Raw genomic sequence first — 223,373 nt, forward strand, 5'->3', positions numbered from 1 at the left:
TGTGCGCCGAGATTCTGTTCGCCAGCGCCCGGGACCACACCATGCCGGAGTTCCTGCGCAAGGAAAACGCCAACCAGGTGCCGGTCAACGCCCTGTGGCTGTCCAACGGGCTGATCCAGCTGTTCCTGATCATCACGCTGTTCAACAGCTCCACCTACCTCAGCCTGCTGTACCTGGCGACCTCGATGATCCTGGTGCCGTACTTCTGGTCCGCCGCCTACGCCTTGCTGCTGGCCTGGCGTCACGAAACCTACGAGCAGGCACCCGGCGAGCGTGGCAAGGACCTGCTGATCGCGCTGATCGCCGTGCTCTACGCGGTCTGGCTGGTGTACGCGGCGGGGGTGCAGTACCTGTTGCTGTCGGCACTGCTCTACGCACCGGGGGCGATCCTGTTCGCCAAGGCCAAGCGCGAACTGGGGCAACTGGTGTTCACCTCTGTCGAGAAGCTGATCTTCGCTGCCGTAGTCATCGGCGCGCTGGTAGCGGCCTATGGCCTCTACGACGGCTTCCTGACCCTCTAACCCGTAAGGAGACCTGCCATGTCCAAAGTCAAACTCGGCGTTCATTCCGAAGCCGGAAAACTGCATAAGGTAATGGTCTGCTCGCCGGGGCTCGCCCACATGCGCCTGACCCCCAACAACTGCGACGAGCTGCTGTTCGATGACGTGATCTGGGTGAACCAGGCCAAGCGCGACCACTTCGATTTCGTCACCAAGATGCGTGAACGCGGCATCGATGTGCTGGAAATGCACAACCTGCTCACCGACATCGTGCAGAACAAGGAAGCCCTGAAGTGGATCCTCGATCGCAAGATCACCAATGACCAGGTCGGCGTTGGCCTGGTCAATGAAGTGCGCTCCTGGATCGAAGGCCTGGAGCCGCGCAAGATCGCCGAATTCCTCATCGGCGGCGTCGCCGGCTCCGACCTTCCGGAGAGTGAAGGCGCCAGCGCGATCAAGATGTACCGCGACTACCTGGGCCACTCCAGCTTCGTCCTGCCGCCGCTGCCCAACACCCAGTTCACCCGCGACACCACCTGCTGGATCTACGGCGGCGTGACCCTCAACCCGATGTACTGGCCGGCCCGTCGCCAGGAAACCCTGCTGACCACCGCCATCTACAAGTTCCACCCGATCTTCACCGGGGCTGAATTCGAAATCTGGTACGGCGACCCTGACAAGGACCACGGCATGTCCACCCTCGAAGGCGGCGACGTGATGCCCATCGGCAACGGCGTGGTGCTGATCGGCATGGGCGAGCGGACTTCCCGTCAGGCCATCGGCCAACTGGCCCAGGCGCTGTTCAGCAAGGGCGCGGCACAGAAAATCGTCGTCGCCGGCCTGCCCAAGTCCCGCGCGGCCATGCACCTGGACACTGTGTTCACCTTCTGCGACCGCGACCTGGTCACCGTCTTCCCGGAAGTGGTCAAGGAAATCGTGCCCTTCGTCCTGCGTCCCGATGAAAGCCGCCCCTACGGCATCGACATCCGTCGCGAAGAGAAGGACTTCATCTCGGTGGTCGCCGAATCCCTCAATCTCAAGCAACTGCGCGTGGTACAGACCGGCGGCGACAGCTTCGAAGCCGAACGCGAGCAGTGGGACGACGGCAACAACGTGGTCTGCCTGGAGCCCGGCGTGGTGGTCGGATACGACCGCAACACCTACACCAACACCCTGCTGCGCAAGGCCGGCGTCGAGGTGGTCACCATCAGCGCCAGCGAGCTGGGCCGCGGCCGTGGCGGCGGCCACTGCATGACCTGCCCGATCCTGCGCGACCCGATCGATTACTGAGTCGAGTTCCCGGGCGGCTCCCAAGCCGGCGCCGCCTGCCCCGCCAGCCAAAAGCTGTTCTGACGGAGCCTGGTTTCCAGTTACCCACAAGGAGAAAGAATCATGGCCTTCAACATGCACAACCGTAACCTGCTCAGCCTGATGCACCACAGCACCCGCGAGCTGCGTTACCTGCTGGACCTGTCTCGCGATCTCAAACGCGCCAAGTACACCGGTACCGAGCAACAGCACCTCAAGGGCAACAACATCGCACTGATCTTCGAGAAGACCTCCACTCGCACTCGCTGCGCCTTTGAAGTCGCCGCCTATGACCAGGGCGCCAACGTCACCTACATCGACCCGAACTCCTCGCAGATCGGCCACAAGGAGTCCATGAAGGACACCGCCCGCGTGCTCGGCCGCATGTACGACGCCATCGAGTACCGTGGCTTCAAGCAGGAAATCGTCGAAGAACTCGCCAAGTACGCCGGCGTGCCGGTGTTCAACGGCCTGACCGACGAATACCACCCGACCCAGATGCTCGCCGACGTGCTGACCATGCGTGAGCACAGCGACAAGCCGCTGCACGAGATCAGCTACGCCTACCTGGGCGACGCCCGCAACAACATGGGCAACTCCCTGCTGCTGATCGGCGCCAAGCTCGGCATGGATGTGCGCATCGCCGCGCCGAAGGCCCTGTGGCCAACCGATGAGCACGTCGCCGCCTGCCAGAAATTCGCCGAGGAAAGCGGTGCGCGCATCACCCTCACCGAAGACCCGAAAGAAGCGGTCAAGGGCGTGGACTTCATCCACACCGACGTCTGGGTCTCCATGGGCGAACCGGTGGAAGCCTGGGGCGAGCGCATCAAGGAACTGCTGCCCTACCAGGTCAACATGGACATGATGAAAGCGGCCGGCAACCCGCGCGTGAAGTTCATGCACTGCCTGCCGGCGTTCCACAACAGCGAAACCAAGGTCGGCAAGCAGATCGCCGAGCAGTACCCGAACCTGAAGAACGGCATCGAGGTGACCGAAGACGTCTTCGAGTCCCCGTACAACATCGCCTTCGAGCAGGCGGAAAACCGCATGCACACCATCAAGGCGATCCTCGTATCGACCCTCGCCGATATGTAAGTCCCGATACGCCCCGGACCGCGACGCGTTCGCCGGTCCGCGGCGCATTTTCATTTTCTGGAGGAAATCGATATGCGTATCGTCGTCGCCTTGGGTGGCAACGCCCTGCTGCGTCGTGGCGAGCCCATGACAGCCGACAACCAGCGCACCAACGTGAGGATCGCCGCCGAGCAGATCGCCAAGGTCGCGCCCGGCAACGAACTGGTGATCGCCCACGGCAACGGCCCGCAGGTCGGCCTGCTGGCCCTGCAGGGCGCGGCCTATGACAAGGTCACCCCCTACCCGCTGGACGTCCTCGGCGCCGAGACCGAAGGCATGATCGGCTACATGATCGAACAGGAAATGGGCAACTTGCTGCCGTTCGAAGTGCCGTTCGCCACCATCCTCACCCAGGTCGAGGTCGATGCGAAGGACCCGGCCTTCCAGAACCCGACCAAGCCCATCGGCCCGGTCTACTCCAGGGAAGAGGCCGAAGCCCTCGCCAAGGAGAAGGGCTGGAGCATCGCCCCCGACGGCGACAAGTTCCGCCGCGTAGTGGCCAGCCCCCGTCCGAAGCGCATCTTCGAGATCCGCCCGGTGAAGTGGCTGCTGGAGAAAGGCACCATCGTCATCTGCGCCGGCGGTGGCGGCATCCCGACCATGTACGACGAATCGGGCAAGAAGCTCTCCGGCGTCGAAGCGGTAATCGACAAGGACCTCTGCTCCGCGCTGCTGGCCCAGGAGCTTTCCGCCGACCTCCTGATCATCGCCACCGATGTGGACGCAGCCTACGTCGACTGGGGCAAACCGACCCAGAGGGCCATCGCCCAGGCCCACCCGGACGAACTGGAACAGCTGGGCTTCGCCGCCGGCTCCATGGGGCCGAAAGTCCAGGCCGCCATCGAGTTCGCCCGCAATACCGGCAAGGACGCGGTGATCGGTTCCCTGGAGAACATCGTCGCCATCACCGAAGGCAAGTCCGGCACCCGAGTCAGCACCCGCAAGGCCGGCATCGAGTACCGCTGATCGCAAGGCACCCTCCCCTGTGGGGGCGAATTCATTCGCAATGGGCAGCGCAGCTGCCCTCGAATATCCCGAAAAGCAGACCTGCGGTCTGCCCCGCGATTGAAATCGCCCCCACAAGGTTTCTCTCCCCCTCCGAAAAGCTCTCAATCTGCCGCCAAATGACCAAAGGAGTGACTTGATAGTCACACCCCGCGTCAGGTAGACATCCCGTTCATTCGAGCTGCCGCCTGGCTCATGCCACCTGGCCCGTTACGCTTGAGCCCGCAAATTGCCGCCCAGACGCGCGGCGCCCCGCGGCCAAGCCAGCCCGCCGGCATGAGACGGTCTTTTTGAGGAGTTTCCGAAAGATGTCCCGACTTCCAGTGATTGTGGGTTTTGGTGGCTATAACGCGGCCGGGCGAAGCTCGTTCCACCACGGTTTCCGCCGCATCGTGATCGAGACCCTGGACGCCCAGTCGCGCCAGGAAACCCTGGCCGGCCTCGCCGTGATGATGAAGCTGGTATCGGTGATCGACGGCCAGTACGTCGATGCCGACGGCAAGGTCATGACCCTGGCCGAGATCGAAACCCGTTACGCCGCCGAAATCCTCGATGCCACCCTGGTACGCCGCATCGGCAAGCAGCATCTGGATGTGGACGCGGCCCACTGGCAGAAGAACCTCACCATCTCCGCCGCAGACAGCCAACCCATCAGCTTCATCACCTCGCGTAAGCAACTCCCCGAGCCGCTGCCGGCCAACTGGGACGTGGAAGTCCTGGATAACGGTGAAGTGCGCGTGACCCTGAAAGGCACCTGCGACTTCAAGGTGGACAGCTACCGCGAGCTGCCGGTGAAGTCCGCCGGCCAGCTGCCCACCGGCTTCGAGCCGGGCGAGCTGTACAACTCCCGCTTCCACCCGCGCGGCCTGCAGCTGTCGGTGGTCGCCGCCACCGATGCCATCCGCTCCATCGGTCTGCCGTGGAAGGACATCGTCGACCGCGTGCAGCCCGACGAGATCGCGGTGTTCTCCGGCAGCATCATGAGCCAGCTGGACGAGTACGGCTTCGGCGGCATGATGCAATCGCGCCTGAAAGGCGGCCGCGTCACCGCCAAGCAATGCCCGCTGGGCCTGAACACCATGCCCGCCGACTTCATCAACGCCTACGTGCTGGGCAGCGTCGGCACCACCGGCAGCGTCACCGGCGCCTGTGCCACCTTCCTCTACAACCTGCAGAAAGGCATCGAGCTCATCACCTCCGGCCGCGCCCGCGTGGCCCTGATCGGCAACGCCGAAGCGCCGATCACCCAGGAGTGCATCGACGGCTACGGTGCGATGGGCGCCCTGGCCACCGAGGAAGGCCTGCGCCAGATCGGCGGTCGCGAAGAGGTCGACTTCCACCGTGCCAGCCGCCCCTTCGGCGAGAACTGCGGCTTCACCCTGGCCGAATCCAGCCAGTACGTGGTGCTGATGGACGACGCACTGGCCCTGGAGCTGGGCGCCGATATCCACGGCGCGGTGACCGACGTGTTCATCAACGCCGACGGCTTCAAGAAATCCATCTCCGCCCCCGGCCCGGGTAACTACCTGACCCTGGCCAAGGCCGTGGCCGCCGCCACCCAGCTGATCGGCGCGGACGGCGTGCGCGAGCGCAGCTTCGTCCACGCCCACGGCTCCAGCACCCCGGCCAACCGCGTCACCGAGTCCGAGTTGCTGGACCGCGTTGCCGGTGCGTTCGGCATCGAGCACTGGCCCATTGCAGCGGTCAAGGCCTACGTCGGCCACTCCCTGGCGACCGCCAGCGGCGACCAGGTGATCGCCGCCCTGGGTACTTTCAAATACGGCATCCTGCCGGGTATCAAGACCATCGACCGGGTGGCCGACGACGTCCACCGCCAGCACCTGTCCATCGAGATTCGCGACCGGGTCCTGGGCGACCAGCAGATGGATGTCTGCTTCATCAACTCCAAGGGCTTCGGCGGCAACAACGCCACAGGCGTGCTCATCTCCCCGCGCCTGGCCGAGAAGATGCTGAAGAAGCGCTATGGCGAGGCCGCTTTCGCCGCCTACTGCGCCAAGCGTGAAAAGACCCGCGCCAACGCCGAGGAATACGATCGTCGTGCCCGCCAGGGCGAGCTGGACATCATCTACAACTTCGGCAACGACCTGATCGACGAGCAGCAGATCGAACTGAGCCCCGAAGGCATCCAGGTGCCGGGCTTCACCCAGACGCTGCGCTACAAGAAGGACGAGCGCTTCGCCGACATGCTGGATTGAGGCGATTTCCGGGGACAGTTGTAGGATGGGTAGAGCCTGCGAAACCCATCGATCGTGGTGATGGATTTCGCTTCGCTCTACACCATCCTACGAATGTTGCGTGAAGCGACAACCATGAAAAAGGGCCCCTTGGGGCCCTTTGTCGTTTCCGCCGTTCTCAATCCAGCGCGCGCGCCAGCAGGATCAGCTCCGCGCGCCATTCGGCGGCGACCGGCAGCGCGAGGAAGGAGGGATTGAGGAAATCCTCGCGCGCCTCATAGGCCAACGGCTTGCCGGCGAGATCGAGGACTTCGCCGCCAGCGCCTTCAAGCACGCCCTGGGCAGCCGCCGTGTCCCACTGGGAGGTCGGCGCCAGGCGCGGGTAGCAATCGGCGGAGCCCTCGGCCAGCAGGCAGAACTTCAGCGAGCTGCCGATGCTGGCCAGCTGCAGATCGCCGAAACGCTCGGCCAGCCAGGCCAGCAGACGCTCCTGGGCCGGACTCGAATGGCGCTTGCTGGCGACCACGGTGAACGCCTCGTCCGGCGCGATACGCACACTGACTTCAAAGGGTTCCTCGTCGTCATCCTGGCACCAGGCCCCGATACCGGCGCCACCGTAGTAGCAACGCCCGGACACCGGCATGCCGACCACGCCGAACACCACCCGGCCGCCTTCCACCAGCGCCACGTTGACCGTGAATTCGTCGCTGCCGGAGATGAACTCCTTGGTGCCATCCAGCGGGTCCACCAGCCACCAGCGCTGCCAGGCGGCGCGTTCGGCCAGGGGAATGTTCGCCGCCTCTTCGGAGAGCACCGGAATGCCACCGTCCAGCGCGGCCAGGCCAGTGGCCAGCACCTTGTGGGCGGCCAGGTCGGCGGCGGTGACTGGAGAGGCATCGGCCTTCTCGGTCACGGTCAGTTCGCCCCCCCAGAACGGCAGGATGGCATCGCCGGCCTGGCGCACCAGGTCGATGACAGCGGGAAGCAAGGGATGGGTCACGATTGGTACTCCCCACGCTGGGTCAGCAGGTCTCGGGTCAGATAGAGCGCAGCCAGGGCGCGCCCTTCGCTGAATTGCGGGTGCTGGGCGAGGCTGGACAGCTCGCGCAGGTTGATGCGGTCGACCCGCAGCGGTTCCGGCTCATCGCCGGGAAGGCTTTCTTCATAGAGGTCGCGGGCCAGGACCACCTGGATCTTCTGGCTCATGTACCCCGGCGACAGGGACAGCTCGGTGAGGTGCTCCAGCTGGCGCGCACCGAACCCGGCTTCTTCCTTGAGCTCGCGGTTGGCGGCGGCGAGTACGTCTTCGCCCGGTTCGATCAGGCCCTTGGGCAGGGACAGCTGGTAGTCGTCGGTACCGGCGCAGTACTCCTCCACCAGCAGCACATGTTCGGTATCGGCCATGGCCACCACCATCACGGCGCCGTAGCCGGTGCCCTTGCCCACCAGGCGTTCGTAGGTGCGTTCGACGCCATTGGCAAAGCGCAACTGCAGCTCTTCGACACGGAACAGACGGCTGCTGGCGACGATTTCGCGAGCGAGCACCGTGGGCTTCTGACGCATAACGGACTCCTTGGCATGACCGGCGGGTTATCATACCCCGCCTTTGCGCTTTGTCCGCGCTGGAGATTGCACGCCAGCGACGACCAGCGACGCAATGACGACAGCCCACCGCCACCACCGATGCCGACCATGCAGCCACTGCCCTGGAACGAGATCGACACCGTCCTGCTCGACATGGACGGCACCCTGCTCGACCTGCACTTCGACAACCACTTCTGGCTGGAGTACCTGCCGCAGCGCTACGCCGAGCACCACGGCATCAGCCGCGAACTGGCCGATGCCGAACTGCTGCCGCTGTTCCGCGACCAGGCCGGCCAGCTGAACTGGTACTGCACGGATTTCTGGAGCCGCGAACTGCGCCTGCCGATCCGCGAGCTCAAGCGCGAGGTGGCGCACCTGATCGACCTGCGCCCGGATGCCGACCTGTTCCTCGCCGCCCTGCGCCGCGCCGGCAAGCGCGTGGCACTGATCACCAACGCCCACCGCGACTCGCTGTCACTGAAGATGGAGCGGGTGCACCTGGCGCCCTGGTTCGACCGCCTGATCAGCTCCCACGACTACGGCTATCCCAAGGAAGACCAGCAGTTCTGGGAAGCCCTGCAGCAGGACTTCGGCTTCGACGCGGCGCGCAGCCTGTTCATCGATGACAGCCTGCCGATCCTGCGCAGCGCACGGCGCTATGGCATTGCACAACTGCTGGCCGTGCGCGAGCCGGATAGCCGCAAGGGCCCGAAGGACACCGAGGAATTCGCCGCGGTGGAGAGCTACCGGGCCCTCGTGGAAGGTCTCTGACCAGCGTCTATCCACGATCTAGCGAGCTAGAGAAGAACAACGCGGGAATGGCTGAGGGAGCGGAGTTTACAAGTTGTAAATGAGCAGCCCGAAGCCATTCTCAACGCAGTTATTCCGACGCGCAGCAGATCGTTATTCAGGAATGCGCAGCACCTGCCCGGGATAAATCTTGTCCGGATGCGAGAGCATCGGCTTGTTGGCTTCGAATATCTTCATGTAGGCATTGGCGTTGCCGTATTCGGCCTTGGCGATGGCGCTCAGGGTGTCGCCCTTTTTCACCGTGACGAAACGGGCCGGCGCCACGGCGGGCGCGCTGACGCTGATCTGATCCTCGACCTGGGACACACCCTCGACATTGCCCAGCGCCAGGAGGATCTTTTCCTTCTCTTCCTGTGTCGCCACTTCGCCTCGGGCAATCACCTTGTCGCCTTCCACCGTCAGTGCGATGGCGGGGTTGCCCAACCCCACCTTCGCCACATGTTCCTTCAGCGTTTCGGCGGCCTGGGCTTCCTGGCCCACCAGGGTTTCCCACAGTTTCACACCCGCTTCTTTGACAAAGTCGAAGATGCCCATGACAGATCCTCTCGTTCCATTGGGACGGCGCACAGCGCCAGGGAAGTGCAAGTCTAGACACTTACCAACTGGACCGCCCGCAGACGACGACAGGCTAGAATCCCGAAGCACAGACAGGAGCCGGCATGGACATCAAGCAACTCAAGTTCCTCATCGCCCTGGAGGAAACCCGCCACTTCGGACAGGCTGCCGCACGCTGCCATGTCACCCAGCCGACGCTTTCCATGCGCCTGCGCAGCCTGGAAGAGGAGCTGGGCCTGGAACTGGTGGTCCGCGGCCAGCGCTTCGAGGGCTTCACCGACGCCGGCCTGCGCGTGCTGGCCTGGGCCCACAGCCTGCTGGCGGCCCACGACGGCCTCTATGCCGAAGCGGCGGCCTGTCGCGGTCAACTGGTCGGCACCCTGCGTCTGGGCGTGGTGCCCCTCGCCGGCTTCGATCCCATGCGCCTGGTGGCGGCCTTTTCCGGCCCGCACCCGAGCCTGCGCTTCCAGTTGTTCTCGATGAGTTCCGAACAGGTCCTCGAAAGCCTGGCGCGCAACCAGCTGGACCTGGGCCTGTCCTATCTCGACCGCCTGGATCGCGAGCATTTCGAAAGCCTGGAACTGGCGCAGACGCAAATGGGCCTGCTGCACGACCGCCGCCATTTCAGCTTCGATGTGCCGGCCCTGCCCTGGGAACACCTGGTGGACCTGCCCCTGGGGCTGCTCTCCGGCGGCATGCACTTCCGCCAGTCCATCGACCACGGCTTCCGCAGCCGCGGCCTGTCGCCCCAGCCCCGGCTGGAAACCGATGCCGTGCACCAGCTGCTGCAGGCCGTCAGTGCCGGTCTGTGCTGCGCCATCATGCCGCTGGACAGCGGCCTCGACGATTTCACCGAACACCTGGCACTGACCCCCATAGAGGACGCCCGCACCCTGGCGCCGCTGGGCCTGATCCTGCGCCGTGGCGCGCCCCGCTCGGCGCTCGCCGATGCCTGCTTCTCCGAAGCCCGGGCCTTGCTGGAGCCTGGTCGCAACTCTTGATAGACACGCTCGATCAATGAATCGGGAATAGCGATTAGACGCCCGTGCCAGACGGGCCTAGGATGGCTGAGTCAAACCGTCGCAGGGGCAGAACCATGCCGGGCCCAGACGCCAAGCGCCATCTCACTGCTGTGGATAACCCGACCGAAGCGGCCGGCTATCGGTACACCGAGCTGGACGACGAAGCACGCGTGGAAGATGCCGCTCTGGCTGAAGAGTGCGCCCTGGCGATTTCCTACAACGGCATCAGCTATGCCGTCATGATGGTTTCCCCCAGCGCCCTGGAAGACTTCGTTGCCGGCTTCAGCCTGAGCAGCGCCGCGGTGCAGTCCATCGACGATATCTATGACATCCGCATCGAAGGTGAAGGTATCGCCCTGCACGCCGAAGTGGATATCGGCAATCGCGCCTTCTGGTCGCTCAAGCAGCAGCGCCGCAACCTGGCCGGCACCACCGGCTGCGGCCTCTGCGGCGTGGAAGCGCTGGAGCAGGCGCTGCCCGAACTGCGCTCCCTGGCCCCTGCGCCCCTGCCGCCGGCCGGGCACTTCGTCGACCTGCGCCAGCGCATCAACGAAGCCCAGGAGCTGGCCCGGCGCAGCGGCGCCCTGCACGCCGCGCTGTTCGTCGATGCCGATGGCGAACTGCGCCTGTGCCGCGAAGACATCGGCCGTCACAACGCCCTGGACAAACTGATCGGCGCCCTGCTGCGACAAGGCCTTGACCCACGCGCGGGTTTCGCCGTGGTCACCAGCCGCTGCAGCCTGGAACTCATCCACAAGGCGGTGCGCGCGGGCCTGTCCACCCTGGTCAGCCTGTCCGCGCCTACCACCCTGACCGTGGAATGGGCACGCCGGCATCACCTCAACCTCATCCATTTGCCCCATCACAGTGCCCCCCGGGTCTACAGCCCGGCGCCGCAACCGAAAGCCGACATCGAATGAGCCTGCAACCCGTAAACCCCCGCTACAAGCCCTACAGAGGCGCGGCGGCCGGTTGGGGCGCGCTGAAAAGCGTCACCCGCTTCTGGCTGGACAGCAAACAGCCGTTCAAGAACCTCCGCGCCCTGCTCAAGACCAACCAGAATGGCGGCTTCGACTGCCCCGGATGCGCCTGGGGCGATTCCCCCGAGGACGGCCGCGTCAAGTTCTGCGAGAACGGCGCCAAGGCGGTCAACTGGGAAGCCACCAAACGCCGGGTGGACGCCGCCTTCTTCGCCCGCTACAGCGTCAGCCAGCTGCGCGAGCAGAGCGACTACTGGCTCGAATACCAGGGCCGCCTGACCCATCCCATGCGCTACGACCGCCAGACCGACCACTACGTGCCGGTCAGCTGGGAGCACGCCTTCGCCCTGGTGGCCCGCCACCTGCGCAACCTGGAAAGCCCGCACCAGGCCGAGTTCTACACCTCCGGCCGCGCCAGCAACGAGGCGGCGTACCTGTACCAGCTGTTCGTCCGCGCCTTCGGCACCAACAATTTCCCCGACTGCTCGAACATGTGCCACGAAGCCAGCGGCGTCGCCCTCAGCCAGAGCGTCGGCGTGGGCAAGGGCAGCGTGACCTTCCACGATTTCGAGCATGCCGACGCCATCTTCGTCTTCGGCCAGAACCCCGGCACCAATCACCCGCGCATGCTCGAACCGCTGCGCGAAGCAGTGAAACGCGGTGCCCAGGTGGTCTGCTACAACCCGCTCAAGGAGCGTGGCCTGGAGCGCTTCCAGCACCCTCAACATGCCCTGGAAATGCTCAGCAATGGCTCACGGCCGCTGAACACCGCCTTCTTCCGCCCGGCCCTGGGTGGCGACATGGCCGCCATCCGCGGCATCGCCAAGTTCCTACTGCAATGGGAACGCGAGGCCCAGGCGAACGGCGAGGCGCCGGTGTTCGACCACGCGTTCATCGCCGAGCATACCGAGGGCGTCGACGCCTACCTCGCCGCAGTGGACGCCACGCCCTGGGCGCAGATCGAGCAGCAGTCGGGCCTGACCCTGGAGGAAATCGAGACCTCCGCGCGCATCTACCGCAACGCCGGGAAGGTGATCATCTGCTGGGCCATGGGCATCACCCAGCACCGCCATTCGGTGCCGACCATCCAGGAAATCGTCAACCTGCAACTGTTGCGCGGCAACGTCGGCCGCCCCGGCGCCGGTCTCTGTCCGGTGCGCGGTCACAGCAACGTGCAGGGCGACCGCACCATGGGCATCAACGACCGGCCGCCAGCGGCGCTGCTGGATGCGCTGGAAAGGCGCTTCGGCTTCAAGGTGCCGCGGGAGAACGGTCACAACACCGTGGAAGCCATCAATGCGATGCTCCAGGGTCAGGCCAAGGTCTTCATCGGCCTTGGCGGCAACTTCGCCCAGGCCACGCCGGACAGCCATCGCACCCACGCCGCGTTGCGCAATTGCGAACTGACGGTGCAGATCAGCACCAAGCTCAACCGCAGCCACCTCATGGTCGGCCGGGACGCGCTGATCCTGCCGTGCCTGGGGCGTACCGATATCGACCGCCAGCTCGAAGGACCTCAGGCGGTGACGGTGGAAGACTCCTTCAGCATGATCCACGCCTCCCGTGGCCAGCTTGAGCCCTCTTCCGCCGAGATGCGTTCGGAGCCGGCGATCATCGCCGGAATCGCCAAGGCCACCCTGGGCAACCGCCCGGTGGACTGGGACGCGCTGATCGCCAACTACGACCGTATCCGCGATCTGATTGCCGAGACCATTCCCGGCTTCCAGGACTTCAACCGTCGCCTGCAGCATCCGGGGGGGTTTTACCTCGGCAACACCGCCAATGCCCGGCAATGGAGCACTGCGAGCGGGCGCGCCAACTTCGCGGCCCATCCGCTGCCGGCGGACCTGCTCCACGAGAAGGTTCGCAGCGCCGGCAAGGCGCCGCACCTGATCCTCCAGACGCTGCGCTCCCACGACCAGTACAACACCACCATCTACGGCCTGGACGACCGCTATCGCGGCGTACGCGGCCAGCGCGAGGTGGTTTTCGCCAATGAGGCCGACATCCGCCGCCTGGGCTTCGAACCGGGGCAGAAGGTGGACATGGTGACGCTCTGGGACGATGGCGTGGAGCGGCGTGTCTCCGGCTTCAGCCTGCTGGCGTTCGACATCCCCGCCGGCCAGGCCGCCGCCTACTACCCGGAAACCAACCCGCTGGTGCCACTGGAGAGCTACGGCGACGGCAGCTACACCCCCACCTCCAAGTTCGTGGCCATCCGCCTCGAAGCCCCCCGCGACAACGGCCGCATTCTCTGAGCCAGCCCCCGGGCTGGCGCTGGCCAGCCCGAAGCACGACAAGGCCGGCCCACAACATGCACGGCTGAAATCATTCTTTAATTGAACTAAGGGAAGTTTGTTTCTCGAACTCTTATTCGCGAGAAACAATTTGAAATACGGATTCGATGCCTATATAAAGTTGCAACGGAACTTTATGGTTTTTTGGCAATTTGCCAGCATAGAAAGAGGCTGAAAGCCAGCAAACAAGCGGGTGGGAATGAGTCTCTGACAGCCCTGAAAAGAAAAAGTTCTGCCGAAAATCCAGACAATTAAAAAAACACGAAAAGTTGCTACTTTTCGTCGCCAGATACTTGCTTAAGAAATTTCCTACAGTAAATATCGCCTCACCAAAACCACTGAGGCGATCCTCACCATGAAGTACACCTCGATCCTTCTTCTGTCTCTTGGCCTGGCCAGCGGCAGCGTCTTTGCAGGCGGCAATACCGATGCCGGTATTGGCGGCGCGCTGGGCGGGGTCCTGGGGTCCGTTGTCGGCAACGCAGTCGGCGGCAGCACCGGTGCAGCCATTGGCGCAGGTGTGGGTGGTGCAGCAGGCGGCGCGGTAGCAGCCCCTAAACGCAACCGTACTGAAGCTGCCATCGGCGGTGGCCTGGGCGCAGCTGGCGGCCAGGTCGTCGGCCGGCAAATGGGCGGCACCACCGGCGGCCTGATCGGTGCAGCTCTCGGCGGCGGCGCCGGCGGCGCCCTCGGCAACGAGTTCGGTGACCGTAACCGCTACGACGACGACTACGATGATGACCATCGCCACTATCGTCACGCCCACCGCGGTCACCCCGGCCGTGGACACGCCTGGGGGCACCGCAAGCACAAGCACCGTCATTGGGACGATTGATCAACGCACCCACGAAAGAGCCCGCTTCAAGCGGGCTTTTTCCGGATCTGAGGCCTGGGCGAGCGACAGCCCGTCGCCCCCGCCCCCATAATCCGACCCGTGTCATGGGGCCCCCTTGGCCAAGCCGAGGAACCATGGACATCCCCTTCGAAATGGAGAGACAGCAAGATGCGTAAAGCAGTAACCGCCCTCGCCCTCAGCCTGCTGGCCACTCAGGCCGTAGTGGCCGGCGAAACCACCAACAATGCCATCGGTGGCGGCCTCGGCGGCGCCCTGGGCAACGTCGTCGGCAATGCCGTCGGCGGCAGCACCGGCGCTGCCATTGGCGCCGGCCTGGGTGGTGCAGCGGGTAGCGCCATGACCGCCAAGAGCGGCAAGAAGACCGAAGCCGCCATCGGCGGCGGCCTGGGTGCCGCCGGCGGTTCGGTGGCCGGTCGCGCCCTGGGCGGCTCCACCGGCTCGGTCATCGGCGCGGGCCTGGGCGGCGCGGCGGGTGGCGCCATCGCCACCGAGCTGAGCAAGGACGATCACGACGGGCATGGGAAGCACCACAAACACCGCAAGCATCGCCACTGATCGCCGCCCATGAAAAAGCCCGGAATTCCGGGCTTTTTTCGTTGCGCGGGAATCAGCCGATCTGCTGCTCGGTGCGCGCCTCGTCCACATCGCCGCTGGCCATGCAGGCGGCTGCGGTGAAGAGCACGTCGGTGGACGAGTTGAGCGCGGTTTCGGCGGCGTCCTGCAGGATACCGATGATGAAGCCGACGGCAACCACCTGCATCGCCACTTCGCTGGGGATGCCGAACAGGCTGCAGGCCAGCGGGATCAGCAGCAGCGAACCGCCCGCCACGCCGGAAGCGCCACAGGCACAGATTGACGCCACCATGCTGAGCAGGATGGCGGTGGGAATGTCCACGGCGATGCCCAGGGTTTTCACCGCCGCCAGGGTCAGCACGGTGATGGTGATGGCCGCGCCGGCCATGTTGATGGTGGCGCCCAGCGGGATGGAGATCGAGTAGGTGTCTTCGTGCAGGCCGAGCTTTTCCGACAGCTGCAGGTTCACCGGGATGTTGGCGGCAGAGCTGCGGGTGAAGAAGGCGGTGATGCCGCTTTCGCGCAGGCAGGTCAGCACCAGCGGATAGGGGTTGCGGCGAATCTTCCAGAACACGATCAGCGGGTTCACCACGAAGGCCACGAAGAGCATGCAGCCCAGCAGCACCGCCAGCAGGTGGGCATAGTCGGCCAGCACGCCGAGGCCGTTCTCCGCGAGGGTCGAGGCCACCAGGCCGAAGATGCCCAGCGGGGCGAAGCTGATCACCACACGGACGATCAGCGACACGCCGTGGGACAGGTCGCTGAACACGTTGCGGGTGGTGTCGCTGCCCTGGCGGATGGCGATGCCCAGACCGACCGCCCAAACCAGGATGCCGATGAAGTTGGCTTCCATCAGCGCGGTCACCGGGTTGGCCACGGCACTGCCCAGCAGGCCCAGCAGGACCTCGGCGATGTTGCCGGGCGGCGCGAGGTCATTGGCGCCGGTAGTCAGGGCGATGGTCGAGGGGAAGACGCTGGAAGCCAGCACCGCCACCACCGCTGCGGAGAAGGTGCCGATCAGGTAGAGGAAGAGGATCGGGCGGATGTGGGTGCGCTCGCCCGGCTTGTGGTTGGCGATGGCAGCGATCACCAGGACGAACACCAGCACCGGCGCCACGGCCTTCAGGGCCATGACGAAAAGCTTGCCGAGCAGGCCGACGGCGCTGGCGTACGAGGGGGCGATCAGGGCGAGGGCGATGCCGGCGATCAGGCCGATGATGATCCGGGTCACCAGGCTGGTGCGTTTCAAGCGTTGCAGGATGGAGCCGTTTGCATGGGTCATGGCAGGTACCGCTGAACGTCGGGCCGCACGACGGGCCGGCCCGGGGTGGACATTGAGCCCCGATGACGCCCCGCCCTGGCTGCTCCAGATCAAGCGGTAAAGCAAAAGCCAGGCTACGCGGTCCAGTACCTCGCCGCCGGGTGGGTCATTCGGGTTTGGCGCGCATTGTGCGGACTCACGCCGGCAATGAATAGAGCGGACGGACGGTCGGGGCTCTGGATGTCGCTATTTCAGCCGTTTCGGGTCCAATGGATGAAAGTTGCCTGTAGAAGGGGGCGAATTCATTCGCCATGCGGACCGCAGGTCTGCCCCTGAAGCAATCGAAGGGACAGCTACGCTGTCCTTGGCGAATGAATTCGCCCCTACACCACCAGCTCCACCAGCGCCGCGCGCAGGCTTTGCGGAATCGGCACAGGCCGGTTGCTGTCGCGGTCGACGAAAACGTGGACGAAGCGCCCGGCGGCACAGGCTTCATCCTCGCCCTGCTTGAAGATCGCCAGTTCGTACTGCACCGAGCTGCTGCCCAGCTTGCCGACGCGCAGGCCGACCTCGATGCGGTCGGGGAAGGCGATGGAGGCGAAGTAGTCGCAGGAGGAACTGACCACGAAGCCCACCACGCCGCCTTCGTGGATATCCAGCCCGCCCTGTTCGATCAGGTAGGTGTTCACCGCGCTGTCGAAGTAGCCGTAATAGACCACGTTGTTCACATGGCCGTAGATGTCGTTGTCGTGCCAGCGGGTGGTGATGGGCTGAAAGTGGCGGTAATCGCCGCGCAGGTGCTGGGGTTGGCTCATGGGGGTTCCCTGGGTTCGGTTGGATCGGTCAGAAGGCCGCCTGGTAGATGGCCAGGGCCTGCGCCTCGCTGACCTCGCGCGGATTATTCACCAGCAGCCGCTGTTGCAACATGGCATCGCTGGCCAGGCGCGGCAGCATGGCTTCGGGCACACCGGCGTCGCGCAGGCGGGTAGGCAACCCACTGCGTTCGCTGAAGGCGGCAAGTTCGCGGATCAACTGCTCGGCAAGCTCCGCCGCGTTGCCCGGCTGGAGCTTGTCGCCGAGCACCAGCCGCGCCAGCTCGGCGTAGAGCGGCGCGGCCACATCGGCGTTGAAACGGAGCACGTGGGGCAGCATCAGGGCGTTGGCCAGGCCATGGGGAATATGGAAGTGCCCGCCCAGCGGATAGGCCAGCGCATGCACCGCCGCTACCGGTGCATTGGCGAAGGCCTGGCCGGCGAGGCAGGCGCCCAGCAGCATGGCCTGGCGCGCCTCGCGGTTGCGCCCGGATGCGACTACCGCGTCGAGGTTGCCGGCCAGCAGGCGCAAGGCTTCACGGGCGAGCAGGTCGGACAGCGGATTCTTCTTCAGGCGGCTGGTGTAGGCCTCGATGGCATGGACCATCGCGTCGATCCCGGTGGCCGCGGTGACCGCCGCCGGCAGGCCGAGGGTCAGGTCGGCGTCGAGCAGCGCCAGGTCCGGCAGCAGCACTGGTGAAACCACGCCCGTCTTGGTGGTCTCGCCGGTGGTGACGATGGCAATCGGCGTCACCTCGGAGCCGGTACCGGCAGTGGTCGGCACCTGCAGCAGCGGCAGGCGGCGACCGCGTACATTGCCCACGCCGTAGAGGTCCACCAGCCCCTGCCGGCAGTCCGGGTGCGCCAGCAGCGCCGCCAGCTTGGCCACGTCCATCGAGCTGCCGCCGCCAAAACCCACCACCAGCTCGGCACCCAGGACCTTCCCCAGCTCCACGGCCTCCAGCACCACCGCCTCGGGCGGATCGGCCTGCACCTGGTCGTAGACCGCAACACTGATGCCCTCGAGGGCGAACCCGAGCAGGACCTCATCCAGCAGACCCAGCCGGTTGATGCCCGGATCGGTGACCAGCAGCACGCGGCGCGCGCCGCGGTCACGGCAGAGTTCGGCCAGGCGCACGGCCGAGCCGGATTCACAGAGAATCTGTGCGGTAGTGGCGAAGCTGAAGGGCTGCATCGTGGCGTCCTCCATTGTTGTCGTGGGGGGCTTCGCGATGGCTGCCGGCACCGGGCAGCACGCGACGCAGGTAGAAGCCCGCCAATAGGACATAGGCCGAGTCGTGCAGGAAGTCCACCGACGCGCCACCGATTCCTCGGGGTTCTCCCGGCAACGGTCCAGCAGGATTGCGGCCAGGGCAGGCCTTCAGCCTGCTTGGCGAATGAATTCGCCCTTCTACAGGCCCGGCTGTTGGCTCACCCATTCACGCACCTCGGCGTAGGGATAGGCCTCCAGTGCGGCGAAGCCCGGCAGGCTGCGCGCCTTGAGCCGGGTGAAGAGCGGCGCGCTGATGCCGCAGAGCAGGCGGGTCAGGCAGTCGGCGCTTGGCGGCTCGCCGCGCAATTCCTGGTAGCGCTGGCTGAAGCCGCCACACAGGGCGCTGAAGTTCCGCTCCGCCAGGGGTGCCAGGGCCGGCGGTTCCGGCAGGTGCGCCACGCGGCCCCGGCACACCGAGCAATGGCCGCAACGCTCGGGGACCTCGTGGTCGCCGAAATAGCGGGCGAGGCGCGCGCTCAGGCAGCTGTCGCTGGAAAACAGCTGCAGCATCGCCTGGATGCGGGCGATTTCGCTGTCTTCCTGCTGGCGGAAGTAACGATGCAGTTCAATAGCCAGGGCGTCCGGCTCGAAGTTCGGTTGCTGCAGGGCATAGACCTCGGTCATCTGCTTGCTTTCCAGCTCGATCCAGCCGCGCTCCTGGAAGTAATCCAGGGCCTTCACCACGCGGCTGCGTTCGGCGCCGTACTCACGGTACAGGCGGTCGAAATCCACGGTGCACCAGGTGCGGGCGCGGGTGGAGGTGCGCAGCAGCGCCCCGACGAACTGGCGGCGCTCGCCTTCGAAGCGTTCCACCAGGGCTTCAGGCGCCAGCAGATGCTTGAAGCGGTACTCGGCGAAATAGGCATAAAGCGGCGCGATGATGCCGCGCAACTCCAGTTGCACCAGCAAGGTCTTGAGGGGCAGCTGGCGAATGTTGCTCTGGTCGGAGAGCGCACCGAGCATCAGCTCCCAGCGGTCACCGCCCTGCCCGGCCGCCTTCAGCTCCGCCAGCACCTGGCGGATGCCGGACAGTTCCGGCGTATCGCCGTAGACGAAGTTTTCCAGCACGTTGAGGCTGTCGCGATTGGCCAGCACCAGGCAGTCCGAAGGCTGGCCGTCGCGCCCGGCGCGGCCGATTTCCTGACTGTAGTTCTCCACCGACTTGGGCAGGTCGTAGTGCACCACCTGGCGGATGTCGCGCTTGTCGATGCCCATGCCGAAGGCGATGGTCGCGACCATCACTGTCACCTCGCCCGCCATGAAGCGCCGCTGCAGCGTCTCACGCGCTTCATGGGCCATGCCGGCGTGATAGGCACTGGCGGCGACGCCACGCTCGGTCAGCCAACCGGCCACGTCTTCGGCGGTCTTCTGCAAGGTGACGTAGACGATGGCCGGCTGCCCGGCGCGATCGCCCAGCCAGCTCGCCAGCCGCTCCAGCTTGCGCGCACCAGCCACCGGCTCCACCAGCAGGTTGAGGTTGGGGCGGTAGAAGCCGGTGGTGATGACGTCGGCATCGGCGATGGCGAACTTGCGCTGCATGTCGGAGATCACGGTCGGCGTCGCCGTGGCGGTCAGCAACAGCACCTGAGGAATGCCGAACTGGCGCTGGTACTCGGGCAACTTGAGGTAGTCGGGGCGGAAGTTGTGGCCCCACTCGGAAATGCAGTGGGCCTCATCCACCACCAGCAGCGAGATCGGCACCTGCTGGATGAACCCACGGAAGCGCTCGTTCTTCAGGCGCTCGACGGAGATCATCAGGATTTTCAGCTCACCGGCGCGCGCCCGCGCCATGACCTCGGCGGCCTCTTCGCGACTCTGCGCCGAGTCGATGCTGGCGGCGGCGATGCCGTGACGCTGCAGGAACGCCAACTGGTCCTGCATCAGCGCCAGCAGCGGCGACACCACCAGGGTCAGGTGTGGCAGGTGCAGGGCCGGCAGCTGGTAGCACAACGACTTGCCGGAACCGGTGGGAAAGATGGCGGCGGCTGAACGGCCGGCCAGCACGGCAGAGATGGCGGCTTCCTGGCCAGGACGGAAATGGTCGTAACCGAAGACCCTGGCGAGGCGGGTTGCGGGCATGGGGATCACTCCTTTGATGGGGTATTGGTCATGGACCGCGATAGACCTGACAGGGTCCGGAATCCGGGTACGACATTTCGCCTTTGAATCCCATCGATCCGCTTTGATGGGTTTCGCTCCGCTCTACCCATCCTACGAGAGGGAACGGAGTCCGCCGGGAATGAAAAAGCCGCCCGGAGGCGGCTTCTTCGCAAGGACGCGGTGCGGCTTAGAGCTGCGGGCCGGCGTTCCTGATCGCGTCGGAGACGTCGAACTTCTTGAAGTTCTCGATGAACTGCGCGGCCAGGGCCTTGGCAGCTTCGTCGTAGGCAGCCTTGTCAGCCCAGGTGTTGCGCGGGTTGAGCAGGTTGGTGTCGACGCCCGGAACGGCCTTCGGCACGTCCAGGTTGATGATGTCCAGGTGCTCGGTCTCGGCGCCGATCAGGGCACCGCTCTGGATGGCAGCGATCACGCCACGGGTGGTCGGGATGTTGAAGCGCTTGCCAACACCATAGCCACCGCCGGTCCAGCCGGTGTTGACCAGGTACACCTTGGAGCCGAAGCCCTGGATGCGCTTGATCAGCAGTTCGGCGTACTCACCGGCCGGACGCGGGAAGAACGGCGCGCCGAAGCAGGTGGAGAAGGTGGACTTGATGCCGCCGCCGGAACCCATTTCGGTGGAGCCGACCAGCGCGGTGTAGCCGGACAGGAAGTGGTAGGCAGCCTGCTCGTTGTTCAGGATGGAAACGGGCGGCAGCACGCCGGTCAGGTCGCAGGTGAGGAAGATCACCGCGTTCGGCTCGCCGGCACGGTTGGCCTCGACGCGCTTCTCCACCAGGTGCAGCGGGTAGGCGGCACGGGTGTTCTGGGTCAGGCTGTCATCGCTGTAGTCGGGCAGGCGGGTTTCCGGGTTCAGCACGACGTTTTCCAGCACGGCGCCGAACTGGATGGCTTTCCAGATCACCGGCTCGTTCTTCTCGGACAGGTCGATGCACTTGGCGTAGCAGCCGCCTTCGATGTTGAACACGGTACCCACGCCCCAGCCGTGCTCGTCGTCACCGATCAGATAACGGCTCGGGTCAGCGGACAGGGTGGTCTTGCCGGTGCCGGACAGACCGAAGAACAGGGTGGTGTCGCCTTCTTCGCCGACGTTGGCGGCGCAGTGCATCGGCAGCACGTCCTTTTCCGGCAGCAGGAAGTTCTGCACGGAGAACATGGCCTTCTTCATTTCACCGGCGTAGCGCATGCCGGCGATCAGCACCTTCCTGGCGGCGAAGTTGAGGATCACGCAGCCATCGGAGTTGGTGCCGTCACGCTCCGGCTCGCAGACGAAGTCCGGGGCATTGAGGATCTGCCACTCCTGGCGGGACTGCGGGTTGTACTGTTCCGGATTGATGAACAGGCAACGGCCGAACAGGTTGTGCCAGGCAGTCTCGGTGGTCATCTTGACGGCCAGGTAGTGCTCGGGGTCGGCGCCGACGTGCACGTGGGAGACGAAACGCTCGCGTTCGGTCAGATAAGCTTCAACGCGAGCCCACAGCGCATCGAATTTGTCCGCCGGGAAGGGACGGTTGATGTTGCCCCAGGCGATCTTGGCGTCGGTGCTCGGCTCTTGAACGATGAAACGATCCGCCGGAGAACGACCGGTGCGGTGGCCGGTCTGAACGACCAACGAACCGTTGGCGGCCAGTTCACCCTCACCACGGCGGATGGCCTCTTCGACCAGTTGCGCGGCGCTGATATCGGTGTACACGGCGTTATTGGCTTGCGTCATGTGGTTCCCCGTCGGCGAAAAGCCGAGTCCTCCAAACGATTTGTAGTGGGTACTGCGACCCCCTACAGCGAAAAAAGTGCGCGCGATTATGCCAGAAAAGCCCGCTTTGGGTATAAACCTCCTGTCAGCCGGGCATATTCCTGACCGATAATCGCACCCCGGTCACGCAGCGACCCGATGGGCACACTACATATTCAGTGGCGCGTCTCCGACGGCGCGGCGCTGCCGCCACCGGCGAACAACTGGGCGATGTCCGCCGCGTCGAAGGTGTAGCGCTGATTGCAGAACTGGCAATCGATCACTACGGAGCCGCCGTTTTCCTGCAGCAGGGCTTCGGCATCTTCCTGGCCCAGGCTGAACAGCGCGTTGGCCGAACGCTGGCGCGAGCAGCTGCAGCGGAACTGGATGGCCTGCGGATCGAACAAGCGCACTACTTCTTCATGATAGAGGCGGTGCAGCACCGTTTCGTTGTCCAGGCCGAGCAATTCCTCGGCGGTCAGGGTGTCGGCCAGGGTGGTCAGGTGCTGCCAGTTGGCCTCGCGGGCCTCGGGGTCCTTCAGGCGGTCCGCCGGCAGGGCCTGGAGCAGCATGCCACGGGCATTGCGGCCATCGGCGTTGAGCCAGAAGCGGGTAGGTAGCTGCTGGGAATTGTCGAAGTAGCCGGACAGGCATTCGGCCAGAGTCGCGCCTTCGAGGGCGACGATGCCCTGGTAGCGCTGGCCCTGCTTCGGGTCCACGGTCAGGGTCAGTGAACCTTCGGGCATCAGTTCGCGCAGGCCGGCCGCGGGCGTGACCTGGCTGGCGTGGTAACGGGCGATGCCACGCACTTCGCGGTCGCTGGAGCATTCCACCATCAGCAGTGGAACCGCACCGGAGGAGCGCGCCTGCAATACCAGCAGGCCGTCGAACTTCAGGGTGCCGACCAGCAGGGAAGCGGCGGCGAGCATTTCACCGAGCAGCTGGGCAACCGGCTCCGGGTAGGGATGCTTGGCCAGGACGTGGGCGTAGCTCTCGCCGAGGGAGACCAGTTCGCCGCGCACATCGGTGTGGTCGAACAGAAAACGTTGGGTGAAATCGGACATGCCGGACTCGCTGCATTTGGGCCAGTTTGGCCGAAAGGCTGGCGATTTTATGCGCAAATCCGCCGGCTGACCAAGGGCCGGCTGTCTATCGCCGGCGCGGGCGTTTTCTATCGATCGGAACCCGGCGGCGGCAGCTGGTCTTCGCCGTGACCCTATTCGTGACCGCCGCGCAGGAAATGAATCTGCCGGCGCTGTTTCTTCGTCGGCCGCCCATCGGTCTGGATGCCCAGGGCGCCGGCCTTGCGCATGGCGGCGGCCTCTTCGCGCCTGGCCAGGCTCTCGGCGGTTTCCTCGTACAGCGCCTGTGCCTCGGGGGCGCCGCGACGCACCGCCGACAGCGCGCGGACGATCACGGTGCGCTCGTCGAAGCCGGCGCGGATGACGTATTCGTCGCCCACCTTCGGTTCCTTCGACGGCTTGCAGCGCTCGCCGTGATGGTGGACCTTGCCGCCCTCGATGGCTTCCTTGGCCAGGGCGCGGGTCTTGTAGAAGCGCGCGGCCCACAACCACTTGTCAAGGCGAACCTTGTCGTCGTCTTTATCGTCTTTGTCTTTGCCGCGCATGACTCGTTTCCATCCCCCACGGGCAGCCCCATTCGTCAGCCCGGTCTAAGCTCAGCCAGGGCCAGATGCAGTTGTCATTCCGGCCCACTAGAATGCGCCAATTTTACCGGAAAGCCTGTATTGAAGACTTTCGACCATCTCTCCGTGATCGGACTCCGCGAGTGGATCGCCCTGCCGGAACTCGGCATGGTCGGCCTGCGCGCGAAGATCGATACCGGCGCCAGCACCTCCACCCTGCACGCCAGCGACATCGTCCCCTTCGAAAAGAATGGCGAGCAGTGGGTCCGGTTCACCGCGCACCTCGGCACCCTGGTGCAGCGGCGACATCGATGCGAAGCGCAGGTGGTGACGGTGAAGACCATAAAAAGCTCCAACGGCCAGGCGCAGACCCGTTATGTCATTCGCACGCTGCTCGCGCTGGGTGACCGGGTCTGGCCCATCGAGTTCACCCTGGCCTGCCGCAAGACCATGCGCTACCGCGTGCTGCTGGGCTCCAAGGCCCTGGTACAGGCCCAGTTGGTGGTCAATCCGGCCCTCACCTACGTACAGGAAAAACCGACTCTTTCCCTCCCCGGTGCCCAATGAAAATCGCCGTGTTATCGCGCAATCCGCGCCTGTATTCGACTCGCCGCCTCGTCGAGGCCGGCCATCAGCGCGGCCATGAGATGGTGGTCATCGATACCCTGCGCGCCTATATGAACATCGCCAGCCACAAGCCGCAGATCCACTACCGCGGGCGGCCGCTGGAAGGCTTCGACGCGGTGATCCCGAGGATCGGCGCCTCGGTCACCTTCTATGGCTGCGCCGTGCTGCGCCAGTTCGAAATGATGGGGGTGTTCCCGCTCAATGAATCGGTGGCCATCACCCGCTCGCGGGACAAGTTGCGTTCGCTGCAGCTGCTCGCGCGCAAGGGCATCGGCCTGCCGGTGACCGGCTTTGCCCACTCCCCCGACGACATCCCCGACCTGATCCGCATGGTCAACGGCGCCCCACTGGTGATCAAGGTGCTGGAAGGCACCCAGGGCATAGGCGTGGTGTTGTGCGAGACGGAGAAGGCGGCCGAATCGGTGATCGAGGCCTTCATGGGCCTGAAGCAGAACATCATGGTGCAGGAATACATCCGCGAAGCCGGCGGCGCCGATATCCGCTGCTTCGTGGTGGGCGACAAGGTGATCGCAGCGATGAAGCGCCAGGCCAAGCCGGGTGAATTCCGCTCCAACCTGCATCGCGGCGGCCACGCCAGCCTGATCAAGATCACCCCGGAAGAGCGCTCCACCGCCATCCGCGCCGCCAAGGTCATGGGCCTCTCGGTGGCGGGCGTGGATATCCTGCGCTCCAATCACGGCCCGCTGGTGATGGAGGTGAACTCCTCACCCGGCCTGGAGGGCATCGAGACCACCACCGGGCACGATGTGGCCGGCATCATCATCCAGTACCTGGAAAAGAACGCCTGCCCCAATTCGACGAGAACCAAAGGAAAGGGGTGAGCCTGGGGGCACGGGCTTGAAGGTCTGCACGGACAGCCCCCTCTCACGCTTGCGGGAGAGGGTTGGGGAGAGGGAAGAGTCAGGCGGACATGGAGACCTGAAAACCCCTGGCCAGAGCGTTCCCTTCAATACCGCAACAGCTTTTGCAGACATAGCCAATGAATTCGCCTCTACAAGGTGCCTACAGGCTCCGCACCACCGGCCGCCCTTCCCGCTCGCGAATCCACCTGCGGAAGTTTTCCTCATTCAGCGGCCGGCTGAAGAAATAGCCCTGGCCCAGCTCGCAGCCGCGCTGGCGCAACATGGATAGCTGCTCCTCGCTCTCGATGCCTTCGGCAATGCACTCCAGGCCGAGGTTGCGGCCGATGGCCAGGATGGTTTCAACCAGGGCCAGGTCGTTCGCGTCAACGGCCAGGCCATCGACGAAGCTGCGGTCGATCTTCAGCCGGTCCAGCGGCAGGCGCTTGAGGTAGGCCAGGGATGAATAGCCGGTGCCGAAGTCGTCTATGGCGAATCGCACGCCCAACGACTTGAGCGCCTGCATGGCGCAAATGCACTGTTCCACCTCTTCCAGCAGGCTGCCTTCGGTGATTTCCAGTTCCAGCCGGCCGGGCGGGACGCCATGGCGCTTGAGCGCGCTTTCGATGCGCTCGACGAAGCCGGTTTTACGCAGCTCGCGCGGGCTGACATTGATGGCCAGCACCAGCCACGGCAGGTCGGCCTGCCAGGCGGCGAGGCAGGTGCAGGCGCGTTCGAGCATCCAGTCCGACAGTTCGAGGATCAGGCCGGTTTCTTCCGCCAGCGGAATGAACTGCGCCGGCGGCACATCGCCGCGCGTGGGGTGATGCCAACGCATCAGCGCCTCGGCGCCCAGCACGCGGCCATCGACCAGGGCCAGTTGCGGCTGGAACTCCAGGCTGAGCTGGCCGCGGTCAATGGCCTGGCGCAGCTCGCTCTGCAGTTGCAGGCGCTGGTCGATGGCCGCCTGCATTTCCGGGGCGAAGAAATGCAGGGCGTTGCGCCCGGACTGCTTGGCCCGGTACATGGCGGTGTCGGCCTGCTTGAGGACGTCGGCGGCGACCTGTTCGATGAAGGGGTGCAGGGCGATGCCGATGCTGGCGCTGACCACCAGTTCGTGCTCGCCGATGATGTAACTCCCGTGCAGGCCTTGCAGCAGCTTGTCGCCCACTTCGGCGGCCAGCTTGCCGGCCTGTTCCGGGCTGTCGGCCAGGGCTTCCAGCAGCACCACGAACTCGTCGCCGCCAAGGCGCGCCAGGGTGTCTTCATTGCGCAGGCAGCCGGCCAGGCGCGCGGTGACTTCCCGCAGCAGGGCATCGCCCACCGGGTGGCCGAGACTGTCGTTGACCGTCTTGAAGTGGTCCAGGTCGATGAATAGCAGCGCGCCGTAGCGACCTTCACGCTGCTCGCGAGCCATCGCGTGTTGCAGGCGATCGAGCAGCAGGCGGCGATTGGGCAGGCCGGTGAGTTCGTCGCTGTAGGCCAGGCGCTCGATCTCGCGCTGGTAGCGCTGGCGCTCGGAAATATCGGTGATGCTCAGGCGGATCAGCGGCCGGCCTTCGCCGGGCAGGCGCACCAGACGCACCTCGCAGGGACGCACGCGACCGTTCACATCGCGCATCAGCCAGTCGAAGGTGGGGGTTTCGCCCTTGAGCGCGGCGCGGGTATAGGCACTGGCCAGCTCCCGCGACGAGCGGCCGTCGGCCTGCAGCGGCGGGCTGAAACTGGTGGGCATGTGGCCTTTCAGCAGCTCGCGGGATATGCCGAACAGGCGCGCGGCGTTCTCGTTGGCTTCGACGATGCCGTGCTGCGGATCGAACACCAGGATGGCTTCCGGCGCATGCTCCACCAGGGTCCGGTAACGCGCCTCGGCCTCGTGCCGGGCGCTGATGTCTTCCACCAGCGCCAGCAAGGCGTAGAGCTGGCCGTCCAGGTCACGCACGCCGCGCACGTTGACCCGCGCGTGCACGGTACCGCCGGAGCCTTTCATGAAGCGCTTGTCCAGTTCGTAGCCATCACGTTCGCCCTTGCGCACCTCCTCCAGCAGGGCCTCTTCGGCGGCGCGGTCCTCGGCCACCGTCATGCTCATCCAGTCGACGCCGCGCAGTTGCTCGCGGGAGCGGCCGAGGATGCTGCAGAGCTTGTAGTTGACCTCTTCCCAGCGCTGGTCCGGGGTGCACAGGGCCATGCCGATCAATGGCGCCTCGAAGAACAGGTGCAGGTGCTTGTCGCGCTCGTGCTGCAGGCGCTCGGCGCGCTTCTGGCTGGTCAGGTCGAGCATCGCGCCGTAGATGCGGATCACCTGGTCGCCATCGTGCTCGGCCAGGCCCTTGATCCGCAGCCAGCGGGGCGTGCCGCGGGCGGCCTGGATGCGCAGCTCCACGTCGAACGGCTCGGCGCTGCGCAGGCACTGCTCCAGGGTGTCCTCCAGCAGGGAGCGGCTGGCCGGGTCGAAGTAGCTGAGCATCTGCCCGAGGCTGGGGGCGCCGGCGCCCGGATCCAGTTCATAGATGCGGAAGCTGCCCTCGCTCCAGGCCATCTTCAGGGTGGCGATCTCCAGCACCCAGCTGCCGATGTCGGCGATGGCTTCGGTCTGGTTCAGCAGGTGCGTCTGGCGCAGCAACTCGTCGCGGCGGGTATCCAGTTCTTCGAACAGCATCTCGCGGCCGCTGACATCGTGCTGCAGGGCGACGAAATGGCTGATGCCCTCGGCGTCACGCATGGGCGCCACGGTGATCTCGTTCCAGAACAGGCTGCCGTCCTTGCGGTAGTTGCGCAACACCAGCTGGCACTGCTCGCCACGCTGCAGCGCATCCTGCAGGCGCGGCAGCTCGGACTGATTGCGGTCGTGATGGAGCAGGAAGCGCCAGTGATTGCCCAGGACCTCGTCCCGCGAATAGCCGCTCATCCGCTCGAAGGCCGGGTTGCAGTAGATCAGCGGCTGGTCGGCCTGGCGCGCGTCGATGATGGTCACCCCAAGAGGGCTGGCCTGCAGCGCCAGGTTGCTCAGGGCCAGTTCCTTCTGCATCTCGTCGCGGCGGGCCAGCGCCAGGCGCAGGTCACTCAGGCTGCGCCCGACCAGCAGCGCGGACATCGTCAGCAGCAACACGCTGAAATAGAGCTCGACGCCCAACAGCGGTTCGGCCAGGAGCGCGTCACCTTCGAATTGGCGCAGGACCGGCAGGGCGAGCAGCGTCAGGGCGGTAAGGGCGGCGCCGCAGAGGGCCCCAGGAAAGCCCCAGACCAGCCCCAGGCCGAGCATCATCAGGCCGATGGGCGGCAGGGTTAGGATCAACGGCACCACGCTCAGCAGCCCGGGGATGAGCAGCGCCAGCACCAGCAGCAACGGCCAGGGCGGCAGGCGGTGCAGGGTATCGGGCAACGCTTCCACCGGCTCCGGCACCCAGCCCCGGCGGCCGAACAGCGGCGTAAGGTAGGTCAGCAGCGGCAGACTGACGGCCAGCGTGGTCAGGCATGCCACGGGCCAGACCAGCAGTGCGGCGTTGCCCCAGCTCTCGCGCGGCGTGCTGTCGCTCAGCATCAACGCCGCCTGCTCGCCGTAGACCAGCAGGCTTACCGGCAGCAGCACGCCATAGAGCATGAAGCGCAAGAGTTCGGAGAAGTCGCGCAGGTCGGCATGGCAGCCGGCGCGCTTGAGCGCCCACCAGCCCACGGCGACGCTGAGTGTTTCCGGCACGGCGTAGAGCGGCGCCCAGTACCAGCTGAGGTCCCACAGGGGCACGCTGAGCAGCGCGTTGAAATAGATGGCGGGCAATACCCGCGCGCCCCACCACAGGCAGAACACCAGGCCGAGGGCGAAGGGCAGGTACCAGACCGCCAATCCGCTGGAAGCCTGGGTACCAAGGGAAACCCAAGTGGCCAGATGCAGCAGCGGCAGAGGCAACCACCAGGTCCATTGGGGTAGTCGGAAAGAAGCAGCTGGCATACTGACCTCATGTCGGTGCGCAAGCTGAGGATAGCCCAGCGCCGCGCTAGCGTACGCCGAACCACTGGCATCGTGGCAGCACTGCCGATGGCGGGACCGAAGGGCTTCAGTCAGAAAGCGTCTAGATCGCTACGATGTACCGTTCCGCTCGAAAAGGAGCCGAGCGATGGCCAGGCTAGGCGGAAATCGGCGAGGCCGCGGAGTTGACGACTGTCAATGAGCAGGCCGAGCCGATTTCTGACAACGCATGGCCGAAGCGCAGACCCTTTTCGCAGGAACCTACACCGCGTCGCGGGGGAGCATCAGGCCCAACGGCAGGCAGACCCGCGCTTCCAGGCCGCCGCCGGAGCGGTTGCGCAACTCGACGCTGCCGCCGTGCTGCGCGGCGATGCGCTTGACGATGGCCAGCCCCAGGCCGGTGCCCTTGCCGCCGCGGGCGCGGTCGCCACGGATGAAGGGGTTGAAGATGTCCTGCAGCTCCGACGGGTCGATGCCCTGGCCCCGGTCCAGCACGCTCAGCACCACGTAGGGCGCTGCGTTGTCGCCGGCGAGGAAGGCTGCAACCTCGACACCGTTGCCGCCATATCGCAGCGCGTTCTCGATCAGGTTCGTCAGCAGGCGCTTGATCGACACACGCCGCAACGGAAACGGCGGCAGCGGTTCCAGGCACAGGCGTACCTGTTCGCCCTGCTGGTTGTAGGGCGCGACCACTTCGCGGACCAGTTCGCCCAGGTCCAACTCTTCCACCCGCTCGTCGCGGCCATCACGGATGAAGGCGAGGAACTGGTCGAGGATGGCGTCCATATCCTCGATGTCGCGGACCATGTCTTCGGTCAGCTCGGAGTCGTTGCTCATCAATTCCAGGGACAGGCGCAGGCGCGTCAGCGGCGTGCGCAGGTCATGGGAAACGCCGGCCAGCATCAGCTCGCGCTCGCGGGCTCCGCGTTCGACGTCCTCGGCCATCTGGTTGAAGGCGCGGTACACCTCGGCCATCTCGCTCGGCGTGTCGCTCACCGGCAGGCGCACGCTGCGGCCCTGGCCGACCTGGCGGGCGGCGAAGACCAGACGCTTGAGCGGGGCGTTGAGCTGGCGCACGAAAATCCAGGCAGCGGCAGTGGAGAGCAGGCCGATGCCGAGGAACCAGCCGAGCACGCTCCAGATGCGCTGACCGCGCAGGGGGTGTGGATAAAGCGGGATGCGCACCCAGTCCGGCCCCAGTTCCGGGGCGTGGACCCAGAGCGCCGGCGGGCTCTGGGCCCGCAGGCGCACTTCGGTGCCCGGGCCGAGTTCGGCCTGCATCTGGCGCTGGAAGATTTCGCTGTAGGGCCAGTGCTGTTCACTGGCGGGCACGGCATCACGGGGGACCCGCTTGAGCCCGGCGGCCTTGGCCAGGTCGTGACGCTCTTCTTCGCTCGCCGCCCAGTAGGCGCGCAGGGTCAGCGCGGCGCCGTGGCTGTACTGGCGATCCACCAGTACGTCCTCGTTCATCATCAGGTAGACCAGGGTCAGCGCCTTGGAAAACAGCACGACGATGAGCACCAGCCAGAGGGTGCGGGAGAAGAAGCTCTGCGGGAACCAGTAGGGGGTGCGCATCACCACCCTGGGTTGCCCGGCGGCGGGAACCCCCGTCGCACGTTCACTTGTTGCCATCGGGTACGAACACGTAGCCCACGCCCCAGACGGTCTGGATATAGCGCGGCTTGGAAGGGTCCGGTTCGATCAGCCGGCGCAGACGGGAAATCTGCACGTCGATGGAGCGCTCCAGGGCGTCCCACTCGCGGCCACGGGCCAGGTTCATCAGTTTGTCGCGGGTCAGCGGCTCGCGGGCATGCTGGACCAGCGCCTTGAGCACGGCGAACTCACCGGTGGTGAGCATCTGTACGTCGTTGCCTTTCTTCAGTTCGCGGGTGGCGAGCGACAGCTCGTACTCACCGAAGCTGACGCTTTCGTCCTCGCTGGCCGGGGCGCCCGGTACCTGCGGCGCCTGGCGGCGCAGCACGGCCTTGATCCGCGCCAGCAGCTCGCGGGGGTTGAACGGCTTGGCCAGGTAATCGTCGGCGCCCAGTTCCAGTCCCTGGATGCGGCTGGTCTCGTCGCCCTTGGCGGTGAGCATGATGATCGGCACCTGGTTGTTGGACGCGCGCAGGCGGCGGCAGGCCGACAGGCCGTCCTCGCCGGGAAGCATCAGGTCCAGCACCACCAGGTTGAAGAGTTCGCGAGCCAGCAGGCGATCCATCTGCTCGACGTTCTCCACGGCGCGCACGCGAAAGCCCTGCTCGTCGAGGAAGCGCTCGAGTAAGCGTCGCAGGCGGGCATCGTCATCGACTATGAGGATCTTTTCGCCTTCAGCGGTCGGGTTGCTGCTCATGTTTTCTCCTGTGTGCAAGCCGCGCATTATCGCCTGCCGCCAGCGCGCGGCGGCTTGCCCATTGTTAGCAGATTTTTCCCCGAACGGTTCCCTACCCTTCGAAACTCGGTGTTTATAATGCGGCGCCTTTCATTACCGGCGAGCCCTGGCTCGCCGGTCTGTTTTTCCGCGGTAGCCGCCGTGCCCTGACCCGGGCTGCCGCCCATGCAGGTGTTTTCAATGGATATCAACAACCGCATTGCTGAAGAACTGGGCGTGCGCCCGCAACAGGTCGCCGCCGCCGTGGAACTGCTGGACGAGGGTTCCACCGTCCCCTTCATCGCCCGTTACCGGAAGGAAGTCACCGGCAGCCTCGACGATACCCAGCTGCGTACCCTGGAAGAACGCCTGCGCTATCTGCGCGAAATGGAAGACCGCCGCACCGCGATCCTCGCCAGCATCACCGAACAGGGCAAACTGACCCCGGAACTGGAACGCGAGATCCGCCTCGCCGACACCAAGACCCGCCTCGAAGACCTCTACCTGCCCTATAAGCAGAAGCGCCGCACCAAGGGCCAGATCGCCCTGGAAGCCGGCCTCGGCGAACTGGCCGACGCGCTGTTCAACGACCCGACTCTGGCCCCGGAAGCCGAAGCCGCTCGCTTCATCGACGCGGAAAAGGGCTTCGCCGACATCAAGGCCGTGCTCGAAGGCGCCAAGTACATCCTCATGGAGCGCTTCGCCGAAGACGCCACCCTGCTCGCCAGCCTGCGCGGCTTCCTCAAGGACAACGCCACCCTCAGTGCCCGCCTGGTGGCCGGCAAGGAGCAGGAAGGCGCCAAATTCAGCGACTACTTCGAGCATGACGAAAACCTCAAGGGCGTGCCCTCGCACCGGGCCCTGGCGATCTTCCGCGGCCGCAACGAAGGCGTGCTGAGCATCGCCCTGAAGGTCGGCGAGGAGCTGCCGGGCACCCTGCACCCGTGCGAAGTGATGATCGGCGAGCGCTTCGACATCCAGAATCAGGGCCGCGCCGCCGACAAGTGGCTGTCCGAAGTGGTGCGCTGGACCTGGAAAGTCAAGCTCTATACCCACCTGGAAACCGACCTGCTGGGCGAGCTGCGCGAAGCCGCCGAAAGCGAGGCGATCAACGTCTTCGCCCGCAACCTGCACGACCTGCTGCTGGCCGCGCCGGCCGGCCCGCGCGCCACCCTGGGTCTGGACCCGGGCCTGCGCACCGGCTGCAAGGTGGCCGTGGTCGATGCCACCGGCAAGCTGCTGGAAACCGCCACCGTCTACCCCCATGTGCCGCACAACAAGTGGGACGAGACCCTGGCCATCCTCGGCAAGCTCTGCGCCAAGCACAGCGTCGACCTGATCGCTATCGGCAACGGCACCGCCAGCCGCGAGACCGACAAGCTGGCCATCGAACTGATCCGGAAATACCCCGCGCTGAAGATGACCAAGATCATGGTCAGCGAGGCCGGCGCGTCGGTGTATTCCGCTTCCGAGCTGGCGGCGAAGGAATTCCCGGACCTGGACGTGTCCCTGCGTGGCGCAGTAAGCATCGCCCGCCGCCTGCAGGACCCGCTGGCCGAGCTGGTGAAGATCGACCCGAAATCCATCGGCGTCGGCCAGTACCAGCACGACGTGTCCCAGGTGCAGCTGGCGCGCAGCCTGGATGCCGTGGTGGAAGACTGCGTGAACGCCGTGGGCGTGGACGTGAACACCGCCTCGGCCGCCCTGCTGGCGCGCATCTCCGGCCTCAACGCCACCCTGGCGCAGAACATCGTCAACTACCGTGACGCCAACGGCGCCTTCAAGACCCGCGACGAGCTGAAAAAGGTCAGCCGCCTGGGCGAGAAGACCTTCGAGCAGGCCGCCGGCTTCCTCCGCGTGATGAACGGCGACAACCCGCTGGACGCCTCCGCGGTGCACCCGGAAACCTATCCGCTGGTGCAGCGCATCGCCGCCGATACCGGCCGTGACATCCGCTCGCTGATCGGCGATTCCGCCTTCCTCAAGCGTCTGGACCCGGCCAGGTTCACCGATGACACCTTCGGTCTGCCCACTGTCACCGACATCCTCAAGGAACTGGACAAGCCCGGCCGCGACCCGCGTCCCGAGTTCAAGACCGCCGAGTTCCAGGAAGGCGTCGAGAGCCTGAAGGACCTCAAGCCCGGCATGGTGCTCGAAGGCGTGGTGACCAACGTCACCAACTTCGGCGCCTTCGTCGACATCGGCGTCCACCAGGACGGTCTGGTGCACATCTCCGCGCTGTCGGAAAAGTTCGTCAAGGACCCGTACGAAGTGGTCAAGGCCGGTGACATCGTCCGCGTGAAGGTCATGGAAGTGGACATCCCGCGTAACCGCGTCGGCCTGTCCATGCGCATGGGCGACACCCCCGGCGAGAAGGTCGACGGCCCGCGCGGCGGTGCCCGCCAGGGCGGCCAGTCCCGTCAGCAGCAGAGCGCCCCGCGCCATGGCGCAGCGCCTGCCACCGGCGGCATGGCGTCGCTGTTCGCCAACGCCAAGCAGCTCAAGAAGAAGTGACCATGGACCTGAGCAACCTGCGGACCGGCAGCAATTACACCCAGCACCTGGGCATCGAGGCGGTGAGCCTGGGCGACGGCGTCGCCGAGGCACGCCTGCCCATGGCCGAACACCTGCGTAACCGTGGCCAGGTGATGCACGGCGGGGCGATCTTCTCCCTGCTGGACGTCACCATGGGGCTGGCCTGTTCCAGCAGCCACGGCTTCGACCGGCGCAGCGCCACCCTGGAATGCAAGATCAACTACATCCGCCCGGTGGCAGGCGGCGAGGTGATCTGCAAGGCGCGGGTGCTGCATGCCGGCAAGCGCACGCTGGTGGTGGAGGCCGACGTGCTGCAGGGCGACAAGCTGGTCGCCAGGGGACAAGGCACCTTCGCTCAGCTGTAATAGCGAGGTGGTGGCGAGGCTCTATTCTGGACGAAGCGACAACGCGAACCGCCGGCAGGACAAGTATTTCCGCCGGCGGCCAAGTCCGCCTCTTGTAGACAGTTAGGTCCACCCCCATATTGGGGCGACCGACGCGTGAAGGATTCCAAATTGAGCGATCTTCTTTCCCGCCGCCTGGCCCTGCTCGGCGAGCGCGCCAACCTGCCCCTGCTCACTCGCTGCCTGCACGGCATCGAGCGTGAATGCCTGCGGGTCGACGGCAATGGCCAACTGGCGCTGACGCCACACTCCCCCGCCCTGGGCTCGGCGCTGACCCATGCGCAGATCACCACGGACTATTCCGAATCGCTGCTGGAGTTCATCACGCCGGCCGAGGTCGATCCGGCGAAGACCCTGGCGGACCTGGAGAAGATCCACCGCTTCACCCTGGACAAGCTCGGCGACGAACTGCTCTGGAGCCCTTCCATGCCCTGCCGCCTGCCGGCGGAGGAAGACATCCCCATCGCGCACTACGGCACCTCGCCCATCGGCCGCCTGAAGTACATCTACCGCAAGGGCTTGGCCGTGCGTTACGGCAAGACCATGCAGTGCATTGCCGGCATCCACTACAACTTTTCCCTGCCCGAGGCGCTCTGGCCGCTGCTCAAGCAGGCCGAAGGCGATCCGCAGAGCGACCGCGAGTACCAGTCGGCGCGCTACATCGCGATGATCCGCAACTTCCGCCGCTATAGCTGGCTGCTGATGTACCTGTTCGGTGCTGCCCCGGCGCTGGACAAGAGCTTCCTGCGCGGCCGTCCGCACGACCTCGACAACCTCGACGCCGACACCCTGTTCCTGCCCTGGGCCACCAGCCTGCGGATGAGCGACCTGGGCTACCAGAACAACGCACAGGCCGGCCTCACCCCTTGCTACAACAGCCTCGACAGTTACCTGGCGAGCCTTCGCCAGGCAGTGTCCACCCCCTACCCGCCCTATGCCGAGATCGGCACCAAGCAGAACGGCGAATGGGTGCAGCTGAACACCAACGTCATCCAGATCGAGAACGAGTACTACTCGTCGATCCGCCCCAAGCGCGTCACCTACACCGGCGAGCGCCCGATCCAGGCACTGATGGCCCGTGGCGTGCAGTACGTGGAAGTGCGCTGCCTCGACATCAACCCCTTCCTGCCGCTGGGCATCGACCTGACCGAAGCGCGCTTCCTCGATGCCTTCCTGCTGTTCTGCGCCCTGCAGGACAGCCCGCCGATGGCCGGCGAGGAATGCCGCAGCGCCACCGACAACTTCCAGCGGGTGGTCAAGGAAGGCCGCCGTCCCGGCCTGCAACTGCAGCGCCACGGCCATACCACCAGCCTGACCGAATGGGCCGATGAACTGCTCGACCGCATCGCCCGCACCGCCGAACTGCTGGACGCCGCCCAAGGTGACCGGGCACACGCCGAGGCCCTGGCCGCCCAGCGTGCCAAGGTCGCCAACCCGGAGCTGACCCCATCGGCACAGGTCCTGGCGGAAATGCGCGAGCGTGGCGAAAGCTTCAGCCAGTTCGCCCTGCGCCAGAGCCGCCAGCATGCCGACTACTTCCGCAGCCAGCCGCTCAGCGCCGAGGACCAGGACCGCTTCGAGACCATGGCCCGCCAGTCCCTGGACGAACAGGCACGCCTGGAAGCCGAGCCGGAAGTGGATTTCGACACCTTCGTCGCCGCCTATCAGGCGAGCATCCTGGGCCTGATCAGCAACTGATCGCGCCAGGGAAACCTTGTGGGGGCGAATTCATTCGCTAAGGGCAGCTCCGCTGCCCCCCTGCAAGCGCGAAGGGCAGGCCTTCGGCCTGCTTTGCGATTGAAATCGCCCCCACAGAAAGGAATGGGGTTCAGAGGGCCTTTTCGAACACCTTCGAATTGCGTTGGAAGTTGTACAGCGAGGCCCGCGCGGCCGGCAGCCGCTCGACGCCGCTGGGCTGGAAGCCGCGCTCGCGGAACCAGTGGGCGGTGCGGGTGGTGAGGACGTAGAGGGTCTTCAGGCCCAGGGCGCGGGCGCGCTCCTCGATGCGTTCGAGCAACTCATCGCCCCGGCCGCCGTGACGGTATTCCGGATTCACCGCCAGGCAGGCCAGCTCGCCGGCATCGGAGTCGGCGATGGGATAGAGCGCCGCGCAAGCGATGATCAGGCCATCGCGCTCGACGATGGTGAACTGCTCGATCTCCCGTTCCAGCACTTCCCGTGAACGGCGCACCAGGATGCCCTGGTCCTCCAGCGGGGTGATCAGGTCGATCAGGCCGCCGACGTCCTCGATGGTGGCTTCGCGCAGGGATTCGAACTGTTCCTGGTCCACCAGGGTGCCGCCGCCATCGCGGGTGAACAGCTCGGTAAGCAGCGAACCGTTCTCGGCAAAGCTGACCATGTGGCTGCGCTTGACCCCGGCGCGGCAGGCCTGGGCGGCAGCGTCGAGCAGCTCGGCCTGGTAGTTGCTGCCCAGGCGCGCCAGGTGTGGAGGCACCTGCTGTGGACGCAGCTCGCGCACCAGCTTGCCGGATTCGTCGAGCAGGCCGCGCTCGGCGCCGAACAGGATCAGCTTGTCCGCCCCCAGGTCGATGGCGACGCGGGTGGCAACGTCCTCGCAGGCAAGGTTGAAGATTTCCCCGGTGGGCGAGTAGCCGAGCGGCGACAGCAGCACGATGGTGCGCTCGTCCAGCAGGCGGCCGATGCCCTTGCGGTCCACCCGGCGCACTTCGCCGGTGTGGTGGTAATCGATGCCGTCAACGACGCCGATCGGGCGCGCGGTGACGAAGTTGCCGGTGCTCACCCGCAGCCGCGAGCCCTGCATCGGCGAGGCAGCGATATCCATGGACAGGCGTGCCTCGATGGCGATGCGCAACTGGCCCACGGCTTCGATCACGCATTCCAGCGTAGGGCCGTCGGTGATCCGCAGGTCGCGGTGGAAGTGCGGGGTGAGGCCGCGCGCGGCCAGGCGCGCCTCGATCTGCGGGCGCGAGCCGTGCACCAGCACCAGGCGCACGCCCATGCTGTGCAGCAGCACCAGGTCGTGGACGATATTGCCGAAGTTCGGGTGAGCGACCCCCTCGCCGGGCAGCATCACCACGAAGGTGCAGTCCCGGTGGGCGTTGATGTAAGGAGTAGCGTGGCGCAGCCAGTTGACGTAGTCGGGCATGGTTCCGTGAGCCTGTCATAGAGCGAATTGACGAGTGCGATCCCCGGCTTGCCGGGAATGAAGGTGAGGCGGCGCGTTATCGTCGTCGCAGGAGCATCAACGGAAACCCTCCGGGGTCAGGACTTGGTGGCCGATTGCAGGCAGTAATGCTGGATGAGCTGGCGCAATAGCGCAACGGTAGGCTCGATCCGTGACAGTTCGAGATGCTCGTCCGGCTGGTGGGCGCAGGCGATGTCGCCGGGGCCGAGCACCAGGGTCTCGCAACCGAGCTGCTGAAGATACGGTGCTTCGGTGGCAAAGGCCACCGATTGCGCGGTATGGCCGGTAAGACTTTCGGCTAGGCGCACCAGATCACTTTCCGGCGACTGCTCGAACGGCGGCGCTTCCGGGAACAGCGGCTTGAAGTCGATCTTCACCTGATAGTGCTCGGCCACCGGGCGCAGGCGCTGGCGGATCACCGCCCGCAGGGTTTCCGGATTCATGCCCGGCAACGGGCGCAGGTCGAACTCCAGGCTGCACTGGCCGCAGATTCGGTTGGGGTTGTCGCCACCGTGGATGCAGCCAAGGTTCAGCGTGGGCTGCGGCACGCTGAATTGCGGATTGCGGAACTCCTGCTGCCACTGGCCACGCAGCTCGATGAGGTCGCTCATCACCGCGTGCATGGCCTCCAGGGCGCTGTGGCCCAGGCTGGGGTCGGAGGAGTGGCCGCTCTGCCCGAGGATGTCGATGCGCTCCATCATCACCCCCTTGTGCAGGCGGATGGGCTTGAGCCCCGTCGGCTCGCCGATCACTGCCGCACGGCACAGGGGCCTGCCGGCCTCCACCAGGGCGCGAGCGCCGGCCATGGAGCTTTCCTCGTCACAGGTGGCGAGGATGATCAGCGGCTGCTGGAAGCGCTGGTCCAGCAGGCCGCGCACCGCCTCGATAGCCAGGGGGAAGAAGCCCTTCATGTCGCAGCTGCCCAGGCCGTACCAGCGATTGCCGGCTTCGCTGAGTTTCAGCGGGTCGGTTTTCCACAGGGCGGCGTCGAAGGGCACGGTGTCGCTATGGCCGGCCAGCACCAGGCCTCCGGGGCCCGTGCCGTAGGTCGCCAGCAGGTTGGACTTGCCCGGCGCGACCTGCTGGACCTCGCAGCGGAAACCGAGGTCGCCGAGCCAGGCAGCCAGCAATTCGATCACCGCCTGGTTCGACTGGTCCCAACGGGGCTGGGTGCAGCTCACCGAAGGAGTAGCGATCAGCGCAGCGAACTGGGATTTCAGGTCTGGAACGGACATCGAGAGGCCTCCACGGACGAACGATCATCATAGGCCCAAGGCTGCGCGCGGCGAAACCGCTGCGGCACGGGAGCGGCCCGTCCTGTAAACTTCACCGCCTTGGCAGCCACCCCCTGGCTGCGTCCGAAGACCCCGGCGATGAACAAAGAGACCGAAATCAAGCTTCGCGCCAGCCGCGAGACCCTGGCTGCCCTGCGCGACCACCCGCTGCTGAAGAAGCGCAACAAGTCCGGCTGGGAACGCCGCGAACTCTTCAACCAGTACTTCGACACGCCCGACCGCGACCTGGCCCGGGCCCGCGTGGCCCTGCGCCTGCGCCGCGACGGCGAACAGTTCATCCAGACCCTCAAGACCCGCGGCCAGAGCGTGGCAGGGCTGTCCGAGCGCAATGAGTGGGACTGGTACCTGGACAAGGCCAGGCTGGACCCGAAGAAACTCACCGACGACTGCTGGCCCGCCAGCCTCGCCGAGCTGGACAAGAAACAGCTCAAGCCCATCTTCACCACCGATTTCCACCGTGAACGTGCCGAGATCGCCTGGGGCCGCGGCAAGGCCAAGGTGGTGATCGAGGCCGCCCTGGACCAGGGCAAGGTGATCGCCGGCAAGCAGGAAGAAGACATCTGCGAGCTGGAACTGGAACTGCGCCAGGGCGAACCCGAAGCCCTGCTGGAGCTGGCCGCCGAGCTCGCCGCCGATCTGCCGCTGATGCCCTGCGACATCAGCAAGGCCGAACGCGGCTATCGCCTCTATGACGCCAACAGCTACCACCTCAGCCTGCCGGCGCCGGCCCTGTCGGCCGAACTGCCGCTGGACGACGCCTTCGCGGCGCTCGCCTGGCACCTGCTGGGCAGCAGCCAGCGCCTGGCCGAGCAATACCGCTTCAACAGCCACTGGAAACTGCTGGCGGACTGGCTGCAGCAACTCATCGACCTGCGCGCCCTGATCGGCAGCCTCGGCCAGGCCGCCCCGCGCGCCAGCAGCCACGACCTGCGCGAAGCCCTGGACGCCCTTCTGGGCGACTGGCGTCCGCGCGTGCGCGCCGGTGAGCAGGATGAAGCCGTGCGCCACGCCGCGCCGCAGCAGTTTGCCGAAGAACTCGCCGGCACCCGCTGGGGCCTGTTCTCCCTCAACACATCCCGCTGGCTGCTGACCCGCGCCTGGACCGTCGAGCGCAACGAGCGCGGCAACCGCCAGGGCAAGGCAGTGCTGGGCAACTGGCTGCCACGTCTCCTGGCCGAAGAAGGCGAAGCCCTCAAGCTGGATCGCTACAAGCGCCAGCCCGAGGACCTGTCCGAGCAGCTTCCGCGCATCGAGCGCCTGCTGGTCTGGCTGCGCCTGGCGCGCCAGGTGCTGGAGGTGCCGGAAGTCGACCGTGCCTACGGTGAACTGGCCAAGCTCGCCGAACTGGCCGCCCAGCCGCTGGACGCGGAAGTGCTGGCCGCGCGCAGCGAGCAGGCGCAGGCCCTGATCAGCCTGCGCAGCTGGAAGGCGCTGACCCGCTGAGGCCCTGGCGCCGAGGAACCCCACCATGTTCAGGCAAAGCTTCCGCTCCGTGATCACCACCTGGCTCACCGGCCTGCTGGCCCTGTTGCCACTGGTGCTGACCCTGGCCCTGCTGGCCTGGCTGGTAAGCCTGCTGAACCGGCTGGTGGGGCCCTCCACGGTGATCGGCCAGCTCCTCGGCGCCCTCGGCCAGCCCTTTGCGAGCAACCCGGCGCTGGCCTATCTGGTCGGCACCCTGGTGCTGCTGGGCAGCCTGTATCCCCTGGGCCTGGCCGTGCAGCTCGGCCTGCGCCGGCCGCTGGCCTGGCTGCTGGACATGACCCTGCGCCGTGCGCCGCTGATCGGCAGCCTGTACAGCCTGGCGGACCGCTTCGTCGCCCTGCTGGACCGCAGCCAGAACGCCGACATCGCTGCCATGAGCCCGGTCTGGTGCCTGTTCGGTGGCGACGGCGCCGCCGTGCTGGCCCTGCGCCCGAATCCGGAAACCTTCGAACTGGACGGCCGTCCCTACTGCGCCATTCTCGTCCCCACCGCCCCGATTCCGGTGGGCGGCGGGCTGATCTACGTGCCGGTGGAGTGGGTCCGCCCAGCGGAGATGGGCGTGGAAGGGCTGACCGGCATCTACCTGTCCATGGGCCTTACGCCGCCGCACCAGGCCGGGAAGCTGGCGAAGGAGCCAAAGCCTCCTGAAGCTCTCGTGTAGGGGCGAATTTGCAGGTGACTGCATTGCCCGTAGGAGCTGGCTTGCCAGCGAATGGCTCCTTTTCGCTAGCAAGCTAGCTCCTACAAGTTCGGCGATTGAAATCGCCCCTGCACCCTATTCGATATGCAAGCACGTGGTGGACTTGATCTCCGACAGCGCGACGATGGAGTTCACTTCCTGGATGCCAGGCACCAGCGACAGCTTCTCGAAGAAGAAGCGCTCGTAGGCTTCGATGTCCCTGGTAACGATGCGCAACATGAAATCCACCGCCCCCATCAGCACGTGGCACTCCAGCACCTCGGGGAAGCGGCGCATGGCCTCGGCGAATTCGGTGAGGTTGGAGCGGCCGTGGGCGTTGAGTTTCACCTGGGCGAAGATCTGCGCATTCAGGCCGACCTTGCGCCGGTCCAGCAGGGTCACCTGGCGGCGGATCACCCCTTCCTCCTTCAGACGCTGGATACGCCGCCAGCAGGGCGACTGGGACAGCCCCACCCGTTCGGCGATTTCGGCGGTGGAAAGGCTCGCGTCCTCCTGTAGCAGGTCGAGGATGCGCTTGTCGTAGCTATCCAGGGTGATGGGCATAAAAATTCCTGGTTCATATAAATTCCAGGAAAGTTTATCCAAAGGACCTGCGCATCAGCGTTATTCAGGCAGAAAAATCCGCCAAAAGGCTGGAAAACTATCGGCATCCCTACCGAGGAATCCGCCATGCTCAGCCTGCAGACCGCCACCGCCCCCCGCGAAGACCACTGGCACCCGCGCACCACCCAGCTCCAGGCCTGCGAGATGCAGTTTGCGATCATCGCCGAGGCGGAAGCGGACATCCTCGGTCGCCTGTTGGGCTTCTTCGCCCAGCTGCAACTAGTGCCGCACTGGCTGGAAGTGAACCGCCTCGGCGACAACCTGCTGGTGCAACTGCGCCAGCCGGGGCTGACGCCGCACCGGGCGGAAGTCATCGCGCAGAAGATGCGCTCGCTGGTCAGCGTGTTCTCGGTGGAGCTGGAGCACGCCGCCGTTCCTTGATCCAGGACTTAGTTGAAAGCCTGCGAATCGGGCATGCTTGCCGTCCCGCGAGAAGAGCGATTGACTACTCTTCCAGACTGAGCAGCGTGACCGAGGAGCATGCATGTCCGCCTTTGCCTCACCCGCCCAGGATCGTTGGCTGGACCTCAACGACCTGATGCGCGAACTGGTGGCCCAGGGCCGCCTGAGCCAGGACCAGGCCGAACATTGCCTGGCCATTCGCCGTAGCGCGGTGAACAACCAGCAGCATCCCCTGGAGTTTCTTGCCAGCCAGCAGGTGGACGACCTCAAGCGTCCCGGCAAGAAGCTGGACCTGGAAACCCTCAGCCGCTGGCTGGCCGAATTCGCCGGCCAGCCCTACCTGCGCATCGATCCGCTGAAGATCGACGTCGCCGCCATCACCCCGTTGATGTCCTTCGCCTTCGCCCAGCGCCACAAGATCCTCGCCGTGGCGGTCGACAGCGAATCGGTGACCATCGCCAGCGCCCAGCCCTTCGTGCAGAGCTGGGAGGGCAACCTCACCCATGTGCTCAAGCGCCCGATCAAGCGCGTGGTCGCCAACCCGGTCGACATCCAGAAGTTCACCCTCGAGTTCTACCGCCTGGCCAAGTCGGTCAGCGGCGCCAGCGCGGTGGACCAGAAGATCAGCGGCGTCGGCAACTTCGAGCAGCTGCTCAAGCTCGGCTCCAGCGAGCAGGAGCCGGACGCCAACGACGCGCACATCGTCAACATCGTCGACTGGCTGTTCCAGTACGCCTACCAGCAGCGCGCCAGCGACATCCACATCGAGCCGCGCCGCGAGCAGGGCACCGTGCGTTTCCGCATCGACGGCGTGCTGCACACCGTCTACCAGTTCCCGCCGCAGGTCACCATGGCAGTGGTCAGCCGCCTGAAGAGCCTCGGGCGGATGAACGTGGCGGAGAAGCGCAAGCCCCAGGATGGCCGGGTCAAGACCAAGACCCCGGACGGCGGTGAAGTGGAGCTGCGCCTGTCGACCCTGCCCACCGCCTTCGGCGAGAAGATGGTGATGCGGATCTTCGACCCCGAAGTACTGCTGAAGAGCTTCGACCAGCTCGGCTTCTCCCAGGACGACCTGCGCCGCTGGCTGAGCATGACCAACCAGCCCAACGGCATCATCCTGGTCACCGGCCCCACCGGCTCGGGCAAGACCACCACGCTCTACACCACGCTCAAGCAGCTGGCCACCAGCGAGGTGAACGTCTGCACCATCGAAGACCCCATCGAGATGATCGAAGGCGCCTTCAACCAGATGCAGGTGCAGCACAACATCGACCTGACCTTCGCCAGCGGCGTGCGCGCGCTGATGCGCCAGGACCCGGACATCATCATGGTCGGCGAGATCCGCGACCTGGAGACCGCCGAGATGGCGATCCAGGCCGCACTGACCGGCCACCTGGTGCTCTCCACCCTGCACACCAACGACGCCCCCAGCGCCATCACCCGCCTGCTGGAACTGGGCGTGCCCTACTACCTGCTGCGCGCCACCCTGCTCGGGGTCATGGCCCAGCGCCTGGTGCGCACCCTGTGCCCGCACTGCAAGGCGCCGATGGAGCTGCGCGAGGACGACTGGGCCAGCCTGACCAAGCCCTGGAGCGCGCCGCTGCCCACCGGCGCCCACCGCGCCGTCGGCTGCCTGGAATGCCGCGACACCGGCTACCGGGGCCGCGCCGGGGTGTACGAGATCATGCTGCTGTCCGACGGCATCAAGCCACTGATCACCGCCGATACCGACCTCCTCGCCCTGCGCCGCGCGGCCTTCAAGGAAGGCATGCGCAGCCTGCGCCTGTCCGGCGCGCAAAAGGTCGCCGCCGGTCTGACAACCATCGAAGAAGTGCTGCGGGTCACGCCACAAAGCGAGCAGAAATGAAATGCTTGGCGGCTGGAGCGGAGGGGCTCCAGTCACCGAGATACAGCCAGCAGAAGGAGCAGATCCCATGGAAATCGGCAGTGTCGTCATTCTCTTCGTCGCCCTGGCAATCGCCATCGTCTTCATGGGCTTCAAGGTCGTGCCGCAAGGCTTCGAGTGGACGGTGGAGCGCTTCGGCCGCTACACCAACACCCTCAAGCCGGGCCTGAACATCATTGTGCCGGTGATGGACCGCATCGGCCGCAAGCTCAGCGTGATGGAAAGCGTGCTGGACATCCCGCCGCAGGAAGCCATCAGCGCCGACAACGCCATCGTCACCATCGACGCCGTGTGCTTCTTCCAGGTGATCAACACCGCCCAGGCGGCCTACGAGGTCAACGACCTGGAGCACGCCATCCGCAACCTGGTGATGACCAACATCCGCACCGTGCTCGGTTCCATGGAACTGGACGCCATGCTCAGCCAGCGCGACGCGATCAACGAGCGCCTGCTGCGCACCGTGGACGAAGCCACTGCGCCCTGGGGCATCAAGGTCACCCGCATCGAGATCAAGGACATCACCCCGCCGGCCGACCTGGTGGAAGCCATGGCCAGCCAGATGAAGGCCGAGCGCCTCAAGCGCGCGCAGATCCTCGAAGCCGAAGGCCGCCGCCAGGCGGAAATCCTCACCGCCGAAGGCGAGAAACAAGCGCAGATCCTCAAGGCCGAAGGCCAGCGTCAGGCCGCCTTCCTCGAAGCCGAGGCCCGCGAACGTGGCGCCCAGGCCGAAGCCGAGGCGACCCGCATGGTGTCCGAGGCCATCGCCCAGGGCAACGTGCAGGCGGTGAACTACTTCGTCGCGCAGAAATACGTCGAGGCACTGGGCAGCCTGGCCAGCGCCAACAACAGCAAGGTGGTGCTGATGCCGCTGGAAGCCAGCCAGATCATCGGCGCCGTGGGCGGCATTGGCGAGATCGTCCGCGCCACCTTCGACGACAAGAAGGGCTGAAACGATGTGGAACTACCTCCAGCACCTGACTTACTGGGACTGGCTGGCCCTCGGCACCCTGCTGCTGATCCTCGAAGTCTTCGGCGCTGGCGGCTACCTGCTGTGGATAGGCGTGGCCGCCGCCTGCGTCGGGGTGCTCACCTTCGTCGTCCCGGAACTGCACTGGGCCATCCAGTTCCTGCTCTTCGGCGTGCTGTCGATCCTCACCGCCGTCTACTGGTGGCGCCGTCAGCGCAGCGCCGCGAAGGCCTCCGAGCAGCCTGGTCTGAACCAGCGCGGCCAGGAGTTCATCGGCCGCCAGTTCGCCCTGCATGAAGCCATCCGCGACGGCCGCGGCAAGATCCGCGCCGGCGATTCCCTCTGGCTGGTGTCCGGCCCGGACCTGCCTGCCGGCAGCCAGGTCCGGGTGATCGGCCAGGACGGCGTGCTGCTCCGGGTGGAGCCCGTCTGATCCCCGCCTGGCTCGCCATCGCCAGCTAGGCTTGCATAGCCGATCCTGGCGATTGCAAAGGGAGCATCGAAATGTCAGTCACCCAGCACCTGCGTCCGCTGCTCGTGGCGGGCGTCCTGCTGTTGCTTGCCGCCTGCGCGAACATGGACGCGCAGACCACCGAATACGTCGGCGTACCCCACGCGGCGCCCACCGATCCTGCCAGCGTCGAAGTGCTGCGCCGGGAGCCCCTGCGCCCCCACGACCGCCTCGGCGAAGTGGTGGTGGACGCCAGCACCGAGCCGCCACCGCCGGTCACCGACATCGAACAGAAGCTCCGCGAGGAAGCGGCGAAGATCGGCGGCAATGCCGTGGTGGTGGTCTACGACCGTATCCAGCCGGTGTCCGCCTACGTTAGCGGGCCGCTCTGGGCGCGGGACGTGGAAACCATCGAGGGTCGCAAACTCAAGGGCATCATCATCCGCTATCGCTGAGCGGGATCGACATGCAGCCTTGACGGCCTCCGGGGCATTCATCGAACCTGCACGCCCGTGAAGCACGCTTGCCTGTACAGCGGATGTCTGCATGTCGAAGCACCACAAGAATGCCCCGCCCAAGCCTGTCCGGCACCCGGTCTACCCGGTCCTGGCGGCTCTGCTGCTGTTGCTCGGACTGGGCGCCTGGCTGTACCTCAAGGGCGGCGGCAGTGCCCTGCCGGGCAAGGTTCCGCCCCAGGCCGGCAGCCAGATCGCGAGCATGGTGGACGAAGGCCAGTGCGCCGGCTGCCACGCCCGGCAGGCCGATGACTGGCGGGGCAGCCACCACCAGCTGGCGATGCAGGAAGCCACCGACGCCAGCGTGCTGGGCGACTTCAATGACGTCAGCTTCCAGGGCGAAGGCGAAACCACCCGCTTCTTCCGCAAGGACGGCGGCTTCTGGGTCAACACCCCCGGCGCCGACGGCAAGCCGGCCGACTTCCGTGTGGCCTACGCCTTCGGCGTCGCGCCGCTGCAGCAGTACCTGATCGAGGTCGGCGGCGGCCGCCTGCAGGCCCTGGGCGTGGCCTGGGATGTGGACAAGCGCACCTGGTTCCACCTCTACCCCGGACAGGGCGTGGACTTCCGCAATCCCCTGCACTGGAGCCGCCCGCAGCAGAACGCCAACTTCATGTGCGTGGAATGCCACAGCACCGGCTTCAGGCGTAACTACAATCCCGTCGCCGATCGCTTCTCCAGCCGCTGGCACAGCCTCGGCGTCGGCTGCCAGGCCTGCCACGGCCCGGCTTCCCGCCATCTCGACTGGGCCGCGAAGAAGCTCGACGCGAAGAACGCCGGCTTCGCCATCGACCTCAGCGGCACCAGCAGGATCCGGGCCGTGGAAACCTGTGCCCGCTGCCATTCCCGTCGCGCGCCGCTGGACGATGGTTACCACCAGGAAAACCGCCTGATGGACGACTACCTGCCCAGCGCGCTGACCCGTGAACTCTACGAGCTGGACGGCAAGATCAAGGAGGAGGTGTTCGAGTACGCATCCTTCGCCCAGAGCCGGATGTTCGCCAAGGGCCTGCGTTGCAGCACCTGCCACAATCCCCACAGCACGGCGCTCAAGGTGCCAGGCAACGGCCTCTGCCTGCAATGCCACAACCCGTCGGGCAAGACTGGCATCGCCGGGATCGACGGCCAGGGGCTGCAGGCGAAGGACTACGACAGCCCCGAGCATCACCATCACGCCCAGGGGCAAGCCGGCTCGCAATGCGTGGATTGCCACATGCCGGGCAAGTTCTTCATGGTCAACGACTATCGCCATGACCACGATTTCACCCTGCCCAACCCGGCCCGTGCCCTGCGCCTGGGCACCCCGGATGCCTGCCTCGGCTGCCACCGCGACCAGCCGGGGGACAGGGTCGCCGAACAGTTCCGCCTCTGGTACGGCGAAGACCAGTCCGGCACACCCCGCTACGACGAAAGCCTGTGGCTGATTCGCAATGGCCGTCCGGGCGCCTCGCGGGCGCTCTACCAGCAACTGGAAATCCGCGAGCTGCCGGCCATTCGCCGCGCCACCCTGCTGGCGGAGCTGCCGGCCTATCCCAGCGAACGGGCGCTCAAGGCCGCCGCACGGGACCTGACGCACCCCGCACCGCAAGTGCGCCTGGCGGCGATCCGGGCGGTCGCGGCCCTGGTGCCGCCGGAGCAGCGCCGCAACCTGCTGGCGCCGCTGCTCACCGACCCGGTGCGTGGCGTGCGCATCACCGCCGCCCATGAGCTGCTGGGCCTGCGCGCCACCGGGCTGGGCAATTACGAGAGCGCCTGGAACAAGGCCATCGCCGAATACGAAGCAGTGCAACTCGACCTGCAGGAGCGCGCCGAGGCCAACTTCAACCTGGCGCTGCTCTATCAGGCCAACGGGCGCGGCAACGCCGTGGAGTCGCGCCTGCGCACGGCGCTGCAACGGGACCCGGAATTCCTCCCGGCCCTGGTCGCCCTGGTGCAATGGCTGGACGGCAACTTCCGCTGGGAGGAAGGCCGCGCCCTGCTCGAGCGAGGCCTCAGGGAGCATCCGCAGTCCGCCCTGCTGCAGCACGCCAATGGCCTGATGCTGGTGCGCAAGGGCGATCTGCCGGCAGCACTCGCGGCCTTTGCCGAAGCCGTCCGCCTGGAGCCGCAGAACAGCCAGTACGACTACGCCTACGCCGTGGCCCTGCACGACAGCGGCCAACTGGAGATGGCCTGCCATCGCCTGGAAGAGTTGCTGGAACGCGACCCCGCCAACCGCGAAGCGCGCCTGGCGCTGATCAACTACTGGCGCGAGGCCGGGCAGATCCAGAAGGTCCAGGCGTTGCTGGCGGAACTGGAGCAGCAGAACCCGGACGACCCGGCGCTGAGACGGGAGTAGGCCGGACCGGCGCGATGACCGGTGGGCAGCGCGGTTGAACTACGGCGCGGGCGGCTGAATCTGATGTTTCAGGCCCACCCGAGAACGGAGTAACAGCCGATGCGTACCCGCCTCTATGCAGCCACCCTGGCCCTGATCGCCGTACCCTTCGGTTCGGCCATGGCAGACAGCGATTTCTGGCGCGACGTCATTTCCTCCGGCGCCACCACCGCTTCCACCTACCTCACCTTCAAGGACGACAAGCTGATAGTCGCGGCCCGCGACGATGCCAGCAGCTTCGTCGCCAGCGACGGGGAAATCCGCGGGCCTTACCTGGAAGCCGCACTGCAGCGCATTCGCAGCGAACACCCCGACCTCAAGGCCAGCGACGCCGAACTGGCCGGTGCCATCCTGGCAAGCGAAGAGTGAAATTTCGCGAATGAATTCGCGCCCACAGGACTGAACCTTGTGGGAGCGAACTCATTCGCGAGCAGAGCTCGCTCCTACGGATCTACTCCCGATAATCCTCCACCGGCACACAGGCGCAGAACAGGTTGCGGTCGCCGTAGACGTTGTCCACCCGGTTCACCGTCGGCCAGTACTTGTGCGCTCGGGTGTGCCCGCTCGGGGTGACGGCTTCCTCGATGCTGTAGGGGCGCTCCCAGTGGCCGATGACATCGGCCAGCGTGTGGGGCGCGCGCTTGAGCGGGTTGTCTTCGGCCGGCCAGTCCCCCGCCTGCACCTTGGCGATCTCCGCACGAATGCTCAGCATCGCCTCGATGAAGCGATCCAGCTCGTGTTTGTTTTCGCTTTCCGTGGGCTCGACCATCAGCGTGCCCGGCACCGGGAAGCTCATGGTCGGCGCATGGAAGCCATAGTCCATCAGGCGCTTGGCCACATCCTCCTCGGTGATCCCGGTTTCCGCCTTGAGCGGCCGCAGGTCGAGGATGCACTCATGGGCCACCCGACCGTTGCGCCCGCTGTAGAGCACCGGGTAGGCATCGCCGAGCTTCCGGGCCAGGTAGTTCGCGTTGAGGATCGCCACTTCGGTGGCATCGGCCAGCTCCGGCCCCATCATGGCGATGTACATCCAGCTGATCGGCAGGATGCTCGCGCTGCCCCAGGGCGCCGCGCTGACCGCGCCGTTCTCCGGATTCGGTCCCTTCAGCTCGATCACCGGGTGGTTGGCGACGAAGGGCGCCAGGTGCGCGCGCACGCCGATCGGCCCCATGCCCGGCCCGCCGCCGCCGTGGGGAATGCAGAAGGTCTTGTGCAGGTTCATGTGCGAGACGTCGGCGCCGATATCCGCCGGGCGCGCCAGGCCCACCTGGGCGTTGAGGTTGGCGCCATCCATGTACACCTGCCCGCCGTGGCTGTGGATAACCTCGCAGATCTCGCGGATGCCCTCTTCGTACACACCGTGGGTCGAGGGATAGGTGGCCATCAGGCAGGAGAGCTGGCTGCCGGCCTCCTCGGCCTTGCGCTTGAGGTCTTCGAGATCGACGTTGCCGGCCTGGTCGCAGTCGACGATCACCACCCGCATGCTCGCCATCTGCGCCGAGGCCGGGTTGGTGCCGTGGGCCGAGGCGGGAATCAGGCAGATGTTGCGATGCCCCTCGCCGCGGCTCTCGTGGTAGCGGCGGATGGCGAGCAGCCCGGTGTACTCGCCCTGGGCGCCGGAGTTGGGCTGCATGCAGATGGCGTCGAATCCGGTGATGGCGCATAGCCAGGATTCCAGCTCGTCGATCATCAGCCGGTAGCCGAGGGCCTGCGAACGGGGCGCGAAGGGATGCAGGCTGGCGAACTCCGGCCAGGTGATGGGGATCATCTCGCTGGTGGCGTTGAGCTTCATGGTGCAGGAGCCCAGCGGGATCATCGCCTGGTTCAGCGCCAGGTCCTTGTTCTCCAGCTGCTTGAGGTAACGCAGCATCTCGGTCTCGCTGTGGTGGCTATTGAACACCGGATGCTCGAGATAACCGCTGCTGCGCGCGAGCTCCGCGGGTATCCCCGGAACCAGTAGCGCCTGGTCCAGCTCCTCGACGGACAGGCCATGGTCGGCGCCGAGGAAGATGCTGAACAGCTGATTCACGGTTTCCGCCGTGCAGGTTTCGTCGAGGCTGACCCCCAGCTTGCCGCGGCCGAGGATGCGCAGGTTGACGCGCGCGGCCTTGGCCGACTCGATGATCGCCGTCTGACTGCCGCCGACATCCAGGGTCAGGGTATCGAAGTAGTACTGGTTGTCGCGCTGGACACCCCGGCGCGCCAGGCCTTCGGCGAGGATCGCGGTAAGCCGGTGGACCCGCTGGGCGATGCGTTTCAGCCCCTCGGGGCCGTGGTAGACGGCGTAGAAGCTGGCGATATTGGCCAGCAGCACCTGGGCCGTGCAGATGTTGGAGTTGGCCTTCTCGCGGCGGATGTGCTGCTCGCGGGTCTGCAGGGCCATGCGCAGGGCGACGTTGCCGCGGGCGTCCTTGGAGACGCCGATGATCCGCCCGGGCATGGCGCGCTTGAACTCGTCACGGGTGGCGAAGAACGCGGCGTGGGGGCCGCCGTAGCCCATGGGCACGCCGAAGCGCTGGGCCGAACCGAACACCACGTCCGCCCCCAGTTCGCCGGGCGGCGTGAGCAGCAGCAGGCTGAGCAGGTCGGCGCCGACGCAGGCGATCGCCTGCTGCCCATGCAGGTGCCCGATCAGCGGGCGCAGGTCGCGGATCTCGCCGTGGGTATCCGGGTACTGCAGCAGCGCGCCGAATACCTGGTGCTGCGCCAGGTTATCCACATGGTCCACCACCAGGTCGAATCCGAAGGCCTCGGCCCGGGTCTGCACCACGGAGATGGTCTGCGGGTGGCAGTCCTCGTCGACGAAGAACAGGTTGCTCTTCGACTTCGCCACGCGCTTGGCCAGCGCCATGGCTTCGGCGGCGGCGGTGGCTTCATCCAGCAGGGACGCGCTGGCGAGATCGAGGCCGGTGAGGTCGATGGTCAGTTGCTGGAAGTTCAGCAGCGCCTCCAGACGGCCCTGGGCGATCTCCGGCTGGTAGGGGGTGTAGGCGGTGTACCAGCCGGGGTTTTCCAGCACGTTGCGCAGGATCACCGTGGGGGTGATGGTGCCGTAGTAGCCCATGCCGATCAGGCTGGTCCACAGCTGGTTCTGCTCGGCGTAGCCGCGCAACCTGGCCAGGGCCTGCTGCTCGTCCAGCGCCGGCGGCAGATCGAGGGGCCGATTAAGAAGGATTGCCGGCGGTACAGTCTGCACGATCAGCTCATCGAGGCTGTCGAGGCCCATGGCCTCGAGCATGGCCCGCTGCTCTGTCTCGTCCGGTCCCAGGTGGCGGCGGAGGAAGGCATCGGGCTGTTGGAGCTGGGACAGCGAGGGCATCTGGGACATGGGCAGAACCTCGTTTGGCCTCTTCAAAAAGCAAAAAGCCTCGACTAGCGAGGCTTTTTGAAGGATAGCGGGAGAATCAGCTATCGGCGTCGGCGGCTGCCTTGTAGGCGGCGGCATCGAGCAGTTTGTCCAGATCAGCGGCATCGTTCGGCTTGAGCTTGAAGAACCAGGAGCCGTACGGATCGCTGTTGACGCTCTCGGGGGCGTCGCTGAGGCCTTCGTTCACGGCGATCACTTCACCACCGATCGGCGCGTAGATGTCGGAAGCGGCCTTCACCGATTCCACCACGCCGGCTTCCTGACCGGCAGCCAGGGCCTTGCCGACTTCCGGCAGCTCGACGAAGACCACATCGCCCAGGGCTTCCTGGGCATGGTCGGTGATGCCCACGGTAACGGTGCCATCGGCTTCCAGACGGGCCCACTCGTGGCTGGGGGCGTAACGCAGTTCAGCGGGGATGTTGCTCATGTCGAATTCCTCAGAGACTGTGGCGGATGGCCCGCCTGCAAATTTAGATCAAGGCCTTGCCATTGCGCACGAAGTTCGGCCGGACAATGCGCACCGGGAACCACTTGCCGCGGATTTCCACTTCGGCGCGCTCGCCGGCGGCCATCGGCAGTCGCGCCATGGCGATGGATTTGTTCAGGGTCGGGGAGAAGCTGCCACTGGTGATCTCGCCCTCGCCCACGCCTTCCACCCGTACCACCTGGTGGGCGCGCAGCACGCCGCGCTCTTCCAGCACCAGGCCGACCAGCTTGCTGGCCACGCCAGCGGCGCGTTCTGCTTCGAGGGCCTGACGGCCGATGAAGTCACGGGTTTCGGGTTCCCAGGCAACGGTCCAGGCCATGTTCGACACCAGCGGAGAGACTTCTTCGCTCATGTCCTGGCCGTAGAGGTTCATGCCGGCTTCCAGGCGCAGGGTGTCGCGGGCGCCGAGGCCGATGGGGGCGATGCCGGCGCCCACCAGTTCGTTGAAGAAGCCGGCGGCCTGATCGGCGGGGAGCATGATTTCCAGGCCGTCTTCGCCGGTGTAACCGGTACGGGCGACGAACCAGTCGCCTTCGGGCAGGCCCTGGAAGGGCTTCAGTTCGTGGATCAGCGCCGCGCGCTCGGTGCTCACCAGCTCGGCCACCTTGGTACGGGCGCTGGGGCCCTGGATGGCCAGCACGGCCAGGTCGGCGCGTTCGTCGATCCGCACGTCGAAGCCCTGGCTGCTGGCCTGCATCCAGGCCAGGTCCTTGTCGCGGGTGGCGGCATTGACCACCAGGCGATAGCCGCAGCCGGTGAGGTAGACGATCAGGTCGTCGATCACCCCGCCCCGCTCATTGAGCATGGCGCTGTAGAGCGCCTTGCCGGGGGTTTGCAGACGCTCGACGTCGTTGGCCAGCAGGTACTGGAGCCAGGTCTTGGCCTGGGCACCGGAAACGTCCACCACGGTCATGTGGGAGACGTCGAAGACGCCGCAATCGCGACGCACCTGGTGGTGCTCCTCCACCTGGGAACCGTAGTGCAGCGGCATGTCCCAGCCGCCGAAATCGACCATCTTGGCTCCCAGAGCCAGGTGCTGGTCATGCAATGGAGTGCGCTGTCCCATGGGTTTCTCCTTCCGGGCTTGGCGAGGATGCGACGGGCCTTGGGCGCGGAATCATCCGCTGCCACAGCAGGGGGGGGCCGCAACGAATGGCGCGCATTGTAGCGGCAAGGCCGGGTACTGGACACTCCTGCTTGCGGGCGGCAAGAAGTGTGGTCGCGTATTGGCAAACTGCCATCCCGCCCTCACGGCTCCGGCCTCGCCGCCCCTTATCCCGCCACGTTCAGTGGCCGATTCGTCGTGCCGAACGGCGGATCAGGCCGACCACCGGCAACAAGCCGACCAGCACCAGGGTCAGGGCGGGCAATGAGGCGCGGGCCCATTCCCCTTCGCTGGTCATCTCGAAGATGCGCACGGCCAGGGTGTCCCAGCCGAAGGGACGCATCAGCAGGGTGGCGGGCATCTCTTTCAGGACATCGACGAACACCAGCAACGCGGCACTCAGGGTGCCCGGCAGGAGCAGCGGCAGGTAGACGCGGAAGAACAGCTCAGGGCCGCCGACGCCAAGGCTGCGGGAAGCCTCGGGCAGCGACGGGCGGATGCGTGCCAGGCCGTTCTCCAGCGGGCCATAGGCCACCGCCATGAAGCGCACCAGGTAGGCCAGCAGCAGCGCACCGAGGCTGCCCAGCAGCAGCGGCTTGCCGGCACCGCCGAGCCAGCCGGACAGCGGGATCACCAGGTGTTTATCGAGGTAGCTGAAGGCGAGCATGAGGGATACCGCCAGCACCGAGCCCGGCAGCGCGTAGCCGAGGTTGGCCAGGCCGACTGCGGCGCGCACCGGCCGGGCCGGCGCCAGACGGTGGGCGAAGGCCAGCAGCAGCGCGACACAGACGGTGAGCAACGCAGCCATGCCGCCGAGGTAGAGGGTGTGCAGGATCAACCCGGCATAACGCTCGTCGAGGTCGAAACGGCCGCGCTGCCAGAACCACACCAGCAACTGCAGCATGGGAATGACGAAAGCGCAGGCGAACACCAGGGAGCACCAGGCGGTCGCCGCCAGGGCCTTGAATCCGTGCAGGTGGTAGAGCGCCTTGCCCCGTGGCCGCTCGCTGGCCGGGCGGCTGGCGCCACGGGCACGGCGCTCGCCATAGAGCACCAGGCACACGCCGAGCAGCAGCAGGCTGGCCAGCTGGGCGGCGCTGGAGAGGCTGAAGAAGCCGTACCAGGTCTTGTAGATGGCGGTGGTGAAGGTGTCGAAGTTGAACACCGCCACGGCGCCGAAGTCCGCCAGGGTTTCCATGACGGCCAGGGCGAGGCCGGCGCCGATGGCCGGTCGCGCCATGGGCAGGGCGACCCGCCAGAATGCCTGCCAGGGCGATTGCCCAAGCACCCGGGCAGCTTCCATCAACCCCTTGCCCTGGGCAAGGAAGGCCGCACGGGCCAGCAGGTAGACGTACGGATAGAAAACCAGCACCAGCACCGTGATCACCCCGCCCGTCGAGCGCACCCGTGGCAGCCGCAGGCCGCTGCCGAACCACTCGCGGAGCAGGGTCTGCACCGGACCGGAGAAGTCGAACAGGCCGATGAAGACGAAGGCCAGGACATAGGCCGGAACGGCGAAGGGCAGCATCAGGGCCCAGTCCAGCCAGCGCCGGCCGGGAAATTCGCAGAGGCTGATGAGCCAGGCCAGGCTGACGCCGATCACCGTCACGCCCACTGACACACCGATGACCAGCACCAGGGTATTGCCCAGCAGGCGCGGCATCTGCGTATCCCAGAGGTGGGACCAGATTTCCCCATCCACTTCGCCCCAGGACAGCAGCAGGACGCTCAGGGGCAGCAGAACCAGGAAGGCGACGGCAAAGCTGATGGGGTACCAGCGGCGCTGGGCGGGATGGGCCACGCAAACCTCTCGGGGATGGAAACAGGACGCCCCGGGCTGGCCGGGGCGTCGAGTATAGCGGCAGAGCGGCGGATCAGTTCCAGCCGACGCGGTCCATCATCTTGATGGCCTCGGCCTGGCGCTCGCCAGCCACTTCCACCGGGATGGTGTCGGCCTTGAAACTGCCCCAGGCGGCGACTTCATCCGACGGCTTGACCTTCGGATTGGCCGGGAACTCCTGGTTGATGTCAGCGAACAGGCTCTGTGCCTCATCGGTGGTCATCCACTCCACCAAGGCCTTGGCGGCCTCGGGGTGCGGCGCGTACTTGGTCAGGCCGATGCCCGACAGGTTGACGTGCACACCGCGGTCGGCCTGGTTCGGCCAGAAGATCTTCACCCGCAGATCCGGGTTTTCCTTGTGCAGGCGGCCGTAGTAGTAGGTGTTGACGATACCCACGTCGCACTGGCCGGCATCCACCGCCTGGATCACGGCGTTGTCGTCGGCGAACACGTCGGTGGCCAGGTTGTTCACCCAGCCCTTGAGGATTTCCTCGGTCTTGGCCGCACCATGGGTTTCGATCAGGGTGGCGGTCAGTGACTGGTTGTAGACCTTCTTCGCCGTGCGCAGGCAGAGGCGACCTTCCCAGTTCTTGTCGGCCAGCGCCTCGTAGGTGGACAGCTCTTGCGGCTTCACCCGCTCGGTGGAATAGACGATGGTCCGCGCGCGCAGCGACAGGCCGGTCCAGGCGTGGGTGCTGGAGCGGTACTGGGGCGGGATGTTGCCGTCGATCACCGGCGAGGTGAAGGGCTGCAGGATGCCCATCTGCTCGGCCTGCCAGAGGTTGCCGGCGTCGACGGTAAGCAGCAGGTCGGCTACGCCGTTCTCCCCTTCGGCCTTGATCCGCTGCATCAGCGGCGCTTCCTTGTCGGTGATGAACTTGATCTGCACACCGGTCTTGGCGGTGTAGGCATCGAATACCGGCTTGATCAGTTCGTCGATCCGCGAGGAGTAGACCACCACTTCATCGGCCGCCTGGGCCGAAACAGCGGCGGCGGACAGCGCCAGGAGCGCGAAAAGGGACTTGCGTACTCGCATTGCAGGAGCCTCATGTGATGACCACAAATCCTGAATGATAGTCAGCCTCAGTTGTAAACAGGAAGTCTTTTTGATGTCTTCTTGTTTCCCAACCCGCCCACCAGTTTCCGCCAACAGGCTTGACAACCAGGGCAATGTCACTGGTTGGGCCCGGTGCATTGCCAAGCCGCGAAAATACAGGTCGCGCACCCTGCTGAGAGTTGAGAAGGGACGACGTTGGAGGCGCGGAAAAACCATCACCCGCGCCATGTCGGTCAGGCTTTTGCCAGATCCGGCAGATCCCCGGACAGCCCCAGCGCCTGGCGCACGAACAGCGCCTTGGCCTCGGGCAGGCCGTCGACCCATTTGAGGCCGCTGTTGCGCAGCCAGCGAAGGGGCATCGGATCGGCCTGGAACAGCCGTTCGAAGCCTTCCATCGCCGCCATCATCGCCAGGTTGTGGGGCATGCGCCGGCGCTCGAAGCGGCCAAGCACGCGCTCGTCGGCCAGGCGCTCGCCACGGGTATTGGCATGCAGGAGGACTTCGGCCAGCACCGCCGCATCAAGGAAGCCGAGGTTGACCCCCTGCCCGGCCAGCGGATGGATGGTGTGGGCGGCATCGCCGATCAGCGCCAGGCCTTCTTCCACATAGCGTTTGGCGTGGCGCTGGCGCAGCGGGATGCACAGGCGCGGATCGGCGCCAAGCACCTCGCCCAGGCGCCATTCGAACGCCCTGCCGAGTTCCTTGCAGAAAGCGGCATCGTCCAGGGCCATCAGGCGCTCGGCCTCGGTCGGGGTCGCCGACCAGACGATGGAGCACCAGTGCTCGCCCTCCCGCTCCAGGGGCAGGAAGGCCAGCGGGCCATCGTCGGTGAAACGCTGCCAGGCGGTGCGCTGGTGCGGTTCTGCACAACGCACGCTGGTGACGATGGCGTGGTGCAGGTAATCCCACTCGCGAGTGGCGCAACCGGCCAGGCGGCGCACTGCGGAGTTGGCGCCGTCGGCGGCGATCACCAGGGGCGCACGCAGTTCACGGCCATCCACCAGGGTCAGCAGCCAGTCGTCGCCGGAGCGGCGCAGGCGTTCCAGGCGCGCGCCGGGCATCAGGCCGATGCCGCTGTCGTGCAGGGGCTCCATCAGCGCGTCCTGGACCACGCGGTTCTCGACGATGTGGCCCAGCACCTCGGCATGCACGCTGGAGGCGGAGAAGTGGATCTGTCCGGTACCGGAGCCGTCCCAGACACGCATTTCGGAATAGGGGCTGCTGCGCCGCGCGAGCACGCCCGGCCAGGCACCCAGGCGCAGGAGGATGCGCTGGCTGGCGGCGGACAGGGCGCTGACCCGGGGCTCGAAAGGCGCGGCCGGGTCGAATGGTTTGACGCTGAGCGGGCTGCCGTCGATCAGCAGGATCTCCAGGCCGCTGTCTTTCAGCGCCAGGGCCAGGGCACTGCCCACCATGCCGGCGCCAACGATGATCAGATCCGCGCGCAATTCCATATCAGGCCTTGAGGCTCCCTGTGTGTCCGTTCGAGGCACGCCCGGTCAGTCCGGGCGAGTGCCCAGGCCCATGGCCTGGCGGGCGAACCAGCGTTTGGCCGGCGGCAGCAAGTCAAGGCCGAGCAGGCCCAGGTTGCGTCCGGCGGCCAGCAGCGGCTCGGCGTTGGAGAAGAGGCGGGTCACCTGGTCGGAGAAGCCCACCGTGAGGTTCTGGTCCAGGCGCTGGCGCCGCAGGTAGCCCTGCAGGGTGGCGAAGTCGCCCGGCAGCCGGTCGCTGCCCAGAAGCGCCTCGGCCAGGGCCTGGGCGTCGCGCAGCGACAGGTTGTAGCCCTGGCCGGCGATGGGGTGCAGGCTGTGGGCGGCGTTGCCCAGTATCACCAGGTTGGAACGCACCTGCTCTTCGGCTTCCACCAGCTCCAGCGGATAGAGGTGGCGCGCACCGACCTGCTGGAACGCCCCCAGGCGGTAGCCGAAGGTTTCCTGCAGTTCGTCGAGGAAGTGCCGCTCGTCCAGCCGCGCCAGACGCTCGGCTTCGCCCCCCGGGCGGCTCCAGATCAGCGCACAGCGGTTCTCCGGCAGCGGCAGCAAGGCCATCGGGCCGTCATCGGTGAAGCGTTCGAAGGCCTGGCCACGGTGGGCTTCCAGCGGGCTGACGTTGGCGATCAGCGCAGTCTGCTGGTAGGGGGTGCGGCGCACGCCGATGCCCAGTTGCTCGCGCAGGTTGGAGCGGCCGCCGTCGGCCAGCACGGCGAGGTCGCAGTCGAGCTGGGTCTCGTCATTCAGGGTCAGGCGGTAGCCGCCTTCCAGGGCCTGCATGCCGACCACTTCGGCCGGGCAGTGCCAGGTCACCACGTCCTCGTCCAGGGCCTGCCAGAGGCACTGGCCGAGCCAGGCGTTCTCCACCACGTAGCCCAATGCCGGCACCCCTTCTTCCAGGGCCGCGAGGCGGGCGGCGCCGAAGCGTCCGCGATCGGAGACGTGGATCTGCAGGATGGGCTCGGCGCGCCGCGCGATGGTCTGCCAGAGGCCGTGGCGCTCGTAGATCTGCCGGCTGCCGAAGGACAGCGCGGAGGAACGGGCATCGTAGCTGGGCTGGAAGCTGTTGCCGGGGGCGAAGGGCTCGATTAGGACGATCTTCCAGCCCCGCGCCCGGGCGCCTTCCTGCAGCGCCAGGGCAAGGCTGGCACCGACCAGTCCGCCGCCGATGATCGCGACTTGGCTGTGGTGCATGTCAGGCGGCCTGGCTGCGCGCAGCGGCCATCAGCGCCTCGATTTCATCTACGGTCTTGGGCACGCCACCGGTGAGGATTTCGCAGCCGGTCCTGGTCACCACCACATCGTCCTCGATGCGCACGCCGATGCCGCGCCACTTCTTCGCCACGTCCTGGTTGTCGGCGCCGATGTAGATGCCAGGCTCGACGGTCATTGCCATGCCGGGCTCCAGCACGCGCCACTCGCCGCCGACCTTGTATTCACCGACATCGTGCACGTCCATGCCCAACCAGTGGCCGGCACGGTGCATATAGAAGGACTTGTAGGCTTCGCTGGCGATCAGCTCGTCGACGTCGCCCTTGAGCAGGCCAAGCTCCACCAGCCCGGCGGTGATGACCCGCACGGTGGCCTCATGGGCTTCGTTCCAGTGCTTGCCGGGGGCGATTTCGCGGAAGGCGGCTTCCTGGGATTTCAGCACCAGCTCGTAGATGGCCTTCTGCTCGGGGCTGAAGCGGCCGCTGACCGGGAAGGTACGGGTGATGTCGCTGGCATAGCAGTCGAGCTCGCAGGCGGCGTCGATCAGCACCAGGTCGCCGTCCTTCAGGGGCGCGTCGTTCTCACGGTAATGCAGGATGCAGGCGTTCTTGCCGGCGGCGACGATGGAGCCGTAGGCCGGCATCTTCGCGCCGCCCTTGCGGAATTCATATTCCAGCTCGGCTTCCAGGTGGTATTCGTAGAGGCCGGCGCGAGCGGCCTGCATGGCGCGCACATGGGCCCGGGCGGACACCTCGGCGGCCTCGCGCATGACCTTCACTTCCGCCGCCGACTTGTACAGGCGCATGTCGTGCAGCAGATGGTCGAGCGCGACGAATTCCTTCGGCGGCTGGGCGCCCTGGCGGGCCTTGGAGCGGATGGTGTTGACCCACTCCATCAGGTGCTGGTCGAACTCGGTGTTGGTGCCGATGGAGTAATAGACGCGGCTGCGCCCTTCGATCAGGCCGGGCAGGATGTCGTCGATGTCCCCGATGGGGAATGCGTCGTCGGCGCCGAAGTCGCGAATGGCGCCTTCCTGGCCGGCGCGCAGGCCGTCCCAGAGCTCACGCTCCGGATCGCGCTCGCGGCAGAACAGCACGTACTCGCCATGCTCGCGGCCAGGAATCAGCACCAGCACCGCTTCCGGCTCGGGGAAGCCGCTGAGGTACTGGAAGTCGCTGTCCTGGCGATAGACGTGCTCGACGTCGCGATTGCGGATATGCACGGGCGCGGCGGGCAGGATGGCAATGCTGTTGGCTTCCATCTGCGCCATCAGCGCCTTGCGGCGACGGGCGTATTCGGCCTTGGGGATACGGGTCATGCGCGCTCCTTCAGGGCGGGCAGGTGCCCGCCACAAGGGTCAATGCAACGAGGGTTTGGCCGCTGGCGCGGCGGGCTTGGCGCACTCGGCGAAGAGCAGCAGGGGCGCGACGCGCAGGTACTCCATCACTTCCATATAGTCGCTCTCGCCATCATCGGAGTCTTCCAGGGCGCTCTGCACCTGGGCGATCGAGGCGAGGTCCTGGAGCACTTCCACGGCCTCGCCGGACAGCGCGCCCTCGCGGGCGGTCAGGCCGAATCCGCCGAGGAAGCCCTGGCACCACTGGCCGAGGGCGGCGGCGCGTTCGGCCAGCGGCGCGTCATCGCTGGGCAGCAGCAGGACCACGGCCATCTCGGTGCCGGTGAGTTCGCTCTTGACCATTTCCTGCAGGCCGATCAGGGCCTGGCGCAGGTTGTCCTGGGGGGCGCTGCCGAGCAGTTCCTCGGCGTCGGCCAGCCAGGGCTCGGGCTCGAAACCGGCACCGGCGCAGCTGCGGCCGAGCAGCATGCCATGCAGTTCGGCGGGAGAAACCGGCTGGCCGGAGGTGGCCAGAAGCGCGGCGAAAGCGTTGTAGGGAGAATTCGAACTGGACATAAGGATGGCTAGGCGCCAGAAGGCGCAATCACTAGAATGACGGCCTCGTATCCTAGCAGCCTGGCGCCCTGAAGGCAGCACTGGCCGCCCGGCCGCGACGCCCTATCGGCGTACCTGCGACAATTCGCGCCGGCCGTTATGGGTTTGACCCGTCCCCGCGTCGATCCTATATAGTCCCGGTCACTCCCCACCAAGTAGACAGCCCATGGAAGACGCCGAACTGCATGCACTGACAGCCAAGCTGGAACTGCTGATCCAGCGTGTCGAGCAGCTCAAGGCCCAGAACCGGCTCCTGCTTGCCGGCGAGAAGGCCTGGCGTGAAGAACGCGCTCATCTGATCGAAAAGAACGAAATGGCCCGGCTCAAGGTCGAAGCGATGATTTCGCGCCTGAAAGCCCTGGAGCAGGATTCATGACCCAGTCCAACACCGTCACCGTCCAAATCCTCGATAAGGAATATTGCATCGCCTGTCCCGCGGACGAGCGCGCCAACCTGGAAAGCGCCGCCCGTTATCTGGACGGGAAGATGCGCGAGATTCGTTCCAGCGGGAAAGTCATCGGCGCCGACCGCATCGCCGTGATGGCTGCGCTGAACATCACCCACGACCTGTTGCACAAGCAGCAGCGCCTGGACGAGGAAGCCACCTCCACCCGCGAGCGGGTGCGCGACCTGCTGGAGCGTGTCGACCACGCCCTGGCCGCAGACCCGGACGCACAGCAGGCCTGAGCACCGTCCGGCGCGGCTGCGTGACGCTCATTGACGTTTTTTGACGCGGCCGGACCGACACACAGCAGTTTCCTGAATGGTTCTTGGGGTATACTCGCCGCCAGCTCCCTGGTGTGTTGGCCAGTCGGTGATGTCCCTGAGCCGATAAATGCAACCACGGGGGTTGCAAGTTGAGGCCGGTGTGCATGTCCGCCTGACGGAAAGCCTTAACGCCTCCTGCAGCCTCCACCTTGAACTTTCGGGTTCAAGGGCTAACCCGACAGCGGCACGACCGGGGAGTCTAATTTCTTCATGATCTGCGCCGGATCCCACTCCCGCCAGAGCCTGCGCCGCCTGCTCCGCCAGGCCCGTCGCGCACTCACTCCCCTCCAGCAAAAACAGGCCGCCAAGGCCCTGTACCGCCAGCTCGCGCAGGATCCGCTGTTCCGCCGCGCGCGGCATGTCGCCCTCTACCTGCCCACCAACGGCGAGATCGACCCGCGCCCGCTGCTGCGCGAAGCCCAGCGCCGGGGCAAACGCGTCTACCTGCCGGTGCTCAACGCCTGGCCACAGGAAAAGATGGTGTTCCAGCGCCTGCTGCCGGAGGAACGGCTGCAGAAGAACCGCTTCCGTATCCTCGAGCCGCGCGCCAACCGGGCGCAGCAGCGCAAGGTCTGGGCACTGGACCTGGTCATGATGCCCCTGGTGGGCTTCGATGAATTTGGTGGACGACTGGGAATGGGCGGCGGCTTCTACGACCGCAGCCTGGCCTACCTGGCGCGGCGGCGGCAATGGCGCAAACCGACCCTGCTGGGCCTGGCGCATGAATGCCAGAAAGTGGACAGGCTGGAACTGGCCAGCTGGGACGTGGCCCTGCAGGCGACTGTAACGGACAAAGGCTGGTACTGAGCGGGCTGACGGCGGCACCGCGATCCTTGCGGTGCCGGTCGGGTCTGGATCAGGGCTGTTGGGTCAGATTGGCGGGCGCGCTGCTCTGGCGTTCCCACAGACTCTGCGTGTAACCGGTGGTAACCACACCCAGGCCGAAAATGATGACCAATACCCAGAGGATGTCTGGCTTGCGTTTCATCGATTGCCTCCCCCTTGCAGGCAAACTTTGCGCGATGACCGGTGGCGGATTGTTGTTCTGGTTTGACCGTACGGCGGCAGCAGCTTAAAGCGCGGCATTTTCCGGCAACGTGAGCGAACACGCAATTTATGACGCCAACCGGCCGTCGGCCCGACTCCAAGTCTGGAGCCCCGATAAGAGACGAACGTACAGGAGCAAAGTTCATGCCTTTCTGGCTGATGAAATCCGAACCCGATGAACTTTCCATCCACGACCTCAAGCGTCTGGGCAAGGCGCGCTGGGACGGCGTGCGCAACTACCAGGCGCGCAACTTCATGCGCGCCATGCGCCCGGGCGAACTGTTCTTCTTCTATCACTCGAGCTGCCCGGAACCGGGCATCGCCGGCATCGCGCGCATCGCCAGCGAGGTCTATCCGGACCCCACCGCGCTGGATCCGCAGAGCCACTACCACGACCCCAAGGCCAGCCCGGAGAAGAACCCCTGGAGTGCCCTGGACGTGGAGTTCGTCGAGGCGTTTGCGCAGGTCATCCCCCTTGGCGAGCTTCGCCAGCAGACGGTGTTGTCCGGCATGCCGCTGGTGCAGAAAGGCAGCCGCCTGTCGGTCATGCCGGTAACCGAAGAAGAATGGGGCGGGGTGCTCGCCCTGCGTTGAGTAAGGCATGGCCTTGTGCTATGACGGAGAGGAATCCCCCGGGGCGCCCCCATGTCGCATGCTCATCCCGCCTGGCTGGTCCGAACGACACTCGTGCTGCTCTTCCTGGCGCTGTGCGGCACCAGCCTGCTGCTCTGGAAACAGATGGAAAATGCCCAACAGGAGCGCATTCGCGACCGCGTCGGCTACCAGGCCCGCGCACTAGCTGCCGAACTGAAAAACAACCTGGTGGACGAAGTCGAGGGCCTGCGCCGCATGGCCCTGCTGTGGAACCATCGGGACCGGACTCCCCATGACGAATGGACCCTGGAAGCCAACTTCGCCCTGGAACACTTCCCCGGCTACCAGTCCATCCAGTGGATGGGCGCCGACCTGCGCATGCGCTGGGTGCTGCCGGAGAAGGGCAACGAGGCGGCGATCGGCTTCCGCCTGACCCGCAACCATCCCAACTTCAACCTCGCCATGCAGGCCAAGGCCAGTGGCGAGGCACAACTGTCCAACAGTTTCCTCCTGGTCCAGGGCGGTCGCGGTTTCGTGCTCTACACCCCGCTCTACATCAAGGATGAACATAGCGACCACAGCTTCGACGGTTTCCTCCAGGGCGTTTTCCGCGTCGAATCACTGATGGACGCGCTGCTGGCCAGCCTCGACAACCGCGACTTCAGCGTGCAGCTGCTGGAATCCGGCCAATCCATCTACCAGCAGGAACAACCGGAAAGCCTGACATCGCTCAGCCAGCGCGTACCGCTGCACCTGCTCAACAACAGCAACTTCGCCCTGCAGCTCTCCCCCACCCGCAAACTGGTGGAGCAGCTCAGCTCGCCCCTGCCCCAGGTGGTGCTCGGCGCCGGCCTGCTCACCAGCCTGCTGCTGGTCGCCGCCTTCGCCCTGGCGCTGGAGAACGCTCACCGCGCCAGCGCCCTGCAGGAGGGTTACCGGCGCCTGAATGATGAGATCAGGCAGCGCGAGCATGCCGAGCGGGACCTGAACGAAAGCCGCGAGCGCCTGCAACTGGTCCTCGACCTGACCGACTTCAGCCAGGATGGACTGTTCATCTTCGACCTCGCCAACCGCGAGATCCTGCACATGAACCGGGCCACCCACGCCAGCCTCGGCTACAGCGCCGAAGCCTTCCGCCGCCTGCTCAAGGAGGACCCGGAGCAACTGCTGCCCGGCTTCCACACCTGGCTGGAACTGGTGCACCAGGCCCGTCGGAACGGCAACTCGGGCATTTTCCAGCGCGAAATGCGCCGCGCCGACGACAGCCTCCAGGCAGCGGAGATCAGCGCCCAGCTGGTGCGCCTGAACGGCCGCGACTACCTGATCGGTGTCTCCCGCGACAATCGCGAACGCCTGGAACTGGAAGCGCGCCTGCAGCGGCTGTCGCAACAGGATGGCCTGACCGGCCTGTACAACCGCCGCTACTTCGACCGCCAGCTGAACGGCGAATGGCGCCGCCTGCGCCGCCTCGGCGCGCCGCTGGCACTGCTGATGCTGGATGTGGATCACTTCAAGGCATTCAACGACCGGTTCGGCCACCAGGCCGGTGACGATGCCCTGAGACGGGTCGCCCAGGCCCTGCAGCAAAGCCTGCAACGCGAAGGCGACGTGGCTTGCCGCTACGGCGGCGAGGAGTTCGCCGTCATCCTCGCCAACACCACCGAAGACGGCGCGCGGCATGTGGCGGACAGGGTGATGGCGCAGGTGGCGGAGCTGAACATCGAGCATCCGGCCAGCCCGGAGGGGCGGCTGACCCTGAGCATCGGCATCGCCATCTCCGACCCGGCCCGCGAGGACCAGCCCGACAGCCTGGTATCACGCAGCGACGCCGCGCTCTACCGGGCCAAACGCGAAGGGCGCAATCGCACCTGCCTGTGGGAGAAGGCTCAGGGCTGAATGATCAGGTTGTTGAACAGCAGGTCGTCCACCAGGGGAGCGTCTTCCTCGCTGTGCAGAACCTGCTGCACCTGCTTGAGCGCTTCCTGGCGCAGTTTCTCCTTGGACTCTGACGAGTTCAGGGTCTCGTCGCTCTGCTGGGAAAACAGCATCACCAGCTGATTGCGGATCAGCGGCTCGTGGCGCGTGACCTTTTCCTTCGCCTCGGGGCCGGTGACCCGCAGCGAAATATCGGCCTTGTAGTACTTCAGGCGCGGGCCCGGCCCGTAGTTGCCCACCAGGGACGGCACCAGGTCGATGTAGGCGACCTTGGGCGCCTCGCCTTCCCTGGCCGCCTCCTCGGCCAGCGCCAGCAAGGGGAAGGTCAGGGCCAGCAGCATTGCAGTCAGTCTTTTCACCGGGATCATCCTCAGCACGAATGGCGCCTAGCATAGCCACAGGCGCAGCCGCCCCCAAGACCTCCGTTTATGCAGCCCCATCAGGAGCAGCCATGCTGATTGACCCCCGGAACGCCCCACCTACACTGCAAGGCCACATGCCCGGGGCCAGCGCCCCAAGCCAAGGAACTCCGCGATGAAAGCCATCCTGTGCAAAGCCTTCGGTCCCGCCGACACCCTGGTGCTGGAGGAAATCGCCAGCCCTGAACCCAAGAAGAATGAAATCCTGATCGATGTGCACGCCGCCGCGGTCAACTTTCCCGACACCCTGATCATCGAAGGCAAGTACCAGTTCAAGCCGCCCTTCCCCTTCTCCCCGGGCGGCGAGGCGGCGGGCGTCGTGGCCGCCGTGGGTGAGAAGGTCAGCCACCTCAAGCCCGGCGACCGGGTGATGGCGCTGACCGGCTGGGGCAGCTTCGCCGAACAGGTGGCGGCGCCGTCGTGCAACGTGATGCCGATTCCCAAGGGCATCGACTTCATCTCCGCCGCCGCTTTCGGCATGACCTACGGCACTTCGATGCACGCCCTCAAGCAGCGCGCCAAGCTGCAGCCCGGTGAAACCCTGCTGGTACTCGGCGCATCCGGTGGCGTCGGCCTGGCGGCAGTGGAAATCGGCAAGGCCATGGGCGCCCGGGTGATCGCCGCCGCCAGCAGCGCGGAGAAGCTGGAAGTGGCCAGGGCTGCTGGTGCCGATGCGCTGATCAACTACAGCGAGGAAAGCCTCAAGGATCGCGTCAAGGAACTCACCGGCGGCCAAGGCGCCGACGTGATCTACGACCCGGTGGGCGGCGATCTGTTCGATGCTGCCGTGCGCTCGATCAACTGGAATGGCCGCCTGCTGGTGGTGGGCTTCGCCAGCGGCCGCATCCCCGAGCTACCGGCGAACCTCGCGCTGCTCAAGGGAGCTTCGGTGGTCGGCGTATTCTGGGGCTCCTTCGCCCAGCGCCAGCCCCAGGACAACCTGGCCAACTTCCAGCAACTGTTCGCCTGGTACGCCGAAGGCAAGCTCAAGCCTCTGGTGTCCCAGACCTTCCCGCTGGAACGCGCCGCCGACGCCATCAACGCCCTGGCCACGCGCCAGTCGGTGGGCAAGGTGGTGGTGGAGGTTCGCTGATTACCGGCGCGCAGGAGGGGCTTCGCTCCGCTCTACCCATCCTGCGCGCATTGTTCACATGAAGCCTGTGATCAGGAATACAGCGCCTTGAACTGCTCCCGCAGCACGTTCTTCTGCACCTTGCCCATCACATTGCGTGGCAGCGCATCGACCACCAGCACGCGCTTGGGCTGCTTGAATCGCGCCAGCTTGCCGTCCAGCGCGGCGAGCACCTGCGCCTCGCTCGGCGCCTGGCCCTTGCTGGCCACCAGCACGGCGGTCACGCCTTCGCCGAAGTCCGGGTGAGGCACGCCGATCACCGCCGATTCGACCACGCCCGGCAGGGTGTCGAGGATTTCCTCAAGTTCCTTGGGATACACGTTAAAGCCGCCGCTGATGATCATGTCCTTGTTGCGACCGACGATCTGCACGTAGCCACGGTCGTCGACGAATCCGATGTCGCCAGTCATGAAGTAGCCGTCCGCGCGCAGTTCCTCGGCGGTCTTCTCCGGCATCCGCCAGTAGCCCTGGAACACGTTCGGCCCGCGCACTTCGATCATCCCCGGCTCGCCCTGGGGCAGCAGCGTCGGTTCCGCCTTGCCCGGATCGGTGATGCGCAGCTCGACGCCCGGCAGCGGGAAGCCCACGGTGCCGGCGATACGCTCGCCGTCCAGCGGGTTGGAGGTGTTCATGCCGGTCTCGGTCATCCCGTAGCGTTCCAGGATCGCCATGCCGGTGCGCTCGAAGAACGCCTTGTGGGTCTCGGCGGTGAGCGGCGCGGAACCGGAGATGAACAGGCGCATGTGCGCCACCGCTTCGCGGGTCAGGCCGGGTTGGTCGAGCAGGCGGGTGTAAAAGGTCGGCACGCCCATCAGCAGGTTCACCCGGGGCAGCAGGCGGAGAATATCGACGGCGTCGAACTTGGCGAGGAAAAGCATCGATCCGCCAGCCATCAGCAGGCTGTTGATAGCCACGAACAGGCCATGGATGTGGAAGATCGGCAGCGCGTGCAGCAGCCAGTCCGCGCTGGTGATCTGCCAGGCATCCACCAGCGCACGGGCGTTGGAGACCAGGTTGCCATGGCTGATCATCGCGCCCTTGGAACGCCCCGTGGTGCCGGAGGTGTAGAGGATCGCAGCGAGGTCGCTGGAGGTGCGCGGCACGTCGACGAAGCGCCCCGGCTTGCCCTGCACCCGCTCCATCAGCGAGCCGTCGCCGGCGTTGCCCAGGGTCTCCACATGGGCCACGCCGCTGACTTTCGCCAGCTCGCGGGCCTGGGCCTCGAAGGCCGGAGCACAGACGAGCAACGAGGGCTCGGCGTCGTCGAGGAAGTAGCGCAGCTCGTCGCCGGTGTAGCCGCTGTTGAGCGGCAGGTAGACCGCGCCAACGCGCAGCACGGCGAGGTAGAGCATCACCGTCTCGGGGCTCTTGTCGACCTGCACGGCGACGCGGTCGCCCGGCTGCACGCCGAGTTCCACCAGCGCGTGGGCGAACTGCGAGGTACTGCGCAGCATGTCGGCGTAGCTGTAGCCGCCGCCCTCGGGCGTGCGGATGAAGGGTTTGGACAGGTCGCTGGGCAGGTGCTTGCCGACTTCGGCGAAAAGGCTCTGGTTCATGGTGAGGTCCTAGCGTTTTGTTTTCGCCGACAGGGTGGCCAGCTTGCGCACCTCGGGTGAGGCCGCGACCGCGCCCTGGTTGGCGTAGGCTTCGTGATTCTTTTCGATCTGGCGCAGTTCGTAGCGGTAATTGACCATCAGCCCGGCGGCCTGGCGCAGACCGCTGGCGGAGAGGTCGCCGCACCAGTTCAGGCGTTCCAGGCGGGCGCCGTTACCCAGGTGGAAGCGCGCCACCGGGTCCAGCGGCAGTCCGGCGCCATTCTTGGCGTGGAGGAAGTATTCGGCGGCCAGCGCCAGCATCGGTTGCTCGGTGCGCGGCGGCGGCGGTGCATCGGGCTTGAGCGCCTTGAGCAGGGCGGCGGCGGCCGCGCCCAGTTGCGGATTGTCAACCAGGCTGTCGAGCCAGCGGCGGAAGCCAGGCACCGGCGACAGGGTGACGAACTGGCGCAGGCCGGGAATCTCACGCGCCAACTCCTCCACCACCTGCTTGATCAAGAAGTTGCCGAAGGAGATGCCGCGCAGGCCGTCCTGGCAGTTGCTGATGGAATAGAACACCGCGGTATCCGGCTCCTCCGTTGGCGGCAGCGCCGGTCTGGTTTCCAGAATCTGAGCAATGGCGCCCGGCATGACACGGGTCAGCGCCACCTCGACGAAGATCAGCGGCTCGTCCGCCAGGGCCGGGTGGAAGAAGGCGAAGCAGCGGCGGTCGGCCGGCTGCAGGCGGTTACGCAAGTCGTCCCAGTCCTTGATGGCGTGGACGGCCTCGTACTTGATGATCTTTTCCAGGATCGACGCAGGCGTCGACCAGTCGATCCGCCGCAGCACCAGGAAGCCGCGATTGAACCAGGAGGCCAGCAGGTGCTGCAGGTCGTGGTCCACCGCCGCCAGCTCGGGCCGCCCCTTGAGCTCCTGCAGCAACAGGCGGCGCATGGCGATCAGTTCGGCGGTGCCGCCGGGCGCCTGGTTGAGGCGGCGGAACAGCTCCTGGCGCGGCGGCTCGCTGGCCTGGAACAGCACCATGGAATTGGCCGACGACGGGTCGTCGAGGTAACGCTGGCAGGCGTCGACCAGCGCATCGTGAGGCGGCGCGAAGTCCTTCAGCAGGATGTCGAAGAAGGCCTTCTGCTGCGCCTCCGGACAGTCGCGGTAGGCGCACAGCACCTGCCGCGCCAGCGCTACGCCAGACGCCTCGCCGTGGCTGGAGATCAGCTTGTGGCAAGACTGCGCCAACGCCTGCGCATTGCCCGGCGGCGGCTCGCGCGACTCCAGCAGTTGCCGGCCACGCTCGGTGATGCTCTGCAGCAGATCCTGGAAGAAGCTGGCGTTCATGCGTCCCCCTTTCCGGCGGTGGTTCAGTCGCGCGCGAGCAGCGGCGGCGGGCAACGCTGGTACCAGCGCGAAGCCTGTTCATAGGCATGCGCCAATTGCAGCACGGCGAGGTCGGCCTGGTGCCGGCCGATGATCTGCAGGCCCATGGGCAGCCCTTGTTCATTGAAGCCGACCGGCACGTTGGCCGCCGGGCAACCGGACAAGGTGGCCGGGATCACCACCTCCATCCAGCGATGGTAGGTGTCCATGGATTTTCCGGCGATTTCCCTCGGCCAGTCCCAGGTCTTGTCGAACGGGAACAGCTGCGCACTGGGCAGCAGCAGGTAATCGTAGCGCTCGAACAGTTTGCTGATGGCGCGATACCAGTCGCTGCGCGCGGCGGAGGCGCGGAACACATCCAGCGCAGAGAGCTTCAGGCCGTTTTCCACTTCCCAGATGGCCTCGGGCTTGAGCAGCTCGCGTTTGGCCGGATCGGCGTAGGCCGCGCCCAGGGAACCGGCGACCATCCAGTGACGCAGAGTGCGCCAGGCATCCCACAAGCGCTCGGCGGAATAACCCAGGGCGGTGTCCTCGACCTGGCAGCCGATGGCTTCGAAGTCGACGAAGGATTTACGGCACAGCTCCAGCACGCCCTTTTCCATAGGCAGGTAGCCGTCCAGGTCGCCCAGCCAGCCCAGACGTGCGCCCTTGAAGTCACGCTCCAGCGAGCCTGAGAACTGCTCGCCACTCTCGGCGATGGACAACGGCGCGCGCGCATCGCCACCGGCCTGTACCGACAACAGCAGCGCCACGTCGCGCACGCTGCGCCCCATGGGGCCTTCGTAGCCGAGCTGATCGATGAACAGGTCGGCGCTGTCGTCGAAGGGCACGCGTCCCTGGGACGGACGGAAACCGATGATGTTGTTGAAGGCCGCCGGGTTGCGCAGCGAGCCCATCATGTCGCTGCCGTCGGCCACCGGCACCATCTGCAGCGCCAGGGCCGCCGCCGCACCGCCGCTGCTGCCGCCGGCTGAGCGCTCCGGCGCGTAGGCGCAGCCGGTGACGCCGAAGATCGGGTTGTAGCTGTGGGAACCGAGGCCGAACTCCGGGGTATTGGTCTTGCCGATGATGATCGCGCCGGCTGCCTTGATGCGCTCGACCATGATGCCGTCGCGCTCGGGCACATAGTCGCGGTACAGCGGCGAGCCGAGGGTGGTGCGGATGCCGCGGGTCAGCGACAGGTCCTTCACCGCATGGGGCAGGCCGTGCATCCAGCCCCGGTACTCGCCACGGGCCAGTTCGGCGTCGCGCAGGTCCGCTTCGGCCAGCAGGACTTCCGCAGGCTGCAGGCTGACGATGGCGTTGACCACCGGGTTGTACCTTTCGATCTGCGCAAGATGGGCTTGCATGACTTCGCGGCAGGAAACCTGTCGCAGGCGGATGCGCTCGGCCAGTTCATGGGCCTGGAGCTGGACGAGTTCGCTGTTGTGCTTGTACTGGCTCATGGAGCGCGACCTTCTTTCATCGGAAGCTTCCGGCAGGTTGGAAGCGTATGTCGGGTTCAGCACCCGCCCCCGCAGGCGGGGCTTGTTGCGTTCTTCAGGCCGAGCGATGCCGCTGCGCCGAGACGGCGCAGGCACGCATCGTTTGCCGTGGTTGGTCCCGTGAGGGAATCAGCGCATCAGATTGGTCCAGATCCGGTCGGCCAGGCGGATCGCGCCTTCGCCGCAGGTCTTGCTGAACACCACCTTGGTACCCTCGGGGATGTGCAGCTCGGGCGCTTCCTTGAGGCTGGCGTCGAGGAAGGGCTCCACGCCCTTGATCGGGCTCTGGTGCTTGAGGAAGTTCTGGGTCATCGCCGCGTTTTCCGGCCGGCTGAGGAAGGCGATGAAGGTCTTCGCGTTCTCCGGGTTCTTCGCTCCGGCCGGGATTACCAGGTTGTCCACCCAGGCCATCACGCCCTCTTTCGGGTAGAGGTACTTCAAGCTCGGCTTCATCTCACGAGCGCGCATCGACGAGCCGCCCCAGAACATCGACATGTCGACTTCGCCCGAGGCCAGGTTCTCGCGGATCGATCCGGCCTTGGAGCTGTAGGTCTTCACGAAGGCCTTCTGGTCCTTCAGCAGGGTCAGCACCTGCTGCATCTGCTTGGGATCCTCGCTGCACAGCGGGATGCCCAGATAGAGACTGGCGGTGTCGATCACTTCGCTGGAGGAGTCGAACATGTTGATCCTGCCCTGCAGCTCCTTCGGCGGAGTGAACAGCACCGAGTAGCTGTCAACCGGACCGCTGTAGCGGGCGCCATCCAGCACCACGCTGGTGGTGCCCCAGATGAAGGGCACCGAATAGGCGCCTTCCGGGTCCCAGGTGGGCTTCTTCAGGTTGTCTTCGAGGTTGGCGTAGTACGGCTGGCTGACCGGGTCGAAACGCTCCAGCAACCTCTCCTGCACCAGGATCGGCACGAACTGGTGTGACGGGATCGCCACGTCGTAGCCGGTGCCGCCCTGCTTCAGCTTGGCCAGCAGGGTCTCGTTGGAGTCGTAGGAATCCACCGTGACACTGATGCCGGTTTCCTTCTGGAACTTCTCCAGGATCTGCGGCGAGAAGTAGCCACTCCAGCTCACCACGTTCAGTTGTTCGGCGGCCTGTGCACCAGCGACCAGGCCAAGCAGGAGCGCGGCCCCTACAGCAGCGTTCAGTTTGCTCATGTTCAACTCCAGGAATGCGCTCAGGTCTTTTTCTTGCCGAGCAGGTAGGACAGGGTTACGAACAGCACGGAAACACCGAGGATCAGGGTCGATACCGCGTTCACGTCGGGCGTCACGCCCATCCGCAGCAGGCCAAAGATGAAGATCGGCAGGGTGGTGGTGCCGGCCTGGGAGACCATCATCGAGATCACGAAGTTATCCAGCGAGACGATGAAGGCGAGCATCAGCCCGGAGACGATCCCCGGCGTCAGCAGCGGCAGGGTGACCTTGCGGAAGGTCCGCCAGGGACCGGCGTAGAGGTCGGCGGCGGCCTGTTCCAGGGACAGGTCCATATCATTCAGCCGGGCCCGGATCGGCAGGTAGGCGAACGGGATGCAGAACACCGTGTGGGCGATGATCAGGTTACCGTAACCCAGCGACAGGCCGAGGGTGGAAAACAGCGCCAAGGTGGCGACGCCGACCACGATCTCCGGCAGCACCAGCGGTAGCATGATCGCCCCCATGGACAGGCGCAGGCCCTTGAACCTGGCACCGCGCGAGGTGCCCAGGGCAGCCAGGGTGGCGATCGCGGTGGCGATCACACTGGCGCACACGGCGATCAGCAGGCTGTTGCCGGCGGCCTGGCGCAACGCCTGGTTGGCGAAAGCGGCGCGGTACCAGTCGAGGCTGAAGCCGGTCCACAGGGTGGCGGACTGATTGGCGTTGAACGACAGCACCACCAGCACCACGATGGGCGCGTAGAGGTACAGGTAGAACAGGAAGCTCAGCCCGCCGAAGCCGGGGAAATCCTGTACGCCGAGACGGCGTTTGGTCAGCAGCGACCGCATCATTCACCTCCCTGGGCGATGCGCAGCCGCTCGGCGCGCATCGCGTAGAACATCAGCAGCAGCATCACGGCGGCCATCAGCACCAGCGACAGGGCGGCGCCGAAGGGCCAGTTCCGCGCATCGCTGAACTGCCGGAAGATCAGGTTGCCGAGCATCATTTTGGTGCCGCCGCCGAGCAGCTCGGGAGCGATCATCGCGCCCAGGCAAGGCACGAAGGTGAGGATGGCGCCGGCGAGGATGCCCGGCCGGGCGATCGGCAGGACCACCTTGCGCAGGGTGCGCAGGCGCCCGGCGTAGAGGTCCTGGGCGGCTTCGAGCAGGCGCATGTCCATCTTCTCCAGGGTTGCGTAGATTGGCAGCACCACGAAGGGCGCGTAGGTGTAAACCAGGCCCAGCAGCACGGCGCCGTCGGTATACAACAGGTTCAATGGCTGGTGGATGACGCCCAGGCTCATCAAGGTACCGTTGACCACGCCGGAACCACGCAGCAGCAGGATCCACGCATAAGTGCGGATCAGCAGGTTGGCCCAGAACGGCACGGTGATCAGGAAGATCAGCAGGCCCCGTCGGTGCGCCGGCTGCATCGCCAGCCACACCGCCACCGGAAAGCCCACCAGCAGGGTGATCGCTGTGGTTGCGACGGCGATGCCGATAGAGCGCAGTGCGATCACCAGGTAGGAGTCGGCGAAGGCCAGGCTGTCGTCCAACTGGCGCTCGAACAGCAACGACACGTAGGCATCGATGCTGAACTGCGGGTTCACCCCACCGTAGGGGTTGGCCTGCATCAGCGAATAGGCGATCACGATGAAGATCGGCACGATCAGGAACAGCCCGATCGACACCAGGGCCGGCGACACACCGAGGAAACTCCTCAGCGCCCTGCGCCGCTCAAGCAAGCCGGGTGCGGTTGTGGATAACTGACTCATGCTCACCCCCGCTCAGTCCAGCAGGACGCTGGCGCTGCCCTTCTCGAACAGCAGCCCGGCGCGCTGCCCTGCCACCAGGCGCTGTTGGGCGCGCGCACGGTCAACTTGCTGCCGTCGCTCAGCGTCACCTGGTACTGCAGGTCGGTGCCCAGGTAGATCTGCGCGGCGACGCTGCAGGGCGTGGCGGCCGGCGTGTCTTCGCTCACCAGTTGCAGGCGCTCCGGACGGATCGACAGGGTCACCTCGCTGCCGGCCTTCAGGCCTTCGCAGATACCGGCGTCGATCAACTGGCCGCCGGGGATGCGGAATTGCGCCTGCTCGCCGGCAATGCTCTCGACGCGGCCAGGAAGGAAGTTGGTCTCGCCGATGAAGTCGGCGACGAAGCGGTTGCGCGGATGCTCGTAGATCTCATCCGGGCGACCAACCTGCTGCACCTCGCCCTCGGAGAGCACGGCGATGCGGTCGGACATGGTCAGGGCTTCTTCCTGGTCGTGGGTAACGAAGATGAAGGTGATGCCGGTCTTGGACTGGATCGCCTTCAGCTCCTCGCGCATCGCCTGGCGCAGCTTGAGGTCAAGCGCGGAAAGCGGCTCGTCGAGCAGCAGCACCTTGGGATGCGGCGCCAGGGCGCGCGCCAGGGCGACGCGCTGCTGCTGGCCACCGGACAACTGAGTCGGCTTGCGCTGGGCGAAGCGCTCCATCTGCACCAGGGCGAGCATCTCGCGAACGCGCCCAGCGATCTCCGCCTTGCCCATTCGCCTGCCCATCGGATGGGATTCCAGGCCGAAGGCCAGGTTCTCGGCGATGGTCATGTGCGGGAACAGCGCATAGTGCTGGAACACGGTATTCACCGGCCGCTCGAAGGGCGGACGGTCGGCGATGTTCTCGCCGTACAGGCGGATTTCCCCGCTGGTGGGGAACTCGAAGCCGGCGATCATGCGCAGGAGGGTGGTCTTGCCGCAGCCGGACGGGCCGAGCAGGGTGAAAAATTCGTTGTCGCGGATGTCCAGGTCGACGCATTTCAGCGCCACAGGGCCGCTGGCCGGATCGCCGTAGACCTTGCGCACGGAGCGGATCGATACCGCTGCCGTTCGTAGGCTCTGCAGGGCACTCATGTGAAACCTCCGGTTCCTTCCCCACTGGCGAGCGGGGTCTTGTAGTTGTTCTGGCAGGGCTGGAGTAAACGCCGTATGCAGCGTTGGCCGTGGGTTCGGCCCGATATTGTGGTGATGCTGCTGGAGCGGATATTCGAAGAAAGGCGGTTGAGCGAAAAGCTCAATTTTCTTACAGTCGATATTAAATAATTTAACAGCTAGAAATTGATACCCCGAGACTGACTCCATGTCCATCAAGCGTCTTCCGCCGCTCAATGCCGTCCGCGCCTTCGAGGCCGCCGCCCGGCTGGGCAGCTATGTCGCCGCGTCGAAAGCCCTGCATGTGACGCAGCCGGCCATCGGCCGCCATGTGAAGCTGCTGGAAGACTGGCTAGGCGTCCAGTTATTCGAACGTACCCCGCGCGGGGTGAGCCTGACGCCGGCCGGGCAACGCTACTACGCGAAGATATCCACAGCCCTGCAGCAGATCGCCGACGCCGGCCACGAGCTCGCTCCCGGTGGCGCGGCGCGCTGGCTGAAGATCATGGTGGTACCGGCCTTCGCCAAGCGCTGGCTAATGCCGCGCCTGGAGTCCCTGCGCCAGCAGCGGCCGGGGATGAAGGTCGCAGTCGAACCCAACCCGACTTTTACCGAGGTGGACGGCAAGAGCGCCGACCTGGGCATCGTCTACGGATTGCCCGGGCAGTATCCGCAATGCCACAGCACACTGATCCGGCCAACCGTATTCCCGGTGTGCGCCCCGTCCTACCTGGACGAGCACGGCCCGCTGAACAGCGTCAGCGAGCTGGCGCGACACAAGCTGATCCACGTGGACGACGGCGAATGGTGGAACCTCTGGCTATCCACCATCGGCCTTTCGCTGCGGGTGAGTTCGGACGTGCTCTACGTCAGCAATGACCACGCGCTGTCGATGGCCGAATCAGGCTACGGTATCGCCCTGGCCAACGCGGTGCTGGTAAAGCACCAGCTGGCCGCCGGCACCCTGGTGCGCCCACTGGAGGAAGAGGTGCAGCTGGAAAGCTACCAGCTGCTGCTGCCCCCGGGGCCGGTGAGCGCCGACGTGGAATGGTTCGAAGGCTGGATTCGCACGGCGCTGCAGGAAGAATTCGAGGAGCCGGTGCGTTCGGCCGGATGAACAGGCCAAGCGCACCAACGACATCAGGCAGATGAATCAGCTACGCGGCGCGTAGGCGAACACGTCCGCGCGCATCTGGTGGGCATCCATTCCCGCCGCCACCAGGGCGTCGAGGGTGGCGTACACCATCGCCGGCGAACCGCTGGCGTAGACGCGCAGGGACTTGAGGTCCGGGAAGTCTTCGCACACGGCCTCGTGCAGCAGGCCGCGGCGCCCTTTCCAGTCACCCTGTTCGCTGACCACCTGATGCAGGATGAGGTTGTCCAGGCGCTTCCAGTCCTGCCAGTGGGCCAACTCGTAGAAGTCCTCGGCCTGGCGCACGCCCCAGTACAGGTGCACCGGGTGCTTGAAGCCCGCCGCACGGCAGTGCTCGATCAGGCTGTGCATCTGTCCCATGCCGGTACCGGCGGCGATCAGTACCAGCGGGCCGTCCGGCAACTCCGCCAGATGGGTATCGCCGAAGGGCATCTTCACCCTGGCGATGCCGGTGTGCTGGAGTTGCGCGAGCAGCGCCCTGGCGCTGTTTTCACGACCGAGGATATGCAGTTCGATGTCCCGCCCGGCGCTCGGCGCCGAGGCCATGGAGAAGGCAGAGGACTCGCCATCGTCGCGCTCGATCAGCAGGTACTGCCCGGCGTGGTAGCGCGGCGGCTTGCCGGCCGGTGCGCGCAGGCGCACGCGCCAGACGTCGCCACCCACTTCCACGCATTCGCTGACCTGGCAGCTCAGGCTGCGCACCGGCAGTTCACCCGGCGCCAGCACACCGTCCCAGTGCAGCACGCAGTCTTCCAGGGGTTCGGCCAGGCAGGTGAACAGCTCACCCTGGTCCAGCTCGGCACCGTTCTGGCGTACTCGCCCTTCCACCAGCAGGGCGGCGCAGATATGGCAGTTGCCATTGCGGCAGCTCTGCGGGCACTCGTAGCCCAGGCGCCGCGCACCGTCGAGGATAGCTTCCCCGGGCCGCAGTTCGAGCTGGGCGCCGGAGGGTTGCAAGGTCACTTTCAAGCGTTGTTCTCGTTCTTCCGATTTTTTAGAAGCTCGCTCCTACAAGGTTACCTGCGCATCAGTCGATGCCCAGGCTCGCCCAGATTTCGTCGACGCGGCGGGTCACCGCCGGGTCCTTCTCGATCACCCGGCCCCATTCGCGGTTGGTCTCGCCCGGCCACTTGTGGGTGGCGTCCAGGCCCATCTTCGAACCGAGGCCGGAAATGGGCGAGGCGAAGTCCAGGTAGTCGATCGGCGTGTTGTCGATCATCACTGTGTCGCGCTTGGGGTCCATGCGTGTGGTGATGGCCCAGATCACGTCGTTCCAGTCCCGCGCATTGACGTCGTCGTCGGTGACTATGACGAACTTGGTGTACATGAACTGTCGCAGGAACGACCAGACCCCCAGCATTACGCGCTTGGCGTGGCCCGGGTACTGCTTCTTCATGGTCACCACCGCCATCCGGTAGGAGCAGCCCTCCGGCGGCAGGTAGAAGTCGACGATCTCGGGGAACTGCTTCTGCAGTATGGGCACGAAGACTTCGTTCAGCGCCACGCCGAGGATGGCCGGCTCATCCGGCGGCCGGCCGGTATAGGTGCTGTGGTAGATGGGCTTTTGCCGGCGGGTGATGCGCTCCACGGTGAATACCGGGAAGCGGTCCACCTCGTTGTAATAGCCGGTGTGGTCGCCGTAGGGACCTTCGTCGGCCATCTCGCCGGGGTGGATCACTCCTTCGAGGACGATTTCGGCACTGGCCGGCACCTGCAGGTCACTGCCGATGCACTTCACCAGTTCGGTGCGGTTATTGCGCAGCAGGCCGGCGAAGGCGTACTCGGACAGGGTGTCCGGAACCGGGGTCACGGCGCCGAGGATGGTCGCCGGATCGGCGCCCAGGGCCACCGCCACGGGAAAAGGCTCGCCCGGGTGCTTGGCGCACCATTCGCGGTAGTCCAGCGCGCCGCCCCGGTGGCTCAGCCAGCGCATGATGACCTTGTTGCGGCCAATCACCTGCTGGCGATAGATGCCGAGGTTCTGCCGCTCCTTGTTCGGGCCGCGGGTGACGGTCAGGCCCCAGGTGATCAGCGGGGCGACGTCGCCCGGCCAGCAGGTCTGCACCGGCAGCTTCGCCAGGTCGACGTCGTCGCCCTCCTCCACCACTTCCTGGCAGGGGGCATCCTTCAGCACCTTGGGTGCCATGGCGATGACCTTCTTGAAGATCGGCAGCTTGGACCAGGCGTCTTTCAGGCCCTTGGGCGGCTCGGGTTCCTTGAGGAAGGCCAGCAGCTTGCCGATCTCGCGCAGCTCGCCGACATCCTCGGCGCCCATGCCCAGGGCCACGCGGCCGGGGGTGCCGAAGAGGTTGCCGAGCACCGGGATATCGAAGCCGGTGGGCTTTTCGAACAGCAGCGCCGGCCCCTGCTTGCGCAGGGTGCGGTCGCAGATTTCGGTCATTTCCAGCACGGGCGAAACCGGTGCGGCGATGCGCTTGAGCTCGCCACGCTGTTCCAGGCCGCTGATGAATTCGCGCAGATCGCGATACTGCATGCTTGAGCCTCTCGGGGCGTGCAGGTCGGGGCGCAAAGTTTAGCGCCGAACTGGGGTATTCAGAAGGACAAAGAGCCAGTACAGAAGCGCAAAGGCCGGGTTTCCCCGGCCTTTGCGTTACATCCAAGACTTACTTGCGCTTCATCGACATGAAGAATTCGTCGTTGGTCTTGGTGTCTTTCAGCTTGTCGAGCAGGAACTCGATGGCGGCGATCTCGTCCATCGGGTGCAGCAGCTTGCGCAGGATCCACATGCGCTGCAGCTCGTCTTCGGCAGTCAGCAGCTCTTCGCGGCGGGTGCCGGACTTGTTGATGTTGATGGCGGGGAACACGCGCTTCTCGGCGATGCGGCGGTCCAGCGGCAGCTCCATGTTGCCGGTGCCCTTGAACTCCTCGTAGATCACCTCGTCCATCTTCGAGCCGGTCTCGACCAGGGCGGTGGCAAGGATGGTCAGCGAACCGCCTTCCTCGATGTTACGGGCGGCACCGAAGAAGCGCTTGGGCTTCTCCAGGGCATGGGCGTCGACACCACCGGTGAGCACCTTGCCGGAGCTCGGGATCACGGTGTTGTAGGCACGGGCCAGACGGGTGATGGAGTCCAGCAGGATGACCACGTCCTTCTTGTGCTCGACCAGGCGTTTGGCCTTCTCGATCACCATCTCGGCGACCTGCACGTGGCGGGTCGGCGGTTCGTCGAAGGTGGAGGCGACCACTTCGCCGCGCACAGTGCGCTGCATCTCGGTCACTTCTTCCGGGCGCTCGTCGATCAGCAGGACGATCAGGTGGCACTCGGGATTGTTGCGGGTGATGTTGGCCGCGATGTTCTGCAGCATGATGGTCTTGCCCGCTTTCGGCGGAGCGACGATCAGGCCGCGCTGTCCCTTGCCGATCGGCGCGCAGAGGTCGATCACGCGGCCGGTGAGGTCTTCGGTGGAGCCGTTGCCGGCTTCCATCTTCAGGCGCTCGTTGGGGAACAGGGGAGTGAGGTTCTCGAACAGGATCTTGTTCTTGGCGTTCTCGGGACGGTCGAAGTTGATGGAGTCGACCTTGAGCAACGCGAAGTAACGCTCGCCTTCCTTCGGAGGACGAATCTTGCCGACTATGGTGTCGCCGGTGCGCAGGTTGAAGCGACGGATCTGGCTGGGCGAGACATAGATGTCGTCCGGGCCGGCCAGGTAGGAGGAGTCGGCGGAGCGCAGAAAGCCGAAGCCGTCCTGGAGGATCTCCAGCACGCCGTCACCGGAGATCTCCTCGCCACTCTTCGCGTGCTTTTTCAGCAGGGCGAAGATGATGTCCTGCTTGCGCGAACGGGCCATGTTCTCCAGGCCCATGGCGTCGGACATTTCCAGAAGTTCGCCAATCGGCTTTTGCTTGAGTTCGGTCAGATTCATAGGAATGACGTTGGTAGAAAAGGAGAAGGGAAAGCGTTGAGCTTTTTGGGCCGCGCCGCAAAGAAGGCGACAGGATCGCTGTGCTTATTCGAATTAGAAGTGCGTCGGCGACGGCGTGGAGGGCTGCAAGAACGAGCAGCGGTCCGAATGTAACACCGGCGCAACGGGGAGTCTAGTGCCATCCAATGAAAAAGCCCCGCGTTCTGCAGGGCTTCTCCGGGACGCTTCAGCTGCAGTTCCGGCGACGCTGGAGGCCGCGCGGAATCAGATGTTGGCGTCGAGGAAGGCAGCCAGCTGGGACTTGGACAGAGCGCCTACCTTGGTGGCTTCGACGTTGCCGTTCTTGAACAGCATCAGGGTCGGGATGCCACGCACGCCGTACTTCGGCGGAGTGTCCTGGTTCTCGTCGATGTTCAGCTTGCAGACTTTCAGTTTGCCCTGGTAGTCCTTGGCGATTTCGTCGAGGACCGGAGCAATCATCTTGCAGGGACCGCACCACTCGGCCCAGTAGTCGACCAGCACCGCGCCGTCGGCCTTGAGCACATCCTGCTCGAAGCTGGCATCAGAGACGTTGGTGATGAATTCGCTCATGGAAGGATCTCTCCGTGTTCGGAAGCAAAAAAGTGGAGCCATCATATCCCGGCTTTCCGGGGACCGAAAGCCAGTGGTGATTGAGCTTCGCTATGGCGACACCGGGTAAAACCGATGGAAGCCGGGCCGGCGGACAGTCGGAACCGGCAACGCGCGACGTCCATATCCCACCTATAGTGTGGACAGCCAGTCATTCGCCAGAGAAAACCGCATCCCTCCCACCGGCCCAGGCTCGCGCCACATTGGTACGGACGTACCTTTATTCGCGTTGGCTCGACCGGACAAGCGTGGCAGGATTGCGCGGTTCAGCCTCGAGACCCGAAACCATGCCGCAAAAGCCTGCCGAAATCCCGTCCCTGATCGCCGCCATCGACCTCGGATCGAACAGCTTCCACATGGTGGTAGCCAAGGTCCACCATGGTGAGATCCGCATCCTGGAACGGCTCGGCGACAAGGTCCAGCTCGCTGCCGGCCTGGACGAGGAACGCAACCTCAGCGAAGAGGCCATGCAGCGCGGTCTCGAATGCCTGCGCCGCTTTGCCCAGATGATCGCCGGCCTGCCGGAAGGCGCTGTGCGCATCGTCGGCACCAACGCCCTGCGCGAGGCGCACAACCGTGCCGAGTTCATCCGCCGCGCCGAGAAAGTCCTCGGACACCCGGTGGAAGTCATCTCCGGCCGCGAGGAAGCGCGCCTGATCTACCTGGGCGTCTCCCATACCCTGCCGGACACCCCCGGCCGCCGCCTGGTGGCGGACATCGGCGGCGGCAGCACCGAATTCATCATCGGCCAGCGTTTCGAATCGCAACTGCGGGAAAGCCTGCAGATGGGCTGCGTCAGCTACACCCAGCGCTACTTCCGCGACGGCAAGATCACCCAGGCGCGCTACGCGCAGGCCTACACCGCCGCACGCCTGGAGCTGATGGGCATCGAGTACAGCCTGCGCCGCCTCGGCTGGCAGGAGGCCGTCGGCGCCTCCGGCACCATCCGTGCCATCGGTCTGGCGATCCAGGCCGCGGGCCTGGGCAACGGCGAGATCAACCCGGAAGGCCTGGCCTGGCTCAAACGCAAGCTGTTCAAGCTGGGCGATGTGGACAAGATCGACCTGGACGGCATCAAGCCGGATCGCCGCCCGATTTTCCCGGCCGGCCTGGCGATTGCCGAAGCCATCTTCGAGGCCCTCGATCTCACGCGCATGACCCATTCCGAGGGTGCCCTGCGCGAAGGCGTGCTCTACGACCTGCTGGGCCGCCACCACCACGAGGACGTTCGCGAGCGCACCCTCAGCGCACTGATGGAACGCTGCCATGTGGACCTGGAACAGGCCGCGCGGGTCGAAGCCAAGGCACTGGCGGCCCTGGACAAGGTCGCCGAGAGCTGGGAGCTGGAGGATGACTGGCATCGCGACCTGCTGCTGTGGGCCGCACGCGTGCATGAGATCGGCATGGACATCGCCCACTACCACTATCACAAGCACGGCGCCTACCTGATCGAGCACTCGGACCTGCCCGGCTTCTCCCGCCAGGACCAGCTGATGCTGGCACTGCTGGTGCGCGGCCACCGCCGCAACATTCCCAAGGACCGCTTCGCCGAATTCGGCGAGGAAGGCGTGAAGCTGCTCCGCCTCTGCGTGCTCCTGCGCTTCGCCATCCTGTTCCACCACATCCGCGGCACCTCGGCGATGCCCGAAGTGAAGCTCACGGCACTCGGCAACACCTTCGAAGTGCGATTCCCGCAGGGCTGGCTGCAGGCCAACCCTCTGACCCAGGCGGACTTCGAGCAGGAAGCCGAGTGGCTGAAGCGCATCGACTTCGTGCTCAAGGTGAGCTGAGCCTCCGGCAGACGCTTTCCAGCCAATCGCCGGCGAGTTATCCACAGCACGAAAAAACGGGGCCCGAAGGCCCCGTTTTCATGTCCGCGTTCAGCGTGCGCTGAGCGGCGGGTTGGTCAGTTTTTCCAGCAGGGCCGCCTGGGCGTTGCGCGAGTTCTGGTTGCCACTCGGGCTGTTGCGCAGGTAACGGCCATCCGGCTGCAGCACCCAGCTCTGGGTGTTGTCGGTGATGTAGGACTCGAGCTCCTTCTTCACGCGGGTCAGCAGTTTCTTGCCTTCCACCGGGAAGCAGGTCTCCACGCGCATGTCGAGGTTGCGCTCCATCCAGTCGGCGCTGGATAGGTACATCTTCTCGTCACCGCCGTTGAGGAAGTAGTAGATCCGGCTGTGCTCGAGGAAGCGGCCGATGATCGAGCGCACCTGGATGTTGTGCGATACGCCGGGAATGCCCGGGCGCAGGCAGCACATGCCACGGACCACGAGGTCGATGCGCACGCCGCTCTGGCTGGCCTTGTACAGCGCACGGATGATCTTCGGGTCGGTCAACGCGTTGACTTTGGCCATGATGTGCGCCGGCTTGCCTTCGCTGGCGTGCTGGGTTTCGCGGGTGATCATGTCGAGCAGCGCCTTCTTCAGGGTGAAGGGCGCGTGCAGCAGCTTCTTCATGCGCAGCGTCTTGCCCATGCCGATCAGCTGGTTGAACAGCTTGTGCAGATCCTCGCAGAGCGCGTCGTCGGCGGTGAGCATGCTGTAGTCGGTGTACAGGCGCGCGTTGCCGGCGTGGTAGTTACCGGTGCCCAGGTGGGCATAGCGGCGCAGCTCGCCATTCTCGCGACGCAGGATCAGCATCATCTTGGCGTGGGTCTTGAAGCCCACCACGCCGTAGATCACCACGGCGCCGGCCTGCTGCAGGCGGCTCGCCAGCTGCAGGTTGGATTCCTCGTCGAAACGCGCACGAATTTCGATTACCGCGGTGACTTCCTTACCGTTGCGCGCCGCTTCCACCAGGGAATCGACGATCTCGGAGTTGGCACCGGCACGGTAGAGGGTCTGCTTGATCGCCAGGACGTTCGGGTCCTTGGCGGCCTGGCGCAGGAAGTCCACCACCGGGGTGAAGGATTCGAAGGGGTGCAGCAACAGGATGTCCTGCTTGCCCACCACGCTGAACAGGTTCTCGGCCTTCTGCAGGAGCTTGGGGATCACCGGAGTGAAGGACGAGTGTTGCAGTTCCGGATGGCTTTCCAGGCCGGTGATGCTGAACAGGCGAGTCAGGTTCACTGGGCCGTTGACCTGGTACAGCTCGCTTTCCGCCAGGCCGAACTGCTTGAGCAGATAATCCGACAGGTGCTTCGGACAGGTGTCCGCCACTTCCAGGCGCACCGCGTCGCCGTAACGGCGCGAGAACAGTTCGCCGCGCAGGGCGCGGGCGAGGTCGTCGACATCCTCGGTGTCCACCGAGAGGTCGGCGTTACGGGTCAGGCGGAACTGATAGCAGCCCTTCACCTTCATGCCGGGGAACAGGTCGTCGGCGTGCGCGTGGATCATCGAGGACAGGAAGACGAAGTTGTCCCCCGGACCGCCGATGTCCTCGGGCACGCGGATGATGCGCGGCAACAGGCGCGGCGCGGGAATGATCGCCAGGCCGGAATCGCGGCCGAAGGCGTCGACACCTTCCAGCTCGACGATGAAGTTCAGGCTCTTGTTCACCAGCAGCGGGAAGGGGTGGGTCGGGTCCAGGCCGATGGGCGTGATGATCGGCGCGATCTCGTCGCGGAAGTAACGCCGCACCCAGGTCTTCAGCTTGGGCGTCCAGTAGCGGCGGCGAACGAAGTTGACCTGATGCTTGGCCAGTTCCGGCAACAGGATGTCGTTGAGGATGCTGTACTGGCGGCCAACCTGCTCGTGCACCACTTCGCTGATGCGCGCCATGGCCTGATGCGGCAGCAGGCCGTCGGCACCGGCCTGTTCACGGGCGAAGGTGATCTGCTTCTTCAGGCCGGCGACGCGGATCTCGAAGAACTCGTCGAGGTTGCTGGAAAAGATCAACAGGAACTTCAGGCGTTCGAGCAACGGATAGGACTCATCCAGCGCCTGCTCCAGCACGCGGATGTTGAACTGCAGCTGGGACAGTTCGCGATGGATGTACAGGCTGCTGTCATCCAGGCTTGGCACCACCAGCGGCGCCGGCGCGGGGCTGGGCGCTGGGGCCGGGGCAACGGGCACCGCCTCGACGACGGGAGCTTCGGGGGCCGGAGGCGCCACCGGGGTTTCGGTGGCCTCCTTCAGGGGTTCGGCCAAGGCGCTGGGATTGAGTCCTTCAGTGTTCATAGCGTTCCTAGGGGGAGATCAGGCTCCCGTCTTGAGCATTTCTGCGGCGCGTACGGCGAAATAGGTAAGGATGCCATCGGCGCCGGCGCGCTTGAAGGCCACCAGGGATTCGAGAATGACGGCGTCGCTCAGCCAGCCGTTCTGGATCGCGGCCATGTGCATGGCGTACTCACCACTGACCTGGTAGACAAAGGTCGGCACGCGGAATTCATCCTTCACCCGACGAACGATATCGAGGTAAGGCATGCCCGGCTTGACCATCACCATGTCGGCGCCTTCGGCCAGGTCGGCGGCGACTTCGTGCAGGGCTTCGTCGGTGTTGGCCGGGTCCATCTGGTAACTGGCCTTGTTGCCCTTGCCAAGGTTGGCGGCGGAGCCGACTGCATCACGGAAGGGGCCGTAGTAGGCGCTGGCGTACTTGGCCGAGTAGGCCATGATGCGCACGTTGGGGAAGTCCGCCAGTTCCAGGGCTTCGCGAATGGCCTGGATGCGGCCGTCCATCATGTCCGAGGGGGCCACCACCTGGGCGCCGGCTTCGGCGTGGGACAGCGCCTGCTTGACCAGTGCATCGACGGTCACGTCGTTCTGCACGTAGCCGTTGTCGTCGAGGATGCCGTCCTGGCCGTGGGTGGTGAAGGGGTCCAGGGCCACGTCGCTGATCACGCCGAGTTCCGGGAAGCGCTCACGCAGGGCGCGGATGGCGCGCTGGGCGATGCCGTCGGGGTTCCAGGCTTCGGCACCGTCGAGGGATTTCTTCTCCAGCGGCGTCACCGGGAACAGCGCCAGCGCCGGAATGCCCAGCTCGACCCAGGCCTCGGCTTCCTTGAGCAGCAGGTCGATGGACAGGCGCTCGACGCCCGGCATCGAGGCCACGGTCTCGCGGCGGTTTTCACCGTCCAGCACGAATACCGGGAGGATCAGGTCGTTGACGGTCAGGACGTTCTCGCGCACCAGGCGGCGGGAGAAATCGTCACGGCGGTTGCGGCGCAGGCGGGTTGCGGGAAACAGGCGGTTGGCGGGGGTAAAGCTCACAGCAGACTCCAGGGCCCGGAACGGACGCAGTGTGACAAATATAAGGGCCGATTATGAACGAATGGCGACAATCCGGGACAGCGACCCGAGGTCGCGTCGACCGCTGGGGAGGGAGATGGGCGTTGTCCGAGGTCAATCTGATGGCATTCGGCGCCGCTCGGAGCTTTTCCCGGCGCGCCATCCCGGTTAGGCTTCGCGTTCATTTCGCTGCGCACCCCAACCATGCTGCAACAATTTCTCCAGGATTTCGGCTACTTCGCCCTCTTCCTCGGCACCTTCTTCGAGGGTGAAACGATCCTGGTCCTGGCCGGTTTTCTTGCCTTCCGGGGTTATATGGACATCAACGCCGTGGTGGCCACGGCGTTCTTCGGCAGCTATGCCGGCGACCAGCTCTGGTACTACCTGGGCCGCCACAAGGGCCGCCAGATCCTTTCGCGCAAGCCGCGCTGGCAGTCCATGGGCGACCGCGCCATGGCGCACATCCGCCGCCACCCGGACATCTGGGTCCTGAGTTTCCGCTTCGTCTACGGCCTGCGCACCGTGATGCCGGTGGCCATCGGCCTGTCCGGCTACCCGCCGCTGCGCTACCTGATCCTCAATGGCATCGGCGCCCTGATCTGGGCCCTGGCGCTGGGTTTCGCCGCCTTCCACTTCGGCGCCGTGCTCGAAGGCATGCTCGGCAACCTCAAGCGCTACGAACTGATGGTCCTTGGCGGCCTGCTGGCCATCGGCGGCCTCCTCTGGCTGTGGCGCCGCCTGCGCAGCAACGGCAGGAAAGCCTGATCAGACGGCCAGCGCCTCCTCGCGGCGGGGCAGGCCGAACAGCGCCAGCAGGCTGACCAGGCTGTACAGACCCAGCAACCCCCAGCCCATCGCCCCCATCGGCAGCAGCCCCAGCGCCGCGCCTGCCCAGAGCGCCGGCCAGTTCAGCGCCAGCCGCGCCAGTTCCAGCCAGCGCGCCCAGGGGCGGTTCTCCAGCCAGGTGCCGATCACATAGAGACCGAAGGCCATCCACGCCCAGGCCAGCCAGAGCCCGGCGAGCGACGACTGGTCGCCGGTGCCCAGCAACCAGGTTCCGGCCACCACGTAGAGGGCGAACTGCAGCCCGGCGTACCACTGCTGCGCACGGCCCAGGGGTACCTCGAACTTGCTGAAGTGCACCAGATCGGGCTTGGCCTGTGGATAACGCTCGGCCACATCCGCCGGGCGCCAGCCGGTGCGCATGAACCAGATGCGCAGCTTGTCCCAACGGGATTCGGCACGCACCGCGTCACGCCAGAGCTGCACGTAGAACTGCAGGTTGGCCCACAGCGGGTTCCAGCTGGCCAGTGGCGTGGTCACGCCGAAGATCACCGGTTCTTCGTCCAGCTCTTCCTGGAAGGTGCCGAACAGACGGTCCCAGAGGATGAACACGCCGCCGTAGTTGCGATCCATGTACACCGGGTTCTGCGCATGGTGGACGCGATGGTTGGACGGAGTGATGAAAATCCACTCCAGCCAGCCGAGTTTGGGGACATGGCGGGTATGCACCCAGAACTGGTAGAGCAGGTTCAGCGCCCCCACGCTGAAGAACACCAGCGACGGCACGCCGGCGATGGCCATCGGCAGGTAGAAGATCCAGCTGAAGAGAAAGCCGGTGCTGGTCTGGCGCAGGGCGGTGGAGAGGTTGTACTCCTCACTCTGGTGATGCACCGAATGGGCCGCCCAGAGCACGTTGCGCTCATGGCCCAGGCGGTGGTTCCAGTAGTAGCAGAAGTCATAGAAGACAAAGGCCAGCAACCACACCCACAGGCTGCCGGCGGACATGTCGAAAAGCGCCAGGTGCTGCCAGGCGACGCTGTAGGTCAGCAGCCCCACCACCTTGGTCAGCAGACCGCTGGTGGTCGACAGCACCCCGGCGCTCAGGCTGTTCAGGGCATCGGCGGTGCGGTAGCTGCTCGTTCCGCGCAGGCGGTCGACGATCAGTTCGATGCCGATCAGCAGGAAGAAGAAAGGCACGGCATAAAGGACATAGTTCATGGGGCAGCCTTGTCGTCGTTCTTGTCCGGTGACCCACAGGCGGCGAAGGGGTTTGGCGCGGCGCTCGCGGCCCGATTCCCCGGCCTGCTAGGATTGCTCGTCAGGGTCCGTCCGAAACGCCGCCGTGCTGGCGGCATTCGGTCCAGTACCCGGGATGCTACTCTCGCAGCCGGCCTTGCTCCTCGGCATGGCGTGCCAACCCAAGCGGCATATGACGACAGCATGCGCAATCACCTGAAACCCGCCCTGATCGCTCTGCTTCTCCTGGCCTGCGCAGCCTTGCTCGGACTCTATCCCTATCGCGCCGCACTGCTGCCGCAGACTGCCGACCTGCCTGCGGCGGAACAGCGCCTGGCGCCGCACCTCAGCCTGTTCACCCCGGAAGGCAGCGGCCCCTTCCCCACCGTGCTGGTGTTCCACGGCTGCAACGGCCAGAGCGCGCTGTTCATGCGCAACGTCAAAAGCTGGCTGCTGATCGCCGGCTACGCCGTGATGTTCGTCGACAGCCACGCCGCCCGCGGCATCAAGGACTGGCGGCCGGTGTGCGACGGCAAACGCCTGTGGGGCAACGAGCGCGCCATCGACGTCTACGCCGCCCTGGCGCTGGCACGGCGCAATCCGGCCATCGACAGCGAACGGCTGGCGCTGCTCGGGTACTCCCACGGCGGCTGGACCATCCTCGACGCGCTCTCCTACGACGGCAGCGCCGGCCACGGATTCCCCGCCACCGGCAAGGGCGCGCTGGCCGGCGTGCGCGGCGTGATCACCTATTACCCTTACTGCGGCTTCCCCGCCCACCTGCGCGAAGGCCTCGGACACAGCCCCCCGGTGCTGGTATTCCTCGGCGGCAAGGACCACATCACCGACCACCAGCAATGCCTCTCGACTCTCGGCCAGCTGGCCGGCGAGAACCTGGAGCTGGTGCAGTACGACAATGCCGACCACGTCTTCGACCAGCGCAGCGACCTGAATACCTACCAACCCGGCCCGGCCCGTGATGCCCAGCGACGCGCCCTGGCGTTCCTCGGCGAGAACCTCGGACCGGCCCAATGACCTGGAGATATCCATGACCAAGAAAGTTGCCGTGATCCTGTCCGGCTGTGGTGTTTACGACGGTGCGGAGATCCACGAGAGCGTGATCACCCTGCTGCGCCTGGACCAGCGTGGAGCCAAGGTCCAGTGCTTCGCGCCGAACATCGCACAGCACCACGTGATCAACCACACCACCGGCGAAGAGATGCCGGAAAGCCGCAACGTACTGGTGGAATCGGCGCGCATCGCCCGTGGCGAGATCAGGGATGTGCGTGAACTGGCCGCCGCCGACTTCGACGCGCTGATCATTCCCGGCGGCTTCGGCGCGGCGAAGAACCTTTCCGACTTCGCCATCAGCGGCGCCAACTGCACCGTGCAGCCCGACGTACTGGCCGCTGCCCGTGGCTTCGCCGAGGCCGGCAAGCCGGTGGGGCTGATCTGCATCGCACCGGCCCTGGCGGCGAAGATCTACGGCGAAGGCGTGACCTGCACCATCGGCAACGATGCCGGCACCGCCGCCGCCCTTGGCGAGATGGGTGCCCAGCACGTCGATTGCGTGGTTGCCGAAATCGTCGAAGACCACAAGCGCAAGCTGGTGACCACCCCGGCCTACATGCTCGCGCAATCCATCAGCGAGGCCGCCGCCGGCATCTACAAGCTGGTGGACCGGGTGCTGGAACTGACCCACTGAGGTCCCCGGGCGGGCGGTTCCGGCCGCCCGCTCCGTGTCGATCCGGCCAATCCGCCTGCTACTCCCGCCGCCCCTCTTGGCACCTTTGCCGAATCAGGGCAGCGTCGGGCAATCGCTGCTCGCAGGAGGCGCCATGAGCCAGACCGACTTCATCCTCACCCCGGAACTGCAACAGGCTGTCGCCGGGTTCTTCGAACGCATTCCCTTCAACCGCCTGCTCGGCATCCAGCTCGGCGAGATGACCACCGAGAAGGTGGTGATGCACCTGCCGATGAAGGACGAACTGATTGGCAACTTCGTCCACGGCATCCTCCATGGCGGCGTGATTTCCAGCCTGCTCGACGTGGTGGGCGGCGCCATGGCACTGATCGGTGCCTTCGAGCGGCACCAACACTTATCCACAGCCGAACGCATGACGCGGCTGTCCAGGCTCGGCACCATCGACCTGCGCATCGACTACCTGCGCCCCGGCCGGGGCCAGCACTTCACCGCCACCGCCGTGCTGCTGCGCTCGGGCAACAAGGTCGCGGTAGTGCGTTCGGAACTGCACGCCGACGACGGCACGCTGGTGGCCGTAGGAACCGGCACCTACCTTTGCGGCTGATCTGGCGAAAGCAGCGCGACTCAACCCCGGCTCAACTTCGTCAGCAGCCGGTCCAGGGCATTGGAAAACGCCTGCCGCTCCCGGTCGCCATAGGCCGCCTGGCCACCGCCCATCTGGCCCTGGTCACGCAGGTCGGTGAGCAGGTTGCGCACCGCCAGCCGCTCGCCCATGTTGCGCTCGTCGAACTCGCGGCCGCGCGGGTCGAGCGCCGCCACGCCCTTCTTCACCAGACGATCGGCCAGCGGCACGTCGCTGCAGATCACCAGCTCGCCGGGCACAGCGTGCTCCACCAGGTAGTCATCGGCCGCGTCCGGGCCGCTGGGCACCACCACCAGGCGCACGCAGGCGAAGGCCGGCTTGACCTGGCTCTGCCCTGCCACCAGCACCACCTCGAACTTGCGCTTCAGGGCGAACTTGATCACCAGGTCCTTGGCCGCCCGGGGGCAGGCATCGGCATCGATCCAGACGCGCATGGGATAGCTTCCGCAGATGAGAAAAGGGCGAGGAGTTTACACCCCTCGCCCTCCTTTCAGGCTTGCGCCGCGTTGCGCTCGCGCACCCGGCTGCGGCCGTAGAGCGCCGCGATGGCCAGCAGCGCCAGGCCCTGGGCCGACAGGGTGTAGGCATCGGCATGGATGCCCAGCCAGTCGAACTCGAAGAACGGCACGGGACGAGTACCCAGTACGCCGGCTTCCTGCAGTGCCGCCACGCCATGGCCGGCAAACACCACCGACAGGGCGCAGAGCAGGATGGCGTTGGCCGTGAAGAAGGTGCCCAGCGGCAGTTTCGCCGAACCGCGCAGGATCACCCAGGCCAGCCCCACCAGCAGCACCAGGGCAGTCACCGCGCCAGCGACGACCATGCCGTGGCCGGCAGGACCTGCCTGCAGCCACAGGGTTTCGTAGAAGAGGATCACTTCGAACAGTTCGCGGTACACCGAGAAGAACGCCAGGGTGGCGAAGCCGAAGCGGCCAGTACTGCCGAGCAAGTGTTCCTTGATGTAGCTCTGCCAGGCGGCGGCGTGGCGGCGGTCGTGCATCCATACGCCGAGCCAAAGCACCATCACGCAGGCAAACAGCGCGGTGAAGCCTTCCATCAGCTCGCGCTGGGCACCACCGATGTCGATCAGGAACGCCGCCACCGCCCAGGTGGCGAAGCCGGCCACGATGGCCAGGCCCCAGCCGAGGTGGACGCCGCGTACCGCATTCTCCTGGCCGGTCTTGCGCAGGAAGGCGAGGATCGCAGCCAGCACGAGGATGGCTTCGAGACCTTCACGCAACAGGATGAGCAGGCTGGAAATGAAACTCAGCGAGCCGCTCAGGCCGTCGCCGTCCAGGAGTTCGGCGGACTTTTCCAGTTCGGCCCGGGCCTGCTCCAGCAGCTGCGCGACCTGGCCGACCGACTGGCGATCCTGCAGGGCCTGCCGGTACGCCATCAACGCGCGCTCGGTGGTCTTGCGCTGCGCGGCATCGAGGTTGTCCAGCGAGCTTTCCACCAGCTCGAAACCTTCCAGGTAGGCCGCCACCGAGAGGTCGTAGGCCTGATCGGCGTCGCCGTCACGATAGGCCTTGAGGCTCTGCTCCAGGGTGGAACGGGTATGGGCGATCAGCTCCCGGGGCCCGCGCTGCTGGATCGGCGGCTGGGCGCGCTGGGCGCGGAACAGCGCCTGGTCGGCGGTGCCCTGGCTGGCCCCCACTTCTTCCGGCGTGCGGCCGGCCAGTTCACCGAGGGAGAAGGCCGCGCCCTTCACCGAGGGATCGGCGCTGAAGCCGGCGATGTAGCTGGCCAGGTCCCAGCGCTGACGGTCGTCCAGCTGGTCGGCGAAGGCCGGCATGTCAGTGCCTTCCACACCCAGCCCCAGGGTGTTGTAGAGGTCGTAGAGGCTCATCCGGTCCATCCGCGCCTGGTCGCGCAGATTGGCCGGCGGTGGCTCCAGGCCCATGCCCGCCGGACCGTCACCGGCGCCGCTGTCGCCATGGCAGACGCCGCAATGCTGGGCATAGAGCGGCGCGCCACGGGCGGGGTCGGGGGTGATGAGCGGGGCCTGGCTGACCTCGTAGGCCGCCGCCAGCCGGGTAGCCAGCTGGCGCGCCTGGCGGGCCACGCTGGCGCCGTCCTGCTTGGCTTCGATGGCCTGGTACAGGCTGGCGACGCCCTGTTCCAGTTCCTTCTGGCCGTCACGGGCCGGCAGGGCAACGATCAGCGCCTGCAGGGCGCCGAGGAATTCGATCTGTTCGCGGTATTCACTGGCGTCGATAACCTTGCCATCGACCACGGTGGCCGGGTAGTCGGCACCGATGTAACTGAGCAGGTGCAGGGCCTGGGCGGCGCCTTCGGTCTGGTCGGCCATCAGGCCGAAGCTGCAGACCAGCATCAGCGGCATCAGGAGCCAGCTGAGCAATCTCGGAAAGGTAAACATGAGTCAATCTCAAATGAGAATGGGAAGCTGATTGTTACCCTCCTAACGATACAGCTCAACCCCGGATGTCCCTCCGGATTGCGGCGGTTTGTCGCAAGAGAGCCCCGAAGGCCCATGAATACTGGCCTTCGGCTCTATTGATGAATGCAGGAAGCCGAGCGAAGGGAGAAGGATTCCGACGGAACAGAGCCGGTGAGGCCGGCTCCGGGGTCACACCGGTGCACGGCGGACTGTGGCCAGCAGCGCTGCCGCACCCACGAACAGGGCGGCGAAACCACGGTTCATCACGCGCTGCTGGCGCGGCGTACGCAGCAGGCGCAGGACGCGGGCGGCAAGTCCGGTGTAGCCGGCCATGACGATCAGGTCGACGGTGATCATGGTCACGCCCATCACCAGGTACTGCTCCACCAGCGGCGCGTGGGGATCGATGAACTGCGGCAGGACGGCGAGCATGAAGACGATCGCCTTGGGGTTGCTGAAATTCACCAGGAAACCGCGCAACACCAGGGTCAGCGGGCGGCCGATGGGACGTGCGGAGGCGTTGTCGGCCATGTCGCTGGGCAGCGCCTTCCACTGCTTGACCGCAAGGTAGACCAGGTAGACCACGCCGAACCACTTGATCAGGCTGAAGGCCAGGGCGGACGTGGCAAGGATGGCGCCGACGCCGGCGGCAACGATGGCGATCTGCAGGGCCAGGCCGATCTGCAGGCCGAGGGCATTCCAGTAGCCACGCAGGAAACCGTACTGCAGGCCGGAGGACATGGAGGCGATGGCACCGGCACCCGGCGAAAGGCTGATCACCCAGCAGGCAACCAGGAAAGCGAGCCAGGTCTGGAGCGCCATGGCAGATACCTCGGAAACGAAAAAGGGGCAGGCCGCAGAGCCTACCCCTTCGCCCGGGCCCTGCAAAGTACCGTCAACGCCAGCGGCGCACCGCTTTCTGGAAGAACAGGCTGTTGGGTACCTGCACCATGGCGCCGGGGTTGTCTTCGCTGAGGTCTTCGAGGGTGGTGTAGAACAGGTTGATGGAGACCACCCTGCCCTTCACGCCCTGCTTGTCGGCGCTTTCGATCACCTCCACCTTGTCGCCCAGGCGGAACGGCCCGAGGGAGAAGATCAGCACCGCGCAGAACATGTTGGAGAGCACGCTCCAGATGGCGAAGAACGCCACCGCGGCCACCGCCGCGAAACCGGTCAGGGCAGTCCAGAGCACCTCGGCCGACACGCCGAAGCGTTCCAGCACCAGCATGAAGGCGCTGCCGAGGATCATCCAGCGCAACAGGCCACGCAGCGGCAGCATCAGCTCCGGCGGCAGTTGTGGATAACGCGCCCCGAGGCGGGTGATGCCGCGGGTGACGATGCGCTGCACCAGCCAGGCCAGCAGCACGATCAGCAGTACCTGGGCAGTGCGAATCAGCGGCTCGCTCCAGGCCAGCAGCAGTTGCAGGTCATCCATCAGTCCGCGGCCTCCAGTTGCCGCTGCAGCTCCTCCAGGGTTTCCAGGGCGAGGAGCCAGGCTTCTTCCAGTTCGGCCTCGCGGCCTTTCAGCCGCGCCTGCTCGGCCAGCAGGTCACGCAGTTCGTCCTTGCGCGCCGCGTCGTAGATCGCGGAATCGCCCAGGCGTTCCTCGACGCCGGCCAGTTGCTCCTGCACCTTGGCCAGTTCCTTCTCCAGCTTGTCGGCTTCCTTCTTGTGCGGAGCCAGTTGCTGACGCAGGGCCGCGGCGGCCTGGCGCTGGGCGCGCTTGTCGGTCTTGTCCGGATTCACCGGAGCGCTGGCCACGGGCGCCTGGCGTGCACGGAAATCCACCAGCCAGCGGGCGTAGTCGTCGAGGTCGCCGTCGAAGCTCTGCACGCGGCCATCGGCTACCAGCAGGAATTCGTCGGTGGTGCTCTTGAGCAGGTGACGGTCGTGGGAGACCACCAGCACCGCGCCGGCGAAGTCCTGCAGGGCCATGGTCAGGGCCAAGCGCATTTCCAGGTCGAGGTGGTTGGTCGGTTCATCCAACAGCAGCAGGTTGGGCTTCTGCCAGGCGATCAGCGCCAGGGCGAGGCGCGCCTTCTCGCCGCCGGAGAAGTTGGCCACCGCTTCGTCGCAACGGTCGCCCCGGAAGTCGAAGCCACCGAGGAAGTCGCGCAGGGTCTGCTCGCGTTCGGCGGGTGCGATGCGTTGCAGATGCAGCAGCGGGCTGGCCTTGGCATCGAGTGCATCGAGCTGATGCTGGGCGAAGTAGCCGATGGCGAGGTTTTCACCACGGTCGAGGCGGCCGCCAAGAGGGGCGAGGTCACCGGCCAGGGTCTTGATCAGGGTCGACTTGCCCGCGCCATTGGGGCCCAGCAGACCAATGCGCGCCCCCGGTGCGAGCTGCAGCTTGACCTGCTGGAGCACCGCCTTGTCGCCGTAGCCGAGACGGCCTTCGGACAGGTCCAGCAACGGCCTGGAGATCTTGTCGGATTCGCGGAAGCTGAAGTCGAACGGCGAATCCACATGGGCCGGCGCCAGTTCTTCCAGGCGTTCCAGCGCCTTGATCCGGCTCTGCGCCTGACGGGCCTTGGTCGCCTGCGCCTTGAAGCGGGCGATGTACTTCTCCATGTGCGCACGCTGCGCCTGCTGCTTCTCGTAGGCCTGTTGCTGCTGCGCCAGGCGTTCCGCGCGAGTGCGCTCGAAGGCCGAGTAGCCGCCGCGGTACAGGGTCAGCTTCTGCTGTTCGAGATGCGCGACGTTGTCGACGACTGCATCGAGGAAATCACGGTCGTGGGAAATCAGCAGCAGGGTGCCCGGGTAGCCCTTGAGCCATTCTTCGAGCCAGAGGATGGCGTCGAGGTCAAGGTGGTTGGTGGGCTCGTCGAGCAGCAGCAGTTCGGAGGGGCACATCAGCGCCTGGGCGAGGTTCAGGCGCATCCGCCAGCCGCCGGAGAAGTCGCCGACGCGCCGATCCATCTGCTCCGCGGAGAAGCCGAGACCGGCCAGCAGCTTGCGCGCACGGGCGTCCGCCGTGTAGCCGTCGGCACTGTCCAGCTCAATGTGCAGACGGGCGATAGCGGTGCCGTCGTGGCCCGCTTCGGCCGCAGCCAGCTCGCGCTGAACCTGGCGCAGGTGCTGATCGCCGTCGAGCACGTAGTCCACGGCCAGGCGTTCCAGGTCGTCCACTTCCTGGCGCATATGGGCAATGCGCCAATCGGCAGGCAGCAGGCAGTCGCCAGCATCGGGCCCGAGCTCGCCGCGCAGCAGGGCGAACAGGCTGGATTTGCCGGCACCGTTGGCGCCGATGAGACCGACCTTCTGGCCGGCGTGCAGGGTCAGTTCAGCGCCTTCTAGCAGGCGCTGCGGACCACGCTGTAGAGTGAGATTTTGCAGTCGGATCATGATGGCGGCGGAGTTTATCAGCTTCGTGGTCCCGTCGCCCGAGGAGCACCATGCCTTCAGACCTGTGGACTTTCGCCCTGCGCCTGTACACCGAACCCGGTGTCGAACAGGCCTGCCTGCATCTTCAGGAGGGTGGTGGCGATGTCTGCCTGTTGCTCACGGCCTGCTGGCTGGGACGACACGGTGCCGCCTTCGAATCTGCTCGCCTGGACAGCCTGCGGCGCGTTTGTGAGCCCTGGCAGGAAGGGGTGGTGAAGCCGCTGCGCACGCTGCGCCAGAACTGGCGCGCGCAGGCTCAGGACGACCCGGCGCTGGCCGGTTTGCGGGAACAGATCAAGGCGCTGGAACTGGAAGCCGAACGCAAGCTGCTGGCTCGGCTGGAGAGCACTGCGGATGGCTGGGCGGAAGGCGGGATGGAGCAGGTGGAGGCGTGGCTGCTGGGCTGCTGCCCGGCGCTGGAAGCAGCGGACCGCGACGCGCTCGATCGATTGCGCGCCGCGGCCTTGGCGCTTTAGTTCGACGGCGACGTCGGAGCGGCACCATTGCTGCTGGCCGGAGCCACGCTGGCGACCGGTGCGGCAGCCGGAACGGCCGGAGCAACAGCGGCAGCCGGGGTAGCCGCGGCAGCCGTGACGGCCGGAGCGGCGGGCTTGGCGGCAGCGGGCTTGGCTCGAGTGACCCGCTTCGCTGCCGGTTTGGCGGCCGGTTTCTTCGCGGCGGGCTTGGCAGCAATTACAGGCTTGGCGGCAGTTGCGGCCGGCTTGGCGGCGGCAGCGGGTTTCGCTGCTGCTGGCTTGGCTGCAGCTTTGGCAGCCGGCTTCGCCGCAGGCTTGGCTGCGGGTTTTGCAGCCGGTTTGGCAGCGGGCTTCGCGGCGCGCTTGGCAGCTACGGCGGGTTTCGCGGCAGCTGGCTTGGCAGCAGCAGCTTTGGCAGCCGGCTTCGCCGCAGGCTTGGCTGCGGCTTTGGCGGCAGGCTTCGCGGCGACCTTCGCAGCCGGTTTGGCAGAGGCCTTCGCAGCAGCGGCAGCCGGTTTTGCGGCCGGTTTCGCAGCGGCGGATTTAGCAGCAGGCTTCGCGGCAGGCTTGGCTGCAACTCTGGCAGCGGGCTTGGCGGTAGCGGCCTTGGTGGCAGGCTTGGCAGCCGCTTTCGCAGCGGGTTTGGCCGCGGCCCTGGTAGCCGCTTTCGCCGCAGGTTTGACGGCGGCGAGTCTGGCTTCGCGGGAAGTCAGGGCCTTGCTGGCGGCCTCACGCACTTTGCCAACGCCCTGGGCGAGCTTCAGGCTCTCCTGGGAGTCACGCTTGAGTTGGGCGATGTAGGTACGGGTTTCGGCCTGACGATGCTTCAGGGTCTCGAGCAGCTCTTCGAGTTCACTGATGCTGGCCTTGGCTTTGGCTTGCGCCTTGGCTTTGCCGGCCTTGACGGCATCCTGCAGCTTGGTGCGTGCGGCGTGCAGTTTTTCCTGGCTCTTGCCGCGCTGCTTCTCCAGCTTGGTCAGCAGCTTTTCAGCGTCGACCGCAGCCTGGGCGCAGGCTTTTTCGAGATGTTCGAGCAGGCTATGGGAAAGCTGATGCAACAGGTGCAGCGGGGTGCTTACGGGCTTCTTCTTGGCCGACATGGTATGCCTCCTGGCGGGCGTTATTTGGCCCATACTAGTCGCCTGTTTCGCGAGTCGCCAGAGGCCGCGCAATTCTGCCCGCCAGGGCCTTGCGACTGATCGCCGGTGCAAGTTCTCACGAGTACGATCCAGACCTGGACCCGCGAGCTCGAAACCCTCTTAGCACCGACAGCCACACGATACCGCAAGGCTCTGGAATCAGGTTTACAGCGAGATTCCAGCGCCGTCAGGACAGTGATCAGGCCGGTTGCGGGGCCTGGCCCTGATGAGCGTTGTGCAGCACTTCGATCAGGCAGTCTTCCAGCTCGAAGCGTTCGTGAAGCAGCTGCCCGAGGTTCTTCAATTCGCTGGTCAGGCAGAGGTCACGGCAATCGCCGTTGTCGCAGCGGTCGTTGAACGCCAGCGCGACTTCGGTGATGGCTTCGATACGTGGATAGATTTGCTTGGCGAGGTCGAGGCCGCGTTGGTCGCCAAACGCTTTCGCCTCATTGAGCAATTGCTCGTAGACCTCGAAGTGCCCTGCGGAAACATAGTCCAGCAGGACCTCACAGAACCTTTGCAGCCCTTCTGCGTTGGCGCTGGGAGCTTGTGGTTTGTCGCTCAGCGAGCTGTATACGCGGACCAGCTCATGGCGCTCCTGCAGCCAGCGATCGATCAGCTGGTGCACGCCACCCCAACGTTCCTGAGCGTTCTGGCAACTTTCGAGCATGGTGACGACCTCACTTCCCTAATTCGGTAATGCCGTTATACGTCCGCTCCGAGACGGTTTTTTGTCGACCGGTGCAAGATCCTGGGAAGGCACCGCTAAAACGGCAATATTCCGGCGGCGCGTGCGGGCCAGATTATGCCCGCCGTGCAGTGCCATCAAGGCGCTAGCGGGAAAAGATTCATACGAGCGTTTAATCGACAGGCCACGGCTTGTCTGGCCGGAGTCGTGTGGCCGACGCAGCTGCTTGGCCCAGTGAACGAAGGGGTGGGAAAAGGCGGGAAAACGCAACGCCAGGGCGCATGGCGAGCCATGCGCCCTGCGGGGTCAGGCGCGACGCAGTAGCTGATAGAGCGAGAACAGGACGCAGCCGACAAAGGCCAGCAGGCTCCATTCGGGAATGCTCATGCCGAAGAGCGTCCAGGTCACCTCCGCGCAATCGGCAGTGCCATAGAGCATGGTCTTGACGATCTGCAGGAAGGGCCACGCCTCGATCATGTAGTCGAAGCTCGGCAGGCAGGCGGGCAGTTGGTCTGCCGGCAAGCTCTGCAACCAGATCTGGCGGCCGGCGAAACCCGCGCCACCAGCGGAGAAGAGCAACGCCAGCGCGGCGTAGATGCGGCGTCCGATGCGCTCGGGGCCATGGATCGCGGCGATCAGGCAGACGATGCCGAAGGCGATGATGCAGACGCGCTGGACGATGCACAGCGGACAGGGTTCGAGGCCCAGGGCGTGTTCGAGATAAAGCGCGCCGCCCATGACGGCAACGCAACCGAGAAAGGCGAGCAAAAAGAGTGAACGCGGGCTTGCCAGGGACATGGCGGCTCCGTTGGGTTATCGGGAAGGGCGTTACGGTAGTGGAAAGCGCCTTGGGCTTTCAAGGCGACCGGCTAGGCTGGAGAAGGTTGCTATCTGGAGGACACCGCCATGTGCCGACTGCTCATGCTTGCCCTGCTCCTGCTGCCCGGGGTGGTCGATGCTGCGCTGCCGCTGGAACGCATCCGGCTCCCCGAAGGGTTTCGCATCACGCTGGTAAGCGACCAGGTGCCCAATGCCCGGGAGATGACCTGGGGCGAACGCGGCACGCTCTTCGTCGGCAGCAATGCGGCGGGCGCGGTCTATGCGCTGGGCCCCGCCGGCGGCAAGGTCCGCACCATCGCCAGCGGCCTACAGCTTCCGGTTGGCGTAGCCTACAAGGGAGGCGACCTTTACGTCTCCGCAGTCAGTCGAATCCTGCGCCTGCGCGACATAGAGTCGCGACTGGATTCTCCGCCCAAGCCCGAGGTGGTGTATGCCGACCTGCCACGAGAAACCCATCACGGCTGGAAGTTCATCGCCTTCGGCCCCGACGGCAAGCTCTACGTGCCGATCGGCGCGCCATGCAATGTCTGCGCTGAAGACCCCGACCTCTATGCTGCCATCCACCACATGAACGCCGATGGCAGCGGCATGGAACTGGTGGCCCGCGGCGTGCGCAATACGGTGGGATTCGACTGGCACCCGCAGACCGGCGAGCTCTGGTTCACCGACAACGGTCGCGACCTGATGGGCGACGACGTGCCCGACTGCGAGCTCAATCGCCTGGAAAAGGCCGGTCAGCATTTCGGCTTTCCCTACTGCCATGCCGGCGAGGTGGCCGACCCGAAATTCTCCCGGCGCCCCTGCAGTGAGTTCGTCGCCCCCGTGGCGAAGCTGGGCCCGCATGTGGCGCCGCTCGGAGTGCGCTTCTACACCGGTGGGCAGTTCCCCGCGGAATACCGCAACAACCTGTTCATCGCCGAACACGGCTCGTGGAACCGCAGCGAGAAGATCGGCTACCGGATCAAGCGGGTCGAGCTCAACCCGGACGGCAGCCTGAAACGCCAGAGCGTGTTCGCCGAGGGCTGGCTGGAAGATGGCGATGTCTGGGGACGTCCGGCGGACGTGCTGGTGACGCCGGACGGCGCCCTGCTGGTGAGCGATGACTACGCCGGGGCCATCTACCGCATCGACTACGTGGGCGAGTGAGCCGGCAACGCCGTGATGAAAAAGGCCCGGGACTTCCCGGGCCTTGTTGCATCAGGCGATCTTCTCGGCCGGCAAGGGCAAGGCCGGCAGACGCTGGTCGAGCAGGCCGAGGCCTTCCTGGAACAGCTGGTTGCTGCGCGCCACTTCACCCATCTGCGCCAGCAGGCGGGCGAGTTCGGCACAGGTTTCAGGATCACGCCGAAAGCTCAGGCTGCTCTCGAAGTACTCCCGCGCCTTGCCCCAGAGACGGTTGCGCAGGCACAGGCGGCCGAGGGTGAGCAACAGGGTACCGTCGCTGGCACGCTCCTTCAGCCAGCCCTCGGCCGCCTGCAACTGGCGGGCCGGATCGCGGCCACGCAGCAGGCCATAGAATCGCACCAGGGCTTCGTCGTAGCCGCGCTTGATGGCGCCACGTACGGCCTCCTCGGCTTCCTCTTCGGCCCCCAGTCGCTGCAGCTGTTCGGCGAAAGCCAGCACCAGGCGTGGCTCGTTGCGCTGGGCGGCCGACAGTTGCTGCCAGGCACGGGTCAGGGGCTGCAGGGCGGTCTCGCCCTCGTTCAGTCCTTCTTCGCCGGCCTGGTGCAGGCGGGCGCTCCAGACGCGCAATTCGAGTTCGGCCAGTTGGCCTTCCGGCAGCGCCTTCTCCTTGCGCAGCGTCGGCAGCAGGCCAACCAGGGCCGCCCAATCGCCCCGCACCTCATGCAGGTGGAGCAACTGGCGCAGTACCTGGTGGTGGCGCGGATGACGCTCGTGCACGGCCTTGAGGGTTTCCAGCGCGGCCTCCGAGTCACCACGATCCAGTTGCAGCTCGGCATGGGCCAGGGCGATGGCCAGCTCGGCCTGGGGCTGGCGCTCCAGAGCGCGCTCCAGCAATTGCTCGGCCTCTTCGCTCTGGCCGATCTTCTGCGCGGCACGCGCAGCGCCCAGGTAGTAGATCAACGGCTGCGAATCGCCTTCGGCAGCGCGCTTGAGGTGGCGCAGGGCGCGGACCCAGCGGCCTTCGGCGAGATCCAGCAGCCCCTGCTCGGAGGCCAGCCGCGCGCGGCGCCGGGCATTGCGCCGCGACCAGGGATTGACCACACCACCGGAGACCGCCACCAGTCGCAGCAGGTAGCGCAGGGCCAGGAACAGCAACCAGAGGACCGCCAGCAGCGCCAGGGTCGCCCAGAGGGTGGATTCATAGCGGAAGCCCTTGTAGGCCACCAACACGTAGCCCTTGTGCTGGGCGACGGCCATGCCGATGAGGGTAGCGGCGCCACCGATTACCGCGAGGATCAGCAGGACCTTGAGCAGGCGTTTCATTGGCCGGCCTCCTTGGCCGGCTCGGCGGCGGCCGGCGCCTCGGGTTCCGCCGCGGCCGCGCCCGGCGTGCGCTGCAGGTAGGCCTGCAGGGCGCTCAGCGCCTCAGCGAGATCAGGCGCCTGGACTTCCACCGGCTGGCCGGTGAGTTCGTCAAGGCGGGCGAGCAGCGCGCGGCTGTCCGGGTTCTCTTCGTTGAAGTGGCCGTTCAGCACTTCACGGGCCTGGCGCAGGGACTGCTGGTAGACCTGGGTCTGTCCATGCAGTGCGCCCCATTGTGCCTGTTCCAGGGCCAGCGACAGGGCGAGGCGGACCTGGGAAAGGCTCTGACCGGTCAGCAGCGGCTTGATGTCCTGACTGGCGTCCAGCTGGATGCGGAAATAGTGCGAGAGTTTCTCCAGCCACTCGGCCCAGGCGCTGCCGCCGTCGCCGTCGGCGGCCATGTCCATCAGCACGCCACCCTTGTCCTCGAAGGCCGGCACCAGCGGGTTGAGCTGGGCCGCCTGCTCGCGCAGGGCGCCGAGCTGGAGGAACAGGCCAGTGCGATCCGGCTGCTCGGTGCTGCGCAGGGCGGCAAGGCTCTTCGCCAGCTGCTCGCGGGCGGCATAGGCGCCGGGATCGTCCTGCTCGCGGAGGATGTCGTCGGCGGCCTGCACCAGGGCAGTCGCACTGTTGATGTCCTGCAGCGCGGAGAGGCGCAGGCTGGCCAGGCGCAGCAGGTGCTCCGCTTCAGCCAGGCGCCAGTCCTTGCGGCTGGCACCGAGGATGGTTTCCAGACGCTGGCGAAGCTGTTGCTGGTCGCCCTGCAGGTCCACCAGCAGGCGGCGGCGCTCGTCCAGTTCGGCAGCGCTGGGCAGTTCTTCCAGGCGTTGGGTGAGTTGCTGTTCGCGCTGGGCCAGGGCACTGGTCTGGCCACGGGCCTCCTCGACCATGCTCAGTTGCTGCTGGTCGCGGCTTTCCAGGGTGCGCACCTGCCAGAGACCCCAGCCACCCACGGCGATGCCGGCGGCGCCCAGCAGCAGGGCGAACAGCGCCAGACCATTGCCCCGTGGGGCAGGCGCGGTGCTGGCAGGGGTTACGGGTTCGGTGGCTACAGTGTGTTGCTCTTGTTTCGGGGCTTCTGCTTCGCTCACGTATCCATCCTTCGCATCAGTGGGCCGGCGCCGGATACTGCCTGAGCGCCGCCAACAAGGCCGCGGCACTGGCGCCACGACAATCCACAACATTCTTCGCGCCCGCCTCCGCGGCCTGCTCGGCCACGCGCGGGCTGGGCACGAACAGGGTCAGGCGGGCCAGCTCGGGCCAGGCGTCGCCAGCCAGGCGCTGAAGGTTCTCCAGACCCTGACCACTGCTGACCACCAGACCATTCAGGCGTTCCGCCTCGACGCGGCGTGCCAGGGTGCCTGCCGGGTAATCCGGCTGGCAGCGCCGATAGAGTTCCAGATAGTCGACCGCGACGCCTTGGCTGCGCAAGCGCTCGGCGAGGAATTCCCGGCCGCCCTCGCCACGCATGATCAGCAACCTGGGATCGGGAACCGCAAGCGCTTCGGCCAGTTGCGGCAGCGCCAGCAAGGCCTCGCTGTCGTCCCCCTCGGCGGGCCAGGCCGTCGGCAGGCCGTAGGCTTCGAGCAGGGCACCGGTGGCCGCGCCGACGCTGAACCAGCGCTGATCCGCAGGCGGTTGCGGCCAGTAGCGATCGAGCAGTTCGAGGCCGAGACGCGCCGCCGGCTTGCTGACCACCACCACGGCGCAGTAGCGATCGAGTTCGAGGATGACGCGGCGCTGTTCCGGCGTCTCCTCAATGGGTTCGATGGCCAGCAAAGGCAGGCTACTGCTGAACACCTGCTGCTCGGCCAGAGTCGCGGCCAGGGCCTGGCACTCCTCAGCGGGGCGCGTCAGCAGCAAGCGCCAGCCCGTCACGGGTGACCGGCCTCGCCGTAGACAGCCTTGAGGATGTCGCCTGCGCCTTGTTCCAGCAGCTCATCGGCGACCTTCACGCCCAGTGCTTCGGCATCGGCGGAAGCGGCGCGGGCTTCGGCACGCAGCAGCCTGCCACCATTGGGCTCACCAACCAGGCCGCGCAGCCAGAGCTGGTCGCCTTCGAGGATGGCGTAACAGGCGATGGGGACCTGGCAACCACCGTTCAGGTGCTTGTTCAGGGCGCGCTCGGCGGTGACGCGCAGGGCGGTCGCCTGGTGATGCAGGGGCGCCAGCAGGGCGTGGATTTCGCTGTCCGCGCTGCGGCACTCGATGCCCACGGCACCCTGGCCACCGGCTGGCAGGCTGTCTTCGACGCTGATGGAGGAACGGATGCGGTCCTGGAAACCCAGACGAATCAGGCCCGCGGCGGCGAGGATGATGGCGTCGTACTCGCCGGCATCCAGCTTGGCCAGACGGGTATTCACGTTGCCACGCAGGAACTGGATCTTCAGGTCCGGCCGGCGGGCCAGGAGCTGGGCCTGGCGACGCAGGCTGGAGGTGCCGACCACGCTGCCGGCCGGCAGGGCGTCGAGGCTGTCGAAGCGATTGGAGACGAAGGCGTCGCGCGGGTCTTCGCGCTCGCAGATGCAATACAGGCCGAGACCTTCGGGGAAGTCCATGGGCACGTCCTTCATGGAGTGCACGGCGATATCGGCCTCGTTCTCCAGCAGGGCGGTTTCCAGTTCCTTCACGAACAGGCCCTTGCCGCCGATCTTCGCCAGCGGCGCATCGAGCAGCTTGTCGCCCTTGCTGACCATGGGCACCAGGCTGACCCTGATGCCGGGGTGCGCCTGTTCAAGACGGGCTTTGACGTATTCGGCCTGCCACAGGGCCAGGGCACTCTTGCGGGTGGCGATGCGGATCTCGCGGGACATGATCACTTCCGGAAACGTTAATGCCCGGAATCATAACAGGCCCGCGCACTGCCTGGGCGCGGGGGGTTGTCGTGCAGCGACACGGTTTGTCGAAGAAACGCAGCGGAAACCGAATGGGCCGACTGGCGGCCCGCTACAGGTTGTTCATCAGTTTTCGCACGCCGGCCACATGGCGGCGGCTGACGGTCAGGGCCTCTCCGTTCATGCCCTTGAGATAGAGCTGGAAATGGCCCAACGGGGTGCGCTGCAGCCGCTCGATGCGCTCGCGGGCCACCAGCGCGTTGCGGTGGATGCGCACGAAACGCTCACCGAATTCGTCCTCCAACGCCTTGAGCGGCTCATCCAGCAGCACCTCGCCATGTTCATGGCGCAAGGTCACGTACTTGTGGTCGGCGATGAAGAAGATCACCTGGTCCAGGGGGATCAGCTCGATGCCTTTCCGGGTCCGCGCGCTGATATGACTTCGGGGACCGCTCCCGCTGACCGCAGCAGGACGGGTCAGCGCAGCAAGTTGCACGCGGTTGGGACGCTCGGCCTTCTTCAGGGCCTCCACCAGGGACTCGGTACGCACGGGCTTGACCAGGTAGCCCACGGCACTGACCTGGAAGGCCTCCAGGGCGAACTCGTCGTGGGCCGTGCAGAAGATCACCGCCGGCGGCGCTTCGCGTTCGCATAGCTTGGCGGCCACCTGCAGACCGTCCAGGCCGGGCATTCGAATGTCGAGCAGAACGACATCCGGCTTGAGGCTGTCGATCAGGGTGAGTGCCTCCTCGCCATTGCTGGCGGCAGGCTCCAGTACTCGGTACCCCTCGAGGTCGCCGACCAGACGGCTGAGGCGCTCGCGGGCTAGGGGTTCATCGTCGACGATCAGGACATTCATATCGCACGGGCTTCCTGCGTGAGTCTCGCACAAGGATAGCGTAGACAGGTGAAGTGGCGGCCGTCACGGCGCTCCACGCTGAGACTTGCCCGCGGCCCGAAAAGTGCCGCCAGGCGCGCATCGATATTGCGTAGAGCCTGCTGGGTTCCGCGCGATGGCGACTGCTCCCGGGTCTCTTCGTAAGGGTTGCTCACGCAGAGGCGGAACATGCCATCGCGATAATCCGCTTCGATTCTTACCAGCCCCCCTTCGATGCGCGGCTGGATGCCGTGGATCAGGGCATTTTCCAGCAACGGCTGCAGCGTCAATTGGGGGATGGGCAGATCGTCCGGTACTTCATCCACTTGCCAATCCAACTGTAGCCGGTCTCCGAGACGATATTGCTCGATCGAGAGATATCGTTTCGCCAGTTCCACTTCCTCGCCCCAGTCGACCAGGGTGCCGGGCTTGGCCAGGCTGGCACGGAATATGTCGGAAAGGTCGAGGACGGCCTGCTCGGCCTTGTCCGGATCGATCACCACCAGGCTGGCGATGCTGTTCAGGCTGTTGAACAGGAAGTGCGGGCGGATGCGCGCCTGCAGGGATTCGATGCGCGCCTTGAGTTCGGCCTGCTGCTGCTTGCGCCACTGGCTCTGCAGGTAGAAATAGCGCAGCAACAACGCGGACATGATCAGGCTGATCAGTCCATGGCGCAGGTAGAGGTTGACCTCGCCATCGCGCGGCAGCGGCCCGCCGAGGTCGAAATAATCGGCCAACGCGGTACCGGCCACGGTCAGGCTCACCACCAGGGCGCAGCACAGGCCTCCGGCGAGGGCCGCCCGCATGCGCGCCAGCACCGGCCTGAGCTGGCACAGCAGCGCCGCCGAGAGCAGGACGATCCATTGCACGAACAGGGAGGTCAGGGCCAGGCGCACCCAGTTGAAGCTGGGCAACATCGGCTCGGCCAGCACCAGGACCAGGACCAGCAGTTCGGCCAGCAGCACCAGCCCGAGCAAAGCCTCGGGCAGGCACAATTCCGGCAGGAAGAAGTCGTCGTTGGCGGTTTTGGAACGCGCTTTCTTTTTCAGGCGCTTCGGCATTCCGGATATTTCCCCAATGGCCCGGCGAGCGACCAGAGGGGGTCGCCAGGCAAAAGCCTGTACTGAACCATCAAACCCACGGCGATTCCGTGAAGGCAGCGGCAATCTGCCCAGCCCCCGACCGGACAGGCCGCGCCGGTTTTTCCGGCAACACTGTTATTATCGACGGTATTTTCCGGCCCATCGGCTTTCTTTCACCTTCTTCCGCACCGAGTGAACCCATGAGCACCGACAAGACCAACCAGTCCTGGGGTGGCCGCTTCAGCGAGCCCGTCGACGCCTTCGTCGCCCGTTTCACCGCGTCCGTAGACTTCGACAAGCGCCTGTACCGCCACGACATCATGGGCTCCATCGCCCATGCCACCATGCTGGCAAAGGTCGGCGTGCTCAGCGACGCCGAGCGCGACGCCATCATCGACGGCCTGAAGCAGATCCAGGGCGAGATCGAGACCGGCAGCTTCGACTGGCGCGTTGACCTGGAAGACGTGCACATGAACATCGAAGCGCGCCTGACCGACCGCATTGGCATCACCGGCAAGAAGCTGCACACCGGCCGTTCGCGCAACGACCAGGTCGCCACCGACATCCGCCTGTGGCTGCGCGACGAAATCGACACCATCCTCGGCGAAATCACCCGCCTGCAGCAGGGCCTGCTGGGCCTCGCCGAAGCGGAAGCCGACACCATCATGCCCGGCTTCACCCACCTGCAGACCGCCCAGCCGGTGACCTTCGGCCACCACCTGCTGGCCTGGTTCGAGATGCTCAGCCGCGACTACGAGCGCCTGGTGGACTGCCGCAAGCGGGTCAACCGCATGCCGCTCGGCTCGGCCGCACTGGCCGGCACCACCTACCCGATCCAGCGCGAGATCACCTGCCAGCTGCTCGGCTTCGACGCCGTTGGCGGCAACTCCCTGGACGGCGTGTCCGACCGTGACTTCGCCATCGAATTCTGCGCCGCCGCCTCCCTGGCGATGATGCACCTGTCGCGTTTCTCCGAAGAGCTGGTGCTCTGGACCAGCGCCCAGTTCCAGTTCATCGACCTGCCCGACCGCTTCTGCACCGGTTCCTCGATCATGCCGCAGAAGAAGAACCCCGACGTGCCCGAGCTGGTACGCGGTAAGTCCGGCCGGGTGTTCGGCGCCCTCACCGGCCTGCTGACCCTGATGAAGGGCCAGCCGCTGGCCTACAACAAGGACAACCAGGAGGACAAGGAACCGCTGTTCGACGCCGCCGACACCCTGCGCGACAGCCTGCGCGCCTTCGCCGACATGGTCCCGGCCATCAAGCCCAGGCGCGAGATCATGCGCGAAGCGGCCCGCCGCGGCTTCTCCACCGCCACCGACCTCGCCGACTACCTGGTGCGCAAGGGCCTGCCCTTCCGTGATTGCCACGAGATCGTCGGTCACGCGGTGAAGTATGGCGTGGACACCGGCAAGGACCTGGCCGAGATGAGTCTCGACGAGCTGCGCCAGTTCAGCGACCAGATCAGCGGCGACGTCTTCGCCGTGCTGACCCTGGAAGGCTCGGTGAACGCCCGCGACCATATCGGTGGCACCGCGCCGAACCAGGTCCGTGCCGCCGTCCAGCGTGGCAAGGACCTGCTGGCCAGCCGCTGACCGCTCTCCGGGTGGCGCCCCGCGCCGCCCGGCCTCCCCGATGACAGGACATCGCCATGACCAACGACATTGATGAGGGTGAAGAGGCCTTCGCCGAGGCCACCCTGACCCAGGCCATCGAGAACCAGATCGAGGCCGGCGATCCGCCCGCCGCTCGCGCCACCTTCAACAAACTGACCCTGGTGGGTTACGAGCGCGAGGAAATCCTCCAGCTGATGGCCCTGGTCCTGGCCCACGAAATCGACGCCATGCTCGCGGCGGACCGCCCATTCGACAGCGAATGGTACGAAAGGGCCTTGCGGGCACTGCCGGACCTGCCCGAAGATCAGGCCTGACCTCGCCTACACTCCACAGACTCCAGAATCCGGCCGGCCATCGCCGGCCATTGCAGTACAACAAGAACAAGGAGCGACCATGGTTTTCACCCCCGAACTCATCGCGGAATTCGAACTGCTAGCCCTGTTCAACCTGGACAACACCCAGGAAGGCCTGAAGGTTCACAACAACGCCAACCCCAGAGCCCAGGCCGCTGTCATGCGCTTGCACCAGAAAGGCCTGATTACCCAGCCCGACGGCGGTTACCTGACCAGCCTCGGACTCGACGCAGCCGAACACGTCCAGGCGCTACGCACCATCCTCACGCGCCAGCCCGCCTGACTCCGCCGCTCAAGCCGGCAACCTGACGGGCGATACAATGCCGATGCCTGCCGGCGGTGAAAACCGCCGGCGAGCCTCCAGCATCGGGACATGAACAGAGCATGACGCACACCCAGGAAATCCGCCCGGACATCGACGACGGCATCGACCGCAAGGTCCTCGCACAACTGCGCGCCCGCTTCTTAAGGATCAATGAAGGCCGCCTGGAGCGAGCCATGCAGGCTCTGTCCAGCCGCCAGCAGCTGGTCCTGAAGCTGTTGCCGTTGCTGTTCCACGTCAATCATCCGCTGCTTCCCGGCTACGTATCCGGCACCGCGCCGGCCGGACTCTCCGCCTTCGAGCCCGATGACCAGCTGCTGGCCGAAGTCCAGCGACTGACCCGTTCCTTCGCCTACAAGGCGCGGCGCGGTCCGCAGCCGATGCCCATCCACGGCCTGTTCCTGATGGGCAGCCTGGGCACCATCGCCCAGGCCGAACAGAGCGACATGGATATCTGGGTCTGCCACGCGCCGGAGCTGGACGCCGCCGCCCTCACCGAGTTGCAGCGCAAATGCACGGCCCTGGAAGAGTGGGCGGCCAGCCAGGGGGCCGAGGCGCACTTCTTCCTGATCGACCCGGCGCGCTTCACCCAGGGCGACCGCGAAACGCGGCTGACCTCCGACGACTGCGGTACCACCCAGCACTACCTGCTGCTGGACGAGTTCTATCGCACCGCCATCTGGCTCGCCGGGCGCACCCCGCTCTGGTGGCTGGTGCCGGTGTACGAGGAAGCCCGCTACGCCGAGTACGCCAGTACGCTGCTGTCCAAGCGTTTCATCCGTGCCGAGGAAGTCCTCGACCTTGGCCACCTGGCGCACATCCCGCCCGGCGAATTCATCGGCGCCAGCATGTGGCAGCTGTTCAAGGGCATCGAGTCGCCCTACAAGTCGGTGCTCAAGCTGCTGCTCACCGAGGTGTACGCCAGCGAGCACCCGCAAGTGGCCTGCCTGTCGCTGCGCTTCAAGGAAGCGGTCTACGCCAACCGCCTGGATCTGGATGAGCTGGACCCTTACATGGTGGTTTACCGCCGCCTGGAGGAGTACCTGCGTGAACGCAACGAAACCCAGCGGCTGGAACTGATTCGCCGCTGCCTTTACCTCAAGGTCAACAAGAAGCTCAGCCGGCCGCCGCGCAACCGCAGCAAGAGCTGGCAACGCCTGTTGCTGGAACGCCTGACCGCCGAGTGGCACTGGCCGCATCGGCAACTGGCGATGCTCGACAGCCGCAGCCAGTGGAAGGTGCGCCAGGTGCTGGCCGAGCGTCGCGCGCTGGTCAATGAACTCACCTACAGCTACCGCTTCCTGTCCCAGTTCGCCCGCAGCGAACGGGTCATCAGCCCCCTCAGCAGCCGCGACCTGGGCGTGCTCGGACGGCGCCTCTACGCAGCCTTCGAGCGCAAGGCAGGCAAGGTGGAGTTCATCAACCCGGGAATCGCCCCGGACATCGCCGAAGACACCCTGACCCTGGTGCAGTGCCCCAGCCCGGAGGCCGGCGGCGAGACCCAGTGGGCGCTATTCTCCGGCAGCCTGAATGCCCTGGAGTGGCAGGACTTCGCGCCGCTCAAGCGCAGCCGCGAACTGATCCCCTTGCTCGCCTGGTGCCATCGCAATGGCGTGATCGATGCCGGCACCCGCCTGTCCCTGCATCCGGGCACCAGCGACCTGACCGAAAACGAACTGTCCAACCTGCTGGCCAGCCTGCAACAGAGCTTCCCCCAGCCGCTGGGACAGGTGGGTGAAAGCGCCCTGTTGCGCGCAGCGGTGCCATCGGCGGTGCTGCTGCTGGTGAACGTCGGGGTCGACCCGCTGAAGCAGCACAGTCAGAAGAACCTGCACATGCTCACCGAGCGCACCGACGCCCTGGGCTATTCCGGGGTGCGCGAGAACCTGGTGGTGACCATCGACCAGGTCGTCCTGAACAGCTGGAACGAGATGCTGGTGAGCCGCTATGAGGGCCCCGACGCCCTGCTCGCCTGCCTGCGCGACCACCTCAACAGCCTGCCCGCCAGCGGCGAACGGCCCGGCCTGCGGGTGCGCTGCTTCTGCCGCAACCGTGCCCAGGCCATCGGCCAGCGGGTGCAGGAGCTGTTCGATGACACCCAGGGCCTGCTCGGCGCTGCCGGCGTACCGCGCTTCCTGCTGCAGGTACAGCAGCGCTTCCACGTGCTGCAACTGCAACCGGGCCAGGTCAGCCACGCGAGCCTCGCCGACCTGCCGGCCCTGGTGGAACACCTCGGCCGCGACCTGCCGGGCTACAGCCCGCTACAACTGGACCGGCATGCACTGGAGGACCAGGACCTGGCGGTCATCCTCCCCCTGGGCCGGCCGAACTGCATCCAGGTGTTCTATCGCCAGCTCGGCGAGATCGCCGAAATCAGCCTGCTGGACGAAAACAACGCCCTGTGGCGCCGGCGCCTGCCGTTCCACGATGAACAGAGCCTGCTGACCCCGCTGCACCGCTTCCTGCAGTCGCTGCTCTACCGGCGCAATGCCCTGCTGCCGCTGGACAACTCCGCAGCCGCGCCGCTGCCGGAAATCTTCTATTACGAGGTGGTGCGCCAGGGCCACCAGCTGGAGCCCCGCGCCGCGCCGTCAGCCGCGGTCAGCCATCCCTTCTATGACGTGCAGGCCATTGTCGAGCCGGCCGAGCCGGGACAGGTGCATGTGACGCTCTACTGCAACCACCGCGAGTTCTCCGAGCTGGAATACGGCGCCGGCCTGTTCGCCGCCGTGGCCCGACACATCCTCGCCCAGCGCCGCGTGCCGGAACCCTACCCCTGCTACATCACCGACCTCGACCTGTCGCGGGTGACAGGCCGGGGCCAGGCGCAGACGGTGCACTACCTGCGTTACAAGGTTGAACTGGAAGAAAGGCTGAACCGCGCCTTGCGCGACGGTTGAATCGGCGGGATGCGGCTACCTGTGGGGGCGATTTCAATCGCGAATGAATTCGCTCCCACAGCACGGGGTGTACAAATCAGCGCCCGTATTCGCCGGCTGCCTCGGGCTGGTACTCGATGGCCAGCAGCGTCAGCTTGAGGGTCTTGCCGCCGGGCACCGGCCAGTCGATATGCTGGCCGACGGTCAGGCCGAGCAACGCGCTGCCCACCGGAGCGAGGATGGATACCTTGCCTTCGCCACCGGCGTCTTCCGGGTAGACCAGGGTCAGGTGATAGTCCTTGCCGCTGCTTTCTTCGCGGCAATGCACGCGGGAATTCATGGTGACGACGCCCGGCGGAACCTCCTCGTGGCCAACCACCTGGGCGCGAGCCAGCTCGCGTTCCAGCGCCTCGGCGGCGGGGCCGAACTCCTCCAGGCTGTCGAGCAGGCGCTCCAGACGTTGCAGGTCGAGACGGGTAATGGTGATGGACGGGTGGGTGTTCATGGCGAACGCGCGACTCCTTTGCAGGTTACGAAAAAAGCGAAACCCCGCCCGAAGGCGGGGTTTCAGATTTTGTCTGGCCGGACAAATTGCCCGGAAGCCCGACAGTACGTCAGGCCACCAGCAATTGGCAAGACCGCCCGGTCAGTCCGGCGCGGGGCGCCGTCTTTGCTGGGCAGAGGCGCAGATTTCGCGGCGCCGCTGGTCGCTGGCCCCGCCCCACTCGCAGATTTCCGCAAGGGTGCGGCCACATCCGACGCAGACGTCGGTATCGTCCAGACAACAACGCCGGATGCACGGCGACGGGCAGCGTTCCGCGGGCGCGCTGTCAGAGTTCGTCGAACTCAATGTCTTCGCCCGCCTGCTCGCGGGTCACACGGTTGAGCAGCTCGCCCAGGGGCTCTTCGCTGCTGTCGCAGATCCAGCGACCGCTGGCCTGGTCATAGTCGAAGTGGAAGCCCCCCGAACGCGCCGCCACCCAGAGCTGGCGCAGCGGCTCCTGGCGGCTGAAGATCAGCTGGCTGCCGTTCTCGAAGCGCACGGTCAGGACGCCGCCGCTGTTTTCCAGGTCCAGGTCCAGGTCGCTGTCGTCGAACACGTCTTCCACGCGCTCCTGGACTTCGTCCACCAGGTCGTGGAACTGGGCTTCGCTCAAACTCATCAGGGTCTACCTCAGGGCATCAATGGGGGTGAAGGGCGACGGTAGTCACCCAGGCTCTGTCCGGTCCAGCGGCGAAACGCACGGCTCAGGGAGCCGGGCTCGCTGAATCCGACCAGGAAGGCGATATCGGCCAACTCAAGGGCGGGATCGCGCAAATAGTGCAGCACCAGTTGCTGGCGCGTCTCGTCCACCAACCGGCTGAAGGATAACCCGGCCTCGCGCAGGCGGCGCTGCAAGGTACGCGGGCTCAGCGCCAGGGCCTCGGCCAGGTGCTCCAGGTCCGGCCCTTCGGCGGACAGCTGTGCAGCCAGCAGTTCGCGGGCGCGGTCCAGCACGCTGTGGCCCTGGCGCAGCTCGCCGAGCAGGCGCTCGGCGTAGTCGTCGAACAGCCGGCGGACATCGGCATCGGCCTGGCCGAGGGGCGTGGCGAGCAGGCGCCTGGGGAAGACCAGCGCGTTGTCCGCCTGACCGAAGAGCACCGGGCAACGGAATACCCGCTGGTATTCCGTGGTATCCGCCGGCGCCGGATGCTGGAAGCGCACCTCGGTCGGCGAGATGTCCAGCCCGGTGATCCAGCGGCCGAAGGTCACCCAGGCGGAAAGGGTTTCTTCCGCCAGCAGTGCACGCTGCTGCGGCAGGATGGACTCCCAGCTGTGCGCCACCTGGGGTTCCAGGCCTTCGCGGGGCGGCTCGTCGGCAAGCTCGACCCGGCCCAGGTTGCCCACCAGCGCCGCATAGCGCGCCTGCCGATGCAGGGCATCGGCCAGGGTGGCGCAGCTCATCAGCAGGAAGCCCAGCACGCCGTAGTGGCCCGGACGCACCGCCTCGCCCAGGTGCAGGCCGAGGTGGGGATCGCCGGTCAGCCGCGCGGCGTGGCCGAGCAGATCGAGACAGGCACTGGCGGCGATGCGCTGGTCACGCTGGGCCAGAATCGCGGGGGTCAGCTGGACATGGCCGAGCAGCTCGGCAGGGGCCACGCCGAACTGTTCGATGCGCGTCACCAGGCCTTGCAGATAGGCGACCGAGACCGAGCCGGCGAGGGTTGCGGCGTTGTCCATGAGAGCTCCTTCGCAGGCCGCCAATGCTAGCTCCGCACAGGCCCGCAGGCCACGCCGGACGGGAATTTCGCTGAATAGGCAAGGCGTCGGGGGGTCGGTATACTCCGGAACAATTCACGTTTTCTGCAAGGATTCCGTCATGAAGCGACTCCACGCCCCCTTCGTCGCGCTGCTCGCCGCCGCCTGCCTGCTGGCCGGCTGCGGCCAGAAAGGCCCGCTCTACCTGCCCGACGACGAAAAAGCGGCGAAAGAACACCAGAAAGACGTGTACATCCGCTGATCGGGGGAGCAGTCATGGACGCTTTCACGTACCGCGACGGGGAGCTGTTCGCGGAAGGCGTAGCGCTGTCCGATATCGCCGCTCGCTTCGGCACGCCCACCTATGTCTATTCCCGCGCCGCCATCGAAGCCGGCTACAAGGCTTACGCCGACGCCCTGGCCGGTAATCCGGGCATGGTCTGCTACGCGGTCAAGGCCAATTCCAACCTTGGCGTGCTGAACCTGCTGGCCCGCCTGGGTGCAGGTTTCGACATCGTTTCCAGCGGTGAGCTGGAGCGCGTGCTGGCCGCTGGCGGCGACGCCTCGCGCATCGTCTTCTCCGGCGTCGGCAAGAGCCGCGACGACATGCGCCGCGCCCTTGAAGCCGGCGTGCACTGCTTCAACGTCGAATCGGACAATGAGCTGGAACGCCTGCAGAACGTGGCGGCGGCCATGGAGATGAAGGCGCCCGTGTCCCTGCGGGTCAACCCGGACGTGGATGCCGGCACCCATCCGTACATCGCCACCGGCCTGAAGGAAAACAAGTTCGGCATCGCCATCGACGAGGCCGAAGCCGTCTATGCCAGGGCCGCCAGCCTGCCGAACCTCGAAGTGATCGGCGTCGACTGCCACATCGGCTCCCAGCTCACCAGCCTGGAGCCCTTCCTCGATGCCCTCGACCGCCTGCTGGCCCTGATCGACCGGCTGAACGAGCGCGGCATCGCCATTCGCCACCTGGATCTGGGCGGCGGCCTAGGCGTGCGCTACCGCGACGAACAGCCACCACTGCCCGGCGAATACATCCAGGCGGTGCGCCAGCGCATCGCTGGCCGCGACCTGGAGCTGCTGTTCGAGCCCGGCCGCTCCATCGTCGCCAATGCCGGCGTGCTGCTGACCCAGGTGGAATACCTCAAGCACACAGAACAAAAGGATTTCGCCGTGATCGACGCGGCCATGAATGACCTGATCCGACCGGCGCTCTACGAGGCCTGGATGGACGTGGTGCCGGTGCAACCGCACGGCGGCGCCGAGCGCACCTACGACCTGGTTGGCCCGATCTGCGAGACAGGCGACTTCCTCGCCCGCGAGCGCAATCTGGTGCTCGCCGAGGGTGATCTGCTGGCGATTCGCTCCGCTGGCGCCTACGGTTTCGTGATGAGCTCCAACTACAACACCCGCGGCCGCGCCGCCGAGGTGCTGGTGGATGGCGAGCAAGCCTTCGAGGTGCGCCGCCGCGAAACGATCGAAGACCTTTACGCCGGCGAAAGCCTGCTGCTGCAGTGAGGGCGCATCCATGCTATTGCGCTTCACCAAGATGCACGGCCTCGGCAACGACTTCATGGTCCTCGACCTGGTCAGCCAGCACGCCCATATCCAGCCCAAGCACGCCAAGCAGTGGGGCGACCGCCACACGGGCATCGGTTTCGACCAGCTGCTGATCGTCGAAGCGCCGACCAACCCGGACGTCGACTTCCGCTACCGCATCTTCAACTCCGATGGTTCGGAAGTGGAGCAGTGCGGCAACGGCGCGCGCTGCTTCGCCCGCTTCGTCATCGACAAGCGCCTGACGGTGAAAAAGCGCATCCGCGTGGAAACCAAGAGCGGCATCATCGAACTGGATGTCCGTCCGGACGGGCAGGTGACCGTGGACATGGGCCCGCCGCGCCTGGTCCCGCAACAGATTCCCTTCATCGCCGACGCCGAAGCCCTGAGCTACCCGGTAGAAGTGGACGGCCAGACCGTCGAACTGGCAGCGGTTTCCATGGGCAACCCCCATGCCGTGCTGCGCGTCGATGACGTCGCCACTGCCCCGGTGCACAGCCTGGGGCCGAAGCTGGAGCACCATCCGCGCTTCCCGCAGCGGGTCAACGTGGGCTTCCTGCAGATCGTCAACCGCAAGCAGGCGAAACTGCGCGTCTGGGAACGTGGCGCCGGGGAAACCCAAGCGTGCGGCACCGGCGCCTGCGCCGCAGCGGTTGCCGCGATACGCCAGGGCTGGATGGACTCCCCGGTACAACTCGATCTGCCCGGCGGCCGCCTCTCCATCGAGTGGGCCGGCCCGGGTCAGCCCGTTATGATGACCGGACCCGCCGTCCGCGTATTCGAAGGACAGGTTCGCCTATGACCGACCAGCACCAGGAAGCGCCGCAGCACCTCGACTCCGAGACGGTGGCCGCTTACCTGCGCCTCCATCCGGAGTTCTTCGTCCAGCATGAAGAACTGATTCCCGAGCTGCGCATCCCCCATCAACCCGGTGAAGCCGTGTCCCTGGTGGAACGCCAGGTGAAGCTGCTCCGCGAGCGCAACATCGAGATGCGCCATCGCCTTTCGCAGTTGATGGATGTGGCGCGGGAAAACGACCGCCTGTTCGACAAGACCCGTCGCCTGGTGCTCGACCTGCTCGATGCTGCCAGCCTGGAAGAAGTCGTAAGTGCAGTGGAAGACAGCCTACGCCATGAGTTCCAGGTGCCTTTCGTCAGCCTCATCCTGTTCAGCGAAAACACCCTGCCGGTGGGCCGAAGCGTCACCAGCGCCGAAGCGCACCAGAGCATCGGTGGCCTGCTGGTCGGCGGCAAGACCATCTGCGGCGTGCTGCGCAGCCATGAGCTGGAGTTCCTGTTCGGCGCGCAAGAGCGCGAGCAGGTCGGCTCGGCGGCCGTGGTCGGCCTGAGCCACCAGGGCCTGCACGGCGTGCTTGCCATCGGTAGCCCGGACCCGCAGCACTACAAGAGCTCCCTCGGCACCCTGTTCCTCGGCTACATCGCCGAAGTGCTGGCCCGGGTACTGCCGCGCTTCGCTACACCCCTGCGTTCGGTGAGATAAGCCGCGGCGCATTCCAAGGAAGCCCCATGAATGCCGACCTGGACGCCTACCTGAGTCATCTGCGCAGCGAGCGCCAGGTGTCGGCCCATACCCTGGACGGCTACCACCGCGATCTGCTCAAGGTGCGCGCGCTCTGCGAGAGGTCCGGCATCGCCGACTGGAATGACCTGGACGTCCGCAGCCTGCGCAGCATCGTCGCCCGGTTGCACCAGGACGGCCTGTCCAGCCGCAGCCTCGCGCGCCTGCTGTCGGCTGTGCGCGGCCTCTACCAGTACCTGATCCGCGAAGGCCGCTGCCGTCACGACCCGGCCAATGGTCTGGCCGCGCCCAAGGGTGCCCGCCGCCTGCCGCGCGCCCTCGACGCAGACCGCGCGCAGCAGTTGCTGGACGGTGGCGTGGAAGACGATTTCATCGCCCGCCGCGACCAGGCCATGCTGGAGCTCTTCTATTCCTCCGGCCTACGCCTTTCCGAACTGGTGGGGCTGGACCTGGACGGCCTGGACCTCTCCGCCGGCCTGGTGCGGGTGCGCGGCAAGGGCAACAAGATCCGCGAGCTGCCGGTGGGCAGCAAGGCCCGCGAGGCCATGGAAGCCTGGCTGCCCCTGCGTGCGGCGGCCAATCCGGGCGACCGCGCGGTCTTCATCAGCCGACAGGGCCGCCGCCTGACGCCTCGCGCCGTTCAGTTGCGCGTGCGCGAGGCCGGAGTTCGTGAGCTGGGCCAGCATTTGCATCCGCACATGCTGCGGCATTCCTTCGCCAGCCATATGCTGGAGTCATCCCAGGACCTGCGAGCCGTACAGGAATTGCTCGGCCACGCCGACATTTCCACAACCCAGATCTACACCCACCTGGACTTCCAGCACCTGGCCGCGGTCTATGACCAGGCCCATCCAAGGGCGAAGCGAAAGGGAGCGGACGAATGAGTATCCAGCTGATCACTTTCGACCTGGACGACACCCTCTGGGACAACCGGCCGGTGATCGAAGGCGCCGAAACCGCCATGCGCGACTGGCTGATGGAGCACACGCCGGCGCTGGGCGCCCTGCCGGTGGAACACCTCTGGGCCATTCGCGGCGAGGTCCTCGCTGCCGAGCCGGCCCTCAAGCACCGCCTCAGCGAGCTGCGCCGGCGCACCTTGCGCCGAGCCCTCGAGGGCGTTGGCTACGCCGCCGAAGACGCCGTCGACCTGGCCGAAGGCGCCTTCCAGGCCATGCTTCATGCACGCCATCGCATCACCTTCTTCCCCGACACCGTGCCCACCCTGGAACGCCTCGCCATGCGCTACAGCCTGGGCGTGATCACCAATGGCAACGCCGACGTGCGCCGTCTGGGCCTGGCCGACTACTTCAAGTTCGCTCTCTGCGCCGAAGAGCTGGGCATCGGCAAACCCGACCCGGTGCCTTTCCTTGAAGCGCTGAAGCGCGGTGGCGTCAGCGCCGGAGAAGCCGTGCACATCGGCGACCATCCGGCCGATGACATCGAAGGCGCTCGCCGCGCCGGCCTGCGCGCCATCTGGTTCAATCCGCAAGGCAAGGAATGGAGCGGCGAACAGCTGCCCGATGCCGAAATCACCAGCCTGCGGGAACTGCCCGAGGTACTGGCGCGCTGGGCCAGGTGGCACTGAGGGGCAGGCGCCACTCACCCTGCAAGACCGGCTTCGCCCCGCTCTTCACGTCGCTTTTCCCGCGCCCATGAAAAAGCCCGCCAAGGCGGGCTTTTCGACGGGGGCCGGCCTCAGATGGGGCGGCTGCCGTACTTGCTGTCCGGCTTCTTCGGCGGGTCGGCAACCACGTTGGGTTCGACCTCCTGCACCTTGCCACCACGGGCCAGGAATTCTTCCATGGCCTTGGCCAGGGCATCACGCTCTTTCTGCTTGGCTTCGATGCTGGGCAATTCTTCGACTTCGACCGCAGCCTTGGCCTTCTTCCCGGAGGGGGCAGGGGCCTCGCCGTCGTCGTCGCTGTCGCCGTCATCGGCTGCAGCCAGCTCCTCGCCGTCGTCCTCGTCGGCCGCGTCCAGCTCGTCTTGTTCCAGTTCTTCGTCGCTCATGTTCTACCTCATGCCTTGCCAAAGCAGGTTAGTTATAGCCCAGCCGCGCCAGCTTTCTAACGCTGCCGGAAAAATTTCAGGACGCCTCGCCCTGCAAGGTCGCCAACACCCGGCGCGCACCGCCCTGATCGCGGTGCTCACCCAGATAGACACCCTGCCAGGTGCCCATCGCCAGTTGTCCGTCCCGCACGGGAAGACTCAGCTGGCAGCCGAGCAGGCTGCCCTTGAAGTGCGCGGGCAGATCGTCCGGCCCTTCATAGTCATGTTCATAGCCGCTTTCACCCTGGGGCACCAGTCGATTGAAGAATCGCTCGAAGTCCCGGCGTACCGCGGGATCGGCATTCTCGTTCACCGTCAGTGACGCCGACGTGTGCTGCAGCCAGAGGTGCAACAGACCGACGCGATAGCGCCGCAGTTCCGGCAACGCCACGAGGATTTCCTCGGTGACCAGATGGAAGCCTCGCGGCCTCGGGCGCAAGGTGATCAGGGTCTGCTGCCACATCCGCAAATACCTGTCTCGGCTCGTACGGGCGGCATTCTAGCGCGGCCGATAAAAAAGCAAAGGGCGCCTTTCGGCGCCCTTTTCGGCAGTGCTGCCAACTTCCCCGCCGGCAGCTGCCGGGCGGGGAAATCATCAGGATCAGAGGTTGTAGCCGCGCTCGTTGTGCTGAGCCAGGTCGAGGCCGACGGTCTCTTCCTCTTCGTTGACGCGCAGGCCCATGACCACGTCCAGCACCTTCAGGATCACGAAGGTCACGATGCCGGTGTAGACCACGGTGAAGGCCACGCCTTCGAACTGGATGAGCAGCTGGGCACCGATGTCTTCCACGGCGCCGAAACCACCCAGGGCAGGCGCTGCGAATACGCCGGTCAGCAGGGCGCCGACGATACCGCCGATGCCGTGTACACCGAAGGCGTCCAGGGAGTCGTCGTAGCCCAGCTTGCGCTTCAGGCTGGTGGCGCTGAAGTAGCAGATCACGCCGGCAGCCAGGCCGATGATCAGGGCGCCCATCGGGCCGACGGTGCCGGCAGCCGGGGTGATGGCGACCAGGCCGGCAACCACGCCGGACGCGATACCCAGGGCGCTCGGCTTACCGTGGGTCAGCCACTCGGCGAACATCCAGCTCAGGGCAGCGGCAGCGGTGGCGATCTGGGTGACCAGCATGGCCATGCCGGCAGTACCGTTGGCGGCCACGGCGGAACCGGCGTTGAAGCCGAACCAGCCGATCCACAGCATGGCGGCGCCCACCAGGGTGTAGCCCAGGTTGTGCGGGGCCATCGGGGTGGTCGGATAACCCTTGCGCTTGCCCAGCACCAGGCAGGCGACCAGGCCAGCCACACCGGCGTTGATGTGCACCACGGTGCCGCCGGCGAAGTCCAGCACGCCCCAGTCCCACATCAGGGCGCCGTCACCGCTCCACACCATGTGGGCGATCGGCGCATAGACCAGGGTGAACCAGACGGCCATGAACACCAGCATGGCGGAGAACTTCATGCGCTCGGCAAAGGCACCCACGATCAGGGCGGGGGTGATGATGGCGAACGTCATCTGGAAGGTGACGAATATGCTCTCGGGGAAGGCCGCGACCAGGCTGTCGATGCCGACGCCGCTGAGGAACGCCTTGGAGAAGCCGCCGACGAAGGAGCTGAAGTTGAGTACGCCCTGCTCCATGCCGGTGGTATCGAAGGCCAGGCTGTAGCCGTAGACCACCCAGAGGATGCTGATCAGACCGGTGATGGCGAAGCATTGCATCATCACCGACAGAACGTTCTTGGACCGCACCATGCCGCTATAGAACAGCGCCAGGCCGGGGATGGTCATGAACAGGACCAGTGCGGTGGCGGTAAGCATCCACGCCGTGTCGCCACTGTTCAACACTACCTCGTCGGCGGCCATGGCCAGGCCAGGGGTAACGAGGGACAAAAGGGCTCCTAGCCCTGCGGTTTTACGCAGAGTCATGTTGTTTTCTCCTGGGGCGTTGGGGTTCGGAGGCTTGGTTAGATCGCGTCGGTGCCGGTTTCGCCGGTACGGATACGAATGGCCTGTTCCAGATTGACGACGAAAATCTTGCCGTCACCGATCTTGCCGGTGTTGGCAGCCTTGGTGATGGCCTCGATCACGCGGTCCAGCTGGTCGTCAGCGATGGCCACGTCGATCTTCACTTTCGGCAGAAAATCGACAACATATTCCGCACCGCGGTACAGCTCGGTGTGGCCCTTTTGCCGTCCGAAGCCCTTGACCTCGGTGACAGTGATGCCCTGCACGCCGATCTCAGACAACGACTCGCGCACGTCGTCGAGCTTGAAAGGCTTGATGATGGCGGTGACTAGCTTCATGAAACTCTCTCCCGTGTTTGGTTGACTTGCCCCAGGAAAAACACGAACCCGGGTCAAGTCTAAGCGCAGTGTCTGGCTTTTGTAACGCGTCGGCCCGCCCTGGCTCGGGACTCCGACACCAACCAACCGCTTCTGGCGAAACACTCCCCCGCCTCGCCTGGTGCACCGGTACTGCATCGGTGCATGCGTCGATCTGCTCTAAGCAGAATTCTTGCCAGCTCCAGGGAAAGTGCCTTTTTTCAAGAAGATACTGGCTGGATGCCAGTCAGATCGGCTCAACAGACCACTTGCATCGCACCAAAGCAGTGCATGGCGCCCCAGGGCGTTGCTCAAAAAGCGTGCACCGGCCATCGCCGGACCGGCGCCTGGGAGCAGCGTGGTAGACTCCCGCCCATTCACTTTCGGATGCCCGCCATGCTGCCGCCCAAAGCCCTGCTCGATACCCTCGCCTCCACCGCCTCGCGCCTGTTCAGCAGCGACAGCCCGCTGCCCCGCGCCGAGGTCGAAGCCCAGTTCAAGGTCCTGCTGCAGAGTGCCTTCGGCAAACTCGACCTGGTCAGCCGCGACGAGTTCGACAGCCAGATGGTGGTGCTCGGCCGTACCCGCGCGCGCCTGGAAGCGCTGGAAGCCAAGGTCGCGGAACTGGAAGCCAAGTTGAACCCGCCACCGGCGGAGTGACACCACTCCGGCCCGGCTTACCGATCAAGGAGTGATCAATGTCCCTGGCCATCGTCCACAGTCGCGCGCAGGTCGGCGTCGAAGCCCCTGCCGTGACCGTCGAAGCCCACCTCGCCAACGGCCTGCCGTCCCTCGCCCTGGTAGGCCTTCCGGAAACCGCGGTGAAGGAAAGCAAGGACCGCGTGCGCAGCGCGATCCAGAACAGCGGCTTCGACTTCCCTCCCCGCCGCATCACCCTCAACCTCGCCCCGGCCGACCTGCCGAAAGACGGTGGCCGCTTCGATCTCGCCATCGCCCTTGGCGTGCTCGCCGCCAGCGGCCAGCTGCCGGCCAACGCCCTGGAAGAGGTGGAGTGCCTGGGCGAACTGGCGCTCTCCGGCTCCCTGCGCCCCGTGCAGGGCGTATTGCCCGCCGCACTGGCCGCCCGCGCCGCCGGCCGCACCCTGGTGGTGCCCCGGGAGAACGCCGAGGAAGCCAGCCTCGCCAGCGGCCTCAAGGTCCTGGCAGCCGGGCACCTGCTGGAGCTGACCGCGCACTTCGCCGGCCATACGCCGCTTGCCCCCTACCAGGCCCAGGGCCTGGTGGAAGATCGCCCGCCCTACCCCGACCTCGCCGATGTCCAGGGCCAGGTGGCCGCCAAACGCGCCCTGCTGGTGGCTGCCGCCGGCTGCCATAACCTCTTGTTCTGCGGACCACCAGGCACCGGCAAGACGCTGCTCGCCAGCCGCCTGCCCGGGCTGTTGCCGCCACTGGAAGAGCAGGAAGCCCTGGAAGTGGCAGCGATCCATTCAGTCGCCAGCCACGCGCCCTTGCAAAGCTGGCCCCAGCGACCTTTCCGCCAGCCCCACCACAGTGCCTCCGGCGCGGCCCTGGTGGGCGGAGGTAGCCGCCCCAAACCCGGCGAGATCACGCTGGCGCACCAAGGCGTGCTGTTCCTCGACGAACTCCCCGAATTCGACCGCAAGGTGCTGGAGGTCCTGCGCGAGCCACTGGAGAGCGGTGAGATCGTCATTGCCCGCGCCCATGACAAGGTGCGTTTCCCCGCGCGCTTCCAGCTGGTGGCGGCGATGAACCCCTGCCCCTGTGGATATCTTGGTGATCCCGGTGGCCGCTGCCGCTGTACCCCGGAGCAGATCCAGCGCTATCGCAGCAAGCTGTCCGGCCCCTTGCTTGACCGCATCGACCTGCACCTGACCGTCGCCCGCGAAGCCACCGCACTGCAACCTCCCACCAGCACCGGTCCTGGCAGCGCGGAGGCCGCCGCCGAGGTCGTCCGGGCGCGGCGCCTGCAGCTCCGGCGCCAGGGCTGCGCCAACGCCTTCCTCGACCTGAAGGGGCTGCGCCAGCACTGCCTCCTCGCCGCCGACGACCGCAGCTGGCTGGAAGACGCCTGCGAGCGCCTCAACCTGTCGCTGCGCGCAGCCCACCGCATCCTCAAGGTGGCTCGGACCCTGGCCGATCTGGAGCAGGTTGAAAACATCGCCCGCCATCACCTGGGAGAGGCGCTGCAGTACCGGCCGGAGCCCATGTCTTGACCCATTAAAAACTATCAAAACATGCAACCTGAAAGACGTTCTCTATTCATCCTGTTAGAATGCCACGCCTTCCGCCCTTGGCGGCCATCCGATTACAAGGAGAGCTAGCTCAATGGAGGCACGTTCGTCTTCGCAATCCACCCTCAATCCGCCGGTCTTTTTCGGCTCCGCCATCCTCATCATCGCCCTGGTGCTCTACAGCACCCTCGCCCGTGACCAGGCACAATCACTGTTCGGTCACATCCAGGACTGGATCATCGTCAACGCCAGCTGGTTCTACGTCCTCACGGTGGCGCTGATCCTCATCACCGTGGTCTTCCTCGCGGTCAGCCGCTTCGGCGACATCAAGCTCGGTCCCGACCACAGCCGGCCGGACTACCGCAACAGCACCTGGTTCGCCATGCTCTTTTCCGCCGGCATGGGCATCGGCCTGATGTTCTTCGGCGTTGCCGAGCCGCTGATGCACTACGCCAACCCGCCGGTGGGCGATGCCAACACGGTAGCGGCCGCCAAGGAGGCCATGAAGCTGACCTTCTTCCACTGGGGCCTGCATGCCTGGGCGATCTACGCCATCGTCGCGCTGATCCTGGCGTTCTTCTGCTTCCGCCACGACCTGCCCCTGACCCTGCGCTCGGCGCTCTACCCGCTGATCGGCGAGCGCATCCACGGCCTCATCGGCCACGCTGTGGATATCTTCGCCATCCTCGGCACCGTGTTCGGTGTGGCCACCTCCCTCGGCTACGGTGTGCTGCAGATCAACAGCGGCCTCAACCACCTGTTCGGCCTGCCGGTGAGCGTGCCCGTGCAACTGGCGCTGATCGCCGGCACCTGTGCCCTGGCGACCCTGTCGGTGGCCAGCGGGCTGGACCGGGGGATCCGCTTCCTCTCCGAATTCAACCTGCTGCTGGCGGTGATCCTGCTCGCCGTGGTGCTGGTCCTGGGGCCCACCGTGTTCCTGCTCAAGACCTTCATCCAGAACACCGGCGGCTACCTCTCGGAAATCGTCAGCAAGACTTTCAACCTCTACGCCTACGAGTCCAGCGACTGGATCGGCGGCTGGACCCTGCTCTACTGGGGCTGGTGGCTGTCCTGGTCGCCCTTCGTCGGCCTGTTCATCGCGCGCATTTCCCGCGGCCGCACCATCCGCCAGTTCGTCTGCGGAGTCCTGTTCGTCCCGGCCGGCTTTACCCTGTTGTGGATGACGGTATTCGGCGACACCGCCATCCACATGGTGCTGCAGGAAGGTGTCCGCAGCCTGGCGGACACCGTGGCGCAGGACAGCGCGCTGGCGCTCTTCGCCTTCCTCGAACAGTTCCCCTTCTCCGCCCTGCTGTCGCTGGTGGCGGTGCTGATGGTGGTAGTGTTCTTCGTCACCTCCGCCGACTCCGGCGCCCTGGTGGTGGACATGCTGGCGTCCGGCGGCCGCGAGGTGACGCCGCTCTGGCAGCGCCTGTTCTGGTCGATCCTGATGGGCGTGGTGGCCATGGCGCTGCTGCTGGCCGATGGCCTCAAGGCGCTGCAGACCGCGACCATCGCCAGCGCCCTGCCCTTTGCCATCGTCCTGCTCGCGGCCACCTGGGGCCTGCTCAAGGCCCTGCGCCTGGACGCCACCAAGCGCGGCATCCGCTACCAGGCGCTCAACCTCTCACGGCCGGCCCAGCGCCAGCACGGCGGCTGGCAGCGGCGCCTGCGCAATATCCTGATGTTCCCGCGCCGCAGCCATGTCACCCGCTTCATCGATGAGGTGGTGCGCCCGGCCTGCCAGGAAATCTCCGAGGAACTGCGCAAGCAGGGCTACAGGGTCGAGGTGCAGAACGGCGAGGACGGCCGTTGCCGACTTAACGTCGGCCACGGCGCCGAGGTGGATTTCATCTATGAGGTGCGTCCACGGGCCTTGCCGCTGCCGGCCTTCGTCAGCCGCGATGGCGAGGAGAGCCAGGACTCGCGCAAGTACTTCCGCGCCGAGGTCTACCTGCGCGAAGGCGGGCAGGACTACGACGTGATGGGCTGGAGCCGCGACGAGGTGATCGGCGACCTGCTCGACCAATACGAGAAGCACCTGCACTTCCTCCACGTCGTGCGCTGAGGCAGCTCCTCCCCCGAAACATTTATCCACAGCCTGGCGCTGCCCCATTGGCGCCGGGCTGCGATACTCGCCGCCTCGTCCCACGGAGTCCGGCATGACCAGCTTCAACCTCGGCCCCCTTGCCATTCCCATGCAGCACGGGCTGCTCTACCTCGGCTTCTTCGCGGCGCTGTTCGCAGGCTGGCTGGCCGGGCGTCGGCGCAAGACCAACCCCGAGGGTGTGCTGTTCGCCATGCTGATCGGCGGACTGGTGGTGGCGCGGCTGGCGTTCGTCGGGCAGTACTTCGAGCAGTACGCAGCCAGGCCCCTGAGCCTTGTGGATATCCGCGACGGCGGTTTCCTCTTCTGGCCGGGCCTTGTCAGCGCCGCACTGATCGGTGTCTGGCTCGCCTGGCGAAAGCCTGCGCTGCGCCGGTCACTGGCGATCGCCGTGCTGGTCGGCGGCAGCCTCTGGGGAAGCAGCCTGGCGCTGGTCTCGGCCCTGGAGCGCAGCCGCCAGCTGCCGGAGCTGAGCCTGGTGGACTTGCAGGGCAATCCGGTGGACCTGCGCGCTCTGGATGGCCGCCCGCTGGTAGTCAACCTCTGGGCCACCTGGTGCCCGCCTTGCCGTCGCGAAATGCCGGTGCTGGAAGCGGCGCAGAAAGCCAATCCCGATGTACGTTTCCTGCTGGTGAACCAGGGCGAGCACGCCGAAGCGGTGATCCGCTATCTCGCCGAGCAGGGCCTGGCTCCCCGGGAAATCCTGCTCGACAGCGGCAATCGCCTGGGCCAGGCCACAGGGTCGTTCGGTCTACCCACCACCCTCTTCTACGACGCCAAAGGCAGGCTGAACCACAGCCATATGGGCGAGCTTTCCAGCGCCAGCCTCGAACATGGGCTGCGCCAGTTGCCCTAGCCCAGCAATTCCACTGGCGGCAGTGCCATTGCCGCCACTTCGTCCTTGAGAAAGTCACGCAGCCGGCACAGGCGATCCTGGCCGCTGCGGGCGCGGGGCCAGACCAGGTAATAGCTGTCGCCGCTGGCCACCGCCGTTGGCCAGGGCAGGCCGATGCGGCCCTGGGCGACGTCCTCGGTCACCATCACCAGATCGCCGATGGACACGCCGTAGCCCCGCGCGGCGGCGACTATGCCCAGCTCCAGGGTGTCGAACACCTGTCCACCCTTGAGCGAAACCTCCTCATCGAGGCCCATGCGCTGCAGCCAGCGGCGCCAATCGCGGCGGTCCGGCGTCGGGTGCAGCAGTTCGGTGGCCTGCAGGCGTGCAAGGCTCCAGGGCTCGCGGGCCTGGGATGGCTCACAGACCGGAATCAGCCATTCGCTGAACAGCAGGGTCACCTCCCAGTCCTGGCTGAAATGGCCGTCGCTGAGCAGCACCGCGCAATCGAAGGGCTCGTGCTGGAAGTCCACCTTGTCCACGTCCATCCAGGCGCTGGTCAGCTGCACCTCGATGTCGGTGTTGAGATGACGGAAACGGCTGAGGCGCGACAACAACCAGCGCATGGTCAGGGTGGAGGGTGCCTTCAGGCGCACCGTGGCATCGTCGACCCGCAGCGTGGTGCAGGCGCGCTCCAGGGCATCGAAACCCTCGCGCAGGCCGGGCAGCAGCATGCGGGCCGGCTCCGTGAGCTGCAGGTTGCGCCCCTGGCGCTCGAACAGGCGACAGGAAAAATGCTCCTCCAGGGTGCGGATGTGCCGGCTCACCGCGCTCTGGGTGATGGCCAGCTCCTCGGCGGCACGGGTGAAGGACGCATGGCGGGCGGCGGCTTCGAAGGCACGCAGGGCGTAGAGCGGGGGCAGGCGGCGCGACATATGCCTCGAGCTATGAGTAATAGTTATGGATGGCATCATTTTTTTCCTTTTGTGCCGATCCGGCAAGGCTCGGAGAATTGCTGAATCCAATGCCGGCAAGGGATTGCCCGGCTCTCCGAAACAGTGAGCCTTACTCATGCCTCAGAGCATACGCAATGAACTGGTGGCCATCCTGCGCCTGGCCGGACCGCTGATCGCGGCCCAACTGGCCCACGTGGTGATGGTCTTCACCGACACCGTGATGATGGGCCTGATCGGCCCCGAAGCCCTGGCCGGTGGCGGCCTCGGCGCGGCCAGCTATTCCTTCGTGTCGATCTTCTGCGTCGGCGTGATCGCTGCCGTGGGCAACCTGGTCGCCATCCTCCATGGCGCCGACGACAAGGCCGGCGCCACCCGCCTGACCCAGAGCGGGCTCTGGCTCGCCCTCGGCATGGCGCTCGGCGCTGGCCTGCTGCTGTGGCACCTGAAGCCCGTCCTGCTCGCCTTCGGCCAGGCGCCGGAGAGCGTGGAAGGCGCCATGCGCTTCCTCTCCACCCTGATCTTCGCCCTGCCCGGCTATCTCGGCTTCATGGCCCTGCGCGGCTTCACTAGCGCCATCGGCCGCCCAGGCCCGGTGATGGCCATCAGCATCGGCGGCGCCCTGGCCAACTTCCTGCTGAACTACGCGCTGATCCACGGCATGTTCGGCCTGCCGCGCCTGGGCCTGGCGGGTATCGGCCTGGTCACCGCAACGGTGATGAACGGCATGGCGCTGCTGCTGGCCTGGCACATCGTGCGCAACCCGGCCTACGCCGCCTACCCCCTGCTCAAGGGGCTGCTGCAGCCGTCCCGCGAGGCGCTGGCCGAACTGCTGCGGCTGGGACTGCCGATTGGCGGCACCTATGCGGTGGAATCCGGCCTGTTCGCCTTCGCCGCCCTGTGCATGGGCGCCCTCGGCAACACCCAGCTGGCCGCGCACCAGATCGCCATCCAGTCGGTGTACGTAGCCTTCATGGTGCCGGTCGGCATCTCCTACGCGGTGACCTTCCGCATCGGCCAGCACTACGGCGCCGCCCGACTGGAGGACGCGCGCCGCGCCGGGCGACTGGGCATCGGCTTCGGCGCCAGCTGCATGCTCGCCTTCGCGGTGCTGTTCTGGGCGGCGCCGGAATGGGTGGTGGGGCTGTTCCTCGACCGCCACGCCGCGGAGTTCCACGACATCGTGCAACTGGCCGTGAGCCTGCTGGCGGTAGCGGCGTGGTTCGAGCTCTTCGACGGCACCCAGACCATCGCCATGGGTGCGATCCGTGGCCTGAAGGACGCCAAGACCACCTTCCTGGTCGGACTCGGCTGCTACTGGCTGGTGGGTGCGCCGGCGGCCTGGCTGCTGGCCTTCCCCCTGGGCTGGGGCGCCAGCGGGGTCTGGTGGGGCCTGGCGCTCGGACTGGCGTGCGCCGCATTGGGGCTGACCCTGGGCTTCGAGTGGAAGACCGCGCGGCTGCTGCGGCCCAATGTGAAATCAGCAGCAGGCCGGGCCATCGAGGTTCATCCGTAAGGGTGCGCCATGCGCACCGACTCGAAGGTCAAGCGTCCCCCCGTGTGCGCGGCGCACCCTGCGGGTGACGCTCGCACAGGGGGATGAGCGGCTCAGGGCTCCTGGCTGGCGAACCGCGCCTGGCGGGCGCCGAACACCAGGAAGCGCGCCAGCTCGGCCAGGGGCAGCGGCCTGCTGATCCAGTAACCCTGGATCTGGTCGCAGCCGAACTGGCGCAGCAGCGACAGCTGCTCGGCGTTTTCCACGCCCTCCGCCACCACTTCCAGATTGAGGTTCTGCGCCAGGTGGATCATCGCCTTCACCAGTTGGCGATTCTCCGGCCGGTCGTGCATGCCGCCGACGAAGCTCTTGTCGATCTTCAGCAGGGCAATGGGCAGGCTGTGGAGGTGGACGAAGGACGAGAAGCCGGTGCCGAAGTCGTCCAGGGAGAAGCGCACGCCTAGCCGCCCCAGGGCGTCCATGGTCTGGCGTACCTGCTCGCTGCGGCGCATCACAGCGGTTTCGGTCAGCTCGAACTCCAGCCAACGCGCGTCGACGCCGCGCTCGTGGATCAGCCGGCTCAGGGTGGAGAGCAGCTGGCTGTCCTGGAACTGGCGGAACGACAGGTTCACCGCCATGTGCAACGGCGGCAGGCCGCGGCCGCGCAGCCACTGCATGTCGCGCAGGGCGCGGGAGATCACCCAGTACCCCAGGGGCACGATCAGTCCGCTTTCCTCGGCCAGTGGCACGAATTCATTGGGGGTGAGCAGGCCACGCTCGCCGTGGCGCCAGCGCACCAGCGCCTCGAGGCCGAGAATGTTGCCGGTCTTCAGGCACAGCCGCGGCTGGTAATGCAGCTCCAGCTCGTCGCGGCGCAGGGCGCGGCGCAGGGTGTCGACGTCCAGATGCCGGCGCACCAGCCAGTCGCTGACGCCCTGGGGGGCCTCGGCCGGTTCCTCTTCCAGCAACAGGATGATCGGCAGCGGACAACGCCCGGCGGAAGGCAACAGGCGGGGGGTGCAGAGCACCAGGGCGCAATCCAGGTCGTCCATCAGACCGCTGGCGGCGTCCCAGGAGCCGGCGGTGATGAGGGGGGATGCACTGCCCATCGCGGCCAGGAGGTCGCGAAGCAAGACGGCCCAGGCCGGCGATTCCGCCAGCAGGAGCATACGCATGGGCTCGACTAGTGCGGACAAATGACCTCCCCGGGGTCATGGACACTTCGGCGCTTTCGCGCCAGTTAGCGCCACTTTCGGCGTCGTTCTTACCAAACTTCCCTGCTCGGGCTTCGCCAATTCAGCGGTGAAGACGGCACCATCGTACTGTCTATGCGGAAATTTCCAAGGGAAACCCACTGGCAACCGAGCCTGCATCACAGTTGCCCGGAGGTACTTCGGTACAACCCGGCCGGCCTGCTAGAATGCGCGGCCATTCGCCTTGATCCAAGCCCCCAGCATGTCCCGACTCAACCCTCGGCAACAGGAAGCCGTGAACTACGTCGGTGGTCCGCTATTGGTGCTCGCCGGCGCAGGCTCCGGCAAGACCAGCGTGATCACCCGCAAGATCGCCTACCTGGTGCAACAGTGCGGGATCCGCGCGCAGCACATCGTCGCGGTGACCTTCACCAACAAGGCGGCGCGCGAGATGAAGGAGCGCGTCGGCAGCCTCCTGCGCGGCAGCGAGGGCAAGGGCCTGACCGTCTCCACCTTCCACAACCTCGGCCTGAACATCATCCGCAAGGAACACGCGCGCCTGGGCTACAAGCCCGGCTTCTCGATCTTCGACGAGTCGGATATCAAGGCGCTGCTGACCGACATCATGCAGAAGGAATATTCCGGGGATGATGGCGTCGACGAGATCAAGAACTACATCGGTAACTGGAAGAACGACCTGATCCTGCCGGACGAGGCACTGGCCAAGGCGCGCAACCCGAAGGAACAGACCGCCGCCATCGTCTACCTGCACTACCAACGCACACTCAAGGCGTACAACGCGGTGGACTTCGACGACCTGATCCTGCTGCCGGTGAAGCTGTTCCAGGAACACCCGGACATCCTGGAGAAATGGCAGCACCGCGTGCGCTACATGCTGGTGGACGAATACCAGGACACCAACGCCAGCCAGTACCTGCTGGTGAAGCTGCTGGTGCAGCACCGCGCGCAGTTCACCGTGGTGGGTGACGACGACCAGTCGATCTACGCCTGGCGTGGTGCGCGGCCGGAAAACCTGATGCAGCTCAAGGAAGACTTCCCCTCGCTGAAGGTGGTGATGCTGGAGCAGAACTACCGCTCCACCAGCCGCATCCTCAAATGCGCGAACATCCTCATCGCCAACAACCCCCACGTGTTCGAGAAACAACTGTGGAGCGAGATGGGCGTGGGCGATCCGATCCGGGTGATCCGCTGCCGCAACGAGGACGCCGAGGCCGAGCGCATCGCCATGGAAATCCTCACGCTGCACCTGCGCACCCAGCGGCCCTACAGCGATTTCGCCATCCTCTACCGGGGCAACCACCAGGCCAAGCTGATGGAGCTCAAGCTCCAGCATCACCAGATCCCCTACCGGCTATCCGGCGGCACCAGTTTCTTCGGCCGCCAGGAAGTGAAGGACCTGATGTCCTACTTCCGCCTGCTGGTGAACCCGGACGACGACAACGCCTTCCTCCGCGTGATCAACGTGCCGCGCCGGGAGATCGGTTCCACCACCCTGGAGAAGCTCGGCAACTACGCCACCGAACGCGGCATTTCGATGTACGCCGCCTGCGACGAGATGGGCCTGACCGAGCACCTGGACAGCCGCTTCACCGACCGCCTGCAGCGCTTCAAGCGCTTCATGGATACCGTGCGCCAGCAGTGCGCGCAGAACGATCCCATCGCCGCGCTGCGCAGCATGGTGATGGACATCGACTATGAAAACTGGATTCGCCAGAACGCCTCCAGCGACAAGGTCGCGGACTTCCGCATGGGCAACGTCTGGTTCCTCGTCGACGCCCTGAAGAACACCCTCGAGCGCGACGAGGAAGGTGGCATGACCATCGAGGAAGCCATCGCCAAGCTGGTGCTGCGCGACATGCTCGAGCGCCAGCAGGAGGAAGAGGAAGGCGCCGAAGGCGTGCAGATGATGACCCTGCACGCCTCCAAGGGGCTGGAATTCCCCTACGTCTTCATCATGGGCGTCGAGGAGGACATCCTCCCCCACCGCTCCAGCATCGAAGCCGACACCATCGAAGAAGAACGCCGCCTGGCCTACGTGGGCATCACCCGCGCGCGGCAGAACCTGGCCATGACTTTCGCCGCCAAGCGCAAGCAGTACGGCGAAATCATCGAATGCTCCCCCAGCCGCTTCCTCGAGGAACTGCCTCAGGAAGACCTGGAATGGGAAGGCATGGAAGACGCACCGGTGGAGGTGAAGGCCGCGCGCGGCAACACGGCCCTGGCGGACATCCGTGCCATGCTGAAAAAGTCCTAGGGCCTGTTCGGGGTCTTGCAAGCTGGAGCCGCGCTTCTGGGGCCGACGCGCAGCTGACCCTGGACCGGCGCGAAATCAAAGCACCCCGGTACAAACCGGGCAATACATGAGGGTACAGGCGTGGAAGCGCTGAAACAGAAGATTCGTGAAGAAGGCATCGTACTGTCCGAGCAGGTACTGAAGGTCGACGCCTTCCTCAACCACCAGATCGATCCGCGCCTGATGCAGCAGGTGGGCCACGAGTTCGCGGAACGCTTCAAGGGCCTGGGCGTCACCAAGATCGTCACCATCGAAGCCTCCGGCATCGCCCCTGCGGTGATGGCTGGCCTGGAACTGGGCGTGCCGGTGATCTTCGCCCGCAAGTTCCAGTCGCTGACCCTGAAGAGCGACCTGCTGATCTCCAAGGTGTTCTCCTTCACCAAGCAGACCGAAAGCACCATCGCCATCTCGGCCAAGCACCTGACCGCTGCCGACAAGGTGCTGGTGATCGACGACTTCCTCGCCAATGGCCACGCCGCCAAAGCGCTGATCGACCTGATCCAGCAAGCCGGCGCCAGCGTTGCTGGCATCGGCATCGTGATCGAGAAGTCCTTCCAGGAAGGCCGCGCCCTGCTGGAAAGCGAGGGCTATCGCATCGAATCCCTGGCGCGCCTCGCCTCGCTCGCTGACGGCAAGGTCACCTTCGTCGATTGATCCCGTCGCTCCAGGATCGACCATGACGGTGTGGGGGCGATTTCAATCGCAATGCAGGACGAAGTCCTGCCGTAGGTTGTGGCTGAGCCCACGAAGCCCAACGGGCATGCTCAGCTGCTATCGTTGGGCTTCGCAGAGCTCAGCCCAACCTACCGGTCCGGGGAAACCGGTTACCTGTGAGCGATGAATTCGCTCCCACAACGCGCCCGGGCTGCGACAACTGGTCGCAGCGAGCAGGCAAAAAAAGCCGCCCTCGGGCGGCTTTTTCGTCGATGGCGGACTATTACAGACCGGACATCTTCTTGATGGTGGCTTTCAGCTCATCATCGGTGCAGTCGGCGCAGGTGCCCTTCGGCGGCATGCTGTTGATGCCGGTGATGGCCTTGGCCAGGATGCCGTCGAGGCCGCCCTGGTGGTCAGCACGCTCTTTCCAGGCAGCGGTATCGCCGATCTTCGGCGCACCCAGCACGCCAGCGGTGTGGCAGGCGCCACAGTGCTTGGCAATGATGTCGTCCGGCGTACGCGCGCCGCCGCCAGCAGCGGCTGCTACGGCGCCAACGCCCTTGCATTCCTGACCCTGTACGCAGACCTCGCCTACCGGCTTGATGCGCTCGGCGATGGCGTCGTCGGTCGCGGCCTGGGCGCTAACAGCCCACAGGGCCAATACGGCAGCATGGGCCGCCAGCATCTTCTTGATTAGGTTCACCCTTACACCCTCATCGTGGCTAGTTTCGCCCGCGGCCACGGTTTCGCGGGCGGGCGCAAGTATATACGGATAGTCCGCCACGCTGAAACAACCCAACTTGTCGCAGGGAAACTGGCGTGGCGCCTACGGAATTCAGAAGTTCGCCGGTGTGGTCGCGCTGATCAGGCGGGCCGGGGCGTCGAACGGATTGCGGAAACGGTGCGGCTTGCTGCTTTCGAAGTAGTAGCTGTCGCCCGGTTCGAGGACGTACACCTCGCTGCCGATAGTCAGCTCAAGACGGCCTTCCACCAGCATTCCGGCCTCTTCGCCATCGTGGGCGTACATCTCGTCACCGGTATCGGAACCCGGTGGATAGGTTTCGTCGAGGAAGGCCAGGGCGCGGCTGGGATGGGCCTTGCCCACCAGTTTCATGGTGATGGCACCACTGCAGATATCGGTGAGTTCGGCAGCCCGATAAACCACCTGGACCTGGTTTTCCTGCTCGAGATCGAGGGAGAAGAATTCAACCAGCGACATGGGAATACCCCCCAGCACCTTCTTCAGCGAGCTGATGGAGGGGCTGACACTGTTCTTCTCGATCATGGAAATCGTGCTGTTGGTGACACCCGCACGCTTGGCGAGCTCACGCTGGGACAGGCCTTTCAGCTTGCGGATGGCTTGCAGTCGAACACCGACGTCCAATGGCGGGATCCTCCTTGGGATCAGGGGGGTGGTCACGGTCGCCGTATCATGGCAACAGCGTTCAGTATTTACAACACTCGGGTTGCCAATACTGCGCAAACGCTCCCCATCCCAGGGATAGCCCGGGAAAAACCGTAATCTTGCGGGAAAAATTCGGAGAAATGATCACTTTTCTGATCATCTCGCCCCTTTTTCAGGAATCAGGTGTAGACGAGCGGTACCCGACGCAGGTTGCAGAAGATCTGGTACGGAATGGTGCCGGCATGGACCGCGACATCACTGGCCAGGACTTCCTTGCCCCAGAGCTCGACGCGGCTGCCTAGGCCGGCGTTGGGCAGGTCGGTGAGATCGACCGTTAGCATATCCATGGACACCCGGCCGATCAGTCGGCTCGGCTGCCCGTCGATGCTCACCGGGGTGCCGGTGGGTGCATGACGCGGGTAGCCATCGGCGTAGCCCATGGCAACCACGCCGACGCGGGTCTGGCGCTCGGTGACGAATTTCGCGCCGTAACCGACCGGCTGGCCGCCCGGCAGTTCGCGCACGCTGATGATTTTCGATTCCAGGGTCATCACCGGCTTCAGTTTCTCGGCCAGGGAATGCGCCTGTTCGAACGGGGTGGCGCCGTAGAGCATGATGCCGGGACGCACCCAGTCGCTCGGGACCTGCGGCCAGCCCAGCACGGCCGGCGAGTTGCGCAGGCTGACCTCGGCCTCAAGGCCGGCGCGGGCCTGCTCGAACACGGCGACCTGCTCGGTGCTGCTGGCGCAGTCCAGTTCGTCGGCACGGGCGAAGTGGCTCATCAGGACGATTTTCTCGACCTTGCCGCTCGCCTGCAGACGCTGCCAGCCGTCCCGGTATTCGGCCGGGTGCAGGCCGACGCGGTGCATGCCCGAATCCAGCTTGAGCCAGACGGTCAGCGACTTGCGGATGGAAGCGCGTTCGATGGCCTCCAGCTGCCAGCCGGAATGCACCACGGTCCAGAAATCGTGCGCCTGGATCAGCTCCAGTTCGTCAGCCTCGAAGAAGCCCTCCAGCAGCAGTATCGGCTTGCGGATGCCCGCCGCGCGCAGCTCCAGCGCTTCCTCGATGCAGGCCACGGCAAAACCGTTGGCCTCCGGCTCCAGCGCCTGGGCGCAGCGCACCGCGCCATGACCATAGGCATCGGCCTTGACCACGGCGAGGGCCTTGGCGCCCGTGACTTCGCGGGCGAGGCGGTAGTTATGGCGAAGGGCTTCGAGATCGATCAGGGCACGGGCGGGACGCATGGCGAGGGCTTCTTCTAATTGATCAGGCGGAAAAAACCCGGCGCGAACGCCGGGCTGAGCAAAAACTTAAGGAAGTGCGGCGATGACCATCATCTCCACCAGCACGTCGGGCGAGTACAGCTTCGCCTCCACGCAGGCACGGGCCGGGGCGGCGCCCTTCGGCACCCAGGCATCCCACACCGCGTTCATCGCGGCGTAGTCCGCCTCCATATCCTTCAGGTAGATGGTCACCGACAGGATGCGGCTCTTGTCGGTACCGGCCTCGGCCAGCATCGCGTCGATGGCGGCCAGAGTTTCGCGAGTCTGTTGGCCGACGCCCGCGCTGTGCTTCTCATCCAGCTGGCCGGCCAGGTAGACCGTGCCGTTGTGGATGACGATTTCGCTGTAGCGGGTTTCAGTGCGCAGGCGCTGGATTGACATTGTCCGGGGTCTCCTTGGAATTGCCGTAACGGAAGATATCCAGGCCTTCGGCGCTGATCTGCGGACGCTTGCGCGCCATCAGGTCGGCGAGCAGGCGACCGGAGCCGCAGGCCATGGTCCAGCCAAGGGTACCGTGTCCGGTGTTGAGGAACAGGTTGCGGAACGGCGTCGCGCCCACGATCGGGGTGCCGTCCGGGGTCGCCGGGCGCAGACCGGTCCAGAAAATGGCCTGGGACAGGTCGCCGCCTTCCGGGTAGAGGTCGGCGGTGATCATTTCCAGGGTGTCACGGCGAGCCGGATTCAGGTCCAGGTTGAAACCGGTGATCTCGGCCATGCCGCCCACGCGGATGCGCTTGTCGAAACGGGTGATGGCGACCTTGTAGGTCTCGTCGAGAATGGTCGAGGTCGGAGCCATGTCCGGATTGGTGATCGGCACGGTCAGCGAATAGCCCTTGAGCGGATAGACTGGCGCCTTGATGCCGAGCGGCTTGAGCATTTGCGGGGTGTAGCTGCCCAGGGCCAGCACGTAGCGGTCGGCGGTTTCCAGCTTGCCGTCGATCCACACGCCGTTGATCCGGTCGCCGGCGAAATCCAGGCGCTCGATGTTCTGACCAAAGCGGAATTCCACGCCCAGCTTCTCCGCCATCTCGGCCAGGCGGGTGGTGAACATCTGGCAGTCGCCGGTCTGGTCGTTGGGCAGGCGCAGGGCGCCGGCCAGCTTGTGCTTGACCTTGGCCAGGGCCGGCTCGACGCGGGCGATGCCCTCGCGGTCGAGCAGCTCGTAAGGCACGCCGGAACGCTCGAGGACGGCGATGTCCTTGGCTGCGGCGTCGACCTGGGCCTGGGTGCGGAACAGTTGGGTGGTGCCGAGCGCGCGACCTTCATAGCTGATGCCGGTTTCGGCGCGGAGTTCGTCGAGGCAGTCGCGGCTGTACTCGGACAGACGCACCATGCGCTCCTTGTTCACCGCATAGCGGGCGGCGGTGCAGTTGCGCAGCATCTGCGTCATCCACAGGTACTGGTCGATGTCGCTGGTGGTGCGGATGGCCAGCGGCGCATGCTGCTGCAGCATCCACTTGACGGCTTTCAGCGGCACGCCGGGCGCGGCCCAGGGCGATGCATAACCGGGGGAAACCTGGCCAGCGTTGGCAAAACTGGTTTCCATGGCCACAGCGTTCTGGCGGTCCACCACGACCACCTCGAACCCTGCCTGGGCCAGGTAATAGGCGCTAGTCGTACCGATCACACCACTGCCAAGGACCATCACTCGCATGTCTGTCTCCATTCGCAACGGGGAATTCGCTGCGTTTGTTATTTTGAGCGTCATTGGCGCGAAGTATAGGGAGACAATCCCAGTGATATTCACTATATAGATAGCTATATTTGGCGATAATTCTCGGTAAAATGCGCTTCAGCGGAGGGGCATCCACCATGCGCACCCAGCATCAATCCCGTCGTGAACTCGACAAGATAGACCGGAATATTTTACGAATCCTGCAGGAAGACGGCCGTATCTCCTTCACCGAGCTGGGCGAACGCGTAGGGCTTTCCACTACGCCCTGCACCGAGCGCGTCCGCCGCCTGGAACGCGAGGGCATCATCCTCGGCTACAACGCGCGCCTGAACCCGCAGCACCTCAAGGCGAGTCTGCTGGTGTTCGTCGAGATCAGCCTGGACTACAAGTCCGGCGACACCTTCGAAGAATTCCGCCGCGCCGTGCTCAAGCTGCCCCACGTGCTGGAATGCCATCTGGTGTCGGGCGACTTCGACTACCTGGTGAAGGCACGGATCAACGAGATGGCCTCCTATCGCAAGCTGCTCGGCGACATCCTGCTGAAGCTGCCCCACGTGCGTGAATCCAAGTCCTACATCGTCATGGAAGAGGTGAAGGAATCACTGAATCTGCCGATTCCCGAATGATGTGTTACCTGCGTTCCGAACCCCTTGGCATGTTCGGGGGGTTCGCCTTATTCTGCCCGGGCGTTTAATTTTCCACACAATAAAATCAGGATTTCGCACATGAACGCCCGCGTTCGCATCCCGGTGCACACCGAACAACACGCCCCCTCCTATTACGCTGCGACCGCGAACCGTCGCATCGACTACCCGCCCCTGGCGGGAGAGGTGCTGGCCGATGTGTGCATCGTCGGCGGCGGCTTCTCCGGGCTGAACACCGCGATCGAGCTGGCCCGGCGCGGCCGCTCGGTGGTACTGCTGGAGGCCCGGCAGATCGGCTGGGGCGCCAGCGGTCGCAATGGCGGGCAACTGATTCGCGGCGTCGGCCACGGCGTCGAGCAGTTCGAGCCGGTGATCGGCGCCGACGGCGTGCGTTCACTCAAGCTGATGGGGCTGGAAGCGGTGGAGATCGTCCGTCGCCGGGTGGAAGAGTTCGCCATCGACTGCGACCTGACCTGGGGCTACTGCGACCTGGCCAACAAGCCCGGTGACTTCGCCGGTTTCGCCGAGGACATGGAAGAACTCAAGGGCCTTGGCTACCGCCACGAGCTGCGCCTGGTGCAGCCTGGCGAGATGCGCAGCGTGGTGGGTTCGGACCGCTACGTCGGCGGCCTGATCGACATGGGTTCCGGCCACCTGCACCCACTCAACCTCGCCCTGGGCGAAGCCGCTGCGGCGCAATCCCTTGGCGTGCGCCTGTTCGAGCACTCCACCGTGACCCGCATCGAGTACGGGGCAGAAGTGAAAGTGCATGCCGCCCGCGGCGTGGTCCGCGCCAGGACCCTGGTGCTGGCCTGCAATGCCTATCTGAACAACCTCAACCCGACTCTCGGCGGCAAGGTGCTGCCCGCCGGCAGCTATGTCATCGCCACCGAACCGCTGCCGGCTGACCTGGCCCGCGAGCTGCTGCCGCAGAACATGGCGGTATGCGACCAGCGCGTCGCCCTGGACTACTACCGCCTTTCCGCGGACAACCGTTTGCTGTTCGGCGGCGCCTGCCATTATTCCGGACGCGATCCAGCGGATATCGGCGCCTATATGCGGCCGAAGATGCTCAAGGTCTTCCCGCAACTGGAAAACGTGCGCATCGACTACCAGTGGGGCGGCATGATCGGCATCGGCGCCAACCGCCTGCCGCAGATCGGCAAGCTGCCGGACCAGCCCAATGTCTACTTCGCCCAGGCCTATGCCGGCCACGGGCTGAACGCCACCCACCTGGCCGGCCAGCTCCTGGCCGAAGCCATCTGCGGCGAGCAGGGCAGTGGTTTCGACCTCTTCGCCAAGGTGCCGCACATCACCTTCCCCGGTGGCCGCCACCTGCGCTCGCCTCTGCTGGCCCTTGGCATGCTCTGGTACCGGATGAAGGAAGCGGTGGGGATCGCCTGATCCCCATTCCCGCAAAGGCTCGGCGTCTAGCGCCGGCCTCAGTCCGCAACCACCTCGGCGCCGTCATCGAACAGCTCGCGGCTCCAAGCCAGCCAGACGAACCCGGCAGCGCCAAGGGCCATCATCAACGGCAGCGCGTGGCCGCTGATCCACTGGCTCGCCGCACCGGTCACCAGCGGTCCCACCAGGCAGCCAATCCCCCAGAGCTGGGCGACATGGGCGTTGGCCCGCACCAGCTCGTCATCCCGGTAACGTTCGCCGATGAGGATCAGCGCCAGGGTGAACAGCCCGCCGGCACTGGCGCCGAACAGCACCCAGAGCGGCCAGATCAGCGGCGTGTGCAGCAGCAGCGGAATGCCCAGGCTGCTCAGCAGCAGCGTCACGCCGCAGGCACGGAACAAGGAGCGCCGTGACATGCGGTCAGCCAGCCAGCCGATGGGCAGTTGCAGGGCGGCATCGCCCACCACCACCACGCTGGCCATCAGCAGCGCCACCTCCTGGGTAAAGCCCTGGCGCAGACCGTAGATCGGCAATAGGGTCAGCATCATCGCCTCGAATGCGGCGAACAGCGCCACCGCCCAGGCAATGGTCGGCAAGCGCGTGCAGAAGGACCAGAGCCCACGCCCCGAGGCGCTGTGGGCGTCGACACTCGGCGCGCCGGTACGGCCGAGCAGCAGCAGCGAGCCGCCAATCAGCAATCCGGTGCCGGTCCAGAAACCGAGGTCGTTACCAGTGCCGATCGCGCTCAGCAGCAGCGGACCGGATAACTGGCTCAGGGCGTAGCCGGTGCCGTAGAGGGCCACCAGGCGTCCGCGCCACTCGTCCACCGCCAGTTGGTTGATCCAGCTCTCGCCGAGGATGAACACCACCGTCAGGGCGACGCCGATCAGCAGCCGCAGCACCAGCCAGACCGGGTAGGACTGCACCAGCGCCAGCGATGCCACCGACAAGGCCCCCACCAGCAGGCACATCTGCATCAGCGTGGCAGTGCCGAAGCGTGCAGCCAGCCGCCCGGCGATCACCGCGCCGAGCAACACACCGACCGCCGGGGTCGCCGCCATCACACCGATGGCGAAACTGCCGTGGCCCCAACTTTCCAGCCGCAACGAAACCAGCGGCATGGTCACGCCCAGGGCGAGGCCGATGCTGATGACCGCGCCGCTAACCGCGAAGTAGGTTCCCCAACGCATTGCCAATGTCCTCCCTTTCCATGCGGGGCAAAGCAAAAAAGGCCGGGCTCCATCGCTGGAAACCCGGCCGCAGGCGTGGCTCGTAGAGCCGGCCCCCCGAACCGCGAGGGGCGGACCTCAATGGTGTATCAGAGCTTGATCCAGGTGGCCTTCAGCTCGGTGTACTTGTCGAAGGCATGCAGCGACTTGTCGCGGCCGTTGCCGGACTGCTTGAAGCCACCGAAGGGCGCGGTCATGTCGCCGCCGTCGTACTGATTGATCCAGACGCTGCCAGCGCGCAGGGCCTTGCCCACCAGGTGGGCGCGGGACAGGTTGCTGGTCCACACCGCTGCGGCCAGGCCGTAGATGGTGTCGTTGGCGATGGCCACCGCTTCTTCCTCGGTGTCGAAGCCGATCACCGACAGCACCGGGCCGAAGATTTCTTCCTTGGCGATACGCATGGCGTTGTCCACGCCGTCGAACACGGTCGGCTCGACGTAGGTGCCGCCGGTTTCTTCCAGCACGCGCTGGCCGCCGGCGACCAGCTTGGCGCCGTCTTCCTTGCCCGCCTCGATGTAGCGCAGCACCTGGTTCATCTGGGTGGTGTCCACCAGGGCGCCGACGTTGGTCGCCGGGTCCAGCGGGTTGCCCGGTTTCCAGGTCTTGATCGCCTCGACCACCATGGGCACGAACTTGTCCTTGATCGAGTTCTCCACCAGCAGGCGCGAACCAGCGGTGCAGACCTCGCCCTGGTTGTAGGCGATGGCACCAGCCGCGGCTTCGGCGGCGGCCTTGAGGTCCGGGGCGTCGGCGAAGACGATGTTCGGGCTCTTGCCGCCAGCTTCCAGCCAGACGCGCTTCATGTTCGATTCGCCGGCGTAGATCATCAGTTGCTTGGCGATCTTGGTGGAGCCGGTGAACACCAGGGTGTCGACATCCATATGCAGGGCCAGGGCCTTGCCCACGGTGTGGCCGAAGCCCGGCAGCACGTTGAACACGCCGGCCGGAATACCGGCCTCAATGGCCAGCTGGGCGATGCGGATGCCGGTCAGCGGCGACTTCTCGGACGGCTTGAGGATCACCGAGTTGCCGGTGGCCAGGGCCGGGCCGAGCTTCCAGCAGGTCATCAGCAGGGGGAAGTTCCACGGCACAATGGCGGCGACCACGCCGACCGGCTCACGGGTCACCAGGCCCAGTTCGTTGTGCGGGGTGGCGGCGACTTCGTCGTAGATCTTGTCGATGGCCTCGCCGCTCCAGCGGATGGCGCGGGATGCGGCCGGCACGTCGACGGCCATGGAGTCGCCGATCGGCTTGCCCATGTCCAGGGTTTCCAGCAGGGCCAGCTCTTCAGCGTGGGCGTCGATCAGGTCGGCGAAGCGGATCATGATCTTCTTCCGCTTGACCGGCGCCAGACGCGACCAGACACCGGACTCGAACACGGCGCGGGCGTCCTTCACCGCCAGCTCGGCATCGGCCAGGTCACAGCTGGCGACCTTGCCCAGCAGACGGCCGTCGACCGGGCTGATGCAGTCGAAGGTCTCGCCGGAAACGGCGTTGGTGTATTCGCCATGGATGAAGGCGCGGGTCTCGATCTGCACGGACTTGGCGCGTTGTTCCCAGTCTGCACGGGTCAGGGTGGTCATTGGAGCTTTCCTCTTATTAGAAGAGTGCCGCCAGCTCAGGCATGCACTGTCAAAAATTCTGCAAGGCCGACCTACGAATGGCCATCCTCGCAACCCTAAACCAGACAGACCAGCCTTTTCAATATATTTGACAGAATTCCGTCAAACACCCTTGCCTTGTTCGATTTATCAAACATAGACTGCGTTCAAATCATTACTACAAGCCACCTCGCCTTCTCCGGTGCCCACAATGACAAATGCCTTTACGCCAAAACTGGGCAGAATATCCAACAGTCTCGACGACTTCTGGACATCTTTCACCGCCAACCGCCAGCTCAAGGCATCGCCACGCCTGCTGGAAAGCGCCGAAGGGATGTACTTCACCTGCACCGATGGGCGCCGCGAGATTACCGAGGCCGCGAGCAAACAGATCGACATTTTCGTCGGCACACTCGCCGACTCCATCCGCAAGGCCGCCTGAACAGGGACCACAAAATGAACATCCAGCAGATCGTCGACTTCGCCCAGGCCACCACCACCCCGGAGCACTACCGCCCGGCGCCCGAGAAGATTCTCAAGGGCGATCCCGAGCAGAGCGTACGCAACCACTACGCCAGCCCCTGCGGCCAGTTCAACGTGGGCATCTGGGAGGGCGCGGTGGGCCACTGGACGGTGAACTACACCGAACACGAGTACTGCGAGATTCTCCAGGGCGTGTCGGTGATCCGCGATGCCGACGGCAATGCCAAGACCGTGCGCGCCGGCGACCGATTCGTCATCCCGGCCGGTTTCTCCGGCACCTGGGAAGTGCTGGAACCGTGCCGCAAGGTCTACGTGATTTTCGAACAGGCTGCTCGCTGAGCCCGTTCTCCCCATGCTTGTCACCCTTCAACCCGCCACTGGCGGGTTTTTTTATGGGCAAAAAGCCAAGGCTGCTTTCCAATGGGGGCGATTTCAATCGCTGAGCAGGCCTGCCCTCTGCCGCCCATTGGGTCGGCTCCGCCGCCCTTGGCCAATGCATTCGCCCCCACAATGAGTCGGCAGCCAAGTCCAAAGTCCGAGCCCATCAACCGGCAGAAATCCCAGGCATGAAAAAGCCCGCACGAGGCGGGCTTCTTCGACAAGGGCCGGATCAATTACTTGATCTTGGCTTCCTTGTAGATCACGTGCTTGCGCACAACCGGATCGAATTTCTTGATTTCGATCTTGTCGGGAGTGGTGCGCTTGTTCTTGTCGGTGGTGTAGAAATGGCCGGTACCGGCACTGGACACCAGACGGATCAGTTCACGCATGATTGACTCCTTAAACCTTTTCGCCGCGGGCGCGCAGTTCGGACAGAACTGCGTCGATGCCGCGCTTGTCGATGATACGCATGCCCTTGGCGGAAACGCGCAGACGCACGAAGCGCTTCTCGGACTCGACCCAGAAGCGGTGGTGCTGCAGGTTCGGCAGGAAACGACGACGGGTTTTGTTGTTTGCGTGGGAAATGTTGTTCCCGGTAACCGGACCCTTACCGGTTACTTGACAGACTCTCGACATGCCTCAGCCCTCTAAACCACATGCCCAACCCGGCATGGGTTGGCCGCTTGAACTCTCACATTGTGGGCGCTTGAACGCCCGTCTCGTCAGGGTCTTACCGGCCGCAATTTGACTGCGAAAGACCGGGCCCCCAGAAAAGAGCGCTGCTTTATATCAGAAACCCCCTAGTGCAGCAAGGGACGTAGCGATTTACCCACAGCCCGGGGAAGCCGCAATCATGCCAGCATCGCCACGCCAAGGGGATCCGGGCTACGCGACCGCTCGTCGCCCGCGACGCATTGTCCGCTGGCCGGGCTTGGTCTAGGGTAAGGCCTTTGGCTCACAACGGGCCTTCCCCACCGCAAAGGAGCTTGCCATGCGCCTCGCCGCCCTCCCACTGCTGTTCGCCCCGCTGCTCACCCAGGCCGCCACCTTGAGCGTCTGCACCGAGGCCAGCCCCGAGGGTTTCGACGTGGTGCAGTACAACTCTCTAACCACCACCAACGCCTCGGCCGACGTGCTGATGAACCGCCTGGTGGAGTTCGATGCGCAGAACGGCAAGCTGGTCCCGGGCCTGGCCGAGCGCTGGGAGGTCTCCGCCGATGGCCTGACCTACAGCTTCCAGCTGCGCCCGGGCGTGACCTTCCATGCCACCGACTATTTCAAGCCGAGCCGCCCGCTGAGCGCCGACGACGTGGTGTTCAGCTTCCAGCGCATGCTCGACCCGGCCCACCCATGGCACAAAGTGGCCCAGAGCGGCTTCCCCCACGCGCAGTCCATGCAGCTGCCGAGCCTGATCAAGAGCATCGACAAGCTGGACGACCACCAGGTGCGCTTCGTCCTCAACAAGCCGGACGCCACCTTTCTCGCCACCCTCAGCATGGGTTTCGCCTCCATCTATTCAGCCGAATATGCCGAGCATCTGATGAAGGCCGGCACGCCTTCAATGCTCAACGCCCAGCCCATCGGCACCGGCCCCTTCGTCTTCCGCCGTTTCCAGAAGGACGCCGCCGTGCGCTACGCCGCCAACCCGGACTACTTCGGCGGCAAGCCTGGTGTCGACGGCCTGGTCTTCGCCATCACCCCGGACGCCAACGTGCGCCTGCAGAAGCTGCGTCGCGGCGAATGCCAGATCGCGCTGTCGCCCAAGCCGCTGGATGTGCAATCCGTCTCCGGCGACAAGAACATCAGGACGGTGCAGACAGAGGCCTTCATGACCGCCTTCGTCGGCATCAACAGCCAGCACCCGCCGCTGGACAAGCCCGAGGTGCGCCAGGCGATCAACCTTGCCTTCGACAAGCCGAGCTATATCAAGGCCGTATTCGAAGGCAGCGCCACCGCAGCCAACGGCCCTTTCCCGCCGAACACCTGGAGCTACGCCAAGGACCTGCCGGCATACCCCCACGACCTGTCAAAGGCCAAGGCACTGCTCGCCGAAGCGGGCCTGAAAGACGGCTTCAAGACCACCATCTGGACCCGCCCTTCCGGCAGCTTGCTCAACCCCAATCCAAGCCTCGGTGCCCAGATGCTGCAGGCCGACCTGGCCAAGGTGGGCATCCAGGCGGAAATCCGCGTGATCGAGTGGGGCGAACTGATCCGCCGCGCCAAGGCCGGTGAGCATGACCTGCTGTTCATGGGCTGGGCCGGCGACAACGGCGACCCGGACAACTTCCTCACTCCGCAATTCTCCTGCGCCTCGGTAGAGTCCGGCCTCAACTTCGCCCGCTACTGCAACGCCGAGTTGGACAAGCTGATCGCCGACGGCAAGACCCACGCCGACCTGGCCGAACGCACCAGCCTCTATGAAAAGGCCCAGCGGATCATCCGCGAGCAGGCGCTCTGGCTGCCGCTGGCCCATCCCACCGCCTTCGCCCTGACCCGCGCCAACGTCGAGGGTTACCAGGTGAACCCCTTCGGCCGGCAGGATTTCGCCAAGGTGAGGCTGGACTAGATCCAGCCCCTCTCTGCCATAGACAAGGGCTCACCATCGCCGACGATGAAGTGATCCAGCACCCGCACGTCGATCAGCGCCAGCGCCTCCTTGAGGCGCCGGGTCAGCTGGCGATCAGCCTCGCTGGGCTCGGCGATGCCTGACGGGTGGTTGTGGCTGAGGATGAGCGCGGCCGCGTTGTGCGCCAGGGCGCGCTTGACCACCTGGCGCGGGTAGACGCTGGCGCCGTCGATGGTGCCGTGGAACAGCACTTCGAAGGCCAGCACCCGGTGCTTGCTGTCGAGGAAGAGGCAGGCGAACTGCTCATGGTGGGAATGGCGCAGTTGTGCCTTGAGATAATCGCGCACCGCCTGCGGGCTCTCCATCGCGGAGTCGCGGCGCAACCCTTCGGCCAGGTGACGCCGGGCCATTTCCAGCACCGCCTGCAATTGGGCGAATTTGGCCGGACCGAGGCCCAGATGCTGGCTGAAGTCCTGCAGCTCGGCCTCGAGCAAGGCGCGCAGGCTGCCGAAGTCGTTGAGCAGATGGCGGGCGAGGTCAACGGCGCTGCGGCCAGCCACCCCGGTACGCAGGAAAATGGCAAGGAGTTCGGCGTCGGAAAGGGCCGCCGCACCCAGTTCGAGAAGCTTCTCCCGCGGACGTTCCGCCGCAGGCCAATCGCGGATGCTCATGACACCTCCATGGTTGAGCCGCGCCGCTGTTCCAGTGCGGTCGCTGTGATATCTTAACCCACCTTTTTTGCGCGGCGATCGGCCTGGGGAGGCGCCTTCGCCGCAGCGCATCTTCCACTTCATAAAAGGCAGGCCTATGCAGCGGCTCTATCGGAAACGCATCCTCCTGGGCGTGGGCGGCGGCATTGCCGCCTACAAGAGCGCTGAACTGGTTCGCCGCCTGCGCGACCAGGGTGCCGAAGTCCGCGTGGTAATGACCCAGGGTGGCCGCGAGTTCATCACCCCCCTGACCCTCCAGGCCCTGTCCGGGCATCCGGTCCACCTCGACCTGCTCGACCCTGCCGCCGAAGCGGCCATGGGCCATATCGAACTGGCCCGCTGGGCCGACCTGGTGCTGATCGCGCCCGCCACCGCCGACCTGATGGCGCGCCTGGCCCAGGGCGTGGCGGACGACCTGCTGACCACCCTGGTACTGGCCACCGACGCCCCGGTCGCCCTGGCGCCGGCGATGAACCAGGCCATGTGGCGCGACCCGGCCACCCAGGCCAACCTGGGAGTCCTTGCCAAGCGTGGCCTGCGCCTGTTCGGCCCGGCCGCCGGCAGCCAGGCCTGCGGCGACGTCGGCCTCGGCCGCATGCTGGAGGCTGAGGAACTGGCCCAGCTCGCCGCCAACTGCTTCGAGCACCGCGCCCTGACCGGCCGCCACGTGCTGATCACCGCCGGCCCAACCCAGGAAAACATCGACCCGGTGCGCTACATCACCAACCACAGCTCCGGAAAGATGGGCTTCGCCCTCGCCGAAGCCGCGGTAGAAGCCGGCGCCAAGGTGACCCTGATCAGCGGCCCGGTCCACCTGCCCACCCCGGACCGCGTCAATCGCATCGACGTGGTCAGCGCCCGCGACATGCTCGCCGCCTGCGAAGCAGCCATGCCCTGCGACCTGCTGATCGCCGCCGCGGCCGTCGCCGACTACCGCCCGGAAGTGGTCGCGCCGCACAAAATGAAGAAGGACCCGACCAGCGGCGAAGGCCTGCTGCTGCAGCTGGTACGCAACCCCGATATCCTCGCGACCCTCGCCAGCCGGCCCGATCGCCCCTTTAGCGTGGGCTTCGCCGCCGAAACCGAAAACCTGCTGGAATACGCCTCGCGCAAGCTCAAGGACAAGAACCTCGACTTGATCGTCGCCAATGACGTGGCCAACCCCAGCATCGGCTTCAATAGCGAGGAAAACGCCATCACCGTCATCGACCGCGACCTGGGTCAGACCAGCTTCGCCCAGACCAGCAAGGGCAAGATCGCCCGCCAGCTGATCGCCTTCATCGCCGAACGCCTCAACCAGGCCTGAGACTCCATGCACTCATTGCAAGCCAAGATCCTCGATTCCCGCCTCGGTAGCGAATTTCCCCTGCCGCAATACGCCACTCCAGGCTCCGCCGGCCTCGACCTGCGCGCCATGCTCAAGGAAGAAGTCGTCCTCGAACCGGGCCAGACCATCCTCATCCCCACCGGCCTGTCGATTCACATCGCCGACCCCGGCCTGGCCGCGCTGATCCTGCCGCGCTCGGGCCTCGGCCACAAACACGGCGTGGTGCTGGGGAACCTGGTGGGCCTGATCGACTCCGATTATCAGGGCGAGCTGATGGTGTCCTGCTGGAACCGCGGACAGACCACCTTCTGCATCGCCATTGGCGAACGCATCGCCCAACTGGTCCTGGTCCCCGTGGTCCAGGCGCACTTTGAACTGGTCGACGAATTCCACGAGAGCGAGCGCGGCACCGGCGGTTTCGGTCACACCGGCAGCCACTGACCGGCCAGAATCAGGAAGACGATTCGCCCAGGAGACGTTCAGTGAAACTCTTCAAGCGCAGCAAGGACGCCACCGGCAACGGCACAGCCCGCCCCTCGCCCGAGGCTGGGCCTGGCCGCAAGGACTCCGGCGACCTGCTCCCGGGAATGCTCGCTGCCCTCGCAGGCGTGGCCGCTGCCGGCGCCCTGCTCTGGTTCGGCGTGCTTGTCCCGTCCGAGCAGAGCCGGGTCGGGCAGCTTGCGCAGGCCTGGGGCGACAGCCAGGCCTCCGCCCTGCGCCAGGCCATCACCCAGTTGCAGGCCGATACCGCCGCAGCCGCCCGCGATCCAAGCCTGATCGACGCACTCAACAGCGGCGATGCCGAACGGCTGATGGCCGCCGAGCGCAGCCTGGGCTATCGCGACGGCGTGATCGACGCCCATCTCAACCTGCCCGGCCAGGCCCAGCAGAACAGCCAGCGCGCCGCGCCGATGAACTTCGCCGCGCTGGACCTGTTGCGTCGCCTGGAAGGCGGCCGGCAGCCCAGCCCCGAAGCCTACAAGGTGGGTGAACGCTGGCTGATCTACAGCGCGGCGCCACTGCGCCAGAACGATCAGAGCGCCCCCCAGGGCACGCTGTTGCTGGTGTTCGACATGGATCGCCTGCTGCGGAGCCTGCCGACATTGCCGGACGGCGCTGGCCAATTGCAGCTGATCCAGCAGTTCAACAATGCCCCGGCCCAGGTGCTGGCCCAGCGCGGGCAGCCCGGCGACGCCGCGGCGATCGCCCTGGACAGCGGCAATCCGAACTGGAAGCTCAGCTTCGTTCCCGGTACGGCACTGGCCGGCGAAGGCGTTTCCCCGCTGCTGCTGGCACTGGCCGCGCTGCTCGCCCTGGGCGGCGCGGTGCTGGGCCTGAAGCTTTACCAGGGCACGCTGCAGCGCAAGCTGCGTGATGACGCCCAGCAGCTCAATCAGATGCTGCAAGAACTCTCGAACGGCAAGAGCGTCAAAGCCTTCAGTCTGCGCCTGCCGGCGCTGGACAACCTGGCCCAGGCGCTTGCCCGCCAGCCCAGGCGCAAACCCGAGCCGGCGCCGGACAACGGCCAGGCCAGGGCGGTCGCCAGCAACCCCGTTGCCCCAGCTCCCGCCCAGCCTGCCGTATCGGCCGAGCCGCTTTTCCAAGATACCGACATTCTCGATATCGACATCCTCGACGAAGACCAGGACCTCCTGGGATTGGAGCAAGCCCCTGCCATGACCAGCATCGAACAGATCGCCCCCACCCTGCCCGCCAGCATTTTCCGCGCGTATGACATCCGCGGCGTGGTCGGCGATACCCTCACCACCGAGACCGCCTACTGGGTCGGTCGCGCCATCGGCTCCGAGAGCCTGGCCCGCGGCGAGCCCAACGTCTCGGTCGGCCGCGATGGCCGCCTGTCCGGCCCGGAGCTGGTCCAGTCGCTGATCCAGGGCCTGCTGGACTGCGGTTGCCAGGTCAGCGACGTCGGCATGGTGCCGACCCCGGCGCTCTACTACGCAGCCAACGTGCTGGCCGGCAAATCCGGCGTGATGCTCACCGGCAGCCACAACCCGCCGGACTACAACGGCTTCAAGATCATGATCGCCGGCGAAACCCTGGCCAACGAACAGATCACTGCCCTGCACACCCGCATCCAGAGCAACGACCTGGCCAGCGGCGTCGGCAGCCTCGAAGCGGTGGACGTGCTGGATCGCTACTTCCGTGAAGTCCGCGACGACATCGCCATGGCCAGGTCCCTGAAAGTGGTGGTGGACTGCGGCAACGGCGTAGCCGGGGTGATCGCACCGCAGCTGATCGAGGCCCTGGGCTGCACCGTGATCCCGCTGTACTGCGACGTCGACGGCACCTTCCCCAACCACCATCCGGACCCGGGCAAGCCCGAGAACCTGGAAGACCTGATCGCCAAGGTCAAGGAGACCGGCGCCGATCTCGGCCTGGCCTTCGACGGCGACGGCGACCGCGTCGGCGTAGTGACCAACGAAGGCACCATCATCTACCCGGACCGCCTGCTGATGCTGTTCGCCAAGGATGTGGTATCGCGCAATCCGGGCGCCGACATCATCTACGACGTCAAGTGCACCCGCCGCCTGACCTCCCTCATCAGCGGCTACGGTGGCCGCCCGGTGATGTGGAAGACCGGCCACTCGCTGATCAAGAAGAAGATGAAGGAAACCGGCGCACTGCTGGCTGGCGAGATGAGCGGCCACATCTTCTTCAAGGAGCGCTGGTACGGCTTCGACGACGGCATCTACAGCGCCGCGCGCCTGCTGGAAATCCTCAGCCAGGACAAGCGTGACGCCGAAACTGTGTTCTCGGCCTTCCCGAAAGACGTCTCCACTCCGGAAATCAACATCACCGTCACCGACGAGAGCAAGTTCCAGCTGATCGAGCGCCTGCAGCGCGAGGCCAACTGGGGCGAAGCGAACCTCACCACCCTCGATGGCGTGCGTGTCGATTACCCGAAGGGCTGGGGCCTGTGCCGCGCCTCCAACACGACCCCCGTGCTGGTGCTGCGCTTCGAGGCCGACACCGAGGAAGAGCTGGAACGCATCAAACAGGTGTTCCGCAGCCAGCTCAACCTCATTGCCCCTGAAATCAACCTGCCGTTCTGATCCGTTCCACTGGAGCCCAGCATGACCCTCAGCCTTGACGCTGCTTCCCAAGTCGCCCAGGTCCTGTCCGAAGCACTGCCCTACATCCGCCGCTTCGTCGGCAAGACCCTGGTGGTCAAGTACGGCGGCAACGCCATGGAGAGCGACGAGCTGAAGGCCAGCTTCGCCCGCGACGTGGTGCTGATGAAGGCCGTCGGCATCAACCCCGTGGTGGTGCACGGCGGCGGCCCGCAGATCGGTGACCTGCTCAAGCGCCTGTCCATCGAGAGCCACTTCGTCGACGGCATGCGCGTGACCGACGCGCAGACCATGGACGTGGTCGAGATGGTGCTGGGTGGCCAGGTGAACAAGGATATCGTCAACCTGATCAACCGCCATGGCGGCAGCGCCATCGGCCTGACCGGCAAGGACGCCGAGCTGATCCGCGCGAAGAAGCTCACCGTCACCCGCCAGACCCCCGAGATGACCCAGCCGGAGATCATCGACATCGGTCACGTGGGCGAGGTTGCCAGCGTCAACACCGATCTGCTGAACATGCTGGTGCAGGGCGACTTCATCCCGGTGATCGCGCCGATCGGCGTGGGCGCCAACGGCGAGTCCTACAACATCAACGCCGACCTGGTGGCGGGCAAGGTAGCCGAGGCGCTGAAGGCCGAGAAGCTGATGCTGCTCACCAACATCGCCGGCCTGATGGACAAGCAGGGCCAGGTACTCACCGGCCTGTCTACCGAGCAGGTCAACAGCCTGATCGCCGACGGCACCATCTACGGCGGCATGCTGCCGAAGATCCGCTGCGCGCTGGATGCCGTGCAGGGCGGCGTGAATGCCGCACACATCATCGACGGCCGCGTTCCCCACGCCGTGCTGCTGGAGATCTTCACCGACACCGGCGTCGGCACCCTGATCACCAACCGCAAGCGCGGCTGACCACAGCAACACCCGAACAGGCCGGAGCGATCCGGCCTGTTCATTTTCAGGAGCCGGAAATGGCCAAGCTGCCCCGTGATGACTTCCGTTTCTTCCACCCCTTGCGCGTGCGCTGGGCCGAGGTCGATCCGCAAGGCATCGTCTTCAACGGCAACTACCTGACCTACGCCGACGTCGCCATCACCGAGTACTTCCGCGCCATGGACGTGGCTTATCCGGCCGACCTGCTGAAAGACGGCGGCGACTTCTTCGCAGTGAAGACCTTGCTGGAATACCTGGCGCCGGCACGCTTCGACGACCTGCTGGACATCGGTGTGCGCGTCAGCCGTCTGGGCGGCGCCAGCATGACCTTCGAGCTGGGCATCTGGCACGGGGCAGAACAACTCACCTCGGGCGAGGTGGTCTATGTGCACGCGGACGCCGGCAGCCGCAAGAGCCTGCGTCTGCCGGACTGGCTGAGGGAGCGGGTGCGGGGCTTCGAACGGCTCGCGCCGCCGACTGAGGTCGGCTAGCGAGCAACGCCAAGCAGTTCGGCCAGCCGCTCACGGTCGGCGGCAAAGCTCGCCTTGGCGGCATCGCGGTCCTTTTCGTAGCGAGCGATGTCGTTGTCCAGGCTCTTCTGCTGGTTGCGCAGGTTGTCGATCTGCTCCACCAGATGGGCGGGCACCTCGCGTCCGGCCCGCTCGCTTTCCGCTGCCTGACTCTGCAGGCTGGCCTGCTGGTTGCGCAGCGATTGCTGGTTGCCACGGGCGACTTCGATCAGGCCATCCAGTTCGGCCATCTTGCGCTCCAGCGCGCGATCGACGTCTTCGATACTGGTATATAGCCGCAGCAACCGGGCATCGGAACTGGCGCGAGCCTTCTCATCCAGCTGACGCTGCATCTCCTCACGGCTCGGGGCCGGCGGGACCACACGCACAACCCGCCCCTGCTCGTTGAGCACCTGGTAACCCTTGCCGACGTATTCCGGGGGAACGCCCTGGCGATCCAGGACGGTCACACCCTTGTCGTCAACATAGCGATACAGTTCGGCCGCGCCGGCCAGCGCCGGCGCCAGCAGAAGCAGCGCCAGGCTGTAGCGAAGTGCGAACGGCTTCAACATGAGGACTCCCGACCCCGAACGGTCAGATTCCGAAGTTGGCGCGATAGGTTTCCACGGCAGGCAGGTGTTTCTTCAGCTCGGCGTCGCCAGCCAGGTACTCCAGTACCTGCTCCAGGGAAACGATGCTGACCACCGGCATGCCGAAGTCACGCTCTACTTCCTGTATAGCCGAGAGTTCGCCCTGACCGCGTTCCTGACGGTTCAGTGCGATCAGCACACCGGCCGCCTGGGCCTTCTGCGCCTGGATGATCTGCATGACTTCGCGGATCGCCGTACCGGCAGTGATCACGTCATCGATGATCAGCACGCGGCCTTCCAGCGGCGCGCCAACCAGGGTGCCGCCTTCGCCGTGATCCTTGGCTTCCTTGCGATTGAAGCACCACGGGATGTCGATCTGATGATGCTCGGCCAGCGCCACGGCAGTGGCAGCCGCCAGCGGAATTCCCTTGTAGGCCGGGCCGAACAGCACATCGAATGGAATGCCACTGTCGACCACAGCGGCCGCATAGAATCGGCCGAGCTGGGCCAGGGCAAGACCGCTGTTGAACAGGCCGGCATTGAAGAAATAGGGGCTGGTACGCCCTGACTTGAGAGTGAACTCACCGAAACGCAGAACCCCGCGCTCGATGGCAAAGCGAATGAAATCGCGCTGGTACGCCTGCATGAAAAGCCTCGGACGGCACGGATTTAGCTAAAAAGAAAGAGCTCGGGTATCATACACGCACGTGTTTTTGGGGGCCATTTATGCGGATCATCAGTGTGAACGTGAATGGTATTCAGGCAGCAGCCGAGCGGGGTCTCCTCAGCTGGCTGCAAGCCCAGAATGCCGACGTGATCTGCCTGCAAGACACACGTGCCTCCGCCTTCGACCTGGACGACCCTGCCTTCCAACTGGATGGTTATTTCCTCTATGCCGGCGATGCCGAAGTGCCTGCCCAAGGTGGCGTGGCACTCTATTCGCGGTTGCAACCCAAGGCGGTGATCTGGGGACTCGGCTTCGAGTCCTGCGATCGGTACGGACGCTACCTGCAGGCAGATTTCGACAAAGTGAGCATCGCCTCCCTGCTGCTGCCCTCCGGGCAAGGCGGGGACGAGAACCTGAACCACAAGTTCAAGTTCATGGACGACCTCACCCATTATCTGAACAAACAGCGCCGCAAGCGCCGCGAGTACATCTATTGCAGCTCGCTGTACGTCGCGCACCAGAAGCTGGACGTGAAGAACTGGCGCGACTGCCAGCAGATTCCGGGCTTCCTGGCGCCCGAACGCGCCTGGATGGACGAAGTGTTCGGCAACATGGGCTACGTCGATGCCCTGCGCGAAGTCAGCCGCGAAGGCGACCAGTTCAGCTGGTGGCCGGACAGCGAGCAGGCCGAGATGCTCAACCTCGGCTGGCGCTTCGACTATCAGATGCTGACGCCGGGCCTGCGCCGCTTCGTGCGCAGCGCCAAGCTGCCGCGTCAGCCGCGCTTCTCCCAGCACGCGCCACTGATCGTCGACTACGACTGGATGCTTAGCGTGTGACGCCGGGCAGGAAAAAGCCGGCTTTCGAGCCGGCTTTTTCCTGTCCCGCCGTTCGGCCTATTTCACCAGCCGCCAGCAGAAGGGATAGCGATAGGCCTGTCCTTCGTTTGCCTTGATCCCGGCGATGATGGTCAGCACCAGCGCACCGATGCTCACCAGGCCGAGCAGCGGAAAGCCGATCACCACCAGCATCAGCAGGAAGCACAGCACCACGGCCAACGCCACGGTGATCTGGAAGTTCAGCGCTTCCTTGCCCTGGGCATCGACGAAGGGATCGAGGTCCTTCTTGATCTGCCACACGATCAGCGGACCCAGCAGGTTGCCAAAGGGGAACACCAGGCCGAGGAAGGCGGAGAAGTGGCAGAACATCGCCCACTGCCGGACTTCCCGGGTAGGTTCCCGATACTCGGTTGGCTCGTCCATTCCAGCACCTCCTCGTGCAATTGCGGCGTCAGTCGGCCAGGGCGGCGCTCTGCAGCTCAAACAGATCGTTCAGACCCTTGCGCGCCAGTCCGAGCATGGCATTCAGCTCTTCCGGCTGGAAGGGGGTACCCTCGGCGGTGCCCTGGACTTCGATGAAGCCGCCGGCATTGGTCATGACCACGTTCAGGTCGGTTTCGGCGGCGGCGTCTTCCAGGTAGTCCAGGTCCAGCACCGGCTCGCCCTGATAGATACCCACGGACACCGCGGCGACCATCTGCTTCAGCGGCTCGCCCTTCAGGGAACCACGCTTCTTCAGCACCTTCAGCGCATCCACCAGGGCCACCATGGCGCCAGTGATGGACGCGGTGCGGGTGCCACCGTCGGCCTGGATCACATCGCAATCCAGATAGATGGTGTTCTCGCCCAGCTTGGTCATGTCCAGCGCAGCGCGCAGCGAGCGGCCGATCAGGCGCTGGATTTCCAGGGTGCGGCCGCCCTGCTTGCCGCGGCTGGCTTCGCGCTGGTTACGTTCACCGGTGGCGCGCGGCAGCATGCCATATTCGGCGGTCAGCCAGCCCTGGCCCTGCCCCTTGAGGAAGCGCGGCACGCCGGCTTCGACGCTGGCCGTGCAGATCACTTTGGTATCCCCGAACTCCACCAGCACCGAGCCTTCGGCGTGCTTGGTGTAGTTGCGGGTGATGCGGATCGGGCGCAGCTGATCGGCCGCGCGGCCACTGGGACGTTTCATCGGGGCTTACCTGTTCGGGAGAAATCTGCACGCCATTATAGAGGCCCGACGGCATGGGGGACATCGCCGCGTTGGGAGGCACGGTCTGCCTGGGCTACAATCCCCTGCTTTGATCGTCGAAACCGAGAAGAGGAAACCCCATGGTGCACAGCATGACCGCCTTCGCCCGCGTCGAACGGGCCGGCCCCCACGGCACCCTGAGCTGGGAACTGCGCTCGGTGAACCACCGCTACCTCGAACCCCACCTGCGCCTGCCGGAAGCCTTCCGCGACCTCGAAGGCCCGGTGCGCGAGGCCCTGCGCCAGGGCCTGTCGCGCGGCAAGGTGGAATGCACCCTGCGCATGGCCGAAGAAAGCACCGGCAAGCCGCTGCAGGTGGACCGCGAACGCGCCAGCCAGTTGATCCAGGCCGCCAAGAGCATCGCCGCGCTGATCCAGCAACCGGCCCCGCTCAACCCCCTGGAAGTCCTCGCCTGGCCGGGTGTGCTGGTGGCCGATGCCGCCGATCCGCAAGCACTCAACGCTGCCGCCATGGAAGCCTTCGCCCAGGCCCTCGCGGAACTGAAGAACGGCCGCTCCCGCGAAGGTGCCGAACTGGCCCGCCTGCTCAATGAGCGCCTGGATGCCATGCAGGAGGAAGTCACCGCCCTGCGCGCGCTGGTTCCGCAGATGCTCGCCGCCCAGCGCCAGAAGATCCTCGACCGCTTCAACGAGATGAAGGCCGAACTGGACCCGCAACGCCTGGAACAGGAAATGGTGCTGCTGGCGCAGAAGAGTGATGTCGCCGAAGAGCTGGACCGCCTCGGCACCCACATCAACGAAGTCCGCCGCGTGCTCAAGGCCGGCGGTGCTGCCGGTCGCCGCCTGGACTTCCTGATGCAGGAGCTCAACCGCGAAGCCAATACCCTGGGCTCCAAGGCCTTCGACCCGCGCAGCACCCAGGCTGCGGTCAACCTCAAGGTGTTGATCGAGCAGATGCGCGAACAAGTCCAGAACATCGAGTAAGAGAACGCCCCATGACCGCTACCCCCGGCACCCTGTACATCATTTCCGCCCCCTCCGGCGCCGGCAAGACCAGCCTGGTCAAGGCGCTGATCGACGCCGAGCCGAACATCCGCGTCTCGGTATCCCACACCACCCGCGGCATGCGCCCCGGCGAAGTGGACGGCGTGAACTACAACTTCGTCTCCCGCGAAAAGTTCGTGCACATGCTCGAACACGGCGACTTCCTCGAGCATGCCGAAGTCTTCGGCAACCTCTACGGCACATCTCAGAGCTGGGTCCTGCAGACCCTGGCCGAAGGCCATGACCTGATCCTGGAGATCGACTGGCAGGGCGCCCAGCAGGTCCGCCACCTGATGCCCATGGCCAAGTCGATCTTCATCCTGCCGCCGAGCCAGGAAGCCCTGCGCCAGCGCCTGGACAACCGCGGCCAGGACAGCAACGAGATCATCGAGCGCCGCATGCGCGAAGCCGTCAGCGAAATGAGCCACTACGTCGAGTACGACTACCTGGTGATCAACGACGACTTCGCCACCGCCCTGGACGATCTCAAGGCCATTTTCCGCGCCAACCAGCTGCTTCACGCTCCCCAGCAGGTCCGTCACGGCGCCCTGCTCGCGCGTCTGCTCGAATAAACGCGCAGGCGTCTATCACGGCGATAGCTGGCTCCCTGGCCAGCCTTGAGCCAAACTCCACCAGAGGAGCGCCGAAAATCGGCGCTTCCCTAAATGGTGGCGATTTTTTAGACTATCCAGTCCGCTCGCCCGATCCGGGCAAAGTATCAGCCACCCATTTCGTGCTACGAGGAACACCATGGCCCGCGTTACCGTTGAAGATTGCCTGGAAAACGTCGACAACCGCTTCGAGCTGGTCATGCTCGCCACCAAGCGTTCCCGTCAGCTGGCCACCGGCGGCAAGGAGCCGAAGGTAGCCTGGGAAAACGACAAGCCGACCGTAGTCGCCCTGCGCGAAATCGCTGCCGGCCTGGTCGACTACGAAGTTGTCGCCCAGGAAGACATCGTTGAAGAAGAGCCGCTGTTCGCCGCATTCGAGGACGAGGCCAACGAGGCCCTCTGATCTTATGCCTGGTCGACGTCGCACGGCGCAGGATAACGAAGGCCGGCAAGGAGATATAACTTGCCGAGCATAGACGCCCTTGCCGAACGGCTTTCGACCTATCTCGGCGCCGACCAGGTCAACCTGGTGCGCCGAGCCTACTTCTACGCCGAGCAGGCGCACGACGGCCAGCGCCGTCGCAGCGGTGAAGCCTATGTCACCCACCCGCTCGCCGTAGCCAGCATCCTCGCCGACATGCACATGGACCATCAGAGCCTGATGGCCGCAATGCTGCATGACGTGATCGAAGACACCGGCATCGCCAAGGAAGCCCTCTGCGGGCAATTCGGCGAAACCGTCGCGGAGCTGGTGGACGGGGTCAGCAAGCTGACCCAGATGAACTTCGAGTCCAAGGCCGAAGCCCAGGCCGAGAACTTCCAGAAGATGGCCATGGCCATGGCCCGCGACATTCGCGTGATCCTGGTCAAGCTGGCCGACCGCCTGCACAACATGCGCACCCTGGAGGTGCTGTCCGGCGAGAAGCGCCGGCGCATCGCCAAGGAAACCCTGGAAATCTACGCCCCCATCGCCAACCGGCTGGGCATGCACAGCATGCGCGTGGAATTCGAGGACCTCGGCTTCAAGGCGATGCACCCGATGCGCTCCGAGCGCATCCGCGCCGCAGTCCGCCGCGCCCGCGGCAACCGCAAGGAAATCGTCAACAAGATCGAGGAATCGCTGACCAACTGCCTGCGTCGCGAGGGCATGGAAGGCGAGGTCATCGGCCGCGAGAAGCACCTCTACAGCATCTACAAGAAGATGCGCGGCAAGCGCCGGGCGTTCAACGAGATCATGGACGTCTACGCCTTCCGCATCATCGTCGACAAGGTCGACACCTGCTACCGCGTGCTCGGCGCCGTGCACAACCTGTACAAGCCGCTGCCCGGCCGCTTCAAGGACTACATCGCGATTCCCAAGGCCAACGGCTACCAGTCGCTGCATACCACCCTGTTCGGCATGCACGGCGTGCCCATCGAGATCCAGATCCGCACCCGCGAAATGGAAGAGATGGCCAACAACGGCATCGCCGCCCACTGGCTGTACAAGTCCACCGAGGACGACCAGCCCAGGGGCACCCATGCCCGCGCCCGCCAGTGGGTCAAGGGCATCCTGGAACTGCAGCAACGTGCCGGCAACTCCCTGGAATTCATCGAGAGCGTGAAGATCGACCTCTTCCCCGACGAGGTCTACGTGTTCACGCCCAAGGGCCGCATCATGGAGCTGCCGAAAGGCTCCACCGCGGTCGACTTCGCCTACGCCGTGCACACCGACGTCGGCAACACCTGCATCGCCTGCCGCATCAACCGCCGCCTGGCGCCGCTGTCCGAACCGCTGCAGAGCGGCGAGACGGTCGAGATCGTCACCGCGCCGGGCGCCCGACCGAATCCGGCCTGGCTGAATTTCGTCGTCACCGGCAAGGCACGCACCCACATCCGCCACGCCCTCAAGCAACAGCGCCGCTCCGAGTCCATCAGCCTCGGCGAGCGCCTGCTGAACAAGGCCCTGGCCGGCTTCGAGAGCCACCTGGACAAGATCAGCCCCGAGCGCATCCAGGCCGTCCTCGGCGAATACCGCCTGGACGTGATCGAAGACCTGCTCGAAGACGTCGGCCTGGGCAATCGCATGGCCTACGTGGTCGCCCGCCGCCTGCTGGCCAGCGACGGCGAGCAGTTGCCGAGCCCCGAAGGTCCGCTGGCGATCCGTGGCACCGAGGGCCTGGTGCTGAGCTACGCCAAGTGCTGCACGCCGATCCCGGGCGACCCCATCGTCGGCCACCTGTCCGCTGGCAAGGGCATGGTGGTGCACCTGGAGAACTGCAAGAACATCAGCGAAATCCGGCACAACCCGGAGAAATGCATCCAGCTGTCCTGGGCCAAGGACGTCGCCGGCGAGTTCAATGTCGAGCTGCGCGTGGAGCTGGAACACCAGCGCGGCCTGATTGCCCTGCTCGCCAGCAGCGTCAATGCCGCCGATGGCAATATCGAGAAGATCAGCATGGACGAGCGCGATGGCCGCATCAGCGTGGTCCAGCTGGTGGTCAGTGTGCATGACCGTGTGCATCTGGCCCGCGTGATCAAGAAGCTGCGCGCGCTCAAGGGGGTGGTCCGCATCACCCGCGTGCGGGCGTAGCCGATCCCAAGAGCCCCAAGGAGTTCTCATGAGCAAGACCGTTATCAGCAGCGACAAGGCCCCCGCCGCCATCGGCACTTACTCCCAGGCCATCAAGGCCGGCAACACCGTCTACATGTCCGGTCAGATCCCGCTGGACCCGAAAACCATGGAACTGGTCGAAGGCTTCGAAGCCCAGACCGTGCAGGTGTTCGAAAACCTGAAGGCCGTGGCCGAAGCCGCCGGCGGCTCCTTCAAGGACATCGTCAAGCTGAACATCTTCCTGACCGACCTGTCCCACTTCGCCAAGGTCAACGAAGTCATGGGTCGTTACTTCGAGCAGCCCTACCCGGCCCGCGCCGCCATCGGCGTTGCCGCCCTGCCGCGCGGCGCCCAGGTGGAAATGGACGCCATCCTGGTCCTCGAATAATTCGTCACCGCCACGGGCCGTCCGGCCCGTGGTATTCGTTCCGGAAGGAATCCGAAATGCGTCAAACCCTCCCCCTGCTGCTTTGCGCGGCCATTCTTGGCGGCTGCTCCAGCACCCCGTCGGACCCCAGCGGCATCTGGATCAACCAGGCGGCGATCAATGCCGCGGCGAAGGAAGGCAAGCTACGCGAATCCCTGCTCGCCTACGGCCCGAACCTGGAATGGCAGATCGACCAGAAGACCGGCGAAGCCCACTACAGCAATGGCTTCGAGCTGGGTGAAGGCCACCTCGCGGCCCAGGAAGACGGCAACTGGCGGGTGGACTTCTACGGCGACTACCACGAAGTGCTGGAAGTGGACGGCGATGAGCTGGTGCAACAGGCCAGCGAAAACCTCCCCGAGCAGCGTTTCGTCCACCCGGAAACTGCTCCGGCAGAAGGTGCCCCACCGGGCAGCGCCTTCGAGCACGCCCTCTACTCCGCCTACCTGGGCGGCGACTGGAAAATCATAGAAGGCCAGGGCCAGGGCGGCCTGGTCAGGTTCAACGCTGATGGCAGCCTGGAAGGCCTGCCGGGCGCGGATCGCTACGCCCTCTGCCTGGCTGGCGACTGTGCAGCGATGAGCGGCGAAAACGACAGCATCTGGCTGCAACAGGGCAACCGGGGCGCTGCCTGGATCTTCGTCCACGACGGCGACGAACTGGAAATCCTCGAAGCCCGCAACCGCGCCCAGATCGACGAAATGCCCGAATACTTCCCCGGCAAGCGCGCCTGGCTACTGGAGCGCGACTGAGCCCGGACCGGCTGACCTTTCTTCGCTCGGACTCGTAGGGTGCGCTACGCGCATCGACTTCGGGGTCGGTTTCGGCACTTCATCAAACCGCTGGCGCTGCCGAGTCGATCGCGAGCAGAGCTCGCTCCTACGTGCTGACCAGCAGCCCCAGCATGCGCCTGGCGTCCATCCTCAGGGCTCGCCGAGGATCGCCGCGTAGCCTTCGCGGTAGCTCGGGTAGCGCGGCGCCCAGCCCAGGGCGCGGGCGCGGGCATTGCTGCAGCGCTTGCTACCGGAACGGCGCACGGTGGACTCCTCGACCCACTCGGTCACCCCCATCCGCTCCCGCAGCCAGCCCACCACTTCGTGCAGCGGCGCCGGCGCATCGTCGACGCCGATGTAGCAATCCTCAAGCGCCACGCCGTCGGCGTCAGCCTTGAGCAGATGGACCAGGAGCCCGGCGCAATCGTCGACGTGGATACGGTTGGCGTAGAGCGGCGGCTCACTCACTACCCGGTAGCCCATGCGCACCTGCTTGAGCAGCCATTCGCGTCCGGGGCCGTAGATCCCGGTCAGGCGCACCAGCGTCGCGGGGATGCCGCTGCCCAGGGCGATGCGCTCGGCTTCCAGCATCACGCTACCGGAGAAGCTCTCGGCTTCGGCGGGCGACGTTTCGTCGATCCACTCACCATCGCGCTGGCCATAGACGCCGCTGCTGGAGACGAACAGCAGGCGGCGCGGCTTCTGCCCGTGCCCGGCCAGCCAGCCGAGGACGTGGCGCAGGCCCTCGACATAGGCAGCGCGGTAGCCCGCTTCGTCATGCCGGGAAGCCGCCACGCAGTAAACCAGGTAATCCAGCGGCCCCTGCGGCCAGGCGGGCGGACAGGCGGGCTGCTCCAGGTCACCGGCCACCGGCAGGACACCCGCCGGCAGCGCTGTGACCTGGCGACGCAAGCCATGGACGGTCCAGCCGGCCTGCAGCATCTGCTGCGCCAGGCGGCTGCCGACATCGCCACAACCGGCGATCAGGAGAGAAGGGCTATCTGACATCGGGGAGGCTCCGGAAAAGTCTTCAGGATAGGGGCACTACCGGCTATCGCCAAATCGGTCAGGGAGGTCGGGAGAAATACCGGATTGTAGTGCCGCTGCTATGAAGTCACTTTTACAAACAAGAATTACTTGCAATAATGCGAACCCTTCGGTCCAGGCCGACGCTCCAGCGCCGATGGACGAAACCGCCTCCTTTCCTTCAGGTCCGGCCAGCATGAACTCCAACGCCCGCAACGCTCAGCCCAACACCGCCGCCCGCCCGCCACGCCTGCTCGCGGCCCTGGTGATCAGCCTGATGCTGACGCCCAACGCTTCCTTCGCCGAGGAACCGGCCGCCCAGTCCGTCCCGGCTACCGCCAGCCAGGCTGCCGCTCCGGCACCTGCCGCTGACGCCGCCAACGCGCCTGCCGACGTCCCGGCCAACGCTGCCCCGGCCAGCGCTGACGCTCCGGCCGTCGACGCTGCCGCCCAGGCCCCGAACGCCCTGCCGGCCGATCCGCTGGCAGCCGAGGCAGAAGGCGAGCAGCTACTGGCCCACGACCTGTCGCCCTGGGGCATGTACCAGAACGCCGATATCGTGGTGAAGGCCGTGATGATCGGCCTGGCCCTCGCTTCCGTCCTGACCTGGACCGTGTGGATCGCCAAGGGCTTCGAGCTGATCGCCGCCAAGCGCCGCCTGCGTCGGGAACTGGCCACCCTGAAGTCCGCCCGCACCCTGAACGAGGCCGGCGACAAGGTCAGCAACGGCAACTGCGTGTCCCGCCTGCTGGTACAGGACGCCCAGGAAGAGCTGAAGCTCTCCACCAATACCCGCGAGAAGGAAGGCATCAAGGAGCGCGTCAGCTTCCGCCTCGAGCGCCTGGTCGCCGCCAGCGGCCGACAGATGAGCCAGGGCACTGGCGTGCTCGCCACCATTGGCTCCACCGCACCTTTCGTCGGCCTGTTCGGCACCGTCTGGGGCATCATGAACAGCTTCATCGGCATCGCCAAATCCCAGACCACCAACCTCGCCGTGGTCGCCCCCGGTATCGCCGAAGCCCTGCTGGCCACCGCCCTCGGCCTGGTCGCGGCGATCCCCGCCGTGGTGATCTACAACGTGTTCGCCCGCTCCATCGCCGGCTACAAGGCGCAGGTGGCCGACGCCTCCGCCCAGGTCCTGCTGCTGGTCAGCCGCGACCTCGACCACCAGCCGGCCGACCGTGGCCAGTCTCCGCAAATGGCAAAAGTGGGCTGATCCATGGGAATCCATCTGAACGAAGGTGGCGATGATCTCCAGGAAACCCACGAGATCAACGTCACCCCCTTCATCGACGTGATGCTGGTGCTGCTGATCATCTTCATGGTCGCAGCTCCCCTGGCGACGGTCGACATCAAGGTCGACCTCCCCGCCTCCACCGCCAAGCCCGCGCCGAGGCCAGACAAGCCGATCTACCTGAGCATCAAGGAAGACAAGAGCCTGTACCTGGATAACGAGCAGGTCACCGAGGAGCAACTGGGCGGCGTGCTGGACAAGCTGACCAACTCCGACAAGGACAAGACCATCTTCGTCCGTGGCGACAAGGTGGTGGAGTACGGTCGCCTGATGGAAGTCATGGACACCCTGCGCGGTGCCGGCTACCTGAAGATCGGCCTGGTAGGGCTCGAGACGGTCGGCGCTAAATGATCCAGGGCAAACGCAAGCTGTCGCATTGGGGCGTCAGCCTGGTCGTGGTGCTCGGCCTGCACCTCGGCCTCGGCCTCTGGGCGCTCTACTGGCGTCCCCATGCCGAGCCGATCGAGCTGCCGCCGGCGGCCATGATCGTGGAGCTGGAGCCGCTGCCGGCCCCTGCGCCCAAGCCGGCGCCTCCGCCGCCGCCCCAGGTCGAACCCGAACCCGAGCCGCTGCCCAAACTGGTCGAAGCGCCGAAGCCGAAGATCGCCATCGCGCCCAAGCCCAAGCCGAAACCCAGGCCGCCGAAGCCGAAGCCGCCGGAACCCAAGCCTGAAAAGCCGCAGGAAACCGAGAGCGTGAAGGAAAGCGTCGCCGCGCCGACAACGCCGGCTCCGAGCGACAGCAAGCCAGCGGCTCAGCAGCAGGCCGCAGCCAGCGCGCCGTCCAACGCCAAGCCGACCTGGCAGAGCAAGCTGCTCAGCCACCTGGCCCGCTACAAGCGTTATCCGGATGACGCCCGTCGTCGCGGTTTCGAAGGGGTCAACCGCCTGCGCTTCGTGGTCGACGGTCAAGGCAAGGTGATCTCCTACTCCCTGGTCGGCAAATCCGGCAGCGCCTCGCTGGATCGCGCCACCCTGGAGATGATCCGTCGCGCCCAGCCGCTGCCGCCACCCCCACCGGAACTGCTCAACAACGGCTCCCTGGAAGTGGTCGCGCCCTTCGTCTACTCGCTCGACCGCCGCTGATTTCCAAGCGTCTGCGCACCTCGCGCAGGCGCTTGGTTCCATTGACTCCAGCCGCTATGCTTGCGGCATCTCAATGGAAAAATGCTATGACCCTCACCGAACTGCGCTACATAGTCACCCTCGCCCAGGAACAGCATTTCGGCCGTGCCGCCGAGCGCTGCCACGTGAGCCAGCCGACCCTGTCGGTCGGGGTGAAGAAGCTGGAAGACGAGCTCGGCGTGCTCATCTTCGAGCGCAGCAAGAGCGCGGTACGCCTGACTCCGGTCGGTGAAGGCATCGTCACCCAGGCGCAGAAGGTGCTGGAACAGGCCCAGGGCATCCGCGAGATGGCCCAGGCCGGCAAGAACCAGCTCGCCGCACCGCTCAAGGTGGGCGCCATCTACACCGTTGGCCCCTACCTCTTCCCGCATCTGATTCCGCAGCTGCACCGGGTCGCCCCGCAGATGCCGCTGTATATCGAAGAGAACTTCACCCACGTCCTGCGCGACAAGCTGCGCACCGGCGAGCTGGACGCAATCATCATCGCCCTGCCCTTCGCCGAAGCCGACGTGCTGACCAAGCCGCTCTACGACGAACCCTTCTACGTACTTCTGCCGTCCGGCCACCCCTGGACCGCCCGCGAGTCCATCGACAGCGAGATGCTCAACGACAAGAGCCTGCTGCTGCTGGGCGAGGGCCACTGCTTCCGCGACCAGGTGCTGGAAGCCTGCCCGAGCCTGCGCAAGGGCGGTGAAGACAGCGCCAAGCACACCACGGTGGAATCCAGCTCCCTGGAAACCATCCGCCACATGGTCGCCTCGGGCCTGGGCGTATCGATCCTGCCGTTCTCGGCGGTAGACAGCCATCACTACGCCCCCGGCGTGATCGAGATCCGCCCGCTGACGCCGCCCGTGCCTTTCCGCACCGTGGCCATCGCCTGGCGCGCCAGCTTCCCGCGCCCGCGCGCCATCGAAGTGCTGGCGGACTCCATCCGCCTCTGCTCCGTGGCCCAGCCGACAACCCAGGGCGAACCGCAGCCGGCATGACCGAACTGGCGCAAGTCCCGGTCACCGTACTCAAGGGCGTGGGCGCCGCCCTGGCGGAAAAGCTCGCCAAGGTGGGCCTGGAAAACCTGCAGGACATCCTCTTCCACCTGCCCACCCGCTATCAGGACCGCACCCGCATCACCCCCATCGGTGAGCTGCGCCCCGGCCAGGACGCGGTGGTGGAAGGCATTGTCGCCGGCACCGATGTCGTCATGGGCCGCCGCCGCAGCCTGCTGGTGCGCCTGCAGGACGGCAGCGGAACGCTCTCCCTGCGCTTCTTCCACTTCAGCCAGGCGCAGAAGGAAGGCCTCAAGCGCGGCACCCAGTTGCGCTGCTACGGCGAAGTCCGCCCCGGCGCCACCGGCCTGGAGATCTACCACCCGGAATACCGCTCCCTAAGCGGCGATGAACCACCGCCGGTGGAGCAGACCCTGACACCGATCTACCCCTCCACCGAAGGCCTCACCCAGCAGCGCCTGCGCAGCCTCAGCCAGCTCGCACTGGCTCGCCTCGGCCCCCAGAGCCTGCCCGACTGGCTGCCCAGGGAGCTGGCGCGCGACTACCACCTGGGCTCGCTGGACGAAGCGATCCGTTACCTGCACCGGCCACCGCCGGATGCTGATCTGGAGGAGCTCGCCGAAGGCCGGCACTGGGCCCAGCAGCGCCTGGCCTTCGAAGAACTGCTGACCCACCAGCTGTCCCTGCAGCGCCTGCGAGAAAGTCTCCGGGCCCAGCACGCGCCGCAGCTGCCGCCCGCGCGCAAGCTGCCGAAGCAGTATCTGGCCAACCTTGGCTTCCAGCCCACCGGCGCCCAGCAGCGGGTCGGTGCGGAAATCGCCTATGACCTGGCACAGCAGGAACCCATGCTGCGCCTGGTGCAGGGCGACGTCGGCGCCGGCAAGACGGTGGTCGCCGCCCTTGCCGCCTTGCAAGCCCTGGAGGCCGGCTACCAGGTGGCGCTGATGGCGCCCACCGAAATCCTCGCCGAGCAGCACTTCCTGAACTTCAGCAAGTGGCTGCAGCCACTGGGCATCGAGGTCGCCTGGCTCGCCGGCAAGCTCAAGGGCAAGGCCCGAGCTGCTGCCCTGGAGCAGATCGCCGGTGGCACGCCCATGGTGGTCGGCACCCACGCGCTGTTCCAGGACGAGGTGAAGTTCAAGCGCCTGGCCCTGGTGATCATCGACGAGCAGCACCGCTTCGGTGTCCAGCAGCGCCTGGCCCTGCGCCAGAAAGGCGTGGACGGCCGCCTCTGCCCGCACCAGCTGATCATGACCGCCACGCCCATTCCGCGGACCCTGGCCATGAGCGCCTACGCCGACCTGGATACCTCCATCCTCGACGAGCTGCCCCCCGGCCGCACCCCGGTGAACACCGTGCTGGTGGCCGACAGCCGCCGCATCGAGGTGATCGAGCGGGTCCGCGCCGCATGCCACGAAGGGCGCCAGGCCTATTGGGTCTGCACCCTGATCGAAGAGTCCGAAGAGCTGACCTGCCAGGCGGCGGAAACCACCTTCGAAGAACTCTCGTCGGCGCTGGGCGAACTGCGCGTGGGCTTGATTCACGGGCGCATGAAGGCCGCCGAAAAGGCCGAGGTGATGGCCGAGTTCAAGGCCGGCGCCCTGCAACTGCTGGTGGCTACCACCGTGATCGAGGTGGGCGTGGACGTGCCCAATGCCAGCCTGATGATCATCGAGAACCCCGAGCGCCTTGGTCTGGCCCAGTTGCACCAGCTACGCGGGCGGGTTGGCCGGGGCAGCGCCGCCAGCCACTGTGTGCTGCTCTATCACGCACCATTGTCGCAACTCGGCCGTGAACGCCTGGCGATCATGCGCGAGACCTGCGACGGCTTCGTCATCGCCGAGAAGGACCTGGAACTGCGCGGGCCCGGCGAGATGCTCGGCACCCGCCAGACCGGCCTGCTGCAATTCAAGGTGGCCGACCTGATGCGCGACGCCGACCTGCTGCCAGCCGTGCGCGACGCGGCCCAGGCACTAATGGCCCATTGGCCTCAGCATGTCAGTCCACTATTGGAGCGTTGGCTGCGCCACGGCCAGCAGTACGGACAAGTGTGATGCAGTTCACGGCCTGACCGTCGCCTCTCCCCGACCACTGCCCGGCTGCTCGTTATACTCCGCGCAGAAAATTCAAAGCTGGATGCTGCCATGACCGAAGTCGCCCTAGCCCCGGATTCCTCGCCACAACCGCCCGAAGTGATAGTGCAGCTACTCGAGAAGCTCGGGCTGGCCTTTCAGGTGCGTCTGGAGCATCCAGGGCTGTCTGCTGCGCAGCGGGTCCAGTCGGTGCTGCTTGAAGACGCCGTTGGCGCCCTCCTGGTGCTCTTCCCGCGCAGCCAGCTGCTGGACCTGAACCGCCTCGCCGAACTCACCGGCCGCAAGCTGGTGGCGGTCAAGCCCGAGCGCCTCGAACGCATGCTCGGCAAGCACCAGCTGGGCACCCTGCCGGGACTGCCACCGCTGAGCAGCTCGCCATGCCTGTATGACGAGCGCCTGCTGCAGGAGCCGCGCCTGCTGGTGGAGTCCGGCCAACCCGGCGTTCTACTGGAGCTGGCCAGCGAGGACTACCGCAGACTGCTGACCAAGGCCAGCGCCGCACGCTTCGGCGAACCCCTGGCGGGTATCCGCCCGAACCTCGACCGTCCGGCCGACGACCGCGCCGAGATTTCCCAGGCCGTGCAGGCCTTCACCGCCCGCCGTATCCAGCAGCGCCTGGAAGAAACCATCGAGATTCCGCCACTGGCCGAATCCGCGCAGAAGATCATCAAGCTCAGGGTCGACCCCAACGCAACCGTGGAAGACATCACCGGCGTGGTGGAAACCGACCCGGCCCTTGCCGCCCAGGTGGTCAGCTGGGCGGCTTCGCCCTACTACGCCGCCCCCGGCAAGATCCGCTCGGTGGAAGACGCCATCGTGCGCGTGCTCGGCTTCGACCTGGTGATCAACCTTGCCCTTGGCCTGGCTCTGGGCAAATCCCTGAGCCTGCCCAAGGACCAGCCACAGCAAGCCACCCCGTACTGGCAGCAGGCGATCTACACCGCCGCGGTGATCGAGGGCCTGACCCGCGCCATGCCGCGCGCCCAGCGTCCCGAGACCGGCCTGACCTACCTCGCCGGCCTGCTGCACAACTTCGGCTACCTGGTGCTGGCCCACGTTTTCCCGCCGCATTTCTCGCTGATCTGCCGGCACCTGGAGGTCAACCCGCACCTCTCCCACAGCTACGTCGAGCAGCATCTGCTGGGCATCACCCGCGAGCAGATCGGCAGCTGGCTGATGCGCTTCTGGGACATGCCGGAGGAGCTCTACACCGCCCTGCGCTTCCAGCACGACCCCGACTACCAGGGCGATAATGCCGCGTACCCCAACCTGGTGTGCCTGGCCGTCAGCCTGCTGCGCAATCGGGGCATCGGTTCCGGCCCGGAAGTGGCGATCCCCGACGACCTGTTCGACGCCCTGGGTATCAGCCGCGAGAAAGCGGACGACGCGGTGAACAAGGTGCTACAGGCGGAAGTCGCGCTGCGCGAACTGGCTTCCCACCTCAACGCGCCGCGCTGATCCCGCGGGCATGAAAAAGGGGCGCCAGTGGCGCCCCTTTTTCATTAGGGCTTCTTGTGGGCGAATTCATTCGCGATTGAAATCGCCCACAGGCCGGTCGAATTGGCCCACACAATCAGGCGGCCTTCTTCTCCACAGCCTTTTTCTTCGGCACCAGATGCTTGGTCAGCCCCTGGAACCAGATCACCAGAGCCGGGTTTCCCTGGATCTGGATGTCCTTGTTCTGGATGCCCTGCATGAAGGCGAGCTGCTTGTTCTTCGCGCTCATGGTGGCGAAACCGTAGGCGCCGTCCTTGAAACCGATGGCGAAGGCGGGCGCGCTGGCGAGGCCGCGTTTGCTGACGACGCGCAGGTTCCGGACGATGAAGTGACGGGCGATCTTGCCGTCCAGGGTGTGCAGCTGGAACACCAGGTCCTTGCCCGCCAGCTGCTGCTGGAACTCGGCATTGTCACGGCTGGCCTTGGCCATCAGGCGACCCAGCATCCAGAGAAGAAAGCGGAATTTCATGCGCGCACGGCCTCGAAGGATGGAGAAAACGGCGCATTGTAGCGGTTTGCCGGCAGGACTACAGCCAGCTGAGGGCGGGTATGCCGAGGGGGCGGGTGAACTGCCCGGAACCTCCCCGGTTCCGGGCAGGAGAAGCTCAGTTCACGGCTTCTTTCAGCGACTTGCCTGGTTTGAAGGCAACGGTGTTGCTGGCCTTGATCTTCACCGGCTGGCCAGTCTGCGGGTTCTTGCCGGTGCGGGCCCCACGGTGACGTTGCAGGAAGGTGCCGAAGCCCACCAGCGTCACGCTGTCCTTGCGGTTCAGCGCGTTGGTGATTTCTTCCAGCACCGCATTAAGTACGCGATTGGCCTGATCCTTGGTGAGATCGGCCTTTTCGGCGATAGCGGCGGCGAGTTCCGGTTTACGCATAGATGCCTCTTTGACGGTTTGTTGTTTTTGTGTCCGTGCTGTTCCTCCAGAACAGCGCCCAAGGCGCCGCAACGGCTCTGCGCTGCGGCAGACCACGGGAGGATGGCACGCCGATTGGCACTCCGCCAGTGTCCTCGGCAGGAATTGCGAAAGAACAGAAGGATTATTCCGACAGAAGGGCTGACATTTACGCCAGCAATGGCGGTAGCTCGCGGTTCAGGGCCAGTTTTTCCTGCACTGCAGCACCGGTCAGGGCGTAGCCGAGCAGGCGACCGGTAGCGTCGCGGCAGAGCGCCTTGATGTCCGAGCCAGAGCCTTCCACCGTCCAGTTCCCCTCCAGGCCCCGAGGCGGCGGCGATACCACCAGCGGGCACACCGGCGTCTTCACCGTCACCGGCATCGGGCCATAGGCCACTGCCGTGGGATTGCCCGCCAGGGTCTTGGCCAGGGCGCGGGCACAGGCCATCAGCGGCATCACATAGAGCAGGTTGAGACCGTCCACCTCGGCGCAATCGCCCAGGGCGTAGACATTGCTGTGGGAAGTGCGCAACTCGCGGTCCACCACCACGCCGCGATTCACCGCCAGGCCCGCGGCGACGGCCATTTCGGTGCGCGGGCGCAGGCCCACGGCGGACACCACCAGGTCGCAGCTGATGCGGGTGCCGTCGGAAAGCAGTGCATCAAGGCCGTTCTCGCCATGATCCAGACGCGCCAGCACCGGCCCCAGGTGGAAGCGCGCCCCCAGGCTTTCCAGCCCGGCCTGCACGGCCGCCGCGGCTGCCGGATGCAGCAGGCGCGGCATCACCTGTTCGCAAGGTGCCACCAGTTCCACTTCCAGGCCACCCAGGCTGAGGTCATTGGCGAACTCGCAGCCGATCAGGCCAGCGCCGAGGATCAGCACCCGGCGCTTGCCGGCGGATGCGGCGCGGAAGCGTGCGTAGTCTTCCAGATCGTTGATCGGGAAGATCGCATCCTGGGCGTCGCCTTCCACCGGCACGCGGATGGTGTCCGCGCCCCAGGCCAGCACCAGGTCGCGATAGGACACGGCCTCTTCGCCGATCCACAGGCGCTTGTTGCCCGGATCGATACCGGTAATCCGGGTATGGGTGCGGATTCCCGCCTTGAGCTGCTCGGCCATGGCGCCGGCCTCGGCCATGGCCAGGCCGTCGGCGTCCTTGTTCTTGCCGAAACCGGTGGACAGCATGGGCTTGGAGTAGGAGCGGCCATCGTCGGCGCTGATCAGCAGCAGCGGCGTTTCGCTGTCCAGCTTGCGAAACTCCTTGGCCAGGTTGTAACCGGCCAGGCCGGTGCCGACTATCACCACGGGTGCATGCATTGCTCACTCCTGCTCGTGAAACGACTCGACGGCCCACGGGCCGTCGCTTGAATGGGGTTGGATGGCGGGGAGGATCAGGCGATTTCGATCATCTCGAAATCGATCTTGCCGACGCCACAATCGGGGCAGCACCAGTCCGGCGGGATGTCTTCCCAGCGCGTACCGGGCGCGATGCCCTCCTCGGGCAGCCCTTCGGCCTCGTCGTAGATGAAACCGCAAACAATGCATTGCCACTTGCGCATGACCACCTCCGCCGTCGCGGATACCGTACTGAACCTACTCCAATCGACCGGCGCCCGCCAAGGACCGCCGGACCAGTCCAGACAGAGGATAGGCCGAACCTGCGGACACGAAAAAGCCGGCTCTGCAGACCAGGTTCATGCCATCGCGCTGGATCCCGCGACGCTGCCCCCGCCTGCCGGCCGGCTTTGCGGATCGGGCGATCAGTTGATTTCGATCATCTCGAAATCCAGCTTGCCCACGCCGCAGTCCGGGCAGATCCAGTCCTGCGGGACGTCTTCCCAGCGGGTGCCGGCAGCGATGCCGTCATCCGGCCAGCCCAGGGACTCGTCGTAGACCAGACCACATACCACGCATTGCCACTTCTTCATCGTTACTACCTCGTCGATCAGGCGTCGCTCCAGAGCCGCAGCCTCTGGCGGGCTTTCCGGACATGTCAGTGCCGCTTTGTACTGGTTCATCCGCCTGTGGGCAAGAGGCAGCCGACAGCCATCGGCCGTGCTAATCTGCGCCGTCTTCCACCGTCCAAGCCCCGCCTGTGCCCCACGCCGCCCTTGCCCATCCGCCCCGCTGGCTGACCGCCTCCCAGCTTCATCCCGCCCCCTGCGCCGCTGTCCGCGACTGGCTGTTCGACCAGGGTTCGCTGACCCGGCGGCTGACCGCCCTGTCGAACGACGCCTTCAGCGTCACCCCGCTGGAAGAAGGCTGGCAAACCCTGCGCGCCGATGAGTGCCTGGCCCTGGGCATCCCCGCCGGCAGCCAGGGCTGGGTACGCGAGGTCTACCTGCGCGGCCACGGCGAGATCTGGGTGTTCGCCCGCAGCGTGGCGGCACGCAGTGCCCTGGAAGGCTCGGGACTGGACCTGCACCAGCTCGGCAGCCGTTCCCTGGGCGAGCTGCTGTTCAGCGACCGCGCCTTCGACCGGGGCGCCATCGAGGTCACCCGCTATCCGGCGCCGCTGCTGCCGGCCGCGGTGCGCGACGATCGCCTCTGGGCACGCCGTTCGTGCTTCTCGCGAGGCGAACTGGGGGTGCTGGTGGCGGAGATCTTCCTCCCCGCGCTGTGGCGCGAGGCGGGTGTCGAGGCCGTATAATCGGCCGCTTCGATGGGAGAGCCGCCGATGTATCTCACGCTGTTGCAATCGCTGAACCGCCTGCATCCCCGCGCCATGGACTTCATTCAGCTGACCCGGCTGGACAAGCCCATCGGCATCTACCTGCTGCTCTGGCCCACGCTGTGGGCGCTGTGGATCGCCGGTGAAGGCAGCCCCAGCCTGGCCAACCTGGTGATCTTCGTCCTCGGTGTGAACCTGATGCGCGCCGCCGGCTGCGTGATCAACGACTACGCCGACCGCAATTTCGACGGCCATGTCAGCCGCACCCGCGCCCGCCCCCTGGCCAGCGGCCGGGTAACGCCGCGGGAAGCGCTGGTGTTCTTCGCCGTCCTGGTGGCCATCAGCTTCGTGCTGGTGCTGTTCACCAATGCCACGACCATCTGGCTGTCCTTCGGCGGCCTGGCACTGGCCGCCTGCTACCCCTTCATGAAGCGCTACACCTACTACCCGCAGGTGGTGCTGGGCGCGGCCTTCTCCTGGGGCATGCCGATGGCCTTCACCGCCGAGACCGGCGAGCTGCCGGCCGCGGCCTGGCTGCTGTACATCGCCAACCTGCTGTGGACCGTGGCCTACGACACCTACTACGCGATGACCGACCGCGAGGACGACCTGAAGATCGGGGTGAAATCCACCGCAATCCTCTTTGGCGACGCCGACCGCCTGATCATCGCCATCCTCCAGGGCCTGGCGCTGCTCTGCCTGCTGCTGGCGGGCAACCGTTTCGAACTGGGGACCTGCTTCCACCTGGGCCTGGTGGCCGCCGCCGCCTGCTTCGCCTGGGAGTTCCACAGCACCCGCAGCAGGGACCCGCAGGCCTGCTTCAAGGCCTTCCTGCACAACCACTGGGCGGGCCTGGCGATACTCGCCGGCATAGTCGCCGACTACGCGCTGCGCTGAGGCGCAGCGCGCGGATCACCCCCTTTCCTGGCCGGTTGGAGAACGCAGGTCGTTTTCAGCCGGCTAGTACGCTTCGGGCTTGGCGACGTGCCAAACCCCCATCTTGCCGTCGCCGGTCACGTCACCGGCCTTCTTGTCCATGACGAAGGTGTACACCGGCTTGCCGTCGTAGGCCCACTGCATGGAGCCGTCGTCGCGCGTGATCACGCTCCACTCGCCTTCGGCCTTGGCGCCGGCCTCGGCCATCAGCGGCGGCCAGTTCTGCGCGCACTGGCCGTTGCAGGCGGACTTGCCGTCGGAGTCCTTGTCGTAGGTGTAGAGGGTCATGCCGTTCTGATCCACGAGCATGCCGTTCTTCTCCATGGCCGGCTCGGCCGCCAGGCCCATCAGGGGCCAGCTCAGCAGTGCGCCGGCGAGCAACGGAACGAACCGCGGGGAAATTCTTCTCATTTTCTTGCCTCTCCTCGGAATGAACAGCGATAGCCTGGCGGCAGCTGTGATCACGGCTGGAGGTCGCAGCGGAACAGGACGGAGGGAGCCACGAACACCCACCAGGCGATGGGGTCCTGTGCCAGGCTCCGGGCCGCCCCTGATTGGCGGCAGCCTCATTGAGCATAGACGAGGCCGCTGCGCCCGAGTTCCGTGACAATTTGCGCGATACCGCGGGCCGTGCCGGCAAACAGGGGACGGGCACCAGGTGTCACATCACTGCAATAATTCCGTTATCTAATGCGGCGCAAACAGTCATACACCCGACCTTTCCCGAGGCTTGAACATGGTTGGCAAGAACATCCTGATAGTCGACGACGAAGCACCGATTCGCGAGATGATCGCCGTCGCCCTCGAGATGGCCGGCTACGACTGCCTGGAAGCCGAGAACACCCAGCAGGCGCACGCCATCATCGTCGACCGCAAACCCGATCTGATCCTCCTCGACTGGATGCTGCCCGGCACCTCCGGCATCGAACTGGCCCGCCGCCTGAAGCGCGACGACCTAACCAGCGGCATCCCGATCATCATGCTCACCGCCAAGGGTGAAGAGGACAACAAGATCCAGGGCCTGGAAGTGGGCGCCGATGACTACATCACCAAGCCCTTCTCCCCCCGCGAGCTGGTGGCCCGCCTGAAGGCCGTGCTGCGCCGCGCCGGCCCCGGCGACACCGAAGCGCCGATTGCCGTCGGAGGCCTGTTGCTGGACCCGATCAGCCACCGCGTGACCATCGACGGCAAGCCCGCCGAGATCGGGCCCACCGAATACCGCCTGCTGCAGTTCTTCATGACCCACCAGGAACGCGCCTACACCCGCAGCCAACTGCTGGACCAGGTCTGGGGCGGCAACGTCTATGTCGAGGAGCGCACCGTCGACGTGCACATCCGCCGCCTGCGCAAGGCCCTCGGCGAGGTATACGAAAATCTGGTTCAGACCGTTCGTGGCACGGGCTATCGTTTCTCCACCAAAGGCTGACCCCGGGCCCGCGTCGGGCCGAGCACAAGGACGCGACAGGTGAATCAAGACTGGCGCGGCGGCGTCATCCGCCGCCTGCTTCTGCTGATCGGTGCCTGCCTGCTGGGCGGCCTGGTCACCGGCCAATATGCCTGGGCCCTGGTGATCGGCCTGGGCGCCTATCTGGGCTGGACCCTGGCGCAACTCCTGCGCCTGTACAAATGGCTCAAGGAACACCAGCCCGACGAACCGCCGCCTGACGGCTCCGGCCTGTGGGGCGAGGTGTTCGACAGCATCTACCACCTCCAGCGCCGCAACCAGCGGGCGCGTGACCGACTGCAGGCGGTGATCGACCGCGTGCAGGAATCCACCGCCGCCCTGAAGGACGCCGTGGTGATGCTCGACAGCGACGGCAACCTCGCCTGGTGGAACCACGCCGCGGAAACCCTGCTGGGCCTGAAGCGCCCGCAGGACAGCGGCCAGCCGGTGACCAACCTGATCCGCCACCCGCGCTTCAAGGAATACTTCGAGCAAGGCCGGTACCACGAGCCGCTGGACCTGCCCTCGCCAGTCAACGACCGCCTGCGCCTGCAGTTCCACATCACCCGGTACGGCAACAGCGAGCACCTGATGCTGGTGCGCGATATCACCCGCCTCCACCAACTGGAGCAGATGCGCAAGGACTTCGTCGCCAACGTCTCCCACGAGCTGCGAACGCCACTGACAGTGATCGCCGGCTACCTGGAAACCATGCTGGACAACGTCGAAGACCTGAACCCGCGCTGGACCCGCGCGCTGCAGCAGATGAGCCAGCAGGGCAAGCGCATGCAGAACCTGCTCAACGACCTGCTGCTGCTGGCCAAGCTGGAAGCCACCGACTACCCCTCGGACAACCAGCCGGTGGCCGTGGACCTGCTGCTGCTGCAGATCAAGGCCGACGCCATCGCCCTGTCCGGAAACCGCCACCACCGCATCAGCCTGGAAGCCGACCACAACGTCAAGCTCCGCGGCAGCGAGGCGGAACTGCGCAGCGCCTTCTCCAACCTGGTGTTCAACGCGGTGAAATACACCCCGGACGAAGGCGAGATCCGCATCCGCTGGTGGGGCGACGAAAGCGGCGCGCATCTCTCCGTGCAGGACAGCGGCATCGGCATCGAGGTCCATCACCTACCGCGCCTGACCGAACGCTTCTACCGCGTCGACTCCAGCCGCAACACCAGCACCGGCGGCACGGGCCTGGGCCTTGCCATCGTCAAGCATGTGCTGATCCGCCATCGCGGCCGCCTCGACATCAGCTCGGTGCTCAATCACGGCAGTACCTTCACCTGCCACTTCCCGAGCAGCCAGATGGCCCGGCGCACCTGAAGCCCGGGCCCCCGACTTGCAAAGTCGGGGGGCAGCCTTCAACCTTAGCCGGTCATTTCCCAGCAAGAACCTCCATGGACCCTTCCCCTAGTACCAACTTTCTCAGTTACTTCGCCGATTTCGGCCTGATTCTCTTCGCGCTTTTCCTCGTGCTGCTCAACGGCTTCTTCGTGGCCGCCGAGTTCGCCATGGTCAAGCTGCGCTCCACCCGCGTCGAAGCCATCGCCGACCAGCACGGCTGGCGGGGCCGCATCCTGCGCACCGTGCACAACCAGCTGGACGCCTACCTGTCGGCCTGCCAGCTGGGCATCACCCTGGCCTCCCTGGGCCTCGGCTGGGTCGGCGAGCCGGCCTTCGCCCACCTGCTGCAGCCGCTGCTCGAGTCCATCGGCATCGAGTCGGAGCAGCTGGTCCACGGCATCGCCTTCTTCGCCGCGTTCTTCATCATTTCCTACTTGCACATCGTGGTCGGCGAGCTGGCACCCAAATCCTGGGCCATCCGCAAGCCCGAGCTGCTCTCGCTGTGGACCGCCGCGCCGCTGTACGCCTTCTACTGGCTGATGTACCCGGCCATCTGGCTGCTCAACGCCAGCGCCAACACCATTCTGCGCATCGCCGGACAGGGCGAGCCCGGCCCGCACCACGAGCATCACTACAGCCGCGACGAACTGAAGCTGATCCTCCACTCCAGCCGCGCCCGCGACCCCAGCGACCAGGACATGCGCGTACTGGCCTCGGCGGTGGAAATGGGCGAACTGGAAGTGGTGGACTGGGCCAACTCCCGCGAAGACCTGATCTTCCTCGAGCACGACGCCCCGCTGGCGGACATCCTCAGCGTGATCCGCCGCCACAAGTACAGCCGCTACCCGGTGCACGACAACCAGACCGGCGAGTTCATCGGCGTCCTGCACATCAAGGACCTGCTGCTGGCCCTGTCGGCGCTGGACAGCCTGCCGGAATCCTTCGACCTCGCCGAACTCACCCACCCGCTGGAGCGCGTGACCAAGCACATGCCGCTGTCGCGCCTGCTGGAGCAGTTCCGCCAGGGCGGCGCGCACTTCGCCCTGGTGGAAGAGGCCGACGGCAAGGTGGTGGGCTTCCTGACCATGGAAGACGTGCTGGAAGTGCTGGTGGGCGATATCCAGGACGAACACCGCAAGACCGAACGCGGCGTACTCGCCTACCAGCCGGGCAAGCTGCTGGTGCGCGGCGATACCCCGCTGTTCAAGGTGGAACGCCTGCTGGGCATCGACCTCGACCACGTCGAAGCCGACACCCTTGCCGGCCTCGTCTACGAAACCCTCAACCGCGTGCCGGAAGAGGAAGAAGTGCTGGAAACCGACGGCCTGCGCATCATCGTTAAGAAGATGAAAGGCCCGAAGATCATCCTGGCCAAGGTGCTCAAGCTCGACTGAGCACCTTGGCTCCTGTAGGCAGCTCAGCCGCAACCTACGCCAATCCCCCTGTTATTCCCCACCCACCGCGAAGTTCGGCAGGGTATCCACCGGCTGGGCGAAATCGAAGGGAATGGATTCCAGCGCCAGGCCCATGTTGCGCTGGATGACGAAGTGCAGGTGAGGGCCGGTGCTGTTGCCGGTGTTGCCGGAGCGGGCGATGCGTTCGCCGAGGGACACGTGCTGCCCCTCGCGCACCTGCACCGAACCGCGCATCAAGTGCAGGTAGACGCCCATGGTGCCGTCGTCATGCAGGATGCGCACGAAGTTGCCGGACGGGTTGTTGCCCCGGCCGCTCTGATGATTCTCGATCTTCACCACCACGCCGGGACGCGCCGCGACGATGGGCGTGCCTTCGGGCATGGCGATGTCCAGGGCGTAGCGGCCCTTGGGGGTGAAGTGGCTGTAGCGGCCGTTGGCGCCCTGGGTCAGGCGGAAGGGGCCGCCCATCCAGGGCAGCGGATAGCGGTAGGGCAGCGGCTGCAGGCGCGGGTCGCCCATGGCGTAGCGCAGTTTGGGCTTGTAGCGCATGGGACGGCTCGAGTCGGCCGGCGCCAGGGTGGCCATGCGCATGCTGCTGCGCGGCGCCAGCACCCAGCGGATCGGTTGGTCGGGAGCGCCGGAGACGTTTTCCGCCTGGTCGATGCGCAATTCCACCTCCACCGGGGCGAACAGCTCGTTGCGCAACAGCAGGGTCTCGCCGGCTTCGTGCTTCTTCGTCTCCAGCTTCACCGACAGGTCCAGGCGCTCCACCATGCGGTCGCGGAAGACGAATACCTGGGCACCGGCCACGGCCTGGTCGGTGTAGGTCACCACACCGTTGGCATCGGTGTACTTGTAGATGGTCAGCGCTGCGGCCGGCAGGCTCATGCCGAACAGCAGCACCAGAGAAAAGAGTCGCCCCAGCATCTCGTCCCGTTGTCATTGTGTGCTCCGAGAAGCCGAAGACTAGCAGGGCTGTCCAAGGTCGGCGAGACGTCGCCCGCCGGGCTGTGACGAGGTTGGCTGGACGGTCAGGCGCCGGGGACGAAATGCTTCTGCGCGGTGCCGCGGGCGATCAGGCGGGACAGGTAATCAAGCTTCTGCGGGTCGCGATCGACGAAGCGGAAGGTCAGCTGCAGCCACTCGCTGTCGGGCTTCGGCTCCAGCGCCGCCACGGCGTGCAGGTAGCCGTTGAGGCGCGCCACTTCGCCGCCCTCGCCCTGTTCCAGGTCGAGCACCGCACTCTCCAGCACCTGCGGCAGCGGCTCGCCACGGCGCACCACCAGCTGTGCATCCTTCAGGCTCAGGGCCTTGACCACACAGGCCAGCACGCCCGCCGACAGGCGCAGCTGGGCCTGGCCACGGCCACCGGAGACCTGCGACGCGGGCTTTGCCGACTGAGCCGGCGCAACGGGTCTGGCCACGGGCGCGGCAGGTGCCGACGCGGCCGCGGGACGGACCACCTCGGCCTTGCCGCCGGTGAGAGCGGCGAGGGAATCGCTGGCAAAGCCGCCGGCATTGGGCAGCCTGACCGGCGCACCGGACATCAGGGCTTCTAGCTTGCCGCTGCGGGCCAGGGCCTTCTTCACCTTGGTGACCAGCTGATCGTTGGAGAAGGGTTTGCCGATGTAGTCGGAAACGCCGGCCTGGATGGCCTGGATGACGTTTTCCTTGTCACCACGGCTGGTGACCATGATGAAGGGAGTGGTCTTCAGGTGGTCCTGCTCGCGGCACCAGGTGAGCAGTTCCAGACCCGACATCTCGGGCATTTCCCAGTCGCAGAGGATCAGCTCGATGCCGGCGCGGGCGAGCAATTGCTGGGCCTTGCGTCCGTTGACCGCCTCTTCGATGCGGACGCCGGGGAAGTTGTCGCGCAGCCCCTTCTTCAGCAGATCGCGTATGAAGGACGCGTCGTCCACCACCAGCACGTTGACCTTGCCCATCGACTACTCCTTGGAAAACGGGGCTAAGGATAGCCTTGGCTGATAGCCATTTGCCAAGTCCGATTTGCGACCCATGCCCCGTCTGCGACCGATGGGTCATCCCCGGTCGCGGAAAGCAGAACGCCCGGCACGGGGCCGGGCGTTTGGCAAGCGAAAGGCAGGCTCAGCCCCGGGGGGTGTCCTTGTTGGCGCCACTGCCCTTCACTTCCTCGCTCATGCGCGCCAGGCCGAGGTGGCGAACGTCGGTGCCGCGCACCAGGTAGATCACCAGCTCGGAAATGTTGCGCGCGTGGTCGCCGATGCGCTCCAGCGAACGCAGGGCCCAGATGACGTTGAGCACGCGGCTGATGGCGCGCGGGTCTTCCATCATGTAGGTGACCAGTTCGCGCAGCGCGGTCTTGTATTCGCGGTCGATATTCTTGTCGTACTGGGCCACCGACAGGGCGAGGTCGGCGTCGAAACGGGCGAAGGCATCCAGGGCTTCCTGGACCATCTTGCGCACCTGGTCGCCGATGTGGCGCACCTCGACATAGCCGCGCGGGGCAACGCCTTCCTCGCAGAGCTGGATGGCACGGCGGGCGATCTTCGAGGCCTCGTCGCCGATGCGTTCGAGGTCGATCACCGACTTGGAGATGCTGATGATCAAGCGCAGGTCGGAGGCCGCCGGCTGGCGGCGGGCGAGGATGCGCACGCATTCTTCGTCGATGTTGCGCTCCATCTGGTTGATCTGGTCGTCGATCTCGCGCACTTGCTGGGCGAGGCCCGAGTCAGCGTCGATGAGCGCGGTGACCGCGTCGTTGACCTGCTTCTCGACCAGGCCACCCATCGCCAGGAGGCGGCTGCGCACTTCCTCCAGCTCGGCGTTGAACTGCTGGGAGATGTGATGGGTGAGGCTGTCTTTGTCGATCATTTTTCGCTCCGCGAAAGCTGCAAGCTTCAAGCTACAAGCTTCAAGCCGGTTGGTTCGTGTCTGGGCTGCCTTCCTGCCGCCTGAAGCCTGCGGCCTGCTGCTGCCGTTAGCCGTAACGACCGGTGATGTAGTCCTCGGTCTGCTTCCTGGCCGGATTGGTGAACAGGGTATCGGTGTCGCCGTACTCGATCAGCTTGCCCATGTACATGAAGGCGGTGTAGTCGGACACACGTGCCGCCTGCTGCATGTTGTGGGTCACGATGACAATGGTGTACTTGCTCTTGAGCTCATAGATCAGCTCTTCCACCTTCAGGGTGGAGATCGGGTCCAGGGCCGAGCAGGGTTCGTCGAGCAGCAGCACTTCCGGCTCCACGGCGATGGTACGGGCGATCACCAGACGCTGTTGCTGGCCGCCGGAGAGGCCAAGAGCGGACTCGTGCAGGCGGTCCTTCACCTCGTCCCACAGGGCGGCGCCCCGCAGCGCCCACTCCACGGCTTCGTCCAGCACGCGCTTCCTGTTGATGCCCTGGATGCGCAGGCCGTACACCACGTTCTCGTAAATGCTCTTGGGGAAGGGGTTGGGCTTCTGGAACACCATGCCCACACGGCGGCGCAGCTCGGCCACGTCCTCGCCCTTGCGGTAGATGTTGTGGCCATCGAGCAGGATCTCGCCGTCGACGCGGCAACCGTCCACCAGGTCGTTCATGCGATTGAAGCAGCGCAACAGGGTGGACTTGCCGCAGCCACTGGGGCCGATGAAGGCGGTCACGCGCTGCTTCGGGATGTTCATGCTGACGTTGTGCAGCGCCTGCTTCTCGCCGTAGAACAGCGACAGGCCGGGCACCTGGAGGGCGACGGTCTCGTTCGCCAGCTTCAGGTTCTGCTTGTTGCGGCCGAGGGCGGAAATGTCGACGCCGTGGCTGTGGGTTTCGTGTTGCATGTGTTCACTCCGTGCGTAGCTTCGAGCTACAAGCTGTAAGCCTCAGGCAATGCGTTGGGCGACGGACGATCAGCTGTCCAGTGCCTTGTATTTCTCGCGCAGGTGGTTACGGATGGCGACGGCGGAGAAGTTCAGCAGGGCGATCACCAGCACCAGCAGCAGCGCGGTGGCATACACCAGCGGGCGCGCGGCTTCGACGTTCGGGCTCTGGAAGCCGACGTCATAGATGTGGAAACCCAGGTGCATGATCTTCTGGTCCAGGTGCAGGTACGGGTAGTTGCCGTCGAGCGGCAGGCTCGGCGCCAGCTTCACCACCCCCACCAGCATCAGCGGCGCCACTTCACCGGCGGCGCGGGCCACGGCGAGGATCAGGCCGGTCATCATCGCCGGGCTGGCCATGGGCAGGACCACCTTCCACAGGGTTTCGGCCTTGGTCGCGCCGAGGGCCAGGGAGCCTTCGCGCACGGCACGCGGGATGCGCGCCAGGCCTTCCTCGGTGGCGACGATCACCACCGGCACGGCGAGGATCGCCAGGGTCAGGGAGGCCCAGAGCAGGCCCGGGGTGCCGAAGGTCGGCGCCGGAGCGGCTTCGGGGAAGAACAGGCGGTCCAGCGAGCCGCCCAGCACATAGACGAAGAAGCCCAGGCCGAACACGCCGTAGACGATGGCCGGTACGCCCGCCAGGTTGTTCACCGCGATGCGGATCACGCGGGTCAGCGGACCCTGCCGGGCGTATTCGCGCAGGTAGATGGCGGCGATCACACCGAAGGGGGTGACGATCACGGCCATGATCAGGGTCATCATGATGGTGCCGAAGATGGCCGGAAAAATACCGCCTTCGGTGTTGGCTTCACGCGGGTCGTCGGAAAGGAATTCCCACAGCTTGGAGAAATAGAAACCGAGCTTGGCGCCGACGCCCATGGCGTTCGGCTGGTAGGCACGAACCACCTTGCCAAGGCTGATTTCCTGTTCCTGGCCACCGGCTTCGCGGACCACCACGCTGTCGCGGTTGAACGCCTGGTGCAGGCTCATCAGCTGCTCTTCCAGGCCCTTGTAGCGCTGTTCCAGCTCGGCGCGCCGGGCGGCGATGTCGGCCTGGGCCTCGGCGGTCAGGGCGTCGTCGAGCTCCAGCTTGCGGGTCTGCAGGCGCAGGCGCTCGAGGCCGTGATTGATGCCGCCGATGTCCTTCTTCTCCAGCTGGTAGAGCTTGGCGTGGAGGTCATTCACGCGCTTCAGGCGCTCCTGCAGCGCGGGCATGGCGGCATTGCCTTCGGCCACCACCTGGCCGTTCTCCTTCACCGCCACCAGGCGGCCGTAGAAGTTGCCCCACTCGCGGCGCTCCAGCGCCAGCAGGTCGGCCGGATATTTCTGCGCCAGCAGCCAGTCGCCCACCACCCAGGTGAAGTCGCTGCCGTAGACGTCACGGTTGGCCACCTTGAGCAGTTCGCGGTTCATGAATTCCGGGCCGTCTTCGGGTACCGGCAGGCCGGCCCCCTTCAGGCGCGCACGGGACACTTCCTCGCTCTGCACCACCTCGCCGATGACCGGCTTGGCCGGCTGGCCGGGAATGGTGTACTGCGCCTCCACCAGGTCCGCCGGCCAGAAGTGGGCCAGACCGCGCACGGCGATTACCGACAGCAGGCCGATGGTCATGATGACCGCGATGGACACTGCGCCACCGCTTATCCAGACGCCCGGTGCGCCACTCTTGAACCAGTTCTTCAGGGAAACCTTTTTCACGGATTTCTCCAACGCGTGAGTCTTTCAGTTCCTCCCGCCAGGGGCCGGAGGTTTCATGTATTTACTCCCTCTCCCCTACGGGGGAGAGGGCTGGGGAGAGGGGGTTGCACGAGGCACCACCCTCTCCCGCCCTTCGGTTCGGGCACCCTCTCCCTGAAGGGAGAAGGTCATCAGATGCGACGCCGAGGCGTCGCGCTTTTAAAGAGAGGCGTACTTCTTGCGCAGTCGCTGGCGGATCAGTTCGGCCAGGGTGTTCATGACGAAGGTGAACGTCAGCAGTACCAGGGCCGAGAGGAACAGCACGCGGTAGTGGGTGCCGCCGACCTCGGATTCCGGCATTTCCACCGCCACGTTGGCGGCCAGGGTGCGCATGCCTTCGAAGATGTTCACTTCCATCAGCGGGGTGTTGCCGGTGGCCATCAGCACGATCATGGTCTCGCCCACGGCGCGGCCGAGGCCGATCATCAGCGCCGAGAAGATGCCTGGGCTGGCGGTCAGCAGGACCACGCGGGTCATGGTCTGCCAGGGCGTGGCGCCCAGGGCCAGGGAGCCGTAGGTGAGGCTGCGGGGCACGCTGAACACGGCGTCTTCGGCGATGGAGAAGATGTTCGGGATCACCGCGAAGCCCATGGCCAGGCCAACGATCAGGGCGTTGCGCTGGTCGTAGGTGATCCCCAGGTCGTTGCTGATCCACAGGCGCATGTCGCCATCGAAGAACCAGTTCTCCATCAGCGGGCTCATGCCCAGGGCGAACCAGGCGGTGAGGCCCACCACCGGGAGCAGGATCGCCGCTTCCCAGCCGTCCGGCACACGCAGGCGGATGGATTCCGGCAGGCGGCTCCAGATGAAGCCGGCCAGCAGGATGCCGATGGGGGTCAGTAGCAGCAGGCTGAAGATGCCCGGCAGGTGGCCTTCCACATAGGGCGCCAGGAACAGGCCGGCGAAGAAGCCGAGGATCACGGTGGGCAGGGCTTCCATCAGCTCGATCACCGGCTTCACCTTGCTGCGCATGGCCGGCGCCATGAAGTAGGCGGTGTAGATGGCGGCGGCGATGGCCAGCGGAGCGGCCAGCAGCATGGCGTAGAAGGCGGCCTTGAGGGTGCCCCAGGTCAGCGGGGCGAGGCTCAGCTTGGGCTCGAAGTCGGTGTTGGCGGCGGTGGACTGCCAGACATGCTTCGGCTCGTCGTAGCTCTCGTACCAGACCTTGCCCCACAGCGCGCTCCAGGAGACTTCCGGGTGCGGGTTGCGCAGGCTGAACGGCAGCAGCTGGTTGCCTTCCTCGACCAGGATGCGGTTGGCGCGCGGTGACAGGGCCAGCGGGCCGCTACCGCCGGTCACGGACTCCACCAGCAAGGTGCGGTTGGCGGTGCTGTGGAACACGCCGAGCTGGCCGGCGGAGTCCAGGGCGAGGAAGCCCTTGCGGCGCTCTTCGGCGGTGATCTGCACCACCGGATGGGTGCCAAGGGAGAAGTCGCGGATGTGCTTGAGGCGCGAGGAGCCGTCCGGATCGCGGGCCATGAACCACTGGGCGATGCCGCCCCCGGAGTCGCCCACCATCAGCGAGATGCCGCCCAGCAGCATGCCGCTGGCGGTGACTTCGCGCCCGCCGTCTTCCAGCAGCTTGTAGCGGCCGTTCAGGGCCTTCTCGCGCAGGCTGAACACATCGGCGTGGGCCCGGCCGTTGAGCACGTACAGCCACTGCTGACGCGGGTCGATGTAGATGGCCTTGATCGGTTCGGCGATCTGCGGCAGTTCGATGCTGCTCTGCTCCTGGGTAATTTCGCCGGTCAGCATGTTCTCTTCGCTGACCACCTGCTGCACGTGCAGCTGGCTGCCGGTGGAACCGGCCAGCACCAGGGTTTCGTCATTGACGTTCAGCGCCACGTGCTCCAGCGCGCGGCCCTGGGCGTCGAGGACAATGGGCGCTTCGCCGTAGGGGAAGCTGACCAGGGGTTCGATGGTCTTCCGGTTGTCCGGGTAGGTGATGTTGTAGCTGTGCTTGAAGATCAGCGCCTGGCCGTTGGACAGGCCCAGTACCACCAGCGGGCTGCCCGGCTGGTCCTGGCCGATGGATGCCACACTGGCGCCGGCCGGCAGCGGCAGCCGCTGGCGCTTGAGCAGGCTGCCGTCTCTGGTCGAGAAGAACTGCACTTCGCCCTGGTCGGCGACGCGCATGCCCACCATGTTCTGTTCTTCCAGGGCCAGCAGCAGCGGCTTGCCGGCGTCCTGCTGCAGCCAGGCCGGGCTCTGGGCCTTCTTCGCCGACAGCTCGGCGCCCTGGAACAGCGGCAGCACCACATAGGCCAGGTAGAAGAAGATCAGGGTGATGGCGCCAAGAACGGCAAGACCGCCGACCAGCACGTACCAGCGGGTCAGGCGGTCCATCAGCGCCCGCATCCGGCGCTTACGCTGCAGCGCAGGCGTATTGAAGTCGATGCGGACGGGCGGGTTCTTCGGAGAAGTCAGGGAATTGGCCAGGTCATTCATGGATTCGGGCTCTTGCCACAGTCGGCGCGCGCAGGCTTTTACGATGGGCGCAAAGATTACGCATCTGGTGTGACAGAAAAATTACAGCGAGTTGACGTGGCGAAGCCCGCCCGGAGCTGTCCTCGGGCGGGCTTGCGCGACAGGGTCTCCCGTCGCCCTTGCGTCCTTGCGCAGCGGCGCGCACCCGGCCGCCACTGCCTTGTCCGGTCGGGTTACAGGCCCAGTTCCTTCAGGGTCTTCTCGGCCACCCTGGCCGGGACCGGGATGTAGCCGTCCTTGACCACGACTTCCTGGCCCTGCCTGGACAGCATCAGCTTGACGAACTCGGCTTCCAGCGGAGCCAGCGGCTTGTTCGGTGCCTTGTTCACGTAGACGTAGAGGAAGCGGGACAGCGGGTAGCTGCCGTTGAGGGCGTTCTGCTCATTGTCTTCAACGAACTCGCCGCCTTCCTTCTTGGCCAGGGGAACAGTCTTCACGCTGGACGTCTTGTAGCCGATGCCGGAGTAGCCGATGCCGTTGAGCGACTGGCTGATGGACTGGACGACGGAAGCGGAACCCGGCTGCTCGTTCACGTTCGGCTTGAAGTCGCCTTTGCACAGGGCCTCTTCCTTGAAGTAGCCGTAGGTGCCGGATACGGAGTTGCGGCCGAACAGCTGGATCGGCTTGGACGCCAGGTCGCCGGTCACGCCCAGGTCGCCCCAGGTCTTCACGTCGCTCGGGCTGCCGCACAGGCGGTTGGCGGAAAAGATCGCATCGACCTGCTGCATGGTCAGGCCCTTGATCGGGTTGTCCTTGTGCACGAAGACCGCCAGGGCGTCGACGGCGACCGGCACGGCGGTGGGCTTGTAGCCGTACTTCTGCTCGAAGGCCTGCAGTTCGACGTCCTTCATCTTGCGGCTCATCGGGCCGAGGTTGGCCGTGCCTTCGGTCAGGGCCGGCGGCGCGGTGGAGGAACCGGCGGCCTGGATCTGGATGTTCACGTTCGGGTATTCGCGCTTGTATGCCTCGGCCCACAGGGTCATCAGGTTGGCCAGGGTGTCGGAACCCACGCTGGACAGGTTGCCGGAAACACCAGTGGTCTTCTGATAGGCCGGGATGGCCGGATCGACGGCAGCGACCGCGCTGGCGGCAGCTACGCCGGCGGCAACGAAGGTCATGGCCGCCATCAAACGCTTCAGTTTCATGCCTTGCTCCTAAGCAGGACGAGGGGTTGAATGCAACGGGGGCCAGTATCGAGAGGCCATATGACCACTCTATGAATTGATTGTGACAATTGGATGAATGGCCATCATCCGCTGTCCAAGGGGGGATCAAGACCCGCGATTCGTACGGAGACAGTCCCCATGAAGCCCCATCCCCTGCTGCCCTTCGCCCTTCTGGCCCTCTGCAGCGCATGCAGCGAAATGGCCACCTTGACGGTCGAGGACGGCACCGGCCCCGACCCGCTGCTGCCGCCACCGAGCCGCGGCCTCTTCCCCACCGTCAACATCGCCCCCGCTGTCGGCTGGGCGCCGGGCGCCACTCCCGTGGCGGCCAAGGGCACCCGCGTGCAGGCCTTTGCCGAGGACCTGCAGCACCCGCGCTGGCTGTATGTGCTGCCCAATGGCGATGTACTGGTGGCCGAAAGCGCCGCGCCGGCCACCAGCAAGCCGGCGGGCATCAAGGGCTGGGTGGCAGGTTTCTACATGAAGCGCGCCGGTGCCCAGGTGCCGAGCGCCAACCGCATTTCCCTGCTGCGGGACATCAACGGGGATGGCGTCGCCGACCTGCGCAGCACCTTCCTCAAGGGGCTCAACTCGCCCTTCGGCATGGCCCTGGTGGGCAAGGACCTCTACGTCGCCACTGCCGACGCAGTGCTGCGTTTCCCCTACGAGAAGGGCGCTACCGAGATCGACGTACCGGCCACCCGGGTCACCGACCTGCCCGCCGGCCTCAATTACCACTGGACCAAGAACCTCATCGCCAGCCGCAACGGACGCAAGCTCTACATAACGGTGGGCTCCAACAGCAACGTCGGCGAAAACGGCATGGAGATGGAGGAAGGCCGCGCGGCGATCTGGGAACTGGACCGCGCCAGCGGCAAGAAGCGCCTCTACGCCACCGGCCTGCGCAACCCGGTGGGCATGGCCTGGGAACCGCAGACCGGCAAGCTGTGGACGGCAGTGAACGAGCGCGACGAACTGGGCAGCGACCTGGTGCCCGACTACATCACATCGGTGAAGGACGGCGGCTTCTACGGCTGGCCCTACAGCTACTTCGGCCAGCATGTGGACGAACGCGTCCAGCCGCAGCGTCCGGACCTGGTGGCCAAGGCCATCGTCCCCGACTACGCCCTCGGCCCGCACACCGCATCCCTGGGCATCACCTTCGCCAGGGGCAGCAAGCTGCCGGCGTTCCAGAACGGCCTCTTCGTCGGCCAGCACGGTTCCTGGAACCGCGAGCCCCACAGTGGCTACAAGGTGATTTTCGTGCCCTTCAGGGGCGGCAAGCCCAAAGGCCAACCGGTGGACGTGCTCACCGGCTTTCTCGACGACCAGGGCAACGCCCAGGGCCGCCCGGTGGACGTGAAGCTCGACGGCAAGGGCGCGCTGCTGGTGACCGACGACGTCGGCAACAAAGTGTGGCGGGTGAGTGCGGCGAAGAAGTGAAGCGCTCGTAGGATGGGTTTCGCTCCGCTCTACCCATCCTACGGGGTAAGTCAGCGCCTCTTCGCGATCAGGAACAGCCCGATCAGCATTGCCACGCCGCACAGGGTAGCCACGTAATAGGCCGGGCCGAGGCTGTCCCATTTCATCAGCAGGGAAACCACCATCGGCGTCAGGCCGCCGAAGATGGCGTAGGCCAGGTTGTAGGAGAACGACAGGCCGGAAAAACGCACCACCGGCGGGAACGCCTTGACCATCACATAGGGCACGGCGCCGATGGTGCCGACGAACAGGCCGGTCACCGCGTAGAGCGGGAACAGCCAGTCCGGGTTGGTCTTGAGGCCCGTATAGAGGGTCCAGGAAGTGACCGCCAGCAGCGCGCCGCCCACCAGGAAGGTGCGGCCCGCACCGATGCGGTCGGCGATGGCGCCGGCGGCGACGCAGCCGAAGGACAGCAGCACGATGGCCAGGCTGTTGGCCTTGAGCGCGGTGGCCGCGTCGAAGCCGTAGACGGTCTGCAGCAGTGTGGGGGTCATCAGGATCACGACCACGATGGCCGCCGACAGCACCCAGGTCAGCAGCATCGACAGCACGATGGCGCCGCGATGTTCGCGCAGCACGGTCTTCAGCGGCACTTCCTCGGCCAGCGCCTTGCGCTGCTGCATCTCGGCGAACACCGGGGTCTCGTGGAGCCACTGGCGCAGGTAGACGGAGAACAGGCCGAACACGCCGCCCACCAGGAACGGCAGGCGCCAGGCCCAATCCATGACTTCGGCCGGGGTGTAGATACTGTTGATCAGGGTCGCCATCAGCGAACCCAGCAGAATGCCGGCGGTCAGGCCCGAGGTCAGGGTGCCGCAGGCGTAGCCGATGTGCCGCGACGGCACGTGCTCGGCCACGAAGACCCAGGCGCCCGGCACTTCACCGCCAATGGCGGCGCCCTGCACCACGCGCATCAGCAACAGTGCCAGGGGCGCCCAGATGCCGATCTGCGCATAGGTGGGCAACAGGCCCATCACCAGGGTCGGCACCGCCATCAGGAAGATGCTCAGGGTGAACATGCGCTTGCGGCCCAGCAGGTCGCCGAAGTGCGCCATGACGATGCCGCCCAGGGGCCGCGCCAGGTAGCCGGCGGCGAAGATGCCGAAGGTCTGCAGCTGACGCAGCCATTCCGGCATCTCGGCGGGGAAGAACAGCTTGCCCACCACCGCGGCGAAGAACACGAAGATGATGAAGTCGTAGAACTCCAGCGCACCGCCGAGGGCGGAGAGCGACAGGGTCTTGTAGTCGCTGCGGGTCAGCGGACGCGAAGCGGACACCTCGGAGGCAAGCACGGAAGACATGTTGGAAGGATTCTCGTCTGGGAGTGCGGGGCGTTTGCCGCTACTTGGGCAACAAATCGCCAGGCAACATATCAAAAACCGTCAGATCTACACAGTGCGAGCCAAAAAACCGCCGCTGACGCGTCACAGCGGTCGTCTGGCGTCACATCCTGGCTATATACTGCGCGCTGTTCAGCGCAGGTCGGCATGCAGTGGGTCGGCTGGCGCATCGGGAAGGAGAAGGCCCCATCCCTCTCCGGCAATTGGCGCCACACACACGAAGCAGGCAGTTCCGGCATGATCGAAATCGAAGAAGAAGAAAACCTCACCCCGCAAGGCGACCTCGCCCTGCAGATCACCGCGCTCCCGCGGGAAACCAACGGCTTTGGCGATATCTACGGCGGCTGGCTGGTTTCCCAGATGGACCTGGCCGGCACCGCCATGGCCAGCAAGGTCGCCGCGGGCCGCGTGGCCACCGTGGCCATCGATCGCATGGCCTTCCTGGTGCCGGTGGCCGTGGGTGCCCAGCTCTCCTTCTATACCCAGACCCTGGAGATCGGCCGCAGCTCGATCCAGATGCTGGTCGAAGTCTGGAGCGACGACCCGCTCTCCAGCGAATGGCGCAAGGTCACCGAAGCGGTCTTCGTCTTCGTCGCCATCGACGGCAGCGGCCGCACCCGCCCGGTCCCGCCACGCCGGAGCTGACGCCATCGCACAAGAAGGGGCCGCATCAGCGGCCCTTTTTCATTGGCGGAGATTTGCGGGAGACTCCGTAGGATGGGTAGAGCCGGCGAAACCCATCGACCGGGCTCCGCATGGGTTTCGTTCCTCAACCCATCCTACGAGCACGCGGCCGTCATTCCAGGCGCAAGGCGTCCACCGGATGCAATCTCGCCGCGCGCCGCGCCGGCGCCAGGCCGGCGCTGATGCCCACCAGCACCGACAGCAGCAGCCCCAGCAGCACCAGCGGCGGGCTCAGGCTCAGCGGCAGTCCGGGCAACATCAGGTGCAGCAGCCCAAGCAGGACGCCCGCCAGCACCAGCCCCAGCACCCCACCCAGCAGCGACAGCAGGACCGCCTCGGTGAGGAACAGCGCCAGCACCTGGCGCGGCGCGGCGCCCACGGCGCGGAGCAGGCCGATCTCGGCGGTCCGTTCGCCCACGGTAGTGGTCATGATGGTGAGGATGCCCACCGCGCCCACGAACAGGGAAACCCCGCCGAGTGCCGCGATGCCCAGGGTGATGCTGGCGAGGATGCGATTCAGGCTGCCCAGCAGATCGTCCTGGGAGGTCATGCGGAAGTCCTCGTGGCCGTGACGCTCCACCAGCCGCTGGCGCACCGCGGCGGCGAAGGGTTCGGCCGGCGTGGCGTCGTCGAACAGTACGTGGATCTTCACCAGGCCTTCGCGATTGAACAGGCTCTCCGCCCAATCCACCGGGATGTAGGCGATGTCGTCGAGGTCGAAGCCCAGCAGGTTGCCCTTGCTCGCCATCACCCCGATCACCCGGAAGCTCATGCCGCCCACCCGCACCCGCTGGCCCACCGGGCTGGCGCCGCCGAACAGTTCCGTCGCCAGCTTCGCACCGAGCACCACAAAGGGCGGCGTGCGGCCGTCCCGCGAGGGCGGCAGGAACTGCCCCCGGGCCATGTGCACGCGCCAGGCCTGTGCCAGTTGCGAGCCGGTGCCGAGGATATCCACGCGGCGCTGCCGGCCTTGCGCCTGGATATCGCCGTTGCCCTGGATGATCGGCACCACGGCTTCGGCATGGGGCAAACGGCCCAGGGCATCGGCATCGGCGATGGTCAGCGGCCGCGCGCTGGCGAGAATGCCGCCGATGCCGCCGGTGGGCAGGGTGCCCGGCCGCACCGTCACGACCCGCGTGCCGAACTGCGCGAAGCTGTCCAGCACGCGGTTGCGCAAGCCCTCGCCCATGGCGGTGAGCAGCGCCACGGCGGCGATGCCGATGGCCACGCCGAGCAGGGTCAACAGGCTGCGCAGAGGCTGGCTGGAGAGGGCCGAGCCACACAGGCCGAGACCATCGCGCCAGCGCATCAATGGCTCCCGTGCGGCTGCAACGCCTGCACCGGCATCTGGGCCGCGGCGTGCCTGGCCGGCAGCCAGGCGAACAGCAACGCCGCCGCCAACGCCAACGACGGCGCGCCCAGGCGCGCCCACCAGGGCGCATGCAGCGGCAGGCCGGTGGCCAGCCGTCCGCCCCAGAGCAGCAGCTCACCCAGCGCCAGCCCACTGCCGGCACCCAGCAATGCCAGCAGCGCCGCCTCGCCGAGGAACAGCAACCGCACCTGCGCCGAACTGGCGCCCAGCGCCTTGAGCAGGCCGATCTCGGCGGTGCGCTGCAGCACGGCGATCCAGGTGACATTCATGATCAGGATGCCCGCCACCAGCAAGCTGATGGCGGCGATGCCGGCCAGGGCCAGGGTCAGGCCGTCGAGGATGCCGTCGAAGGCTGCGAGCATGGAATCCTGGCTGAGCAGGGTGACGTCTTCCTCGCCCTGGTGGCGCTCGGTCAGGCTCGCCAGCACCTGTCGCCGCGCGCTTTCGAGGTAGCTGGCACCACGGGCTTCGACGAACACGCGGAACAGTCCCTCGCGATTGAACAGTGCCTCGGCACTGGCCACCGGCACGATCAGCGCGTCCGAGAAGTCCATCCCCAGGGATTCGCCGCGCTCGTCCAGCACCCCGATCACCCGGAAGCGCCGGTCGCCGGCCCGCAGCCACTGGCCCAGGACCGGGGCGCTGCCGAACAGCTCCTGGCGCAGGCGGCTGCCGATCACGCAGACCTCGCTGCCCTGCCCCGGCTCCAGCACCGGCAGCGGCTGCCCTTGGGCAAGGTGCAACTGGCGGATGGCGAAGAAGTCGCGGGTGGTGCCCAGGGTCAGGGCCTCGCGATTGCGGTTGTCGTGGCTGATTTCCACCTGCCCGGCATGCAGCGGCGCCACGCGGCGTACCGCCGGCAGGCGGTCGAGAGCGGCGGCATCTGCCTGGGTCAGGGGCCGGGGCGCCATGCCGGTGATGGGCGGCATGCCGCCAGTGGTTTCATTGCGCCCGGGCAGGACGATGAGAATGTCGCGCCCGAGCAGGGAGAACTCCCCCAGCACGTAGGCCCGCGCGCCCTCCCCCAGGCCACCCAGCAGGGTCACGAAAAATACCCCCACGGCCATCGCCAGCAGCAGCATGGCACTGCGCGATCCATGCCCGCGCATCGCGCCGAGCCAGTAGCGGCAGGCGTCCAGCGGGTCCATCAGTGCAGCGCCCCCTGGCGCCGGTCACAGAGGATGCAGCCGTCGCGCATCTGGATCTGGCGGCGGGCGCGGGCGGCGTGCCGGGCATCGTGGGTGACCAGGACCAGGGTCAGGCCCTCGGCGTTCAGCTCCTCCAGCAGCTCCACCACCTCGGCGCCGGACTGGCTGTCGAGGTTGCCGGTGGGCTCGTCGGCCAGCAGCAGGCGCGGCCGCATCACCATGGCGCGGGCAATGGCCACCCGCTGGCGCTGGCCGCCGGACAGCTCGGCCGGATGATGCTGCAGCCGTTCGGCCAGGCCGAGGCGCTCGGTCAGCTGCAGGCTGCGGCAGCGGCGCTCGGCGGGGTCGATGCCGGCCAGCAGCATGGGCAGCTCGATGTTTTCCAGCGCGGTCAGGCGCGGAATCAGGTGGAAAGACTGGAACACGAAGCCGATCAACCGGCTGCGCAGGGCCGCGCGACGCGCTTCGTCGAGGTCGGCGGTGGGTTCCTCGTCCAGCCAGAACTCGCCGCTGTCCGGCGCATCCAGCAGCCCGAGAAGGTTCAGCAGGGTGGACTTGCCCGAACCGGAGGCGCCGGTAATGGCCAGGTACTCGCCATCGGCCACCTCCAGATCGAGATGGTCGACCCCGCGCACCCGCTCCTGCCCCAGCTGGAAGCAGCGGCTGACCTGGTGCATGAGGATCATGGCGCCGCCTCTGTGGAACCGGGGCTGACCACGCTGCCATCGGCCAGGCCCTCATGCTGCAGGCTGGGCAGGATGCGGTCGCCAGCGGCCAGCCCGCCCTTCACCTCGCTCCAGCGCCAGTTGGCCAGGCCGATGTCCACCTTCTGCTCCCGCAGGTGACCGTTGCTCGGGTCGTAGCGCAGTACCTTGCCGCCTTCCAGCAGGCTTTCCGTGGGCACCCGCAGGGTCTGCGCCCGCTGCGCCAGGAGGATTTCCACATCGGCGCTGTAACCGCTGAGCAGCATCAGGTCCGCCGGAACCTGTTCGAACTTCACTTCCACATCCACCGTGCGCGCCTGCTTTTCCAGCTCACGCACGAAGGGCGCGATGCGGCTCACCCGGCCCTCGAAACTGCGCCCACGGAAGGCGTCCAGGGTGATGCGCACCGGCATGCCGGGCCGCACCCGGGCGGCATCCACTTCGTCGATGGGCGCATCCACATAGAGGCACTGGTCGTCGATCAGGTCCACCGCCGGCGGCGTGGGGATGCCCGGTGGCGAGGGCGTCACCACCTCGCCCAGCTCGCCGTTGATCTGCGCGACTATGCCGGCGAAGGGCGCCCGCAGGGTGGCCTGGTCCAGTTGCGCCAGTTGCAGGTCGAGGCTGGCTTCGGCCTCGCGGATCTTCGCCTCGCCGCTGCTGCACAGGAGCTGCGAGAGCCGTGCGCGGGTGGCGCTCTGGTCCAGCAGGTCCTCGGAGGCCAGCTTGCGCTCGGCCAGGCGCGCGAGGCGCTGCTGGTCGCGGTGGTCCTGGCTGGCCTGGCGGCAGCTCTGCTCGCGCAGGTTGCGCTGGACATCGAGGCGCGCGCGGGCTTCCTCCACCCGCGCCTGCAGGTCGTCCTGGCGCAGGCGCATCAGCACGTCGCCCGCCTGCACCCGCTGCCCGGCATGGATCAGCAGCTCGCTGACCTGCCCACCGGTCTTGAACGACAAGTGCGCGCGCCGGCATGCCTTCACCGTACCCGCGCGGGTGTTGGCCACCAGGGTTTCCACATCACCCTTACCCACTTCCACCAGTTGCACGGGCACCGGCTCGGGCCGCGCCCAGAGCCCCAGCAACATCGCCAGGGAGGCAAAAATAGGAATAATTATCAGTAGCTTGCGCATGGCACCGACTCCACTTGCGAGCGGGTAAAGATGAGTCTAGGTGCGCCGTCACGGCCCCTTTCCGGCACCCGCGTACCGCTATTCCCCGCTTTTGGGGAAGGACCGCCCATAAATGAAGAGCTTAGCGACGGACCCGGCCAGCCCGCGCCAGCCGGGGCCTCTGACCATCCAGGTCAAATTGCCGACAAGTGGAGGATCACTTGCAAGGCGCAAATGGGAACGCGTCAAGAAAAGATCAGGGCAACCTCGGCGCCCGGTCCCTGGTCGAATCCCGAGAAAGCCCCCGCCGCGTCTGCCATGCTGTTTCCAGTAGCAGATGGCGCCTTGGCGGCGCGACAGCACAGTAAGCGGAGATTGCGATGTACGACGAAACCCTGCCCACCGTGGAACAGCTGGAGGTGGATGAACTGGTCTGCTGGCGGGTGCATACCCGTCACGGGGAATTGCTGATGACACAACAGGGCGCGCAGGTCCTGAGCTACCAGCCCCACGGCGAGGAACCGGTGATCTGGCTCAGTGGCCAGGCCGCCTACCAGAAGGGCAAGGCGGTACGCGGCGGTATACCGGTGTGCTGGCCCTGGTTCGGCGACCTGCGGCGCAACCCCGCGGAAATCCAGGGCATGCACCAGGGCGGCCCGATCTGCCCGGCCCACGGCCTGGTGCGCGAGCGCGACTGGACGCTGCTGGGCATCGACAGCGAGGGCCCGGCGGTGCGCCTGGACTTCGCCCTCGACACCGCCGCCGAACCCCTGCCCGGCTGGCCCCATGCCGCCGAACTGAAGCTGTCCATCCTGATGGAAGAGCAACTGCGGATGACCCTGTCCACCCGCAATACCGGCGACGCGCCCCTGGCCATCAGCCAAGCGCTGCACAGCTACTTCGCCGTCAGCGATATCCAGGGCGTGGAAGTCGAAGGCCTGGACGACTGCCGCTACATCGAGACCCTGGAAGACTGGCAGGAGCGCCAGCAGAAGGGCACCGTCACCTTCCACGGCGAAACCGACCGCATCTACCTGGAAACGCCACGCCGCATGGCCATCGTCGACCGCACCTGGAAGCGCCGCATCCTGCTGGAGGCCGACGGCTCCGCGTCCGCCGTGGTGTGGAACCCCTGGATCGACAAGTCCCGGCGGCTGTCCCAGTTCGCCGAAGACGCCTGGCAGGGCATGCTCTGCATCGAAACCGCGCGGGTGATGGACGACTTCCTGGTGCTGCGGCCCGGCGAAGAACAGCAGATGGTGCTCAACATCAGCAGCACGCCGCTCTGATGCCGGTGGTGGGCTGAAGCGGAACGCCGTCCGGCCCACCCTACGGTCTCTATTCATCCCTGTAGGGTGCGCCTTGCGCACCGATTACAAGGTCAGCCGACGCGCCGCGTCCAACTCCTGGTGCGCGCGGCGCACCCTACGGTCAGACTCGCGGTACCGACTGCTACAGATCCCCCTCCTCCACCAGCCTCACGCTGTCGGCATCCAGGGCATAGGCGGCGTCGGCCAGGTCGTTGCTGACCTGCTCCACCTTGAGGGTGCCGTCCACCCAGATGGGCGCGTAGATGTCGTCGAGCTGGATGCCCGAGGGGTAGCGCACCAGCACGATCTGGTTCGGTGGCGGCGGCGGAACGTGGATGCAGGCGCCCGGATAGGGCACCAGGAAGAACAGCGTGCTGCGGCCCTTGGCATCGTTTTCCAGCGGCACCGGATAGCCGCCGATATGGATCTTCTTGCCATTGAACGCCGCCACCGTCTTCGCCGAATACATCACCGCCGGCAGGTCCTTGTCCTTCTGCCTCAGCCCGCCCTGCTGGCCGAAGGTGCCGTCGGCCTCGGGGCTGTCGTGGCTGATGTCCGGCATCTCCTCGAGGGCCTTGCGGTCCTCTGGCGGCATCAGTTCCAGCCAGTCGGTTTCGGGGAGCCCGGCGCGGGCGAGGGTGCAGCAGAACAGCAGGAGCAGGCAGGCGAGACGGCGCATGGAAGGACTCTTCAACCCATGGGGCGGGAACATCAGGCGCCAAGACTAACCGCGCGAGAAGGCAGTTCCCAGCCCCACCGGGAAACGGTCGGCTACTTCTTCTTCACAATCCCGTAGATCACCAGCAGCACCACCGCGCCGACCACCGCGCCGATGAAGCCCGCTGCCTGCCCGGCCTGGTAGATGCCCAAGGCCTGGCCGCCATAGGTGGCCAGCAGCGAGCCACCGATGCCGAGCAGGATCGTCATGATCCAGCCCATGCTGTCGTCGCCGGGTTTGATGAAACGTGCGATCAGACCAACGATCAGTCCGATGATGATGGTGCCGATGATGCCCATGACATGCCCTCCGATGGTAAGTGAGACATGCCTGAGCCTAGATGCAGCTGAGAATGCTTGCCATCGACCGCCCCTGATGAGGGGCGGCCGGATGGGGCGTCAGGATTTGGCGATCAGCGCTTCCACCGCGGCGATCTGGCGATCGAGGGTGGCACGGTCCGCGCAGCGCAGGGTGGCGTGGCCCACCTTGCGGCCGGCCTTGAAGGCCTTGCCATAGTGGTGCAGGTGGCAGTCGTCGATGGCGATCACCTTGTCCACGGCCGGTACTTCACCGATGAAGTTGAGCATCGCGCTCTCGCCCAGCTTGGCGGTGGAGCCCAGCGGCAGGCCGGCGACGGCACGCAGGTGGTTCTCGAACTGGCTGCACTCGGCGCCTTCGATGGTCCAGTGGCCGGAGTTATGCACGCGCGGGGCGATCTCGTTGGCCTTCAGGCCGCCGTCCACTTCGAAGAACTCGAAGGCCAGCACGCCGACGTAATCCAGGCTGGTCAGCACGCGGCCGACGTAATCCTCGGCCAGGGCCTGGAGCGGATGGTCGGTGCTGGCGATGGACAGGCGCAGGATGCCGTTCTCGTGGGTGTTGTGCACCAGCGGGTAGAAACGGGTCTCGCCGTCGCGGGCACGCACAGCCACCAGCGAGACTTCGCCGGTGAAGGGCACGAAACCTTCGAGGATGCAGGGCACGCCGCCCAGTTCGGCGAAGGCGCCAGCCACATCTTCCGGCTTGCGCAGGACCTTCTGGCCCTTGCCGTCGTAGCCCAGGGTGCGGGTCTTGAGCACGGCCGGGAGACCGATGCTGGCAGCGGCAGCGTCGAGGTCGGCCTGGGACTGGATGTCGGCGAATGCCGGAGTGGGGATGCCGAGGTCCTTGAACAGGGACTTCTCGAACCAGCGGTCGCGGGCGATGCGCAGGGCTTCGGCGCTCGGGTAGACCGGCACGAACTGCGAGAGGAAGGCCACGGTCTCGGCCGGCACGCTCTCGAACTCGAAGGTCACCAGGTCCACTTCATCGGCCAGCTGGCGCAGGTGGTCCTGGTCGCCGTAGTCGGCGCGGATGTGCTCGCCAAGCGCCTGGGCGCAGGCATCCGGCGCCGGATCGAGGAAGGCGAAGTTCATGCCCAGCGGGGTGCCCGCCAGGGCCATCATGCGGCCGAGCTGGCCGCCACCGATTACGCCGATCTTCATGACTCAGGCCTCACGCGGGTCCGGGTTGTCCAGGACCATGTCGGTCTGCTCGCGGCGGAAATCCTTCAGCGCCACGTGGTATTTCGGGTACTTGCCGCCGAGGATGCTGGCGGCCAGCAGGGCGGCGTTGATCGCACCGGCCTTGCCGATGGCCAGGGTGGCGACCGGGACGCCGGCGGGCATCTGCACGATGGAAAGCAGGGAGTCGACGCCCGAGAGCATGGACGACTGCACCGGCACGCCGAGTACCGGCAGGTGGGTCTTGGCGGCACACATGCCCGGCAGGTGGGCGGCACCGCCGGCACCGGCAATGATCACCTCGATGCCACGGCTTTCGGCCTCTTCGGCGTACTGGAACAGCAGGTCCGGGGTGCGGTGGGCGGATACCACCTTCACTTCATGGGGAATGCCCAGCTTGTCCAGCATGTCGGCGGTGTGGCTGAGGGTGCTCCAATCGGACTTGGAGCCCATGATCACGCCTACCAGTGCGCTCATCGTCGTGCCTCATCAAAGTGCGCCGGTTGGCGCGACCAAAAACAACAAGCCACGCAATGGCGTGGCTTGTCTGCGATGTAGGCCGGGCTGCGGGGCGCGCAACCGGCCGAAGGCCGCGCAGTATAACGCAAAGCCGCAGCCGGCGTGCATTTGCCCTTACCACTCGTCCAGAGGTGGATGGACGCAACGTCCAGGTCCGGAAGGCCAACGCCGGTGCGCAGCGGCACTCAGCCCTCGCCGCCCACCCCACCTTCCAGCTTGCGCCACAGCAGACGTACCGCCGCCTTGCGCACCAGGGCGCAGCGGTACAGGCGGATTTCCAGCGGCACATGCCACTGGCTCCCGCCACACACCACCAGATCACCACGGGCCAGTTCGGCCTGGGCGCTGAAACGCGGCACCCAGGCCACGCCCATGCCCTGCAGGGCCATGCTCTTCAGGCTGTCTGCCATGGCGGTTTCGTACACGGTGGTGGAGCGCAGCGCGCGCTGGCGCAGCAGGATGTTCACCGAACGACCGAGAAAGGCACCGGCGCTGTAGGCCAGCAGCGGCACGCTCTGGCCGCTGTCCAGCTCGAAGAGCGGTTTGCCGCTGGCATCCACTGCGCACACCGGCAGCATCTCGGTTCGCCCCAGGTGCATGGAGGGGAAGATTTCCGGGTCCATCTGCAGGGCCGCATCCGGGTCGTAGAAGGCCAGGATCAGGTCACAGCCACCTTCGCGCAGCGAGTGCACGGCCTCGCCCACGTTGGTGGCGATAAGGCGGCTGGCGATGTTCAGGCCGTCGGCCCGCAGCCGCGAGATCCACTGCGGGAAAAAGCCCAGCGCCAGGGAGTGGGCGGCAGCGAACTGCAGCACTTCACCCTGCTGGCCTTCCAGGTGATGCAGGTGACGCACCACCTCCCCCAGCTGGTCCACCATGCTGCGCGCGGTAACCAGGAACAACTGGCCCGACTCGGTCAGTTCCACCGGCGTGCGCGAGCGGTTGACCAGGGTCAGCCCCAGCGCTGCCTCCAGGCTGCGGATGCGCCGGCTGAAGGCCGGCTGGGTAACGAAGCGCCGCTCGGCGGCCTGGGAGAAGCTGCGGGTGTTGGCCAGGGCGACGAAGTCTTCCAGCCATTTGGTTTCCAGGTTCATCTGCGCCTTCCGTAATGCTCGATTTTGGTGCACACGTTCGCGACCCAATCCGCGTCACGCGGACATTATGCCGATTGTGCATGACATAGCGAATAACAGCATTGGCCGACAAACGGCTACAAGCCTAGATTATTGGGCATCGCGGCACTGGCCGTGCTCCCCCAGAGATGAATCGCATCATGTCCTCCGCTGCATCCTTCCGCATCGAAAAAGACCTGCTCGGCACCCTCGAAGTACCCGCTGAGGCTTACTACGGCATCCAGACCCTGCGCGCGGTCCAGAACTTCCGCCTGTCCGGCGTGCCGCTGGCGCACTACCCGAAGCTGGTCATCGCCCTGGCGATGGTCAAGCAGGCCGCTGCCGATGCCAACAAGCAGCTCGGCCATCTCAGCGCCGAAAAGCATGCCGCCATCAGCGAAGCCTGCGCTCGCCTGATCCGCGGTGATTTCCACGACCAGTTCGTGGTGGACATGATCCAGGGTGGCGCCGGTACCTCCACCAACATGAACGCCAACGAGGTGATCGCCAACATCGCCCTCGAGGCCATGGGCAAGCAGAAGGGTGAGTACAAGTACCTGCACCCGAACAACGACGTGAACATGGCGCAGTCCACCAACGACGCCTACCCCACCGCCATCCGTCTCGGCCTGCTGCTGGGCCACGACGCCCTGCTGGCCAGCCTCGAGAGCCTGATCCGCGCCTTCGCCGCCAAGGGCGAAGAGTTCGCCGACGTACTGAAGATGGGCCGTACCCAGCTGCAGGACGCCGTGCCGATGACCCTCGGCCAGGAATTCCACGCCTTCGCCACCACCCTCGGCGAAGACCTCGACCGCCTGCGTCGCCTGGCGCCCGAGCTGCTGACCGAAGTGAACCTCGGCGGCACCGCCATCGGCACCGGCATCAACGCCGACCCCGGCTACCAGAAGCTGGCCGTCGAGCGTCTGGCTGCCATCAGCGGCCACCCGGTCGTCCCGGCCGCCGACCTGATCGAAGCCACCTCCGACATGGGCGCCTTCGTGCTGTTCTCCGGCATGCTCAAGCGCACCGCGGTCAAGCTGTCGAAGATCTGCAACGACCTGCGCCTGCTCTCCAGCGGTCCGCGTACCGGCATCAACGAGATCAACCTGCCGCCGCGCCAGCCGGGCAGCTCGATCATGCCGGGCAAGGTCAACCCGGTTATCCCGGAAGCCGTCAACCAGGTGGCCTTCGAAGTCATCGGCAACGACCTGGCCCTGACCCTGGCAGCCGAAGGCGGCCAGCTGCAGCTGAACGTGATGGAGCCGCTGATCGCCTACAAGATCTTCGACTCGATCCGCCTGCTCCAGCGCGCCATGGACATGCTGCGCGAGCATTGCATCGTCGGCATCACCGCCAACGCCGAGCATTGCCGCCGCCTGATGGAAAACTCCATCGGCCTGATCACCGCGCTGAACCCGTACATCGGTTACGAAAACGCCACCCGCATCGCCAAGGAAGCCCTGGAAAGTGGCCGCGGCGTGCTGGAACTGGTGCGTGAAGAAAAGCTGCTGGACGAGTCCATGCTGGCCGACATCCTCCGCCCGGAAAACATGATCGCCCCGCGCCTCGTGCCGCTGAAGGGCTGATCAGGCAAACGAACTCACCAGGAGGGGCCTCGCCCCTTCATCCTTCGAGGATGGCGCCCGCCATCCTTTTTTTTGCCTGTGGAAAAGTGCTCCGGCGGCATCAGGCCTACCCCCTCGTAGGAGCGAGCTCTGCTCGCGAATGGCTCTTGTAGAAAAACTTCGCGAGCAAGCTCGCTCCTACATATCCACCAGCAGAGTTGAAACGGAGCACGCGAGCTGTCCGAGAGTCACCCCTCTACCTCTGGGAGAGGGGCCGGGGGTGAGGGAAGTTTGAGCCGGCACGGCGCTGCAATCCGATCTAATGGGACCGCTGCGCGGTCGTTGGCGAATGAATTCGCCCCCACAAGATGCACGTAACACCGGCACGCAGCCCTGTAGGAGCGAGCTCTGCTCGCGAAAGAGCCAGCACAAAGCTTCGCGAGCAAGCTCGCTCCTACAGGTGCCACGCCTTGCGGAGGGTGCGGATCGCCTCGGCGATCTGCGCTTCCGCCACGGCGGCGAAGCCCAGCACCAGCCCGGCGCGGTTATCCACAGGCTCCAGGCTGTTTTCCAGCCAGTATTCGCTCAGGCCGTTCAGTTCCACCCCGGCCGCCCGGGCGCTGTCCACCAGCTCCCGCTCGCGGGCCAGGCTGTCCACCCGTACGCACAGGTGCAGGCCGGCATCCACCGGCGGCATGGGCGCGCAGCCGGGAATGGGCTCGGGCCAGTCACGCAGCAGCGCATCGCGGCGGGCACGGGCGGCCAGGCGCATGCGCCGCACGTGGCGCTGGAAATGCCCGGCGGCGATGAACTCGGCCATCACCGCCTGGGTGCCGATCTCCGAGTGGCGCATATCCAGCGCGCGGCGCCGGGCGAAGGATTCCGCCAGGGCTGGCGGCAGCACCAGGTAGCCCAGGCGCAGCGCGGGGAAGGCGATCTTGCAGAAGGTGCCGACGTAGATCACCCGTCCCTGCCGATCCAGCGCGGCCAGGGGTGCCAGCGGAGTTCCGCTGTAGCGGTACTCGCCATCGTAATCGTCCTCGACTATCCAGCCGTCGCGGCGTTCGGCCCATTCCAGCAGTTCCAGGCGCCGCGCCAGGGACAGGGTCACGCCCGTGGGGTACTGGTGCGAAGGGGTGACGTAGGCGAGCCGGCAATCCTCCAGCCGCGCCAGGGCAGCACAGTCCAGACCGTCGTTATCCACAGGCACGCCGCACAGTTCGGCTCCGGCCACGGCGAAGGCATGGCCGGCGGCGCGATAGCCGGGATTCTCGATGGCCACGCGGTCGCCAGGCTGCACCAGCAACTGGGCGCAGAGGCTGATGGCTTGCTGGGCGCCGCAGGTGATCAGCACCTGCGCCGGCTCGCAGGAAAGCCCACGACTGCTGCGCAGGTAGGCGGCCACCAGTTCGCGCAGATTCCAGTCCCCTGCCGGGTCGCCATAGCCCAGACGCGCCGGCGATGGCTTGCGCCAGAAGCGAGCCTGCAGACGTGCCCAGGTTTCGAAGGGGAACAGATCGAAGGCCGGCACGCCGATGCGGAACGCCCGCGGCGCCCCCGTCACCGGCGGCGGCAGATGGTGTTCCCGCAGGCGCTGCAAGGCCGGGCCCGGCGCAGGCCCGGCTGGCGGCTGGGGCACGGGCCGCGCTGTGGATAACTCGGCCACGTAAGTGCCATCGCCCACCCGGCCTTCCACATAGCCTTCGGCGTAGAGCTGGTCGAAGGCGCGGGTCACGGTATTGCGGGAAATCCCCAGCAGCGCCGCCAGGTCACGGCTCGCCGGCAGGCGCGTGCGGCTGCCCAGGCGGCCATCGAGGATGCGTTCGCGCAGGGCCTGGTAGAGCTGGCGCGACAGGCCCTGGCCGGGGTCGAGGCGGATGCCGGAAAGGTCGACGGGAAGCGGTGGCGTGGCGGACATGCGCGGGCCTCGGATTGGCTCTATCGAACTGGCAGTAAATGGCTCTTACGGTAGGCCAATATCCTGCCTAGCATGAAGCCATTCCGCCAGGAGAAGCTTTCATGTACGTCCCCTCCGCCTTCCGCCAGAACGACCTCGCCCAGCTCCACGCACAGATGCAGGCCACCGGCCTCGCCGTGCTGACCAGCGCCGGCAGCCATGGCCTGCTGGCCAGCCACCTGCCATTGCTGCTGGAGCCCGGTGAAGGGGAATACGGCACGCTCTATGGCCACTTCGCCCGCGCCAATCCGCACTGGCGCGACCTCGCCGAAGGCGCCGAAGCGCTGGTGGTGTTCGCCGGCCCGGACGCCTACGTCACGCCGACCTGGTATCCGGCCAAGGCGGAGCACGGCAAGGTCGTGCCCACCTGGAACTACATCGCCGTGCATGCCTGGGGCCAGGCCGAGGTGTTCGACGATCCCGAACGCCTGCTGCAACTCGTCAGCCGCCTTAGCGACCGCCACGAAGCCGGGCGCCCGCAACCCTGGGCGGTGAGTGATGCGCCCCGCGACTACCTGGACAGCATGCTCCGCGCCATCGTCGGCTTCGCCCTGCCCATCCGCCGCCTGGAAGGCAAATGGAAGCTCGGCCAGAACCGTTCCGCCGCCGACCAGGCTGGCGTTCGCGAGGGCCTGGCCGCATCCGCCAGCCCGCGCGAACGCGAACTGGCCGAGCGGATGTCCCTGATCGACTGACCCCAGCAAGGAAGAACCCCATGTCCGCCGTACCGTTTGAAATCCGCCCGGTCAGCGCCGCCGACCACACCGCCTGGCTACCCCTCTGGCAGGGCTACCAGCGCTTCTACAAGACCGAGATCGCCGAGGCCACCAGCGCCGTCACCTGGCAGCGCTTCCTCGATCCGGCAGAACCCATGCACGCGGCCCTGGCCTGGCGCAATGGCGAGGCCGTGGGCCTGGTGCACTTCATCTATCACCGCAGTTGCTGGACGGTAGGCGACTACTGCTACCTGCAGGACCTGTACGTGGCCGAAGGCCTGCGCGGCGGCGGCATCGGCCGTCAGCTGATCGAACACGTCTATGCCGAGGCCCGCGCCGCCGGCGCCTCGCGGGTGCACTGGCTGACCCACGAAACCAATACCGACGCCATGCAGCTCTATGAGCGCATCGCCGACCGCCCCGGCTTCGTCCAGTACCGCAAGATCCTCTGACCGGAGAGCACCATGACCGATCTCAGCCACTGGCAACCCCGCCCTGTTCCCGATCACAACTCCCTGCCGGGCCACTTCGTGCACCTGGAAGCACTGGACGCCGCGCGCCACGGCGATGACCTCTGGCACGCCCTGCAGGGCCCGGACCCGGCCCTGTGGGACTATCTCCCCTACGGCCCCTTCGCCAACCGCGAACCCTTCGACGCCTGGCTGGCGGGCAACGCCGCGAGCCGCGATCCGCTCTTCTACACCGTGATCGACCAGGCCAGCGGCCGCGCCCTGGGGGTACTCAGCTACCTGCGCATCACCCCGAAGGACGGCGTCATCGAAATCGGCCACATCACCTTCGGCAAGGCCATGCAACGTACGCCGGGTTCCACCGAGGCGGTCTGGCTGCTGGCCCGCCACGCCTTCGACGATCTCGGCTACCGCCGCCTGGAATGGAAGTGCAACGCGCAGAACGCCCGCTCCATGCGCGCCGCCGAGCGCCTGGGGTTCAGCTACGAAGGGCTGTTCCGCCAGCACATGATCGTCAAGGGCCAGAACCGCGACACCGCCTGGTTCTCCATCATCGACGGCGAATGGCCCAAATGCCGCGAGGCCTTCGAGCGCTGGCTGTCTGTGGATAACTTCGATGGGGAGGGGCAGCAGCGCCAATCGCTAGAAGGGTTCAGGCGTTGAGCCAGGGGACCGCTGCGCGGTCCTTTCGCGACTGAAGTCGCCCCCACAGGGTAGGAGCCGCCTTTTCTATGGGGGCGAATTTATTCGCGATGCAGGCCGCAGGCCTGCCCAACCCCTCACTCGATCTCGAACAACCCGTTCTTGAGCGGCGCCACATCCAGGCGTTGGCGCACGTCGTCGTCGATGCGGGGGTCGTCGGGGCGGTAGAGCTTCACCTGGCGGTAGGCCGCGACACGGTTGATCTCGGGGCCCAGGTATTCCCACACCACGCGGGTGCAGGCCGGGTTGCGCCGGTCGCCGCTGGAGACGCCGGTCTTCAGTCCGTTGAGGCGGGTGATGCGGCTCTTGTAGCTGGGGATGAGGATGGTCTGGCTCATCTCGTTGAGAGTGAGCGATTCGTAGTCCACCAGGAACAGGCGGTCCTGTAGCTGAAAGGCCATGCCGCGGTAGCAGCAACGCACCCAGTCCTCGGCCTGCACGTCCGTGCTGCTCGAACGTTCCTGGCGCTCCTGGCGCTCCAGGAGGAAGTTGCCGTCCTCTTCCCACAGGTGCACCAGCGACAAGAGCACCGTGCCGGGTACCGACATGCAGTTGGAGTATTCGAAGTAGTACCCGCAATAACGCGACAGGTTGCCGGCATGTTCGCGCAGGGGCTGGAACAACTGCTGCATCGGATCGTTGCTGCGGGCGATGTTTTCCGCCTGGCGAACGCCAATCAGCCGGGCGAACTGCTCGGGCGGCATGACCAGCTCGTAGTCCTCGACGCCGAAAAAATCACCGATGCGCTTGAGGTTGTACGCGGTCGGCCGGCTCTGCCCGCTGAGGTACTTGTTGAACTGTGCGCGGTTGATCGCCAGCTTGCGGCAGACCTCGGCGATCGACCGGTAATGGCTGCACAGCAACTTGAGATTTTCGCCAAGGTGGTCCGACATGGCGCCGTCCTTTGTGATGCAAGTGGCGCGATTATAGCGTCAACTCGCATCAACCCGGTGCAACCCGCGAAATTGCAGGCGGCGCGTCCATATTCAAACATGCGCAACCCTCCCGGCGAAGCTGGCGCTTCCACCCAGCCCGCTGCGCTTTATACCCAACAACAACAAACCGGATCAGGTGAATCGCCATGCTCGATTTCCTCAATGACCTTCTCTGGAGCAAATTGCTGATTGTCGTCCTCGTCGGACTCGGCCTGTTCTTCTCCATCAGCTCCCGTTTTGTCCAGTTCCGCTATTTCAGCGAAATGTTCCGCATCTTCGGCCAGGCCATGCAGCGCAAGGACGGCCAGCTCAGCTCGTTCCAGGCGCTGATGCTTTCCGTGGCCGGACGCGTGGGTGCAGGCAACATCGCCGGCGTGGCCGTGGCCATCATGCTCGGCGGCCCGGGCGCGGTGTTCTGGATGTGGCTGGTGGCATTGCTGGGCATGGCGACCAGCTACTTCGAGTGCTCCCTGGCCCAGCTCTACAAGCGCCGTGAAGAAGACGGCACCTATCGCGGCGGCCCGGCCTTCTACATCCTCCACGGCCTCGGCCAGCGCTGGCTGGCGGTGATCTTCTCGATCCTGCTGCTGGTGACCTTCGGTTTCGGCTTCAACGCCGTGCAATCCTTCACCGTGGCCACCTCGCTGCATGACACCTTCGGCCTGCCGACCTGGATCAGCGGCATCGTGCTGGTGGGTGTGATCGGCCTGATCGTGTTCGGCGGCATCAAGCGCATCGCCAGCATGGCCGACGTACTGGTGCCGATCATGGCGGGCACCTACATCCTGATGGCCTTGGCCGTCATCGGCATGAACCTCACCGAAGTGCCGGCCACCCTGGCACTGATCGTGAAGAGCGCCTTCGGCCTGGAGCCGGCCTTCGCCGGTGGCGTCGGTGCGGCGATCATCATGGGCGTCAAGCGCGGCCTGTTCTCCAACGAAGCGGGCTTGGGCAGCGCCCCCAACGTGGCCGCCGTCGCCGAGGTCAAGCACCCGGCCGCCCAAGGCATCGTGCAGTCCCTGAGCGTGTTCATCGATACCCTGCTGGTGTGCACCAGCACCGCGCTGATCATCCTGCTCTCCGGCGTCTACCAGCCGGGCAGCGAAATGGCCGGCGTGGTCCTGACCCAGACTGCCCTGGCCGCCGAAGTCGGCGAGTGGGGCCGCATCTTCGTCAGCATGGCGCTGCTGCTCTTCGTGTTCACCACCCTGGTCTACAACTATTATCTGGGTGAGAACGCCCTGAGCTTCTTCAGCACCAAACGCTCCCTGCTGCAGGCCTACCGCGTGCTGGTAATGGCGCTGGTGCTCTGGGGCTCCATGCAGGACCTGTCCACTGTGTTCGGCTTCGCCGACGTGACCATGGGCCTGCTGGCACTGGTGAACCTGGTGGCCATCACCCTGCTGTTCAAGGTGGGCATGCGGCTGATGCGGGACTACGACAGCCAGGTGAAAGCAGGGGTGAAGGAGCCGGTGTTCGACGCCAGCAAATTCGCCGACCTGGACCTGGACCACAACGCCTGGCACGGCGTTCATGCCGGCAATGGCAAGGCTGCCGACATGGCTGACGGCCTGGCGCAAAGCCACCGCTGATCGCGCTTCCGGTAGTACCTGGTGCCGCTCCTCCGCTGATGCGGGGAGCGGCACTGTCGTATCTGCACCCTGTTTTTCGAGTTTCCAGACCCATGAATGCTGTGAAGAACCTTTTCGTGCTCTACACCGGCGGCACCATCGGCATGCTGCAGACCCCCGAAGGCCTGGCCCCGGCCAGTGGCTTCGAGGCACGCATGCGCGAGCAGCTGGACAGCCAGGGAATGGCACTGGAATGGCACTTCCAGGAACTGCTGCCGCTGATCGACAGCGCCAACATGCGCCAGGCCAACTGGCTGGCCATGCGCGATGCGATTATCGAGGCGGTGCAACGCGGCCATGACGGCGTACTGCTGCTGCACGGCACCGACACCCTGGCCTACAGCGCGGCGGCCCTCGGCTTCCTGTTGCTCGGCCTGCCGGTGCCCGTGGTGCTGACCGGCGCCATGCTGCCGGCCGGAAGCGACGGCAGCGATGCCTGGCCGAACCTGCTGGGCGCCATCCGTGCGCTGCAGGCCGGGGTCGCCCCCGGCGTGCATCTCTTCTTCAACGGCGAACTGCTGCACGGCGCCCGCGCCAGCAAGCTGCGTTCGGAAGCCTTCGACGCCTTCGCCGTGCTGCCGCGCCCACGGGAGGGCGAGCGCGCCGGCCGGATTCCCGCCGGCCTGGATTACCGCAGCCGGCGCCAGCCGGTGAATCTCGCGGTGCTGCCGCTGTTCCCCGGCGTGGCGGCGAGCCATGTGGAGGCGCTACTGGACAGCGGCGTGCAGGGACTTCTGCTGGAGTGCTACGGCAGCGGCACCGGCCCCTCCGACGACAAGGCGCTGCTCGACGTGCTGCGCGCCGCCCACCAGCGCGGCGTGGTGCTGGCCGCCATCAGCCAGTGTCCGGCCGGGCATATGCAGGCGGGCGTGTACGCCGCCGGCAGCCAGTTGCTGGCCACCGGCCTGGTGCCGGCCGGCGGCATGACCCGCGAGGCGGCGCTGGGCAAGCTGTTCGCCCTGATCGGCGCCGGGCTCAGGCAAGAGGAAGTGGAGCAGTGGTTCGCCGTGGACCTGTGCGGGGAAATGGCGGACTAGGCAAGGGTCGCGAGGCGCCCCCCTTGGGAACCGAAAGACAGGTCTTTGGCCTGTATGGCGAATAAATTCGCCCCTGCAGCTGCAACAAAAAAGGGAGCCTTGCGGCTCCCCATGGGGACTGTCGCCTGAGCGATCAGGCGACTTCGATCAGGACCTCGCCCGGGTTCACACGGTCGCCCTTGGCCACGTGGACGGCCTTGACGGTGCCGTCAATGGGCGCCTGGACTTCGGTTTCCATCTTCATCGCCTCGGTGATCAGCACGGCCTGACCGGCTTTCACCTGGTCGCCTTCCTTCACCAGCACGTCGACGATGTTGCCCGGCATGGTGGTGCTGACATCGCCCGGCGCGCTGGCGCTCTTGCGCTTGCTGCCAGAACCCGCGACGAACTCGTTGAGCGGCTCGAACACCACTTCTTCCGGCATGCCGTCGATGGCGAGGTAGAAGTGGCGCTTGCCGTCGCTCTTCACACCAACGCCGGTGATGTCGATGCGGTAGCTCTCGCCGTGCACATCCACCACGAACTCGGTGGGCACGCCTTCGCCGCCGACCGGGGCTGCGCCGTTGCCGGAGGGGATCGGCAGAAGTGCTTCGGGCTTCAGGGTGCCGGCTTCGCGCTCTTCGAGGAACTTGCGGCCGATGTCCGGGAACATGGCGAAGGTCAGCACGTCCTCTTCGGACTTGGCCAGGCTGCCGATTTCGGCGCGCAGCTTGTCCAGTTCGGGCTTGATCAGGTCGGCCGGGCGCACGTCGATGATTTCCTCGCTGCCGATGGCCTGGCGGCGCAGTTGCTCGTTGATCTCGCCCGGCGCCTTGCCGTAGCGGCCCTGCAGGTAGAGCTTCACTTCGTTGGTGATGGTCTTGTAGCGCTCGCCGGCCAGCACGTTGAAGAAGGCCTGGGTACCGACGATCTGCGAGGTCGGGGTCACCAGGGGCGGGTAGCCGAGATCGGCACGCACGCGCGGGATTTCTTCCAGCACTTCGGCCATGCGGCCGAGGGCACCCTGCTCCTTCAGCTGGTTGGCCAGGTTGGAGATCATGCCGCCCGGCACCTGGTTGACCTGCACGCGGGTGTCCACACCGGTGAATTCGCTTTCGAACTGGTGGTACTTCTTGCGCACGGCGTGGAAGTACATGCCGATTTCCTGGATCAGCTCCAGGTCCAGGCCGGTGTCGTAGGGGGTATTGCGCAGGGCGGCGACCATCGACTCGGTGCCCGGGTGGCTGGTGCCCCAGGCCATGCTGGAGATGGCGGTATCGATACGGTCAGCGCCATTCTCGATAGCCTTGAGCTGGCACATGCTGGCCACGCCGGCGGTGTCGTGGGAGTGCACCACCACTTCCAGCGGCAGGGCGTCCTTCAGGGCCTTGACCAGGTCGCCGGTGGCGTACGGGGTCAGCAGGCCGGCCATGTCCTTGATGGCGATGGAGTCCACGCCCATGGCAGCCATGGTCTTGGCCTGGTTCACGAAGGCCTCGATAGTGTGCACGGGGCTGGTGGTGTAGCAGATGGTGCCCTGGGCGTGCTTGCCGGCGGCCTTCACGGCTTCGATGGAAACGCGCAGGTTACGCACGTCGTTCATCGCGTCGAAGATGCGGAACACGTCGATGCCGTTGACCGCGGCCTTGGCGACGAAGGCACGCACCACGTCATCGCTGTAGTGGCGGTAGCCCAGCAGATTCTGGCCGCGCAGGAGCATCTGCAGGCGGGTGTTGGGCAGGGCGGCCTTGAGCTTGCGCAGACGCTCCCACGGGTCTTCCTTGAGGAAGCGCACGCAGGCGTCGAAGGTGGCGCCACCCCAGACTTCCAGCGACCAGTAGCCGACCTTGTCGAGCTTGTCGCAGATCGGAAGCATGTCTTCGGTGCGCATGCGGGTGGCCAGCAGGGACTGGTGCGCGTCGCGCAGGATGGTATCGGTGATCGAGATCTTCTTGCTCATGGTCTGAATCCTTCCCCTACAGGCCGGCGTAGGCGGCGATGGCGGTGGCGATGGCGATGGCCAGGTGCGACGGGTTGCGCTTGATCGAGTACTGGGTCAGCTCCGGATGGCTCTCGACGAAGCTGGTGTTGAACTCGGCGCTGCGGAACTCGGGATTGCGCAGGATTTCCTGGTAGTAGGGCGCGGTGGTCCGCACGCCCTGCACGCGCATGTCGTCCAGCGCACGCAGGCCACGGTCCAGCGCTTCTTCCCAGGTCAGTGCCCAGACGATCAGCTTCAGGCACATCGAGTCGTAGTACGGCGGGATGGTGTAGCCGGTGTAGATCGCGGTGTCGGTGCGCACGCCGGGGCCGCCGGGGGCGTAGTAGCGGGTGATCTTGCCGAAAGACGGCAGGAAGTTGTTCTTCGGGTCCTCGGCGTTGATACGGAACTGCAGGGCGAAGCCGCGGTGGATGATGTCGTCCTGCGCGACCGACAGTTCCAGGCCCGAAGCGATGCGGATCTGCTCGCGGACAATGTCGATGCCGGTGATTTCCTCGGTGATGGTGTGTTCCACCTGCACGCGGGTGTTCATCTCCATGAAGTACACCTCGCCATCGGCGAGCAGGAACTCCACGGTACCGGCGTTCTCGTAGCCCACGGCCTTGGCCGCGCGCACGGCGAGGTCACCGATGTAGGCGCGCTGCTCGGGAGTGAGCTGCGGGCTCGGGGCGATCTCGATGAGTTTCTGGTTGCGGCGCTGGATCGAGCAGTCGCGCTCGAACAGGTGCACAGTGTTGCCGAAGGAGTCGGCGAGGATCTGCGCTTCGATGTGCTTCGGGTTGACGATGCACTTCTCGAGGAAGACTTCCGCCGAGCCGAACGCCTTGGTGGCTTCGGAAATCACGCGCGGGTAGGCCTGTTCCAGCTCGGAGCGCGAGTTGCAGCGACGGATGCCACGGCCGCCACCACCGGAGGTGGCCTTGAGCATCACCGGGTAGCCGATGCGGTCACCTTCGCGCAGGGCCTCTTCGAGGTCGGCGACGTTGCCTTCGGTGCCGGGGGTGACCGGTACGCCGGCCTTGATCATGCTGCGGCGCGCTTCGGTCTTGTCGCCCATGCGGCGGATCACCGAGGCCGAAGGGCCGATGAACTTGATCCCGCGTTCGGCGCAGATTTCCGCCAGCTCGGCGTTTTCGGAGAGGAAACCGTAGCCCGGGTGCAGGGCATCGCAGCCGGTCTCGACCGCCAGATTCACCAGTTTGCGCGGGTTCAGGTATCCCGCCAGGGGGTCATCACCGATGCTGTGAGCCTCATCGGCGCGCTTGACGTGCAGGGCGTGCCGGTCGGCATCGGAGTAGATGGCCACCGAGCGGATGCCCATTTCGGCGCAAGCGCGCACGATGCGGACGGCGATCTCACCACGGTTGGCGATCAGGATTTTCTTGATCACGAGTTTTCCCTCGACCAAGTGAACAGGCGAACGGCTTTGCCGGTCGTTGAGTGACCGCTGATCGTGAAGCGGTCGCGTCATTACCCTACGCTCTCGACGTGGATAACCCCAATCAATAATTATTGGGTTATCCATTAGGATCGTCTTATAGTCAGCCACCCCTGCCATTCGCGAGGCCATCCACCCATGCGCAAGACTCTGCTGCGCATCACCCTGCGCCAGCTCCAGGTGTTCCGAGCCGTGTTCGAAAGCCGCTCCTACAGCCGGGCGGCCGAAGAGATGGCACTGACCCAACCGGCCGTCAGCCTGCAGATCCGCCAGCTCGAGGAGCTGGTGGGTCAGCCGCTGTTCGAGTACGTCGGCAAGAAGCTCTACGTGACCGACGCCGCCGAGGCGCTGATGTATGCCAGCAACGACATCTTCCAGCGCCTGGAAAGCCTCGACATGCAACTCTCGGACCTGCAGGGCTCGCTGCAGGGGCAGCTCAACCTGGCGGTGGAATCCAGCGCAAAGTACTTCGTTCCGCACCTGTTCGCCGCCTTCCGCGAACAACACCCGGACGTCAGCCTGCACCTGGTGGTGACCAACCGCGCCCAGGTGATCAAGCGCCTTTCGGACAACCGCGACGACCTGGTGATCATGTCGCTGGTGCCCCAGGACATGGCCCTGGAGTTCCTGCCCTTCCTGAACAACCCGATCGTGGCCGTGGCACCGCCGAGCCACCCGCTGTGCAATGCCGCCAAGCTGGTCCTGAAGGACCTGGAGCCCTATACGCTGCTGATCCGCGAGGCCGGCTCGGGCACCCGCAAGGCCTGCGAGGAATACTTCCAGCAGAAGCGCGCGCACTTTGCCCAGACCATGGAAGTGGCCTCGCTGGATGCGCAGAAGGAATGCGTGGTGGCGGACCTGGGGATCGCCCTGATCCCGCGCCACGCGGTGAGCCTGGAACTGGCGACGGGGCTGCTGCGGGAGCTGCCGGTGGAGGAACTGCCGCTTTACCGGAGCTGGTGCGCGGTGCACGCCAAGGGCAAGCGGCTGTCGCCGGTCGCCCAGGCGTTTTTAGGATTTATCCGCGAAGAACGCACCCAGATCAGTGCGCTTTCCCATCGTTTTTCCGGCGCGCTGCCTTTGACGACAACAGGTAGTTAACGGCGATCAATTCGGGGTAGGGATAATCCGAGCACTCCATTTGCAGGCGGCGTTGCTCGGCCCGGTCTTCGATGGCACGGCGGAATTGCATACGCCGTTGGTCCTCCAGTTTGCGCCGGGTCTTGCTGTCCAGATGGATGGGTTCATCGTGAAAGCGGTGCATGGCAATTCTCCCTGGGCTGGGTCCGGTAGGCTCAGGATCGCCCGCGCCTGTGACGCTTTCACGAAGACTCGGTGAAGCAGACGTTTCAGGTCGCTGGACAGACTGCCGGCGCCAGACTTTGCTCAGCAGTAGACGGGTAACGCCGCTGGAGGACGCCATGAGCAATGCCGTCGAGTTCTTCCAACGCTTTCCGATCCAGCGGGTACGCGCGAGCATCATCGATGACGTACTGGCCGGCGAACGGCAGAAGCTGGTGCTGCTCTACCTCTGGCAGGACGACTGCCCTCTCTGCGACGTGGCCAAGCACGACCTGTTGCGCACCCAGGACCGCTGCCAGTGGCCGCAGGTGCGCTGGCTGCACGACGAAGTAGACGAAGACCCCGCGCTGGCGCTGCGCTACGGCCTGCACGGCGTGCCCACCTTCGTTGCCCTCTACCAGGGCCGGACGCTGGGACGGATCACCAGCTGGCCGGGCAGCGGGCCTTTCATCGAGGCGATAGAGCGGTTGCTGGTGCGCCAGGGACTGGCCTGAGGCCTGTACGGATTGGCTGCGCGCCGGAATGACTGCGTTGCGCGTCAGTCCTCGGCGCTCTTCACCGACTTCGGCGACAGGCGCAGGCTGCGCAGGCTTCGCTTCACGCTCTTGAGGTGGTTCACCAGGCTCGGGCCGCGCGCCATGGCGACGCCCATGGCGAGCACGTCGATCACCACCAGGTGGGCGATGCGCGAGGTAAGCGGGGTGTAGATCTCGGTGTCTTCCTGCACGTCGATGGCGAGGTTCACCGTGGCGAGATCCGCCAGGGGGGTCTGGCTCGGGCACAGGGTGATCAGGGTGGCACCGGCTTCACGCACCAGGTTGGCGGTGATCAGCAGGTCCTTGGAGCGGCCCGACTGGGAAATGCAGATGGCCACGTCCGAAGGCTTCAGGGTGACCGCCGACATCGCCTGCATGTGCGGGTCGGAATAGGCCGCCGCGGTGAGCAGCAGGCGGAAGAACTTGTGCTGGGCGTCGGCCGCCACCGCACCGGAGGCGCCGAAACCGTAGAACTCCACACGCTGGGCCTGGGCGCAGGCGCTGATGGCGCGCTGCAGGGCTTCCGGGTCGAGCTTCTCGCGGACTTCCATCAGGGTGTGCAGGGTGGTGTCGAAGATCTTCAGGCTGAAGTCCGCTACCGAGTCATCCTCGTGGATCGCGAACTGGCCGAAGCTGGCGCCGGCGGCCAGGCTCTGCGCCAGTTTCAGCTTGAGGTCCTGGAAACCGCCGCAGCCGATGGCGCGGCAGAAGCGCACGATGGTCGGCTCGCTGACCCCGACGCCCTGGGCCAGATCGGCCATGGAGCTGTGCATGACCGCTGCGGGATCGAGCAGGACGTGGTCGGCGACTTTCAGTTCCGACTTGCGTAGCAGATGACGCGACTGGGCGATATGTTGCAGCAGGTTCACAGGGCAGGCTCTGTCTGGAATGGGGTTCTTGCCGATTTCTTCCGTCATGCAACGGCTCCCGACTCGGTTATGATCGGCGGAACCAGGCTGTAGTAATCTTGTAGTTATACTACATGAGTCGCTGCCGCGCCCAGTTGAACCAACTTTTCTCAATATGTGCAAGGAAGGGAGAGCACATCCTTGACCAGCTCCTGCGACATGCTCGTCTTTGGCGGTACCGGCGATCTTGCCCTGCACAAGTTGCTTCCGGCCCTCTATCACCTGCATCGCGAAGGGCGTCTGCATCCGCGGATGCGCATCCTCGCGCTGGCCCGCAACACCCTCGACCGCGACGGCTTCCGCGCCCTGGCCGAGCGCCGCTGCCGGGCCCAGGTGGCCCGCGCCGATTTCACCGCCGAATCCTGGAGCGGCTTCTCCGAGCGACTCGATTACTTCGCCATGGACGCGTCCCAGAGCGCCGATTTCGGCCGTCTGGCGCGCTACCTGGGCCCCGATCCCGGCTGCGGTCGGGTGTACTACCTGGCCACCGCGCCCGACCTGTTCGAGGACATCGCCGCGCACCTGTCCATCGCCCGCATGGCCACGCCGCAGTCGCGCATCGTGCTGGAAAAACCCATCGGCCGTTCGCTGGAATCGGCGCAGGCGATCAATGCCGCCATCGGCAAGGTATTCGACGAATCCCAAGTGTTCCGCATCGACCACTACCTGGGCAAGGAAACCGTACAGAACCTGATGGCCCTGCGCTTCGCCAACGGTCTGTTCGAGCCGATCTGGCGCGCCGGGCACGTCGACCACGTGCAGATCAGCGTCTGCGAAACCCTCGGCGTGGAGAACCGCGGCGCCTACTACGACCGCTCCGGCGCCATGCGCGACATGGTGCAGAACCACCTGCTGCAGCTGCTCTGCCTGGTGGCCATGGAAGCGCCAGTGCGCTTCGACGCCGAAGCGGTGCGCAACGAGAAGGTGAAGATCCTCGAGGCGCTGAAACCCATCTCCGGCCAGGACGTGCGCGACAAGACCGTGCGCGGACAGTACAGTGCCGGCAAGATCGGCGGCCAGGAAGTCCCTGCCTACTACTTCGAGAAGAACGTCGACAACGACAGCGACACCGAGACCTACGTCGCCGTGCAGGCGGAGATCGACAACTGGCGCTGGGCCGGCGTGCCCTTCTACCTGCGCACCGGCAAGCGCCTGGCGCGCAAGTACTCGGAGATCGTCATCCAGTTCAAGCCGGTGCCCCACCGCCTGTTCGCCGACGGCCAGGCCAACCGCCTGCTGATCCGCCTGCAGCCGGAAGAACGCATCAGCCTGCAACTGATGGCCAAGAGCCCCGGCAAGGGCATGAACCTGGAACCGGTGGAGCTGGACCTGAACCTGGCCAAGGCCTTCAGCCACCAGCGCCGCTGGGACGCCTACGAGCGTCTGCTGCTGGACGTGATCGAGGGCGATTCGACGCTCTTCATGCGCCGCGATGAGGTGGAAGCCGCCTGGCGCTGGGTCGACCCCATCCTCGAAGGCTGGCACGAGCACTACCAGAGCCCGCGCCCCTACCCCGCCGGCTCCACCGGCCCGGAACAAGCCCGCAGCCTGCTGGAACTGCACGGCCGCGCCTGGCACGACTGAGCGGCTTGGACAGTGGATGTAGAAAGCGACATCCACCCTTGCAAGATAAGCTCTCCCAAGGGTGGACCACGCTCCACCGGTCCACCATTCGTGGCCCGAGGCCGCGGCATTGCTCCAGCTCAATAATTCGCCAGAGTGGCCTCCCTAGAATCGCGCGCCCGTTCTCCAGACTCCGCGAGCCGCGCCATGTACAGCCCCGAACTGCTCTCCCCCGCCGGCACCCTCAAGGCCATGCGCTACGCCTTCGCCTACGGCGCCGATGCCGTCTACGCCGGCCAGCCGCGCTACAGCCTGCGGGTACGCAACAACGAATTCGACCACGCCAACCTGGCCCTCGGTATCCAGGAAGCCCATGCCACCGGCAAGCGCTTCTATGTGGTGGTGAACATCGCCCCGCACAACGCCAAGCTGCGCACCTTCCTCAAGGACCTGGAACCGGTGAACGCCATGGGGCCAGACGCGCTGATCATGTCCGATCCCGGCCTGATCATGCTGGTTCGCGAACATTTCCCGCAGATGCCCATCCACCTCTCGGTACAGGCCAACGCGGTGAACTGGGCCAGCGTGAAGTTCTGGCAGCAGCAGGGGCTGAGCCGGGTGATCCTGTCCCGCGAGCTGTCCCTGGAGGAAATCGGCGAAATTCGCCAGCAGGTGCCGGACATGGAGCTGGAAGTCTTCGTCCACGGCGCCCTGTGCATGGCCTATTCCGGCCGCTGCCTGCTCTCCGGCTACCTCAATCACCGCGACCCCAACCAGGGCACCTGCACCAACGCCTGCCGCTGGCAATACGGCACCCGGCCAGCCCAAGAGGACGAACTGGGACAGGTGGTGCCCACCCTCGGCTGCGGCCAGCCGAGCGATCAGGTGGTCCTGCTGGAGGAAGCCAACCGCCCCGGCGAACTGATGTCGGCCTGGGAGGACGAGCACGGCACCTACATCATGAACTCCAAGGACCTGCGCGCCGTGCACCATGTGGAGCGTTTGCTGCAGATGGGCGTGCATTCGCTGAAGATCGAGGGCCGCACCAAGTCGCATTTCTACGTGGCGCGCACCGCCCAGGCCTATCGCAAGGCGATTGACGACGCCCTCGCCGGCCGCCCCTTCGACCGCAGCCTGATGGACGATCTCGAATCGCTGGCCAACCGCGGCTACACCGAAGGTTTCCTGCGCCGCCACGTCCACGACGAGTACCAGAACTACGAGCACGGCCACTCACTGTCGGAGCGCCAGCAATTCGTCGGTGAGCTGACCGGGGTGGTGCGCCAGGGGTTGGCGGAAGTGCGGGTGAAGAATCGCTTCGCCGTCGGCGACCGCCTGCAGCTGATGACCCCGCAGGGCAACCTGGACTTCCACCTGGAAGCCCTGGAAAACCGCCATGGCGAGCGCCAGGCGGTGGCGCCGGGCGACGGCCACGTCCTGTACCTGCCGCTGCCTGCCAGCGTGGAGCTGGAGAACGCCCTGCTCCTGCGCTGGTTCAGCAGCGGCAATAGCCGCACGGCTGCCAGCGCCTGATCCTCGTTCCTCCCGATTCAACTATCCGTAAGCGAGCTCTGTTCGCGAAGTCTCGTGCCACGGCGTTTCGCGAGCAGAGCTCGCTCCTGCAAGATCCGGCTGGTCAGCGCCAAAGCGCCGCAGCCTGTTCCTTGAGCAGCCGCACGAACTGGGTCGCTTCCACCGGCGGGCTGATCAGGTAGCCCTGGATCTCGTCGCAGCGCTGGCTACGCAGGAAGCTGAGCTGCTCGTGGTTTTCCACCCCTTCGGCCACCACCTTCAGCTCCAGGCTGTGGGCCATGGCGATGATCGCGCGGGTAATGGCGGCGTCTTCACCACCAGCGGAAAGGTCGCGGATGAAGGTCTGGTCGATCTTCACGTAGTCCACCGGGAAGCGCTTGAGGTAGCTCAGGGACGAGTAGCCGGTACCGAAGTCGTCGATGGCCAGCTTCACGCCGATCCGGCGCAGCTGGTGGAAGGTGGCGATGACGTTCTCGACGTTTTCCAGCAGGTGGCTTTCGGTCAGTTCCAGCTCCAGCATTCGCGCCGGCAGGCCGGTTTCCTCCAGCACCTGGCGTACCAGGCTGACCAGGTTGCCCTGGCGCAACTGGTGCATCGACAGGTTCACCGAGACGCGGATATCCGCCAGGCCCTGGCGCTGCCATTCGCGGGCCTGCTGGCAGGCCTGGCGCAGCACGAATTCGCCGATGGGGGCGATCAGCCCGGTTTCCTCGGCCAGGCCGATGAAGTCCCCCGGCGGCACCAGCCCCTGTTGCGGATGGCGCCAGCGCACCAGCGCCTCCGCCGCATTCAGGCTGTTGTCGGCCAGGGACAACTTGGGCTGGTAGAAGACCTCCAGCTGGCCTTCCTCGATGGCCTTGCGCAACTGGTTCTCCATCTTCAGGCGCTCCAGGGTGCAGGCCTGGAGGTTGTCGGTGAAGAATTGGAAGGTGTTGCCGCCCAGGTGCTTGGCGTGCTGCATGGCCATGTTGGCCTGGCTGATCAGGGCGGAAATGTCACGGGCGTTGTCCGGCAGCAGGCTGATGCCGAGGGAGCCGCTGATCACCAGCTCGTGGCCGCCCACGGTCATCGGCATGCGCAGCTTGCCGAGCAGGCGGCTGGCCTGGCGCGCGAGGTTGGCGACGCTGCCGTAGGCATCGAGGATCACCGCGAACTCATCGCCGGCCAGGCGCGCGATGGTGTCGGCTTCCGGCACCGCCTGGGTCAGGCGGCGGCTGACCTGGCGCAACAGTTGATCCGCCCCTTCATGGCCGAGGCTGTCGTTGAGCACCTTGAAGCGGTCCAGGTCGATGTGCAGCAGGGCCAGGCTGTGGCCGCCCTGGCGCGCGCGCTGGCTGGCTTCGTGGAGCCGGTCCTTGAACAGGACGCGGTTGGCCAGCCCGGTGAGGTCATCGTAATTGGCCAGGTAGCGCAGGCGCTCCTCCGCTTCGCGGCGGGCGGTGAGGTCGGTGAAGAAACCGACGACATGGCTGACTTGCCCCCGCGAGTCGCGCACCACATTGAGCTGCAGCCATTGCGGATAGAGCTCGCCATTCTTGCGGGTGTCCATCAGTTCGCCCTGCCAGCTGCCGCGCTGTTCCAGCTCGTCGCGGATCAGGTGGTAGCGGCGGCGGGCTTCGCGGGTGCCGATAAGGGCAGCGACGTTGCGCCCGATCACTTCTTCCTGGCGATAGCCGGTGACCTGGCTGAACGCCGCGTTGGCCTGGATCACCCGGTAGTCCGGGTCGAGGATGATGATCCCTTCGCTGGCCGCCTCGAACACCGTCGCCGCCAGGCGCTGCTCCTCGTCCTGGAGCTTGCGCGCGGTGATGTCGCGGCGGGTGCCGAGCATGCGCAGCACCTTGCCCTGCTCGTCCCGCTCCACCACGCGGCCACGGTCTTCCACCCAGACCCAGTGACCATCGGCGTGGCGTACCCGGTAGTCGATGGCATAGCCGTCGGTGCGGCCCTTCAGGTGCTCCACCAGGGCCCGGCGCAGCAGCGGCAGGTCGTCCGGGTGCAGGCGCGGCTTGAGGTCGCTGAGCACGCGGGTGACGTCGTCTGCGTCGATGCCAAAGATGGCTTTGAGCTGTGTGTGATGGACTTCGTCGGTTTCCAGGTTCCAGTCCCACAGGCCGAGTTCGCTGGCCTCCAGGGCCAGGGCCAGGCGCGCTTCGCTCTTCACCAGAGCGTGACTGGCATCGGCCAACTCCAGCGTGCGCTGGGCCACGCGCATTTCCAGCTCGCCATGGGCACGGCGCAGGTCGCGCTCGGCGCGGCGGCGCTGCTCCACTTCGCGGGCCAGTTCTTCGTTGAGGCCTTCGGCGCGGCCCTTCGCCTGCTCCAGATGGCGGATCAGCGCCTGGTTCTGGAAGCGCTGCAAGAGGCTGCGCTGCACCAACCGGTTGACCTGCCAGGCCACCACCATGAGCGAGACGGCGAAGATCACCCCGAGCACGCCCCAGCCGCGCAGCAGCGACGTATCGCCCAGCAGCAGCCAGGTGATGGCAGGCAGCAGGCAGGGCATGGCGAAGGTGAGGAAGGCGGAAAGGCTGACGGCATAGGCAACGCTGGCGGAGAGGATCGCGGCGGCGATCAGCCCGTAGACCAGCGCCTGGGTCAGGAAGGCGTCCGGCGGCACAAGGGCCACGGCGGCGAACGCCAGGGTCAGGCCAGAGGCGCCGGCACCCAGCAGGAAGGCCCTGCGCCAGCGCGGGCGGGCCTGCTCCGAGGGCAGCGCCTGCTTGAACGCAGCCACCTGGGTCAGGCGCAGGATGGCCAGCAGCACCAGCCAGATCAGCCAGCCGCCGAGCAGCAAGCTGTTGCTGTTGCCCGAGCCCCAGAGCAGGTAGGCACAGGCCAGGCCGTTGAGCAGCATGAACAGGGTCGGGATCCGGGAGCCCTGGTAAAGCAGGCGCGTGCGTTCGGCGGCAATGTCGGTCGCGAACAGCTGGCGAATCTCGCGGCTGTCAGCCAGGGACAGCGTCCGGCCGGCAGGCATTGAATTAGCAGTCATAGGCGCTTGTTTTTGTCTTGGTCTGCCTAAGCGAGCCCGGAGCTTACCCGAGCGGAAAGAAGCTGCAATAGCTTTATGCGCGTGGTTGCAGACGAGAGCCCCCCGACTTTAGGAGGGTCGCTGGCCCGGGCACCGGCGACCGTCCAGCCGACCGGCCGGTCGTCGGTTTGCCCTGCTCCGGCCGCCCCCCTAGAATGCCGCGATGCATGACGATCTCTCCCTCCTCCTGAACTCCCTCAACGACGCTCAACGCCAGGCCGTAGCGGCCCCGCTGGGGCGTCAACTGGTGCTTGCCGGCGCCGGTTCCGGCAAGACCCGCGTGCTGGTGCACCGCATCGCCTGGCTGATCCAGGTCGAGCAGGCCTCGCCGCATTCGATCCTGTCGGTCACCTTCACCAACAAGGCCGCCGCCGAGATGCGCCAGCGCATCGAACAACTGCTGGGGATCAACCCGGCGGGCATGTGGGTCGGCACCTTCCACGGCCTGGCGCACCGCCTGCTGCGCGCCCACTGGCAGGAAGCGGGCCTGGCCGAGAACTTCCAGATCCTCGATAGCGACGACCAGCAGCGCCTGGTCAAGCGGGTGATCCGCGACCTGGGCCTTGACGAGCAGCGCTGGCCGGCACGCCAGGCGCAGTGGTTCATCAACGGGCAGAAGGACGAGGGCATCCGTCCGCAGCACATCCAGGCCGGCGGCGACCTGTTCCTCGGCACCATGCTGAAGATCTACGAAGCCTACGAGGCCGCCTGCGCGCGCACCGGGGTGATCGACTTCTCCGAGCTGCTGCTGCGCGCCCTCGACCTCTGGCGTGACCGCCCGAGCCTGCTGGAGCACTACCAGCGGCGCTTCCGCCATGTGCTGGTGGACGAATTCCAGGACACCAACGCCGTGCAGTACGCCTGGCTGCGCCTGCTCGCCAAGGGCGGCCAGAGCCTGATGGTGGTGGGCGACGACGACCAGTCCATCTACGGCTGGCGCGGCGCGCGGATCGAGAACATCCAACAGTTCTCCAGCGACTTCCCCGACACCGAGGTGATCCGCCTGGAACAGAACTACCGCTCCACTGCGGGCATCCTCAAGGCCGCCAACGCCCTGATCGCCAATAACCAGGGGCGCCTGGGCAAGGAACTCTGGACCGAGGGCGAGGAAGGCGAGCCTATCGGGCTCTATGCCGCCTTCAACGAACACGACGAAGCCCGCTACGTGGTGGAGAGCATCGAAAGCGCGCTGAAGGACGGCATGGCCCGCAGCGAGATCGCCATCCTCTACCGCTCCAACGCCCAGTCGCGGGTGCTGGAAGAAGCCCTGCTGCGGGAGAAGATTCCCTACCGCATCTACGGCGGCCAGCGCTTCTTCGAGCGCGCCGAGATCAAGAACGCCATGGCCTACCTGCGCCTGCTCGACGGCCGTGGCAACGACGCCGCGCTGGAACGGGTGATCAACGTACCGCCGCGCGGCATCGGCGAGAAAACCGTGGAAAGCCTCCGCGAGTTCTCCCGCGTCAACGAAGTCTCGATGTGGGAAGCGATGCGCCTGATGATCGCCAACAAGGCCCTGGCCGGCCGCGCCTCCAGCGCCCTGGCGGCGTTCATGGAGCTGATCGAGAACCTCGCTGCGAAGTGCCTGGACATGCCCCTGCACCTGATGACCCAGACGGTCATCGAGCAGAGCGGCCTGGTGGCCTACCACAAGGACGAGAAGGGCGAGAAAGGCCAGGCGCGGGTGGAAAACCTGGAGGAACTGGTCAGCGCCGCCCGCGCGTTCGAGAACGAAGAGCCCGAGGACGACCTCACCCCGCTGCAGGCCTTCCTCAGCCACGCCTCGCTGGAGGCCGGGGAGACCCAGGCCGACGCCTTCGAGGACAGCGTGCAGCTGATGACCCTGCACAGCGCCAAGGGCCTGGAATTCCCCCTGGTGTTCCTGGTGGGCATGGAAGAAGGCCTGTTCCCGCACAAG

Annotated in this window: 206 protein-coding genes, 1 other RNA gene and 2 pseudogenes (1 of these 209 running past the window's edge); 99 read left to right on the forward strand and 110 right to left on the reverse strand. The window is 65.9% G+C overall.

Translation table 11 applies throughout. From position 1 onward, the window contains the following. The 5 genes from ACFW0B_RS04715 to ACFW0B_RS04735 form a co-directional block, all read left to right on the forward strand. On the forward strand, positions 1-521 hold a 521-nt coding region (locus tag ACFW0B_RS04715), incomplete at its 5' end, for an amino acid permease (protein WP_449146800.1). 18 nt (positions 522-539) lie between these two features. Then, the gene (gene arcA, locus ACFW0B_RS04720) at positions 540-1,790 is read left to right on the forward strand and encodes an arginine deiminase (RefSeq protein ID WP_449146801.1); all 1,251 of its coding nucleotides are present in this window, start codon (positions 540-542) and stop codon (positions 1,788-1,790) included. Between the two features lie 102 nt (positions 1,791-1,892). After that, a complete protein-coding gene (locus ACFW0B_RS04725) occupies positions 1,893-2,903 on the forward strand; it encodes an ornithine carbamoyltransferase (RefSeq protein WP_449146802.1) in 1,011 nt (336 codons plus the stop codon). Between the two features lie 72 nt (positions 2,904-2,975). Further along, positions 2,976-3,908: a carbamate kinase gene (gene arcC / locus ACFW0B_RS04730; RefSeq protein ID WP_449146803.1), complete on the forward strand. Its 933-nt coding sequence runs from the start codon at positions 2,976-2,978 to the stop codon at positions 3,906-3,908. Positions 3,909-4,255: 347 nt separating this feature from the next. Further along, on the forward strand, positions 4,256-6,163 hold the full coding sequence (locus tag ACFW0B_RS04735; protein ID WP_449146804.1) for a beta-ketoacyl synthase: 1,908 nt from the start codon (positions 4,256-4,258) through the stop codon (positions 6,161-6,163). A 157-nt stretch (positions 6,164-6,320) separates the two neighbouring features. Here ACFW0B_RS04735 and cysQ read toward each other — a convergent pair whose 3' ends face one another. Together cysQ and nudE are read right to left on the reverse strand one after the other, a co-directional pair. Beyond that, positions 6,321-7,142 carry a 3'(2'),5'-bisphosphate nucleotidase CysQ gene (gene cysQ / locus ACFW0B_RS04740; protein ID WP_449146805.1) on the reverse strand — a complete coding sequence of 274 codons (822 nt, stop codon included), beginning with the start codon at positions 7,140-7,142 and terminating at the stop codon, positions 6,321-6,323. Beyond that, entirely contained in the window at positions 7,139-7,705 is a 567-nt protein-coding gene (gene nudE / locus ACFW0B_RS04745; RefSeq protein WP_449146806.1) for an ADP compounds hydrolase NudE, read from the reverse strand. The genes cysQ and nudE overlap by 4 nt, the downstream gene beginning before the upstream one ends. 129 nt (positions 7,706-7,834) lie before the next feature. Between nudE and yrfG the strand changes: the two genes are divergently transcribed. Continuing rightward, a complete protein-coding gene (gene yrfG, locus ACFW0B_RS04750) occupies positions 7,835-8,497 on the forward strand; it encodes a GMP/IMP nucleotidase (RefSeq protein ID WP_449146807.1) in 663 nt (220 codons plus the stop codon). 132 nt (positions 8,498-8,629) lie between these two features. On the opposite strand, the gene lysM is transcribed toward yrfG, so the two are convergent. After that, complete coding sequence (gene lysM / locus ACFW0B_RS04755; protein ID WP_449146808.1) at positions 8,630-9,070, reverse strand: peptidoglycan-binding protein LysM; 441 nt, start codon at positions 9,068-9,070, stop codon at positions 8,630-8,632. A gap of 125 nt (positions 9,071-9,195) precedes the next feature. Between lysM and ACFW0B_RS04760 the strand changes: the two genes are divergently transcribed. From ACFW0B_RS04760 to ACFW0B_RS04780, 5 genes are all read left to right on the forward strand, one after another. Next, the gene (locus ACFW0B_RS04760; protein WP_449146809.1) at positions 9,196-10,092 is read left to right on the forward strand and encodes a LysR family transcriptional regulator; all 897 of its coding nucleotides are present in this window, start codon (positions 9,196-9,198) and stop codon (positions 10,090-10,092) included. 95 nt (positions 10,093-10,187) lie between these two features. After that, on the forward strand, positions 10,188-11,033 hold the full coding sequence (fdhD, locus tag ACFW0B_RS04765; protein ID WP_449146810.1) for a formate dehydrogenase accessory sulfurtransferase FdhD: 846 nt from the start codon (positions 10,188-10,190) through the stop codon (positions 11,031-11,033). Next, positions 11,030-13,351 carry an FdhF/YdeP family oxidoreductase gene (locus tag ACFW0B_RS04770; RefSeq protein WP_449146811.1) on the forward strand — a complete coding sequence of 774 codons (2,322 nt, stop codon included), beginning with the start codon at positions 11,030-11,032 and terminating at the stop codon, positions 13,349-13,351. Before fdhD ends, ACFW0B_RS04770 begins: the two co-directional genes overlap by 4 nt. Before the next feature lie 394 nt (positions 13,352-13,745). Further along, positions 13,746-14,225 (forward strand): hypothetical protein, encoded by a 480-nt coding sequence (locus tag ACFW0B_RS04775; protein WP_449146812.1) that lies wholly within the window; start codon positions 13,746-13,748, stop codon positions 14,223-14,225. A gap of 168 nt (positions 14,226-14,393) precedes the next feature. Beyond that, on the forward strand, positions 14,394-14,801 hold the full coding sequence (locus tag ACFW0B_RS04780; protein ID WP_449146813.1) for a glycine zipper domain-containing protein: 408 nt from the start codon (positions 14,394-14,396) through the stop codon (positions 14,799-14,801). Between the two features lie 52 nt (positions 14,802-14,853). Here the strand turns inward: ACFW0B_RS04780 and sstT are convergent, their stop codons facing one another. From sstT to ACFW0B_RS04815, 7 genes are all read right to left on the reverse strand, one after another. Beyond that, on the reverse strand, positions 14,854-16,101 hold the full coding sequence (gene sstT / locus ACFW0B_RS04785; RefSeq protein ID WP_449146814.1) for a serine/threonine transporter SstT: 1,248 nt from the start codon (positions 16,099-16,101) through the stop codon (positions 14,854-14,856). 362 nt (positions 16,102-16,463) lie between these two features. Beyond that, the gene (locus tag ACFW0B_RS04790; RefSeq protein ID WP_449146815.1) at positions 16,464-16,895 is read right to left on the reverse strand and encodes an acyl-CoA thioesterase; all 432 of its coding nucleotides are present in this window, start codon (positions 16,893-16,895) and stop codon (positions 16,464-16,466) included. Between the two features lie 28 nt (positions 16,896-16,923). Beyond that, entirely contained in the window at positions 16,924-18,087 is a 1,164-nt protein-coding gene (locus ACFW0B_RS04795; RefSeq protein ID WP_449146816.1) for an iron-containing alcohol dehydrogenase, read from the reverse strand. A 216-nt stretch (positions 18,088-18,303) separates the two neighbouring features. Continuing rightward, a complete protein-coding gene (locus tag ACFW0B_RS04800) occupies positions 18,304-20,244 on the reverse strand; it encodes a RecQ family ATP-dependent DNA helicase (protein ID WP_449146817.1) in 1,941 nt (646 codons plus the stop codon). 208 nt (positions 20,245-20,452) lie between these two features. Further along, positions 20,453-21,997, reverse strand: a complete 1,545-nt coding sequence (locus tag ACFW0B_RS04805; protein ID WP_449146818.1) for a phosphoenolpyruvate carboxykinase — start codon at positions 21,995-21,997, stop codon at positions 20,453-20,455. Between the two features lie 194 nt (positions 21,998-22,191). Continuing rightward, positions 22,192-23,079: an Hsp33 family molecular chaperone HslO gene (gene hslO, locus ACFW0B_RS04810; RefSeq protein WP_449146819.1), complete on the reverse strand. Its 888-nt coding sequence runs from the start codon at positions 23,077-23,079 to the stop codon at positions 22,192-22,194. A 152-nt stretch (positions 23,080-23,231) separates the two neighbouring features. Further along, complete coding sequence (locus ACFW0B_RS04815) at positions 23,232-23,642, reverse strand: RNA-binding S4 domain-containing protein (protein ID WP_449146820.1); 411 nt, start codon at positions 23,640-23,642, stop codon at positions 23,232-23,234. A gap of 120 nt (positions 23,643-23,762) precedes the next feature. Here ACFW0B_RS04815 and rimB point away from each other — a divergent pair, with 120 nt between their 5' ends. Then, on the forward strand, positions 23,763-24,227 hold the full coding sequence (rimB, locus tag ACFW0B_RS04820) for a retropepsin-like aspartic endopeptidase RimB (RefSeq protein WP_459251684.1): 465 nt from the start codon (positions 23,763-23,765) through the stop codon (positions 24,225-24,227). Next, on the forward strand, positions 24,224-25,129 hold the full coding sequence (gene rimK, locus ACFW0B_RS04825) for a 30S ribosomal protein S6--L-glutamate ligase (protein ID WP_449146821.1): 906 nt from the start codon (positions 24,224-24,226) through the stop codon (positions 25,127-25,129). The genes rimB and rimK overlap by 4 nt, the downstream gene beginning before the upstream one ends. Positions 25,130-25,310: 181 nt before the next feature. Here rimK and ACFW0B_RS04830 read toward each other — a convergent pair whose 3' ends face one another. The 3 genes from ACFW0B_RS04830 to ompR all read right to left on the reverse strand — a co-directional run bounded on the left by ACFW0B_RS04830 (position 25,311) and on the right by ompR (position 31,461). Beyond that, a complete protein-coding gene (locus ACFW0B_RS04830) occupies positions 25,311-29,093 on the reverse strand; it encodes a sensor domain-containing protein (RefSeq protein WP_449146822.1) in 3,783 nt (1,260 codons plus the stop codon). A gap of 279 nt (positions 29,094-29,372) precedes the next feature. Beyond that, the gene (locus ACFW0B_RS04835; protein ID WP_449147029.1) at positions 29,373-30,686 is read right to left on the reverse strand and encodes an ATP-binding protein; all 1,314 of its coding nucleotides are present in this window, start codon (positions 30,684-30,686) and stop codon (positions 29,373-29,375) included. Positions 30,687-30,729: 43 nt separating this feature from the next. Then, entirely contained in the window at positions 30,730-31,461 is a 732-nt protein-coding gene (gene ompR, locus ACFW0B_RS04840; RefSeq protein WP_449146823.1) for an osmolarity response regulator transcription factor OmpR, read from the reverse strand. Positions 31,462-31,680: 219 nt separating this feature from the next. Here ompR and ACFW0B_RS04845 point away from each other — a divergent pair, with 219 nt between their 5' ends. The 3 genes from ACFW0B_RS04845 to gshA all read left to right on the forward strand — a co-directional run bounded on the left by ACFW0B_RS04845 (position 31,681) and on the right by gshA (position 36,116). Then, the gene (locus ACFW0B_RS04845; RefSeq protein ID WP_449146824.1) at positions 31,681-33,993 is read left to right on the forward strand and encodes a Tex family protein; all 2,313 of its coding nucleotides are present in this window, start codon (positions 31,681-31,683) and stop codon (positions 33,991-33,993) included. Positions 33,994-33,995: 2 nt separating this feature from the next. After that, positions 33,996-34,379 (forward strand): PaaI family thioesterase, encoded by a 384-nt coding sequence (locus tag ACFW0B_RS04850; protein WP_449146825.1) that lies wholly within the window; start codon positions 33,996-33,998, stop codon positions 34,377-34,379. Positions 34,380-34,529: 150 nt separating this feature from the next. Continuing rightward, entirely contained in the window at positions 34,530-36,116 is a 1,587-nt protein-coding gene (gene gshA, locus ACFW0B_RS04855) for a glutamate--cysteine ligase (protein ID WP_449146826.1), read from the forward strand. Between the two features lie 130 nt (positions 36,117-36,246). Here the strand turns inward: gshA and argA are convergent, their stop codons facing one another. Together argA and argE are read right to left on the reverse strand one after the other, a co-directional pair. Next, a complete protein-coding gene (gene argA / locus ACFW0B_RS04860; RefSeq protein WP_449146827.1) occupies positions 36,247-37,545 on the reverse strand; it encodes an amino-acid N-acetyltransferase in 1,299 nt (432 codons plus the stop codon). 116 nt (positions 37,546-37,661) lie between these two features. Beyond that, positions 37,662-38,819, reverse strand: a complete 1,158-nt coding sequence (gene argE / locus ACFW0B_RS04865) for an acetylornithine deacetylase (protein ID WP_449146828.1) — start codon at positions 38,817-38,819, stop codon at positions 37,662-37,664. 138 nt (positions 38,820-38,957) lie between these two features. Here argE and ACFW0B_RS04870 point away from each other — a divergent pair, with 138 nt between their 5' ends. Continuing rightward, the gene (locus ACFW0B_RS04870; RefSeq protein ID WP_449146829.1) at positions 38,958-40,322 is read left to right on the forward strand and encodes a CYTH domain-containing protein; all 1,365 of its coding nucleotides are present in this window, start codon (positions 38,958-38,960) and stop codon (positions 40,320-40,322) included. Positions 40,323-40,347: 25 nt separating this feature from the next. After that, a complete protein-coding gene (locus ACFW0B_RS04875; RefSeq protein ID WP_449146830.1) occupies positions 40,348-41,025 on the forward strand; it encodes a DUF502 domain-containing protein in 678 nt (225 codons plus the stop codon). Positions 41,026-41,139: 114 nt separating this feature from the next. Here the strand turns inward: ACFW0B_RS04875 and ACFW0B_RS04880 are convergent, their stop codons facing one another. Beyond that, entirely contained in the window at positions 41,140-41,607 is a 468-nt protein-coding gene (locus ACFW0B_RS04880; RefSeq protein WP_449146831.1) for an Lrp/AsnC family transcriptional regulator, read from the reverse strand. A 126-nt stretch (positions 41,608-41,733) separates the two neighbouring features. Here ACFW0B_RS04880 and ACFW0B_RS04885 point away from each other — a divergent pair, with 126 nt between their 5' ends. The 7 genes from ACFW0B_RS04885 (at position 41,734) to ACFW0B_RS04915 (ending at position 48,654) form a co-directional block, all read left to right on the forward strand. After that, positions 41,734-42,048, forward strand: a complete 315-nt coding sequence (locus ACFW0B_RS04885) for a hypothetical protein (protein ID WP_449146832.1) — start codon at positions 41,734-41,736, stop codon at positions 42,046-42,048. A 103-nt stretch (positions 42,049-42,151) separates the two neighbouring features. Continuing rightward, positions 42,152-43,936: a GspE/PulE family protein gene (locus ACFW0B_RS04890; RefSeq protein WP_449146833.1), complete on the forward strand. Its 1,785-nt coding sequence runs from the start codon at positions 42,152-42,154 to the stop codon at positions 43,934-43,936. A 67-nt stretch (positions 43,937-44,003) separates the two neighbouring features. Continuing rightward, entirely contained in the window at positions 44,004-44,924 is a 921-nt protein-coding gene (locus ACFW0B_RS04895; RefSeq protein WP_449146834.1) for an SPFH domain-containing protein, read from the forward strand. Positions 44,925-44,928: 4 nt separating this feature from the next. Beyond that, positions 44,929-45,375 carry an NfeD family protein gene (locus ACFW0B_RS04900; protein ID WP_449146835.1) on the forward strand — a complete coding sequence of 149 codons (447 nt, stop codon included), beginning with the start codon at positions 44,929-44,931 and terminating at the stop codon, positions 45,373-45,375. Between the two features lie 71 nt (positions 45,376-45,446). Continuing rightward, complete coding sequence (locus ACFW0B_RS04905; protein ID WP_449146836.1) at positions 45,447-45,848, forward strand: hypothetical protein; 402 nt, start codon at positions 45,447-45,449, stop codon at positions 45,846-45,848. 91 nt (positions 45,849-45,939) lie between these two features. Next, a complete protein-coding gene (locus ACFW0B_RS04910; RefSeq protein WP_449146837.1) occupies positions 45,940-48,246 on the forward strand; it encodes a tetratricopeptide repeat protein in 2,307 nt (768 codons plus the stop codon). A gap of 99 nt (positions 48,247-48,345) precedes the next feature. After that, positions 48,346-48,654 (forward strand): DUF2388 domain-containing protein, encoded by a 309-nt coding sequence (locus ACFW0B_RS04915; RefSeq protein WP_449146838.1) that lies wholly within the window; start codon positions 48,346-48,348, stop codon positions 48,652-48,654. 82 nt (positions 48,655-48,736) lie between these two features. Here the strand turns inward: ACFW0B_RS04915 and gcvP are convergent, their stop codons facing one another. The 9 genes from gcvP to ACFW0B_RS04960 form a co-directional block, all read right to left on the reverse strand. After that, positions 48,737-51,613, reverse strand: coding sequence for an aminomethyl-transferring glycine dehydrogenase (gene gcvP / locus ACFW0B_RS04920; protein ID WP_449146839.1), 2,877 nt, complete (start codon positions 51,611-51,613; stop codon positions 48,737-48,739). Positions 51,614-51,689: 76 nt separating this feature from the next. Next, complete coding sequence (gene gcvH / locus ACFW0B_RS04925) at positions 51,690-52,079, reverse strand: glycine cleavage system protein GcvH (RefSeq protein WP_449146840.1); 390 nt, start codon at positions 52,077-52,079, stop codon at positions 51,690-51,692. 43 nt (positions 52,080-52,122) lie between these two features. Then, positions 52,123-53,205: a glycine cleavage system aminomethyltransferase GcvT gene (gcvT, locus tag ACFW0B_RS04930; protein ID WP_449146841.1), complete on the reverse strand. Its 1,083-nt coding sequence runs from the start codon at positions 53,203-53,205 to the stop codon at positions 52,123-52,125. 220 nt (positions 53,206-53,425) lie between these two features. Then, a complete protein-coding gene (locus ACFW0B_RS04935; protein WP_449146842.1) occupies positions 53,426-55,045 on the reverse strand; it encodes an ABC transporter permease in 1,620 nt (539 codons plus the stop codon). A 73-nt stretch (positions 55,046-55,118) separates the two neighbouring features. Then, the gene (locus ACFW0B_RS04940) at positions 55,119-56,120 is read right to left on the reverse strand and encodes an extracellular solute-binding protein (RefSeq protein WP_449146843.1); all 1,002 of its coding nucleotides are present in this window, start codon (positions 56,118-56,120) and stop codon (positions 55,119-55,121) included. A 254-nt stretch (positions 56,121-56,374) separates the two neighbouring features. Then, complete coding sequence (locus tag ACFW0B_RS04945) at positions 56,375-57,595, reverse strand: 2-octaprenyl-3-methyl-6-methoxy-1,4-benzoquinol hydroxylase (protein WP_459251685.1); 1,221 nt, start codon at positions 57,593-57,595, stop codon at positions 56,375-56,377. Positions 57,596-57,640: 45 nt separating this feature from the next. Continuing rightward, positions 57,641-58,825, reverse strand: coding sequence for a 2-octaprenyl-6-methoxyphenyl hydroxylase (gene ubiH, locus ACFW0B_RS04950; RefSeq protein WP_449146844.1), 1,185 nt, complete (start codon positions 58,823-58,825; stop codon positions 57,641-57,643). A 1-nt stretch (position 58,826) separates the two neighbouring features. After that, on the reverse strand, positions 58,827-60,161 hold the full coding sequence (gene pepP / locus ACFW0B_RS04955; RefSeq protein WP_449146845.1) for a Xaa-Pro aminopeptidase: 1,335 nt from the start codon (positions 60,159-60,161) through the stop codon (positions 58,827-58,829). Between the two features lie 39 nt (positions 60,162-60,200). After that, positions 60,201-60,755 carry a YecA/YgfB family protein gene (locus ACFW0B_RS04960; protein ID WP_449146846.1) on the reverse strand — a complete coding sequence of 185 codons (555 nt, stop codon included), beginning with the start codon at positions 60,753-60,755 and terminating at the stop codon, positions 60,201-60,203. 205 nt (positions 60,756-60,960) lie between these two features. On the opposite strand from ACFW0B_RS04960, the gene ACFW0B_RS04965 reads away from it, so the two are divergent. The 4 genes from ACFW0B_RS04965 to ACFW0B_RS04980 all read left to right on the forward strand — a co-directional run bounded on the left by ACFW0B_RS04965 (position 60,961) and on the right by ACFW0B_RS04980 (position 62,369). Further along, complete coding sequence (locus tag ACFW0B_RS04965; RefSeq protein ID WP_449146847.1) at positions 60,961-61,170, forward strand: TIGR02449 family protein; 210 nt, start codon at positions 60,961-60,963, stop codon at positions 61,168-61,170. Continuing rightward, entirely contained in the window at positions 61,167-61,481 is a 315-nt protein-coding gene (locus tag ACFW0B_RS04970; RefSeq protein ID WP_449146848.1) for a cell division protein ZapA, read from the forward strand. The genes ACFW0B_RS04965 and ACFW0B_RS04970 overlap by 4 nt, the downstream gene beginning before the upstream one ends. A gap of 102 nt (positions 61,482-61,583) precedes the next feature. After that, positions 61,584-61,763, forward strand: a non-coding RNA gene (ssrS, locus tag ACFW0B_RS04975) — 6S RNA. Between the two features lie 9 nt (positions 61,764-61,772). After that, on the forward strand, positions 61,773-62,369 hold the full coding sequence (locus tag ACFW0B_RS04980; RefSeq protein WP_449146849.1) for a 5-formyltetrahydrofolate cyclo-ligase: 597 nt from the start codon (positions 61,773-61,775) through the stop codon (positions 62,367-62,369). A 49-nt stretch (positions 62,370-62,418) separates the two neighbouring features. Here ACFW0B_RS04980 and ACFW0B_RS04985 read toward each other — a convergent pair whose 3' ends face one another. After that, entirely contained in the window at positions 62,419-62,550 is a 132-nt protein-coding gene (locus ACFW0B_RS04985) for a hypothetical protein (RefSeq protein ID WP_003457513.1), read from the reverse strand. Positions 62,551-62,753: 203 nt separating this feature from the next. Here ACFW0B_RS04985 and ACFW0B_RS04990 point away from each other — a divergent pair, with 203 nt between their 5' ends. Both ACFW0B_RS04990 and ACFW0B_RS04995 read left to right on the forward strand, forming a co-directional pair. Then, a complete protein-coding gene (locus ACFW0B_RS04990) occupies positions 62,754-63,203 on the forward strand; it encodes an EVE domain-containing protein (RefSeq protein WP_449146850.1) in 450 nt (149 codons plus the stop codon). A 51-nt stretch (positions 63,204-63,254) separates the two neighbouring features. After that, positions 63,255-65,099, forward strand: coding sequence for a sensor domain-containing diguanylate cyclase (locus tag ACFW0B_RS04995; protein WP_449146851.1), 1,845 nt, complete (start codon positions 63,255-63,257; stop codon positions 65,097-65,099). Here the strand turns inward: ACFW0B_RS04995 and ACFW0B_RS05000 are convergent. Beyond that, positions 65,090-65,506 carry a flagellar basal body-associated FliL family protein gene (locus ACFW0B_RS05000; RefSeq protein WP_449147031.1) on the reverse strand — a complete coding sequence of 139 codons (417 nt, stop codon included), beginning with the start codon at positions 65,504-65,506 and terminating at the stop codon, positions 65,090-65,092. The two genes, ACFW0B_RS04995 and ACFW0B_RS05000, sit on opposite strands and share 10 nt — an antisense overlap. A gap of 166 nt (positions 65,507-65,672) precedes the next feature. Between ACFW0B_RS05000 and ACFW0B_RS05005 the strand changes: the two genes are divergently transcribed. Then, positions 65,673-66,650, forward strand: coding sequence for an NADPH:quinone oxidoreductase family protein (locus ACFW0B_RS05005; protein ID WP_449146852.1), 978 nt, complete (start codon positions 65,673-65,675; stop codon positions 66,648-66,650). Between the two features lie 71 nt (positions 66,651-66,721). Here the strand turns inward: ACFW0B_RS05005 and ACFW0B_RS05010 are convergent, their stop codons facing one another. The 7 genes and pseudogenes from ACFW0B_RS05010 to ACFW0B_RS05040 all read right to left on the reverse strand — a co-directional run bounded on the left by ACFW0B_RS05010 (position 66,722) and on the right by ACFW0B_RS05040 (position 75,129). Next, on the reverse strand, positions 66,722-68,245 hold the full coding sequence (locus ACFW0B_RS05010; RefSeq protein WP_449146853.1) for a malonate--CoA ligase: 1,524 nt from the start codon (positions 68,243-68,245) through the stop codon (positions 66,722-66,724). A gap of 9 nt (positions 68,246-68,254) precedes the next feature. Further along, positions 68,255-69,574 carry a malonyl-CoA decarboxylase gene (locus ACFW0B_RS05015; RefSeq protein WP_449146854.1) on the reverse strand — a complete coding sequence of 440 codons (1,320 nt, stop codon included), beginning with the start codon at positions 69,572-69,574 and terminating at the stop codon, positions 68,255-68,257. Positions 69,575-69,597: 23 nt separating this feature from the next. After that, positions 69,598-71,058, reverse strand: a complete 1,461-nt coding sequence (locus ACFW0B_RS05020; protein WP_449146855.1) for an amidase — start codon at positions 71,056-71,058, stop codon at positions 69,598-69,600. A gap of 168 nt (positions 71,059-71,226) precedes the next feature. Then, the gene (locus ACFW0B_RS05025) at positions 71,227-72,261 is read right to left on the reverse strand and encodes an ABC transporter substrate-binding protein (protein WP_449146856.1); all 1,035 of its coding nucleotides are present in this window, start codon (positions 72,259-72,261) and stop codon (positions 71,227-71,229) included. Between the two features lie 20 nt (positions 72,262-72,281). After that, positions 72,282-73,088: an ABC transporter permease gene (locus ACFW0B_RS05030; protein WP_449147032.1), complete on the reverse strand. Its 807-nt coding sequence runs from the start codon at positions 73,086-73,088 to the stop codon at positions 72,282-72,284. Continuing rightward, a complete protein-coding gene (locus ACFW0B_RS05035; RefSeq protein ID WP_449146857.1) occupies positions 73,088-74,014 on the reverse strand; it encodes an ABC transporter permease in 927 nt (308 codons plus the stop codon). Before ACFW0B_RS05035 ends, ACFW0B_RS05030 begins: the two co-directional genes overlap by 1 nt. Before the next feature lie 12 nt (positions 74,015-74,026). After that, positions 74,027-75,129: pseudogene (locus tag ACFW0B_RS05040) on the reverse strand (ABC transporter ATP-binding protein). A gap of 226 nt (positions 75,130-75,355) precedes the next feature. Between ACFW0B_RS05040 and ACFW0B_RS05045 the strand changes: the two are divergent. After that, on the forward strand, positions 75,356-76,264 hold the full coding sequence (locus ACFW0B_RS05045) for a LysR substrate-binding domain-containing protein (RefSeq protein WP_449146858.1): 909 nt from the start codon (positions 75,356-75,358) through the stop codon (positions 76,262-76,264). A gap of 36 nt (positions 76,265-76,300) precedes the next feature. On the opposite strand, the gene ACFW0B_RS05050 is transcribed toward ACFW0B_RS05045, so the two are convergent. From ACFW0B_RS05050 to trxA, 4 genes are all read right to left on the reverse strand, one after another. Further along, positions 76,301-77,269, reverse strand: coding sequence for a CDP-6-deoxy-delta-3,4-glucoseen reductase (locus tag ACFW0B_RS05050; RefSeq protein WP_449146859.1), 969 nt, complete (start codon positions 77,267-77,269; stop codon positions 76,301-76,303). Between the two features lie 58 nt (positions 77,270-77,327). Beyond that, on the reverse strand, positions 77,328-78,794 hold the full coding sequence (gene ubiD / locus ACFW0B_RS05055; RefSeq protein WP_449146860.1) for a 4-hydroxy-3-polyprenylbenzoate decarboxylase: 1,467 nt from the start codon (positions 78,792-78,794) through the stop codon (positions 77,328-77,330). A 130-nt stretch (positions 78,795-78,924) separates the two neighbouring features. Then, positions 78,925-80,184 carry a transcription termination factor Rho gene (rho, locus tag ACFW0B_RS05060; RefSeq protein WP_151138253.1) on the reverse strand — a complete coding sequence of 420 codons (1,260 nt, stop codon included), beginning with the start codon at positions 80,182-80,184 and terminating at the stop codon, positions 78,925-78,927. A gap of 264 nt (positions 80,185-80,448) precedes the next feature. Beyond that, positions 80,449-80,775: a thioredoxin TrxA gene (trxA, locus tag ACFW0B_RS05065; protein WP_044873156.1), complete on the reverse strand. Its 327-nt coding sequence runs from the start codon at positions 80,773-80,775 to the stop codon at positions 80,449-80,451. A 326-nt stretch (positions 80,776-81,101) separates the two neighbouring features. On the opposite strand from trxA, the gene ppx reads away from it, so the two are divergent. Then, positions 81,102-82,604, forward strand: coding sequence for an exopolyphosphatase (ppx, locus tag ACFW0B_RS05070; RefSeq protein ID WP_449146861.1), 1,503 nt, complete (start codon positions 81,102-81,104; stop codon positions 82,602-82,604). 90 nt (positions 82,605-82,694) lie between these two features. Here the strand turns inward: ppx and ppk1 are convergent, their stop codons facing one another. Together ppk1 and hemB are read right to left on the reverse strand one after the other, a co-directional pair. Next, positions 82,695-84,932, reverse strand: coding sequence for a polyphosphate kinase 1 (gene ppk1, locus ACFW0B_RS05075; protein ID WP_449146862.1), 2,238 nt, complete (start codon positions 84,930-84,932; stop codon positions 82,695-82,697). Between the two features lie 18 nt (positions 84,933-84,950). Then, entirely contained in the window at positions 84,951-85,964 is a 1,014-nt protein-coding gene (gene hemB, locus ACFW0B_RS05080) for a porphobilinogen synthase (RefSeq protein WP_449146863.1), read from the reverse strand. Between the two features lie 222 nt (positions 85,965-86,186). Here hemB and ACFW0B_RS05085 point away from each other — a divergent pair, with 222 nt between their 5' ends. Next, positions 86,187-86,747 (forward strand): DedA family protein, encoded by a 561-nt coding sequence (locus ACFW0B_RS05085; protein ID WP_449146864.1) that lies wholly within the window; start codon positions 86,187-86,189, stop codon positions 86,745-86,747. On the opposite strand, the gene ACFW0B_RS05090 is transcribed toward ACFW0B_RS05085, so the two are convergent. Beyond that, entirely contained in the window at positions 86,748-87,983 is a 1,236-nt protein-coding gene (locus ACFW0B_RS05090) for a sterol desaturase family protein (protein WP_449146865.1), read from the reverse strand. 222 nt (positions 87,984-88,205) lie between these two features. Here ACFW0B_RS05090 and ACFW0B_RS05095 point away from each other — a divergent pair, with 222 nt between their 5' ends. The 3 genes from ACFW0B_RS05095 (at position 88,206) to ACFW0B_RS05105 (ending at position 90,310) form a co-directional block, all read left to right on the forward strand. After that, positions 88,206-89,036, forward strand: a complete 831-nt coding sequence (locus ACFW0B_RS05095; RefSeq protein WP_449146866.1) for a dienelactone hydrolase family protein — start codon at positions 88,206-88,208, stop codon at positions 89,034-89,036. A 13-nt stretch (positions 89,037-89,049) separates the two neighbouring features. After that, entirely contained in the window at positions 89,050-89,706 is a 657-nt protein-coding gene (elbB, locus tag ACFW0B_RS05100; protein ID WP_449146867.1) for an isoprenoid biosynthesis glyoxalase ElbB, read from the forward strand. Between the two features lie 133 nt (positions 89,707-89,839). After that, positions 89,840-90,310 (forward strand): thioesterase family protein, encoded by a 471-nt coding sequence (locus ACFW0B_RS05105; RefSeq protein ID WP_449146868.1) that lies wholly within the window; start codon positions 89,840-89,842, stop codon positions 90,308-90,310. A gap of 20 nt (positions 90,311-90,330) precedes the next feature. Here ACFW0B_RS05105 and ACFW0B_RS05110 read toward each other — a convergent pair whose 3' ends face one another. From ACFW0B_RS05110 to ACFW0B_RS05130, 5 genes are all read right to left on the reverse strand, one after another. Next, the gene (locus ACFW0B_RS05110; protein ID WP_449146869.1) at positions 90,331-90,783 is read right to left on the reverse strand and encodes a YaiI/YqxD family protein; all 453 of its coding nucleotides are present in this window, start codon (positions 90,781-90,783) and stop codon (positions 90,331-90,333) included. A 56-nt stretch (positions 90,784-90,839) separates the two neighbouring features. Beyond that, complete coding sequence (locus ACFW0B_RS05115; RefSeq protein WP_449146870.1) at positions 90,840-92,729, reverse strand: FTR1 family protein; 1,890 nt, start codon at positions 92,727-92,729, stop codon at positions 90,840-90,842. 210 nt (positions 92,730-92,939) lie between these two features. Continuing rightward, positions 92,940-93,572 (reverse strand): homoserine/homoserine lactone efflux protein, encoded by a 633-nt coding sequence (gene rhtB, locus ACFW0B_RS05120; RefSeq protein ID WP_449146871.1) that lies wholly within the window; start codon positions 93,570-93,572, stop codon positions 92,940-92,942. A 73-nt stretch (positions 93,573-93,645) separates the two neighbouring features. Beyond that, positions 93,646-94,185, reverse strand: a complete 540-nt coding sequence (locus ACFW0B_RS05125; protein WP_449146872.1) for a mechanosensitive ion channel domain-containing protein — start codon at positions 94,183-94,185, stop codon at positions 93,646-93,648. After that, positions 94,185-96,095 carry an ATP-binding cassette domain-containing protein gene (locus ACFW0B_RS05130; protein ID WP_449146873.1) on the reverse strand — a complete coding sequence of 637 codons (1,911 nt, stop codon included), beginning with the start codon at positions 96,093-96,095 and terminating at the stop codon, positions 94,185-94,187. The genes ACFW0B_RS05125 and ACFW0B_RS05130 overlap by 1 nt, the downstream gene beginning before the upstream one ends. A 50-nt stretch (positions 96,096-96,145) precedes the next feature. On the opposite strand from ACFW0B_RS05130, the gene ACFW0B_RS05135 reads away from it, so the two are divergent. After that, the gene (locus ACFW0B_RS05135) at positions 96,146-96,610 is read left to right on the forward strand and encodes a TIGR02444 family protein (protein WP_449146874.1); all 465 of its coding nucleotides are present in this window, start codon (positions 96,146-96,148) and stop codon (positions 96,608-96,610) included. On the opposite strand, the gene ACFW0B_RS05140 is transcribed toward ACFW0B_RS05135, so the two are convergent. From ACFW0B_RS05140 to ACFW0B_RS05150, 3 genes are all read right to left on the reverse strand, one after another. Beyond that, the gene (locus ACFW0B_RS05140; protein WP_449147033.1) at positions 96,607-97,710 is read right to left on the reverse strand and encodes an AlgP family protein; all 1,104 of its coding nucleotides are present in this window, start codon (positions 97,708-97,710) and stop codon (positions 96,607-96,609) included. The two genes, ACFW0B_RS05135 and ACFW0B_RS05140, sit on opposite strands and share 4 nt — an antisense overlap. 238 nt (positions 97,711-97,948) lie before the next feature. After that, on the reverse strand, positions 97,949-98,419 hold the full coding sequence (rsd, locus tag ACFW0B_RS05145) for a sigma D regulator (RefSeq protein ID WP_449146875.1): 471 nt from the start codon (positions 98,417-98,419) through the stop codon (positions 97,949-97,951). Between the two features lie 324 nt (positions 98,420-98,743). Beyond that, complete coding sequence (locus ACFW0B_RS05150; protein ID WP_449146876.1) at positions 98,744-99,235, reverse strand: disulfide bond formation protein B; 492 nt, start codon at positions 99,233-99,235, stop codon at positions 98,744-98,746. 108 nt (positions 99,236-99,343) lie between these two features. Between ACFW0B_RS05150 and ACFW0B_RS05155 the strand changes: the two genes are divergently transcribed. After that, the gene (locus ACFW0B_RS05155; protein WP_449146877.1) at positions 99,344-100,423 is read left to right on the forward strand and encodes a PQQ-dependent sugar dehydrogenase; all 1,080 of its coding nucleotides are present in this window, start codon (positions 99,344-99,346) and stop codon (positions 100,421-100,423) included. A gap of 51 nt (positions 100,424-100,474) precedes the next feature. Here ACFW0B_RS05155 and ACFW0B_RS05160 read toward each other — a convergent pair whose 3' ends face one another. From ACFW0B_RS05160 to ACFW0B_RS05185, 6 genes are all read right to left on the reverse strand, one after another. Then, positions 100,475-101,725: a heme biosynthesis protein HemY gene (locus ACFW0B_RS05160; protein ID WP_449146878.1), complete on the reverse strand. Its 1,251-nt coding sequence runs from the start codon at positions 101,723-101,725 to the stop codon at positions 100,475-100,477. Then, on the reverse strand, positions 101,722-102,855 hold the full coding sequence (locus ACFW0B_RS05165; protein WP_449146879.1) for a uroporphyrinogen-III C-methyltransferase: 1,134 nt from the start codon (positions 102,853-102,855) through the stop codon (positions 101,722-101,724). The genes ACFW0B_RS05160 and ACFW0B_RS05165 overlap by 4 nt, the downstream gene beginning before the upstream one ends. A gap of 16 nt (positions 102,856-102,871) precedes the next feature. Then, positions 102,872-103,642: a uroporphyrinogen-III synthase gene (locus ACFW0B_RS05170; protein ID WP_449146880.1), complete on the reverse strand. Its 771-nt coding sequence runs from the start codon at positions 103,640-103,642 to the stop codon at positions 102,872-102,874. Beyond that, positions 103,639-104,580, reverse strand: coding sequence for a hydroxymethylbilane synthase (gene hemC, locus ACFW0B_RS05175; RefSeq protein WP_449147034.1), 942 nt, complete (start codon positions 104,578-104,580; stop codon positions 103,639-103,641). The genes ACFW0B_RS05170 and hemC overlap by 4 nt, the downstream gene beginning before the upstream one ends. A 130-nt stretch (positions 104,581-104,710) precedes the next feature. Further along, on the reverse strand, positions 104,711-105,457 hold the full coding sequence (locus ACFW0B_RS05180; protein ID WP_449146881.1) for a LytR/AlgR family response regulator transcription factor: 747 nt from the start codon (positions 105,455-105,457) through the stop codon (positions 104,711-104,713). Beyond that, positions 105,454-106,536, reverse strand: coding sequence for a sensor histidine kinase (locus ACFW0B_RS05185; protein ID WP_449146882.1), 1,083 nt, complete (start codon positions 106,534-106,536; stop codon positions 105,454-105,456). Before ACFW0B_RS05185 ends, ACFW0B_RS05180 begins: the two co-directional genes overlap by 4 nt. Positions 106,537-106,757: 221 nt before the next feature. Between ACFW0B_RS05185 and argH the strand changes: the two genes are divergently transcribed. The 4 genes from argH (at position 106,758) to ACFW0B_RS05205 (ending at position 111,748) form a co-directional block, all read left to right on the forward strand. After that, positions 106,758-108,152 (forward strand): argininosuccinate lyase, encoded by a 1,395-nt coding sequence (gene argH, locus ACFW0B_RS05190; RefSeq protein ID WP_449146883.1) that lies wholly within the window; start codon positions 106,758-106,760, stop codon positions 108,150-108,152. 56 nt (positions 108,153-108,208) lie between these two features. After that, positions 108,209-108,487: a hypothetical protein gene (locus ACFW0B_RS05195; RefSeq protein ID WP_449146884.1), complete on the forward strand. Its 279-nt coding sequence runs from the start codon at positions 108,209-108,211 to the stop codon at positions 108,485-108,487. 79 nt (positions 108,488-108,566) lie between these two features. Further along, a complete protein-coding gene (locus ACFW0B_RS05200) occupies positions 108,567-108,809 on the forward strand; it encodes a TIGR02647 family protein (RefSeq protein WP_449146885.1) in 243 nt (80 codons plus the stop codon). 101 nt (positions 108,810-108,910) lie between these two features. Then, complete coding sequence (locus tag ACFW0B_RS05205) at positions 108,911-111,748, forward strand: class I adenylate cyclase (RefSeq protein WP_449146886.1); 2,838 nt, start codon at positions 108,911-108,913, stop codon at positions 111,746-111,748. 76 nt (positions 111,749-111,824) lie between these two features. Here the strand turns inward: ACFW0B_RS05205 and rnk are convergent, their stop codons facing one another. The 4 genes from rnk to ACFW0B_RS05225 all read right to left on the reverse strand — a co-directional run bounded on the left by rnk (position 111,825) and on the right by ACFW0B_RS05225 (position 113,948). Continuing rightward, complete coding sequence (rnk, locus tag ACFW0B_RS05210) at positions 111,825-112,232, reverse strand: nucleoside diphosphate kinase regulator (protein ID WP_449146887.1); 408 nt, start codon at positions 112,230-112,232, stop codon at positions 111,825-111,827. A gap of 141 nt (positions 112,233-112,373) precedes the next feature. Next, positions 112,374-112,577, reverse strand: coding sequence for a DUF1289 domain-containing protein (locus ACFW0B_RS05215; RefSeq protein ID WP_449146888.1), 204 nt, complete (start codon positions 112,575-112,577; stop codon positions 112,374-112,376). After that, positions 112,558-112,890 carry an iron donor protein CyaY gene (cyaY, locus tag ACFW0B_RS05220; RefSeq protein WP_151138319.1) on the reverse strand — a complete coding sequence of 111 codons (333 nt, stop codon included), beginning with the start codon at positions 112,888-112,890 and terminating at the stop codon, positions 112,558-112,560. The genes ACFW0B_RS05215 and cyaY overlap by 20 nt, the downstream gene beginning before the upstream one ends. Before the next feature lie 11 nt (positions 112,891-112,901). Beyond that, positions 112,902-113,948: an AraC family transcriptional regulator gene (locus ACFW0B_RS05225; protein ID WP_449146889.1), complete on the reverse strand. Its 1,047-nt coding sequence runs from the start codon at positions 113,946-113,948 to the stop codon at positions 112,902-112,904. A gap of 139 nt (positions 113,949-114,087) precedes the next feature. Between ACFW0B_RS05225 and lptM the strand changes: the two genes are divergently transcribed. From lptM to ACFW0B_RS05255, 6 genes are read left to right on the forward strand one after another with little or no spacing between them, the layout of a single operon-like run. Next, positions 114,088-114,228 carry an LPS translocon maturation chaperone LptM gene (gene lptM, locus ACFW0B_RS05230; protein WP_280289636.1) on the forward strand — a complete coding sequence of 47 codons (141 nt, stop codon included), beginning with the start codon at positions 114,088-114,090 and terminating at the stop codon, positions 114,226-114,228. Between the two features lie 14 nt (positions 114,229-114,242). Then, positions 114,243-115,490, forward strand: a complete 1,248-nt coding sequence (gene lysA / locus ACFW0B_RS05235) for a diaminopimelate decarboxylase (RefSeq protein WP_449146890.1) — start codon at positions 114,243-114,245, stop codon at positions 115,488-115,490. Between the two features lie 10 nt (positions 115,491-115,500). Further along, positions 115,501-116,331: a diaminopimelate epimerase gene (gene dapF, locus ACFW0B_RS05240; protein WP_449146891.1), complete on the forward strand. Its 831-nt coding sequence runs from the start codon at positions 115,501-115,503 to the stop codon at positions 116,329-116,331. After that, complete coding sequence (locus tag ACFW0B_RS05245; protein WP_449146892.1) at positions 116,328-117,029, forward strand: DUF484 family protein; 702 nt, start codon at positions 116,328-116,330, stop codon at positions 117,027-117,029. The genes dapF and ACFW0B_RS05245 overlap by 4 nt, the downstream gene beginning before the upstream one ends. Positions 117,030-117,055: 26 nt before the next feature. Further along, positions 117,056-117,952 (forward strand): tyrosine recombinase XerC, encoded by an 897-nt coding sequence (gene xerC, locus ACFW0B_RS05250; RefSeq protein ID WP_449146893.1) that lies wholly within the window; start codon positions 117,056-117,058, stop codon positions 117,950-117,952. Then, the gene (locus ACFW0B_RS05255; RefSeq protein WP_449146894.1) at positions 117,949-118,653 is read left to right on the forward strand and encodes an HAD family hydrolase; all 705 of its coding nucleotides are present in this window, start codon (positions 117,949-117,951) and stop codon (positions 118,651-118,653) included. The genes xerC and ACFW0B_RS05255 overlap by 4 nt, the downstream gene beginning before the upstream one ends. Before the next feature lie 110 nt (positions 118,654-118,763). Here the strand turns inward: ACFW0B_RS05255 and sutA are convergent, their stop codons facing one another. The 4 genes from sutA to glnK all read right to left on the reverse strand — a co-directional run bounded on the left by sutA (position 118,764) and on the right by glnK (position 121,415). Then, positions 118,764-119,078, reverse strand: a complete 315-nt coding sequence (gene sutA, locus ACFW0B_RS05260) for a transcriptional regulator SutA (protein WP_449146895.1) — start codon at positions 119,076-119,078, stop codon at positions 118,764-118,766. A 76-nt stretch (positions 119,079-119,154) separates the two neighbouring features. After that, complete coding sequence (locus ACFW0B_RS05265; protein ID WP_449146896.1) at positions 119,155-119,580, reverse strand: secondary thiamine-phosphate synthase enzyme YjbQ; 426 nt, start codon at positions 119,578-119,580, stop codon at positions 119,155-119,157. A gap of 138 nt (positions 119,581-119,718) precedes the next feature. Next, positions 119,719-121,038 carry an ammonium transporter gene (locus ACFW0B_RS05270; protein WP_449146897.1) on the reverse strand — a complete coding sequence of 440 codons (1,320 nt, stop codon included), beginning with the start codon at positions 121,036-121,038 and terminating at the stop codon, positions 119,719-119,721. A 38-nt stretch (positions 121,039-121,076) separates the two neighbouring features. Then, positions 121,077-121,415, reverse strand: coding sequence for a P-II family nitrogen regulator (gene glnK, locus ACFW0B_RS05275; RefSeq protein WP_003457590.1), 339 nt, complete (start codon positions 121,413-121,415; stop codon positions 121,077-121,079). A 414-nt stretch (positions 121,416-121,829) separates the two neighbouring features. Here glnK and ACFW0B_RS05280 point away from each other — a divergent pair, with 414 nt between their 5' ends. From ACFW0B_RS05280 to ACFW0B_RS05295, 4 genes are all read left to right on the forward strand, one after another. Beyond that, positions 121,830-122,093: an accessory factor UbiK family protein gene (locus ACFW0B_RS05280; protein ID WP_151138346.1), complete on the forward strand. Its 264-nt coding sequence runs from the start codon at positions 121,830-121,832 to the stop codon at positions 122,091-122,093. A gap of 38 nt (positions 122,094-122,131) precedes the next feature. Further along, entirely contained in the window at positions 122,132-123,628 is a 1,497-nt protein-coding gene (locus ACFW0B_RS05285) for a YifB family Mg chelatase-like AAA ATPase (RefSeq protein WP_449146898.1), read from the forward strand. 112 nt (positions 123,629-123,740) lie between these two features. Continuing rightward, complete coding sequence (locus tag ACFW0B_RS05290; RefSeq protein WP_449146899.1) at positions 123,741-125,714, forward strand: BCCT family transporter; 1,974 nt, start codon at positions 123,741-123,743, stop codon at positions 125,712-125,714. A 94-nt stretch (positions 125,715-125,808) separates the two neighbouring features. Further along, entirely contained in the window at positions 125,809-126,609 is an 801-nt protein-coding gene (locus ACFW0B_RS05295) for a prolipoprotein diacylglyceryl transferase family protein (protein ID WP_449146900.1), read from the forward strand. Here ACFW0B_RS05295 and ACFW0B_RS05300 read toward each other — a convergent pair. Continuing rightward, positions 126,606-127,523 carry a LysR substrate-binding domain-containing protein gene (locus ACFW0B_RS05300; protein ID WP_449146901.1) on the reverse strand — a complete coding sequence of 306 codons (918 nt, stop codon included), beginning with the start codon at positions 127,521-127,523 and terminating at the stop codon, positions 126,606-126,608. The genes ACFW0B_RS05295 and ACFW0B_RS05300 overlap by 4 nt on opposite strands. A 136-nt stretch (positions 127,524-127,659) precedes the next feature. Here ACFW0B_RS05300 and ACFW0B_RS05305 point away from each other — a divergent pair, with 136 nt between their 5' ends. Further along, on the forward strand, positions 127,660-129,057 hold the full coding sequence (locus ACFW0B_RS05305) for a NorM family multidrug efflux MATE transporter (RefSeq protein ID WP_449146902.1): 1,398 nt from the start codon (positions 127,660-127,662) through the stop codon (positions 129,055-129,057). 92 nt (positions 129,058-129,149) lie between these two features. Here the strand turns inward: ACFW0B_RS05305 and ACFW0B_RS05310 are convergent, their stop codons facing one another. Beyond that, positions 129,150-130,232 carry a putative bifunctional diguanylate cyclase/phosphodiesterase gene (locus ACFW0B_RS05310; RefSeq protein WP_449146903.1) on the reverse strand — a complete coding sequence of 361 codons (1,083 nt, stop codon included), beginning with the start codon at positions 130,230-130,232 and terminating at the stop codon, positions 129,150-129,152. Between the two features lie 259 nt (positions 130,233-130,491). Between ACFW0B_RS05310 and rep the strand changes: the two genes are divergently transcribed. Both rep and ACFW0B_RS05320 read left to right on the forward strand, forming a co-directional pair. Next, positions 130,492-132,504, forward strand: coding sequence for a DNA helicase Rep (rep, locus tag ACFW0B_RS05315; protein ID WP_449146904.1), 2,013 nt, complete (start codon positions 130,492-130,494; stop codon positions 132,502-132,504). Positions 132,505-132,624: 120 nt separating this feature from the next. After that, positions 132,625-133,197 (forward strand): xanthine phosphoribosyltransferase, encoded by a 573-nt coding sequence (locus ACFW0B_RS05320; protein ID WP_449146905.1) that lies wholly within the window; start codon positions 132,625-132,627, stop codon positions 133,195-133,197. Between the two features lie 283 nt (positions 133,198-133,480). On the opposite strand, the gene ACFW0B_RS05325 is transcribed toward ACFW0B_RS05320, so the two are convergent. From ACFW0B_RS05325 to dadA, 5 genes are all read right to left on the reverse strand, one after another. Continuing rightward, positions 133,481-133,903, reverse strand: a complete 423-nt coding sequence (locus ACFW0B_RS05325; RefSeq protein ID WP_151138368.1) for a c-type cytochrome — start codon at positions 133,901-133,903, stop codon at positions 133,481-133,483. A 132-nt stretch (positions 133,904-134,035) separates the two neighbouring features. Beyond that, positions 134,036-134,584 (reverse strand): cupin domain-containing protein, encoded by a 549-nt coding sequence (locus ACFW0B_RS05330; RefSeq protein ID WP_449146906.1) that lies wholly within the window; start codon positions 134,582-134,584, stop codon positions 134,036-134,038. A 200-nt stretch (positions 134,585-134,784) separates the two neighbouring features. Beyond that, positions 134,785-135,852, reverse strand: a complete 1,068-nt coding sequence (gene alr / locus ACFW0B_RS05335) for an alanine racemase (protein WP_449146907.1) — start codon at positions 135,850-135,852, stop codon at positions 134,785-134,787. 66 nt (positions 135,853-135,918) lie between these two features. Beyond that, on the reverse strand, positions 135,919-136,272 hold the full coding sequence (locus ACFW0B_RS05340) for a RidA family protein (RefSeq protein ID WP_449146908.1): 354 nt from the start codon (positions 136,270-136,272) through the stop codon (positions 135,919-135,921). Further along, the gene (gene dadA / locus ACFW0B_RS05345; RefSeq protein WP_449146909.1) at positions 136,247-137,545 is read right to left on the reverse strand and encodes a D-amino acid dehydrogenase; all 1,299 of its coding nucleotides are present in this window, start codon (positions 137,543-137,545) and stop codon (positions 136,247-136,249) included. Before dadA ends, ACFW0B_RS05340 begins: the two co-directional genes overlap by 26 nt. Positions 137,546-137,703: 158 nt before the next feature. Between dadA and ACFW0B_RS05350 the strand changes: the two genes are divergently transcribed. Both ACFW0B_RS05350 and ACFW0B_RS05355 read left to right on the forward strand, forming a co-directional pair. Further along, positions 137,704-138,192, forward strand: coding sequence for an Lrp/AsnC ligand binding domain-containing protein (locus tag ACFW0B_RS05350; RefSeq protein ID WP_449146910.1), 489 nt, complete (start codon positions 137,704-137,706; stop codon positions 138,190-138,192). 99 nt (positions 138,193-138,291) lie between these two features. After that, the gene (locus ACFW0B_RS05355) at positions 138,292-139,614 is read left to right on the forward strand and encodes an NAD(P)/FAD-dependent oxidoreductase (protein WP_449146911.1); all 1,323 of its coding nucleotides are present in this window, start codon (positions 138,292-138,294) and stop codon (positions 139,612-139,614) included. 38 nt (positions 139,615-139,652) lie between these two features. Here ACFW0B_RS05355 and ACFW0B_RS05360 read toward each other — a convergent pair whose 3' ends face one another. Together ACFW0B_RS05360 and ACFW0B_RS05365 are read right to left on the reverse strand one after the other, a co-directional pair. Beyond that, positions 139,653-140,804, reverse strand: coding sequence for an MFS transporter (locus ACFW0B_RS05360; RefSeq protein WP_449146912.1), 1,152 nt, complete (start codon positions 140,802-140,804; stop codon positions 139,653-139,655). Positions 140,805-140,932: 128 nt separating this feature from the next. Then, entirely contained in the window at positions 140,933-142,426 is a 1,494-nt protein-coding gene (locus ACFW0B_RS05365; protein WP_449146913.1) for an aldehyde dehydrogenase, read from the reverse strand. A 229-nt stretch (positions 142,427-142,655) separates the two neighbouring features. Here ACFW0B_RS05365 and ACFW0B_RS05370 point away from each other — a divergent pair. Both ACFW0B_RS05370 and ACFW0B_RS05375 read left to right on the forward strand, forming a co-directional pair. Beyond that, positions 142,656-142,782, forward strand: a pseudogene (locus ACFW0B_RS05370) (hypothetical protein); the annotation flags it as partial. Positions 142,783-142,900: 118 nt separating this feature from the next. Then, positions 142,901-143,266 carry a cupin domain-containing protein gene (locus ACFW0B_RS05375; RefSeq protein WP_449146914.1) on the forward strand — a complete coding sequence of 122 codons (366 nt, stop codon included), beginning with the start codon at positions 142,901-142,903 and terminating at the stop codon, positions 143,264-143,266. 275 nt (positions 143,267-143,541) lie between these two features. Here the strand turns inward: ACFW0B_RS05375 and rpmG are convergent, their stop codons facing one another. Both rpmG and rpmB read right to left on the reverse strand, forming a co-directional pair. Continuing rightward, the gene (gene rpmG / locus ACFW0B_RS05380; protein WP_003457707.1) at positions 143,542-143,697 is read right to left on the reverse strand and encodes a 50S ribosomal protein L33; all 156 of its coding nucleotides are present in this window, start codon (positions 143,695-143,697) and stop codon (positions 143,542-143,544) included. A gap of 10 nt (positions 143,698-143,707) precedes the next feature. After that, positions 143,708-143,944, reverse strand: a complete 237-nt coding sequence (gene rpmB / locus ACFW0B_RS05385; RefSeq protein WP_003457710.1) for a 50S ribosomal protein L28 — start codon at positions 143,942-143,944, stop codon at positions 143,708-143,710. 355 nt (positions 143,945-144,299) lie between these two features. Here rpmB and ACFW0B_RS05390 point away from each other — a divergent pair, with 355 nt between their 5' ends. Continuing rightward, the gene (locus ACFW0B_RS05390; RefSeq protein ID WP_449146915.1) at positions 144,300-145,874 is read left to right on the forward strand and encodes an ABC transporter substrate-binding protein; all 1,575 of its coding nucleotides are present in this window, start codon (positions 144,300-144,302) and stop codon (positions 145,872-145,874) included. On the opposite strand, the gene radC is transcribed toward ACFW0B_RS05390, so the two are convergent. Further along, a complete protein-coding gene (gene radC, locus ACFW0B_RS05395; protein ID WP_449146916.1) occupies positions 145,871-146,545 on the reverse strand; it encodes a RadC family protein in 675 nt (224 codons plus the stop codon). The genes ACFW0B_RS05390 and radC overlap by 4 nt on opposite strands. A gap of 136 nt (positions 146,546-146,681) precedes the next feature. On the opposite strand from radC, the gene coaBC reads away from it, so the two are divergent. From coaBC to ACFW0B_RS05420, 5 genes are all read left to right on the forward strand, one after another. Further along, positions 146,682-147,890, forward strand: coding sequence for a bifunctional phosphopantothenoylcysteine decarboxylase/phosphopantothenate--cysteine ligase CoaBC (gene coaBC, locus ACFW0B_RS05400; RefSeq protein WP_449146917.1), 1,209 nt, complete (start codon positions 146,682-146,684; stop codon positions 147,888-147,890). Positions 147,891-147,896: 6 nt separating this feature from the next. Beyond that, positions 147,897-148,352, forward strand: a complete 456-nt coding sequence (dut, locus tag ACFW0B_RS05405; RefSeq protein WP_449146918.1) for a dUTP diphosphatase — start codon at positions 147,897-147,899, stop codon at positions 148,350-148,352. A 1,235-nt stretch (positions 148,353-149,587) separates the two neighbouring features. Continuing rightward, positions 149,588-150,985, forward strand: a complete 1,398-nt coding sequence (algC, locus tag ACFW0B_RS05410; RefSeq protein WP_449147035.1) for a phosphomannomutase/phosphoglucomutase — start codon at positions 149,588-149,590, stop codon at positions 150,983-150,985. 21 nt (positions 150,986-151,006) lie between these two features. Next, a complete protein-coding gene (gene argB / locus ACFW0B_RS05415; protein ID WP_449146919.1) occupies positions 151,007-151,912 on the forward strand; it encodes an acetylglutamate kinase in 906 nt (301 codons plus the stop codon). A gap of 59 nt (positions 151,913-151,971) precedes the next feature. After that, positions 151,972-152,424, forward strand: coding sequence for an acyl-CoA thioesterase (locus ACFW0B_RS05420; protein ID WP_449146920.1), 453 nt, complete (start codon positions 151,972-151,974; stop codon positions 152,422-152,424). Here ACFW0B_RS05420 and ACFW0B_RS05425 read toward each other — a convergent pair. Continuing rightward, the gene (locus ACFW0B_RS05425; RefSeq protein ID WP_449146921.1) at positions 152,421-153,014 is read right to left on the reverse strand and encodes a DUF4124 domain-containing protein; all 594 of its coding nucleotides are present in this window, start codon (positions 153,012-153,014) and stop codon (positions 152,421-152,423) included. The two genes, ACFW0B_RS05420 and ACFW0B_RS05425, sit on opposite strands and share 4 nt — an antisense overlap. 22 nt (positions 153,015-153,036) lie before the next feature. Next, positions 153,037-153,678 (reverse strand): orotate phosphoribosyltransferase, encoded by a 642-nt coding sequence (gene pyrE / locus ACFW0B_RS05430; protein ID WP_449146922.1) that lies wholly within the window; start codon positions 153,676-153,678, stop codon positions 153,037-153,039. A gap of 80 nt (positions 153,679-153,758) precedes the next feature. Here pyrE and ACFW0B_RS05435 point away from each other — a divergent pair, with 80 nt between their 5' ends. Continuing rightward, the gene (locus ACFW0B_RS05435; RefSeq protein ID WP_449146923.1) at positions 153,759-154,538 is read left to right on the forward strand and encodes an exodeoxyribonuclease III; all 780 of its coding nucleotides are present in this window, start codon (positions 153,759-153,761) and stop codon (positions 154,536-154,538) included. A 57-nt stretch (positions 154,539-154,595) separates the two neighbouring features. On the opposite strand, the gene ACFW0B_RS05440 is transcribed toward ACFW0B_RS05435, so the two are convergent. Further along, a complete protein-coding gene (locus ACFW0B_RS05440; RefSeq protein WP_449146924.1) occupies positions 154,596-154,961 on the reverse strand; it encodes a DUF4870 domain-containing protein in 366 nt (121 codons plus the stop codon). Positions 154,962-154,989: 28 nt separating this feature from the next. Continuing rightward, entirely contained in the window at positions 154,990-155,709 is a 720-nt protein-coding gene (rph, locus tag ACFW0B_RS05445; RefSeq protein ID WP_449146925.1) for a ribonuclease PH, read from the reverse strand. A 140-nt stretch (positions 155,710-155,849) separates the two neighbouring features. On the opposite strand from rph, the gene ACFW0B_RS05450 reads away from it, so the two are divergent. From ACFW0B_RS05450 to ACFW0B_RS05475, 6 genes are all read left to right on the forward strand, one after another. Then, the gene (locus ACFW0B_RS05450) at positions 155,850-156,713 is read left to right on the forward strand and encodes a YicC/YloC family endoribonuclease (protein ID WP_449146926.1); all 864 of its coding nucleotides are present in this window, start codon (positions 155,850-155,852) and stop codon (positions 156,711-156,713) included. 11 nt (positions 156,714-156,724) lie between these two features. Further along, a complete protein-coding gene (gmk, locus tag ACFW0B_RS05455) occupies positions 156,725-157,345 on the forward strand; it encodes a guanylate kinase (RefSeq protein WP_449146927.1) in 621 nt (206 codons plus the stop codon). Positions 157,346-157,523: 178 nt separating this feature from the next. Further along, on the forward strand, positions 157,524-157,787 hold the full coding sequence (rpoZ, locus tag ACFW0B_RS05460; RefSeq protein WP_151138412.1) for a DNA-directed RNA polymerase subunit omega: 264 nt from the start codon (positions 157,524-157,526) through the stop codon (positions 157,785-157,787). A 60-nt stretch (positions 157,788-157,847) separates the two neighbouring features. Then, positions 157,848-159,956 carry a bifunctional GTP diphosphokinase/guanosine-3',5'-bis pyrophosphate 3'-pyrophosphohydrolase gene (gene spoT / locus ACFW0B_RS05465; RefSeq protein WP_449146928.1) on the forward strand — a complete coding sequence of 703 codons (2,109 nt, stop codon included), beginning with the start codon at positions 157,848-157,850 and terminating at the stop codon, positions 159,954-159,956. A 28-nt stretch (positions 159,957-159,984) separates the two neighbouring features. Then, positions 159,985-160,365 (forward strand): RidA family protein, encoded by a 381-nt coding sequence (locus ACFW0B_RS05470; protein WP_449146929.1) that lies wholly within the window; start codon positions 159,985-159,987, stop codon positions 160,363-160,365. A 56-nt stretch (positions 160,366-160,421) separates the two neighbouring features. Then, positions 160,422-161,156, forward strand: a complete 735-nt coding sequence (locus ACFW0B_RS05475; protein WP_449146930.1) for a hypothetical protein — start codon at positions 160,422-160,424, stop codon at positions 161,154-161,156. 171 nt (positions 161,157-161,327) lie between these two features. Here the strand turns inward: ACFW0B_RS05475 and ACFW0B_RS05480 are convergent, their stop codons facing one another. Then, positions 161,328-162,185 (reverse strand): SDR family oxidoreductase, encoded by an 858-nt coding sequence (locus tag ACFW0B_RS05480; RefSeq protein ID WP_449146931.1) that lies wholly within the window; start codon positions 162,183-162,185, stop codon positions 161,328-161,330. Between the two features lie 214 nt (positions 162,186-162,399). On the opposite strand from ACFW0B_RS05480, the gene exbB reads away from it, so the two are divergent. From exbB to ACFW0B_RS05510, 6 genes are all read left to right on the forward strand, one after another. Further along, positions 162,400-163,419, forward strand: coding sequence for a tonB-system energizer ExbB (gene exbB / locus ACFW0B_RS05485; protein WP_449146932.1), 1,020 nt, complete (start codon positions 162,400-162,402; stop codon positions 163,417-163,419). A 3-nt stretch (positions 163,420-163,422) separates the two neighbouring features. Next, entirely contained in the window at positions 163,423-163,848 is a 426-nt protein-coding gene (gene exbD, locus ACFW0B_RS05490; RefSeq protein ID WP_449146933.1) for a TonB system transport protein ExbD, read from the forward strand. Next, the gene (locus ACFW0B_RS05495; RefSeq protein WP_449146934.1) at positions 163,845-164,582 is read left to right on the forward strand and encodes an energy transducer TonB; all 738 of its coding nucleotides are present in this window, start codon (positions 163,845-163,847) and stop codon (positions 164,580-164,582) included. Before exbD ends, ACFW0B_RS05495 begins: the two co-directional genes overlap by 4 nt. An 86-nt stretch (positions 164,583-164,668) precedes the next feature. Continuing rightward, positions 164,669-165,607: a hydrogen peroxide-inducible genes activator gene (locus tag ACFW0B_RS05500; RefSeq protein WP_449146935.1), complete on the forward strand. Its 939-nt coding sequence runs from the start codon at positions 164,669-164,671 to the stop codon at positions 165,605-165,607. Next, positions 165,604-167,679: an ATP-dependent DNA helicase RecG gene (recG, locus tag ACFW0B_RS05505; RefSeq protein ID WP_449146936.1), complete on the forward strand. Its 2,076-nt coding sequence runs from the start codon at positions 165,604-165,606 to the stop codon at positions 167,677-167,679. The genes ACFW0B_RS05500 and recG overlap by 4 nt, the downstream gene beginning before the upstream one ends. A 90-nt stretch (positions 167,680-167,769) precedes the next feature. Continuing rightward, positions 167,770-169,176, forward strand: coding sequence for an HDOD domain-containing protein (locus tag ACFW0B_RS05510; protein ID WP_449146937.1), 1,407 nt, complete (start codon positions 167,770-167,772; stop codon positions 169,174-169,176). Between the two features lie 115 nt (positions 169,177-169,291). On the opposite strand, the gene ACFW0B_RS05515 is transcribed toward ACFW0B_RS05510, so the two are convergent. The 5 genes from ACFW0B_RS05515 to ACFW0B_RS05535 form a co-directional block, all read right to left on the reverse strand. After that, positions 169,292-169,684, reverse strand: coding sequence for a helicase (locus ACFW0B_RS05515; protein WP_449146938.1), 393 nt, complete (start codon positions 169,682-169,684; stop codon positions 169,292-169,294). 136 nt (positions 169,685-169,820) lie between these two features. Continuing rightward, entirely contained in the window at positions 169,821-170,093 is a 273-nt protein-coding gene (locus ACFW0B_RS05520) for an HU family DNA-binding protein (protein ID WP_016495401.1), read from the reverse strand. Between the two features lie 187 nt (positions 170,094-170,280). Then, positions 170,281-171,429, reverse strand: coding sequence for an NAD(P)/FAD-dependent oxidoreductase (locus ACFW0B_RS05525; protein ID WP_449146939.1), 1,149 nt, complete (start codon positions 171,427-171,429; stop codon positions 170,281-170,283). Positions 171,430-171,503: 74 nt separating this feature from the next. After that, entirely contained in the window at positions 171,504-171,671 is a 168-nt protein-coding gene (locus ACFW0B_RS05530) for a rubredoxin (protein WP_151138440.1), read from the reverse strand. Between the two features lie 201 nt (positions 171,672-171,872). Continuing rightward, positions 171,873-172,040, reverse strand: a complete 168-nt coding sequence (locus ACFW0B_RS05535) for a rubredoxin (protein ID WP_449146940.1) — start codon at positions 172,038-172,040, stop codon at positions 171,873-171,875. Between the two features lie 167 nt (positions 172,041-172,207). Here ACFW0B_RS05535 and ACFW0B_RS05540 point away from each other — a divergent pair, with 167 nt between their 5' ends. Together ACFW0B_RS05540 and ubiA are read left to right on the forward strand one after the other, a co-directional pair. Then, positions 172,208-172,762, forward strand: a complete 555-nt coding sequence (locus tag ACFW0B_RS05540; protein WP_449146941.1) for a chorismate--pyruvate lyase family protein — start codon at positions 172,208-172,210, stop codon at positions 172,760-172,762. 27 nt (positions 172,763-172,789) lie between these two features. Beyond that, positions 172,790-173,680 (forward strand): 4-hydroxybenzoate octaprenyltransferase, encoded by an 891-nt coding sequence (gene ubiA, locus ACFW0B_RS05545; RefSeq protein ID WP_449146942.1) that lies wholly within the window; start codon positions 172,790-172,792, stop codon positions 173,678-173,680. A gap of 63 nt (positions 173,681-173,743) precedes the next feature. Here ubiA and ACFW0B_RS05550 read toward each other — a convergent pair whose 3' ends face one another. Next, a complete protein-coding gene (locus ACFW0B_RS05550; protein ID WP_449146943.1) occupies positions 173,744-174,130 on the reverse strand; it encodes a COG4315 family predicted lipoprotein in 387 nt (128 codons plus the stop codon). A gap of 325 nt (positions 174,131-174,455) precedes the next feature. Between ACFW0B_RS05550 and phoB the strand changes: the two genes are divergently transcribed. From phoB to ACFW0B_RS05565, 3 genes are all read left to right on the forward strand, one after another. Continuing rightward, the gene (phoB, locus tag ACFW0B_RS05555; protein WP_449146944.1) at positions 174,456-175,145 is read left to right on the forward strand and encodes a phosphate regulon transcriptional regulator PhoB; all 690 of its coding nucleotides are present in this window, start codon (positions 174,456-174,458) and stop codon (positions 175,143-175,145) included. A 39-nt stretch (positions 175,146-175,184) separates the two neighbouring features. Continuing rightward, positions 175,185-176,489, forward strand: coding sequence for a phosphate regulon sensor histidine kinase PhoR (phoR, locus tag ACFW0B_RS05560; protein WP_449146945.1), 1,305 nt, complete (start codon positions 175,185-175,187; stop codon positions 176,487-176,489). Positions 176,490-176,563: 74 nt separating this feature from the next. Further along, positions 176,564-177,904, forward strand: a complete 1,341-nt coding sequence (locus ACFW0B_RS05565) for a hemolysin family protein (protein WP_449146946.1) — start codon at positions 176,564-176,566, stop codon at positions 177,902-177,904. A gap of 51 nt (positions 177,905-177,955) precedes the next feature. Here ACFW0B_RS05565 and ACFW0B_RS05570 read toward each other — a convergent pair whose 3' ends face one another. The 7 genes from ACFW0B_RS05570 to ACFW0B_RS05600 form a co-directional block, all read right to left on the reverse strand. After that, on the reverse strand, positions 177,956-178,852 hold the full coding sequence (locus ACFW0B_RS05570; protein ID WP_449146947.1) for a peptidoglycan DD-metalloendopeptidase family protein: 897 nt from the start codon (positions 178,850-178,852) through the stop codon (positions 177,956-177,958). 104 nt (positions 178,853-178,956) lie between these two features. Beyond that, positions 178,957-179,868 (reverse strand): response regulator, encoded by a 912-nt coding sequence (locus ACFW0B_RS05575; RefSeq protein ID WP_449146948.1) that lies wholly within the window; start codon positions 179,866-179,868, stop codon positions 178,957-178,959. A 163-nt stretch (positions 179,869-180,031) separates the two neighbouring features. Continuing rightward, the gene (gene phoU, locus ACFW0B_RS05580) at positions 180,032-180,778 is read right to left on the reverse strand and encodes a phosphate signaling complex protein PhoU (protein ID WP_449146949.1); all 747 of its coding nucleotides are present in this window, start codon (positions 180,776-180,778) and stop codon (positions 180,032-180,034) included. Between the two features lie 106 nt (positions 180,779-180,884). Then, positions 180,885-181,718, reverse strand: coding sequence for a phosphate ABC transporter ATP-binding protein PstB (gene pstB / locus ACFW0B_RS05585; RefSeq protein ID WP_449146950.1), 834 nt, complete (start codon positions 181,716-181,718; stop codon positions 180,885-180,887). A gap of 69 nt (positions 181,719-181,787) precedes the next feature. After that, a complete protein-coding gene (gene pstA / locus ACFW0B_RS05590; protein ID WP_449146951.1) occupies positions 181,788-183,458 on the reverse strand; it encodes a phosphate ABC transporter permease PstA in 1,671 nt (556 codons plus the stop codon). Positions 183,459-183,656: 198 nt separating this feature from the next. Continuing rightward, the gene (locus tag ACFW0B_RS05595; protein WP_459251686.1) at positions 183,657-185,945 is read right to left on the reverse strand and encodes an ABC transporter permease subunit; all 2,289 of its coding nucleotides are present in this window, start codon (positions 185,943-185,945) and stop codon (positions 183,657-183,659) included. A 212-nt stretch (positions 185,946-186,157) separates the two neighbouring features. Next, a complete protein-coding gene (locus ACFW0B_RS05600; protein WP_449146952.1) occupies positions 186,158-187,129 on the reverse strand; it encodes a phosphate ABC transporter substrate-binding protein PstS in 972 nt (323 codons plus the stop codon). A 159-nt stretch (positions 187,130-187,288) separates the two neighbouring features. On the opposite strand from ACFW0B_RS05600, the gene ACFW0B_RS05605 reads away from it, so the two are divergent. After that, entirely contained in the window at positions 187,289-188,593 is a 1,305-nt protein-coding gene (locus tag ACFW0B_RS05605) for a PQQ-dependent sugar dehydrogenase (RefSeq protein WP_449146953.1), read from the forward strand. A 50-nt stretch (positions 188,594-188,643) separates the two neighbouring features. On the opposite strand, the gene ACFW0B_RS05610 is transcribed toward ACFW0B_RS05605, so the two are convergent. Continuing rightward, a complete protein-coding gene (locus ACFW0B_RS05610; RefSeq protein WP_449146954.1) occupies positions 188,644-189,933 on the reverse strand; it encodes an MFS transporter in 1,290 nt (429 codons plus the stop codon). A 276-nt stretch (positions 189,934-190,209) separates the two neighbouring features. On the opposite strand from ACFW0B_RS05610, the gene ACFW0B_RS05615 reads away from it, so the two are divergent. Further along, a complete protein-coding gene (locus ACFW0B_RS05615) occupies positions 190,210-190,617 on the forward strand; it encodes an acyl-CoA thioesterase (RefSeq protein ID WP_449146955.1) in 408 nt (135 codons plus the stop codon). Positions 190,618-190,768: 151 nt separating this feature from the next. Here the strand turns inward: ACFW0B_RS05615 and ACFW0B_RS05620 are convergent, their stop codons facing one another. Genes ACFW0B_RS05620 through ACFW0B_RS05635 form a run of 4 tightly spaced genes read right to left on the reverse strand, consistent with a single transcriptional unit; the run spans position 190,769 to position 195,007 of the window. Beyond that, on the reverse strand, positions 190,769-191,965 hold the full coding sequence (locus ACFW0B_RS05620; RefSeq protein ID WP_449146956.1) for an ABC transporter permease: 1,197 nt from the start codon (positions 191,963-191,965) through the stop codon (positions 190,769-190,771). Then, positions 191,965-193,176: an ABC transporter permease gene (locus ACFW0B_RS05625; protein WP_449146957.1), complete on the reverse strand. Its 1,212-nt coding sequence runs from the start codon at positions 193,174-193,176 to the stop codon at positions 191,965-191,967. Before ACFW0B_RS05625 ends, ACFW0B_RS05620 begins: the two co-directional genes overlap by 1 nt. Then, positions 193,176-193,862: an ABC transporter ATP-binding protein gene (locus tag ACFW0B_RS05630; protein ID WP_449146958.1), complete on the reverse strand. Its 687-nt coding sequence runs from the start codon at positions 193,860-193,862 to the stop codon at positions 193,176-193,178. Before ACFW0B_RS05630 ends, ACFW0B_RS05625 begins: the two co-directional genes overlap by 1 nt. Next, a complete protein-coding gene (locus ACFW0B_RS05635) occupies positions 193,859-195,007 on the reverse strand; it encodes an efflux RND transporter periplasmic adaptor subunit (RefSeq protein ID WP_449146959.1) in 1,149 nt (382 codons plus the stop codon). Before ACFW0B_RS05635 ends, ACFW0B_RS05630 begins: the two co-directional genes overlap by 4 nt. A 359-nt stretch (positions 195,008-195,366) precedes the next feature. On the opposite strand from ACFW0B_RS05635, the gene ACFW0B_RS05640 reads away from it, so the two are divergent. Continuing rightward, positions 195,367-196,275, forward strand: coding sequence for a D-hexose-6-phosphate mutarotase (locus ACFW0B_RS05640; protein ID WP_449146960.1), 909 nt, complete (start codon positions 195,367-195,369; stop codon positions 196,273-196,275). 163 nt (positions 196,276-196,438) lie between these two features. Here the strand turns inward: ACFW0B_RS05640 and ACFW0B_RS05645 are convergent, their stop codons facing one another. The 5 genes from ACFW0B_RS05645 to ACFW0B_RS05665 all read right to left on the reverse strand — a co-directional run bounded on the left by ACFW0B_RS05645 (position 196,439) and on the right by ACFW0B_RS05665 (position 200,129). Next, positions 196,439-196,975, reverse strand: coding sequence for a DUF3299 domain-containing protein (locus ACFW0B_RS05645; RefSeq protein WP_449146961.1), 537 nt, complete (start codon positions 196,973-196,975; stop codon positions 196,439-196,441). A gap of 92 nt (positions 196,976-197,067) precedes the next feature. Further along, positions 197,068-197,313, reverse strand: a complete 246-nt coding sequence (locus ACFW0B_RS05650; protein WP_449146962.1) for a GlsB/YeaQ/YmgE family stress response membrane protein — start codon at positions 197,311-197,313, stop codon at positions 197,068-197,070. Between the two features lie 99 nt (positions 197,314-197,412). Further along, positions 197,413-198,498, reverse strand: coding sequence for a 5-(carboxyamino)imidazole ribonucleotide synthase (locus ACFW0B_RS05655; protein ID WP_449146963.1), 1,086 nt, complete (start codon positions 198,496-198,498; stop codon positions 197,413-197,415). Positions 198,499-198,501: 3 nt separating this feature from the next. Then, the gene (gene purE / locus ACFW0B_RS05660; protein ID WP_449146964.1) at positions 198,502-198,993 is read right to left on the reverse strand and encodes a 5-(carboxyamino)imidazole ribonucleotide mutase; all 492 of its coding nucleotides are present in this window, start codon (positions 198,991-198,993) and stop codon (positions 198,502-198,504) included. A gap of 227 nt (positions 198,994-199,220) precedes the next feature. Further along, entirely contained in the window at positions 199,221-200,129 is a 909-nt protein-coding gene (locus ACFW0B_RS05665; RefSeq protein ID WP_449146965.1) for a LysR substrate-binding domain-containing protein, read from the reverse strand. Positions 200,130-200,308: 179 nt separating this feature from the next. Between ACFW0B_RS05665 and aspA the strand changes: the two genes are divergently transcribed. Continuing rightward, on the forward strand, positions 200,309-201,733 hold the full coding sequence (aspA, locus tag ACFW0B_RS05670) for an aspartate ammonia-lyase (RefSeq protein WP_449146966.1): 1,425 nt from the start codon (positions 200,309-200,311) through the stop codon (positions 201,731-201,733). Positions 201,734-202,166: 433 nt separating this feature from the next. Here the strand turns inward: aspA and pdxR are convergent, their stop codons facing one another. Further along, a complete protein-coding gene (gene pdxR / locus ACFW0B_RS05675; RefSeq protein WP_449146967.1) occupies positions 202,167-203,630 on the reverse strand; it encodes a MocR-like pyridoxine biosynthesis transcription factor PdxR in 1,464 nt (487 codons plus the stop codon). A 101-nt stretch (positions 203,631-203,731) separates the two neighbouring features. Here pdxR and ACFW0B_RS05680 point away from each other — a divergent pair, with 101 nt between their 5' ends. Genes ACFW0B_RS05680 through ACFW0B_RS05690 form a run of 3 tightly spaced genes read left to right on the forward strand, consistent with a single transcriptional unit; the run spans position 203,732 to position 205,518 of the window. Then, on the forward strand, positions 203,732-204,364 hold the full coding sequence (locus ACFW0B_RS05680) for an FMN-binding negative transcriptional regulator (RefSeq protein WP_449146968.1): 633 nt from the start codon (positions 203,732-203,734) through the stop codon (positions 204,362-204,364). Between the two features lie 20 nt (positions 204,365-204,384). Next, a complete protein-coding gene (locus ACFW0B_RS05685) occupies positions 204,385-204,837 on the forward strand; it encodes a GNAT family N-acetyltransferase (protein WP_449146969.1) in 453 nt (150 codons plus the stop codon). Positions 204,838-204,849: 12 nt separating this feature from the next. Continuing rightward, positions 204,850-205,518, forward strand: coding sequence for a GNAT family N-acetyltransferase (locus ACFW0B_RS05690; RefSeq protein ID WP_449146970.1), 669 nt, complete (start codon positions 204,850-204,852; stop codon positions 205,516-205,518). A 116-nt stretch (positions 205,519-205,634) separates the two neighbouring features. On the opposite strand, the gene ACFW0B_RS05695 is transcribed toward ACFW0B_RS05690, so the two are convergent. Continuing rightward, positions 205,635-206,450: a helix-turn-helix domain-containing protein gene (locus ACFW0B_RS05695; protein ID WP_449146971.1), complete on the reverse strand. Its 816-nt coding sequence runs from the start codon at positions 206,448-206,450 to the stop codon at positions 205,635-205,637. Between the two features lie 188 nt (positions 206,451-206,638). On the opposite strand from ACFW0B_RS05695, the gene ACFW0B_RS05700 reads away from it, so the two are divergent. Both ACFW0B_RS05700 and ACFW0B_RS05705 read left to right on the forward strand, forming a co-directional pair. Beyond that, positions 206,639-208,084: an alanine/glycine:cation symporter family protein gene (locus ACFW0B_RS05700; protein ID WP_449146972.1), complete on the forward strand. Its 1,446-nt coding sequence runs from the start codon at positions 206,639-206,641 to the stop codon at positions 208,082-208,084. A 92-nt stretch (positions 208,085-208,176) separates the two neighbouring features. Beyond that, the gene (locus ACFW0B_RS05705) at positions 208,177-209,160 is read left to right on the forward strand and encodes an asparaginase (RefSeq protein WP_449146973.1); all 984 of its coding nucleotides are present in this window, start codon (positions 208,177-208,179) and stop codon (positions 209,158-209,160) included. A gap of 133 nt (positions 209,161-209,293) precedes the next feature. Here the strand turns inward: ACFW0B_RS05705 and oadA are convergent, their stop codons facing one another. Both oadA and ACFW0B_RS05715 read right to left on the reverse strand, forming a co-directional pair. Then, positions 209,294-211,099, reverse strand: coding sequence for a sodium-extruding oxaloacetate decarboxylase subunit alpha (gene oadA, locus ACFW0B_RS05710; RefSeq protein ID WP_449146974.1), 1,806 nt, complete (start codon positions 211,097-211,099; stop codon positions 209,294-209,296). A 16-nt stretch (positions 211,100-211,115) separates the two neighbouring features. Continuing rightward, on the reverse strand, positions 211,116-212,531 hold the full coding sequence (locus ACFW0B_RS05715) for an acetyl-CoA carboxylase biotin carboxylase subunit (protein WP_449146975.1): 1,416 nt from the start codon (positions 212,529-212,531) through the stop codon (positions 211,116-211,118). A 186-nt stretch (positions 212,532-212,717) separates the two neighbouring features. Here ACFW0B_RS05715 and ACFW0B_RS05720 point away from each other — a divergent pair, with 186 nt between their 5' ends. After that, on the forward strand, positions 212,718-213,680 hold the full coding sequence (locus ACFW0B_RS05720; protein WP_459251687.1) for a LysR family transcriptional regulator: 963 nt from the start codon (positions 212,718-212,720) through the stop codon (positions 213,678-213,680). Here the strand turns inward: ACFW0B_RS05720 and ACFW0B_RS05725 are convergent. Continuing rightward, positions 213,622-213,843 carry a PA3496 family putative envelope integrity protein gene (locus tag ACFW0B_RS05725; protein ID WP_449146976.1) on the reverse strand — a complete coding sequence of 74 codons (222 nt, stop codon included), beginning with the start codon at positions 213,841-213,843 and terminating at the stop codon, positions 213,622-213,624. The genes ACFW0B_RS05720 and ACFW0B_RS05725 overlap by 59 nt on opposite strands. Positions 213,844-214,000: 157 nt before the next feature. Between ACFW0B_RS05725 and ACFW0B_RS05730 the strand changes: the two genes are divergently transcribed. Continuing rightward, positions 214,001-214,375 (forward strand): thioredoxin family protein, encoded by a 375-nt coding sequence (locus ACFW0B_RS05730; protein WP_449146977.1) that lies wholly within the window; start codon positions 214,001-214,003, stop codon positions 214,373-214,375. Positions 214,376-214,419: 44 nt separating this feature from the next. Here ACFW0B_RS05730 and hexR read toward each other — a convergent pair whose 3' ends face one another. Next, positions 214,420-215,286, reverse strand: a complete 867-nt coding sequence (hexR, locus tag ACFW0B_RS05735; protein WP_449147038.1) for a transcriptional regulator HexR — start codon at positions 215,284-215,286, stop codon at positions 214,420-214,422. Positions 215,287-215,484: 198 nt separating this feature from the next. On the opposite strand from hexR, the gene zwf reads away from it, so the two are divergent. Both zwf and trhP read left to right on the forward strand, forming a co-directional pair. Then, on the forward strand, positions 215,485-216,909 hold the full coding sequence (gene zwf / locus ACFW0B_RS05740; protein ID WP_449147039.1) for a glucose-6-phosphate dehydrogenase: 1,425 nt from the start codon (positions 215,485-215,487) through the stop codon (positions 216,907-216,909). Positions 216,910-217,095: 186 nt separating this feature from the next. After that, positions 217,096-218,421 carry a prephenate-dependent tRNA uridine(34) hydroxylase TrhP gene (trhP, locus tag ACFW0B_RS05745; RefSeq protein ID WP_449146978.1) on the forward strand — a complete coding sequence of 442 codons (1,326 nt, stop codon included), beginning with the start codon at positions 217,096-217,098 and terminating at the stop codon, positions 218,419-218,421. Positions 218,422-218,524: 103 nt separating this feature from the next. Here the strand turns inward: trhP and ACFW0B_RS05750 are convergent, their stop codons facing one another. Further along, on the reverse strand, positions 218,525-221,416 hold the full coding sequence (locus ACFW0B_RS05750; protein WP_449146979.1) for a putative bifunctional diguanylate cyclase/phosphodiesterase: 2,892 nt from the start codon (positions 221,414-221,416) through the stop codon (positions 218,525-218,527). A 202-nt stretch (positions 221,417-221,618) separates the two neighbouring features. On the opposite strand from ACFW0B_RS05750, the gene uvrD reads away from it, so the two are divergent. Continuing rightward, a protein-coding gene (uvrD, locus tag ACFW0B_RS05755; protein WP_449146980.1) for a DNA helicase II crosses the window boundary here: on the forward strand, positions 221,619-223,373 show its 5' portion. The gene runs 426 nt beyond the window's last position; 1,755 of the gene's 2,181 nt are visible here — the first part of the coding sequence; it begins with the start codon at positions 221,619-221,621; the stop codon falls past the right edge of the window.

This window comes from Metapseudomonas phytobenefica, assembly GCF_043392685.1.
Taxonomy (GTDB): Bacteria; Pseudomonadota; Gammaproteobacteria; order Pseudomonadales; family Pseudomonadaceae; genus Metapseudomonas.

What these genes read in the sequence shown, in the direction of transcription:
- ACFW0B_RS05620 (WP_449146956.1), bottom strand. Translation starts at nt 191,965, where the DNA reads ATGCGCTGGCGCGATGGTCTCGGCCTGTGTGGCTCGGCCCTCTCCAGC.
- ACFW0B_RS04875 (WP_449146830.1), top strand. Translation starts at nt 40,348, where the DNA reads ATGTTCAGGCAAAGCTTCCGCTCCGTGATCACCACCTGGCTCACCGGC.
- ACFW0B_RS05350 (WP_449146910.1), top strand. Translation starts at nt 137,704, where the DNA reads ATGCGCACCCAGCATCAATCCCGTCGTGAACTCGACAAGATAGACCGG.
- ACFW0B_RS05025 (WP_449146856.1), bottom strand. Translation starts at nt 72,261, where the DNA reads ATGAGCAAACTGAACGCTGCTGTAGGGGCCGCGCTCCTGCTTGGCCTG.
- trxA (WP_044873156.1), bottom strand. Translation starts at nt 80,775, where the DNA reads ATGAGCGAATTCATCACCAACGTCTCTGATGCCAGCTTCGAGCAGGAT.
- ACFW0B_RS04990 (WP_449146850.1), top strand. Translation starts at nt 62,754, where the DNA reads ATGCCTTTCTGGCTGATGAAATCCGAACCCGATGAACTTTCCATCCAC.
- ACFW0B_RS05270 (WP_449146897.1), bottom strand. Translation starts at nt 121,038, where the DNA reads ATGACTCTGCGTAAAACCGCAGGGCTAGGAGCCCTTTTGTCCCTCGTT.
- ubiH (WP_449146844.1), bottom strand. Translation starts at nt 58,825, where the DNA reads ATGCACCACAGCCAAGTCGCGATCATCGGCGGCGGACTGGTCGGTGCC.
- ACFW0B_RS05700 (WP_449146972.1), top strand. Translation starts at nt 206,639, where the DNA reads ATGCTCGATTTCCTCAATGACCTTCTCTGGAGCAAATTGCTGATTGTC.
- ACFW0B_RS05575 (WP_449146948.1), bottom strand. Translation starts at nt 179,868, where the DNA reads ATGGGCAAGGTCAACGTGCTGGTGGTGGACGACGCGTCCTTCATACGC.
- ACFW0B_RS05290 (WP_449146899.1), top strand. Translation starts at nt 123,741, where the DNA reads ATGGAGGCACGTTCGTCTTCGCAATCCACCCTCAATCCGCCGGTCTTT.
- ACFW0B_RS05085 (WP_449146864.1), top strand. Translation starts at nt 86,187, where the DNA reads ATGCTGCAACAATTTCTCCAGGATTTCGGCTACTTCGCCCTCTTCCTC.
- rsd (WP_449146875.1), bottom strand. Translation starts at nt 98,419, where the DNA reads ATGCTCGAAAGTTGCCAGAACGCTCAGGAACGTTGGGGTGGCGTGCAC.
- gcvP (WP_449146839.1), bottom strand. Translation starts at nt 51,613, where the DNA reads ATGTCCCAGATGCCCTCGCTGTCCCAGCTCCAACAGCCCGATGCCTTC.
- alr (WP_449146907.1), bottom strand. Translation starts at nt 135,852, where the DNA reads ATGCGTCCCGCCCGTGCCCTGATCGATCTCGAAGCCCTTCGCCATAAC.
- ACFW0B_RS04880 (WP_449146831.1), bottom strand. Translation starts at nt 41,607, where the DNA reads ATGCCCATCACCCTGGATAGCTACGACAAGCGCATCCTCGACCTGCTA.
- ACFW0B_RS05285 (WP_449146898.1), top strand. Translation starts at nt 122,132, where the DNA reads ATGTCCCTGGCCATCGTCCACAGTCGCGCGCAGGTCGGCGTCGAAGCC.
- ACFW0B_RS05515 (WP_449146938.1), bottom strand. Translation starts at nt 169,684, where the DNA reads ATGAAATTCCGCTTTCTTCTCTGGATGCTGGGTCGCCTGATGGCCAAG.
- ACFW0B_RS05610 (WP_449146954.1), bottom strand. Translation starts at nt 189,933, where the DNA reads ATGTCTTCCGTGCTTGCCTCCGAGGTGTCCGCTTCGCGTCCGCTGACC.
- ACFW0B_RS05625 (WP_449146957.1), bottom strand. Translation starts at nt 193,176, where the DNA reads ATGGACCCGCTGGACGCCTGCCGCTACTGGCTCGGCGCGATGCGCGGG.
- yrfG (WP_449146807.1), top strand. Translation starts at nt 7,835, where the DNA reads ATGCAGCCACTGCCCTGGAACGAGATCGACACCGTCCTGCTCGACATG.
- lysA (WP_449146890.1), top strand. Translation starts at nt 114,243, where the DNA reads ATGGACGCTTTCACGTACCGCGACGGGGAGCTGTTCGCGGAAGGCGTA.
- gcvT (WP_449146841.1), bottom strand. Translation starts at nt 53,205, where the DNA reads ATGGGACAGCGCACTCCATTGCATGACCAGCACCTGGCTCTGGGAGCC.
- ppx (WP_449146861.1), top strand. Translation starts at nt 81,102, where the DNA reads ATGCCGCAAAAGCCTGCCGAAATCCCGTCCCTGATCGCCGCCATCGAC.
- ACFW0B_RS04775 (WP_449146812.1), top strand. Translation starts at nt 13,746, where the DNA reads ATGAAGTACACCTCGATCCTTCTTCTGTCTCTTGGCCTGGCCAGCGGC.
- ACFW0B_RS05115 (WP_449146870.1), bottom strand. Translation starts at nt 92,729, where the DNA reads ATGTTTACCTTTCCGAGATTGCTCAGCTGGCTCCTGATGCCGCTGATG.
- ACFW0B_RS05730 (WP_449146977.1), top strand. Translation starts at nt 214,001, where the DNA reads ATGAGCAATGCCGTCGAGTTCTTCCAACGCTTTCCGATCCAGCGGGTA.
- ACFW0B_RS05010 (WP_449146853.1), bottom strand. Translation starts at nt 68,245, where the DNA reads ATGAACCAGAGCCTTTTCGCCGAAGTCGGCAAGCACCTGCCCAGCGAC.
- sutA (WP_449146895.1), bottom strand. Translation starts at nt 119,078, where the DNA reads ATGAGCGACGAAGAACTGGAACAAGACGAGCTGGACGCGGCCGACGAG.
- ACFW0B_RS05020 (WP_449146855.1), bottom strand. Translation starts at nt 71,058, where the DNA reads ATGAGCCAGTACAAGCACAACAGCGAACTCGTCCAGCTCCAGGCCCAT.
- argB (WP_449146919.1), top strand. Translation starts at nt 151,007, where the DNA reads ATGACCCTCAGCCTTGACGCTGCTTCCCAAGTCGCCCAGGTCCTGTCC.
- ACFW0B_RS04795 (WP_449146816.1), bottom strand. Translation starts at nt 18,087, where the DNA reads ATGCAGCCCTTCAGCTTCGCCACTACCGCACAGATTCTCTGTGAATCC.
- exbD (WP_449146933.1), top strand. Translation starts at nt 163,423, where the DNA reads ATGGGAATCCATCTGAACGAAGGTGGCGATGATCTCCAGGAAACCCAC.
- ppk1 (WP_449146862.1), bottom strand. Translation starts at nt 84,932, where the DNA reads ATGAACACTGAAGGACTCAATCCCAGCGCCTTGGCCGAACCCCTGAAG.
- ACFW0B_RS04800 (WP_449146817.1), bottom strand. Translation starts at nt 20,244, where the DNA reads ATGCCCGCAACCCGCCTCGCCAGGGTCTTCGGTTACGACCATTTCCGT.
- ACFW0B_RS05435 (WP_449146923.1), top strand. Translation starts at nt 153,759, where the DNA reads ATGCGGATCATCAGTGTGAACGTGAATGGTATTCAGGCAGCAGCCGAG.
- rimK (WP_449146821.1), top strand. Translation starts at nt 24,224, where the DNA reads ATGAAAATCGCCGTGTTATCGCGCAATCCGCGCCTGTATTCGACTCGC.
- ACFW0B_RS05295 (WP_449146900.1), top strand. Translation starts at nt 125,809, where the DNA reads ATGACCAGCTTCAACCTCGGCCCCCTTGCCATTCCCATGCAGCACGGG.
- ACFW0B_RS05750 (WP_449146979.1), bottom strand. Translation starts at nt 221,416, where the DNA reads ATGACTGCTAATTCAATGCCTGCCGGCCGGACGCTGTCCCTGGCTGAC.
- ACFW0B_RS05110 (WP_449146869.1), bottom strand. Translation starts at nt 90,783, where the DNA reads ATGCGCGTCTGGATCGATGCCGATGCCTGCCCCCGGGCGGCCAAGGAC.
- ACFW0B_RS05450 (WP_449146926.1), top strand. Translation starts at nt 155,850, where the DNA reads ATGGTGCACAGCATGACCGCCTTCGCCCGCGTCGAACGGGCCGGCCCC.
- ACFW0B_RS04760 (WP_449146809.1), top strand. Translation starts at nt 9,196, where the DNA reads ATGGACATCAAGCAACTCAAGTTCCTCATCGCCCTGGAGGAAACCCGC.
- ACFW0B_RS05000 (WP_449147031.1), bottom strand. Translation starts at nt 65,506, where the DNA reads ATGATCCCGGTGAAAAGACTGACTGCAATGCTGCTGGCCCTGACCTTC.
- rep (WP_449146904.1), top strand. Translation starts at nt 130,492, where the DNA reads ATGTCCCGACTCAACCCTCGGCAACAGGAAGCCGTGAACTACGTCGGT.
- argE (WP_449146828.1), bottom strand. Translation starts at nt 38,819, where the DNA reads ATGTCCGTTCCAGACCTGAAATCCCAGTTCGCTGCGCTGATCGCTACT.
- hslO (WP_449146819.1), bottom strand. Translation starts at nt 23,079, where the DNA reads ATGTCCGATTTCACCCAACGTTTTCTGTTCGACCACACCGATGTGCGC.
- rnk (WP_449146887.1), bottom strand. Translation starts at nt 112,232, where the DNA reads ATGAACACCCACCCGTCCATCACCATTACCCGTCTCGACCTGCAACGT.
- ACFW0B_RS05650 (WP_449146962.1), bottom strand. Translation starts at nt 197,313, where the DNA reads ATGGGCATCATCGGCACCATCATCATCGGACTGATCGTTGGTCTGATC.
- phoB (WP_449146944.1), top strand. Translation starts at nt 174,456, where the DNA reads ATGGTTGGCAAGAACATCCTGATAGTCGACGACGAAGCACCGATTCGC.
- ACFW0B_RS05695 (WP_449146971.1), bottom strand. Translation starts at nt 206,450, where the DNA reads ATGTCGGACCACCTTGGCGAAAATCTCAAGTTGCTGTGCAGCCATTAC.
- rpmB (WP_003457710.1), bottom strand. Translation starts at nt 143,944, where the DNA reads ATGTCGAGAGTCTGTCAAGTAACCGGTAAGGGTCCGGTTACCGGGAAC.
- glnK (WP_003457590.1), bottom strand. Translation starts at nt 121,415, where the DNA reads ATGAAGCTAGTCACCGCCATCATCAAGCCTTTCAAGCTCGACGACGTG.
- ACFW0B_RS05045 (WP_449146858.1), top strand. Translation starts at nt 75,356, where the DNA reads ATGTCCATCAAGCGTCTTCCGCCGCTCAATGCCGTCCGCGCCTTCGAG.
- recG (WP_449146936.1), top strand. Translation starts at nt 165,604, where the DNA reads ATGACCGAACTGGCGCAAGTCCCGGTCACCGTACTCAAGGGCGTGGGC.
- ACFW0B_RS05105 (WP_449146868.1), top strand. Translation starts at nt 89,840, where the DNA reads ATGAGCCAGACCGACTTCATCCTCACCCCGGAACTGCAACAGGCTGTC.
- dadA (WP_449146909.1), bottom strand. Translation starts at nt 137,545, where the DNA reads ATGCGAGTGATGGTCCTTGGCAGTGGTGTGATCGGTACGACTAGCGCC.
- nudE (WP_449146806.1), bottom strand. Translation starts at nt 7,705, where the DNA reads ATGCGTCAGAAGCCCACGGTGCTCGCTCGCGAAATCGTCGCCAGCAGC.
- ACFW0B_RS04905 (WP_449146836.1), top strand. Translation starts at nt 45,447, where the DNA reads ATGTCAGTCACCCAGCACCTGCGTCCGCTGCTCGTGGCGGGCGTCCTG.
- ACFW0B_RS05160 (WP_449146878.1), bottom strand. Translation starts at nt 101,725, where the DNA reads ATGAAACGCCTGCTCAAGGTCCTGCTGATCCTCGCGGTAATCGGTGGC.
- ACFW0B_RS05655 (WP_449146963.1), bottom strand. Translation starts at nt 198,498, where the DNA reads ATGAAGATCGGCGTAATCGGTGGCGGCCAGCTCGGCCGCATGATGGCC.
- radC (WP_449146916.1), bottom strand. Translation starts at nt 146,545, where the DNA reads ATGAGCATCCGCGATTGGCCTGCGGCGGAACGTCCGCGGGAGAAGCTT.
- xerC (WP_449146893.1), top strand. Translation starts at nt 117,056, where the DNA reads ATGAATGCCGACCTGGACGCCTACCTGAGTCATCTGCGCAGCGAGCGC.
- ACFW0B_RS05280 (WP_151138346.1), top strand. Translation starts at nt 121,830, where the DNA reads ATGCTGCCGCCCAAAGCCCTGCTCGATACCCTCGCCTCCACCGCCTCG.
- pyrE (WP_449146922.1), bottom strand. Translation starts at nt 153,678, where the DNA reads ATGCAGGCGTACCAGCGCGATTTCATTCGCTTTGCCATCGAGCGCGGG.
- arcC (WP_449146803.1), top strand. Translation starts at nt 2,976, where the DNA reads ATGCGTATCGTCGTCGCCTTGGGTGGCAACGCCCTGCTGCGTCGTGGC.
- ACFW0B_RS05305 (WP_449146902.1), top strand. Translation starts at nt 127,660, where the DNA reads ATGCCTCAGAGCATACGCAATGAACTGGTGGCCATCCTGCGCCTGGCC.
- ACFW0B_RS05125 (WP_449146872.1), bottom strand. Translation starts at nt 94,185, where the DNA reads ATGGATGACCTGCAACTGCTGCTGGCCTGGAGCGAGCCGCTGATTCGC.
- lptM (WP_280289636.1), top strand. Translation starts at nt 114,088, where the DNA reads ATGAAGCGACTCCACGCCCCCTTCGTCGCGCTGCTCGCCGCCGCCTGC.
- ACFW0B_RS05690 (WP_449146970.1), top strand. Translation starts at nt 204,850, where the DNA reads ATGACCGATCTCAGCCACTGGCAACCCCGCCCTGTTCCCGATCACAAC.
- ACFW0B_RS04940 (WP_449146843.1), bottom strand. Translation starts at nt 56,120, where the DNA reads ATGCGAGTACGCAAGTCCCTTTTCGCGCTCCTGGCGCTGTCCGCCGCC.
- trhP (WP_449146978.1), top strand. Translation starts at nt 217,096, where the DNA reads ATGTACAGCCCCGAACTGCTCTCCCCCGCCGGCACCCTCAAGGCCATG.
- gmk (WP_449146927.1), top strand. Translation starts at nt 156,725, where the DNA reads ATGACCGCTACCCCCGGCACCCTGTACATCATTTCCGCCCCCTCCGGC.
- ACFW0B_RS05375 (WP_449146914.1), top strand. Translation starts at nt 142,901, where the DNA reads ATGAACATCCAGCAGATCGTCGACTTCGCCCAGGCCACCACCACCCCG.
- ACFW0B_RS04835 (WP_449147029.1), bottom strand. Translation starts at nt 30,686, where the DNA reads ATGCGCACCCCCTACTGGTTCCCGCAGAGCTTCTTCTCCCGCACCCTC.
- sstT (WP_449146814.1), bottom strand. Translation starts at nt 16,101, where the DNA reads ATGACCCATGCAAACGGCTCCATCCTGCAACGCTTGAAACGCACCAGC.
- ACFW0B_RS05475 (WP_449146930.1), top strand. Translation starts at nt 160,422, where the DNA reads ATGCGTCAAACCCTCCCCCTGCTGCTTTGCGCGGCCATTCTTGGCGGC.
- ACFW0B_RS04890 (WP_449146833.1), top strand. Translation starts at nt 42,152, where the DNA reads ATGTCCGCCTTTGCCTCACCCGCCCAGGATCGTTGGCTGGACCTCAAC.
- ACFW0B_RS05150 (WP_449146876.1), bottom strand. Translation starts at nt 99,235, where the DNA reads ATGTCCCTGGCAAGCCCGCGTTCACTCTTTTTGCTCGCCTTTCTCGGT.
- rhtB (WP_449146871.1), bottom strand. Translation starts at nt 93,572, where the DNA reads ATGGCGCTCCAGACCTGGCTCGCTTTCCTGGTTGCCTGCTGGGTGATC.
- algC (WP_449147035.1), top strand. Translation starts at nt 149,588, where the DNA reads ATGACCAGCATCGAACAGATCGCCCCCACCCTGCCCGCCAGCATTTTC.
- ACFW0B_RS04915 (WP_449146838.1), top strand. Translation starts at nt 48,346, where the DNA reads ATGCGTACCCGCCTCTATGCAGCCACCCTGGCCCTGATCGCCGTACCC.
- ACFW0B_RS04725 (WP_449146802.1), top strand. Translation starts at nt 1,893, where the DNA reads ATGGCCTTCAACATGCACAACCGTAACCTGCTCAGCCTGATGCACCAC.
- ACFW0B_RS04885 (WP_449146832.1), top strand. Translation starts at nt 41,734, where the DNA reads ATGCTCAGCCTGCAGACCGCCACCGCCCCCCGCGAAGACCACTGGCAC.
- ACFW0B_RS05365 (WP_449146913.1), bottom strand. Translation starts at nt 142,426, where the DNA reads ATGACCACCCTGACCCGTGCAGACTGGGAACAACGCGCCAAGTCCGTG.
- ubiA (WP_449146942.1), top strand. Translation starts at nt 172,790, where the DNA reads ATGTATCTCACGCTGTTGCAATCGCTGAACCGCCTGCATCCCCGCGCC.
- coaBC (WP_449146917.1), top strand. Translation starts at nt 146,682, where the DNA reads ATGCAGCGGCTCTATCGGAAACGCATCCTCCTGGGCGTGGGCGGCGGC.
- ACFW0B_RS04960 (WP_449146846.1), bottom strand. Translation starts at nt 60,755, where the DNA reads ATGTCCAGTTCGAATTCTCCCTACAACGCTTTCGCCGCGCTTCTGGCC.
- ACFW0B_RS05225 (WP_449146889.1), bottom strand. Translation starts at nt 113,948, where the DNA reads ATGGACAACGCCGCAACCCTCGCCGGCTCGGTCTCGGTCGCCTATCTG.
- ACFW0B_RS05390 (WP_449146915.1), top strand. Translation starts at nt 144,300, where the DNA reads ATGCGCCTCGCCGCCCTCCCACTGCTGTTCGCCCCGCTGCTCACCCAG.
- rph (WP_449146925.1), bottom strand. Translation starts at nt 155,709, where the DNA reads ATGAAACGTCCCAGTGGCCGCGCGGCCGATCAGCTGCGCCCGATCCGC.
- ACFW0B_RS05630 (WP_449146958.1), bottom strand. Translation starts at nt 193,862, where the DNA reads ATGATCCTCATGCACCAGGTCAGCCGCTGCTTCCAGCTGGGGCAGGAG.
- ACFW0B_RS04985 (WP_003457513.1), bottom strand. Translation starts at nt 62,550, where the DNA reads ATGAAACGCAAGCCAGACATCCTCTGGGTATTGGTCATCATTTTCGGC.
- ACFW0B_RS05030 (WP_449147032.1), bottom strand. Translation starts at nt 73,088, where the DNA reads ATGCGGTCGCTGCTGACCAAACGCCGTCTCGGCGTACAGGATTTCCCC.
- ACFW0B_RS04805 (WP_449146818.1), bottom strand. Translation starts at nt 21,997, where the DNA reads ATGACGCAAGCCAATAACGCCGTGTACACCGATATCAGCGCCGCGCAA.
- ACFW0B_RS04900 (WP_449146835.1), top strand. Translation starts at nt 44,929, where the DNA reads ATGTGGAACTACCTCCAGCACCTGACTTACTGGGACTGGCTGGCCCTC.
- ACFW0B_RS05440 (WP_449146924.1), bottom strand. Translation starts at nt 154,961, where the DNA reads ATGGACGAGCCAACCGAGTATCGGGAACCTACCCGGGAAGTCCGGCAG.
- exbB (WP_449146932.1), top strand. Translation starts at nt 162,400, where the DNA reads ATGAACTCCAACGCCCGCAACGCTCAGCCCAACACCGCCGCCCGCCCG.
- ACFW0B_RS05200 (WP_449146885.1), top strand. Translation starts at nt 108,567, where the DNA reads ATGGTTTTCACCCCCGAACTCATCGCGGAATTCGAACTGCTAGCCCTG.
- ACFW0B_RS05245 (WP_449146892.1), top strand. Translation starts at nt 116,328, where the DNA reads ATGACCGACCAGCACCAGGAAGCGCCGCAGCACCTCGACTCCGAGACG.
- ACFW0B_RS04895 (WP_449146834.1), top strand. Translation starts at nt 44,004, where the DNA reads ATGGAAATCGGCAGTGTCGTCATTCTCTTCGTCGCCCTGGCAATCGCC.
- ACFW0B_RS05480 (WP_449146931.1), bottom strand. Translation starts at nt 162,185, where the DNA reads ATGTCAGATAGCCCTTCTCTCCTGATCGCCGGTTGTGGCGATGTCGGC.
- aspA (WP_449146966.1), top strand. Translation starts at nt 200,309, where the DNA reads ATGTCCTCCGCTGCATCCTTCCGCATCGAAAAAGACCTGCTCGGCACC.
- ACFW0B_RS05640 (WP_449146960.1), top strand. Translation starts at nt 195,367, where the DNA reads ATGTACGACGAAACCCTGCCCACCGTGGAACAGCTGGAGGTGGATGAA.
- ACFW0B_RS05140 (WP_449147033.1), bottom strand. Translation starts at nt 97,710, where the DNA reads ATGTCGGCCAAGAAGAAGCCCGTAAGCACCCCGCTGCACCTGTTGCAT.
- ACFW0B_RS05425 (WP_449146921.1), bottom strand. Translation starts at nt 153,014, where the DNA reads ATGTTGAAGCCGTTCGCACTTCGCTACAGCCTGGCGCTGCTTCTGCTG.
- rpmG (WP_003457707.1), bottom strand. Translation starts at nt 143,697, where the DNA reads ATGCGTGAACTGATCCGTCTGGTGTCCAGTGCCGGTACCGGCCATTTC.
- pdxR (WP_449146967.1), bottom strand. Translation starts at nt 203,630, where the DNA reads ATGTCCGCCACGCCACCGCTTCCCGTCGACCTTTCCGGCATCCGCCTC.
- ACFW0B_RS05665 (WP_449146965.1), bottom strand. Translation starts at nt 200,129, where the DNA reads ATGAACCTGGAAACCAAATGGCTGGAAGACTTCGTCGCCCTGGCCAAC.
- ACFW0B_RS04770 (WP_449146811.1), top strand. Translation starts at nt 11,030, where the DNA reads ATGAGCCTGCAACCCGTAAACCCCCGCTACAAGCCCTACAGAGGCGCG.
- ACFW0B_RS05360 (WP_449146912.1), bottom strand. Translation starts at nt 140,804, where the DNA reads ATGCGTTGGGGAACCTACTTCGCGGTTAGCGGCGCGGTCATCAGCATC.
- ACFW0B_RS05570 (WP_449146947.1), bottom strand. Translation starts at nt 178,852, where the DNA reads ATGCTGGGGCGACTCTTTTCTCTGGTGCTGCTGTTCGGCATGAGCCTG.
- ACFW0B_RS05130 (WP_449146873.1), bottom strand. Translation starts at nt 96,095, where the DNA reads ATGATCCGACTGCAAAATCTCACTCTACAGCGTGGTCCGCAGCGCCTG.
- ubiD (WP_449146860.1), bottom strand. Translation starts at nt 78,794, where the DNA reads ATGCAGTATCGCGATCTGCGCGAATTCATCAGCGGCCTGGAACAGCGT.
- ACFW0B_RS05300 (WP_449146901.1), bottom strand. Translation starts at nt 127,523, where the DNA reads ATGTCGCGCCGCCTGCCCCCGCTCTACGCCCTGCGTGCCTTCGAAGCC.
- zwf (WP_449147039.1), top strand. Translation starts at nt 215,485, where the DNA reads ATGCTCGTCTTTGGCGGTACCGGCGATCTTGCCCTGCACAAGTTGCTT.
- rpoZ (WP_151138412.1), top strand. Translation starts at nt 157,524, where the DNA reads ATGGCCCGCGTTACCGTTGAAGATTGCCTGGAAAACGTCGACAACCGC.
- ACFW0B_RS05355 (WP_449146911.1), top strand. Translation starts at nt 138,292, where the DNA reads ATGAACGCCCGCGTTCGCATCCCGGTGCACACCGAACAACACGCCCCC.
- ACFW0B_RS05420 (WP_449146920.1), top strand. Translation starts at nt 151,972, where the DNA reads ATGGCCAAGCTGCCCCGTGATGACTTCCGTTTCTTCCACCCCTTGCGC.
- ACFW0B_RS05550 (WP_449146943.1), bottom strand. Translation starts at nt 174,130, where the DNA reads ATGAGAAGAATTTCCCCGCGGTTCGTTCCGTTGCTCGCCGGCGCACTG.
- arcA (WP_449146801.1), top strand. Translation starts at nt 540, where the DNA reads ATGTCCAAAGTCAAACTCGGCGTTCATTCCGAAGCCGGAAAACTGCAT.
- ACFW0B_RS05470 (WP_449146929.1), top strand. Translation starts at nt 159,985, where the DNA reads ATGAGCAAGACCGTTATCAGCAGCGACAAGGCCCCCGCCGCCATCGGC.
- fdhD (WP_449146810.1), top strand. Translation starts at nt 10,188, where the DNA reads ATGCCGGGCCCAGACGCCAAGCGCCATCTCACTGCTGTGGATAACCCG.
- ACFW0B_RS05185 (WP_449146882.1), bottom strand. Translation starts at nt 106,536, where the DNA reads ATGCCGAAGCGCCTGAAAAAGAAAGCGCGTTCCAAAACCGCCAACGAC.
- ACFW0B_RS04780 (WP_449146813.1), top strand. Translation starts at nt 14,394, where the DNA reads ATGCGTAAAGCAGTAACCGCCCTCGCCCTCAGCCTGCTGGCCACTCAG.
- ACFW0B_RS05095 (WP_449146866.1), top strand. Translation starts at nt 88,206, where the DNA reads ATGCGCAATCACCTGAAACCCGCCCTGATCGCTCTGCTTCTCCTGGCC.
- ACFW0B_RS04980 (WP_449146849.1), top strand. Translation starts at nt 61,773, where the DNA reads ATGATCTGCGCCGGATCCCACTCCCGCCAGAGCCTGCGCCGCCTGCTC.
- ACFW0B_RS04965 (WP_449146847.1), top strand. Translation starts at nt 60,961, where the DNA reads ATGGAAGACGCCGAACTGCATGCACTGACAGCCAAGCTGGAACTGCTG.
- gcvH (WP_449146840.1), bottom strand. Translation starts at nt 52,079, where the DNA reads ATGAGCAACATCCCCGCTGAACTGCGTTACGCCCCCAGCCACGAGTGG.
- ACFW0B_RS05530 (WP_151138440.1), bottom strand. Translation starts at nt 171,671, where the DNA reads ATGCGCAAGTGGCAATGCATTGTTTGCGGTTTCATCTACGACGAGGCC.
- ompR (WP_449146823.1), bottom strand. Translation starts at nt 31,461, where the DNA reads ATGAGCAGCAACCCGACCGCTGAAGGCGAAAAGATCCTCATAGTCGAT.
- pepP (WP_449146845.1), bottom strand. Translation starts at nt 60,161, where the DNA reads ATGACCCGTATCCCCAAGGCCGAATACGCCCGTCGCCGCAAGGCGCTG.
- ACFW0B_RS05180 (WP_449146881.1), bottom strand. Translation starts at nt 105,457, where the DNA reads ATGAATGTCCTGATCGTCGACGATGAACCCCTAGCCCGCGAGCGCCTC.
- ACFW0B_RS04870 (WP_449146829.1), top strand. Translation starts at nt 38,958, where the DNA reads ATGAACAAAGAGACCGAAATCAAGCTTCGCGCCAGCCGCGAGACCCTG.
- ACFW0B_RS05600 (WP_449146952.1), bottom strand. Translation starts at nt 187,129, where the DNA reads ATGAAACTGAAGCGTTTGATGGCGGCCATGACCTTCGTTGCCGCCGGC.
- ACFW0B_RS05510 (WP_449146937.1), top strand. Translation starts at nt 167,770, where the DNA reads ATGACCGAAGTCGCCCTAGCCCCGGATTCCTCGCCACAACCGCCCGAA.
- ACFW0B_RS04815 (WP_449146820.1), bottom strand. Translation starts at nt 23,642, where the DNA reads ATGCGCGGCAAAGACAAAGACGATAAAGACGACGACAAGGTTCGCCTT.
- pstB (WP_449146950.1), bottom strand. Translation starts at nt 181,718, where the DNA reads ATGCAACACGAAACCCACAGCCACGGCGTCGACATTTCCGCCCTCGGC.
- ACFW0B_RS05155 (WP_449146877.1), top strand. Translation starts at nt 99,344, where the DNA reads ATGTGCCGACTGCTCATGCTTGCCCTGCTCCTGCTGCCCGGGGTGGTC.
- ACFW0B_RS05720 (WP_459251687.1), top strand. Translation starts at nt 212,718, where the DNA reads ATGCGCAAGACTCTGCTGCGCATCACCCTGCGCCAGCTCCAGGTGTTC.
- phoU (WP_449146949.1), bottom strand. Translation starts at nt 180,778, where the DNA reads ATGATCGACAAAGACAGCCTCACCCATCACATCTCCCAGCAGTTCAAC.
- purE (WP_449146964.1), bottom strand. Translation starts at nt 198,993, where the DNA reads ATGAGCGCACTGGTAGGCGTGATCATGGGCTCCAAGTCCGATTGGAGC.
- ACFW0B_RS05090 (WP_449146865.1), bottom strand. Translation starts at nt 87,983, where the DNA reads ATGAACTATGTCCTTTATGCCGTGCCTTTCTTCTTCCTGCTGATCGGC.
- ACFW0B_RS05565 (WP_449146946.1), top strand. Translation starts at nt 176,564, where the DNA reads ATGGACCCTTCCCCTAGTACCAACTTTCTCAGTTACTTCGCCGATTTC.
- ACFW0B_RS05205 (WP_449146886.1), top strand. Translation starts at nt 108,911, where the DNA reads ATGACGCACACCCAGGAAATCCGCCCGGACATCGACGACGGCATCGAC.
- argA (WP_449146827.1), bottom strand. Translation starts at nt 37,545, where the DNA reads ATGCCCGACTACGTCAACTGGCTGCGCCACGCTACTCCTTACATCAAC.
- argH (WP_449146883.1), top strand. Translation starts at nt 106,758, where the DNA reads ATGAGCACCGACAAGACCAACCAGTCCTGGGGTGGCCGCTTCAGCGAG.
- ACFW0B_RS05195 (WP_449146884.1), top strand. Translation starts at nt 108,209, where the DNA reads ATGACCAACGACATTGATGAGGGTGAAGAGGCCTTCGCCGAGGCCACC.
- cyaY (WP_151138319.1), bottom strand. Translation starts at nt 112,890, where the DNA reads ATGAGTTTGAGCGAAGCCCAGTTCCACGACCTGGTGGACGAAGTCCAG.
- ACFW0B_RS05340 (WP_449146908.1), bottom strand. Translation starts at nt 136,272, where the DNA reads ATGTCAATCCAGCGCCTGCGCACTGAAACCCGCTACAGCGAAATCGTC.
- ACFW0B_RS05725 (WP_449146976.1), bottom strand. Translation starts at nt 213,843, where the DNA reads ATGCACCGCTTTCACGATGAACCCATCCATCTGGACAGCAAGACCCGG.
- ACFW0B_RS04790 (WP_449146815.1), bottom strand. Translation starts at nt 16,895, where the DNA reads ATGAGCCAACCCCAGCACCTGCGCGGCGATTACCGCCACTTTCAGCCC.
- ACFW0B_RS05495 (WP_449146934.1), top strand. Translation starts at nt 163,845, where the DNA reads ATGATCCAGGGCAAACGCAAGCTGTCGCATTGGGGCGTCAGCCTGGTC.
- ACFW0B_RS05635 (WP_449146959.1), bottom strand. Translation starts at nt 195,007, where the DNA reads ATGCGCAAGCTACTGATAATTATTCCTATTTTTGCCTCCCTGGCGATG.
- ACFW0B_RS05680 (WP_449146968.1), top strand. Translation starts at nt 203,732, where the DNA reads ATGTACGTCCCCTCCGCCTTCCGCCAGAACGACCTCGCCCAGCTCCAC.
- lysM (WP_449146808.1), bottom strand. Translation starts at nt 9,070, where the DNA reads ATGGGCATCTTCGACTTTGTCAAAGAAGCGGGTGTGAAACTGTGGGAA.
- ACFW0B_RS05535 (WP_449146940.1), bottom strand. Translation starts at nt 172,040, where the DNA reads ATGAAGAAGTGGCAATGCGTGGTATGTGGTCTGGTCTACGACGAGTCC.
- elbB (WP_449146867.1), top strand. Translation starts at nt 89,050, where the DNA reads ATGACCAAGAAAGTTGCCGTGATCCTGTCCGGCTGTGGTGTTTACGAC.
- ACFW0B_RS05615 (WP_449146955.1), top strand. Translation starts at nt 190,210, where the DNA reads ATGATCGAAATCGAAGAAGAAGAAAACCTCACCCCGCAAGGCGACCTC.
- ACFW0B_RS04735 (WP_449146804.1), top strand. Translation starts at nt 4,256, where the DNA reads ATGTCCCGACTTCCAGTGATTGTGGGTTTTGGTGGCTATAACGCGGCC.
- ACFW0B_RS04945 (WP_459251685.1), bottom strand. Translation starts at nt 57,595, where the DNA reads ATGGAATTGCGCGCGGATCTGATCATCGTTGGCGCCGGCATGGTGGGC.
- ACFW0B_RS05705 (WP_449146973.1), top strand. Translation starts at nt 208,177, where the DNA reads ATGAATGCTGTGAAGAACCTTTTCGTGCTCTACACCGGCGGCACCATC.
- rho (WP_151138253.1), bottom strand. Translation starts at nt 80,184, where the DNA reads ATGAATCTGACCGAACTCAAGCAAAAGCCGATTGGCGAACTTCTGGAA.
- ACFW0B_RS04970 (WP_449146848.1), top strand. Translation starts at nt 61,167, where the DNA reads ATGACCCAGTCCAACACCGTCACCGTCCAAATCCTCGATAAGGAATAT.
- ACFW0B_RS05135 (WP_449146874.1), top strand. Translation starts at nt 96,146, where the DNA reads ATGCCTTCAGACCTGTGGACTTTCGCCCTGCGCCTGTACACCGAACCC.
- ACFW0B_RS04995 (WP_449146851.1), top strand. Translation starts at nt 63,255, where the DNA reads ATGTCGCATGCTCATCCCGCCTGGCTGGTCCGAACGACACTCGTGCTG.
- ACFW0B_RS05265 (WP_449146896.1), bottom strand. Translation starts at nt 119,580, where the DNA reads ATGTGGCAGCAGACCCTGATCACCTTGCGCCCGAGGCCGCGAGGCTTC.
- ACFW0B_RS05645 (WP_449146961.1), bottom strand. Translation starts at nt 196,975, where the DNA reads ATGCGCCGTCTCGCCTGCCTGCTCCTGCTGTTCTGCTGCACCCTCGCC.
- ACFW0B_RS05525 (WP_449146939.1), bottom strand. Translation starts at nt 171,429, where the DNA reads ATGCATGCACCCGTGGTGATAGTCGGCACCGGCCTGGCCGGTTACAAC.
- ACFW0B_RS05605 (WP_449146953.1), top strand. Translation starts at nt 187,289, where the DNA reads ATGAAGCCCCATCCCCTGCTGCCCTTCGCCCTTCTGGCCCTCTGCAGC.
- ACFW0B_RS05015 (WP_449146854.1), bottom strand. Translation starts at nt 69,574, where the DNA reads ATGAACGCCAGCTTCTTCCAGGATCTGCTGCAGAGCATCACCGAGCGT.
- ACFW0B_RS05500 (WP_449146935.1), top strand. Translation starts at nt 164,669, where the DNA reads ATGACCCTCACCGAACTGCGCTACATAGTCACCCTCGCCCAGGAACAG.
- ACFW0B_RS05255 (WP_449146894.1), top strand. Translation starts at nt 117,949, where the DNA reads ATGAGTATCCAGCTGATCACTTTCGACCTGGACGACACCCTCTGGGAC.
- ACFW0B_RS05595 (WP_459251686.1), bottom strand. Translation starts at nt 185,945, where the DNA reads ATGAATGACCTGGCCAATTCCCTGACTTCTCCGAAGAACCCGCCCGTC.
- oadA (WP_449146974.1), bottom strand. Translation starts at nt 211,099, where the DNA reads ATGAGCAAGAAGATCTCGATCACCGATACCATCCTGCGCGACGCGCAC.
- ACFW0B_RS05005 (WP_449146852.1), top strand. Translation starts at nt 65,673, where the DNA reads ATGAAAGCCATCCTGTGCAAAGCCTTCGGTCCCGCCGACACCCTGGTG.
- dut (WP_449146918.1), top strand. Translation starts at nt 147,897, where the DNA reads ATGCACTCATTGCAAGCCAAGATCCTCGATTCCCGCCTCGGTAGCGAA.
- ACFW0B_RS05685 (WP_449146969.1), top strand. Translation starts at nt 204,385, where the DNA reads ATGTCCGCCGTACCGTTTGAAATCCGCCCGGTCAGCGCCGCCGACCAC.
- ACFW0B_RS04830 (WP_449146822.1), bottom strand. Translation starts at nt 29,093, where the DNA reads ATGCCAGCTGCTTCTTTCCGACTACCCCAATGGACCTGGTGGTTGCCT.
- ACFW0B_RS05035 (WP_449146857.1), bottom strand. Translation starts at nt 74,014, where the DNA reads ATGAGTCAGTTATCCACAACCGCACCCGGCTTGCTTGAGCGGCGCAGG.
- ACFW0B_RS04845 (WP_449146824.1), top strand. Translation starts at nt 31,681, where the DNA reads ATGGATATCAACAACCGCATTGCTGAAGAACTGGGCGTGCGCCCGCAA.
- ACFW0B_RS05520 (WP_016495401.1), bottom strand. Translation starts at nt 170,093, where the DNA reads ATGCGTAAACCGGAACTCGCCGCCGCTATCGCCGAAAAGGCCGATCTC.
- ACFW0B_RS04850 (WP_449146825.1), top strand. Translation starts at nt 33,996, where the DNA reads ATGGACCTGAGCAACCTGCGGACCGGCAGCAATTACACCCAGCACCTG.
- ACFW0B_RS04910 (WP_449146837.1), top strand. Translation starts at nt 45,940, where the DNA reads ATGTCGAAGCACCACAAGAATGCCCCGCCCAAGCCTGTCCGGCACCCG.
- dapF (WP_449146891.1), top strand. Translation starts at nt 115,501, where the DNA reads ATGCTATTGCGCTTCACCAAGATGCACGGCCTCGGCAACGACTTCATG.